Genomic DNA, 221,742 nt, shown 5'->3' on the forward strand with positions numbered 1-221,742 from the left:
GTTCGTGCCCCACCAGGCCAATCAGCGCATCATCAAGGGCGTCGGCGACCGGCTGGGTCTGGACGAGAACAAGGTCATCTCGACTGTCGCGACCCATGCCAACACCTCGGCCGCCTCCATCCCCTTGGCGCTTGACGCCGCGATCCAGGACGGACGGATCAAGAAGGGCGACATGATCCTGTTGGAAGCCATGGGCGGCGGTCTGACCTGGGGCGCCTGCGCCCTGCGGCTCTGAGGTGGCGACTTTAAATCGGCCATAGGCATTGATTTTTCGGGGCCTTTGCGGCCCTATGAATGCGAGCGGATCGCATGAGCGGGGATATGATGGCAGGCCAACAGACCGTGACGCGCGCTGACCTGTGCGAAGCCGTACACAATGAGGTCGGCCTGTCGCGTCAGGAGTGCTCAAGCCTGGTCGAGCGCACCCTCGAATTGATCGTCGAATCGTTGGAACGCGGCGAGACGGTGAAGCTGTCCGGCTTCGGCGTCTTTCAGGTTCGCGAGAAGCGCGCCCGAATGGGCCGCAATCCCAAGACCGGCGAACCGGCGGCGATCAATCCGCGCCGTGTCATCAGCTTCCGCGCCTCGCAGATCATGAAGAGCCGGGTTCACGACGCCGTCGTCGAGGACTGACGCGCGTGGCCAAGAGCGCCGATGCCTTTCGCACCATTTCCGAAGCGGCCGAAGAGGTCGGCGCGCCCCAGCATGTGCTGCGTTTCTGGGAGACGAAGTTCGCCTTCGTGACGCCGGTGAAACGCGCAGGCGGGCGGCGATTCTATCGCCCTCAGGACATCGCTGTGCTCAAGGCGGTCAAGCGGCTGCTGCACGATGACGGCCTGACGATTCGCGGCGTCCAGCGTCTGCACACGGAACAGGGGCTGAAAAAGCTGATCGGGGCTGAAGCCGCCGCCTTGATCGAGGATGGCGACGTTGCGATCAGTTCCGCCAAATCCGGCGCGAAGCGGCTCGAAACCTCGAATTTGCAGCAGGTTCTCGCCGATCTGGAGCAGGCGAAGGCCCGTCTGGACGCCGTTCTTTCACGGTAGGTGGAAAAGTCGTTTTAGCGTTTGCGGACGACGATCCCCCCGTCTATAGGGAGCGCCTTCGGAGCGTGGCGCAGCCTGGTAGCGCACTTGACTGGGGGTCAAGGGGTCGCAGGTTCGAATCCTGTCGCTCCGACCATTCTTGCAAAAGAATGATGTTGGTGGGGTCGTCCTTACGGGCGGCCCCATCGTCGTATCTGGGCCTATCCGCGCTCGGCCCACTTCAGCAGCGGAATGAGCGGCAGGCCCCAGGCGGTGCCGCCGATGCCGAAGAAGAGGAAGTCGATCCACTGCGACGCAGGCAGCATTCCGCGCAGGGCGATCAGGCCCCAGACCCAGAAGATCAGGAAGGCCAGGACGCCGATCGCGGCGACGAAGCGACGCAGTCGCGGGTGCATCAGCGCTTGTTCCTGAACAGGAAGAAGGCGACCAGGCAGAAGGCCGAGCCGATCAGGGCCCAGGGAACCCAGACCCAACTATCCATGGTGCTGACAGCGAAGACCCGCACCGCCAGGAACCAGCCACAGGCCAGGCCGACGCCGGACACCAGGCTGGTGCCGCCGAAGCCGCGACGGCCCGTCAGAAGGTCCGCGATCCAGGCCAGCAGCAGGCCGCCCACAACGGCGGCGGCGATATCGGCGTATTGCAACCCTGATCTCCTGCGGCGTCAGCGCCGTTAACTCAATCCGACTCGATCTTGTCGCTCCGGGCGGGCATACCGCACCGGTCGCGATTTGGTCATCGTCGAGCGCGACACCATATCCGGGTCAGTGTCGGGCGTCGAATGAACCGTTTCGGAAATCCAGATCGCAATCGCGCCGTCGCCGTGTGGCTGTTCGCCACGGCGGCCATCGTCTTCCTGATGGTGGTTGTCGGCGGCATCACCCGCCTGACGGGCTCGGGTCTGTCGATCACGGAATGGCAGCCCATCATGGGCGCGATCCCGCCGCTGAACGACGCCCAGTGGGCCGAGGCCTTCGACAAGTACAAGCAGATCCCCCAATACGCCCAGATCAACGCGGGCATGAGCCTGGGCGAATTTCAGGGCATATTCTGGTGGGAATGGCTGCACCGGCTGATCGGGCGTGTGATCGGCCTGGTGTTCGCCCTGCCGCTGATCTTCTTCCTGCTGTGCCGTGTGGCGCCGCCGCGTTCGCTGTTCCGCCAATGGGCCATGCCGGACCGCCTGATCTGGCGCTGCATCGTATTGCTGGCTTTGGGCGGGCTGCAGGGTCTGATCGGTTGGTGGATGGTGTCCAGCGGCCTGTCCGAGCGGGTCAGCGTCGCACCCGAGCGTTTGGCGACGCACCTAGGCCTGGCCTTCATTCTGTTCGCGGCCCTCATCTGGACAGCGCTGGAGGCGTGGCATGGCGAGGATCACGGACGGCCGCCGTCTGGTTGGGCGCGGGGCGCCGGTTTCCTGTTGGGCGCGGTCTTCGTGCAGTGCCTGCTGGGCGCCTTGGTCGCGGGCGGTCATGCGGGTCTGGTCTATACCGACTGGCCGCTGATGAACGGCGCGGTGCTGCCGCCGGCGGACTGGAGCCTGGGGGCGAGCGCCTTCCTGCATGATCAGGCCCTGACGCAGTTCAATCACCGGCTGGTGGCCTATGGCCTGCTGATCGCGGTCAGCATCTACGCCTTCCAGGCCTGGCGCTGGCGTGTGGCCGAGGGAATGGGCCTGGCCGCCTTCGTCCTGGCGGGCGTGGTCTGGTTCCAGGCCTTGCTGGGGATCGTCACCCTGATGCACGCCGTGCCGGTGTGGCTGGGTGTTCTACATCAGGGCGGCGCCGCCGTCGTGCTGGCCGTGGCGACGGCGAACCTGTGGCTAGTGCTGCGGGCTCAGGCCCGGATATTCATGTCCGGACCGAGGACCATGGGCCTCTGATCGCCAGGGTCATGCCCGGATACATGATGTTGACGAACAGCACCTCGCCGTCCGGCGAGAAACAGGCCCCGGCGAACTCGGAGTTGCCGGTGAAGACGTTGCGCCCGATCGTATAGACCTTGCCGTCCGGGGTGACGCCCTTCAGGTGGTTGCGGACGTCGGTGGAATAGTTGTCCTCGCACAGGATCAGGTGGCCCCACGGCGCGATGGTGATGTTGTCGGCCATGTTCATGGTTTTCAGGTCCGTGCTTTCCACGAACAACTGCAACCGGTCAGCCGCTCCGTTCAGGCCGGGAACCAGCCGCATGACCTGGCCGCGCCGGATCGGTCCGCCCGAGGTGGCGGTGAAATACATCTCGTCGTCGCCCCACCAGACGCCTTCACCGCGGGCCACCAGGGCCGCGCCCGCCGCATGGCCGCGTTTGGCCAGGTCGCCGTTGGGCGATTCGACGTCGTCCATGTCGATCCATTCGATCTCGCGCCAGTCGCCGACGGCCCAGGTACGGGCCTCCTGGTTGCGGGTGTCGGCGGCGGTAACGCCTTTCCAGGCCATGGCCTGAAGCCGCCCGCCCTCGGCCAGCTTGCCGGGGACCTTGGGGATGAAGCGGTAGAACAGGCCGGTGTTGTCGTCTTCGGTCAGATAGACCATGCCAGTGCGGGGATCGATGCAGACGGCCTCGTGGTCGAAACGCCCCATGGCCTTCAGCGGCACGGGATCGACGAGGCCGGTCGCCGTGGCCGGCACCTCGAACACCCAGCCGTGGCTCTTGGTCACGTCGGCGTCGGCCGGCGTTTCAAGCGTTTCCTCGCAGGTCAGCCAACTGCCCCAAGGCGTCGGGCCGCCGCAGCAGTTGGTCGAGGTGCCGGCCAGGGTCAGATGCTGGCTGACCATCTGGCGGGTCGCCAGATCGTAGATGATGGTGGAGCAGCCGCCGGGCAGGGGACGGCCGTCCTTGTAGGTGTCATAGGCCTTGGCCGCGTCCAGCAGGCCGAGGCGCTCTTCTCGCAGGCCGCCGGGGCCGAGGTTCCGGTGCAGGCCGGACGAGCCCTTGAGCTCGTGATTGATCACCAGAGCGACGCGCGAACCTTCCAACGGGAAACAGGCCATGCCGTCGGGTTGCCCCGGCGCGAACAGGCCGTCGGCCATGGTGTCGCCGCTCTGGGCCACGACCTGGTAGGAAAAGCCCTCGGGCAGGTCGAGCAGCCGGTTCGTATCGCGCACCAGCGGACCGTAGCCATGAACCTCATTGACGTAGGTTTCTTCGCCGGCGGCCTGGGCGGAGGCGTGGCGCGCCAGACCGGCGAAGGCGGCGGCGGCGCTGGAGGCGATCAGGCCGCGACGGTGAAGGATCATGAGAAGGCTCCGAAGGTGTCGGCCCCCGATGCCTCGGAATGATCATGGTTTGATGACGATTTTTGTTATTTCGTAACGTCAAATGGCGGCGCAGGACTGGGTATTTTAATACCGTATTTAGAAAATTACATGAAAACAATGCAGTAGGGTGAATACGTTGCATTTGCGTGCGTTGACGCGACCAATCGTCTCCTGTATCAGCGCGCCTTCATTCGGTTCTCTCGGGGGCCGGACCCGATTTTCGTCTCCAGGAACCCTCTCAAATGCTGAAGAGCACTACGGCTTCGTTGAAGCCGGCCGAGGTCGAGAAGAAGTGGATCCACATCGACGCCGAAGGCGTCGTGGTGGGCCGCCTCGCGACCTTCATCGCCAACCGTCTGCGCGGCAAGCACCGCGGCGACTACACCCCCCACGTCGATTGCGGCGACTATGTCGTCGTCACCAACGTCGACAAGGTGGTGTTCACGGGCAAGAAGTCGACCGACAAGGTCTACTATCGCCACACCGGCCACCCGGGCGGCGTCAAGTCGACGACCCCCGAGAAGGTCCTGGGCGGCCGCTTCCCCGAGCGCGTGCTTGAGAAGGCCGTCGAGCGCATGCTGCCGAAAGAAAGCCCGCTGGCCCGCAAGCAGATGACGCACCTGCGTCTGTTCGCCGGCGGCGCACACGAACACGAAGCCCAGCAACCGGAAACGATCGACTTCAAGTCGGCGTCGCCCAAGAACACCCGGAGCGCCTGAGCATGACTGACGCGACGCAAGACACCGCCGCCACCGGCTTCGACGCCCTGAAGGGCCTGAGCTCTTCGGTCGAGAACGACGCCCCCGTCTATGTCCAGAAGCTGGACGCCCAGGGCCGCGCCTATTCGACCGGCAAGCGCAAGAACGCGATCGCTCGCGTTTGGGTCAAGCCCGGCACCGGCAAGATCACCGTCAACGGCAAGGACCAGGAGCAGTATTTCGCTCGTCCCGTGCTGCGCATGATGATCGCCCAGCCGCTGACCGTTTCGGACCGCGCCACCCAATATGACGTGATCTGCACCGTCGAAGGTTCGGGTCTGTCCGGCCAGGCCGGCGCCATCCGCCACGGCCTGTCGCACGCCCTGACGCACTTCGAACCGGAACTGCGCAAGGTTCTGAAGCCGCACGGCTTCCTGACCCGCGACAGCCGCGTCGTCGAGCGCAAGAAGTACGGCCGCGCCAAGGCACGCCGTTCCTTCCAGTTCTCGAAGCGCTAATCGCGTTCACGCGGTTTGGATTTGGGGCGCTTCGGGGAGACCCGGAGCGCCCTTTTTCTTGTCTATCTTCTCCCGCAAGGCAGGACGGTCAGGAGCAGCCTATGACTCACACCATCTTCATCGACGGCGAAGCCGGCACCACGGGGCTGGAGATCCGCGAGCGGCTGGAGGCGCGCCTGGATCTGGAACTGGTCCTGCTGGGCGATCGGCGTCGCGATGTGGATGCGCGGCGCGAGGCCTTGAACGGCGCCGATGCGGTGATCCTGTGCCTGCCGGATGATGCGGCGCGGGAAGCCGTGGCCATGATCGAGAATCCGTCGGTCAAGGTGATCGACGCTTCGACCGCCCATCGGGTCGCGCCGGGCTGGGCCTATGGCTTCCCGGAAATGGATGCGGGACAGCGTGATCTGATCGCGCGGTCGTCGTTCGTGTCGAACCCCGGCTGCTATCCTACAGGCTTCATCGGACTGATGCGGCCGCTGGTGAGGGCGGGGCTGGTTCCGGCGACCTATCCGGTCACGGTCAATGCGGTGTCGGGCTATTCCGGGGGCGGCAAGGCCATGATCGCTGAGTTCGAAGCATCAGGCGCCGCGACTGCCTATCGCGCCTACGGTCTGTCGCTGAAGCACAAGCATGTGCCGGAGATGACGAAACACACGGGATTGAGCCGCGACGTCTTGTTCGCTCCAGCGGTTGGAAACTATCGGCAGGGCATGCTGGTGGAGGTTCCGCTGCATCTGGCCGCCTTGCCGGAGACGCCGTCCGTCGAACGCCTCCACGGCGCACTGGTCGAAGCCTATGACGGACAGCATTTCGTCGAGGTCACCGATCTGGAAGAGACAGAGGCCCTGTCGGGTCTGGAACCCGAAGGCCTGAACGGCACCAATCGCCTGCGTCTGCACGTCTTTGGCGACCGCACTGGCGAACAGGCGCGGCTGGTGGCCCTGCTCGACAACCTCGGCAAGGGCGCGTCAGGCGCGGCGGTGCAGAATCTGAACATCATGCTGGGGCTGGATGAGACGGCCGGCCTGATCTGAGCGGCTGAAACCATTTCGCCGCGTCCTTCGTATGAAGGGCATGACCCAGTCCCTGATCGTGCATCGCCGGGGCTTTCTGATGGGCGCCGGCACGCTTGCCCTGTCCGCCTGTTCTCCCGAAACCTCCGAGGCCGGGGAGGGGCAGTATGCGACCTCGCCCTATCGTCGCGTTTCCGATGCCGACTGGCGACGGCGACTGGGCGACGCCTCATGGCGCGTGATGCGGCACGAGGGGACGGAACGGCCCTATTCCAGCCCCTTGAACGACCAGCACGGGCGCGGAACCTTCGTGTGCAAGGGTTGCGACCTGCCGCTGTTTCGGTCGCAGTGGAAGTTCGATTCCCACACCGGCTGGCCCAGCTTCTATGACGTGATGGCCGCCAACATCGGCAGACAGCGCGATCTGGCCATCGGCATTCCACGTACGGAATATCACTGCGCCCGTTGCCTCGGGCATCAGGGACATGTGTTCAACGACGGCCCTCGTCCGACCGGCTTGCGCTACTGCAACAACGGCGTGGCGCTGAAGTTCGTCGCGGCCTAACCACGCCGCGCCCGAATGGCGGAATCGACGGTCAGGCCGAAGATGACCGAGGCTATGATCACCAACAGCCCATAATCGTGGCCCGCAAAGAAGACCGGCGCGCACGCCATGCCGATGACGATCAGGGGGAACATGCCAGCCCAAACCGCCGTGCCGGGCGTGTCGGGGTGGATCATCGGTTGAATCGCCGGGCGCTTCAAAGCCTTGGCCATACGCCCGTTCAGCAGGACGAAGGCGGCCGAACAGATCACGGCCGAGATGATGTATTTCACCGTATTGCCCGGTTCGCCGAAGACGCTGGCCGTCATGATCAGCAGGATCAGCGCCACCCCCGTGCTGATCGCGAGCAGGGCGTTGGGTTCGATACGGTTCAAGACTTCACTTTCACATAGCTGCCGGGGGCCGGCTCGATGGGCTTGAGCGGCCCCTTTTCAGGATCGCGGGCGGGGATTTGCTTTCCGGCACGCTTGGCCAACCATGCAGACCAATGCTCCCACCAGCTGCCGGCATGCTCTAACGCGTCGGCCTGCCATTCGGCCAGGGTCGCGGGCAGGGCGGCATTGGTCCAGTGCTGGTATTTCTTGGCCGCAGGGGCGTTGATGACGCCGGCGATATGGCCCGATCCCGCCAGGGTGAAGGTGACGTCCTTGCCCCCGAACAGTTTGGCGGAGCGATAGACCGAGTTCATCGGCGCGATGTGATCCTCGCGGCTGGCCTGGAAATACAGCGGAATCGTCACCTTCGACAGGTCCGCCGTCAGTCCGCCGATCTGGAAGGCGCCCTGGGCCAGGGCGTTGGCCCCATACATCTGGCGCAGATAGTCCAGATGCAGCGTCTTGGGCATCCGCGTCTGGTCGGCGTTCCAGAACAGCAGGTCGAAGGCGGGCGGATCCTTGCCCAGCAGATAGTTGCTGATGAAGAAGGACCAGATCAGGTCATTGGAGCGCAGGGCGTTGAAGGTCTCGGCCATGGCTGCGCCGGGCAGGACGCCGCCCGCCGCATCCATCTGACGCTCGATCTCGGCGATCCAGTGCTCGTCCGTGAACAGCAGCAGGTCGCCAGCCTCGGCGAAGTCGTGCTGGGCGGCGAAGAAGGTGGCGGCGGCGACCCGCTTGTCGCCCTTGGCCGCCATGTGCGCGAGGCCGGCGCCCAGCAGGGTGCCGCCGATGCAATAGCCGACGGCGTTCAACTGCTTGGTCCCGGCCTGTTCCAGCGTTTTCTCAACCGCGCGATAGATGCCTTTTTCCAGATACTGGTCGAAGCCGAAACCGGCCTTGTCCTTGTCCGGATTGACCCAGGAACAGACGAACACCGTAAAGCCCTGGGCGGACAGCCAGCGGATCAGCGAGTTCGCCGGCTGCAGGTCCATGATGTAGAATTTGTTGATCCACGGCGGGAAGATCAGCAGCGGGATCTCGTGCTGGGTCTCGGTCGTCGGCGCATACTGGATCAGTTCGAACAGCTCGCCGCGCCAGACGACTTGGCCCGGCGCGGTGGCGACGTTCTCGCCGACGACGAACTTGCCGTAATCCGCCTGGCTGATGCGCAGCGCGCCGCCGCCGCGCTCCAGATCGGCGGCGAAGTTCTGCATCCCCTTGACCAGCGATTCGCCGCTGGTTTCCGCCAGGGCCTTCAGGGCGACGGGATTGGACGCCAGGAAGTTCGACGGCGAGAAGGCGTCGGTCAGCAGACGCGTGAAGAACTGGGCGCGGCGTTTCAGCGTCGGATCGACATCCTCCACGCCCGCGATCAGGCCGTTCATCCAGTCCGAGGTCAGCAGATAAGACCGCCGCATCATGTCGAACATCGGGTTTTCGGACCAGGCCGGGTCCTTGAACCGTTTGTCGGCCGGGGTGGGGTCGGGCGCCTCGCCAGCCGCCTGCCGCGCTGTGGACGACCACAGCTGCATGTATCGGCCAAACAGGTCGGCCTGCGCCTGCATCATTTTGTCGGGCTGTGCCGCCAGGCTGGTCATGACCGAAGTCATCGCGGGGGCGACATTGAACGGATCGGGAGAAAGGGCGGCGGGGCGGTCGGCCTGGGTCAGGGCGGCTTCTGCAATGGCGCTCTGAGCCATCATGGCCGCCTTGGCCAGGTTCATCGACAGGGTCTCGATCATCTCGGCCTGTGCGGCGCCGGGGAAGGTCGGTTCAGGCGCGACCTCGGCGACGGTTTCAGCCGGCGCATCCTGCGAGCCGGCAGGCTTCGGCTTGGGCTGGCGCTGGGGGCGGGGCTTGGCGGAGGTCGGGCGTCCGGCCTTGCGCGCCGGGCGTTCGGCGGCGTCTGTCGGCGTCTTTGGGAGCTTGGCCATGATCGTCCTTCGCGCTTCCTGCACCAGAGGCCGGTTCATCCGCCCTTCCGCGCGTGGCGATGATGGCATAAGACCAGCCAGGAAATGAACGCGCTGAATTCGAAAAAGATGATCCTGATCGCCGCAGTCGCGATCTCAGCGCCGCTGGCCGGCTGCATCGGCGGTTCTGCGTCCAAGACCGAGCCCGTTTCGCCGCTGGCGCCGCGTGTTCAGGAACTGGTCGACGCCAATCGCCACTATCCCCGCTGGGAGGATTTCCCGGCCGCGCCCACCGACCTGCCGCCCGTCGCACAGGTCGCCGCCAATGCTCAGCGCCTGCAGAATGACAGCACGACGCTGAGCAGCGAGATCGCGCGGATCGATTGGACCCTGACCGATCCCGAGGCTCTCGCCGCCGAGACGGCGGCTGCGGTCCAGTCCGTGCCGGTTTCGCCCGACGCCGCCCGCACCCAGGCGGACATCGAAGCTTTCGCCCAGAGCCTGCGCGATCGCGCCAAGGCGCCGCCGCCGCTTGATCGCCGCCCGACGCAATGACCGGTCGCCGGGGATGCAGAATCCCGCGATAACGTGCTGATGGCGGATGACGGCGGCGCAAAGACACTGAATGCATTTCTGGGCGTGTCCCGGTCTCTCTCAGGGCGCGCCTGGCGTCAGCGACCTGCGGATGCGGTGACGACCCGCGCCCACATGCAGGGCCTCGGGCTGGACGAGCTTCTGGCCCGCGCCCTGGCGTCGCGTGGCGTATCGGCGGATCAGGGGGCCGATTTCCTGAACCCGACCCTGCGGGCTCTGTTTCCCGACCCGTCAAGCTTTATGGACATGGATGCGGCGGCCGATGCGATCCTGAACGCTCTGCAGGCCAACGCGAATATTCACGTCTTCGCCGACTATGACGTGGACGGTGCGTCCAGCGCGGCGCTTCTGGTGCGCTGGTTCCGGGCCATGGGTCACGAGCTGTCTATCTATGTCCCCGACCGGTTGACCGAAGGCTATGGCCCCAGCGCCAAGGCGTTCGACACTCTGAAGGCCTTGGGCGCGGATCTGGTCATCACGGTGGACTGCGGCGCGGCGGCGAACGAGGCGTTGGCCCATGCCGCCCACATCGCCCTGAACGTCGTGGTCATCGACCACCATTTGATGCGCAGCGAGCCGCCGACGGCCCTGGCCGTCGTCAACCCGAACAGGCCGGGTTGCACCTCCGGTCAGGGCAATCTGGCGGCAGCGGGCGTGGTGTTCGTGCTTCTGGCGGCCCTGAACCGCGAGGGACGGCGGCGCGGCCTGTTCGCAGAAAGGCCAGAGCCCGACATCCGCCAATGGCTGGACCTCGCGGCCTTGGGGGCCATCTGCGACGTCACGGGCCTGACCGGGTTCAACCGGGCTCTGACCGGCTTGGGTCTCAAGGTCATGAGCGAGTGGCGCAATCCGGGTCTGCGCGCCCTGCTGGCGGCAGCGGGCGCGGAACAGGGCCCGGCAAAGAGCAATCATGCGGGCTTCATCCTGGGCCCCCGCATCAACGCCGGCGGTCGGATCGGGCGGTCCGACCTGGGCGCGCGGCTATTGTCCACCGACGATCCGGCCGAAGCCGAATCGCTGGCGGCCGAACTGGATGCGCTGAACCTGTCGCGGCGCGACGTGGAACGGGCCGTGACAGACGCCGCCGTCCGGCTCGTGGAGGCCACGGGCGTTCATGCCGACGATACCGCGGTGGTCGTGGTCGCGGGCGAAAACTGGCACCCCGGCGTCGTCGGCATCGTCGCCGGCCGCCTGCGCGAACGCTGGCGCAAGCCTGTCATCGTCATCGGCGTCGATCCCGTGACGGGACTGGGCAAGGGGTCGGGACGATCTCAACCCGGCATGAACCTGGGTCGTGCGATCCAGGCGGCGTGGGAGAGCGGCATCCTGATGGCGGGGGGCGGTCACGCCATGGCCGCCGGCCTGACGATGGACAGCGCGCGGGTCGCAGAATTGACAGCCTTCCTGAACGAGCGGCTGGCCTCCGAACGGGTCGAGGCTGTGGCGCAGGACCTGCTGGAGATCGACGCCCTGATCGATCCCGGCGCGGCGACGCGCGACCTGTTCGAATCGTTCGAGCAGTTGGCGCCCTTCGGTCCCGCCAACCCCGAGCCTAGCTTTGCCTTGACCGGTGTTCAGGCGCGCGAGTCCGTGGCGATGAATGGCGGTCATGTCCGTTGTCGCCTGGTCGGCGCAGACGGCGCCTCGGTGAAGGCCATCGCCTGGCGCTGCGCCGATCTACCGTCTGGTCAGGCCTTGCTGTCGGGACAGGGCGGGTTGAACATCGTCGGGCGGCTGAAGGCCGACGACTGGAACGGCCGCAAGGGCGTGCAGTTCGAGATCGAGGATGTCGCTGACCCTCGAATGATCTGACGGCCGCCCAAAAAACTCGAAATCCAAGCTTGCACCGTCCCGAGGGCGCGGCTATATCGCCGGCTCTCCCGCGCAGCGGTCCCTTCGTCTATCGGTTAGGACGTCAGGTTTTCAACCTGAAAAGAGGGGTTCGACTCCCCTAGGGACTGCCACGCGGGCAGGCCTCCGGTAGAGCCTAAGGCTCCCAGAAACAGAAAAAACCTTACATTTCAGACGATGCGGAAGCGCAGCCGCTGATCGTGTCGCGTCTGCATCTTCGGTCCTCCAAGGCCCACACTTCGCCCCGCACGTGCATTTTCCGCTTTTCAAACTTTCGCGGAACAGTGTTAAATATAAAGACGAGTCCGCTGGAGGCGCGGGCGGGGGTTCTTAAGTGTCTGATTATAGCGAGACGGAAACGGCGCAGACCGTTCGCGTCACAGGGCGCGTGAAGTGGTTCGATGCGACGAAGGGCTATGGCTTCATCGTGCCGGACGACCCGACGCTGACCGAGATGCGAGACGTCCTGTTGCACATCAGCAGCCTGCGCGACCTTGGCCGAGACGCCGCCGACGAGGGCGCGCCCATTACCTGCGACTGCGTCAAACGTTCGAAGGGCTGGCAAACGATCGAAATCCACGACCTGGGGGACGGCGAAACGGTCCAGGTCGCGCGTCGCCCCGCTGCTGTGACCGCGCCTCGTTCACCCGTTGAGTCCGACGAAGAGCTGGAGACAGCCCTGGTCAAATGGTTCAATCGCACCAAGGGCTACGGATTCGTCGTGCGTGATCGCGAACCTGGCGATATCTTCGTCCATATCGAGACCCTGCGGCGCTGCGGCCTGGAAGATCTGATTCCCGGCGATGCGGTGCGGGTGCGATTCGCCAACGGCCCGAAAGGCCTGGTGGTCGCGGACATCAGAACGGGCGACTGATCCGGCGCCCAGGAGAGGCGTATGATCGAAGCGACGAGACGTTTTCTGATGGCGGGCCTGCTGATGCTCGCCGTCGCCGGTTGCGCCGCCAAGCCGCCGCTCGGCCCCGATGGCGAACCTCTGCAGAAGCTGGCCGTGGTCACCACCTCCGGCGAGCATCCGTTCTGGGTCGAGATCGCCGACGAAGAGCCTGAGCGGCAGCGCGGCTTGATGTTCCGTCCGCCGCTGGAAGACGACCGCGGCATGCTGTTCCAATGGCCGGGCGAGGCGCCGCGCGAGCAGAGTTTCTGGATGCGCAACACGCCCAGTTCCCTGGACATCCTCTACATCGACCCCCAGGGACGAATCGTCTCCATCGCGTCCCACGCCACGCCCTTCTCGGAAGCGCCCATTCCATCGAACGGCACCGCCAACGGCGTGCTGGAACTGCGCGCCGGGCGGGCGGCAGAGATCAACGCCAAGCCCGGCGACAAAGTTTTACATCCTTATTTCAAGCCTTGATTGCGGATCGCGTCGTGAAGTGCCAATAGAGCGCTCCGTTCGGTCCGGGGTGTAGCGCAGCCTGGTAGCGCATCTGGTTTGGGACCAGAGGGTCGGAGGTTCGAATCCTCTCGCCCCGACCAACGGAATGCCGCTGGATCATCCGTCCAGCGCGCGTTATGGCAGGGCCAGAGGCCCCGCCGTCACTGAGGATTTCGCCATGCTGGCTCGCATTTACCGCCCGGCCAAAACCGCGATGCAGTCGGGCAAGGCCAAGAGCCGCGACTGGCGTCTAGAATTCGAACCGGCCTCGGCACGCACCATCGATCCGCTGATGGGCTGGACCAGCTCCAGCGACATGAACGGTCAGGTCCGCCTGACCTTCGAGTCGAAGGAAGAGGCGGTCGAATACGCCGAACGCCACGGCATCGCCTTCCGCCTGCACGAGCCGAACGATCCGCCGATGATCATCAAGGCCTACGCCGACAACTTCGCCACCAACCGCAAGCAGTCCTGGACGCACTGACGCCTGACGTCTTGCAAGAGCGCCCATAGCTCAACCGGATAGAGCACCCGCCTTCTAAGCGGGATGTTGCAGGTTCGAGTCCTGCTGGGCGCGCCATCCCCGGCGCCTTCGAGGGGCCTGATCCATGACCGACCTTCAGACCTCGCCCCAACACGCCGTCCGTGTCGCAGCGCTTTATCGTTTCGCACCCGTCGCCGATCCTGCCGCCGTCCGCGATGCGCTTCAGGCCGTTTGCGACGCCGGGGAGGTGAGGGGGACGCTGTTGGTCGCCCCCGAGGGGCTGAACGGCACCATCGCCGGGTCGGAGGCGGCCGTCGAGGCGGTGCTTTCTGCGATCCACGCCATGCCGGGGTTCGAGACGCTGGAGCTCAAATACGCCTGGACGGGCACCTTGCCGTTTCACCGGATGAAGGTGCGCGTCAAACGCGAGATCGTCACCATGGGCCAGCCAGACTTGGACCCGGCGCGACAGGCGGGTGTCTATGTGGCGCCGACGGACTGGAACGCGCTGATCGCCGATCCGCAGACCTTGGTCATCGACACGCGTAACGATTACGAGGGCGAGATCGGCGCTTTCGAGGGGGCGATCCAGCCCAATACCCGCAGCTTCCGCGACTTTCCCGACTGGTTCCGCACCGAGGGCCGCGCCCTGCTGGAGCAGACCGGCGCAAAGCGGGTGGCCATGTACTGCACCGGCGGCATCCGCTGTGAAAAATCGACGGCCTTCCTGAAGGCGGAAGGCGTCGAAAACGTCCACCACCTGGAAGGCGGCATCCTGCGCTACCTTGAGACGGTGGATGAGGATGAGAGCCTATGGCGCGGCGAATGCTTCGTCTTCGACGAGCGCGTCTCGGTCGGGCACGGGCTGAGCCAGGGGCCGCATACGCTTTGCAGGGGGTGTCGTTTGCCGGTGGATGATGCCGGTCGCGCCTCGCCCCACTACGTCGAGGGCGTCTGCTGCGAGCGTTGCCACGCCACGCGCGACGACGCGCAGCGAGAACGCTATGCCGAGCGCCACAGGCAGATGGAAATCGCCCGCAAGCGCGGCGACATTCACCTTGGGACCGCTCGCAAGGACTGAGTTCAGCGACGCGGCGGGCGAGGGAAGAAGGCGCTGGTGCGGGCGGCATAGGCGTCGAAAGCCTTGGGTCGCGAGCGCCGCATGTGTTCTTCCAGCAAGGGCACGCCGGACACCTGGGTCAGCAGCCAATACATATAGGCCGGCCCCGTCAGCGCCAGCCAGCCCCATGGCCATTCGCCGCTCAGATTGATGGCGAACAGGGGCCAGGCGCACCAGCCCAACCATTCGAAGAAATAATTCGGATGACGTGACCAGGCCCACAGGCCGACATCGCAAACGCCGCCCTTGTTGGCGGGATTGCGCTTGAAAGCCGACAGTTGCCGATCCGAGACGGCCTCGCCGAAAAGCGCGCCTGCGAAGACCAGCGTCGCGAAACCGTCCTGCAGGGTCAGTCCGGGCGTTGGATTGCGCGCGGCCGCCATGACGCTGAGCGCCAGGAAGGCGGCGGCCCCGGCTTGAAGCATCAGGAAGCCGAACATCTTGGCCTGAAACCCGGCGCCCCAATCCTGGCGCAGCCGGGCATAGCGGGCGTCTTCGCCCTCATGGGCGGCGCGTGCGGCGATGTGAGCGCCTAACCGCAGTCCCCACAGACCAATCAGCAGGGCCGCCAGATATTGCCGCAAGGACGGCGCCGCGCCGTCGATTGGAAACAGCGCAACACCAACGCCGGCCGCGCCCAGGCCCAGCGACCAGAAGGCGTCGGCCCAGCCGCCCTGGCCTGTGCGTTTCTGCACCAGCCACGCCGCCGACATCACGATGACGAGAAACAGGGCAGCAACGCCCCACAGCGCCGCCAAGCCGGTCACAGGCGAACGAACGGCTGAATCAGCTTGCCTATCCAGCCGTCCAGCTGGATCTGGCCATCCAGCGCCACGACGCAAAGGCAGGGTTCGTCCGACACGACGCGCGGCTGGTGCAGCACTTCCGTATCGGCCTCCTCGAAGTCACCCACGTCGAATCGCTCGGTTTCCGTCGCATAGGCGCCGGAGATGACGCAGGTCAGTTCGATGCCGCCGTGCGTGTGTTTGGGCGTCTCTCGGCCAGATTCGATCTTCAGCAAGATCACGCGACAATCGCCGTCACGCGGCGCATGCACATCGCGCACCCGCATGCCCGGCCCGACCCAACGCCAGGGGCTGAGCGCATAGCGCCGCAGCGGCTCGGGCAGTTCGGGCATGTCGTTCAACGGAGCCAGCGCCTTCACCTCGCCCGCGTCCGTTTCGATCCGCGCCATGGCCAGGGCGAGCGCATCCTGCGACAGGGCAGACGGCGTCGCCTCGTCGAGAAACTCGCCGCCGACGGCCTGAAGATCACGCACCCATGCGTCGTTCGCCGGCCGCATCGCCAGATGCGCGGCCATCACGACGGCCTCAGGCGGGCTGAGCGTGCCGGCGGCATAGGCCAGCAGCCGTTCTTCGGAAGGATTGCGTTGCGGGTTCATCGCGCGGCCTCCTCGGCCGGGGCGAGGATCAGGCGGAGCTTGGTCATGGCGTTACGAATACGGGATTTGACGGTGCCGAGCGGCAGGTCGAGGTGTTTGGCGATTTCGGAATGGGAGCTGTCCATGAAGAAGGCGAGGCGCAGGACCTCGACATGATCGGGGCTTAATCGAGACAGGGCGTCACGAACCCGGTCTGCGTCCTGCGACATCGACAGCAGTTCGTCGGGGCGGCGCACATCCTCGCCTGCCAGTTCGATCTCCGGCGTCGGCAGGGGGCGCGCATCGCGGCGCAGCATGTCGAGGCGGCGATTGCGGGCGATGGTGAAGATCCAGGTCGCGGCGCGGGCCTTTGATGAGTCGAACAGGTCGGCCTTGCGCCATACGGTCAGCATCGCATCCTGGGCGAAATCTTCGGCGGCGCCGGGCGTCGCCCCGGACTTGATCAGCCAGGCTTTCAGGCGCGGCGCAAAATAGGCGAACAGGGCTGCAAAGGCCTCCCGGTCCCGACGCAGCGCAATCGACTCGATCAGCCGATCATGCAGGAGGGGGTCTGAAGGATTGTCGAGTGTCTTCATGCGCGGGGACCGGCATGGATTCGACGTGAAGGGCAGTGTCTCGACATGCATGGACCCTAATACGCCTGGCGGAAATGTCTGGATCAATCGCGATCCGATCATGACGGCGACCCGTAATCCGTTCATGCCTAGGCTTGCGCCAGCGGGCGTGTATTCGGAGTTTCCATGTCCCTGTCGTCCGCGAATCCTTCTGCTGATCGTCTGAAGATCGCCGTCATCGGCTCCGGCGTCGCGGCCCTGTCCTCGGCCTGGCTGCTGTCCCAGCGGCATCAGGTCACGATCTACGAGAAGGCCGACCGGCTGGGCGGGCATTCCAACACCGTGACGGCGGGGGTGTCATCAGGCGACATCGCCGTCGATACCGGTTTCATCTGCTTCAATGACGCGACCTATCCCAACCTGATCGCCCTGTTTGAACACCTGGGCATCGCGACCCGCGCCACGGACATGTCGTTCGCCGTCTCTTTGGACGACGGCCGGTTCGAATATGCGGCGCCCGGCCTGTTCGCCCAGCGTCGCAATGCCCTTCGGCCCCGGTTCTGGTCGATGCTGAGCGAGATCCTGCGCTTCTATCGCGATGCGCCCAGGGATCTGGCCGGCATGTCCGATTCGTCTTTGACCCTGGGCGATTATCTGAAGCGCGAGGGTTTCAGCGAGGCGTTCCGCGACGACCATCTGCTGCCCATGGCCGCCGCCATCTGGTCGTCTCCCGCGCACACGCTGATGGATTATCCGGCCGAGTCCTTCATCCGCTTCTGCGGCAATCACGGCCTGCTGAAACTGGTGGGCCGTCCCCTGTGGCGCACCGTCGAGGGCGGCAGCCGCGTCTATGTCGAACACCTGGCCCGCGCCATCGACGACGTGCGCCTGGATCGCGGCGTGACAGTGGTGCGGCGCACGGAGGAGGGCGTCTTCGTCCATGACAGCCAGGGGGGCGTCGAGCGCTTCGACCAGGTGGTGATCGGGGCCCACGCCGATCAGGCCCTGGCCATGCTGGCCGAACCCACGGACGAGGAAAAAGCCCTGCTGGGCGCCTTCCGCTACAGCCGCAATCTGACCGTCCTGCATACGGACGCCACCCTGATGCCGCGCCGCCGTCGCGCCTGGGCCAGTTGGAACTATATCGGGGCCGACGACGGGCTGTGCGTGACCTATTGGATGAACAAGCTTCAGGGCCTGCCAGGCGACGACCTGTTCGTCACCCTGAACCCGCCGCGCCCGCCGCGCGCCGACACCATATTGCGCAGCGAACTCTACGAACATCCCGTCTTCGATCCCGCCGCCATTCAGGCGCAGAAGCAGTTGTGGAGCCTTCAAGGGCAGGGCGGCGTCTGGTTCTGCGGCGCCCACTTCGGCGCCGGCTTCCATGAGGACGGCCTGCAATCCGGTCTGGCGGTCGCCGAACAGCTCGGCGGCGTTCGTCGTCCGTGGTCGGTCCAGAACGAGAGCGGCCGCATCCATCTGTCGCCGCTGCCGACCCCGGTATTCGAGCAGGCCGCGTGACCCAAGCCTCGGCCCTCTATCGTGGCCGGGTCATGCACCGACGCCTGCGCCCCAAGACCCACCAGCTGAACTACCGCGTCTTCTGGCTGCTGCTGGACCTGGCCGAGATCGACGATCTGGATGGAGGCCTGCGATTGTTTTCTCGCAATCGCTTCAACCTGCTGTCCTTTCACGACGCCGACTATGGCGACGGCTCCGGCGCCTTGCGGCCTCAGGTCGAGGCGTGGATGCGCCTCGCGGGCATCGATCTCGACGGCGGCCCGATCTGCTTGCTGACCATGCCGCGCGTGCTTGGCTACGTCTTCAATCCGATCAGCCTCTACTATTGCCACCACTCCGACGGCCGACTGGCGGCGATGGTGTACGAGGTGACCAGCACCTTCGGCATCCGCCACGCCTACGTCATTCCCGTGCCAGCCGAAGACCAAAGGCCCGGCCTGATCCGACAGGGCGCCGCCAAGGCGCTGTACGTGTCGCCCTTCATGGGAATGGAGATGGACTATCGGTTCAGAGGCCACGCGCCCGGCGAAAGGCTCGACATGACGATCGACGGCCTGGACGCCGCCGGCGTGCTGATCACGGCGTCCATGGCGGCCGAACGCCAGACACTTGACGACCGCCAGATCGCGGCAGCCACAGCGGCGATCCCGCTAATGACCATCAAGGTGGTCGCCGCCATCCATTACGAGGCGCTCAAGCTCTGGCTGAAGGGCGTCAGACTGACGCGGCAACCGCCGCGAGCGAAGATGCCGGTGACGATCCAGAAGCAGGCGCAGGGCAGCCGACTGGGGCGCTAGGCTGCGCAAGTGTCAGACTATCGCCTAAGATATATTATGTGAAATATTTGATTGACCTCAGATGGCTCGGCATGACAGCCGGCTCAGCCTTTCCATAAGGACGCCAGCACCTTGGGCAAAACATCGCTCAGGTCGTCAGAGGTTAATCCCGGTCCAAAACGTTCCGCAGCATCGGAATGGATCCAGACCGCCGCGCATGCCGCATCGAAACTGTCCATCCGCTGAGCCGCCAATCCGCCGATCATGCCCGCCAGCACATCGCCGGTTCCAGCTGTCGCCAGCCAAGCCGACCCGTTCTCATTGCGGCGAAGGCGGCCGTCGGGCGATGCAATGATGGTCTGGGCGCCCTTAAGGACGATGGTCGCCTGGGCCAGGCGCGCGGCTTCGATGGCGGCGGTCTCGCGGCCTTGGGCCAGCAGGCCTGGGAACAGCCGTTCGAACTCGCCCTCGTGCGGCGTCAGGATGTCGTCGCGGTCCAGAACGGCGAACAGTTCGGCGGTGCGACCCTTGAAGACCGACAGACCATCGGCGTCGATCACCAGAACAGCGCCGCTCAACGCCAGGGCTTGGATGTTGGCGATCGTGGCCTCTTCCAGTCCAGCGGCCGGTCCGATCACGACGGCGTCGCTTCCGGCGGCTTCACGACCTAAGATTTCAGGTGAAGAGAACGGGGTCAGCATGATCGCCTGGACGGCGGGCGCGATGACGGCGACTGCTTCCGGCGCGCACAGGATTCGCACGACTCCGGCGCCCATTCGAAGGCCAGCGTGCGCCGCAAGCCGTGCAGCGCCCGTTTGATGGGCCTTTCCCGATACGACGGCCAATCGGCCCCGCGTATGCTTGTGCGTTTCCGCGCTCGGCCAAGGCAGAAAATTGCGCCAGATCGCCGGGTCGTTGGTTTCTATCATCCGCGTTCCGATTATCCGTGGCTTATCTGCGAAAATCGCTTGCTTTGAACGCCCTTGCTGTGTCCCATTTGGGCCCGAGCGCCGCTGCATTCCGTGCGCCGCTCCGGGGTCGCCATGAAGAAAATCGAAGCCATCATCAAGCCTTTCAAGCTGGATGACGTCAAAGAGGCGCTCCAGGACGTGGGCGTGCAAGGCATGACTGTGCTGGAGGCCAAGGGATATGGCCGCCAGAAGGGTCATTCCGAACTGTATCGCGGCGCCGAATACGTCATCGACTTCCTGCCCAAGATCAAGATCGAGGTGGTCGTCGCCGACGACCTCGCGCCCGCCGTCGTCGAGGCCATTCAGACCTCGGCCCGCACGGGCAAGATCGGCGATGGCAAGATCTTCGTGTCCGACGTCGCCGAGGTGATCCGTATCCGCACCGGCGAGACCGGAGCCCAGGCCGTCTAAGCTCGACCACCCTCCCCGGCCCTCGTCCCCTTGGGTCGCTGACCGGTTTCCTCCCCAAACGCCAAGAAACAGGACTTCCGACAATGAGCGCCAGCAAGATCCTCAAAGAGATCAAGGATGAGGAGGTCCAGTATGTGGACGTCCGCTTCACCGACACGCGCGGCCGTCTGCAGCACGTCACCTTCGACGTCGATCTGGTCGACGAGGATTTCCTGAACGAAGGCACGATGTTCGACGGCTCGTCCATCGCGGGCTGGAAGGCTATCAACGAGTCCGACATGCTGCTGAAGCCGGACCTGACCACGGCCTATATCGACCCGTTCTACCAGCAGAAGACGATGTTCCTGTTCTGCGACGTGCTGAACCCGGACACCAACGAGCCGTATAACCGCGACAGCCGCTCGATGGCCAAGAAGGCGCTGTCCTACGTGCAATCGTCGGGCGTGGGCGACGTGGTCTATTTCGGCCCGGAAGCCGAGTTCTTCATCTTCGACGACGTGCGCTGGTCGACCCAGCCGCACAACACGTCGTATTCGTATGACTCGATCGAACTGCCGGCCAACACCAACGCCGAATACACCGAAGGCAATATGGGTCACCGCCCCGGCGCCAAGGGCGGCTATTTCCCGGTCAACCCGGTCGATTCGGGCCAAGACCTGCGCGGCGAAATGCTGGGCGTAATGCGCGACCTGGGCTTGCAGCCCGAGAAGCACCACCACGAGGTGGCGCCGGCCCAACACGAGCTTGGTCTGAAGTTCTCGGACCTGCTGACCATGGCCGACCGGCTGCAGCTGTATAAGTACGTGATCCACAACGTCGCCGCGGCCTATGGCAAGTCGGCGACCTTCATGGCCAAGCCCATGTTCGCGGACAACGGCTCGGGCATGCACGTCCACATGTCGATCTGGAAGGACGGCAAGCCCCAGTTCGCTGGCGACCAGTACGCCGGCCTGTCGCAGGAATGCCTGTGGTACATCGGCGGCATCATCAAACACGCCAAGGCCATCAACGCCTTCGCCAACTCCACCACCAACTCCTACAAGCGTCTGGTCCCCGGCTACGAAGCCCCGGTGAAACTGGCCTATTCGGCCCGCAACCGTTCGGCCTCGATCCGCATCCCGCACGTTTCGTCGCCGAAGGCCAAGCGCCTGGAAGCCCGCTTCCCCGACCCGATGGGCAACCCGTATCTGACCTTCGTCGCCCTGCTGATGGCCGGTCTGGACGGGATCGAGAACCGCATCGATCCGGGCGCGCCCGCCGACAAGAATCTGTACGATCTGCCGCCGGAAGAGCGCGGCTCGATCCCCGAGGTCTGCGGCTCGCTGCGTGAAGCCCTCGAAAACCTCGACAAGGACCGCGCCTTCCTCAAGAAGGGCGGCGTCATGGATGACGACTTCATCGACAGCTACATCGAGCTGAAGATGGAAGAGGTGATGCGCCTGCAACTCCACCCGCACCCGGTCGAGTTCGACATGTACTATAGCTGCTGATCGTCAGATCGGCCGCAGATCAGGGCGTCGGCGGGAAACCGTCGGCGCCCTTGTCAATTCAGGCGGCGGCGCCCTGTTCTGCCGCAGGGATCAGCCTCTGGTCCAGCAGGGCGTGCAGCGAATCCACATGGCCGTCTCGGGTCGCTGTCGGAGTCGGGTCCGACGTCATCACGACCGTAAGTCTCAGGTCCGGCACGACGAACACCATCTGGCCGCCGTAGCCCCAGGCGAAGAAGACCTCATGGCGGCCGGAGCGCCGAATCCACCAGCCGTAGCCATAGGGATTGCCGCTCCAGCGCGATGTGCCCCTGCCCCGCCACGACTGCTGGACCCAGCCCTCCGGCAAGATGCGCCGACCCTCGTGCAGACCGTCGTTGCGGTACAACTCCCCGAACTTCAGCAGCGCCAGCGGCGACAGCCGCATGTCATTGCCGCCGAAATAGACGCCTTGCGGATCGGCCGGCCAGGTCGGCACTTCGATCTTCAGGGGGTCGCCCAGCCATTCCCGCGTCAATGCCAGGGTCGAACGCCCGCTGGCCCGCGTCAGACAGGCCGACGTCAGGTGGGACGTGCCCGTCGAATAGACCATTCGTCCGCCGGGATCGGCCTCGAAAGGCCGGGCCAAGGCATGGCGCACCCAGTTTCCGCTCGACACCCAGGCGCCGTAGTCCGCGCCGGACGTGGACCCCAGCCCCGCCTGCATCGACAGCAGGTCGCCGATGGTCACCTGGCTGAGGCGCGGATCGGGATCGCTCGGGAAACTGTCGGACAGGAAGGCCGAGATCGGCTGATCGACACCCGAGAACAGGCCCTGGCTGATGGCGATGCCGCCCAAGGCGGCGATTACGGACTTGGACGCGGACTTGACGTTGACCGGCGTTTCCAGCGACGGCCCTCGAAACACCTGTTCGAAAAGACTTTGGCCGTCACGGGCAACGATCATCGCCTGAAGTTTGGGCAGGGCCGCGCCGGCAGTCTCGGCCTGGGCCATCAGTCGGGCAGCCAGGCCTTGGGTGCGAGCAACGGGCGGCGGGATCTCGGCGGCTTCGCTACAGCCATAGCTGAACGGCAAGGCCAGTCCAGCGGCGATCAGGGTTCGACGGTTCATCGCCGATCTAATCGATCAAAGGGCCGCTGGTTTCCTCCTGCGACGACGCGACGCTTGTGCCGAACGTCAGGCCGCTTCGGCTTCCAGATCGTCGGCCTTCTTTCGGCGCAGTTCGATCAGCCGCACGCACCAGATCGACACCTCATAGAGAATCACCAACGGGATCGCCAACATCAGCTGGCTGATCGGATCCGGCGGCGTGACCACGGCGGCGACCACCACCACGGCGACAATGGCGTAGCGGCGGCCCGCGGCCATGACCTTGGAATTGATCAGCCCGGCCAGGCCCAGCAGGGTCGTGACGACCGGCAACTGGAAGCACAGGCCAAACGCCAACAACAGCGAGGTCACGAGGCTGAGATAGTCGGAAATCTTGGTCGTCTGGGCCACGGAAATACCGTCGCTGGCCACCTGCTGGCTCAGCGAGAACAGCATCACGAACGGCAGCATGACGTAATAGACGAGCGCCCCACCCAGGCAGAACATGACCGGCGCCGCGATCAGGAACGGCAGGAAGGCGCCGCGTTCGTTGCGATACAGGCCCGGCGCGACGAAGCGGTACATCTGCCAAGCCATGACGGGGAAGGTCAGGACGGCGGCGCCGAAAGCCGCAATCTTCATCTTGGTGAAGAGCTGCTCCAGCGGCGCCGTCGCGATCAGCTGAACGACGGCCGCGCTGCCTGGGGGATAGGGCTTCAACCCCGTCATCACCGCGATCAGTTCAATAGGATTGGCGTGACCGCCGCTGGCCATGGCCGCCGCATGGACAGCGACCGCCGCCTGATAGGGTTTGATCAGGGCGATCTGGATCTGATTCGCGAAGGCGAAGCACAGGATGAACGCCAGGAAGAAGGCCACGACGCAGATCAGCAGCCGCCCACGCAGCTCGATCAGGTGATCCATCAAGGGCGCGCGCGACGCCTCGATCTCGGCCTCGTCACGATCGGGAGACGTCACAGGTCAGCGGCCTTCTTGCGCGGGGTCTTGGGCTTGGCGGTCGCCGACTCTGTCTTGGCGGCCGGGATCGCCGGCTTGGGCTTGGCCGATGCGCGCGGCTTGGTCTTCGAGGGCTTGGTCGTCGTCGCAGGCTTCGCCTTCGCAACTGCCCGTTTAGGCTTCGTCTCCACCACGGGCTCGACGGGCGTCGGCGTGTCCGGCCATTCGTCAGCGGCCGGCGTCATGACCGGAACCTCCGGCTCGGGCGCAGGCAAGGCGGCCGTGGGCGTCGGCGACGTCAATCCTGCGTTGATGTCCTTGAAGGCGGCGTCCGCCTCGGCGCCCAAGGGATACATGGCCCCCTGCCCCGTCCGCAGCGCCTCGACCTCCTTGCGCAGGTCGTCCAGCTCGGACTGGCGCGCCATCTCGTCGAAACTGCTGCGGAACTCGTTGGCCATGGCGCGCGCCTTGGCGACCATCTGGCCGACGCGACGCATCAGAACAGGCAAGTCCTTTGGCCCCACCACAAGCAGGGCCACCAGACCGATCACCACTAATTCGAAGCCCCCGATACCGGGGCCGAGCCCGCCCATGCGTCAGCCCTTACAGACGACGACTAGCGCTTCAGCTCTTCCTTTTCCGCCTCGGTGCGCGGCAGCGAGCTGACGCCGTCGTGCGGACCGTCCTTCTTGTCGTCTTCCTTAAGGCCGTCCTTAAAGGCGCGGATGCCCTTGGCGGCGTCGCCCATGATGCCCGACAGCTTGCCCCGGCCGCCGAACAGCAGCGCGATGACGACAATGACGATGGCCCAGTGCCAGATGCTCATGGAGCCCATGGGTAATCTCCTTGAAGGGACCGATAATCGATCCCATCCACTATTCTTCGTTCCGCATATAGGCGCAGTGATGGCCCCGCGCCAAGGGACGCTGTAGGTCTGCGCGACCATGAATCCCTCCGATCACGTCATCATCCACACCGACGGCGCCTGCAAGGGCAATCCCGGCCCCGGCGGCTGGGGCGCCCTGCTCCAGACAGGCGGCGGTCACGAAAAGGAATTGTGGGGCGGCGAAGCCAACACGACCAACAACCGCATGGAGCTGATGGCCGCCATCATGGCGCTGGAGGCGCTGAAACGGCCCTGCAAGGTCGAACTGCATACCGACAGCAAATACGTCATGCAGGGAATCACCGAGTGGATGCGCGGCTGGAAGGCGCGCGGCTGGCTGACCGCCGACAAGAAGCCGGTCAAGAACGCCGACCTGTGGCAGCGCCTGGACGCCGCTCGTCTACGCCACGATGTCAAATGGCGCTGGGTGAAGGGGCATGCGGGCCATGAGCTGAACGAGCGCGCGGACCAGCTGGCGAATCGCGGCGTCGCCGATCTGAAACGGCGCTAGACCGCCTCGACTTCCTTTTCCGGCTCGGCCGGACGGCGCCGCACGCGCGATCCGCTCATGACCGCGCCGAACAGAGCCGTGACTGCGGCGATCTGGAAGCCATGCGCGACACCATTGATCGGCGCGGTCGATAGTAGGAAGGCGACGACCACCGCGCCCAGCGACTGGCCAACCACGCGCGCCATTCCCAATGTACCGCCCGCCGCCCCAGCCCGTTCTTTCGGCGCCTCAGACAGCATGGCGCGGTTGTTGGGTGACTGGAAGAAGCCGAACCCGGCGCCGCAGACTGCCATCCGCCACACGATGTCGAAATGGGTCGAATCGGCGTTCAGGAAGCTCAAGGCCATCAAGCCGCAGGCGAAGACGCTCAGCCCGATGGCGCCCAATACACCCGCCGAATATCGATCCGACAGGTAGCCGGCCAAGGGCGCCGCGATCATCGTCGCCAGCGGCCAAGGCGTCATCAACAGGCCCGTCTCGACCGCCGTCAGCCGCAGCGATCCTTGAAGGAAGAAGGGCAAGGCCACGAAGGCCATCATCTGCGCCGTGAAGGAAATGATGGAGGTCGCCACCGACAGGCTGAACATCGGCCGCGCCAACAGGTCCAGCGGAATCAGAGGCGAAGCCCGCGACCGCTCGTGGCGAATCAGCAAGACGCCCGCCGCCAAGCCCGCCCCCGTCAGGCCGAACCCCAATACGGCGGCCTCGCCATGCGCCAAGGATTGCAGTCCGGTGATAGCCAAGCCGAACGCCGCCGCATTCAGCGCAGCCCCGGTCCAGTTCAGCTTGCGCTTGTGCAGCGGATTGTGCGGCAGGGTGAACCCGGCGAGCGACACGGCCAGCAGCCCAATGGGCACGTTCAGCGCAAACAGCCAGCGCCAGTGCCCGACGGCCAGGATGGCGCTGGCGATAGTCGGCCCTGCCGCCGCCGCCAGTGACACGATCACGGCGTTGATGCCGACGGCCCGACCCAGCAGTCTCTGCGGATAGGTGAAGCGCACCAGGGCGCCGTTGACGCTCATGATGCCCGCCGCGCCGAACCCCTGGATCACGCGCGCCAGGCTCAACGCCTCGATGGAGTTAGCGAAGACGCACGCGATGGACGCCAGGGTGAAGACGGCCAGCCCCGCCTGCGACACCCTGCGATAGCCGACGATCTCGCCCAGCGACGCGAGAGGCAGCAGGGCGACGACGATGGCGATCTGATAGGCGTTGACGATCCAGATCGACGCCGCCGATGACGCCTGCAAATCCTGCGCGATGGACGGCAAGGCGACGTTGGCGATGGCTCCGTCCAAAACGGCCAGGGTGATTCCCAGGCCGATAGACGCAATGGCCCAATACCGCCGGGGCGTGGGCAGACCGTCCGAGGCGGCGTTCTGGCTGGCTGTCATCCTCGACGAACGCCTCGTGGGCCGCGTCGTTTCAGACCGGCGACTGAACCGTCAGCAAAGATCCCGTGACCCGCATCACCACCACATCCTGCCCTTCCACCGGCTGTTCCCCCTCGATCTCGGCCGGCCATTCGGCGCCCGAGATGAAGACACGGCCGCGCCCGGAAACGAACGCCTCAACCACCCGCGCCCGCTGGCCGATAAGTCGGCTGTCGCGGTCGTTGATGTCGGGACCGGCGGGGTTGGCCTTGGAGATCAGTCGACGAGACAGAAGCGTAGCGATCACCGTCAGAACGGCGAAGACGGCGACCTCGCCCGGCAAACCCAGCCGCACGCCCGCAGCCGTCATCACCGCGACGACGCCGGCCGAAACGGCGGGCCACAGCAGCCATTCGGTCGAGAACATCGCCTCGACCGCCAGCAGCAGAACTCCAACAGCCAGCCAGATCCAGAACGGCTGGGCGACATAGAGATCAGCGAGCGACAGCATCGTTCAGCCTCCTACGATCAGGCCGAGGGTGGGACTGCGCCGCCCGCAGGGCGACGCGGGGGTGCGGGACGAACCGGCGGTGTCGAAGCGGCGCCGGAGTTCTGCTCCTTGGCCAGGCCGACCATCTCGCCGATGCCGGCGATGGTGCCGACCAGGGCGCCCATTTCGGCGGGCACGATGACGGTCCGCTGCTGCGGGCTGCGCGCCAGTTCGGCGAAGGCTTCGACATACTTCTGGGCGATGAAGTAGTTGATTGCGTTCACATCGCCGCGCGCGATGGCTTCCGACACCATGGCGGTGGCTTTCGCCTCCGCCTGGGCTTCGCGTTCCCGAGCCTCTGCGTCACGGAAAGCGGCTTCTTTGCGGCCTTCGGCCTGAAGAATGGCGGCCTGTTTGGCGCCTTCGGCCCGCGCGATGGCGGACTGTTTTTCGCCCTCGGCTTCGGTGATGATTGCGCGCTTTTCACGCTCTGCCTTCATCTGGCGAGCCATGGCGTTCGTGATGTCTACGGGCGGGGTCAGGTCCTTGATCTCGATCCTGTTGACTTTGACGCCCCAGGGTTCAGTCGCAGCGTCGATGACCGTCAACAACCGCGTGTTGATCGAGTCGCGTTGAAAAAGAACCTCGTCCAATTCCATCGAACCGACGACCGTCCGCAGGTTGGTCATGCAGAGCTGGGTGATGGCGTAGGGAAGGTTCTCGACCCGATAAGCGCCCGCTGACGCGTTCATCACCTGAATGAACACGATCGCGTCAACCTTCACCATGGCGTTGTCCTTGGTGATGACCTCCTGGGTCGGGACGTCCAGCACCTGCTCCATCATGTTCATGCGGCGACCGACCCGCTCCACGAACGGGGTCAGGAAGCCGATGCCGGGGCTCAGCGTCTTGGTGTATTTGCCGAAACGTTCGACTGTGTATTCACGGCCTTGCGGTACGATCTTGATGACACTGATCAAGAGCACGATAGCCAGCAGAAGCACTACGCCGGCGAATATGGTGGTGACGTCCATTCAGATCCTCCCTGAGGCGATCAGCCTACGCGCTGGACGCGAGCGGCGCCATAGAAACCGGACGAACTGATCGACGCTAAAGGCCGCGCTTGGCCCGCCATGCCGCCAGCCGGACGCTGACGTCACGCTCGATGTCGCCATAGAACAGGTTGTAGGGCACGATCTTGCGCCGATCCGCCCAACTTCCGCCGGCGGTCAGGAAGTCCGCGTCGGGCGCGCTGTGCCACAGCAGCCCGCCACGACATTCGGTCGAAATCAGTCGCCCGGTCAGGGCCGGACGCGCGCCCCATTCCAGCCCCGTCGCGTTGGTCGCCCCGCTGTGTTGTCGGGCCTCGGCGCGCGGCTGTTGTGTCGAGCCGGTAACCGGGTTGACGCACATCGGTGGGGTCGTCAGCCCAACCAGTTCGCCCCGATCATTCCAGTCGAGCGCCCGCCGCAGCTTGCGCCGCGCCGCCGGTTCGTCCCCGTCCTCGACCGACGACCAGGCGACGATACAGCCTGTCTCATCCGACGCGTCGCAGGGCGTGACCCTCTGCTGGAACATCTCGCGACTGACCAGGGTCTCGATCAGATAGGCCGCAACCAGCCGGTCCTTGAGCTTCGGATCGGCGGTAAGTGCGTCGCGCACCAGCAGCGCTGACAGTTCGCCGCCCTGCTCCACCCCCGCGATCACGATTGGTCCGGTCGGATGATTGCGAAGCCACAGGGCGAAGGCCGCCTTCACATCCTCATAGGCGAAGGCCCGCGCCTCACGCGCATCGTCGCGCAGGGTCAGGCGGGTATAGAGGCTGGCCTGGCGATAGAGGGGCGCGCTGACCTTGCCCTCCCGCGCAAACGGCGAAGCATAGTTCGGCAGGACGACGCGGCGCAGATAGGCGTTCGCCCGTGTATCATCGATCGGCCCATTCCACTCGGCGCCACCGTCGAAGGTGGTCGGCATGACGAAGAAGACCGACGCCCGATCCGGCGCGCCTTCGTCCATCAACGCCCAGGATGACGCCGACCGATAATCCGGCGCAGGCGGCGGCTTGTAGGTTTGGAACGGCACCTGGGGATCCAGCCCCGCTCGCAGGATATCCCCGCTCCAGACCGCCACGGCGGCGGTCAGGATCAAGACGGCGGCGAACCCCGCATAGCCGACCCATTGCCTGAAGGTCAGCCGGCGCATCAGCGATACGGATCAGCGGTGGACAGGAAGTCCTGCACGTAGCGCCGCACGCCCTCTTCCAGCGGCGTGGACTGGCCCTCGAACCCGGCGGCGCGGATTCGATCCATCCGGGCTTCGGTGAAATACTGGTACCGGTCGCGGATCACCTCGGGCATGTCGACATACTGGATGGAGGCTTCCTTCCCGGCGGCGGCGAAGGTGGCCTTGGCCAGATCGTCGAACGACCGCGCCTGACCGGACCCGGCGTTGAAGATGCCGGACACCTCCGGCGACTGCAGCAGGAACTCGATGATGTCCACGACGTCGTCGACATAGACGAAGTCACGCAGCTGGCCGCCATCGGGATAGTTCGGATTGTGCGACCGGAACAGGCTGACCGTCTCGCCCGCCTCGACCTTGGGCCAGATCTGGGCCACGACCGACTTCATTCCGCCCTTGTGGCCCTCGTTCGGCCCATAGACGTTGAAGAATTTCAAACCGGCCCACTGGCGCGGCGCCTGGCCGCGATCCGCCTGGCGCACGGCATGCTGATCGAACAACATCTTCGAATAACCATAGGCGTTTAGCGGCCGAAGCTTCGACAGAGACTCCGCATCATCATCGTCGTTGAAGCCGGCGTCGCCGTCGCCGTCGCCATAGGTGGCTGCCGAGGACGCGTAGATCATCCTGACGTCCCGGATCGTGCACCAGTCCCACAGGTCGCGCGACAGGGTGAAGTTGGTGCGCAGGATCAGGTCGGCGTCCGGCTCGGTCGTGGAAGAGATGGCGCCCATATGCACCACGGCCTCAATCCGTTCGGCATGCCGCTCCAGTTGCTCGAACAGTTCCTCGGGCGACCAGAAGTCGGCGATGGCGTGCTTGGCGATGTTCTTCCACTTGGCGAGGTCAGCGGTCTCCAGCCGATCGCACACTACGACGTCATAGGCCGTCTCGGCCGTCAGCCGCGCCACGATGTTGGAGCCGATGAAGCCGGCGCCGCCTGTCACCACGATCATCCTGGGCGTCATCACTCTTGTCCTATCGCTGGCGCTTGAGCACCAGTCGTCATCTTCTCGATCGTGCGCGTGGTGGAGAACCCGTCCTTGAAATCCGCCAGCTTGACCTCGCCGCCCCAACTCTCGACCAGATCGCCGCCGACCACGCCCTCACGCGTATAGTCCGAGCCCTTGATCAGCACATCGGGCCGCAGCCGTTCGATCAGGGCGACCGGCGTCGGATCATCGAAACTGGTCACGCGATCCACACTGGCCAAGCCGCCGATGACGACCGCCCGACTGTCCAGATCGTTGACCGGCCGACCCTCGCCCTTCAGCCGCTTGACCGAGGCGTCGGTATTCAACGCCACCACCAGTCGGTCGCACCAACTGCGCGCCTGGGCCAGATAGGCGACATGGCCCCGGTGCAGGATGTCGAAACAGCCGTTGGTGAAACCGACCTTCAGCCCCTGACGCCGCCAGGCCTCGACCTCGGCCGCCAGCTCGTCCAGCGGCGTCACCTTGGCGACGGCGGCCGTCGCATGCTGGCTCAGTTCGGCCTCGATCAGTTCGGCGGGCGTGACCACGGCCGTCCCGGCCTTTCCGACCACCACGCCCGAGGCCAGGATGGCGAACTCGACCGCTGTCTCCAGCGACGCTCCGGCGCCTAGGGCCAGGCCGATGGCCGCCAGACAGGTGTCGCCGGCGCCTGAGACATCGAACACCTCGCGCGCCCGGCCGGGGAAATGCTTCACCGGCTGACCGCGCCGGGCCAGGCTCATCCCCTTGCCCGCGCGCGTGACGATCACGGCCTTTGTGGTCGTGCCGGCCAACAAAGCGTCCAGCGCCGCCTCGACTTCGGCGTCTGTTCCGACCGGCAAGCCCGTCGCCCCGGCCAATTCAGAGGCGTTGGGCTTGATCACATCGACCGCTCCATAGCGGGCGAAGTCACGTCCCTTGGGGTCGACCACGATTCTCGCGCCCGACGCCTTCGCTGCAGCCAAGGCCGAACCGATCAGCGCGTCGCCGACCACGCCCTTGGCGTAATCAGACAGAAGATAAACGGAAGTGCCCGTAAAGGCGTCAGAAGTGTCGATGCCCACCGGCGCCGCTTCGTCGTCCAGCCGCAACAGCTGTTGCCCCCCCGAAACGAACCGCGTCTTGACGATGGTGGCGGCCTCGGCGGTGCGGGCCAGAGCGTCCTCGATCCGTGGCTCGGCGGCGATCAGAGCGGTCAACTCGGCGCCCGCCGCATCGTCGCCGACAACGGCGCCCAAACGCGCCACACCGCCCAGCGCCGCAATATTACGCGCCACATTACCGACGCCGCCAGGCATGGCGACAGTGCGGGTCGTGCGCAGCACCGGGATCGGCGCCTCGGGCGAGATGCGGCTGACCTCGCCATAGACGTAGCGGTCCAGCATCAGGTCGCCGACGCAGGCGATCTTCAGGCCGCGCACGCGCTCCAGCAGGCTTTGCAGGGCGCCCAGGTCCAGGGTGTCAGACATGGGTCCGACCTAGAGGATTCAGGCGGCCTGCGCCACCGGCGCCTTGGCCCCGATCTTGATGGCCAGGTCGTCGAAGGCGATCAGCTGCGCGGCCAGGGCCTCGAACTGGTCCAGCGGCACCATGTTGGGGCCGTCTGACGGGGCGTTGTCCGGGTCCGGGTGCGTCTCCACGAAGACCGCGTCCACGCCGACCGAGACGGCGGCGCGCGCCAGCACCGGCACGAACTCGCGCTGCCCGCCCGAAGACGTGCCCTGCCCGCCGGGCTGCTGGACGCTGTGGGTCGCGTCGAACACGACGGGGCAGCCGATCTCACGCAGTACCGGAAGCGCCCGCATGTCGCTGACCAGGGTGTTGTACCCGAAGCTGGCGCCGCGCTCGCAGGCCATGACGTTCGGATTGCCGGCGCCGACCACCTTGGCGATGACGTTCTTCATGTCCCAGGGTGCCAGGAACTGACCCTTCTTGATGTTGATCGCCTTGCCAGTGGTGGCGGCGGCCAGCAGCAGGTCCGTCTGACGGCTCAGGAAGGCCGGGATCTGCAGCACGTCGACCACCTCGCCCACCGGGCCGCACTGGGCCTCGGAGTGGACGTCGGTCAGGGTCGGCAGGCCGGTGACTTCGCGAATCTCGGCGAAGATCGGCAGGGCGTCCTTCAGCCCGATTCCGCGCGCGGCGCTGGCGCTGGTGCGGTTCGCCTTGTCGAAACTGGTCTTGTAGATGATGCCGACGTTCAGCCGTTCGCCGATTTCCTTCAGCGCATGGGCCGTCTCCAGCGCGTGCTGACGGCTTTCCATCTGGCAGGGACCGGCGATAAAGGCGATTCTGGCGCCGCCGCCGATGACGACAGGCGTCCGAAGACCTTCGGACAACGTAATGACAGCGTTGGGTCGGCTCACGAGGCGGCTCTTTCGAAGTTCGAGTGTTGTAGAGGCGGCGTTTGCCGCAGCTATTGGGCCATCAGGTGGCGCTCTGAACGGTTGAGTGCAAGTTATCACGGAGTTCGCCCGCGTGGCCACCAAGCCTGTCATCCTCTGGTTCCGCCGCGACCTGCGCCTGCACGACAACCCCGCCCTGAACCATGCCGCCGAGACGGGACAGCCGATTCTGCCGGTCTTCATCCTGGATCGGAACCCGGATCGCCAGACCGGCGCGGCGTCGCTGTGGTGGCTCGACAAGTCGCTCCGGGCGCTCGACGCGTCGCTTCAAACCCGGGGTTCGCGGTTGATTTTGCGAAGCGGCGATTCGCTGTCGCAACTTCAGAAGCTGATCCAGGAGACCAGTGCCGACGCCGTCTTCATGAACCGGCTGTTCGAACCGCAAGCGTTCGAACGCGACGCCGAGATCGCTCATGCGCTGAAAGCCGACGCCGTCGATTGCCGAGGCTTCAACGGATCGCTGCTGTGCCGCCCCGGCGCGGTGCTGAACGGCACGGGCGGCCCCTATAAGGTCTTCACGCCGTTCCTGAAGGCACTGCTGGCCCAGGCCGAACCGCCCGCCCACACGACAGGCCCGCGCGCGATCGACACCCCGATTGCCATCGAGAGCGAGTCGATCAACGACTGGAAACTGCATCCGACGGAGCCGGACTGGTCCAAAGGCTTCGACTGGACGCCGGGCGAAGACGGCGCCTCGACCGCTCTGTCCGACTTCCTTGCCCACGGGCTGAAGGCTTACGCGGTCGGCCGCGACCATCCTGACCGTCCCGCAACCAGCCGCCTCTCACCGCACCTGCATTGGGGCGAGATCAGTCCATGGCGCGCCGTCGAACGTGCGCGTGACGCGGCTGCAGCAGGCAAGGTCCCCGCCGCCGAGGCGGAGAAGTTCGTCGCCGAGATCGGTTGGCGCGATTTTTCCGCCCACCTGCTCCACCATTTCCCGACCATGCCCGAGCGCGCCTTCCGGCCCGAATACGACGCCATGCCCTGGCGTGACGATCCCAAGGGCCTGACGGCCTGGAAGCGCGGTCGCACCGGCTATCCGCTGGTCGATGCCGGGATGCGCCAACTCTGGGCGACCGGCTGGATGCACAATCGCGTGCGGATGGTGGTCGCCTCCTTTCTGGTCAAACACCTGCTGATCGACTGGCGCGAGGGCGAGGCCTGGTTCTGGGACACGCTGGTCGACGCCGATCTGGCCAGCAATGTGCAGAACTGGCAGTGGGTCGCCGGGTCCGGGGCCGACGCCGCCCCGTATTTCCGCATCTTCAACCCCATCGCCCAGGGCGAGAAGTTCGACGCCAAGGGCGGCTATGTCCGTCGCTGGGTTCCCGAACTGCGCGCCCTGCCCGATCGTTGGCTTCAAGCCCCCTGGACCGCCCCGGTCGAGGTGTTGCGCGACGCCGGCATCAGGCTTGGCAAAGACTATCCCCACCCCATCTTGGATCATGGCCAAGCTCGCGCCCGCGCCCTCGACGCCCTCAAGACGGTGTCGGGACGCGGGGACGACACGACCGACCGTGATTGACGCGCAGAAAGGTTCATCATGAGTCTCGCCACGACCGACCTGGAGGCCGCCGCCGCCCGGACGCCCCGCGTCTTTGCGATGCTGCTGCGCCTGCTCGCCTCCAACTGGACCTACGGACGTCTGACGGTGCATCTGCCGAACGGCGAGGCCCATGTGGTGGAAGGCGAACAGCCGGGCCCCAGCGGCGTGATGCACGTCAAGGATTATGGCTTCGCGCGCCGTGTCCTGTCCGCCGGCGACATCGGGTTCGCCGAGGGCTATATGGCCGGCGAATGGGACAGCCCGCATCTGGCCGCCCTGCTGGAGACCCTGGTCGATAATTACGACCACATCCGCCGCCTGTTCGACGGCAACTGGCTGATGATGGCGGTCAACTGGCTGTCGCATCGCAGCAACCGCAACAGCCGCACGGGCTCCAGGAAGAACATCCACGCCCACTACGACCTGGGCAACGCCTTCTATCTGAACTGGCTGGACGCCTCGATGACCTATTCGTCGGCGCGCTTCAGTCGCGAGGACGAGACGCTGGAGGCCGGGCAGCGCGAGAAATACGCCAGCCTGGCCCGGATGATGGACATGAAACCCGGCATGTCGGTCTTGGAAATCGGCTGCGGCTGGGGCGGTTTCGCAGAGTTTGCGGCGCGTGAGATCGGCGCGGACGTCACCGGCATCACCATCTCCAAGGAGCAGCACGACTTCGCCCAGCAAAGGCTCTTCAACGCGGGGCTAACCGAAAAAGCCAGGGTCGAGTTGGTCGACTATCGCGACGTCCAGGGCCAGTTCGACCGCGTCGCCTCCATCGAAATGTTCGAGGCGGTCGGCAAGGAATACTGGCCCGCCTATTTCGACAAGGTCCGCGATGTCCTCAAGCCGGGCGGCGTGGCGGGGCTGCAGATCATCACCATCCAGGACGTCCTGTTCGAGGAATACAACGCCCGCACCGACTTCATTCAGAAGTACGTCTTCCCTGGCGGGATGCTGCCTTCGGAGGAGCGATTGGCGCCCGTCACCTCAGCGGCAGGCCTTTCTTGGCAGGCCGTCGAAAGGTTCGGTCTCGACTACGCCTCCACCCTGAAACGGTGGGACGAGCGCTTCCAGGCGAGTTGGTCCGAGATCAGCAGGATTCCCGGTTTCGACGAGCGTTTCCGGCGACTATGGCGCTTCTATCTCGCCTATTGCGAGGCCGGCTTCCGCTCCCGCCGCACCGACGTCATCCAACTGGCCCTGTCCCGACCATGAGCTTTCTGATCTCCACCGAAAACTTGGCTGCCCGCCTCGGGGAACCCGGCCTGCGCATCGTAGACGGCAGCTGGCATCTGGACGGCCGGAACGCCCGCTCTGAGTTCGAACAGGCCCATATCCCCGGCGCCGTCTTCTTCGATCTGGACGCCGTGTCCGACCGCGACAGCGCCCTGCCCCACATGATGCCGTCGCCGCAATCGTTCGCGGCGTCTGTCGGCGCCCTCGGCATCGGGAACGACGACCGGATCGTCGTCTACGACACGGCCGGCCTGTTCTCGGCGGCCCGCGTCTGGTGGATGTTGAAGACCATGGGCGCCAAACACGTTCAGGTGCTGGACGGCGGCCTGCCGAGTTGGCTGGCGCATGGCCGCCCCGTGCAGACTGGCGGATCGGAAGCCGTCGTGACCCACTTCGAAGCCGCAGATTCCCGCGAGTCTGTCGCCTCGATCGATGACGTTCGCGACGCCTTGGCCCAAAGCGTGCAGATCCTTGATGCGCGTGGCGCTGCTCGGTTCAATGGCCAGGCCGCCGAACCTCGTCCCGGCGTGCGCAGCGGTCATATGCCGGGCGCGCTCAACCTGCCCTACGGCCGCTTGCTGAACGAGGACGGCACGATGAAGCGCGGTTCGGAGCTGGAGCAGGCCTTCACCGAGGCCGGCGTGGACATAGACCGGCCCATCGTCACCACCTGTGGCTCCGGGGTCACCGCCGCCATCCTGACCCTGGGCCTGGCCGAGCTGGGTCGCTCGTCACGCCTCTACGACGGGTCCTGGTCCGAATGGGGCGCCCGCGAGGACACCCCGGTCGAGACCGTCTGAACCTCAGGCCGGCGGCGCTACGGGCACGACATCGTCGGCTTCGACAGCGTCGTCCTCTTCGCCACGTGACACCACGGTCGCCAGCACCAGGTCGCCGGTGACGTTCAGCGTCGTGCGGCACATGTCCAGGAAGCGATCCACGCCCAGGATCAGGCCGATGCCTTCGGGCGGCACCTTCACCATCACCAGGATCATCGCCACGACCGGCAGCGAACCGGCCGGCACGCCCGCCGTGCCGATCCCGCCCAGTATGCAGACCAGCATGACGATGACCTGCTGGGTGATCGTCAGATCGATGCCGAAGAACTGGGCCAGGAACAGGACTGTCACCCCTTCGAACAGGGCCGTGCCGTTCTGGTTGGCGGTGGCGCCGACCGTCAGTACGAAACGCGCGATCTTGCGCGGCAGCTTCAGCTCTTCCTCGGCCGCCTTCAGCGACACCGGCAGCGAGGCGTTGGACGAGGCGGTCGAGAAGGCCACCACCATCGGCTCGCGCACGCCCTTGAAGAAGGCGATGGGCGAACGGCCGCCAAGGATCCAGATCACCAGCGGATAGACCACGAACATGTGGATTGCCATGGCGCCCACGGCAACGCCCACATAGGCCGCCAGCCGCACCAGCAGGTCCCAGCCGAACAGGGCCGCAAGGTTGAACATCAGGCAGGCGATGGCGATGGGCGCCAGTTTGATGAACAGGTTGATCAGCTTCATCGTGACTTCGAACAGGCCCTCGATGACCTGCTGCAGGCGGTCGGTCGCGGGCGACTTGGCCATGACCAGGCCTATGCCGAAGAACAGGGCGAACACCATCACCGGCAGAATCTGGTTCTCGGCAGCCGCCGTGAAGACGTTGGACGGGATCAACTCTAGGAAGAAGTCGCCCAGCTGGATCGTCTCTGGCGCGCCGCTCACGATGCTGGCGGCGCCGTCGCGCCCTTGATTCAGCAACTGTTGCGCCAATACGGGATCGACGCCCCGTCCGGGCTGGAACAAGTTGACCATCACCAGGCCAATCACCACGGCGATGCTGGATACCAGTATGGTCAGCACCAGCGTCTTGATCCCTGCGCGTCCCAGCGAGCTGAGATCGCCCATCTCGGCCACCCCGACCACCAGGGCCGAGAACAGCAGGGGGATGACCATCATGAACAGCAGGCGCAGGAAGATTTGACCCAACGGCCCTGTGACGTTGTCCGTCAGCCAGACGACCCAGCCCGTGTCGGCGCCCAACGTCAGATTGACGATGAGACCGCCGCCCAGACCCACGGCGAAACCGATCAGCATCAGCCAGTGCAGCGCGAGGCCGCCACGTTTCGTCTCGGTCATCTATCCCCCAGGAAGCGATACAAACGTCGGCGCTTATCGGATCGGCAGACCATAGATCAAGCCGGCCGGGCGCGCGTTCCATTGTGCGTTCAAACCGCGCGCCAGGTCGAGCGCCGATTGCGACCCCAGATTCCGCTCGAAGATCTCGCCATAATTGCCGACCGCCCCAACGGCGTCCTTGGCCCAGGTCTCCGACAGCCCCAGCATGGGGCCGAACTCGCCCTCGGCGCCCAGCAGACGCCGGACGCGCGGGTCTGTCGCGGCCTTGGACTGCTCTTCCACACTGGCCTTTGTCACCCCCAGCTCCTCGGCCAGCATCAGGGCGTTCAGGGTCCAGCGAACGGTCGAGGCCCAACGTTCGTCGCCCGCCTTGACGACCGGCCCCAGCGGCTCCTTGGACGCTACGTCCGACAGGATCACATGTTCGTTGGGGTTGGTCAGAACGGTCCGGGCGGCGGCCAGGGCGGAGATGTCGGCGCTAAAGGCGTCGCAATCCTCGCGGCCATAGGCGTCGCGCGCCGCCTCTTCGGTTTCGAAGACGACAGGCCGATATTCGATGCCACGCGACCGGAAATAATCGGCGGCGTTGATTTGCGAGGTTGAGCCGGATTGAACGCAGACCCGAGCGCCGTTCAACTCGGTCGCGCTGTTCAGGTTCAAGGACCGCCGTACCAGAAAACCCTGGCCGTCGTAATAGTTGATGCCGGCGAAGACGAACCCCTCGCCCGCGTCACGGCTCATGGTCCAGGACGAGTTGCGCCACAGCACGTCGATCCGGCCGTCGTTCAGCGCCGCGAACCGATCCGTCGCCGACAGAGGCACGAACCGCACGGCATTGGCGTCGCCCAGCACGGCCGCCGCCGTAGCGCGGCAGAAGTCCACGTCGAACCCGCGCCACTGACCGCGATTGTCGGTATAGGCGAACCCGACCAGTCCCTGATGGACGCCGCAGTTCAGGCGGCCGCGCCGCTTGATCGCCGCCAGCGTCGGGCTTTCGGGAACGGCGCTGGGCGTTGTCGCGGTCGGTGCGACATCGGTCGTCTCCGGCGTCGGATCGGCGTCCTGCCGCCCGCACGCGGCCGTCAGCAGCACCGCCGCCATCGTTCCGATCATCCAGCACCGCATCGCGTTCCAATCCCTCGCCGCTTGCGCCCCGCTGGCTTTAGAGGCCTTTAGGCTCCGATCCGCAACCCATCGGAAACGCCATGTCGCCGCATTCGGACCGCACCCGCCTGATCGCCGCCGCCACACGTCGGGGTCAGGGCCGCCGCGGCGTCAACCCACCCATCGAGCGCGCCTCGACCATGCTCAGCGACACCGCCGGCGTCATGCGCGACGAGACGGGCGGCCCGACCTATGGGCTCAGCGGAACCAGTGCGGCGCGCGATCTCCGAAGGGCTTTGGCCGATTTGGAGGGCGCCAAGGACGCCTTTCTGGTCCCGTCCGGCCTCGCGGCCGTCACGGTTCCGCTTCTGGCGCTGCTGCGACCGGGCGACGAGGTGATCACCACGGACGCCGTCTATGGACCGACGCGTCGCTTCCTCAGCCGCTATCAGGCCGCACGCGGCGTCACGACCCGGTTCCTCCCCGCCGACGCCGATGCGTCCGCCATCATCGCCGCCTTGGGCGACCGGACGCGCCTGGTGCTGATGGAGTCGCCATCATCCCTGACGTTCGAAATGGTCGATTTCGCCGCCGTGGCCCAGGCCTGCCGCGCGCGAGGCGTCCTGACGGTGGTCGACAATACCTGGGCCGCCGGCCTAGCCTATCGCCCGCTGGCCCATGAGGTGGATGTGAGCGTCCAGGCCGTCACCAAATACGTCGGCGGTCATTCCGACGTGCTGATGGGCAGCATCGCCTCGAATGCCCCCGCTTGCCTGCGCGCCATCGGCGACACCATCGAGGATCTAGGGTGGCATGTGTCGCCCGATGACGCCTGGCTGGCGCTGCGCGGTTTGCGGACCCTGCCGCTGCGCTATGCGGAACAGGCCAGGTCGGGCCTGACCGTCGCGGAATGGCTGCAAGCGCAGCCCGAGGTTTCCCGCGTCCTCTACCCGCCCCTGCCCGGCTCGACCGGCCACGACCTGTGGCGAAGGGATTTCACCGGCGCGGCTTCCCTGATGGGCGTGGTCATGAAGGGCGGCGATAAGGCGGCGGGCGAGGCGTTCCTCGATGCGTTGACACTGTTCGGTCTCGGCTATTCCTGGGGCGGGTTCGAAAGTCTGATCACCCACGAGACCCATCAGATGGCCTATCGCGACCATCCGCCCGTGCTGGAGGGCGAACTGATCCGCATCCATATCGGTCTGGAAGACCCCGCCGACCTGATCGCCGATCTGGAACGAGGCCTCGCCGCCTTCACCGCCGCACTCACGGTTCCTTAAGCGCCGTAAAGGACTGTGCGCCCGTGCGCGAACCGCCCGTTCAGACCCCGGATGATTCGCCGCCGCTGTGGGAACAGTGGGCGGCCGGTTTCGTCGTCTTCATGCTGACCGGCGCCCTGATCGCTCCCGTCATCGCCCCGACCCAGGTCGAGACGCCGATCCTGCGGTTCATCTGGTTGCCCGTCTATGCCGTCATCGCCGGCCTGATCGTGTTTCGCTTCGACAAGGTCATTCGGGCCTGGCCGGCCTGGTTGATGATGTTCGGCCTGGTCGCCCTGTGTTTCGTCTCCAAATACTGGTCCATCGATCCCGGCGTGACCGAGCGCCGGGTGATCGCCATGGCCATCAACAGCGCCTTCGCCATCTATCTGGGCGCCCGCTTCCGCGACGACGCCCTCCCGCGCGTCCTGATGTACACCGGGCTGGTGATGGCGATCGGCAGCCTTCTCATGGTGTTCGGCTATCCCCAGGTAGGCGTGCACCAGTTCGACAACGCCGGCCTTTGGCGCGGCCTCTGGTACGAAAAGAACCAGATGGGGCTGGTGATGGTGGTCGGCGCCGTTTCAGCCGCAGCGACCCTGGCCGCCGATCATATCGCCGGACGCAGCAACCGTTTCTGGGTCTGCCTGCTGACCCTGGGCCTGACCACGCTTCTGGTGCTCGCCACCCAGTCCAAGACATCGCTTCTGTGTTGGGGCCTGGGCTTGGGCATGGTGGGAGGCTGGTGGGCGTTGAAACAGGGCGGCGCCGTGATCACGGTCGCCGGAATCTGGCTGGGCGTCATCACGGCGGCGGCCGCCACTTGGCTGTGGAACTCCGATTCCGCCGCCATACTGGAAGCCCTGGGCAAGGACCCGTCCCTGACCGGCCGCACCCTGATCTGGGAGGCCCTGATGCGCAAGGTCGCCGAGCGTCCCTGGACCGGCTATGGCTTCAGCGCCTTCTGGGGCGTGGACTCCATTCCCGCTCGCGAAATCCGCATCGAGACCCAGTGGCCCGTACCGTCTGCGCACAACGGCTGGATCGACCTGCTGGTCCAGTTAGGCTGGCCCGGCGCGGTGGCGGTCGGCGCCGTCATGGCGATCTCGGCGATCCTGATCGTCGCGCGGCTGAACGGGCTGGGCGCGCGCGAAGGTTATTGGAGCATCGCCTATCTGACCGTGTTCACAGCCTTGAGCCTGTCGGAGAGCGTCCTGCTGACCCACGCCAACCTGCCGTGGATACTGATGCTGGCGATCATGGCCCGCGCCGTGACCTTCGATCCGGCCCCTGTTCGCGCGCCGCTTGCTCGACCGGCCTCACGGGCCTACCAGACCCGCTCCCGAATCGCCTCAGACTATGTGAATGGCCGCCGACCTCTTCGCTTTTGACGACGAACCCGAAGCTCGCAAACCCGAGCCTCCTAAACCTGTGTCGGTGAAACCGCCCGAGGCGCCCCCCGCGCCTGCGCCATCCCCTGCTCCAACCGCAGCCGCCACGCCGACGGCCGGCAGCGCCAACGCCTATTCCGCCTCCTCAATCGAGGTGCTCGAAGGGCTGGAACCCGTCCGCAAACGCCCCGGCATGTATATCGGCGGCACCGACGAGCGGGCCCTGCACCATCTGTTCGCCGAAGTCCTGGACAACGCCATGGACGAGGCGGTGGCCAAACACGCCAAGCTGATCACCGTGGATCTGGACGCCGAGGGCTATCTGTCGGTCCGCGACGACGGGCGCGGCATCCCGGTCGACCCCCACCCCAAACACCCCGGCAAGTCGGCGTTGGAAGTGGTCATGACCGTCCTCCACTCAGGCGGCAAGTTTTCCGGCAAAGCCTATGAAACCTCAGGCGGTTTGCACGGCGTCGGCGTCTCGGTTGTCAATGCGCTGAGCGAAAGCGTCGAGGTCACCGTCTGGCGCGACGGCTTCGAATGGAAACAGGCGTTCAGCCGCGGCGCCGTCCTGGCCCCCATCCAGCAGATCGGCCCGTCCAAGAAGCGCGGCACCCTGATCCGCTTCAAGCCCGACGACGAAATCTTCGGCATGGGCGCCGCCTTCAAGCCCGCGCGCCTGTTCCGCATGGCCCGCTCCAAGGCCTATCTGTTCCGCGGCGTGGAGATCCGGTGGACCTGCGCGCCCGAGCGCATCACCGATGCCACCCCGACCCAGGCCAGCCTGCACTTCCCCGGCGGTCTGGCAGACGCTCTGGTGGACCGGATCGGCGAACTGGACACCGTCACCCCGACCTTCGCCGGCCGCGCCGAGCGCCAGGGCGAGGCGGGGGCCTTCGAATGGGCCGTCACCTGGTCGCCTATCGGCTTTGGCGAATCCGACGGCTTCATCCAGTCCTACTGCAACACCGTCTCCACCCCCGACGGCGGCACCCACGAGGCCGGCTTCCGCGCCGCCCTGGTCAAGGGTCTGAAATCCTACGGTGAGCTGACCAACGAGAAGCGCGCCGCCATCATCACGGCCGAGGACGTCATCGCCAACGCCGGCGCCCTGATCAGCGTCTTCATCCGTAATCCCGAGTTCCAGGGCCAGACCAAGGACCGCCTGTCCTCGCCCGAGGGCACGCGCATCGTGGAGCAACTGCTCCGCGACCCGCTGGACCACTGGCTGACCGAGAGCCCCAAACAGGCCAACGCCCTGCTCGGCTTCGTCATCGACCGCGCCGAAGACCGCCTGCGCCGTCGCAAGGACAAGGAGGTCCAACGCGCCGCCGCCACCCGCAAGCTGCGCCTGCCGGGCAAGCTGTCGGACTGCAGCCGCCAATCAGCCCAGGGCACCGAACTCTTCATCGTCGAAGGCGATTCGGCCGGCGGCTCAGCCAAACAGGCGCGTGACCGCACGACCCAGGCCATCCTGCCCCTGCGCGGCAAGATTCTGAACGTCGCCTCCGCGACGGCGGACAAGCTGCGCCAGAATATCGAACTGTCCGACTTGGCCCTGGCCATGGGCGTTCAGCCCGGCAACCGCTTCAACATTGACGACCTGCGCTACGAGCGGATCGTCATCATGACCGACGCCGACGTGGACGGCGCCCACATCGCGGCCCTGCTGATCACGTTCTTCTATCGCGTCATGCCCGAGACCATCCGCCAGGGCCGGGTCTTCATGGCCCTGCCGCCCCTCTATCGGATCTCGGCCGGCCCCTTGAGCGAATACGCCCGCGACGACGCCCACCGTGACGAACTGCTGGCCACCGTCTTCAAGGGCAAGAAGACCGAGATCGGCCGGTTCAAGGGCCTGGGCGAAATGATGGCCTCCCAGCTGAAGGAGACCACCATGGATCCCAAGAAGCGGACCCTGGCGCGAATCACCGTTCCTGATGCCGAGACCGACATCGAGGACCTGGTCGAACGCCTGATGGGCAAGCGCGCCGACGCCCGTTTCCAGTTCATTCAGGAAAACGCGCAGTTCGTGAAAGAAGAACTCGACGTCTGAGGCCCTCGCGGCCCTTCCACCGAACGACGACGCCTGACAAAAGGGGGCATGCAGACGCCCGCTCCCTCCCCCGCCGTGCTCGATGAACTAAAAGCCGCGCTGGGTCCGGGCGGCTGGACCCAGGATCCCGAGGTCATCGCCCCGTCCCTGACCGAATGGCGCAATCGCTGGACCGGCAATACGCCGATCCTTCTGACCCCCCGCTCGGTCGAGGAGACGGCCAGGGCCGTGACCATCTGCGCCCGCGAAGGCGTGGCCATCACCCCGCATGGCGGCGGCACCGGCCTGGTCGGCGGCCAGATTCCTTTCGGCGAGGTCCTGTTGTCGACCCGCAAGATGCGCGCCGTTCGCGACGTGACCCCGCTGGACGACGCCATGACGGTCGAGGCCGGTCTGACGCTTTTGGAAGCCCAGCAGGCGGCGACGGCGGCCGGTCGTTATTTCCCGCTCAGCCTCGCGGCGGAAGGGTCGGCCTCCATCGGCGGCGTCATCTCCACCAACGCCGGCGGCACCCAGGTGCTGCGCTACGGCATGATGCGCGACCTGGTGCTGGGCCTTGAGGCCATCATGCCCAATGGTGAAATCTTCCGGGGCCTGAAGCGCCTGCGCAAGGACAACACCGGCTACGACCTGAAACAGCTACTGATCGGCGCCGAGGGCACGCTGGGCGTCGTCACCGCCGCCACTCTGAAACTCTTCCCCATTATGCGTTCGCGCGCGGTCGCCGTCGTCGGCCTGGAGACGGCCGCCGCCTCGGTCGAGCTTCTGGCCCGCGCCAAGGCCGAGACCGGCGGCGGGGTCGAGGCCTTCGAGCTGATGAAGCGGCTGGGCATGGAACTCGTGCTCAAGAACATCCCCGACACCCGCGAACCGCTGGACTCGACTCCCGACTGGTATGTCCTAATCGAGATTGCGTCCGGCACGCCGGGCGGCGCCGAGGCCCAGATGGAGGCCCTGCTGGAAGTCGCCTTCGAGCAAGGCCTGATCACCGACGCCGCCATCGCCCAGAACGACGCCCAGCGCGCGGCCTTCTGGCGTCTGCGCGAAGAACATTCGGCGGCGCTCAAGCCCGAGGGCGGCGGCTGGAAACACGACGTCTCCGTCCCCATCAGCCGTATCGCCGAATTCATCGACGAAGCCTCGGCCGCCGTCGAACGCTTCCACCCCGGCGCCCGCATCTCGGTCTTCGGCCACGTCGGCGACGGCAATCTGCACTACGACATCCTGCCGGGCTTGGGTCAGGACATCCCCGCCTTCATCGGCCGCTGGAAGGAGGGCTCGCAAGTGGTTCACGACGTTGTCGGAACCTATGACGGCTCGATCTCCGCCGAACACGGCTTGGGCCGGCTGAAGACCGAAGAGGTCAAACGCTACAAGTCGCCCCTGGAGATCGAAACCATGGCCGCCATCCGTCGCGCCATAGACCCGAAGAGGATCATGAACCCGGCCGTTCTGTTCTGACCTAGGACCGCCGGGTGATGTTCGCCGCCAGCGCGGCTTTGAGATGGTCTGCACGGGCTTGGGAAAGTCGCCCCTGCATGCCCCGTGTCATCTCTGGAAGATGTGCGCCGGGCGTCTCGCCTGCGTCGAACACGAAAGCTTCGAACATGCTGCGCCAGACCTCGCGCTGCTCGTACGGCAGATCGCGGACGCCGAGCATGGCGTGGATCAACGCTTCCATCGGACGTAGCTCCGCCGAGGCTTCGTTCCACCAGTAGTTCACCAGCATCGCGAAAGGGTCGAAAGACTGGACGTGATGCCACCACATGTAGGGAATGTAGATCGCGTCGCCTGGGCCTAGATCAGCGACCTCCGCCTGCGCCCAGGCCAGATGAAAGTTCGGAAATCGCTCGTGATCCGGCGCATCCAGACGAACCATGCTGGTCAGCGGGCCCGCCAATGTTCGCTCGAACGGGCCGACATAGAGATTTCCGGTCTGGCTGGGTGGAAAGAAGATGAACTGCCATCGACCCGCGACCGCACAGGCCACATTGGCGTTCATGTCGTGGTGGGTCTGAACGACGGCGGCGTTGCCGATCCAAAGCCGCGCCACAGCGCCTCGCACCGCCACAGGCGGTGGGTTTGCTGCACTGAAACCTGGAGCGGCCGCCGGTTCCGGCATGGATTGCGCTGCCAGAGAAGGCGGATGCTCCGTACCGTCCAAATCCAATAGACCCTTGAACAGAGCGATGAGCGGCATCCGAAGCGTTTCGAAATTGGTCCCCGTCAACGCCTCATCATAAAAGAACAGCCCTGCCTGATCATGTGGGGTTCGAAGGACCGGCGCAGGTTCAGCCCTCGTGAAGGGCGACAGGTACGCAGCCAGTGCTTCTCCCCCTGCTTTTCCAGCCCTCACCGCTGGCCAATGATCGACCAGCCCCCGCATCACCACTGGTCGACCGCCGGCCACGATCTCGCGTTCAAAGATGTCCGCATCGACATCATGAAGCTCGCGAGTTCGTCGTTCGGGCGAAGGTATCTTCATCGCTTATGGCTTAGTATGCCGACCGAAGATCGCAAAGTCGTCTCACCTGAACTTCCTCAAGCCGCGCGGCCCCTGGCGACCGGCGCCGGCGCGTTTGCCCAGCCAGTCCTTCCAGTCGGGCCAGTTGCGACGGCGTCCGCCGCCGTCTGCCCACTCGGGGCCCTGTTCAGCGTTGAACACAGTCACGTCGGCCAGGCCGCCCTGTTTGAAGTTTTGCAGGCGCACACCCTTGCCGCGTCCCATCTCGGGCAGTTCGGCCAGGGGGAAGATCAACGTCTTGATGTTCTCGCCGATCGTCGCGACGTGGTCTCCGGTCACCCGCAGAACGGCCAGCAGGTCGCCGTTCAGCACCTGTTTGCCGCCCCGCTTCTGGGCCAGGGTCTCGTCTTCCGGGGCGATGAAGCCGTAACCCGCCTTCGACGCGATCAGCAGTTTCCCGCCTGGCTGATGCGCCAGGACGTTGATGATCTCGGCCTTCTCGTCCAGATCGATCATCAGGCGCAGCGGCTCGCCATGCCCGCGACCTGACGCCAGCTTGTCGGCCCCGATGGTGAAAATGCGCCCGTCCGACGCCGCCACCAGCAGCTTGTCGGTTGTATAGGCCGGCACAAGGTAGGCCAACTGGTCGCCTTCCTTGAACTTCAACTCCGACGGATCCTCGACCTTGCCCTTGGCGGCGCGGATCCAGCCGCGTTCCGACAGGATAACGGTGATCGCCTCGCGCGGGATGAAGGCTTCGGGCGCGACGAAGGCCGAACTGTCGACGGCCTCGGCGATGGTGGTCCGACGCGGCGAGATCAGCGCCTTGCGCACCGCCTCCAGTTCCTTGGACACGGCCTTCCACTGCTTGCCCTCCGACGACGTCAGCGCCTGCAGATGCGCAAGTTCTTCCGACAGCGCATTGAATTCCTTCTCGATCGCCATTTCCTCGATCCGCGCCAACTGACGCAGACGGGTGTCGAGAATATAGTCGGACTGGGCTTCGGTCAGGCCGAAGCGGGCGATCAGCACCGCCTTGGGCTGCTCCTCCTCGCGGACGATGCGGATCACCTCGTCCAGGTTGAGGAAAACGATGCGCAGGCCTTCCAACAGGTGCAGCCGCTTCTCGACCCGCTCGATCCGCCACTGCGAACGCCGGTTCAGCACCACACGACGGTGATCCAGGAAGGCGCGCAGACACTCCTTCAGCCCCATGACGCGCGGCGTGCCGGTGGCGTCCAGCACGTTCATGTTGATCGGGAAGCGGACTTCCAGATCGGACAGTTTGAACAGACTTTCCATCAGCATTTCAGGCTCGATGGTGCGGTTCTTGGGCTCCAGGATCAGGCGAATGTCTTCGGCCGACTCGTCGCGCACATCGCCCAGCAGAGGCACCTTCTTGTGCTCGATCAGGTCCGCTAGCGCCTCGATCAGGCGCGACTTCTGCACCTGGTACGGCATCTCGGTGACGATGATCCGCCACACGCCGCGCCCCAGGTCCTCGGTTTCCCAACGCGCGCGCAGACGCACCCCGCCCCGGCCCGTCTCATAGGCGTCCAGGATGGAGGCATGGCCTTCGACAGCCACGCCGCCGGTCGGGAAGTCAGGGCCCGGCACCAGTTGCACCAGTTCGGCCGTCGTCGTCTCGGGCCGCTCCAGCAGCATCTGGCAGGCGTCGATCAGTTCGCCGACATTGTGCGGCGGGATCGAGGTCGCCATGCCGACAGCGATACCGGACGAGCCGTTGGCCAGCAGATTGGGGAAGCCGGCCGGCAGGACGATCGGCTCCTCGTCCTGATCGTCATAGGTGGCGCGGAAATCGACCGAGTCCTGATCGATTCCGTCCAGCAGCAGCACGGCCGCCGGGGTCAGCTTGCACTCGGTGTAGCGCATGGCCGCGGCGCTATCGCCGTCGATATTGCCGAAGTTCCCTTGACCGTCGACCAGCGGATAGCGCTGGGCGAAGTCCTGGGCCAGGCGCACCAGGGCTTCATAGATCGAGGCGTCGCCGTGCGGGTGGTATCCGCCCATCACCTCGCCGACGACCTTGGCGCATTTGCGCGCCGCCGCCTGCGGGTTCAGCCGCATCTGGTGCATGGCGTACAGGATGCGCCGGTGCACGGGCTTGAACCCGTCCCGAACATCGGGAAGGGCGCGGTTGGTGATGGTCGACAGGGCGTAGGCCAGATAGCGACGGCTGAGGGCCGTCTCCATCGGCTCGTCGATGATACGGCCGCCTTCCGGCGGCGGAGCGTGGATCGTCATGGGCCAGCGAATCGGGGATGGGAAGCCGGAAGTCTAGCCCGAAGCTGCGCCTAAGTCGGGGATAGTTGGCGCGAGGCCAGACGATGCGTGGATGTTCGTCAGGAAGGTCCGCTCTTTCGCGGGGCCTCAACGACGCCTAACTGCAAAGGCGACCAAGGAGCGCATCGTGAACAGCCGACTGACGCAAACCATCGGCCTCGACTATCCGATCATCCAGGCGCCGATGGCGGGAACCTCGACGCCTGCGCTGGCTGCCGCCGTCTCAAACGCGGGGGCGCTGGGCTCCATCGCGATCGGCGCCGTGAACGCCGAGGAAGCCCGGCGTCAGATTCAGGCGACCCGCGCCCTCACCGCCCGACCGTTCAACGTCAACGTCTTCTGCCATGTCACCGCTGCGCCGGATCAGGCTGGGGACCAGGCGTGGATCGAACTCCTGCGCCCCCTGTTCGCGCCGTTCGATGCGCAGCCGCCGGAGCAGTTGCGCAACATCTATCCCAGCTTCCTCGACGACGACGCTCAGTTGGCGGTTCTGCTGGACGAACGCCCGGCCGTGGTCAGCTTTCATTTCGGCCTGCCGAAGCCGAAGCAGATCGCCGCGCTGAAGGCCGCTGGCGTCCTCCTGCTTGCGACCGCCACCTCGCCGGCCGAGGGGCAAGCCGTTCAGGACGCCGGCATCGACATGGTCGTGGCCCAGGGCTGGGAGGCCGGAGGCCATCGCGGCGTGTTTGACCCCGCCGACGACCTGAGATTCGCAACCCTGCCGTTGACCCGACTGCTGGCCAGCCGGCTGACCATTCCCGTGATTGCGGCGGGCGGGATCATGGACGGCGCAGGCATTGTGGCGGCAATGACGCTGGGCGCGGACGGGGTCCAGATGGGCACGGCATTTGTCCCCTGCCCCGAATCCTCGGCCGATACTGTCTATCGACGGGCGATGGCGGGTCAGGAGGCCCAGCGGACCCGCGTATCCGCCGTGCTGTCCGGTCGGCCCGCCAGAGGGATGGAGAACGCCTTCATGCGCCAGGCGCAAACCGACGCTGTCGCCGCCTATCCCCGCGCCTACGACATCGGCAAGGCGCTGAACACAACGGCCAAGGCCGCCGGCGACGACGGCTACGCCGCCCAATGGGCCGGACAGGGCGCGCCGCTGGCCCGCGTCATGCCGGCGAATCAACTCGTGCGGACGCTGGCCGAAGAAATCCGACGAGCCGCGAACATTTTCCGCGGCGATGAAACCAACCGGCCCGTCGGTTCGAACGTAGGGAAGAACCACCCTCCCCGTCAGGCCGCGCCATGATCCTGTTCCTGCTCTCCTATCTCGCTGGCGTCCTGACCATCGTCAGCCCCTGCATATTGCCGGTCCTGCCGTTCGTTTTCGCGCGTGCCGGTCGCCCCTTCCTGCGCAACGGATTTCCGCTGTTGGTTGGGATGGCCGTCACCTTCGCTGGCGTGGCGACCCTGGCGGCGCTGGGTGGGGGTTGGGCGGTTCGCGCCAACGAAGTCGGACGGTGGATCGCCCTGGCGGTCATGGCCGTGCTGGGCCTCAGCCTGTTGCTCCCCGCCTTGGGCGACCGCCTGATGCGGCCGTTCGTCGCCGCCGGTTCATGGCTGACGGATCGTGCTGAACGTCACAGTGGGGATCAGGGCGAGGTGCGGGCCTCCCTGCTGCTCGGCGTGGCGACGGGTCTGCTGTGGGCGCCGTGCGCCGGGCCGATCCTGGGCGTGATCCTGACGGGCGCCGCGCTTCAGGGCGCGGGCGTCGGCACGACGGTGCTGCTGCTGGCCTATGCGGCGGGGGCAGCGACCTCCCTGGGTCTGGCCCTGCTGGTCGGCGGTCGTGTGTTCAAGGCCATGAAGGGTGCGCTGGGCGTCGGCGAATGGGTCCGCCGCGGGCTGGGCGTGCTGGTTTTGATCGGCGTGGTCATCATCGGCCTGGGCGCCGACACGGGCTTGCTGACCCGCATCTCGGCCGCCAGCACGGGCCGGATCGAACAGGCGCTGCTGAGCAGCACCGGTCGCGGCATGCCGACGAACGAAGCCCCGACCGACCTGGCCAACCTGCCGGTCGAGGGCATGATGCCCCCGCTGACCGGCGCGACGACCTGGATCAACACGCCGCCCCTGACGACGGAGCAACTGCGCGGCAAGGTGGTGGTGGTCGATTTCTGGACCTACTCCTGCATCAACTGCATCCGCTCCATCCCCTACGTCCGCGCCTGGGCCGAGAAGTACAAGGATCAGGGTCTGGTGGTGATCGGCGTCCACACGCCCGAGTTCGCTTTCGAAAAATCCGAGGCCAACGTCCGCCAGAACATTCAGCGGCTGGGCATCACCTATCCGGTCGCCATGGACAACGAATTCGCCATCTGGCGCGCGTTCAAGAACCAGTACTGGCCCGCCCACTACTTCATCGACGCCAAGGGCCAGATTCGTCACCACCACTTCGGCGAGGGCGACTATGACGGCTCCGAACGGGTCATTCAGCAGCTTTTGAAAGAGGCCGGCGCGGCTGACGTCGCCCGCGACGTGGTCGACGTTCAGGCCCAGGGCGCAGAGGCCGCCGCCGACATGGCCCAGGTCGAATCGCCGGAAACCTATGTCGGCTATGCCCGCGCCGAGAACTTCCGCTCACCGGGCGGCCTGGCCAATGACGTGATCAAGGATTACGTCGCCGCGCCGCTGCAACTGAACGGCTGGACCCTGTCCGGCCGCTGGAGGGTCACCCGCGAACACGCCGATCTTCAGGCTGCAGGAGGTCGCGTCGCCTTCCGCTTCAAGGCGCGCGACCTGCACCTGGTGATGGGGCCGAGCAAGACCGGCGACCAGCCGCGTTTCCGCGTCCTTGTCGATGCCGTCGCGCCCGGCCCCAACGCAGGCAGCGACATCGACGCCCAGGGCATGGGCCGCATCGACGGCGAGCGGCTTTATCAACTCGTCCGCCAGACCGGCCCGGTGCGCGAGCGGACGTTCGAGATCGAGTTCCTGGATCCCGGCGTCCAGGTCTTCGCCTTCACTTTCGGCTAGGAGCCCGGCGTCTAGAGGCGGCCGGCGTCGGCCAGCTTGTCCAGCATCCAGACGCGCGCCGGCGGCAGGGGCTTGTTCTGCGGGTGGAACACGAACTGTTCGAGGAAATGCCCGGTCAGGTCGAACCCCGCCTTCACGTCGCCATCGATCAACCCCGCCTGTGCGCCCAGCATGAAGGGCGGCAGGGTCAGCATCTTGTCGGCATAGGGCGCGCCGGCGTCGCGGCTGACCGCCCGGCCGGTGCGGGGGCTGACGTAGATCAGGTCGTCGGCAGTGCCCGTCGCCGCGCACTTCGACAGATCGAGACCGAACCCCAGGTCTTCCAGCAGCCCCGCCTCGAACCGCACGAAGATGGCGGGCCAGACATCCGGCAGGGCGAAGGCCGCCATCAGCGCCTCGAAGGCCAGAAAGACGCCAGGATGCGGTTCGCGCTCGGGCAAGGCGCCTTGCGCGACACCGGCCGCCGCCGCCAACCCGGTCAGCGCCAGGGCGTCGTCGAACAGGGCGCTGGGCCCCTCGCCTACCGGCTCCAGCCGCGCAGCGCCCAGATGATCCGAGGTCCGCGCGCGATAATCCGCCACGACCCGCGCCCCGGCTTGCAGGAAGGGCTTCATCTTGCGCGACGCCCCGCCCGCGACATAGGCCGAGCGCCGGCCGTGGTTCTCGGTCAACAGGTCGACCACGGCGCCGGTGTCGCCATGGCTGCGCGCCGACAGGACGAACGCCTCTTCGTGAAAGTCCATCAGTCGGCCGGGCCTTCGGCGATCAGTCCGACCACGCCCTTGGCCTTGTCGTTCGGCACCGTGAAGCTGAGGACATATTGCTCGATCTTCCAGCCCTCGTCGGTCAGACGCAGCACGCCCGATCCTCGCGTCAGCCCATAGGCGTCGTTGTCGAGCAGTTCGTCGAACCAGACGATGCACCGACAATCGCCCGGCGCCAGGGTCGCCACCCGGTCATGCGGCCGATAGGTCCAGCCCTTGCCGCGCGAGAAAAACGGCGTCGCATAGGCGCGAAACTCGGCCAGCGACCAGCGCTCGGTCGCATCCGTGCCGATAAACCGGGCGTCGGGGGTGAAGAGATCGAAATAGGCGTCGCCATCAGCGCGCGACGCGGCCTCATGCATCCGGTCCAGAATGACGCCTGCGGCGACGGCGGGGTCATCCGAAGCCTGCATCGGAGACGCGGACAGGGCGAGTGCGGCGAAAAGGGCGATCATGCGGCTGTTCTAGTCCTGTTCTCCCCATTGGGAAACCAGGCGGATGTCTCAGCGCGCCAGCGTGGTCGGGAACTCGCGGCCCAGTGCCTCGGCCATCGCCTGCTGGCTGATCAGAAACACCTGGTCGCGCAGATGATAGTTGTTCGACAGGACGATCACCGTCACGTCGGCCTCAGGCTGATACAGCATAAGGTTGCGGAACCCGCCCCAACTGCCGGTGTGATAAATCTGGCGGTCCTGGAAACTAGGCTGGACCTGATCGCCCAGACGGTTCGAGAAGATGCCGAAGCCCCAGTCCCGACGCGGATGGCTGTGCTCGTTCGGCTTCGTGTCTGCCGGCGCATGGTCGGCCAGCATCTGCTGGTAACTGCCCGGCTTCAGCAGCGCGCCGCGATGCAGCGCCCTTTGCCAGACCAGCAGGTCGTCCAACGTCGAATAGACCGCACCCGCCCCCGCAACGATGGAGGTATTGGCGTTCGGCTGGGCCGCCAGGCCGCCGGGGAAGTTGGCGTAGCCCATGATGACGTCGTGGTCGCCGCCGTCCAGATCCAGCCCGCTGTCCTTCATGCCCAGGGGCTTGAAGAAGGCATCACGCATATAGGTTTCGTAAGGCTGACCGCTAGCCTTTTCGACGATGGCGGCGGCCAGGTTGAACGCCGCGTTGTCGTAGCGGACCTTGGTCCCCGGCTCGAACTGCAGGCCGAACTGCTTCGAATCCTCGGTCAGTTCATCCAGCGTCGCGTGCGTCGTGCGGCGCATGCCCCAGCCGGGCCGCGCCATCAGGTCGGGAATGCCCGAGGTGTGGGACAGCAGATGGCTGATCCGCACCGACGCCCAAGCCTGGGGACAGGGCTGTATCCATTTGCAGACAGGGTCGGAGACGTTCAGCTTGCCCTCGTCCTGAAGCTTCAGGATCGCCGTCGCCGTGAACTGTTTCGAGATCGAGGCCAGGCGGAAGCGGGAATCCAGCGCCAGCGCTCGGTCCTGTTCGTAGTTGGCCTTGCCATAGACCTGGCGGAACAGCACACGGTCGCCCTTGGCCACCAGAACCGCGCCCATGAACCGGCCTGCCGCCGCCTCGCGATCCATCCGCGCAGCCAGTTGCGGCAAATCCTGAACCACGACCAAGGGCGGACGCGGCGGGGCATCAGCCCGCTCCGTCACCAAGGCTGCATCGGTCTTGGGTGGAACAGCCGTAGCGATGCCGCCCCAGACCGCGCCGCCGAGGATCAGCGCCCCAAGGACGCCCAGAACGAGCCGGGGATGGCCCCCAGCGGTACGCGGTACTTCAAACACAGGAACTCAGACGTCGAAATCCAGACCGAACTGGGCATAGAGCGCCCGCGAGTCCTGCCATTTCGGATCGACCTTGACGGTCAGGAACAGGTGGACCTGGCGACCGAGCAGCTCGTTCAGCTCCTCGCGCGACTTCTGGCCGATCCATTTCAGCGTCTGACCGCCCTTGCCCAGGACGATGGGCCGCTGGCTCTCACGCTCGACATAGATGGTCTGTTCGATCCGGGCCGAGCCGTCGGCGCGTTCCTCGAAACTGGTCGTCTCGACCGCCGCCGAATAGGGCAGCTCTTCATGGACGCGCAGATAGACCTTCTCGCGCGTGATCTCCGCCGCCAGAACCCGAACCGGCACATCAGCCGCCTGGTCCTCGGGATAGAGCCACGGCCCCTTGGGCATGGACAGGGCCAGACGCTGTTTCAGGTCCTCGACGCCATCGCCGTTGGCGGCCGAGATCATATAGACCTCGGAATAGACGCCGCTCTCGAACATCTTCTGCGACAGGGCCAGCAGGGTGTCGCGGCGCATGCCGTCGATCTTGTTCAGCGCCAGCACCACCTTGGTGCCGGTGGACTGCAGGTTGGCGATAATGGTCTCGGTGTCCTCGGCCGAGCGGCGATCCGCCGCCGTGCCTTCACGACCTTCCGAGTTGATGTGCGACTGGGCGTCGATCAGGTGAACGACGATGTCTGCGTCCTGTGCGCCGCCCCAGGCCGAGGCGACCATGGCCCGGTCCAGACGACGACGCGGGGTGAAGATGCCGGGCGTGTCCACCAACACGATCTGGGCGTCGCCTTCCATCGCGATGCCGCGCACGGGAAAGCGCGTCGTCTGCACCTTTTGCGTGACGATCGAGACCTTGGACCCGGTCAGCCGGTTCACCAGCGTGGACTTGCCGGCGTTCGGCGCGCCGATTATGGCGGCGAAGCCCGCGCGCTGGTTTTCGAAATCGGTCAAATGACGCCTTCACGTTTGAGGAGAGCCGTTGCGGCCGCCTTCTCCGCCTCCTGACGCGAACGCCCTTGCGCGGTCAAGGGCTGCACGTCCTGCACGGAAACTTCGACGGTGAATGTGGGCGCATGATCCGAACCCGTCCGATCCGACACGCGATAGGTCGGCAGCGGCCTGCCCTTGCCTTGCGCCCACTCCTGAAGCGCCGACTTGGGATTGGTGACGGTCCGCGACGGCGGAGCCGACAGTTCGTCGGCCCAGGCGGCGTTGAAGAAGGTCCGCGCCGCATCAAGGCCGCCATCCAGATAGACTGCCGCCAGTATGGCCTCGACTGCATCGGCGATGACGCCCGCCTTGCGACGCCCGCCGGTCTTGGTCTCGCCCGGCGATAGCCGCAAGGCTGGGCCGACGCCCAGCGCTTCGCCGACGCGGGCGCAGGCCGTCTTGTCGACCAGGGCATGCAGACTGGACGAAAGCTGGCCTTCATCGGCCGTCGGAAACTCTGCCGACAATCGCTCGGCGACCAGCAGGCCGAGCACCCGGTCGCCCAGGAACTCCAGCCGCTCGTTGTCGCGCGGACCGTGGATCCCGACCGGCGCCCCCTCGCCCACGCTGGCGTGGGTGAGGGCGCGCTCCAGCAGGGCCTTGTCCTTGAACGTGTGTCCCAGACGCGTTTCCAGCGCCGCGACGGCTTCGGTTCGCGTATTCGCCATTACTTCAAGACGTTGAAGAACCGGTCGAGCCGCACGTTGAACCAACTGACGGGGTTCCACAGCGACGAACCGGGCTTCCAGGAGAACAGGATGATCTGCGCCTTGCCGACCAGATTCTCGGCCGGGACCATGCCCACGCCGCTGGACTGTTCGACACGGCTGTCGATCGAGTTGTCGCGGTTGTCGCCCATCATGAAGTAATGGCCGGCCGGGACTTCATAGACCGGGGTGTCGTCCAGATCGTTTCCGGGACCGAAGTCCTGGGTCATGAAGCTTCTGCCTTCCGGCAGGGTCTCGCGCACCTCGGTCACCGGACGCGGGCCGAAGATGTCGTTGATCTCCTGCTCGCTGACCACGACGTCCTGAACCGGCTTGTCGTTGATATACAGCTTGTTGGCGATCATCTGGATGCGGTCGCCGGGCAGGCCGATCACGCGCTTGATGAAGTCCGTCTTGTTGTCACGCGGCAGTTTGAACACGACGACGTCGCCGCGCTTGGGCGCCGAGCCCATGATCCGGCCGTCGAACAGCGGCGGGCTGAAGGGGATCGAGTGTTTCGAGAAGCCGTACGACCACTTCGACACGACGATATAGTCGCCTTCGTAAAGGTTGGGCTCCATCGAGGCCGACGGAATGGTGAAGGGCTGGAACAGGAATATCCGCAGCACCATCGCGATCAGCAGTGCGAAGACGATGGTCTTGAAGATTTCGCCGGTTTCGCTGGCTGCGGACGGCGTCTTGTCGCGACCGCCGGACTTTTGCGCATAGACCTTGTGGTTCGACGTGGTCGGCTCTTGCACCGACTTGACCGGAGCGTCCGCCTCCGAAGCCGCAAATCGCTCTTCGGGAGTGGCGTCGCGTTTGGCGTCGTCGGGCTTTTGGTCTTCGCTCATGCGATCAGGCATCCTCGCCGCGTCTGCGCGGTCATCGCGCACGCCTATAACTTGATTACGACTGCGGCAAGGCTTCGATCACCACGAAGGCGAGCGCATAGGGATGTTCGTCGCTCAGCGTCAGGTGGATTTTCGCCTCATGTCCGGCCGGCGTCAGCCGCGCCAAATGATCGGCGGCATGCCCGGTCAAAGCCATCGTCGGTTGACCGGAACGCAGGTTCACCACCCCCATGTCGCGCCAATAGACGTCGGCCCGCATTCCCGTGCCCAACGCCTTGGCGCAGGCCTCCTTGGCCGCGAAACGCTTGGCGTAGCTCCAGGCCGGATCAGGCTTGCGGTCGGACCGTGTGCGTTCCAGCTCGGTGAAGCAGCGGGTCTTGAAGCGATCACCGAACCGATCCAGCGAGGCTTGGATGCGGCGGATGTCCGACAGATCCGCGCCGACACCTATGATCATTTCGCCGCATCCATCGCGGCCCGCATGCGCCGGATCGCGCCGTCCAGACCGATGAAGATCGAATCGCCGATCAGGAAATGGCCAATGTTCAGTTCGCGGATCTCGGGGATCGCCAGCATGCGCGGCGCCGTGTCGTAATCCAGCCCGTGACCCGCATGAACCTCCATCCCCAGGATGTCGGCCTGTGCGGCGGCGGCGGCCAGGCGTTCGAACTCGACCTCGCGCTCGCCGGGATCGGTCAGATGGCAATAGCGTCCGGTGTGGAACTCCACCACCTGAGCGCCTACGGCGGCCGCAGCCTCGACCTGCGCCTCAGTAGGTTCGATGAACAGAGAGACGCGGATGCCGGCATCCGTCAGAGCCTTCACCACAGGAGCGATGCGCGCCTCGTGACCCGCGACCGCCAGACCACCCTCCGTCGTGACCTCCTCGCGCCGCTCGGGCACAAGACAGGCCGCATGGGGCCGATGGCGCATGGCGATGGCCAGCATTTCTTCGGTCACCGCCATCTCGAAGTTCAACGGCTTGCCCGCCCGCGCGCACAGGGCGCTCAGCACGTCGATGTCGGCGTCGGTGATGTGGCGGCGGTCTTCCCGAAGGTGCGCGGTGATGCCGTCCGCGCCCGCCGCGAGGGCCGCTTCGGCTGCGCGGGCCGGATCGGGATGCGTCCCGCCGCGCGCATTGCGCACGGTGGCGACGTGGTCGATGTTGACGCCCAGCCTGACCGGTTCGCGCATGGCTCTACTTCGACAATCTGCGGCTGCCGGGATCTTCCACCGGAAGCGCGGCCAGTTCCGGCGGCAGGGCGTCGGCCGCATAGGCCGGCACCTCCAGCGAGGCCAGGGCGATCAGCGGCACCCCCACCTCCACCTTGCCGCCCGACCGATCGACGATACAGGCGGCGGCCACCACCTCGCCCCCGGCCGCCTGGATGGCGGCGATGCATTCACGCGACGACAGGCCGGTCGTGACGATGTCCTCGACCATGACGACCTTCTCGCCCGGTTCGACTGAAAAGCCGCGACGCAGTTTGAACTGGCCGCCTTCGCGCTCGACATACATCGAACGGACCTTCATGTGTTTGGCGGTTTCATAGCCGGGGATGATGCCGCCCACAGCCGGCGAGATGGCGACATCGACGGGGCCGACCGTGGCGACGATCTTGTCGGCCAAGGCCTTGCACAGCCGCTCACAGCGCGCCCCGTCCATGAAGACCAGGTTCTTCTGCAGGAAGACCGGGCTGTGCAGGCCCGACGACAGGACGAAATGGCCTTCGCGCAGGGCGCCGGCGTCGCGAAACTCGTTGAGGACGTCTTCAGTGTTCATGCGTCGTCTCTAGACCCGGATCGCGCGCGGATGAACCCTCCGGCGACGCTTCATTCGATGTTTTCGTTCGGACGCAGCCCGCGCGACAGCAGTTCGGCCCATATGCCCTCGGCATCCTCGGCGAAACCGATCAGATCCAGATCCGAGCGCGCGATCATTCCGTGCTCGACCAGAGTATCGAAACCGATGACCGATGTCCAGTAGGCCTTGTCCACCAGCACGACCGGCACAGGCGGCGCCTTCTTCGTTTGGCGCAGGGTCAGCATCTCGAACATCTCGTCGAAGGTGCCGAACCCGCCCGGAAACACCACCAGCGCATTGGCCCGCATCGCCAGGTGCATCTTCCGCATCGCGAAATAGTGGAACAGGAAGGTCAGTTCCGGGGTGGAATAGGCGTTCGGCTCCTGCTCATGCGGCAGGATGATGTTGAAGCCGACGGAGGGCGCCCCGGCGTCCACTGCGCCGCGATTGGCCGCCTCCATGATGCCTGGCCCGCCGCCGGTGGCGATGACGTTGTCGCGCGGCTCGCCCACGGAACCCCGAAACGCCCCGCCCCGCTCGGACGCCAGCCGACCGAAGGCGCGCGCCTCTTCGTACCAGCGATGGCCCTCACGGATGCGCGCACTGCCGAAGACGACGATGGTGGAGCGCACGCCCCAGGCTCTCAGCGCATCCTCCGGCTTGGCGTATTCCATCAGGAAGCGGACCCCGCGCATGGAATCGCCCAGCAGGAAGTCCTGATCCATCGCCGCCATGCGATAGGACGCCGACGCCATCTGGGCCGCGTTCGGCTTGACCGGCTCGCTCATTCGCCCCGCGCGCGCTCGACGGAATCGACCGACGGATTTGCCCGCAGCGCCGCCATGATCATGGTCGCGTGTTTGGCGTCCTCAACCTCGACGTCCACGTCGACGTCGAAGAAGTCCTGCTGACGGTGCGCCATCGACAGGTTGATGATGTTGCCGCCGGCCTCGCCGATCAGGGTCGTGACCTGGCCCAGCACGCCTGGCGCATTGCGGATCGTCGCGCGAATACGCGCGGCGGCCACCGCATCCGTTTCGGCCTGTGGCGTCCACTGCAGATCATGCCAGACCGAATCGTCGTCCGCGAAGGCAGCCAGGGTCTGGCAATCGATGGTGTGCACCGTCAGGCCGGACTCGGGTTCCAGAATCCCCACGATCCGATCGCCCGGCACCGGGGTGCAACACTGGCCGAAATGCACCGTCACGCCGGGCGTCAGCCCGCCGCCGCGCACGAACAGCCGCGCCTTGTCGCCCTCGATCCGCTGCTTCTCCGGCCCGGCCTTCAGACGCCCCTTCAGCGCAGGGAACAGGATTTCAGCGGCGGTCGTCGGCGACAGGCGGCCCCGGCCCAGCCCGTCGAACAGATCCTCGTCATTGGCGACCGCCAGCATCTCCAGCACCGGCTTCAACGACACGTCGGTCAGGGACTTCTCTACGCGGCCCAGCGTCTGATCCAGCGCCACCCGGCCCAGCTTGATGAACTCTTCCCGCTCCGACGTGCGGATGTGGCGACGGATGGCGGATCGCGCACGGCCCGTGACGGTCAGGCTGCGCCAGTCGGCGGGTACTTCGCGCTTGGAGCCCCGAATGATCTCGATCACGTCGCCGTTCTGAAGTGGCGTCCGCATCGGCTTCAACTCGCCGTTGACCTTGACCCCGACCGCCGTGTCCCCGACCTCGGTGTGGACGGCATAGGCGAAGTCCAGAGGCATGCCGCCGCGCGGCAGGGTCACCAACTGACCCTTGGGCGTGAAGACGAACACCTGATCCAGGTACATTTCGAGCTTGGCGTGCTCGACCCAGTCCTCGCCGCCCTCGCCGTGCTCGATCACCTGCACCAGATGGCGCAGGTTCTGCAGCGGGTCACGCCCACCGCCCTGCTCCATCGCCTCGCGGTCGAAGCCATAGGACTTGTTCTTGTAGCGCCAGTGGGCGGCGACGCCGTCCTCGGCGATCCGGTCCATCTCCTCGGTGCGGATCTGCATCTCGATACGCAGGCCGCGCGGCCCGACGACGGTGGTGTGCAGCGAGCGATAGTTGTTCGACTTGGGCGTCGAGATAAAATCCTTGAACCGCTCGGGCACCATCGGCCATTCGCGGTGGATCACGCCCAGCGCGCGATAGCAGTCGTCTTCCGCCTCGACGATGACGCGGAAGCCATAGATGTCGGACAGGGACGAGAACCCGACCGATTTGCGCTGCAGCTTGCGCCAGATCGAATAGGGCGTCTTCTGGCGGCCATAGACATTGGCCGTCAGGCCCGCCTCCGACAGCACGCGCTCGACCTCGCCTGCGACGCCTTCGATGGCACGGCCGTGTTCCAGCTTCAACGCCTCCAGCCGCCGCTCGATGGCGGTCTTGGCGGTCGGGTTCAGGTGGGTGAAGGCCAACTCTTCCAGCTCGGACGCAATCGAGTGGATGCCGATCGACCGGCCCAGCGGCGCATACACCTCAAGCGTCTCGCGGCTGATCCGCTCGCGCTTCTCGGGCTTCACATACTGAAGCGTGCGCATGTTGTGCAGACGGTCGGCCAGCTTGACCAGCAGCACCCGCACGTCCCGGCTGATGGCCAGGATGAACTTGCGCAGGTTCTCGGCCTGGCGCGTGTGCTCTGCCTGAAGCTCCAGCCGGCTCAGCTTGGTCACGCCCTCGACCAGAACGGCGACCTCTTCGCCGAACATGCCGGCGATGTCGTCGCGCGTCGCCGAGGTGTCCTCGACCACGTCGTGCAGCAGGGCTGTGACGATGGTGGCGGTGTCGAGCTTGTAGTCGGTCAGTATGCCCGCGACCTGGATCGGGTGGGCGAAATAGGGATCGCCCGAGGCCCGCAGCTGCGAGCCATGCATCTTCATCGCATAGACATAGGCGCGGTTCAGAAGCGCTTCGTCGGCTGTCGGATCATAAGCCTTTACGGCCTCGATCAGTTCGAACTGGCGCAGAATCGGCGCGCGCTTGAAAGCCGGCGGCGAATCTGAGCCAGCCGATTTAGGGTCGTTTTTGTTTGCAGCTTGGGGCGCCGGCGGAACCGTTTCGGTCCGCGCCGGCAGGATAGTGACGCCAGGGGCTCCCTCGGGCGTCAGTACCGCTCCTCCTGACCGCCGTCGCGGTCGCTTTGCAGGGCGCGAATCAGTTCCGCCTCGGCCATGTTCATGTGTTGCGGCGCGGCCAGCAGGGCGACCGTCTCCGCCTCGTCTTCGGCTTCCGTACGCTCATCGACGCGTTGCAGCGTGGTGATGATGGTCTCAAGCAGTTCGTCCGGAACGACAGTGTCGTCGGCGATTTCACGCAGGGCGACGACCGGGTTCTTGTCGTTGTCGCGGTCGATCGTCAGGGCGGAGCCATTGGCGATGCTGCGAGCACGGTGGCCGGCAATCAGCACCAGACCAAAGCGGTTCGGAACCTTCTCGATGCAGTCTTCGACGGTGACGCGGGCCATGAAATTCCTCGAACGCGGGGGAGAACCGCGTTAAATACAGATGGGGACTGACTTTTGCAACGCCACAGGGGCGAAAGTGCGGCGTCAGTCGGTCCTATGCGCCAAAGGATAGGCGATGATCAGCACCAGATCGTCTGCGCCGACCTGCTGGATGCCGACATTGCCGCCGTCATACAGATAGGCCGTGTCACCGGCCTTCATCCGTGTGGTGACGCCGTCCGTGGTCACGTCCCCCTCCCCGCTGACGACATGATAGACCTCGTCGTGGGCGATGACGTGCAGCCCGATGGACGATCCCGGATGCATGACGCGCTTTCTGAACTCCATCGACCGGTTCGGCGCCACGCCTGAAATCCGGTAGGCGGTGCTCATCCCCCTCCCGTTATGCGGTGGCGGCTGGCGGACCATCGTATCCGCCTAATGGATCACCAGACCGACGCCGGCCGGCAGCAAGGCAGGCGCAGGATGCGATTCCTGCACCGCTCCGGCAGCGAGCATGGCGGCTATGGAAAGGACGAGCATGAAATGTCTCTCGGTGTCAGGACCGAGATCAGCTCACGAACCGCCACCTACTTCAAGGGATGGGCGTCGCGACCGACCGACGCCGTCTCGACCAGTTCGCTCGCAGTCCCATCCTGCGTTGGATGCCGCCAGAGCGGCGCGATCTCGGCGATCGGCCCCATGACGAATCGTCGCTCGGCGGCGCGGGGATGGGGAAGGATCAGCCCGTTCAGATCGCCGCTCAGCCGCCCATAGGCGATCAGGTCCAGATCCAGCGTCCGCGGCGCGTTGCGAACAGACCGCTCGCGACCAAATGCGTCCTCGATCCGGCCCAGCGCCGCCATCAGCGCATGCGGATCATGGGCGGTGCGCACCATGACGACGCCGTTCAGAAAGGGCGGGTCCTCAGGGTCGGGCCAGGCCAGCGACGACCACCACGACGACCGGGCCACGACATCGATCCCCTCGCTGCGAAATCGCGCCAGCGCCGCCTCCAGCGCTTCGCGGCACGATGCCCATGCCCCCTTGTCATTGCAGCCCAGCGCCACGATGACTGCATCATTCGGGTCGAACCCGTCATCGATTCCGACATCGACGGCGGCAGCGTCCGGCAAGTCCGATTTTTCATCTCTTTCGACGGCATCGACCATGTTTCATCCCACCGACCGGCTGGCGATCTTCATCGACGGCTCGAACCTATATTCCGCTGCGCGCGCCTTGCAGCACGACATGGACTTCCGGCGGATGCTCGACTGGTTCCGCGAGAAATCCATCCTGACGCGCGCATATTACTATACGGCCGTGGTCGAGGGCGAAGAATTCTCGCCCGTGAAACCTTTGGTCGACTGGCTGGACTACAACGGTTTTTCGGTCGTGACCAAGCCGGTCAAGCGCTTCACCGACGGCCAGGGCCATAGCCGGATCAAGGGCAATGTGGACATCGAGATCGCGGTGGACATGCTGGAGCTGGCTCCACACATCGACCACGCCGTGCTGTTTTCCGGGGACGGAGATTTTCGGCGGGCGGTTCAGGCGGTTCAGGCGCGTGGCGTGCGTGTCACCGTCGTCTCGACTCAGAAGACCCAGCCGCCGCACATCGCCGACGAACTGCGTCGCCAGGCCGATGCTTTCCTGGATCTGAACGACATGATGGCCGAGTTCGGCCGTCCCAAGAGCACCCAATGATGCTGACGCCCGAGCCGCCCCGCGACTGTCCGCTTTGCCCGCGCCTGGTCGCCTATCGCCAGGAAAACGCGCGCCAGAATCCCGATTGGTGGAACGGCCCGGCCGCCTCGTTCGGCGATCCGAACGCGCGCCTGCTGATCGCGGGTCTGGCCCCCGGCCGCACCGGCGCCAACCGCACCGGCCGCCCCTTCACCGGCGACCATGCCGGCTGGCTGCTCTACGACACCCTCAAGAAGACGGGCTTTGCGCACGGTCACTATGATCCGAACGGCGACGACGACCTGACGCTGACGGACTGCATGATCACCAATGCGGTTCGCTGCGCCCCGCCCGGCAACAAGCCGCTGCCGATCGAGGAAACCACTTGCCGGCCGTTCCTGATCGACCGGCTGGCCCTGCTGCCCAATCTGAAGGTGATCGTGACCCTGGGCGACGTGTCGCGCCGCAATATCCTGAAGGCGTTCGGCCGTCCCGCCTCCGCCATGCCCGCAGGCCATGGCGCCCAGGGCGAGGCGGGCGGCTACGTCATCCTGAACAGCTATCACTGCTCACGGCTGAACACGAACACCGGCCGCCTGACCCCTCAGATGTTCGAGGACATCTTCGACCGCGTCCGCACCCTGATCGACGCCTGAGGCTCAGCCCTTGTCCCGCATCAGCCGGGCCTTGTCGCGTTGCCAGTCCCGTTCGGCCGAGGCTTCGCGCTTGTCGTGCAGCTTCTTGCCCTTGGCTAAAGCGATCTCCAGCTTCGCCTTGCCAGCGTCGTTCAGATAAAGCTTCAGCGGAATGATCGTCTGGCCGTCGCGCTGGACAGCCCCGATCAGGCGGTCGATCTGCTTTCTGTGCAGCAGCAGTTTCCGCGGACGACGCGGTTCGTGGTTGAAGCGATTGGCCTGTTTATAGGGCGGGATGTCAGCGTTGATCAGCACGATCTCGCGCCCCTCCACCGCCGCATAGCTTTCGGCGATATTGGCCCGCCCGTCGCGCAGCGCCTTGATCTCGGTGCCCAGCAACTGAATCCCGGCCTCGATATTCTCCTCAAGGAAATAGTCGAACCTCGCACGGCGGTTCTCGGCGATGACCTTGGATTTGGACTGAGGTTGCGGCGCCATCAGCCGACGCCCGCATCCGCCATGGCGCGGTCGATGAACGGCTTGACCGTATCCGACGTCGGCGACAGCGGAAGTCGAGCCTCTTCGCTGCACAGCCCCAACCTGGCCAAGGCGTATTTGGTCGGCGCCGGCGAGTTGTCGAGGAACAGCGCCTTGCACAGGCCGATCAGCCGGTCCTGCCAGTCGCGAGCCGTGGCGTAGTCGCCCGCCGCCGCCGCATTGTGCAGGGCGACCATGGCCTCGGGCGCGACATTGGACGCCACCGAGATCAGCCCGACCCCGCCATGGGCGTGATAGCCCAGATAGCTGGGATCATCGCCCGAGATCAGGTCGAACTGGCCGCCGATATTGGTCCGCATCCAGCTGACCCGGCTCATGTCGCCGGTCGCGTCCTTGATGCCGACGATGTTCGGATGGGCCGCCAGCCGCGCCACCGTCTCGTTGGCCAGATCCGCCCCGGTGCGCCCCGGCACATTGTAGAGCAGGATCGGCAATTGGACCGCGTCGGCGATGGCCTCGAAATGCGCCGCCATCCCCGCTTGCGACGGACGGATATAATACGGGGTGACGATCAGCGCCCCGTCCGCGCCAACCGTCTTGGCGTGGCGGGTCAGGTCGATGGCTTCCTTGGTGTAGGGCGAGCCCGTGCCGGCGATGACACTGACGCGCCCGGCCGCCAGCCGCACGCACAGTTCGATCACATGCTTGTGCTCGTCCAGGTCCATGCTGGCGCCCTCGCCCGTCGTGCCCATCGGCACGACGCCGTGGACCCCTGCGGCGATCTGGCGCTCCAGCAATCTGGCGAATGCGGCTTCGTCCACGTTTCCGTCACGAAGTGGTGTGATCAGGGCGGTGATCACGCCCTTGAACAAGGGGGCGGTCATGGGACTAAACTTGGCCTGCGTGGGGAGTGACGATGGACGGATGTTCATCGCCTTTGCAATGAGCGCGGGACGTTAGGTCGCCAGCGGCTCCGCCGCAACCGGATTGAATGAGAACAGGACAGATCATGATAGCGACCAGTCTGGCGGCGGCCCTCGCCGTCCTTGCGCCGAACCCGCAGGACGTCCTGCCGACCCAGCCTGTTCCCTACGCGTCGGCGTCGTCGTCCGTGCCCGGCTATTCGGCGACCTATCAGGGCCGCGTGCTGAACGATCAGGACACGGCGCTGTTTCGCCAGGGCCTCGCCGCCGCCCGCGCCCGCGACGTCTTCGGCGCCCAGTCCGCCATGTCCCAGATCCGCGACGCCTCGGCGCGCAAACTGGTCGAATGGGCGCTGATCGACACCTCGGGCGAGCAAATGTCCTATGCGGACCTCGCGCGCGGCCAGAGCGATCTCGCCGGCTGGCCCCGCAACGAATCACGCCGCGCCGCCGCCGAAAAGGTTCTCGACCGTTCCGGCATGGGCGCCGATGCGGCCCTGGCCCTGATGTCCGACGGAAAGCCCACGACGGTGGAAGGCGCCATCGCCTATGCCTCGGCCCTCGAACAACGCGGTCGCCAGGACGAAGCCCGCGCCCTGGTACGCGACTGGTGGCGCACCCGCTCGTTCGACGATGCGCCCCAGTCGCGCATCCTCGGCCAGTGGGGATCCTGGCTGACGCCCGCCGATCACGAGGCGCGGCTGAACGTGCTGCTGCTCGGCCCGCACGGACCGGCGACGCGCAGCATGGTCAACCTGGTTTCGCCCGACCGCGCCGCCATCGCCAACACGGTCATGACCCTGCGCTCGGCCTACAGCCCCGACGCCGTCATCGCCAATCTGACGCCTGCCCAGGCCGCCGATCCCGCCGTCGTTCTGGAACGCGTCCGCCTGCTGCGTTCGCAGAACCGCCAGTCCGAGGGTTTCGCCCTGCTGGCCAACCTGCCGCCCGCCCCCGCCCACACGGCGGGCGACAACACCCTGTGGAGCGAGCGTCGCAACTACTTCCTCGACGCCCTGCAGCAAGGCAACTGGCGCGCCGCCTATGACGCCATGAACGGTCACGGCTTCACCTCGGGCGACCGGATGGTGGATGCGGACTTCTTCGCCGGCTGGGTCGCCCTGACCAAGCTGAACCAGCCCGAGGTCGCCGCCCGCCACTTCGAGGCCCTGCGCACCGCCTCCTCCACCCCGATCACCCAGGGCCGCGCCTTCTACTGGCTGGGCCGGGCCGCCGAGGCGCGGGGCGAACGCGACGCCGCCCTCGCCTATTATCGCAACGGCGCCCAGCACTGGCAGACCTTCTATGGTCAGTTATCCGCCGAGAAGGCGGGCATGACCACGCTTCAGCTGCCGGGCGAACCCGTCCCGTCCCAGTCGGATATCGCCCGCTTCGAAGGCAACGAAATCGTCCGCGCGACACGTATCCTGGGCGAGACCGGCGAGACCAGCCTGCTGCGTGTCTTCGCCTATCAGCTCGACAATGATCTGCCGACCATCGAGGATCTGGCCCTGCTGATGGACCTGTCGCGCGGCTATGGTGAAGGCTTCACCGCCATGATGGTCGGTCGCGCCGCCAGCCAGCGCGGCTTCGTCATGCCCGAGCGGATGTACCCCATCCGCATCCCGCCCCAGGTCGGCGGCGCCGCCCCGCTGGAGTTCACCCAGGCCATCACCCGTCAGGAATCCAGCTTCGACCCTCGCGCCCGTTCCGGCGCCGATGCGCGCGGCATGATGCAGTTCCTGCCGTCCACCGCCTCTGGCGTCGCGCGCCGTCTAGGCATGAGCTATTCGGCCGAGCAGTTGTGGGATCCCGACTACAACATGACCTTGGGCAGCTATCACCTGGGCGAGCTGATGGCGTCGAACAGCGGTTCCATGCTGCTGGCGACCGTCGGCTATAACGCCGGGCCGGCGCGGTCTGGCCAGTGGGTGTCGCGATGCGGCGATCCGCGCGGCGACGCCACCGCCGCCATCGACTTCATCGAATGCGCGCCCTTCACCGAGACGCGCAACTACATGATGCGTGTGATGGAAAACATGGCCGTCTACAAGGCGCGGCTGAACGGTGGTTCCGCGCCCCTGACGCCTTCGGCCGACATTTCGCGCGGTTCGGCGGCCGGTCCTCGCCCCTACGCCGCCTACTGAGCCCGGCGGGCCGCCAGCAGCGGCCCGTTCGGCCCCTCGATCCAGCCGCCGTCCAGCCCGAACACTTCGCGCAGGACGGCGGGCGATAGGGCCCGGATCGGTACGGCGTCGGCAACCACCCTGCCCTGATCCAGCACCACGACACGGTCCGCCATCGTCGCGGCCAGCGTCAGATCGTGCAGGCTGACCAGCACCCCAGCCCCTGCGTCGGCCCTCGCCCTCAGCAGCTCCAGCACCAGCCGCTGCGCATCCGGGTCCAGCCCCGCAATCGGTTCGTCGGCCAGCAGCAGCGGCGCGTCGACCACCAGGGCTCTGGCCAGCAGAACGCGCGCCCGCTCTCCGCCCGACATCTCGGCAACGCCCCGATCCGCCAGATGACCGGCGCCAACCTCGTCCAGCGCCGCCACGGCCCGCGTCAGCGCCTCTGCGCCCGACAGGAAGGGCGCGCCCAGGGCCGCCACCTCGACCGCCGGCAAGTTCCAGGCGATCCGCCGCTCCTGAGGCAGATAGGCCGCCCGTTCCGCCCTCTGATGATGGGACAGGTCTGCGATCTGCGTCCCGCCCAGCCTGACCTGACCGCCAGTGGTATCAAGCAGGCCGACGGCCGCACGAATGACGCTGCTTTTGCCCGCCCCGTTCGGCCCGCACAGGGCGACGACCTCGCCCTGTGCGACCGACAGGTCCACGCCATCAAGCACGACAGCCATGCCCAGCCGCGCCTGCACCCGTTCCAGGGACAACAAACTCACAGCCGCCACTCCCGCGCCGCACGCCAGGCGATCAGGGCGAACAGCGGCGCGCCGATCAGGGCGGTGAACACGCCCAGCTTCAGCTCCTGATCCGTCGGCGTCAGCCGCGCCAACAGGTCCGCCAAAATCAGCATCAGCCCGCCCGCCAGCGCCGACGGCGCCAATATCCGCTTGGCGTCGCCTCGCACCGCCGCCCGTACAAGATGCGGCGCCGCCAAGCCCACGAAACCGATGACACCCGCCACCGCGACCGCCGCTCCGGTCGCCACCGCCGCCGCGATCAGGGCGAACAATCGAATTCGCTTCATGTTCAGTCCTGACGTCGCCGCCCCCTCGTCGCCCAGGGTCAGCATCCGCAAGCCCGATCCAGACAGACCGGCGAACACCGCCGCGACAATCACTGCGGGCGTCAACCAGGCCACATCGACCCAGCTTCTGTTCTGCACCGACCCCAGCAGCCACGACATCACCTCGGCCGAGGCGATCGGCGACGGCGACAGGTTGAAGATCAGGGCGGTCGCCGCGCCCGCAAAGCTGGAAAGGGCCACGCCGAACAGGATCAACGCCTCCGGCGCCCGCATGGCCCTGGACGCAACGATCAACAGTCCCCCAGCCAGCGCCGCACCCGCCAAGGCCGCCAACTCGACCAATCCCGGCACGGCCGCCGCGCCCAGCACGATGGCCAGCGCCGCGCCCAGGGCCGCCGTCGCCGACACGCCCAGCACGCCGGGATCGGCCAACGGATTGCGCAGCAGCCCCTGCATCACCGCACCCGCGAGCCCGAGGGCCGCGCCGACGACCAGGGCGCAGACCGCGCGCGGCGCCCGCACCTGCCACAACACTTCGGCCGGCCCCGACCTGGGATCGCCGAACGCGGCGGCATATTGCGCGCCGCTGAAGGCCGTCTCGCCTGCCAGGATCGCCAGCGCCAAGGCCGTCACGATCAACAGTCCCAGAATCAGACACAGTCGCATCGTCGCGATCACGGCCGGCCCTCAGCCATCATCTCCACAGCATCGGCCGCGAACCAGGCGGGACAGGTCAGGCTGGCTGCTGGCAACCGCGCCGCCGTCTGTCCCTCGGCCGCCCGGCGAACGACCGGATGGCGACCGGGGCCGCGCAGGTCGGCCCTCAACTGATCGAAAAAGCCCAGGATGAACCGCGCCGGCGGATTCAGGGCGATCTGTTCCACGCTGACGGCGCCGAAACCGGGGGCCGTAGCCAGATTGCGAAATCCTGCCGCGCGCATCATCGCATCCATCAGCGTGCCCGGCCCGGAGGTGAAGCCCCCCGAGGTCAGATAGACGGCCCCCGGCGCCTTCGTCGTCCCGCCAGCCGGCGCCGTCCGCGCCAGCTTGGCGTCCATCCGCTGCTCCAGCCTGCGTCCGCGCTCGACCTGGCCCAGATCGCGCGCCGCCGTGCGGATGTTCTGGCGAACGCCTTCCAGATCGACGGCGTCATTGATCGTGATAACCTTGACCCCGCGCTGTTCAAGCGCCGTCAGCAATCGAGGCTCGCCGCCCCAGTAGCGGACCACCACATCCGGCCTGAAACCGACCGCCGCCTCCAGCGTCGGCCTCAACTGCCTATGTCCGGCCGCCTCGCGCCGCAACCAGGCGTCGGGATCGTCGGCGCGGGGGGACAGCGCCAGTTCCGCATCCGGCGCAAGCGCCAGAACATATTGATCCGCACACTGATCAAGCGCCATGACCCGCAACGGCTTCGCCTGGGCCGCGCCTGCGCCGGCGATCAAGATCAGGGCCGCGAGCCCCCCCAAGCTTCGCTTCATGGCCGGGGCAGGCCCGTGAACACGGCGTCCAACATCGTATCGACCAGCGCCTGACGATCCGCCCACGGAAAATACGGCTTGGTGATCATCAACGACACCACCCCATGCGCCGTCGCCCATATGGCCTGGGCAAGGACGCTCGGGTCGCCTTTCAGCTCGCCCGCCGCCACCGCGTCGGCCACCGTCGCTTCCAGCGTCGTGAACAGACCGCCGCCCAGTTCGCGCGCCATGTCCTGGGCGCCCTCGCGCGCCTCGACCGGCCGCGTCAGATAGATCAGGCGATAGGCGTTTGGATGGGCGAAACCGAAATCGACATAGCCGTCGATCATCCGCCGCAACCGGCGTATCGGGGGCGCGTCCTCGTCCGCCACCGCCGCATTGGCGGCGATCAGGCGCGCAAAGGCGTCGCGGCAGATCTCCTGCAGGATCGCGCCCTTGTCGGGGAAATGCATGTACAGCGCCGTGGACGACAGGCCGACCTCGTCCGCGATCTTGCGAATCGTCGCGCCCTCATAGCCATGCTCGACGAAGATTCGCTCGGCCGCCGTCAGGATTTCGCCGCGCCGCGAATGGCCTTCGCCCTTGGGCTTTCGGGTCGTGCGCGAGGAGTTCGAAACGTCAGACAAGCGGCTGCTCCGGGTGAGGCGCCCTGAATAGCGACAATCCGTCCCAGACGCCAACCAGCTTGCCGAACGCAGTTGTTTCAAATAGCGATTAGCGGTTGTGGAGGTGCGGGGGCGGCGACATGGAGGTTTGGACACATCCGGGGATCACGCCTCGCAGGAACGGCGCCGCGCGACGCATGCCCAGCGGCTTCCAGATCACGGCGATGGTCTTGCTTTCCTTGGGCTCTGCCGCTGCTCTGGTCCGCTGGCCTCAGGCCGCTTTCCTGGCGCTGCTTGTTCTGTTCCAGGCCGCCTTCGTCGTCTCGGCGATCTGGAAGACCGTCATCGCCATCGCCAGCCTGCGCCGTCCCAGGCCCTGCGCCCGTCCCATCTTATGGCCGCGCTACACCATACTGGCGGCGCTGCACGACGAGGCGGCGGTGACGCCGCAACTGATCGCAAACCTGGCTCGCATCGACTATCCGCCCGATCGGCTCGAAGCCTTCATCGTCCTCGAAACTCACGACCACGCCACCCTCGCCGCCGCCCAGGCCACGCCGCGCCCGTCTTGGATCAGGATCGTGGTCGTCCCGCCGGGTTCGCCCCTGACCAAGCCACGCGCGCTGAACCACGCCCTGAGGCAGGCCACCGGCGATTTGATAACCATCTACGACGCCGAAGATCGACCGCATCCGCAACAACTGCGCCAGGCGGCGGCGCGTTTCGTCGCCCAGCCTCGGCTGGGGTGCCTCCAGGCGCCGCTGCGCATTCGTCCTTCGGGTCGCGCCGATTCCGCCTTCCTGGATCGTCAGTTCGCCTTTGAATACGCCGCCCTGTTCGAGGTGACGCTGCCGGGCATGGCGCGGTTGGGTCTCCCCTTCCCGCTGGGCGGCACCAGCAACCACATCCGCATGACCGCCCTTCGCGCCGCCGGCGGATGGGACGCGCACAATGTGACCGAAGACGCCGACCTCGGCTTTCGTCTGTGGTCACTGGGCTGGAGGCTGGACGTCATCGACTGCCCGACCTGGGAGACCCCGCCCGGCGCCCTGGACCGCTGGCTGCCTCAGCGCACACGGTGGCTGAAGGGCTATATGCAGACCTGGGGCGTCCACACGCGACGCCCGCTGGGCCTGGGGCGACGCGGCCTGCTGTCCCTGGTCATGACCCTGGGCGCCGGCATCCTGTCGGCCGCAGCCCATGCCCCGACCCTGGCCTGGCTGGCGTCGGCGCTGATGGTTGGGCTTCATGCCGGGATCGCGCCGGCGACGCCTGTGGGTTCCTTGGGCGTGCTGGCCCTTGGCGTCATTGCCGCCTGGATGGGCTGCGCCGTCGGCGCCAAGCGCGCCGGGCTGGACTATCGGCTTGGCGACATGCTCGCCGCCCCCGCCTATTGGTCGCTGCTCAGCCTCGCCTTCGTCCATGCCGCTTGGCGCCTGGTCGTCGAGCCGCACGTCTGGGACAAGACCCCGCACGATGGCGACGCCCAAGCGCCGGAATTGACCGTCGTGGCGCAGGAGTCTGGACGCGAGGCCGCCTGAGCGCCTATCAGCCCGACGATGGCGCCCGTCCTTTCAAGAACTCCCGAAACGCTCGTGACCTCCGGCTGGTCCGATTACGCCCTGCTGGACTCCGGCGACGGCAAGAAGCTGGAACGCTACGGCCGCTACACCGTGGTCCGTCCCGAGCCGCAATGTTTCTGGTCGCCACGCGATCCGGCGGCCTTCGAAAACGCCACCGCCACCTTCGACCCCCAGCAGGAAGAGGAAGATTCCGGCCGCTGGAAGTTCGACCGCCACGGCCCCATCGACGCCTTCCCCCTAAAATGGCGCGACGTGAAATTCACCGGCCGCTTCACCCCCTTCCGCCACCTCGCCTTCTTCCCCGAACAGGCCGCCAATTGGGAGTGGCTAGATGGACGCGTGCGGAGCTTCGTCAGTGAAAATGGCCGCGCGCCTAAAATCCTGAACCTGTTCGGCTATACCGGCGTGGCCAGTCTGGCTGCGGCTGCCGCCGGCGCCGAGGTCACCCATGTCGACGCCTCCAAGAAGTCGGTCGCCTACGCCCGCGAGAACGCCGAACAGTCAGGCCTGGCCCAGCATCCGATCCGCTGGATCGTCGAGGACGCCCGCAAATATGTCGCCCGCGAGGTCCGTCGCGGCTCCAAATACGACGGCATTATCCTCGATCCGCCCAAATACGGACGCGGGCCGACCGGCGAGGTCTGGCGCCTGTTCGAGGACATGCCGGCCCTGTTGAAGGATTGCGCCGCCCTGCTGGCTGACGACGCCGACTTCCTGTTGCTGAACGCCTATGCCGCACGCGTTTCGGGCCTGTCCCTGGCGCACCTCATGGTCGAGGCGACGCACGATCGCGGCGGTCGCATCGACTGGGGCGAACTGGCCCTGTCCGAGGACGGTCCGGACGCCCGCGCCATCGGCCTGTCCTTCTTCGCGCGGTGGAGCCGATGAGCGCCCGAGACGAATATCGCGTCATCACCTCTCTGACGAACGACACGATCAAGAGCGTCCGCGCCCTGCATATGCGCAAGGAACGCGACCTGACCGGCGCCTTCCTGGCCGAGGGCTTGAAGTTCATCGGCGAGGCCCTGGACCTGGGCCGCGCGCCGCGCATGCTGCTGGTCGGCGAGGAAGCTCGCCCCCATCCGCTGCTGGACCGGGCCAAGGCCGAAACGCGCAAGGCCGGCGGCGACATCATCATCGTCACCCACGCCATTCTCGAAAAGATCAGCCGTCGCGACAATCCGCAGACCGTGCTGGGCGTGTTCGAACAGGCCTATGCCCCGCTGGACAGCCTGAACCCTGCCGCCGCCCCCTGCTGGGTGGCGCTGGAGCAGGTGCGCGATCCCGGCAATCTGGGCACCATCATCCGCACCGCCGACGCGGCCGGATGCGGCGGCGTCATCCTGATCGGCGACTGCGTCGATCCCTATTCGGTCGAGGCCGTGCGCGCGACCATGGGCTCGGTCTTCGCCGTCTCGATCACCAAGACCGACCCCGAGGTCTTCCTGGCCTGGCGCAAGACCTGGCCCGGCAGCGTCGTCGGCACCCGCCTGGACGCCAAGGTCAGCCACCGCTCGGCGGTGATGCAGAAACCGTCGCTGATCCTGATGGGCAACGAACAGGCCGGCCTGACCGACGATCTCGCCGCCGCCTGCGACGTCAACGTCAAGATCCCGATGCGCGGCCGGGCCGACAGCCTGAACCTGGCCATCGCCACGGGCATCATGGTCTACGCCGCGACCGACGAGGCCTAACGCTTCTCTTCGGGCGCCACACGTCCCATGCCCCACAGGGCGACGATGCTGACCAGGGCCGAAATCACCAGATAGCCGCCCACGGCCGCCGGCCCGAACCGCTCGGCCAGTTTCAGCGCGATATAGGGCGCCAACGACGCCCCCAGGATGCCCGCCAGGTTGAACGCCATAGACGCGCCGGTATAGCGCACCGCCGTCGGGAACGGCCGCGCCATGGCCGCGCCGATGGGACCATAGGTGCAGCCCATCAGGGCGAACCCCAGCGCAAAGAAGATCAGCAGCCCGGTCAGACCGCCCCCGAACAGCGGCGCGAACAGGAAGCCGAACAGGCCGATCCCCACCGACGACCAGATCAGCACCTTCACCTGCCCGTATCGGTCCGCCAGCAGCGCCGTCACCGGAATACAGGCGGCGAAGAACAGCACGCCGATCAACTGGATCGGCAGGACATCGGCCCGCGCCAGCCCCATTCCCGTCGTCGCCCACCCCAGGGCGAACACCGTCATCAGATAGAACAGGGTGAAGGTCGTCACGCCGCTGAACGTGCCCAGCACCAGCGCCGCCTTGTGATGGGCGAACAGGGTCACGGCCGGCGCCTTGACCCGCTCGTCGCGATCCACAGCCTTCTGGAACTCTGGCGTCTCACTGATCTTCAGCCGCACCCACAGGCCGACGAACACCAGGATGGCGCTGGCCAGGAACGGGATGCGCCAGCCCCAGCTCTCGAATGCGCTCTCACTCATGGTCGAGGTCAGGATGATGAAGGATGTCGTCGACAGGATGAAGCCGATGGGCGCGCCCAGTTGCGGGAACATGCCGAACCAGGCCTTCTTTCCCGGCGGCGCGTTCTCAGTCGCCAGCAGCACCGCCCCGCCCCATTCGCCGCCAAGGCCCAGTCCCTGGCCGAACCGGCACAGGGCCAGCAGCAACGGCGCCAGCAGGCCGACCTGCTGGTGCGTCGGCAGCAGGCCGACGGCCACCGTCGACAGCCCCATGGTCATCAGGGCCGCGACCAGCGTGGCCTTACGCCCCACCCGGTCCCCGAAATGCCCGAACGCCAGGGCCCCGATGGGCCGCGCGAAGAAGGCGATGGAGAAGGTGGCGAACGAAGACAACAGCGCCGTGCCCGGATCTTCGCCGGGGAAGAACAGCACCGGAAACACCAGCACGGCGGCCGTGGCGTAGATGTAGAAGTCGAAGAACTCGATCGTCGTGCCGATCAGGCTGGCGAACAGCACGCGACCAGTGGAGTTCTTCGGCAGGACGGCGTCGGACATCATGGGCTCCCAGTTGCCTTCAGCGATGCCCGTTTCCCTGCCGTGGCGTCAAGGCGATCAAGTCCCGCGCGGCTTAACCCGGTTCGTCGGTTGCGCCTCGGCCGGGTTCTCGGGCCAGGGGTGACGGGGATATCGACCGCGCATCTCGGCCCGCACCGCCGCCCAGGAACCGGCCCAGAAGCGCGGCAAGTCCTTGGTCACCTGCACCGGCCGTCGCGCGGGCGACAGCAGCGCCAGGGTCAAAGGCACGCCGGCGACCATAGGGTGCGTCGTGACGCCGAACAGTTCCTGCACGCGAATGTCGACGCGCGGGCCGCCCTCGGCGCCGTAATCGATGGCCGCCGATCCCAGCGGCGTGACCAGACGCGTGGGCGCCAGGTCGTCCAGCTTGCGCTGCAACTCCCAGGGAATGAGACCGCGCAGGGCCTCGGCCAACCGACCGTCCGCGATTCCTTCCAGCGACTTGGCCCCGTCCAGCAAGGGCCACAGCCAGTCTTCTCGCGCCGCCAGCAGGGCGTCGTCCGATAGGTCGGGCCATGTCGGGTCGCGGTCGTGAAGAAATGCCAGGCGTGCGCGCAGGCCCGCCGCCTGCTCACCCCATTTCAGCGCGCCAAGCCCGTCCGCCTCGACCTCGGCCCTGAGCGCGGCGGCCAGGGCCTTCGCATCCGGCGCGCCGACGATCTTTTCGTCCAGCACGATGGCGCCGATCCGCCGCGACCGGCGGATCACCGACCGTCCCGACGGCTCGCGCACCAGCCGGTCCTCGACCGAGATCAGCCGCGCCAGATCGGTCTCGATCCGGTCCGCATCCAGCGCCGCCGCCAGCCGAACCCGGTCGCGGCTGTCGCCCCCGCCCAGTTCCGCCACCGCCAGCCAGGGCTCTCGCGCCAGATGATCCGTTGCCTCCAGCACCGCCCCACGCCCGCTGGCCAACAGCAGCTCGCCCGCCTTGCCCCGCGCCTTGGCGATCCGCTCCGGGAAGGCTTCCGCCAGCAGCAGGCCCGGATCGATCATGCGACCCGCCCCGCCGCCCGCCGCGCGCGCCCACCGATCCGCCAGCTTCATCGCGTCGCGCGCTCGCGGCGAACGATCGCGCTCCAGCCCGACAAGGCGATCCGCCAGATCGACGCTCGACCCGCCCAGCCCCGGCTCGCTCAGCACCGCCGCGATCCGCGCACCCATCATCGCGCCTCCCGCGTCGGAGGCCACGGCGACCATATGCGCCAGCCGCGGCGACAGCGGGATCCGCGTCAGCCGCAGCCCATGTTTCGACAGTCCCCCGTCCGCATCCAGCGCCCCCAGCCGCGTCAGCACCTTGCGCGCCTCGGCCATGGCCCCGGCCGGCGGCGGGTCCAGCAGGGCCAGCCCTTCGACCGACCGCGCGCCCCATCGCGCCAGGTCCAGCGCGAGGCCCGTCAGGTCCGCCTCCTGGATTTCCGGCCGCTGATGCGGGACCAGACCACGCGTCTGTTCCTCATCCCACAGGCGATAGCAGACGCCCGGCTCGGTGCGCCCGGCCCGGCCGCGTCGTTGCTCGGCCGAGGACCGACTGACCTTGACCGTCGCCAGACGGGTCAGGCCGCTGGACGGCTCGAAACGCGGCACGCGCGACAATCCGCCGTCGATCACTACCCGCACGCCTTCGATCGTCAGGCTGGTCTCCGCAACGGAGGTCGCCAGCACCAGCTTGCGCCGCCCCGGCTCCGCAGGCTCGATGGCCCGATCCTGCTCGCCGCGGTCCAGTCCGCCATACAGAGGCACGACATCGACGTTCGGCAGTCGCAGCCGGTCGTTCACCAGCCGCGCGACCCGGTGAATCTCGCCCTGTCCCGGCAGGAAGACCAGCACCGACCCCGTCTCTTCGCCCAGAGCGTTCAGACAGGCCCGCGCCACGGCCTCCTCGAACCGCTCCGACGGATTGCGGCCCAGATACCGGGTCTCGACCGGCCAGGCCCGCCCCTCGGCCTCGATCACCGGCGCACCATCGAGCAGTCGCGACACGCCCACGAAGTCCAGCGTCGCCGACATGACGAGCAGCCGCAGATCCTCGCGCAGCAGGCCTTGCGTCTCCCGCGCCAGGGCCAGCCCCAGATCCGCGTCCAGGCTGCGTTCGTGAAACTCGTCGAACAGGACCGCGCCCACGCCCTCCAGACCCGGATCGTCCAGAATCATCCGCGTGAACACGCCCTCGGTGATCACCTCGATCCGCGTCTTCGGCCCGATGCGGCTTTGCAACCGGGTGCGATAGCCAACGGTCCCGCCGGCCTGTTCGCCCAGGGTCCTGGCCATCCGGTCGGCCGCCGCCCGTGCGGCCAGGCGTCGCGGCTCCAGCACCAGCACCTTGCCCTCCAGCCATGGCTGATCCAGCAGAGCCAAGGGCACGACCGTCGTCTTACCGGCCCCCGGCGGCGCGGCCAGCACCGCAGTATTGCCGCTCGCAAGGGCGGCTTTCAACGGTTCCAGAACGGCGTGGATGGGCAGCATGCCCCGCCTCTAGCCCGATGCACCCCGATCACGAAAGCGTCGTCACGCCTTAACCCCCTCGTCATGCGCGTTGCGCGCCGCCTCATCCGTCGCTAGCGTCCGCCTCAAGCAGCCGAGGGGCTGTATCAAAACCGTGGGGGTATTTTATGTGGCGCGTTAAGTCGCTCGACGCGATCCTTGCCACGGCCGAGAGGAAATCTCTTCATCGGTCGCTTGGTCCAATTCAACTGACGCTTCTGGGGATCGGGGCCATTATCGGCACCGGGATCTTCGTCCTGACGGCTGCGGCTTCGCAAAAAGCCGGGCCGGGCATGATGGTCAGCTTCGTCATCGCCGGCGCCGTCTGCGCCGTCGCGGCGCTCTGCTACTCCGAACTGGCGGCCATGGCCCCGGTCTCGGGCTCAGCCTACACCTATACCTATGCCGTGATGGGCGAACTGCTGGCCTGGACGGTCGGCTGGGCGCTGATCCTGGAATATGCGGTCGCAGCGTCCGCCGTGTCGGTCGGCTGGTCAGGCTATGTCCTGGGGTTGATAGAACAGGGGCTAGGGTTCGACTTCCCTGACCTCCTATCCGCCGGCCCCGCCTGGGCCATGAACGGCTTCATTCCCACGCCCGATTTCTCGGTCGGCATCGTCAACATCCCGGCCATCATCGTGGCCCTGCTGGTCACCGGTCTGCTGATGCTGGGGACGACCGAATCGGCGCGCGTCAACGCCGTGCTGGTTCTGATCAAGGTGGCCGCCCTGGCGGTCTTCATCGTCATCACCCTGCCGGCGATCAAGACGGCGAACCTGTCGCCCTTTGCGCCCAACGGCCTGTTCGGCGAGTTCTCGGGCATGGGCATCGTCGGCGCCGCCGCCTCGATCTTCTTCGCCTATGTCGGCTTCGACGCCGTTTCGACGGCGGCCGAAGAGACCAAGAACCCGCAACGCAACGTGCCGATCGGCCTGATCGGCTCCCTGGCCATCTGCACCGTCTTCTATCTGCTGGTCGCCTTGGGTGCAGCGGGCGCCATCGGCGCACAGCCGGTGCTCGGCGCCGCAGGCCAAGCCGTCCAGCCCGGCTCTCCGGCCTTCATCGCCGCCTGCGCTCTGCCGGCCAATGCCGAGGCTCTGGTCTGCTCCAACGAGGCCCTGGCCCACGTGCTGCGCGTTATCGGTCATCCGCAGATCGGCAACGCCCTGGGCACCGCCGCCCTGCTGGCCCTGCCCTCGGTCATCCTGATGATGATCTACGGCCAGACCCGCATCTTCTTCGTCATGGCGCGCGACGGCCTGCTGCCGGAAGGCCTGACCAAGATCCACCCCAAGTGGAAGACGCCCTACATCGTGACGGCCGCAACCGGCATCGCGGTGGCCATCGGCGGCGCCCTGTTCCCGGTCGGTCAGTTGGCCGACATCTCGAACTCGGGCACCCTGTTCGCCTTCTTCATGGTGTCGCTGGCCGTGCTGATCCTTCGGGTCAAGGAGCCGAACCGCAAGCGTCCGTTCCGCACGCCGTTCATCTGGGTCTTCGCGCCCCTGTCGGCCTTCGGCTGCGCCTTCCTGTTCTGGAACCTGCCGCACGACGCCAAGATGGTGCTGCCGATCTGGGGCAGCATCGGCCTGGTGATCTATTTCCTGTATGGCTATCGCAAGAGCCACCTGGGTCGCGGCCTGATCGAAGTCCACGAGACCGACAGCGACCTGCCGCCGCCGCCCGTCCCGCCTATCCGCTAAGCGAAAGTTCCGGGGCCTGTTGCGCAGGTGCGATAGGCCCCGGAACACGGCCTCAAGTAGCGCGAAGCGCGATAGGCTTATCAATAAAGAAAAGGCCCCGGAGCGATCCGGGGCCTTTTTGCTTTGGTGCGGATGAGAGGACTCGAACCTCCACGCCTCTCGGCGCTAGAACCTAAATCTAGTGCGTCTACCAGTTCCGCCACATCCGCATGGGCAGGCAGTCGCCTCTAGAGGGTGACGACGGTCAGGGCAAGACCTCAGCGACGCCCGGCGACCAGTTCGTTGCGAATGGACCGCCCCAGCGGATCACGCGCCTGCCAGGTATCGCCGACATCGGCCTCGACCACACGACTACAGAAGCGCGGCAGGATCTGACGCGGGCTGAAGCCGCTCAGGCAGATTTTGTCCCCCTCGGCCGACCAGCGCGCGTTCAACCGCCGCCCATCCGAGAACTGCGACGTATACCGCCCATCCGGCTCAAAATAGTGCCTGACCCATTGCCCGTTCGGATAGTGGGAGACGATCGTATTGCCGAACGCCTTGGACATGTCAGCAGACGCGGGCGAGGCCGCCAAGGCGCTCGCTGCTACCAATCCGCAGATCAACACACCCTGCCTCACCCGCCTCTCCTGCGCCGCCTCTGCATCGACTATCGACGATACATAAGACGGCGCAAGCGAAGCGGTTCCTCAATCAGACGTTTCCGCGACGGCCCGATTCGAACAGGAACCAGACGCGCTTCTCGCTTTCGTCGATCCAGTTCTCCAGCAGGCTGGCGGTGGCGATGTCGTTATGTTCGTCGCAGAGGTCGTGGACCTCGCGCATCCGAGCGATCAGCTCGCCGTTGTCGTCGCGAAGCTCGGCCAGCATATCCAGCGGATCGACATAGTCTGCGTCATTGTCCGCGACGCGCGATTCCTTAGCGATCTGACCGATGGAACGCAGCGTGGTGCCGCCGATCTTGCGCGCGCGCTCGGCCATCGGATCGGTCATGGCCAGAATTTCCGCCGACTGCTCGTCCAAAAGCAGGTGATAGTCGCGGAAATGCGGGCCCGACACGTGCCAGTGGAAGTTCTTGGTCTTGATGTAGAGGGCGAACGTATCGGCCAGCAGCGTGGTCAGCGCGGCCGAAATATCCTTGGTCGCCTCCACCGACAGGCCAGTCGGCGTTCTCAGCGGCGCAAGGCGCTTCTCACGAGCGGTCACCATCGTCGTTCTCCTCAACAGTCTGCAGTCAAGCTAGGAAGCCGGGCGTCCGAACGGAAGCCCTGATGCAGATCATAATGCTGAAGCTGTGAAAGGGTTCGGCGGCGCCGACCTTTGTCGGCGGATGGCTGGGGAACTAGGACTCGAACCTAGAATGACGGTACCAAAAACCGTAGTGTTACCATTACACCATTCCCCAGCAGGACCGGCGTTTCCGAAGCACTCTGTGCGGCGGAGGCGGTCAGATACGCCAAGCGGTTTTGGGATGCAACACCCTCTTTCAGGACTATTTTCACGCACCGCGAAGTTGGGGTGAAATGGACGCTTGCGGCCTCCCGAACCCATAGCTATAAGCCGCGTCCTCACTTCGGGGCGACGCCGCCAGGCCCGCCCCCACGGTCGGAGTGTGGCTCAGCCTGGTAGAGCACTGCGTTCGGGACGCAGGGGTCGGAGGTTCGAATCCTCTCACTCCGACCATCTTCTCTTTCGAAATATAGACGGCGCGACGGCGGGTTTTCACCCGCCGCCCATGCTGTTTTCATCATCGTCGTTCGCCGCTGTCTCCATTGCCTGACGCGCCACGGCGTTCAGATGCGCCCCCACCGATTCGATGGTCCGCAGCCCCAGCGCCTTGCGACGCGCCAGCAGATCCGGCGACCCGGCGTCGTAATCCGCCATCAGCCGGCGCACGAACGCTCCACCCTGAACCTCGGCCAGCACCTGATCCATCGCCTCACGCGACGCGGCGTTGATGATGCGCGGTCCCGTCAGATAGGCGCCGTATTCCGCCGTGTTGGAAATCTTGGCGAAGGCTCCGGCGATACCCCGTTCGTACATCAGGTCGGTCACCAGCTTGGTCTCGTAGAAACATTCGAACCAGGCCACCTCGGGCGGATAACCGGCGTCCACCAGCTTCATGAAAGCAGAATCGATCAGTTCGGCGATCCCGCCGCACAGCACCACCTGTTCCCCGAACAGGTCGCTTTCGCACTCGTCCCGCATCGTCGTTTCCAGAATGCCCTTGCGCCCGCACCCCAGCGCCGCCGCATAGGACAGGCCCAAGGCGTGCGCGCCGCCCGACGCGTCCTGATGCACCCCGAACAGGCAGAAGACCCCCTCCCCGGCCTCGTACAGGTCGCGGATGCGCGGCCCGATCCCCTTGGGCGACGCCAGGATGACGTCCAGGTCCTTGCGCGGCTGAACCAGGCCGAACCGGACCGACAGGCCGTGGGCGAACACCAGGGCCGCTCCCGGCCGCACGTTGGGCTCCAGCTCGTCGCGCCACAGGTCGCGATGCGCCTCGTCCGAGGTCATGACCGCGATCACGTCGGCGCCGGCGGCGGCCTGCCCGGCCGTCATCACCGCGAACCCATCCGCGCGCGCCAGCTCACGAGTCTTGGACCCGGCCTTCAGACCTACGACGATGTCCGCCACCCCCGAATCGCGTAGGTTCAGCGCATGGGTCCGCCCCTGACTGCCGTAACCGATCATGGCCACGCGCTTGCCGCGAATGATCGAAAGGTCGCAGTCGCGGTCATGGAAGACGGGCAGCGGATTGGATAAGGTCTGGGTCATGACCGTCTTCATAACCCCTTCCTCCGTCGTCGCCTTCTGGAAAGAGGCCGGTCCCGAAAAGTGGTTCGCGAAGGACGAGGCGTTCGACGCCGATTTCCGCGACCGCGGCCGCGCGGTCCATTGGGCGGCGGCGCGCCGCGAAATGGACGACTGGATGGAGACGCCGGACGGGGCCTTGGCCCTGCTGATCCTGCTGGACCAGTATCCCAGGAACAGCTTTCGCGGCACGGCGCATCAGTTCGCCACCGACCCCCTGGCCCTGATGTTCGCCAATCAGGCGGTGGCGCGCGACCTGCATCTTCAGGTCGAACCCGAGCTGAAGAACTTCCTCCTGCTGCCCTTCGAACATTCCGAACGGATCGAGGACCAGGACCGCTACATGGCCCTGATCGCCGGCGACGAAGAGCTGGAGAAATGGGGCAAGCTCCACCGTGACATCATCGTCCGTTTCGGCCGCTTCCCCCACCGCAACGCCGCCCTTGGCCGTGAGACAACCGCAGAAGAACAGGCATTCCTCGACGAAGGCGGTTTCGACGGCTGAAGCGCACCGCCTCCTCCCAAAGTCCCACAGGCGCCTCTCCCTCCCCTTCATGGGGAGGGACGATCGCGCAGCGATCCGGGTGGGGCCGTAAGGACGGAGGCAGTGCTTCACACGCCCCCACCCCGGCTGCGCTCCGCTTCGCCGCCCCTCCCCATGAAGGGGAGGGAGAAAAGCTCGCCAGCCATCACAATGACGCTGGTTCATTCGCAGCGAATCCAATCGCTTGCCGATTTATGTCCCCGTTCTCCCATCCCCCCTCCGAAACGCGCGTATTCTAAACCCGTCTCGTCGCATGGAGGGCTCGCTTGGCCTGCGACCTTGCGGCGGCGGGAGCGGATGGAGCGGGAGCGGGTCTGGAACGGCCCGCGCCGACATCGACTCATGGAGCGGTGTCGGAGGGTCGAGGGGGATACTCGATCGCACTCGGGACAGTCCTCGCAGGGGCTGCCGACCCGTCGCAGGCTTATGGGGTTAGGCGATAAGACCGCCACCGCTCGACGCCCCGAGCTTGCAGGCCAACCAACCGCGCGGAGCGTCAACCCTTCGTCGAAACGGTAATCTCTAATCACACTCCGGGCGAAGGCTCGGCGCTCCGCCCAGCCCTCCATCCCCTCCGCCTGTGAAAGCGCGAGGCTGATCACCCCTGTCCGAACGAATCAATTCCTGTGGACGACGCCGATTTGCCGCGACCCCGAATCGAATTCTGAGGCACCTTGAACCCATGACCGTTCAGATGATCCACGCCACGCTTCAGGCCGACGTCCGGGCCCGCATCGCCGCCGCGCCCGCCGATCATCCCGAGCGGCAGTATTTGAACCTGCTGCGCGACATCCTGGACAATGGGGTGCGTCGCGACGACCGCACCGGTACGGGCACCCTGGGCGTCTTCGGCCGCCAGATGCGCTTCGACCTGTCCAAGGGTTTTCCCGTCCTGACGACCAAGAAGCTGCACCTGCGCTCGATCATCGTCGAACTGCTGTGGTTCCTGCGCGGCGAGACGAACATCGGCTGGCTCAAGGACAACGGCGTCCGCATCTGGGACGAATGGGCCGACGCCGACGGCGAGCTGGGTCCGGTCTATGGCAAACAGTGGCGCTCCTGGACCGCGCCGGACGGCCGCGTCATCGACCAGATCGAGAAACTGGTCCACGGCCTGAAGATCAACCCCAACAGCCGCCGTCACATCGTCACCGCCTGGAACCCGGCCGACGTCGACGACATGGCACTGCCGCCCTGCCACTGCCTCTTCCAGTTCTTCGTCGCGGATGGAAAACTGAGTTGCCAGCTTTATCAGCGTAGCGCCGATGTCTTTCTGGGCGTGCCGTTCAACATCGCCTCCTACGCCCTGCTGACGATGATGCTGGCCCAGGTCGTGGGGCTGGAGCCCGGCGACTTCGTCCACACCTTCGGCGACGCTCACCTGTATCTGAATCACCTAGACCAAGCCGAGCTTCAGCTGACCCGCGAGCCCCTGCCCCTGCCAGTCATGCACATCGCCCCCAAGACCGACCTGTTCGCCTTCGACCTGTCCGACTTCACCCTCGACGGCTACGAAGCCTGGCCGCACATCAAGGCGGCCGTGGCCGTCTGATCGCCCTATCGTTCCGGACATTTCCATGCTGATCCGCGCCGCCTTGACCAGTCTCGTCATTCTGGCTGCGCCAACAGCGTCGGCCTTCGCGTTGCCGATCTCATCCGTCATCACAACGCCCGAGATCACCCCAACTCAAGCCAGAGTCCCAGCGCCGGACGGTCGTGCGATCCCGATCAGCATCTGGACCGCGCCGGACGAGCGCGGCGTGGTGGTCTTCAGCCACGGCTACAACGGTTCGCCCACCGCCTACCAGCAGCTGCTGTCGGCCTGGGCCGCTCATGGGTTTACGGTAATCGCGCCGCTGCACGTCGATTCCCTGCGCCATCCCGAACAGGCGAAATACGATAACCGCGCAGCCTTCTCGACGAGGTTGTTGGACCTGGGAGTAGCGCGCGCTCTGGCGAGACACGCCCACCCGGGCAAGCCGCTAATCGTGGCAGGTCATTCCTTCGGCTCGCTGATGTCCCTGATCGAGGGCGGGGCGGTGACTGTCGCAGGCCCCATGGGCGATCCGGCGGTGAAGGGCGTGATCGCCTTTTCCTCTGCCGGGAACATTCCCAACGTCGTGACGCCCGACACCTATCGCACCCTTGACGGTCCGCTGTTGATGATCACCGGCGACCGGGATCTGGTTCCGGGTTTCGCCGACGACTGGCGGGATCATCGCGCCGCCTTCGACGCCAGCCCCGCCGGAGACAAGACCCTGCTGATCTTCTCCGGGGCGGACCATCAACTACCCGGAACGGCGGACGGCGAGCGGTTCGACCATATCGTCCAGGCGACCGAGGATTTTCTCGACGCCTATGCCCTGAACGACGCCGCCGCTCGCGCGCGGCTCCAGACCTTCGCCGCAGAGGGCGTCACGGTGGAGCGGCGCTGAAGACATGGACCTGAAAGACCTGACCGCTTCTGTCCTGCGCATCTCCGACATCTACGCAGCCGAACACAGCATCGACCGCGACCGGGATTGGGCGCTGCTGAAGCTTCAAGAGGAGCTGGGCGAACTGACGGCCGAGCATCTGCGCCTGACCGGCCGCGCGAGAGGCACGCCCGACGCCCAGGCACTGGGCGACGAGGCGGCGGACGTGCTGGGCATGCTGCTGATCTACTGCGCCCAAGCCGGCGTCGATCTGGATCAGGCCATGCAGCGCAAATGGCTGAAGTGGCTGGAGCCCCAAACCGAGGTCGCGGCCGAAACCTAGGCCTCCGGCGCAATCATGATCATCGGCTTCAGGCGCTGGACCAGGGCGTCGTCGCTCTCGATGCGCTCGACCACGATGCGGTTCTTCATCATGCCCATCTGCATCGTGGCGCGGAAGGCGATCACGTCGCCGGCCGCGGCGATGAAGCCCTCCAGCGTCGGCTTGTTCTGCTTGCCCGCCAGACCGCCGAACGCCATCGACAGCTGGTGGCCGCCCGGCGAGACCGAAATTGCGGTGAAGCGCGGGCTCTTCAGCTGGGCCACGAAACGATCGTCCACCGACAGGTCCATGCCCGCCGCCTTGCCCACGAAGCCTTCGCGGTAAACGATCAGCAGCGCCTGATCATGGAACTGCGGCCGGAAATCCAGCACGGCCTGCTTCTGCTCCGGCGTCGCCGCCTTGCCCAGCTTGGTTCCCGCCAGATTGGCCATGATATAGGCCGTGAACACACCCAGGAAGGCCCCGACCATCATGGGCAGATAGCCGGCGTCTGCGCCCGCTGACGAAAAGAAGAAGGCCAAGCCTCCGCTGACAAGGACGGCGACCAGGAAACCGACCACGATGGCGGGGATGTACTTGCTCATGACAGGGGTCGCGTCCATGGGTTGGGCCACTTCAACGCATCGATACGGTCAAGGTTCTTGCCCCAGCCCATCATTTCTCTGGTCGTCGCTCGCGGAAGCAACGGCGTCATCGGCCGCGACGGCGACCTGCCCTGGCGTCTGCGCTCGGACCTGCAGCGGTTCAAGGCCATCACCGTCGGCAAACCCTGTTTGATGGGCCGCAAGACCTGGGAGAGCCTGCCGCTCAAGCCCCTGCCCGGCCGCCTCAACATGGTGCTGACACGAGACGAATCCTACGAAACCGACGGCATGTCCAAGGGCGCCCTGGTCTGCGCCACCCTGGACGAAGCCGTCGAGATCGGTCGCGAAACGGCCGAGGAAGACGGTGTGGACGAGATCTGCGTCATCGGCGGCACCGCCCTGTTCGAGGCCGCCCTGCCCCGCGCCAGACGCCTCTACATCACGGAAGTGGACGCCTCGCCCGACGGTGACGCGGTCTTCCCCGCATTCGACGAAACGGCCTGGGTCGAGGTATCTTCGGAATCCCATCCAGCCGGCGAGAAGGACGATCACGCCTTCACCTTCCGCGTGCTGGAACGACGCTAGGAGAGACAGATGTACGTCACCACCACCAACGACCTGCCCGGTTTCCGCGTCACCCGACATATCGGCCTGGTGCGCGGCGTGACCGTACGCTCGCGCAACGCCATTTCCGACGCCATAGGCGGGGTCCAGTCGATGCTGGGTGGCCGGGTCGGCGCCTATGTGAAACTGGCCGAAGCCGGGCGTCAGGAAGCCTATGACGAGCTGGTCAAACACGCGACGGAGCACGGCGCCAACGCCATTCTGGCCGTCCGCTATGACGCGACCGAGATCATGCCCGGCGTGACCGAGGTGCTGTGCTACGGCACGGGGGTGATCGTCGAGCCGGCCTGAACCGGCTCGACTGATCGGGTCAGGACAGGGTCATCAGGTCCGCGCGTTCGAAGTTGCGCAGTTCATCCGAACGGCCGTCGCGGACCTTGTTGACCCATTGAGGGTCGGCCAGCAGGGCTCGGCCCACGGCCACCAGATCGAACTCCTCGTTCTCCAGGCGACGCAGCAGACCGTCCAACGATGCGGGCTTCGAACCCTCGCCGCCGAAGGCCGCGATGAACTCGCCGTCCAGACCGACCGAGCCGACCGTGATGGTCGGCTTGTTCATCAGCTTCTTGGCCCACCCGGCGAAGTTCAGATCCGATCCCTCGAACTCCGGCTCCCAGAAACGGCGTTGCGAGCAGTGGAAGACATCGACCCCGGCGTCCGACAACGGCGTCAGCCATTCGACCATCTGGTCCGGCGTCTCGGCGATCCGAGCGGCGAAGTCCTGCTGCTTCCACTGCGACAGGCGCAGGATGACGGGGATGTCGTCGCCCACGCCCTCGCGCACCGCCTTGACCACCTCGGCGCCGAACCGGGCGCGGTCGGCGATGGTGGGGCCGCCCCAACGATCCTCGCGCACATTGACGCCGCCCCAGAAAAACTGATCGATCAGATAGCCGTGGGCGCCGTGGATCTCGACGGCGTCGAAGCCCAGCTCCCGCGCCGCACGCGCCGACCGGCCGAAGGCGGCGATGGTATCGGCGACGTCCTCTTCCGTCATCGGCTCATATTTGGTCTTGCCGGGGGCCGTCAGGCCCGACGGGCTGTCTACCTTGCCGAGCGGTTTCCAGTCCTCGCCCTGGCCGCGCGCGGAACCGACATGCCAGATCTGCGGCGCGATCAGACCGCCCGCAGCGTGAACTTCATCCACGACCGTCTTCCAATGCGGCAAGGCCTCGCCATGGAACACCGGCACATTGGCGTCATTGCGAGCGGCGGGCCGCTCAATGACCGTTCCTTCGGTGACGATAAGCCCGACGCCGCCCTCAGCCCGGCGGCGATAGTAGGCGGCGACGTCCGAGGTCGGGATGCCGTTCGGCGAAAAGGACCGCGTCATGGGCGCCATGACGATGCGGTTGGGCAGGGTCAGCCCCTTGATGGTGAAGGGGCTGAACAGGGCGTCGACGCTCATCGGATCTCCTTGGATATCGGTAAGACCCAAGGTGGCGAATAGGGTTGCGTTTGAAAACCCCGCCTTCGCAGTTATTTTCTAAAGGCCCAGAGCAGTTGCGACACGGTCCGCGATCGTAGCGAACCGACCGGCGATTTCGCCCGACGGATCAACCGAAACCGGCGGACGGCCTGCGTCCCCGCCTTCGCGCAGCGCGGCATCCAGCGGCAGATCGCCAAGGAACGGGATGCCCAGGCGTTCGGCCTCGGCCTTGGCTCCGCCCTGACCGAACACCGAACCGCTCATGTTTTCGATCAGGCCCAGCGTCGGCACATTGACCCGATGGAATAGCGTGTGCGCACGGCGTGCGTCAGCCAGCGCAACCTCCTGCGGGGTCGAGACGATAACGGCGCCGTCCAGCGGCGTCTTCTGGATCAGGGTCAGCTGCACATCGCCGGTGCCCGGCGGCAGATCGACGATCAGCACGTCCAGCGGCGCATCTTCAGTCCCCCATCGGGTCTGGGTCAACATCTGGGTGATGGCCTGGGACGCCATGGGACCGCGCCAGATCATGGCGTCGTCCATCTTCGTCAGCAGACCGACCGACATGGCCTTCAGACCATGGGCGACGTGCGGCACGATGGCGCCGTCCTCATAGGCCGGCTGCCCGCTGATCCCCAGCATGGTCGGCAGCGACGGCCCATAGACGTCCGCGTCCAGAATCCCGACCGACAGCCCGCGCGCTGCCAGCGCTGCGGCGAGATTGACGGCGACCGTGGACTTGCCGACCCCGCCCTTTCCGCTGGCCACCGCCAGGACACGACGAACATGGGCCGGGCGATCTGTCGGAACCGGCGCCTTGGCTCGCCCCTGATCGACCGCCGCCTTGGACAGGCCCGCCGTGCGCGGCGCAGCGGCAGGCTTGGTCTCGGCGGTCAGGATGACGGAGACGCGCGCCATTCCGGGCAGCGCCTTCAGCGCCGCCTCCGCTGCGTCCCGGATGGGCGCATAGGCGGCGGCCTGGCTGCGATCTACTTCCAGCGCGAAACCCGCACGGTCGTCGGCCACCACCAACCCCTGAACCAGGCCGGCGGCCACAAGACCCTGGCCTGAAACCGGATCGATGATCGCGTCGAGGGCGGCGAGGACGGCGGTGCGTTCGACCAAGGCGGTCTCCAGAAGACTTGCAGGCTATGATGCGCGCGTTCTATCGCCCTCGAACCCGTCCCGCGAGCCACGATTTGTCCCAGCCGCCCTCAATCACCCTGATCGCCGGCCCGACAGCCTCGGGAAAGTCGGCGCTCGCGCTGAAGATGGCGCGTGAAACCGGCGCGGTGATCATCAATGCGGACAGCCAGCAGCTTTACGCCGACCTGCGCATCCTGACGGCGCGGCCGTCCGTTGAGGACGAAGCTCAGGCCGATCATCGCCTTTACGGCGTCGCCGACGCGGCCGACGCCTGGTCGGTCGGGCGCTGGAGCCGCGCGGCTTTGGACATAATCGACGAACTTCGTGCGGACGGGCGTTCGGCGATCCTCGTCGGAGGCACCGGCCTGTATTTCATGAGCCTCACTCGGGGCTTGGCGGACATTCCTCCCGTCCCGCTGGCGACGCGTGACGCAGTCGAGGCGGAATATGCGATCGAGGGCGAGACGGCGTTCCGTGCGCGACTGGCCCAAGCCGATCCCGACGCTGCGCGCGCCATCGAACGGGGCGACCGGCAAAGATTGGTGCGGGCCATGAGCGTCTTCGCCGCCAGCGGCCGATCGCTCAGCGACTGGAGGGCCGATACGAAACCCCTGCTGCCACACGGATCTTGGATTGGACAGGTCGTCGAGCCTGACCGGCAGCGTCTCTATCAAAACTGTGACGCTCGCGTGGACCTGATGCTTGAACAGGGAGCGGTGGATGAGGTCGCCGCCTTGGCCGCGCGCGGTCTATCGGACAGCCTGCCCGCCATGAAAGCCGTCGGCGTGCGCGAACTGGCTGATTATCTGACTGGAGCCATTATGCGTGACGACGCCGTCGCCGCTTTGAAACAGGCCACGCGGAACTACGCCAAACGCCAGTTGACCTGGTTTCGTCAACAGACGCCGGACTGGCCGCGCGTCTGACTTGAAAGCGGCGCTTGGAATGCACTCGCCCAGCGCCTATATTGGACTTGTCCGGTTTCGGCCGGACTATAGCGATAAACGCGCTTGTAATAAGCGGACCGGACCCGGGTGCGATTCCCGGCGGCTCCACCAACTTTCTCCCCGCGTTATCGGCGGAGGCAGCATGGGGCCGACTAGCATCGACGGACGTGTAAAGAGGATTGCTTTCGCTCGTCCTGGCCCACCGTATCGGGCCATTTTCTAACTGCGAACGATAACTTCGCTGGAGAAGTCGCTCTCGCCGCGTAATGCGGTTCGGGTGATTTCGAATCTTAAGTCCTAGGGGTTCAGATCCTTGGGCGGGGCCTGTCGGGAGCCTGGCAACAGAATCCCGGCGCTTTTCCAAATCATCGGTATGGCGACAAATCGGTTCGCTTAACCCTCAAGGCATCTTTCGCCATCGCATCCGCACGTCTATCAGTCGCGCTCTATTGCGAGGTGACGATGAGCGACCAGGCCCCTCCGGTCGATGAGATGCATTACGAGCAGCTGGCGCAAGAGGCGCTGCGCGGCGTCATGCGCGCGGCGCTGGAGCGTGTGCTGGCCGAAGGCCTGCCCGGCGCGCACCACTTCTACATCACCTTCAAGACTCGCGCGGTCGGCGTCAGCGTCGCGCCCGACATCCTGGCGAAATACCCGGAAGAGATGACGGTCGTTCTGCAGCACCAGTACGACGATCTGCGCGTCGAGCCCGAACGCTTCTCGGTCAAGCTGCGTTTCGGCGGCATGCCCAAAAGCCTGGTGATTCCTTATTCGGCAGTCACGCGGTTCTACGACCCCAGCGTCCAGTTCCTGCTGCAGTTCGAGGATCCGCAGCTTCTGGAAGAGGTCGAGGAAGAGCCGATCCCGCCGCAGGACACCGACCCATCCTCCGAAGGTCCCAAGGTCGTCTCGCTGGACCAGTTCCGCAAGAAATAGCCGCCTTCAGTCCCGTCGCGGATAGGAGCGGATCGTGATCCGCTCTCTTTCGCCTTCGCGCCGTTCGACCAGCAGACGAGCGACCTGGGCGTCGTCGTGGAACAGATAGCCCTTGATGGAATCAAGCAGCGCCTTGGCCAGGTTGTCCAGATCCATCCACGGCGGCTCGCCGACATGCTCCATGCGGATCTCGACGACATGGTCGCCCCAGGACGGCCGCGCGCCGCGCCATTCCTTGCGCATGAACTCATAGACCAGCGGCTTGTAGTATTTGGCCTGGGTGGTCAGACCGTCGATGACGATCTCGACGGCGTCGCCATCCTCACGCGCCCGGATCTTGCCGGTCCCGATCCAGCCGGCGGTCATACGACGCCTGCCCATCTGAGGATGTGTGCGCTCGTCTTGTCCTGCATGGCTCTCGTGCTACACCGCCGCGCAACCCATCGCCACGCCTGAGAGACGAGATTCCGCGCATGAGCAACGTCCGTACCGAAACCGACACCTTCGGCCCCATCGAAGTCGCCGCCGATCGCTACTGGGGCGCCCAGGCGCAGCGGTCGCTGGGCAATTTCAAGATCGGCTGGGAGAAGCAGCCCCTGCCGGTCGTCCGCGCCCTGGGCATCGTCAAGCGCGCCGCCGCCGAGACCAATCGCGACCTGGGCAAGCTGGACCCCGCCCTGGCCGACGCCATCATCAAGGCCGCCAACGAGGTCATCGAAGGCAGGCTGAACGACCACTTCCCCCTGGTCGTCTGGCAGACTGGTTCGGGCACACAGTCTAACATGAACGCCAATGAGGTGATCTCGAACCGCGCCATCGAGATCCTGGGCGGCGAGATGGGCTCCAAGAAGCCGGTCCACCCCAACGACCACGTCAACATGAGCCAGTCGTCGAACGACACCTATCCGACGGCCATGCACGTGGCCTGCGCCGAACAGGTGGTCAACGACCTGATTCCGGCGCTGAAGCATCTGCACGCCGCCCTCGACGCCAAGGCCAAGGCCTGGGCCCACATCATCAAGATCGGCCGCACCCACACTCAGGACGCCACCCCCCTGACCCTGGGCCAGGAGTTCGGCGGTTATGCGCAGCAGGTCGCCAACGGCATCGAGCGGATCAAACAGACCCTGCCCAAGCTGATGGAACTGGCCCAAGGCGGCACCGCCGTCGGCACCGGCCTGAACGCCCCTGTCGGCTTCGCCGAAAAGGTCGCGGCCCAGATCGCCGAGATCACCGGCCTGCCCTTCACCACCGCGCCGAACAAGTTCGAGGCCCTGGCCGCCCATGACGCCATGGTCTTCAGCCACGGCGCGATCAACACGGTCGCCGCCTCGCTGTTCAAAATCGCCAACGACATCCGCTTCCTGGGCTCCGGCCCGCGTTCGGGCCTGGGCGAACTGGCCCTGCCGGAGAACGAGCCCGGCTCGTCAATCATGCCGGGCAAGGTCAATCCGACCCAGTGCGAGGCCCTGACCCAGGTCTGCGCCCAGGTCTTCGGCAACAACGCCGCCCTGTCGTTCGCCGGCTCGCAAGGCCACTTCGAGCTGAACGTCTACAACCCGGTCATGGCCTATAACTTCCTGCAGTCGGTCCGCCTGGTCGCCGATGCGGCCATCAGCTTCACCGACAACTGCGTGGTCGGCATCGAGGCTCGCGAGGACAATATCGCCCGCGGCCTGAACAACTCGCTGATGCTGGTGACCGCCCTGAACGGCAAGCTGGGCTACGATACCTGCGCCAAGATCGCCAAGACCGCGCACAAGAACGGCACCACCCTGCGCGAGGAAGCCGTCGGCGGCGGCTATCTGACCGACGCCGAGTTCGACGAGGCGGTCCGTCCCGAGAAGATGATTTCGCCGGGCTGACGCCAGCCGACGCGAAAGGCTCGAACGCCGACGTCCCGCGACGTCGGCGTTTTTCGTTGGCGTCAGGCCTTGTCGCGAATTGTGCGGCCGACCGGGGCCAGCGCCAGCTTGGCCAGTTCCAGATCCTTCAAGGCGAAGGGGATGCCGATGATGGACACGAACTCCACCACGGCGATGAGCAGGTGCGACAAGGCGATGTACCAACCGGCGAAGACGAACCAGACGATGTTCAGCACGACGCCTAGGCAGCCCGCCACCGGATGCGCGTCCTGCCACACGACCTCGCGGCCGAAAGGCCAGAAGGAATAGCTGGCGATGCGCCACGCCGCGAACGTCCATGGCAGACCGACGACAGTCAGCGCCAGAATGGCTCCACCGAACAACCACAGCAGGCCTGACAGCCAGCCGCCGAGCACGAACCACAGAATATTCAGGATCAGGCGGATCAAGGTCGAAGCTCCAGCGCCGCCTCATGCGACGCCTCCCAGATAGCGATAAGGCCCCGCTTGTGCAGCGGGGCCTTGGATGAATTCGCGTTAAGTCGCCGTGATCAGTGCGGCTTTTCCGACCAGCGCGCCTTGGCGTCTTCCTGGGTCAGGTTCAGGTGGACATGCTTGTCATCGACCTTCTCGACCCAGCTGACCGGGATCAGGTGGTGTTTGAAGCCGCCGGCGAAGTCCAGCTTGGCCAGTTCGATCTGGTCGCCCAGGACGTGATCGACACGCCCCACGTGGCCGCCGTCCGAGCCAACGACTTCAAGGTGTTCCTTGATGAGTGAAACGTCGACCATGTCTGTCTCCAACAGTTCGGTTTGTCCTGCCGTTGAGAACACGCGGCGTCAGGGCGGGTTTCAAACGGCGACGCTTGTTCTGTGATGTGGTGACAGGGGACGGCCCAAAGCGGTAGATAGCATTTCTCGACACAGGGCTGGAAACAAGCGCATGCGGCGGATCGGATCGGGCCTGTTCGGTATCGTCATGGCCTTGGCGCTGACCGCGTGCGGCACCCTGGATCGGCCGACCGGGCCGCTCAGGATCACCGACGGCACTCTGGTCAAGGCCGAGGATCCCCGCATTCGCGCCAACGACAGCGCACGCTTGCAGGCCTTCACCCGCGAAATCGGCGAACGGTTGCGGCCTGATCATCCGACCTCGATCCTCGCCCTGTCCGGCGGCGGGGCCAACGGCGCCTATGGAGCCGGGCTGCTGGTCGGCTGGACCGAGCATGGGGATCGTCCGGTGTTCGACGTGGTGACCGGCGTCAGCACCGGCGCCCTCGCCGCCCCCTTCGCCTTCCTGGGCTCGGAATGGGATGACGAGCTTCAGCACGCCTACACCAGCGGCGGAGCGAACAATCTGCTGAGCTGGCGCAGTTTTGCCGCCTTCCTGAACCCCAGCCTGTTCTCGTCGCAGGCGCTGCGAAACCTGGTGGACGAGAACGTCACGCCCGAGCTGATGCAGGCCGTCGCCCGCGAGAACGCCAAGGGCCGTCGCCTGCTGGTCGCCACAACGGATCTGGACAGCGAGGAGACCGTCATCTGGGACATGGGTCTGCTGGCCGCCCAGGGCGACGACAACGCCCGAGAACTGTTCAAGGAGGTTCTGGTCGCGTCCGCCAGCATCCCCGGCGTCTTTCCGCCCGTGCTGATCGCGGGGCTTCAGGACGACGACAAGGTCGTGCTGGAAATGCACGTCGACGGCGGGGTCAACACGCCCTTCCTCGCCATACCGGAAGACCTGATGCTCTGGACCCGGCCCGAGGACGAGGGGCGTGTCGGCGCCCTCTATGTCATCGTCAACGGTCAGGTCGGTCGCAACGACGGCGTCACGCCGGGCCGTCTGTCCGGCATCCTGGCGCGGACCTATGACAGCATGAGCAAGTCGTCGTTGCGCATCCATCTGGCGGTGACGGCGGCCTTCGCACGGCGCAACGGCCTGGACATGGCCCTGTCGGCCATTCCCGACAATGTCGCCGCCTCAAGCCTCAAGTTCGACCAGGAGACCATGACGGCCATGTTCGAACTTGGTCGCCAGCGCGGGCTCGGCCCCGACGCCTGGACCCGGCTGGGCGAGCGTCCGGCGAACCAGCCCTTCATCCCCCAGACGACCATCTCGGACTCGCAAGTGCCGGCGGTGCTGGCGCCGCCGCCCACGCCCGCAGAAACGCCGGCAGAGCCGCCGAAGAACTGATCATGGGCGAGATCGTCAATCTGAACCGGGCGCGAAAGACGCGGGCCAAGGCCGAGAACAAGGCGCAGGCCGCCGCCAATCGCGTCGTCCACGGTCGAACCAAGGCCGACAAGACGCTGACCGCTCTGGAACGCCATCGGGCAGACAAACTGCTGGACGGTCAGAAGCGCGATCCAAAATCGGACGACTGATGCTTCAGGTCTTGGGCGCGCGGATCAGCATCACCTGCCCCGCCAGCACCAGCGCCAGTCCGATCAGTGCGCTCCAGCCGAAGCGCGCGCCCTCGAAGATCACCGACACCAGCATGGCGATGGGCGGCGTCAGCGCCGAGATATAGCTGGCCAAGGCATAGCCGCGCTGACGGGCGATGGTGAAATACAGGCCGAACGCGATCACCGACCCGAACAGCGACAAATAGAGCAGCGACAGCACATAGTGCGGTGTCGGCTCGATCCGCCACGTCACGCCGGTCGCCACGCCATACAGCGCCAACATGGCCGTGCCATAGGCCATGGCCCAGGACGTGGCGGCCATCACCGGCGCGCCGGCCTGCTGCCCCTTCCAGGCGAACCAGTTGCCGAACGCCGACGCCAGAACGGCGGTCAGGGCGAAGACGACCCCCAGCCCGGGATTGAGGCCTGCGCCGGCCGCCGTGATCTGTCCGAACGACAGCACCCCCACGCCCATGACGCCCAGGACCGCGCCGATCCAAGCGGCGGGCGCCGCCTTCTGTCCGCCCATCAGGCGGAACAGGATCAGGTTGACGAAGGCCAGGGCGGCGAAGATCACCGCCACGACCGCTGATGCAACCTGTCCCTCGGCCGCATAGACGAACCCATAGCTGACTGCGAAGACGAAGGCGCCCTGCCCGATGGCGGCCAGATGCTGGGGCCGGGTCAGGCGCAAAGGCCGTCGCGTCATGGCGCAGAAGGCGAACAGCACCGCCGACGCCAGACCGAACCGCCAGACGATAGAAACGATCGAATCGACCGGCCCCAGTTGCAAGGTGATCGCATACCAGGTCGTGCCCCAGATCAGGGCGCAGATGACGATGGCGGCGATCGTGAAAGGGCGGCTCAAGGTCGATCTCCGGCGGCAGACAGGTCCGCTTATCATCGCAAAGCCGGCGGCGCCGCTCACGTCTTGCGCCGGAGTGTGACACACTGCCCGCCCAAAGGAGATCGTCATGCGAAACGCCCCCCTGATCCTGCCCGCCGCCCTGGTCATGGCCGCCTGCGCGACCGCGCCGGACATGACGACGGAAACGACCGTCGTGAACGTGACCACCACCTATCGCGAGCGGATCATGCTGCCGCCCGGCCATGTCCTGACGGTCAAGGTCGAGGATGTCAGCCTGGCCGACGCCCCGGCGCAGGTGCTCGCCGAAACCAGCGAGCCGCTGACCGGCGCCCCGCCCTATCGCGTCACCCTAGGCTTCCCGACGTCTCAGATCGATCCCCGTCGCACCTATGCCGCGCGGGCCGAAATCCGCGACGCGGCCGGCGCTCTGGTCTTCGTCACAGACACCCGCCACGCCATTCTAACCAATGGCGCACCGGCCTCGGCCGAGATCGTGTTGAAGTCCGCGCGTTGAGCAGCCTGAGCAAACGCTCGGTCGCCCTGGCGGGTCATGCGACCTCGGTCGCGCTGGAGCCCGAGTTCTGGGCCGTTCTGGACCGGATCGCCGCCGCACGTGAACTCAGCAAGGCTCAGCTTCTGGCCGAGATCGACGCCAATCGCGGCCGCCGCCCCCTCGCCTCCGCCTGTCGTCTGCTGGCCCTGGACTGGGTGGCGGATCATGGACGACAGGCGTAGCGTCAGCCGAATGGAGACCGCGTCATGACCGACAATCGTCTGATCCCCGCCGCCGTCGTAGGCGGCCTTTTGGCCATAGGCTTCATCGGCGCCGGCGCCCTGATCGGTCAGGGCGTCATCCATGCGCGTGCAGGCGACCGCACGGTGACGGTGCGCGGCCTGTCCGAACGCAATGTGAAGGCCGACCTCGCCGTCCTGCCGCTGCGCTTCACCGCATCGGGCGATGTTCTGTCGGAAGTGCAGACCAAGATCGACGGCGACCTTGCGCTTGTACGGCGCTTCCTGGCCGCCCAGGGCTATCCTGCCGAGACCATCGAACTGGGCCGGCTGGAGGTCGCGGACACACGGTCGCGCGAATACGCCGCACAGAATGGCGGTCCCCGCTTCATCCTGGCCCAGACGGTGATCGTGCGAACCAACGATGTGGCGCGGGTTCAGGCCACGACGCGGCTGCTCAACGACCTGGTGCGTCAGGACGTGGTGCTTCAGGACTTCCAGGGACCATCCTACATCTTCACAAAGCTGAACGACGTGCGGCCGCAGATGATCGCCGAGGGCACGGCGGCGGCGCGCACCGGCGCGGAACAGTTCGCCAAGGACAGCGGCACGCCGCTGGGCCCGATCCGGCAGGCCACCCAGGGCTCGTTCGAAATCCTGCCGCGTGATGGCGCAGGCGGCGACGAGGCCGCCTCGATCGACAAGAAGGTCCGAGTGGTCACGACGATCACCTATAGTCTGAAGTAGTCTCGCGAGATCCCACGTCGGCGGATTGCGGTTGCCCGATGAATTCGACGTCGGCATGCGGGTCCTCGCCCATTTCGACCAGGGCGACCCACACCGCCATGATCACGAACATCCCGGCCATGCCCAGAACAAAGGCCAGCCACCCGGCCTTCTTGCCCTGCCGTTTGCGGCCTGACGCCGCCTTCCTCGTGTCAGTGTTTCGCTGCATCGCACCTAGGAACCTGCCGTCGCCCAGCCGGTTCCGTTCATTGTGGCGTCGGCCCTGACATTGCCGCGCGGTCCCCTTATGTTCCGGTTTCGAATCTGACTGACGGATGTTTCTGCGCCTGTGACCGATCTCCCCGCCCCCCGCATTTCCGACCTGGCGCGAGCCCGCGCGCCTGAGGGTGAGGCGCCGCGCGACTATCTGAAGGGGCTGAACCCCGAACAGCGCGAGGCGGTCGAGACGACCGAAGGGCCCGTCCTGGTTCTGGCCGGCGCCGGCACCGGCAAGACGCGGGTGCTGACCACGCGGCTGGCGCACATCCTGGCGACCGGCCGGGCCAAGCCGTGGGAACTGCTGACCGTCACCTTCACCAACAAGGCCGCGCGCGAGATGCGCGAGCGGATCACCCATCTGATCGGCCCCTCGGCGGAGGGGCTGCGCTGGCTGGGCACCTTCCACTCCGTCGCCGCCCAGATCCTGCGCCGTCACGCCGAACTGGTCGGGCTGAAATCCAGCTTCACCATCCTGGACACCGACGACCAAGAACGGGTGCTGAAACAGCTGCTGGAAGCCGCAAACATCGACACCAAACGCTGGACGCCCAAGTCGCTGAGCGGCCTGATCGACCACTGGAAGAACCGCGGCTGGACGCCCGAGAAACTGCCGCCCGGCGAGGATTTCGCCAACGGCAAGGGCCAGGGTCTATACGCCGCCTATCAGGCGCGTCTGCGCAGCCTGAACGCCTGCGACTTCGGCGACCTGCTGCTGCACAACATCACCATACTGTCGCAGCATGCGGATTTAGCTGAGGAATACCGCCGCCGCTTCCGCTACATCCTGGTCGACGAATATCAGGACACCAATGTCGCGCAGTATCTGTGGCTGCGGCTGCTGACGGCCTCGACCGGCAATGTCTGCTGCGTCGGCGACGACGACCAGTCGATCTATGGCTGGCGCGGAGCCGAGGTGGATAACATCCTGCGCTTCGAGCGCGACTTCCCCGGCGCCAAGATCGTCAAGCTGGAGCGGAACTATCGCTCGACCAGCCACATCCTGGGCGCGGCCTCGGGCCTGATCGCCGCCAACCGCGATCGGCTGGGCAAGACCCTGTGGACCGAGGACGACAGCGGCGACAAGGTGCGGGTGCGCGGCGTCTGGGACGGCGAGGCCGAGGCCCGGCTGATCGCCGACGAGATCGAGACCGCGCTTCGTCCCCACGCCGGCGAGCCGGGCCTGAAATACAAGGACATGGCCATCCTGGTCCGCGCCTCGTTCCAGATGCGGGCGTTCGAAGAGCGGCTGGTCATGCTGGCGATCCCCTATGCCGTCATCGGCGGTCCTCGCTTCTTCGAACGGGCCGAGATCCGCGACGCCCACGCCTATATGCGGCTGATCCAGTCCGAGGACGACGACCTGGCCTTCGAACGGATCGTCAATGTGCCCAAGCGCGGCATCGGCGACACTAGCGTGCAGAAGGTCCTGCAACTCGCCCGCCAGCACGGCCTGTCCGCCCTGACGGCCGTGCGAGGCCTGATCAATACCGACGAGCTTCAGGCCCGCACCCGCACCGCCCTGTCCAACTTCGTGCGCGACGTCGACCGCTGGCGCGCCCTGTCCGAGACCATGCCCCACTGGCAGGTCATGGAGACGGTGCTGGAGGAAAGCGGCTACACCGACATGCAGAAGGCCGACCGCACCAGCGGCCAGACCCGGTTGGACAACCTGAAGGAACTGACCCAGTCGATGCAGCAGTTCGAAACGCTGCAGGCCTATCTGGAACACGTCTCCCTGGTCATGGATCTGGAACGCGCCAACAGCGACGATCCGAACGGCGACGGCGCCGTTCAGATCATGACCCTCCACGGCGCCAAGGGGCTGGAGTTCCCGCTGGTCTTCCTGCCCGGCTGGGAGGAAGGCGTCTTCCCCAGCCAGCGCAGCATCGACGAGAAGGGTGAAAAGGGCCTGGAGGAGGAACGCCGCCTGGCCTATGTCGGCGTCACCCGCGCCAAACAGGACGCGCGGATCTCGTTCGCAGCCAACCGTCTGGTCTATGGCCGCTGGACCTCGCAACTGCCCAGCCGCTTCGTCGACGAACTGCCCATCGACCACGTCGATCCACAATCGGACACCGGCTACTACGGCGCCTCCACCGGCATGAAGGAGGCCAAGAGCCGCTGGGACGACGCGCCCTCCTTCGGCAGCGGCTATTCCTCCCCCGGCTGGAAACGCGCCCAATCCTTCACCGCCGCCCAGACCCCGAACAAGCTCCTGGCCCGCAAGGCCGTGATCGAGGGCGACGGCCGCCTGATCGCCACAGGCGATCCCAAGTCGAGCTCCGGCTGGACCAAGGGCGAACGCGTCTTCCACCAGAAGTTCGGCTACGGCAACGTCCGCATCATCGAGGGCAACAAACTGCTGGTCGATTTCGAAAAGGCCGGCGAAAAGCGGGTGATCGACAGCTTCGTCGAGAAGGCTTGACGCCGTCAGGCGCCTGACCCAGATTGTTCCCGCAATGTTCTCGATGGACGACACGCCATGGCCGACGGCTCCCTGATTCTCAAGCTCGACGACTACACCGCCGCCAAGATTTCGGAACGGGCCCGGGCCATGGGTATGCCGGCGGAGGCGCTGGCGGCCATGGTGTTGGACGCCCGCTTCTTCGACTATGACGACTTCAACTGGATCAACGGCGACCCGCGCGACGACCAGGCATCACTGAACGAAGTGTACGAAGAGGGCCGACCGTGGAGCGAAGCGAGGTCTGATTTCCTGGCGCTGATCGACAAGACGTTCGGCAAGCCTGAATGAAGTTGATCCTGTCGCCGAGGGCCGAGCTCGACTTCGAGGCCCAGGTGCGATGGCTCCAACTCCATTCTCCCGTTGCGGGCCGGGCGGCGGCGTTGCGCATCGTGCAGACGATTGACCTACTGGCGGACTTTCCAGACCTTGGCATGGTCGTACGCGGAAAGGTGCGCGAGAAGGCGGTTCAGTTCGGCCGGGATGGATTTGTGATCCGCTACCGGCGCTTAGGCCAGACATTGATCGTGCTCCGCATCTTCCACAGCCGCGAGAACAGACTAGGATGATTAGCTGAACGTTGCTCGCGCCCTCTCGGGCGCTAGCGGCTAGAACTAATCCCGACAGGGCAAGTGGATGGCACGGCCCTTTATCAAACGGAACCAGCCATGGCAGGCCTCAAGGACAAGCGCGGCTTCATCGACAAGGAACGGATCGACCTGTCGGAGCGTCAGTCGGTAGAATACTTCATGAAACGCTGGGGCGTGACCCGCGACCAGATCACCGCCGCTCACCGCAAGGTCGGCCGCATGACCAAGGACATCGCGGCGGAGTTGGGCAAGAAGCGCTGACGCCTCGCCCCTAAAGAAAAAACGGCCCCGGAGCGATCCGGGGCCATTTTCGTCTTTGGGCTTAGATGTGGATCACACGCCCATAGGCGTCCAGCGCCGCCTCGTGCATGGCTTCCGACATGGTCGGGTGCGGATATACGATGCCGTGGATGTCTTCTTCCGTCGCTTCCATGGTGATGGCGGTGACATAGCCTTGGATCATCTCGGTCACTTCGTGGCCGATCATGTGAGCGCCGATCAGGGCGCCGGTCTTGGCGTCGAATATCACCTTGACGAAGCCGTCGGTGTCGCCCGAGGCGATGGCCTTGCCGTTCACGCGGAACGGGAAGCGGCCGATCTTGACCTCGCGCTTCTCGGCGCGGGCGGCCTGTTCGGTGACGCCGACCGAGGCGACCTGCGGCTGGGCGTAGGTGCAGCCGGCGATGGGCGAAGGGACGTTCGGGGTCTTGTAGCCGGCGATAAACTCGGCGGCGTGGATGCCTTCGTGCGAGGCCTTGTGCGCCAGCCAGGGCGCGCCGGCGCAGTCACCGATGGCGTACAGGCCCTTGACGTTGGTCTGGCAGTGGCCGTCGATCTTGACGTGGCCGCGGTCCATTTCCAGACCCAGGGCCTCCAGGCCGATACCGTCGGTGTTGGCGGTGATGCCGACGGCCGAGATGCAGACCTCGGCCTCCAGGGTCTCGGCCTTGCCACCGATCTCGACGGCGACCTTCACGCCCTTGGCGTCCTTGCTGACCTTGGTAACCTTGGCTCCCAGCTTGAACTTCATGCCGCGCTTCTCGAACGACTTCTGGGCGGCCTTGGAGACCTCCTCGTCCTCGACCGGCATGACGCGGTCTACGGCCTCGACCACGGTCACGTCGCAGCCCAGGGCGCGATAGAAGCTGCCGAACTCGATGCCGATCGCGCCCGAGCCGATCACGACGATCGACTTGGGCAGGAACTTCGGCGCCATGGCCTCGCGGTAGGCCCAGATCCGGTCGCTGTCGGCTTCCAGACCGATCTGCGGCAAGGCGCGGGCGCGGGCGCCGACGGCCAGCATGACCGACTTGGCCTCCAGGGTGCGCGAACCGCCCGCCTTCAGATCGACGACGACCTTGGGCGCGGCGGCGCCCTTCTCAAGCTTGGCCGAACCTTCGATCACCTCGATCTTGTTCTTCTTCATCAGGAAGCCGACGCCCTGATTCAGCTGTTTGGCGACGCCGCGCGAGCGCTGGATGATGGCGTCGAAGTCGAACGACGCGCCCGAGGCGGACAGGCCGTATTCCTTCAGATGGCTCAGGCTTTCGAACTTCTCGCCGGACTTCAGCAGCGCCTTGGTCGGGATACAGCCCCAGTTCAGGCAGATGCCGCCCAGGTTTTCGCGCTCGATGATCGCGACCTTGAGGCCCAGTTGGCTGGCGCGGATGGCCGCGACGTAACCGCCGGGGCCCGAGCCGATGACGACGAGATCGAATTCAGCAGCCATGATCAGATCAACTTCTCGATGTCGGCCTTGATGGCCTCGGGTTCTGTCTGCGGGGCATAGCGGGCGACCACCCTGCCCTCGCGGTCGGTTAGGAACTTGGTGAAGTTCCACTTGATGGCCTTGGAGCCCAGGAAGCCGCGCTTCTGTTCGGTCAGCCAGGCATAGAGCGGGTGCCGGTTCGGCCCGTTGACCTCCACCTTGTCGAACAGGGGAAAGGTCACGTCGAAACTGGTGGCGCAGAAGGCGGCGATCTCCGCCGCCCGCCCCGGCTCCTGCTCGCCGAACTGGTTGCAGGGAAAGCCCAGCACCTCGAACCGCCGGTCGGCGAACGTCCGGTGCAGCTTCTCCAGCCCGTCATACTGGCCGGTGAAACCGCACTTGGACGCCGTATTGACGATCAGCAGCGCCTGACCGCGAAAACGGTCCAGCGAAACCTCCGTGCCGTCGATGGCGCGGGCGGAGAAGTCATAGACCGAGGTCATGACCTCACCCTCCCCTTACGCCAGCATCGCGACGGGATCTTCGATCAGCGGCTTGAACGCCTGCAGGAAGCGGGCGCCGGTCGCGCCGTCCACCACGCGGTGATCGCAGGTCAGGGTCACGGTCATGACGGTGGCCGCAACGACCTGGCCGTTCTTGACGACCGCGCGCTGCTCGCCCGCACCCACGCTCATGATGCAGCCCTGGGGCTCATTGATGATCGAGGTGAACTGCTTGATGCCGAACATGCCCAGGTTGGACACCGAGAAGGTGCCGCCCTGGAACTCTTCCGGCTTCAGCTTGCGTTCGCGGGCGCGCTTGGCCAGGTCCTTGGACTCGGTCGCAATCTGCGCCAGACCCTTGGTTTCGGCCTTCTTGATGATCGGGGTGATCAGGCCGCCGTCGATCGCCACCGCCATCGAGACGTCGGCGTTGTGGTGCATGGCGATGCCTTCGGGGGTGTAGGAGGCGTTCGCCTCCGGCACCATCTTCAAGGCCAGGGCCGCGGCCTTGATGACGAAGTCGTTGACCGAGACCTTGATGCCCTGTGGCTCCAGCATCTTGTTCACCTTCGCGCGAACCGCCATCAGCTGGTCGATCTCGACGTCGATGAACAGGGGGAAGTGCGGGACGTTCTGGATGCTGTCGACCATGCGACGCGCTACGGCCTTCTTCATGCCGTCCAGCGGGATCAGGTCGTAGCTGCCGTCCGGAATGCCCACCTGCGCCAGGGACTGGGCCTTGCGCGGCTCGATACCAGAGGTCGCCGTGGAGGCGGCGGCCGGTTGAGCGGAGCTCTTCGGTGCGCCCTCGACATCGCGCTTGACGATGCGGCCGTGCGGTCCGGTGCCCTTGATCGACTTCAGATCGACGCCGTTCTGGGCGGCGACGCGACGCGCCAGAGGCGAAGAGAAGATGCGCTCTCCGTTTTCGGACTTCGGCGGAGCGGGCGCCGGAGCGGCAGCAGCACCAGCCTTGGGCGTTTCAGCGGCGGGAGCAGCTTCGGCCTTCGGCGATTCCTCGGTCTTGGCGGCGGGCTTTTCCGCGGCCTTGGGCGCGGCGGCTCCGCCTTCATCCTTCAGTCGGGCGATGGGCGTATTGACCTTCACGCCTTCCGTGCCTTCGGCAACCAGGATGTCGGTGATCTCGCCCTCATCGACGGCCTCGACTTCCATCGTGGCCTTGTCGGTTTCGATCTCGGCAATCACGTCACCGGCCGAGACGACGTCTCCGACCTTGACGTGCCACTTGGCGAGAACGCCCTCCTCCATCGTCGGAGACAAGGCCGGCATCAGGATATCGGTCATCAGGCGTTCCCCCCGGTATTGGTGGTCGGCTCCGCGACGGTTCGGACGTTCGCCGCCTTCACCACTTCGCTGAAGCCTTCGAGGATGCGGTTGTAGGCCGCAGTTTCATCATGGTTGTGACGAACGGCATAGCCATGCGCCATATGGCGCGCGGCATAGGCCAGCATGTGGCCGAACTGGAGCGGGTCGTTGAAGGCGGGCTTCACCGACATCACCGGTTCGTTCTTCGACCACCACATACGCAGCACTTCGATCGCATCGGGATCAGCGGCGACGCTCTCGGGCGTCACCAGCATGAATTCCGAGGCTTCGGTCATGCCATCACCTGCTTCACGGCCGCGACGATCTTGTCCACGCCCGGAAGCGACAAGACTTCCAGGTTGGCGGCGTAAGGCAGCGGCACGTCTTCCTGGTGCACGCGCAGCGGTGGGGCGTCTAGATAGTCGAAGGCGTGTTCGATGACGCGAGCCACGACCTCGGCGCCGACGCCCATCGGACCCCAGCCCTCTTCGGCCGAGACCAGACGGCTGGTCTTCTTGACGCTCTCGACGATGGTGTCGGTGTCCAGCGGACGCAGGGTGCGAAGATCGACGACCTCGCACTCGATGCCTTCCTCGGCCAACTTCTCGGCGGCCTGGAGGGCGAAGCCGACCATGCGGCTGTGCGCTGTGATGGTGACGTCCTTGCCTTCGCGACGGACCTTGGCCTTGCCGATCGGCAGGACATAGTCCTCGACGTCCGGCACATCGAACTCCAGACCGTACATCATCTCGTGTTCGAGGAAGACGACGGGGTTCGGGTCGCGGATGGCGGCCTTGAGCAGTCCCTTGGCGTCGGCCGCGTCATAGGGCGCGATCACCTTCAGGCCCGGAACCTGGGCATACCAGGCCGAATAGTCCTGGCTGTGCTGGGCGCCGACGCGCGAGGCGGCGCCGTTCGGACCGCGGAACACGATCGGCGCGCGGATTTGACCGCCCGACATATACAGGGTCTTGGCGGCCGAGTTGATGATGTGGTCGATCGCCTGCATGGCGAAGTTGAACGTCATGAACTCAACGATCGGCTTCAGGCCCGACATGGCTGCGCCGACGCCCAGGCCGGCGAAGCCGTGCTCGGTGATCGGGGTGTCGACGACGCGCTGGTCGCCGAACTCTTGCAGCAGGTCGCGGCTGACTTTGTAGGCGCCCTGGTACTGGGCGACTTCCTCGCCGATCAGGAAGACGCGGTCGTCACGACGCATCTCTTCGGCCATGGCGTCGCGCAGGGCGTCGCGCACCGTCGTCTTGACCAGTTTGGCGTCGGCCGGGATTTCCGGGTCGCGCAGTTCGACCTTGGGGGTCGAGGTCTGCGCCGGAGCCTTTTCGGGATCGCCCGTCTTGCCTTCGGCCGTCGCCTTGGGCGCATCGGCCTGAGCCTTGTCGGATTCAGCCTTGGGCGCAGGCGCCGCTGCGCCGTCTTCGCCGGCCAGGCGCGCGATCGGCGTATTGACCTTCACGTTCTCGGAGCCTTCGGCGACCAGGATTTCCAGCACTTCGCCTTCGTCCACGGCCTCGACCTCCATCGTCGCCTTGTCGGTCTCGATCTCGGCGATCACCTGGCCGGCCGACACGGTGTCGCCTGCCTTGATGTGCCATTTGGTCAGCGTGCCCTCTTCCATCGTGGGGGACAGCGCCGGCATCAGAATGTCGGTCACGGATCAGGCCTCCACGTAGACGTCGGTGTAGAGCTCGGACGGATCGGGTTCCGGGCTCTCTTGGGCGAATTGAACAGCTTCGGCGACGATCGCCTTGATTTCGGTGTCGATGGCCTTGAGCTCGTCCTCGGTCGCATTGGCGGCCGACAGCAGCATCTTCAGGTGATCGATCGGATCGCGGGTCTTCTTGACCTCGTCCACCTCTTCCTTGGTCCGGTATTTCGCCGGGTCGGACATCGAGTGACCGCGATAGCGATAGGTCTTCACTTCCAGGATGAAGGGACCGCCGCCTTCACGGGCGCGCTTCACCGCCCGCGCCGTGGCGTCACGCACGGCCAGCACGTCCATGCCGTCAACCTGTTCGCCCGGAATGCCGAAGCTGGCCCCGCGCTGGTACAACTCGGTCGTGGAGGACGAGCGTTCGATGCTCGTGCCCATGGCGTACTGATTGTTCTCGATAATGTAGATGGCGGGCAGCTTCCACAGCTGCGCCATGTTGAAGCTCTCGTAGACCTGACCCTGGTTCGAGGCGCCGTCGCCGAAATAGACGAAGGCCACCGAATCGTCGCCGCGATATTTGCCGGCGAAGGCCAGTCCGGTGCCCAGCGCCACCTGGGCGCCGACGATGCCGTGACCGCCGTAGAAGCCGGTCGGCACGTCGAACATGTGCATCGAACCGCCCTTGCCCTTGGACGAGCCGCCGCTGCGGCCGGTCAGCTCGGCCATGACTTCCTTGGGATCCATGCCGGCGGCCAGCATATGGCCGTGGTCACGGTAGCCGGTGATGATCTTGTCGTGACCCTGTTTGACGCTCTCCTGAACGCCGACGGCCACGGCTTCCTGGCCGATGTACAGGTGGCAGAAGCCGCCGATCAGACCCATGCCGTAGAGCTGGCCGGCACGCTCTTCGAAGCGACGGATCAGGACCATCTCGCGATAGAAGCGAAGCAGATCCTCCTTGGACGCCGTCGGCGTGTTTGGCAGTTTGTCAGGCGAAGTCGTCTGAGCGGATTTGGCTGGGGCTTTCGCCATCCGGTATCTCCCGGCTAGGCGTCGAGAACCGGCGCCTTCTTATCGTTACGGAAAGGGGCTTTAGCAGCCTTCCTTCCCGGAACGCAAAGGGGTGGGAGCCGCCCTGTAACAATAGTTCAAGTGGCGAGAGTTTTCACCCTTGAACGGCGGGGCCCTGCACGCGGATCACATAGTCGCGGGGGTCCGAAAAGCCCAAGACGGCGCGCGCGCGCTCTTCCAAAAGATCACGGGACAGGCTGTCGGTGCGCAGATAGCGAACGCGCGTCTCAAGGTCGCGACGCTGTTCGGTCAGATGCGCCAACTGGTCCTCACGCTGCCCCAGCAGGGCATCGCGGGAAGAGCCGCTCAACAAGCCGCGCTCGCCCGTCAGCGCCTGCACCCCGAGATAGGCAAGCAACAACAACAGGGCGAAGGACAGGCGGTAAGGTTTCATCCGTTCGGGCACTTAAAACGCTCCTTCTGAGCGCGAAAACACAGTTCATAGACTGTGCCCGAAAATGCCTAACGAAATGTAGCTTGGCCGTAAGATAATCGGCGGAGAACGCTGATTCTCCGCCGATTATTCCGGTTTCTACTTCAGCAGCATGCCGTCGCCGAAATAGACGCCCTGGTCACCCAGCATCTCTTCGATGCGCAGCAGCTGGTTGTATTTCGCCACCCGGTCCGAACGCGCCAGCGAGCCGGTCTTGATCTGCCCGCAGTTGGTGGCGACAGCCAGGTCTGCGATGGTGTAGTCCTCGGTCTCGCCCGAGCGGTGGCTCATGACGGCGGTGTAGCCTGCGCGGTGAGCCATATCGACGGCGTCCAGCGTCTCGGACAGGGTGCCGATCTGGTTGACCTTGATCAGGATGGAGTTGGCCAGGCCTTCGCCGATACCGGCGGCCAACCGCGCCGGATTAGTCACGAACAGGTCGTCGCCGACCAGTTGAACCCGGTCGCCCAGGCGTTCGGTCAGCAGGCGCCAGCCGTCGAAGTCGTCCTCGGCCATGCCGTCCTCGATCGAGACGATCGGGAAACGCTCGCACAGATCGACCAGATAGGCGGCCATTCCGTCGGAATCGACGGTCTTGCCCTCGCCGCTCATGATGTATTTGCCGTCCTTGAAGAACTCGGTCGAGGCGACGTCCAGGCCCAGGTGGAAGTCTTCACCGGCCAGATAACCGGCCGCCTGCCCCGCCTTGGTGATAAAGCTCAGCGCTTCGTCGGCCGAGGCCAGGTTCGGGGCGAAGCCGCCCTCGTCGCCGACGTTGGTGTTGTGACCGGCGTCCTTCAGCTGCTTCTTCAGCGCGTGGAAGATTTCGGCGCCCATGCGCACGGCGTCCGAGAAGGTCTCGGCGCCGGTCGGCAGAATCATGAACTCTTGAATGTCGATCGGATTGTCGGCGTGTGCGCCGCCGTTGATGATGTTCATCATCGGGGTCGGCAGGACGCGGGCCGAGACGCCGCCGAGGTAGCGATACAGTTCCTGATTGGCCGACAGGGCGCTGGCCTTGGCGACGGCCAGGGACACGCCAAGGATGGCGTTGGCGCCGAGACGCGCCTTGTTGGGCGTGCCGTCCAGATCGATCATCGCCTCGTCGATGCGGCGCTGCTGCTCGGCGTCCATGCCGGACAGGGCGTCGAAGATCTCGCCGTTGACGGCGTCGATCGCCTTCTGCACGCCCTTGCCGCCCCACATGTCCTTGTCGCCGTCACGCAGTTCGACGGCTTCGTGCGCGCCGGTCGAGGCGCCCGATGGGACGGCGGCGCGGCCAAAGGAGCCGTCTTCCAGCGTGACATCGACTTCCACCGTCGGATTGCCTCGGCTGTCGAGGATCTGGCGGGCGACGATGTCGGCGATATCGGTCATGGCTCGGCTCTTTGGCTCAAGGGGCAAGGGAGGTCCGACGGTTTAGCCGCCTCCCCGCAAAACGCCAATGCCGACATCGCCGCCTGGCGTCAGGAACAGCCCTCGACCAGCTGGATCGACGGGTCGCCGGCATGAACCATCATCACCTTGCCGTCGCTGCCGATTTCGTAGCGCACGCCGCGCGCCGCCGGATCGGTGACATAGGACGTCGAGCCGCCACGCGACCAGACGAACAGATCTTCGGCCGGCGCATCCTGGTACTTGTGCGGTTGGGCGAAAAGGGCTCCGCCGTAAGCCTGTTTGATCGCCATGGCGGCGTCGCCGACACCAAAACCACGATCGGTCTTGGTCGCCGCACCGCGCGCCAGAGTGATTCGCGTCAGGACGCCGTTCTGGATCATGACCCGAACGTCCGCCGGCGCATTGGCCGGATGGAACTCGCCGCAGGTCTCCGGATCGGCGCCGCCGACAGCGTTCGGCTGAGAATCATCGCCCCAGGCCGTCACCAGCTCAGCGCGCGTCATGCCGATTCGCACAGGGCCCAGCCCTTCGGCCGTCAGGGCGTTGGGGTCTGCAGCGGGCGCTGCGGGCGTCTCCACAACCGGCGCAGCGGTTACTGGAGCCGGAGCGGCAGGCTGGTCTTGGCGGTCACAGGCGGCGAGCGTCAGCAGCGCGCAGGCGCTGACGGTGGTGAAACGAATCATCATGCGGCGTCTCCAGAGGAAGCTTCACCGCATTGAACGCACGAAAACGGCGCGCGGGTCACCGCGCGCCGTTAAAATCGTCATCCGGCCGTAGCCGGGCGCCAGTCGAAGACTAGTCTTCTTTCGGCGTGATGACCTGGCGACCGCGATAGGTGCCGGTCTTCAGGTCGATGTGATGCGGGCGCTTCAGCTCGCCGGTGTCCTTGTCCTCGACATAGACGTTCGAGGTCAGGGCGTCGTGGGCGCGGCGCATGTTGCGACGCGAGGGGGATACTTTCCGCTTCGGAACGGCCATGTCCGTCTCAATCTTCTAAGTCGGGCGCCGCCCAGAGCCGAAGCCTGATCAAGCGCGAAAACGATAGCGGCGGCCCTGAACCCTTCAAAGGAAGAACGGGGGACCGCCACGCGAGGCGCGGCTTATGCATGAACCCCGCGACGATTTCAAGGCGTTTAAGCAGGCGTGAGGCGACGCACGATCTTCGCCGGATTCCCGACCACCACGACGTCCGACGGCACATCCCTGGTCACTACCGAACCGGCCCCGATCACCGATCGATCGCCGACGGTGACGCCGGCCAGAATGATGGCGCCGCCGCCGATCCACACGTCGTCGCCGATGACGATGGGCCGTGCCGTCTCCTCGCCGCGACGCGCAACGGCGTCCAGCGGATGCTCCGGCGTCAGAAGCTGCACCCCAGGCCCTGCCTGAAAGTTGTCGCCGATGCGGATTTCGGCGCAGTCCAGGAACACGCAGTTGGCGTTGACGAAGGCCCGCGCGCCCAAGTGGATGTTGACGCCGTAGTCGCAGAAGAAGCCCGGCATGATCACCGCCTTGCCGTCAGCCGCGTTCACCAGCTCATTGACCAGGGCCCCACGCCGCTCGCGATCCGACTCGGCATTGATGGCGACGGTCAGGCCGACCGCGCGGGCGCGACCGTCCCGCAAGTCCTGATCGCCCGGATCATAGGGCAGGCCCGCCAGCATCTTCTCGCGTTCGGTCATGCGGTCTCCGTCAGGGCGGCGGCTGCGGCCTCGCCTATGGCCAGGGAGCTGGTCAGGCCGGGGCTCTCGATGCCGAACAGGGCCGTCAGCCCCTCGATCCCATGATGCTCGGCCCCGTGCAGTTGAAAGTCCGGTTGCGGCTCGCCCAGCCCATGCAGCTTGGGCCGGATGCCGGCATAGTCCGGCGTCAGTGCGCCGTCGGGCAGGCCGGGCCAGAAGCGGCGGATATAGGCGGCGAACACCTCGGCCTTGGCCGGATCGACGGAATAGTCCTCGGTCTCGACATAGGCCAGGTCGGGGCCGAACACGGCCTGTCCGCCCAGATCCTTGCGATAATGGGTGCCCAAGGCGCCGGGGATGGGCGGCGGATAGATCAAGCGGTCGAACGGCGCCTTGCCGACCAGACGGAAATAAATCCCCTTGCCGAAATGGCCGGCGGGAATGTCGCTGGCCGGATAGCCGTCGATGGCCGCCGCCACGGCCTGGGCCGAGAGACCGGGGGCCGTGACCAGCAGGCGGCTGGTGATCTCCATCGCCCCCTCCCCGCCTACACGGATGCGAAACCCGCCGTCCGGCAGGGGTTCGGCACCTTCGAACGGCGCCGAAACCACGACCGAGCCGCCCGCATCCTCGATTTCGCCCTGCAGGGCCAGCATATAGCCATGGCTGTCGAACAGGCCGCTCTCGGGCGACAGGATGGCGGCATAAGCATTCAGTTCGGGCTCCAGCGCCCGCGCCTGGGCGCCGGTCAGATGCGCCAGCCCCTCGACCCCGTTGGCCGTCGCCTGTTCGAAGATGGCCTCGATCCGTTCGACCTCGGCCTCTTGCGTGGCCACGACCAGCTTGCCGCATTTGCGATGGTCGATCTTACGACTGGCCAGGAAGTCATAAAGCGCCCGCCGCCCCTCGACGCAGAACTGCGCCTTTCGCGATCCGGTCGGATAATAGAGGCCGCCGTGAATCACCTCGGAATTGCGCGACGAGACGCCCTGGCCGATGTGGCCTTCCTTCTCAAGCACCAGCACCGTCAGGCCGCGTTTCGACAACGCCCGACCGCAGGCCAGGCCCACAGCCCCGGCGCCCACGACGGTCGCGTCGAAATCGAAACTCATGGCCTGGAGTATCTCCGCTTCGCCTCGGCCTCGAAACAGCCGATCAGCTTTTCCACCGCCCGGTCGAAATTGGCCGACAGCATCAGGTCCAGCATCTTCGACTTGAACGCGAAGTCGATCATGAACTCCAGCCGCGCGCCATCGGGGTGCGGAAAAAACTCCCAGCGGTTCTTCAGGTGCTTGAACGGCCCGCGCAGCAAGCCGACCTCGACCTTGGGCGCGTTCCGATCATGCCGGACCCACGTCGAGAACCGTTCCTTCAGGAAGGAGAAGCCCACGCCCGCCTCGGCGTCCAGCACGCTGACGCCCTCGCTCTCGACTCGCTCGTTCCAGACCCGCATCGACGTGACCCAAGGCACGAAGTCGGGATAGGCGCGCACATCGGCGACCAGATCGGCAAGCTGTTCGGGCGCATAGGGAAGGATGCGCGTGACGCGGTGGACGGCCATGCGGGACTTAGCGACGCAGCTGCGCCTCGCGCGCCGCCTTCAGCCGGGCGAAATCGTCGCCGGCGTGGTGCGACGAACGCGTCAGCGGTGACGAGGACACCATCAGGAAGCCCTTGGCCCGGGCGATCGCCTCATAGGCCTTGAACTCTTCCGGCGTGACGAACCGGTCGATGGCGGCGTGTTTGCGGGTCGGCTGCAAATATTGGCCGATGGTGATGAAGTCGACGCCGGCGGACCGCATGTCGTCCATCACCTGCATGACCTCTTCCTTGGTCTCGCCTAGGCCGACCATGATGCCGGACTTGGTGAACTGATCCGGGTCACGCTCCTTGACCATCTGCAACAGGCGCAGGCTGTGGAAGTAGCGCGCGCCGGGCCGGATCTTCAGATACAGGCGCGGCACGGTTTCCAGGTTGTGGTTGAAGACGTCAGGCTTGGCGTCGATCATCACGGCGGCCGCCCCGTCCTTGCGCAGGAAGTCGGGCGTCAGGATCTCAATGGTGGTGCCCGGCGCCTGGATGCGAATTTGGCGCACCACCTCGGCGAAGTGGGCCGCGCCGCCGTCCGACACGTCGTCGCGGTCGACCGAGGTGATCACCACGTGGTTCAGGCCCATCTGCTGAACCGCCAAACCGACCTTGCCGGCCTCTTCCGGATCCAGCGGCTGGGGCAGGCCCGTCTTGACGTTGCAGAAGGCGCAGGCTCGCGTGCAGGTGTCGCCCATGATCATCAGGGTGGCGTGCTTCTGGCTCCAGCACTCGCCGATGTTCGGACAGGCCGCTTCCTCGCAGACCGTCACCAGCCCCTTGGAGCGCACGATCTCCTTGGTCGCATTGTACTGGCCCGAACCGGGCGCCTTGACCCTCAGCCAGTCGGGCTTCTTCAGAACGACCGACTCGGGCCGGTTCTGCTTTTCGGGGTGACGCAGCTCGGACGGCTTGCGCTGAAGGGTGTCGATCAGGGTGACCATAGCCGGTATTTCGGACTTTGAAGGCGTTAAGGCAAGGCACGCCGGGTAACAGACTTGCCGCAGGCGTGATCGCGCGGCGGAACTCACGCGACGTTACGCATCTTTTCAAGATGACACGGCGTCATTAATGACAGTCGCCCGAACAACAGAGAGGGCCGTCCGCGCCCTCCGTAGGAGACGCGCTTGCGCCAGGCCCTGGATCCCTCGCTTTACGACTCGTCCCTGATCGACGCCCTGATCGATGCGCGGGCGCGGTTCGGCGACAAGGAAATTCTGGAGGATCAGGACCGCCACCCCCTCACCTACACCGGCCTGATCCGCGCCGCCTTCGTGCTGGGCCGCAAGATCGCCAACATGACCGATCTGGGCGAGCGGGTCGCCATCCTGCTGCCGTCGTCGATGGGCGTCGTCGTCACCTTCTTCGGGCTGCACGCCCACGGCCGCGTGCCGGTGATGCTGAACTTCACCGCCGGCGAGGCCAATCTGAAGGCCGCGATCAAGGCTTCGGGCGTCAAAAAGGTGCTGACCGCCCGGCGTTTCATCGAACAGGCCAAGCTGGACGACCTGATCGCGGACCTGGAGACGGTGGCCGAGATCGTCTGGCTGGACGACGTGCGCAAGACCATCGGCCTGGCCGACAAGCTGTACGGCCTCGCCGCCGGCGCCGCGCCCAAGCGGTTCCGCGTCAAGACCGACCCGGATGCGCCGGGCGTGGTCCTGTTCACCTCCGGCAGTTTCGGCACGCCCAAGGGCGTGGTGCTGAGCCAGAAAAATCTGGTCGCCAACGCCCGTCAGGTGGCGGCCCATATCGACCTGTTGCCGGAATGGGTGATGTTCAATCCCCTGCCCACCTTCCACTGTTTCGGCCTGACCGGCGGGGTCATCCTGCCGCTGCTTCAAGGCTTGAAGGCCTTCCAGTATCCGTCGCCGCTCCACGCCAAACAGATCACCGACCTGCTGCCCCAGGTGAACGCCTCGATCCTGTTCGCGACCGACACCTTCCTGAACCAGTACGGCCGTGTCGCCGAGCCGAACGACTTCTCGACGCTGAAGTTCGTGGTCGCGGGCGCCGAGAAGGTGCGGCCCGAAACTCGCGCCCTGTTCGACGAAAAGTTCGGCGGCGTCGTGCTGCTGGAGGGCTATGGCGCGACCGAGGCCTCGCCGGTCATCGCTGTGAACCACCCCCACCGCAACGCGCCCGGCACCGTGGGCCAGGTCCTGCCCGGCATCGACTGGACGCTGGAGCCGGTCGAGGGCATCGACGCGGGCGGCCGTCTGATGCTGCGCGGTCCCAACGTCATGAGCGGCTACGTCACCTCGGCCGAACCCCTGGCCTGGGATCCGATCGGCGATACCTGGCTGGACACCGGCGATATCGTCGATGTGGACACCGATGGCTATGTCACCATCCGGGGCCGCGCCAAGCGCTTCGCCAAGATCGGCGGCGAAATGGTCTCCCTGACCGCCGTAGAGGGCATCGCCGGCGCCGTCTGGCCGGAGCAACGCCACGCCGTCGTGTCGATCCCCGACAGCCGCAAGGGCGAGAAGCTGGTGCTGGTCACCGACCACGCCGAGGCCGAAGTCGCCCCCTTGGCCGAATGGGCCCGCACCAACGGCGCGCCCGAGCTGATCGTGCCCAAGAAGATCGTCAAGGTCGCCGAAGTGCCGGTCTTGGGCACGGGCAAGACCGACTATGTCTCGATCCAGAAGATGGTCGAAAGCGCCTGACATAAACATCACCTCCCCGTTCGCGAAGGCGAACGGGGAGGACAGACCGCGTCAGCGGTCAGGAGGGGGCGACTCCGCCGCCAGACGCGCGCTTACCAAATCATAGATAAAATCGACCACGGCCGCATGATCTCGCATCACGCTCACGGCGCTTAACCGCACCACGCGAACGCCGCGCTTATGGAGGCAATCTATCCGCCGACGATCATGCGCAATCTGCGCCGGCTCGTCATGGACGGCCCCATCGACTTCGATGGCCAGCTTCGCCGACGCGCAATAGAAGTCGAGGATGTACGGGCCGATCGGATGTTGACGGCGGAATTTGCACTTGCCGAGGCTGTTGCGACGCAGCGCCTGCCACAAGCGAAATTCCGGCGGCGTCAACGCCTTCCGAAACGCCTTTGCTCGTGTGAAACTCAAGCCGTCAGCCATGGCGGGACTGTTGCACAACTCACGCTTGTCGCCGAGTCGCCCCCACCTGGCGCGCAGAGCGCGCCTGTCCTCCCCGTTCGCCTTCGCGAACGGGGAGGTAAAGATCAGCCGATCCTGACGCCCGTCATCGAGATCGAGCCGCCGTCGATGCGGTCGTTGAAGAAGCTGACCGCCTCGCCCGGCTCCTGCTGGGCGGCGATATAAAGCACCGGCAGATAGTGTTCGTCCGTCGGCACGCTCAGCTGGGCGTCCTCGGCCAGGCCGACCCAGTCGATCAGGGCGTCGTGGTCGCCCTTTTCGAACGCCGTCTTCACCGCCTCGTTGAACCCGGTCGCCCAGGCGTAGGGTTCGGCCCCGTCCTCGCGCTTCCAGGTCCGCAGATTGTGGACGAAATCGCCCGAGCCGGCGATGACGATTCCTTCCTCCCGCAGCGGCTTCAGCGCCTTGGCCAGATCGTAATGCTGCCGCGCCGTCAGCTCGCGGTTCAACGACAGCTGCACCACCGGCACATCGGCTTCCGGCCAGACATGGCACAGCACCGACCAGGTCCCATGATCCAGCCCCCATTGCTGGGTCTGGACCGCGCCGGTCAGTTCCGACACCCGGGCCGCCAGTTGGGGCGACCCGGGTGCGGGATACTGCATCTTATGAAGTTCACGCGGGAAGTTACCGAAATCATGAAGGGTTTCAGGTTGCTCCTGCGCGGTGACGCCCAGCCCGCGCGTCTCCCAGTGGGCGGAGATCATCACCACACCCTTGGGCTTGCCTATGGCCTCGCCCAGCGCGCGCCAAGCAGCCCCGTAGGGACCGCCAAGTGCGTTCATGGGCGAACCGTGACCGAAGAAGACGGCGGGCTGGCGCATCGGATCAGCCGTGCAGCTTCTTGGCCAGTTCGGCGATGTGCTTGCCCTGGAACCTAGCGCCGCCCAGTTCGATCTCGCTGGGCTGACGCGAACCGTCGCCGCCGGTGATCGTCGTCGCACCATAGGGCGAACCGCCCTCGACCGAGTCCAGCGTCATCATGGCCTGATACGAGTAAGGCAGCCCCACGACCGGCATGCCGTGGTGGATGAAGAAGTTGTGCAGGCCCTGGAAGGTGGTCTCTTGACCACCGTGCTGCGTCGCGGTGGCGGTGAAGGCGCCGCCGATCTTGCCGATCAGGGCGCCGCTGAACCACAGGCCGCCGGCTTGGTCCAGGAAGGCGCGCATCTGCGAGGCGGCCGAGCCGAAGCGGGTGCCGGCTCCGATGATGACGGCGTCATAGTCCTTCAGGTCGTCGATCTTGGCGATCGGCGCCTTCTGGTCGAGCTTGTAATGCGAGGCCTTGGCCAAGTCTTCCGGCACGGTTTCCGGCACGCGTTTGATGTCCACCACCGCGCCTTCGACCTCGCGCGCGCCCTCGGCGACGGCTTCGGCCATGGTTTCGAGGTGGCCATAGGTCGAGTGATACAGGACGAGGATCTTGGGCATTGGGGAGGCTCCGTTGAATGACCGGCCGTCATTCGCAACAACGACCGTTGCTAACTTGGCGTGTCCCCTCGGCCCATGCAAGCCCCCGGCAGGGTTTCAACGCACGAAAGGACAGACTGCATCGTAGAAGGCCGCGCTGCCCGGCGCCCTGCCCCCGCGCATCCGATGGAAGCGATGCTCCATCACCATGGCCTGCTGCTCGATATTCAGCGAATCCCAACGGCAGTCCGGGTCGGCGGAATAGGCATAGGCGGCCGCATCGTCTCCCGCCTTCAACTTGGCGAACAACAGGTTCACCCCCTGTTGCGCCTGCCAGACATGGGTCAGCTCATGCACGAGCACCCCCTGCAGATGCAGTGAGGCCGAGGCGAAGTCCCCGACCATCGCCCTGTGCGGCCAGACGATCCAGTCGCGCCCGAACCAGCGCCCGGCGACGAAGGCGCGCCGGAACGGCCAGCCGATCAGACGCACGGTCTCCAGGCGCAAGGCCGCCCCGAACGCCTCGCGCCCCAGGGCCGCCTCCCCCTCGGTCAGGGCGCGAACGAAGGATCCCACGGCCGTACATACTCCCAATGCCAGGGCTCATAGACGTAGGGCGTAAACCCGAACCGTCCAGCGTTCGCCACCAGCCAACGATAGGTCGCCGTCCGCGCCATATGTTCGCGGCTTGCCGGCGAAGTGGAATCGACGCCCAGCCCCGGCGCCTGGCCGACATACAGATCGACCGCCGTCCCTGTCCTGTGCGGTGAACAGACGGCGCGGCGCAACCCGTCGCAATTGCCCTGCTGGGCGCAGCGGGCGGCGTCCGCCTCCGGATCACGGAAGCCCGAAAAGATTTGCAGCAGCTCAGGATTGGACGCCACCTCAGGAACCTCGGCGCGGGCGGCTGCGACCAGCCGGCGATAGGCGTCCAGCACGTCGCGACGCAGCAACCGCGTCAGCCGGTCGGCGTGTTCCTCGGACGCGACCAGATAGCCTAATTGATTGATCGGCGGCGGCTCGGGACAGGCGCCGCCGACCCGCGCCATCACGAACGGCCGCCGCTCCTGCCATAGCCCCCTGAACACCTGAAACGTCGCGGCGTCGAACAGGCCTGTGGGCGCCAGGCCGTGGGTCTGCTGGAACCCCGCCAGTTGCGACGCGAAGATCGGCGTGCCGGGCCCGCAGGGCGTATGCAGCTCGTGCTGGATCAGCGGCAGATAACCCTGCCACCCCCACTCCGTCGCCCCGAACGGCGCCCACTCCATACCGTAAGCCGAGACGGCGTTGGCCAGGGCCTGTCCGCCCCAGACGTCGGCGTTGGTATGACACGGCCCGGCAGCGCGCGCCGCGCCAGCAAAGGCCAGGACGAAACAGACGGACAGGAACGCAGGAAGGTTTCGCCACATAGAGCCAGCAAGCCCCAAGCTGGCCAATCGAGCAAGCACCGAACTTCACCTCCCCGTTCGCGAAGGCGAACGGGGAGGACAGATCGTTCAGCGATCAGGAGGGGGCGACTCTGACGACAGTGATGACCGGCTCAGCGTCAAACACCGAGTCGCCCCCGCCTGGCGCTCGCTGACGCGATCGCCTGTCCTCCCCGCGCGCCTTCGCGCGCGGGGAGGTGTGCTCACAAATCTGACTCCGCTCTCGGGCGTAAACCTGCAATCTTGCGTCCGCCCGACTCATCCGGGCTGTCCTCGGACCCGCTGCATGAACGCCGCCTCCGCGCCCCGCCGCTCCAATGCGGTGCTCGCCGCCTTTTCCGGCCCGTGCCTGCCGCTGGCGGCCTTCGGCGTGGCCCTGCCCGTCACCCTGCCCGAGTTTTACGCCACCCATGTGGGTCTGGAGCTGGGAGTCGTCGCCGCCGTCTTCATGGCCGTGCGCCTGATCGACATCGTCTTCGATCCCTTCATCGGCTGGGGCATGGACAAGACCAGGACACGCCTGGGCCGCTATCGCCCCTGGATGGCGCTCTCGACGCCAATCCTGATGCTGTCGGCCTTCATGATGTTCGTCGTGGTCCAGCCGGGCGCCGGGCCGGCCTATCTGTTCGGCTGGCTGCTGGTCCTCTATCTCGGCTTCTCGATCGGCACCTTGGGTCAGCTCGGCTGGGCCGCCGTGCTCGCCCCCCAGTATGACCAGCGCAGCCGGGTCTATGGCTGGTGGCAGGTGTTCAACATCATCGGCGTGATCCTGATCCTGATCCTGCCGACGGTGGTGGTCCAGACCGGCATCGGGACCTATGCCGACGGCGTGCGGATCATGGGCTGGGCCATCCTGATCGCCCTGCCTCTGACCATAGGCCTGGCCATGGTCGCCGTGCCCGAGCCCGTCAATGCGGGTGACCAGCCCCACGGCGGCGCCGGCGCCTATCTGGCCCTGTTGAAGATGCCGACGGTCAGGAAGCTGCTGATCGCAGACCTGCTGCTGGGCGTCGCGCCCGGCATCACCGGCTCGCTGCTGTTCTTCTTCTTCGGCCAGATCAAGGGCTACGACCACAGCCAGGCCGGCCTGTTCATGCTGTTCTATTTCGTTGCGGGTCTTTGCGGCGCGCCGATCTGGGCCTGGCTGGCCACACGCATCGGCAAGGACAAAGCCTTGGCGGTCGCCAGCCTGATCTTCGCCGGCCTCTATATCGCCGCCACCTTGGTCCCCGGCGGCAACTTCGCCCTGACGGCGGGCGCCATGTTCATCGCCGGTCTGCCCTATGCCGCCGGCCTGTTCCTGCTGCGGGCCATGATGGCCGACGCGGGCGACGAGGTGCGGCTGGAGACCGGCGTGGACCGCACCGGCCTGATGTTCTCCGTCCTGTCGGCGACGACCAAGATCGGCCATGTCGTGGCCCTGACCCCCTACCTGATCCTGCAATGGGTAGGCTTCAAGGCGATCCCGGACGCGGGCGGCAACAGCGAATTCTCCCTGCTGACGCTCCAGATCCTGTTCATCCTGGTTCCCGGCCTGCTGCTGGCCGCCGCCGCCTGGGTGCTGAAAGGCTATCCCCTGACGCCGAAACGTCACGACGAGATCCGTCTCGCCCTGGAAGCCCGCGACGGAGCCCGCACTTGAGACCCATCGACCGTCTGCTCGGCGTCATGGAGCGGCTGCGCGATCCGAACGGCGGCTGCCCCTGGGACGTGAAGCAGACCTTCGCCACCATCGCCCCCTATACGATCGAAGAAGCCTATGAGGTCGCCGACGCCATCGAGCGCAACGATCTGAACGAGCTGAAGGGCGAACTGGGCGACCTGCTGTTCCAGGTCGTCTTCCACGCCCGCATGGCCGAGGAACAGGGCCTGTTCGCCTTCGACGACGTGGTCACGGCCATCGCCGACAAGCTGGAACGCCGCCACCCCCACGTCTTCGGCGATGAAGCTCAACGCTCGTCCAAGGAACAGACCGTCGCCTGGGAAACCATCAAGGCCGCCGAACGAAAGGACCGCAAGAAGCCCGGCGTCCTCGACGACGTCCCCGTCGGCCTGCCCGCCCTGACACGCGCCGCCAAACTGACCAAGCGCGCCGGCCGCGTCGGCTTCGACTGGCCCTCGACCGACGAGGTGTTCGACAAGCTGGCGGAAGAGGTCGCAGAACTGCGCGTCGAGATCGCCGCCGGCGACATGGCCAAGGCGCGCGAGGAGATGGGCGACCTGCTGTTCGTCGTCGCCAACCTGGCCCGCAAGCTGGACGTCGAGCCCGAGGACGCCCTGCGCGCCACCAACGCCAAGTTCGTGCGTCGCTTCGGCTTCATCGAGGCCGAACTGGCCAAGTCCGGCCGCACCCCCGATCAATCGACGCTGGAGGAGATGGATCGCCTCTGGGACGCCGCAAAGGTCGCCGAGAAGGCCGGCTCCCCATCCTGAGCCGCCGCATGCCCTACGACCTGATCATCTTCGACTACGACGGCGTCGTGGCCGACAGCGAGGTGCTGAACAGCACAGTCATGGCCGAGCAATTGACCGCCATCGGCCTGCCGACCGCGCTGGACGATGTGCTGGCCGCCTATACCGGTAAACGCTGGCGTGACAATCGGCCCGCTGTGGAAGCCGCGCTGGGCCGCGCCTGCCCCGAGGATTTCCACACCACCTGGTTCGCCACCTGCCGCGCCCGCGCGCCGATCCATCTGAAGCCCGTGCCCGGCATGATCGATTTCGTCGCCGCCCGGTCCGAGGCCCGCTGCATCGCCTCGTCCAGCGGCCCCGACTGGATCGGCGTCGGCCTGGACCTGTTCGGCCTGACCGATCATTTCGACGGCGCCGTCTTCACCGGCCTGGTGGTCGAACGCGGCAAGCCCCACCCCGACATCTTCCTGCACGCCGCCGACAGCATGGGCGTCGACCCGGCCCGCGTTCTGGTGATCGAAGACAGCGAGGCGGGCGTCACCGCCGGCGTCGCGGCGGGCATGACCGTGGTCGGCCTGACCGCCGGCGGCCATATCCGCGACGGCCACGCCGACCGCCTGGTCGCGCGCGGCGCCCACCATATCGCCGACAGCTACGCGGCGGTCGCAGCCTTCATGGACCGCTGACGCCTACAGATATCGCAGCTCCTGCAGATCCACTTCTCGGATCATCTTCTTCGCCGTCACTTCGTCCAGTTGCCTGACGCGCGCCAGACGAACCAGTTCGTCACGCTCGGCCGCCAGTCCCGCCAGCCACAGCCGCCGCTCCACATGATCGATCTTGCGCGACAGGACCGCGTCGTCCTCGTCCGAACGCGTATGGGTCTCGATCCGCTGGCGATAGATCTCCATGATCCGGCTGGCGATATCGGAATAGAGGTCCGGGTTCGGCTTGCCCTCGGCCATGGCGTGCGACACGTCTTCGATGGCGCGCAGGGCGGCCGAGGCGGCGGCCACACGACCGCGATCTTCCTCGCGCTCGTGCGAGGGCTCGGGCGGCAACTCCACACCTTTCAACAGGCGTGGCAGGGCGAAGGTGGCGACCAGCAGCGACACGATGATCACCCCCGCCGCCAGGAAGATCGCCAGGCTGCGCGACGGCATTGGCGACCCGTCAGCCAGCACGAACGGCAAGGTCAGAATACCGGCCAGGGTGATCGCGCCCCGCACGCCCGCCAACGACATCACCATAGTCAGCCGCAAGCCGACCTTGGCCGGCGGCTCGCGATGGCGGCGACGGAACAGCGTCAGCTTCAGCGAGGTCCAGACCCAGACGAAACGCAGCGTCGCCAGGGCGGCGACGATGCCGAACACATAGACGGCCAGCCACCAGACCTCCGGCCGGCTGGTGCCCGCCACCACCTCGGCCGCGCGCGACATGATCGACGGCATCTGCTCGCCTAGGATCACGAAGATGATGCCGTTGGCGACGAACTGAACCGTGTCCCAGACCACGCCCCGCCGGATGCGCGTCACGGCCATCGACTGGCCGGCGAACAGACTGCGTTCTGTAAAGCTCATGGTCACGCCGGCCGCTACCGCCGCCAGAATGCCCGAGGCGTTCAGTTCTTCCGCCACCAGATAGGCCGCGAAGGGGATCAGCAGGCTGACCAATATCTGCGCACCGACATCCTCGCCCCACCGCTGACTGACGAAGCCTTTCGCATAGCTGATCCCCATCGTGATCAGCACGCCGACCGCCACCCCGACCAGGGCCAGCCAGGCGAAGGTCCCCATGGCGCTGCCGATGGAGAAGGCGCCCGTGGTCGCCGCGATCACCGCGATCCTCATACAGGTCAGGCCGGTCGCATCGTTGAGCAGCGACTCGCCTTCCAGGATATGCATCAGCCGCTTGGGGATCGGCGCGCGCGAGGCGATGGCCTGGACCGCGATGGGATCGGTCGGCGACAGGATGGCGGCCAGGGCGAAGGCCACGGGCAGCGGCATCTCGGGGATCATCCACCAGATCATGAAGCCCAGGCCGACGACGGTGAACAGCACCAGCCCCAGGGCAAGTTCCAGGATCACCGCCCGGTCACGGAACAGGGCTTCCTTGGGGATGCGCCATCCGTCGAGGAACAGAAGCGGCGGCAGGAACAGCAGGAAGAAGATGTCCGGTTCGAGATCGACCGTGGACCCGGTGATCAGCACGATCGCCGCACCCAGTGCGATCTGCACCAGAGGCAGGGCGATGCGGGTGATCCGCGCGACCGAACCCGACACCACCACGGCCAGAAGCAGAAGCAGGACGGTTTCGATCAGATGCATGGAATGTCAGTCGGCCAGGTCGGGATACAGGCGTTCGAATCGCCCCAGCGCCGCAGGATGCAGTCGTACAGTGACCTCAGTACGGCCAAGCTCATCCGTATTTCGTGAGATCACACGTCCATGCTCATAAAGCCAGGCCATGGCCTCGCCGTGCTCAGGCTCCAGGGTCAACTGTGTCTCGGGGTCATCGTCGATCAGGCCCGCGATGATCTGGCGAAGGGGTTCAATCCCCTCGCCCGTCCAGGCGGAGACAGCGACCGCCTCGCCTTCCTTCGACAGACGTTCGGCCTGGCCTAGCACGGCCTCGCGCGCCTCGTCGTCCAGCAGGTCGATCTTGTTCCAGACCTCCAGCACCCGTCGGGTCTTGCCCTCCGGCGTCTCGATCTGTTTCAGCACCGTCTCGACGTCCTTGGCCTGGGCGTCGCTGTCGGCCGAGGCGATGTCGCGGACGTGCAGGATCAGATCGGCCTCGCCCACCTCTTCCAGGGTGGCGCGGAAGCTCTCGACCAGTTCGTGCGGCAGGTCGGAGATGAAGCCCACGGTGTCCGCGACGATGGCCGGACGGCCCTGCGGCAGGCGGATGGTGCGCTGGGTGGTGTCCAGCGTCGCGAACAGCAGGTCCTTGGCGAAGACCTCGGATCCCGTCAGCCGGTTGAACAGGGTCGATTTGCCGGCATTGGTGTAGCCGACGAGGGCGATGGTCGGGAACGGCGCCTTCTGGCGTTGTTTCCGGTGCAGACCACGCGTCCGGCGCACGTCCTCCAACTCGGCCTTCAGCTTGACGATTCGGTCGGCGATCAGTCGACGGTCCAGCTCGATTTGGGTTTCGCCGGGGCCGCCGGTCGAGCCGGTGCCGCCGCGTTGCCGCTCAAGGTGGGTCCAGGTCCGCACCAGCCGCGACTTTTCATAGTCCAGGCGCGCCAGTTCGACCTGCAATCGACCTTCCTTGGTCCGCGCACGTCGTCCGAAGATTTCCAGGATCAGGCCGGTGCGGTCGATGACCTTCACCTCCCATTCCTTCTCCAGATTGCGTTGCTGCACCGGCGTCAGGGCGTCATCAATGATGACCGCCTCAGCGTCTGCGGCGCGAACCAGCGCGGCCAATTCCTCGACCTTGCCGCTTCCGAACAGGGTGGCCGGCGTGGTCCCACGCAGTCGCACGATCTCTTCGGCGCGCACGTCAAGATCCAGCGCGCGGGCGAGGCCCACGGCTTCCTCAAGGCGCTCGCTCGCCAGCCGAGGGCTGTCCGAGCGTCGGTCGGGATGGATGACGACCGCCCGGATCAGCGGGACGGAATGGTCGATCAGTTTTTGGGTCAATCAGTCTTCTTCGGCGTCAGGCTCGTACAATTGCACGGGCGCAGACGGCATGATGGTGGAGATGGCGTGCTTGTACACCAACTGGGACTGGCCATCGCGGCGCAGCAACACACAGAAGTTGTCGAACCAGGTCACGATACCCTGCAGCTTGACCCCGTTGACCAGAAAGATGGTCAGCGGCGTCTTGGTCTTGCGGACCGAGTTGAGGAAGGTGTCCTGAAGGTTCTGACGTTTGTCTTGCGACATGGCAGGTTTTTCCTGTTCTTCATTGTTCGCCGTGGGAGCGGCGTGGTCGGTGCGACCGGCTTTAACAATAACCGCCGCCTCCCCGCTCGGGCAACGCCCTAAATGGCGTCGCGGCGCGCCTGATCAAGATAGACCTCACGCAGGCGGGTCGCGATCGGCCCAGGTTTGCCGTCACCGATCTTCACGCCGTCCAGCGAAACCAGCGGCATGACGAAGGAACTGGCGGCGGTGACGAACACCTCCCGCGCCCGCTTGGCCTCCTCGACCGAGAAGGGTCGCTCGTCCAGTTCGATGCTCTCGGCCTGGACCAATTTCAGGATCGCCTCGCGCGTGACGCCGCGCAGGATGTTGGCCTGCGTATCGCGCGTCCGCAGCCTGCCGTCCTCGTCCACGATCCAGGCGTTGGTGGACGATCCCTCGGTGATCAGACCCATCTCGTCATACATCAGGCACTCATAGGCGCCGCGTTCGCGCGCCGCCTGTTTGGCCAGCACGTTCGGCAACAGGCCCACCGTCTTGATGTCGCAACGGCCCCAGCGGATGTCGGGCCGGGTCACCCCGGCCGCACCCTTGGCCGCCATCGCCTGGCCCTTGGCCAGGTCGAGCCGCTTGGCCGTCACGACGACGCTCGGCGCGGTGTCCGTCGGAAAGGCGTGATCGCGTGACGCCGTCCCACGCGTGACCTGCAGATAGACCAGCCCATCGCGCACCCGGTTGCGCCGGATGGTCTCGCGCAGCACCACGCCCAACGATCCCGCACTCATGGGGATATCGATCTTCAGCTCGCTAAGGCTGCGGTGCAGGCGGGTCATGTGGCCTTCGAAATCGGCCAACCTGCCGTCGAACACCGACCAGACCTCATAGACGCCGTCCGCGAACTGGAAGCCCCGGTCCTCGATATGCACGACAGCCTCGCCGTGGGCGCTGTAGGCGCCGTTCACATAGGCGACGCGGGACATCAGGCCGGCTCTTCCTCTTCGCCGCCGCGCGCGGGGGATACGCCCAACGACTTCAGCTTTCTGTGCAGGGCCGACCGCTCCATGCCGATGAAGGCGGCTGTGCGCGAGATATTGCCTCCGAACCGCATGATCTGCGCTGCCAGATATTCGCGCTCGAACACCTCTCGCGCTTCTCTCAGAGGAAGCGCGATGGTGCGCTCGCCGCCCAGCGACGAAGACCCGCTGTTCGAGGTCGCTACCTCCTGCGGCAGCATGTCGGCGGTGATCGTCTCGGCCGGATCGCCGGTCGCCAGGATCAGCAGCCGTTCGATATTGTTGCGTAGCTGACGGATATTGCCCGGCCAAGGATGGACCTGCAGCACGGCCACCGCGTCGTCGCCGATCATCCGCTTGGGCAACCCCTGCGAGGCGCTGATCGTCTCGACGAAATATTCGACCAGCTCGGTGATGTCCTCGCGTCGCTCCGACAGGGCCGGCACGCGGATCGGCACCACGTTCAGACGATGGAACAGATCCTCGCGGAAACGCCCTTCTGCGATCTCGGTCTTCAGGTCGCGCGAGGTGGAAGTCACGACGCGCACATCGACCTGAACGTCCTGCTCGCCGCCGACCCGGCGGAACCGTTGATCGACCAGAACCCGCAGGATGCGGCTCTGGCTCTCGCGCGGCATGTCGCTGATCTCGTCCAAATAAAGCGTGCCGTTGTGGGCGCGCTCGAACACGCCGATCTTGCGCGGCCGGCCGTCCTGGCCCTCCTCCCCAAACAGTTCGAGATCCAGCCGTTCGGGCGTCATACCCGCAGCGGAGATGGCGACGAATTCGGCGCGGGCGCGGGGGCTGGCCTCGTGGATCTGGCGCGCGACCAGCTCCTTGCCGGACCCGGCCGGTCCGGAAATCAGGACCCGGCTGTTGGCCTGGGCCACCTTGGCGATTGTGCTGCGCAGCGCCTGCGCCGCCTGCGACCGACCGATCAGGCCCGACGGCGTCATGGTCTGCACGCGCAGTCGACGGTTCTCCCGCCTCAGGGTCGCCGCCTCGATGGCTCTCTCGACCACGACCACCAGCCGGTCCGACTTGAATGGCTTTTCGATGAAGTCGTAGGCGCCGCGCTTCAACGCCGTGACCGCCGTCTCGATATTGCCGTGGCCCGAGATCATCACCACGGGCAGGTCGGGGTCCAGCTCCTTGACCACCTCCAGCAGTTCGAGCCCGTCCAGACCACCGCCCTGCATCCAGATGTCCAGAATCGCCAGCGACGGCTTCCTGGCCCGGATCGCGGCCAGGGCCTCGTCGGAGTTGGCGGCGACGCGCACGGCGTGCCCCTCGTCCTCCAGCAGGCCGGACACCAGGTCGCGGATGTCGGCCTCGTCATCGACGACGAGAATGTCGGAACCGGTTGGTCGCATCTTGCCTCGCTATTCGGCGGCCAGGGTCTGGAGCCTGCGCTCCGCGCCGTCGCCGCTTTTGCCGTGGGGTTTCAGGGGGAAGATTATGCACACGCGCGCGCCACGAAGCGTTTCGGCGTCGGCCAGCTTCAGCTCGCCGCCGTGGTCCTCGCAAATGCGTTTGACGATGGCCAGGCCCAGCCCTGTGCCCTTTTCGCGCGTGGTGACATAGGGTTCGGTCAGGCGGTCGCGGTCGCGCGCCGGCAAGCCGACGCCGTCGTCCTCGACGACGAAGGTGGCGACGCCGTCCTCGACCGTCAGGGAGGCGATCACGCCCGCATTGTCCGACGCCGCCGCCTCTCCGGCCGTCAAACGACGCGCCGCGACGGACTCGCCGGCGTTCTTCAGGATGTTGATCAGCGCCTGCCCCACCATGCGGCCGTCGGCATGCAAGGTCGCCTTGGGCAGGGGTTCGGTGATGTCCACCACGATATCCGGCGCCGCCACCCGCTGGGCGAACACCGCCTCGCGCAACATTTCGGCCGGATCTTCGGGGGCGAAGCGTGGCGCCGGCATCCGCGCGAAGGACGAGAACTCGTCCACCATCCGACCGATGTCCCCGACCTGTCGAATGATGGTGTCGGTGCAGCGATCGAAGATCTCGACGTCCTCGCCGATCCGCGAACGATATTTGCGCTTCAGCCGCTCGGCTGACAGCTGGATCGGCGTCAGCGGGTTCTTGATCTCGTGGGCGATGCGGCGGGCCACGTCACGCCAGGCCGCGTTCCTCTGCGCCGTCACCAGGCGGGTGATGTCGTCGAAGGTCAGGACCATCTCGCCGCCCAGCCCGCCCTCGATGCGGACCCGCAGACGGCTGGTATCCCCGCCGCGACTGACGTCGATGTCTTCCTCGATATGAGCCTCGGCGCGGCGCACGAGATCGCTGAGTTCGGGCGAAAGAGCCGCCAGTTCATGCCCCAGCACCTCGGCGTCTTCGATGTGCAGCAACTGCAAGGCGCTTTCGTTGATGGCGGAAATTCGCCCGCGCTTGTCCAGGCCGATGACGCCGGCGCTGACGCCCGACAGGACGGTCTCGATGAACCGGCTCCGGTCGTGGGCCTCGTCGCTGGCCGCCTTCAGCGCCGCCTGCTGCGCCTGAAGATCGCCGGTCATGCGGTTGAAGGCGTCCGACAGGGTGGCGATTTCGGCCGGAGCGCCGTCGCTGTCCACCCGCGCGGTGAAGTCGCCGCCCGCCACCTGCCCTGCCGCCTTCACCAGCCGTCCGATGGGCGCCGAGATGCTGCTCGCCGCCGACATCCCCAGCCACACCGCGCCCACCAGCACCAGCAGCGCCGTCTCCAGATAGCTGAGGATGAAGGCCGACTGGATCCGCGCACGGCTATCCTGCGCCTCGCGATAGGCCTGGATCGACTGATCCGAAGCGTTCATCCGCGCGATCAATCCATCCTGAAGGGGGCGCACCAGATAGAGGTAGGCATCGCCATAAGCCGGCAAGGCGATGATCGAGCGTACGGTGTCAGGATTTTGCGTGACATCGGTGGGCGGTTTGCCGCCCTGACCTGCAGCTTCGATGTAGCTGCGAGGCGGCGCCAAATAAGGCGGTGCGCCAGGCTGTTCGGCTCGCGCCAGAACTTCGCCATTCCCATTGACGATATAAATGGCCGGGTATTGGAAGATATCGCCAACCTGCGCCAATGCAGCGTTGAATTGAATCCGGTCGTCAAAAAGTCCGCGCGCGCTATCCAACTGATCCGAGATCGTCACCAGATCCGCATCCATCGAAGCGGCGACATCTCGGACATATGCGCGGCCGATGATGGCGCCATTATCGACCGAGGATTTGACGTTCTCGCTGAACCACTGGTCCACGCCGCGGTTGACCAGCACACCGAACACCAGGGCGATCAGCACCGACGGGATCAGCGCCACCATCGAGAACAGGGCGACGAACCGTAGATGCAGGCGTGACCCTGCCTCTTCCTTGCTGCGGGCCAGCGTTAGGACACGCCTTCCGACGATGAAGGCCAGACCGGAAATCAGGACCAGATTGCCGGCCAACACAATCAGCGCGATCTGACTGCTTGATCCACGCGCCGCGCCCGATGTAGCGCCAGGGGCCACAGCGACCAGCCAGATCGCCGCCGCCGTGATCGCGACGGCCAGGAAAAACGCCAACCCGAACCCGGTCCGCGCCCGCTCCGTGTCGACCCACCCCCAGAACGACCCGTCATCCGACGCGAGGTCGGGCGAAGCGGTCTTTGCTGAAGGCGTATCCGTCATGCCACAGCAGTCTCCAACACCTGTGGCGCATTTTCAACAGCAGACTTGCGGATTTGCGGCAAATCCGGCCGCCACAGGTCCTGCATGGCCGCTTCAACGGCCAGAGGCTCGTCCAGTCGGCAAATTCTTGCCTTGGCCTCGCGTCGGTGTTGCGGATCGGCCGGCCAGGGCGCCTGTTCGATGTACCAGCCCAGATGTTTGCGGAACATCTTCAGCCCCAGCGGCAGGCCATAGAATTCGACCGACGCCCGTAGATGTTCGATCACGATGGCCAGCCGTTCGTCCGGCCCCGGCTCATCCAGCGCCACGCCGTCGATCAGCGCCCGCTCCAGATGCGCCGCCAGCCACGGCCGGCCATAGACGCCACGCCCCAGCATCAGCCCGTCGGCGCCCGACCGCGCCAGCGCCTCGCGCGCCTCATCGGCCGTGATGATGTCGCCGTTGACGATGACGGGAATGCCCACAGCCGCCTTGACCGCCCCGACCGCATCCCAATCCGCTTGGCCGGTATAGAACTGCTTGCGCGTGCGGCCGTGCACCGTAACCGCCTTGACGCCGATCGCCTCGGCGCGCCGGGCCAGTTCGGCGGCGTTCTTGCAGTCGTCGTCCCAGCCCAGCCGCATCTTGACCGTCACCGGCCGGCTCGTCGCCTTCACCGCCGCCTCCATGATCCGACAGGCCAGATCCGGCGTCCGCATCAACGCAGAGCCAGCAGCCGAACCCGTGACCTCCTTGGCGGGACAGCCGAAGTTCAGATCGACGATGTCCGCCCCGGCCTTTTCGGCCATGCGCGCGCCCTCGCCCATCTGTTCGGGATCGCGCCCGACCAACTGGATCACCGTCAGCGGCAGGCCCGCCCCCACGGCTGCACGCCGCACCACGTCGGGTCTCGCGCGCGCCAGCTCTTTTGCCGCCACCATCTCAGTCGCGACATAGGCGGCGCCCAGCCGCGAGGCGAGAACGCGGAACGGCAGATCGGTGATCCCGGTCATCGGCGCCATCAGCACCTGGCCGTGCACGGTCACGTCGCCGATCTTTAAGGTCTTGGCCATAGGCGTCTTTCGCAGCATCCCAGCCCCCTTCGTCAAGCATGACCGCGGCCGATTGATGGTTTCGCCCCGTCGCGGCGCGCACTATCAAGGCCGCCATGACATTCTCGGGCATCATCGTCGCGGCCGGTTCCGGTTCGCGCGCCGGCGGCGACAAACAGTGGCGCACCCTGTGCGGCAAGCCCGTTTTGCGCTGGTCGGCCGAGGCTCTGCTGAACGCCGGCGCCGACGAACTGATCGTCGTGGTCGCCCCCGACGCCCTGGATCGCGTGGCGGACCTGCTGTCCGACCTGCCCCGCTGGCGCGCCGTCGCAGGGGGAGACGCTCGCGCCGATTCGGTCCGCGCCGGTCTGGCGGCTCTGACCTGCGCGCCAGATCAGCCGGTGTTGATCCACGACGCCGCCCGCCCCCTGCTGGACCGCGCCGTCATCGAGCGCCTGCTGTCCGCCCTCGAAACCGCCGACGGCGCCCTGCCCGTCCTGCCTGTCGCCGACAGCCTGCGCCGTGGCGAGGCCCAGGTAATGACCGACGTGGTGGAACGCGACGGCCTGTGGCGCGCCCAGACGCCCCAGGCCTTCCGCCGTCGCGTGATCGAGGCCGCCTACGCCGCCTGGACCGATGTCGCCGCCCCGGCCGACGAAGCCGTGGTCGTCCAGCGCAATGGCGGCAAAGTCGCCCTGGTCCAGGGCGATCCCCGCCTGCTGAAACTGACCTATCCCGAGGATTTCGCCATGGCCGAGGCCCTGCTGCCCCGTCAGACCCGCATCGGCTCCGGCTACGATGTCCATCGCTGGGGACCGGGCGGCTCGGTCTGGCTGTGCGGGATCGAGGTGCCGCACGATCAGACCCTGATCGGTCACTCCGACGCCGACGCCGGTCTTCACGCCCTGACCGACGCCATCCTGGGCGCCATCGCGGCGGGCGACATCGGCGATCACTTCCCGCCCACCGATCCGAAATGGAAGGGGGCCTCGTCGGATCAGTTCCTGATCCACGCCGCGGAACTGGTCGCTCAGCGCGGCGGACGCATCGTCAACGTCGATGTCACCCTGATCTGCGAGCGACCCAAGGTGAAGCCGCATCGCCAGGCCATGCGCAACCGCATCGCCGCCTTGCTGGACCTCCCGCTCGACGCCGTCAGCGTCAAGGCCACCACGACCGAAGGGCTTGGCTTCACCGGACGCGGCGAAGGCCTAGCCGCCCAGGCCGTGGCGACCGTCGAGCTACCGGCGCCCTAACGCGCCGCCATCTCCATCTGCCGGACCAGTGAGCCGAACAGATTGACGTAATCATCCGTCCACGGACAAACCGTCGTTGGCGACAGTTTTCGCCAGCGCCCATCGTCGCTGAAACCCTCCAGCGACGCCTGGCTCTTGCCGATCAGCAGGGCCTCGGTCGAGGCCTCGGCCATGTCCCCCTGACCTGACTGTTCGATATAGACCTGATGCAGATGCGGGACCTTCAGCGCCTGCGCCGCCGCCTCGGCCGGCAGGGTGATCTCCAGGTTCCGGTTCGACAGGTGCAGCACCATGACCCCATCCGGCGCCAGAAGCCGCAGATAGCCCCGGATCGCCTCGACCGTCAGCAGGTGTGTCGGCACGGCGTCGGACGAAAAGGCGTCGATGACCAGCAGGTCGTAGGATCCCGCCGGCTCGCGATCCATCGTCAGCCGCGCATCCCCCATCACCGTCCGCACCGGCCCATCCGCGCACCCGTTGATGAAGCTGAACCATTCGGGATCGCGCGATAGCCGGTCCACCATCGGGTCGATCTCGAAGAAGGTCAGCTGGTCCTGCGCCCGCTTGTAGGCCGCCATGGCGCCAGACCCCTGGCCCACCACCCCGACCCGCGCGCCGTCCAGACGCCGCGCCTGCATCTGCAGCATCGCCTGCCCCAAGGGTGTGGAGGTCGCGTAATATAGGGTCGGCTGACACAGGTTCTGCGCCCCTTGCGCCTGGGCCCCATGCAGGGTCGTGCCGTGCATCAGGACGTGGACCGGCCCGCCCATCAGCGGGTCGTCGATCTTGGCCACCCGCATCACGCCGAAGAAGCTGCGCTCCGACAGGGCCCAGTCATAGCCGCGCGCGAGGTGGTAACCGGACCAAACGATCGAGGCCAGAACCACGGTGAACAGAACCGCCCGATCCCGCACCAGAAAGGCGAACAGGGTCGCGATGCCCAGTACGCCCTGCGCGATTCGCACCAGTTGCGCATCCGGGATCGCTGCACGCACGTCGGGCGCATAACGCACCGCCTCCATCGACAGCGGCCCCAGGAAGGCGATGACCACGCCCGCGACGCAGCAGATGATCTCCCACGGGCGGATCTCGCGCCGGCTCCAGGGCCGCAGCAGCCCCGCCGCGACCAGGACCAGCGGATACTCCCACACCATGTTGAACACGGCCGGCGCGATCAGGCCGTTGAAGACCCCGCCGACAACCCCGCCCAACGACAGCAGCAGATAGAATTCCGTCAGCCGATCCGGCGCCGGCCGCCGCGCCGCCAGCCGCTGGTGACACATCAGGGCCGTGAAGAAGAAGGCCGCCAGATTGACCGTGAAGACCAGCAGCCACTCGCCGGTTCGGAACGCGATCAGGGCCGCGCACGCCGCCGCCATCGCGCCGTGCAGTCCCAGGCCCAAGGCCGGCGGGATCGCCGGTCGCGTCTGGAAGGCGATGACGAAGGTCAGCAGATACAGCGCCAGCGGTATGACCCACAGGAAGGGCGCCGAGGCCACATCGGTGGTCAGATGCGCCGTCACTCCCAGCATCAGGCTGGACGGTGCGGCGGCCAGAAGGACCAGCATCCCCTTCTCGCGCCAGGCGATGGGCGGGCTGATCGTCAGCGGCGCCGGATCGGCGGTCCCGACCTCGCGCCGTCGCCAGACCTGCACCCCGAGCATCACGACCATCAGCACGAACAGGCCATAGCCGAGGCTCCAGCCGATCCGCTGATCCGACAGACTGGCCAGCGGCTCGATCAGAACCGGATAGGCCAGGAGCGCCAGGAAACTGCCCAGGTTGGACGCGGCATAGAGGACATAGGGGTTCTTGCCGTCCGCATGGCCCGCGCGCACTCGCGCATACCAGGCCTGCAGCAAGGGCGCGGTCGCCGACAGCACCGCGAACGGCGCGCCGACCGACAGGGTCAGGGTCGCCAGCAGCCATAGCGTCGGCTGCGACGGATCGGGATCGCCCAGCAGGCCGCTGATCTGCAACGGCAGGAAAAGCGCCGCCAGGATCAACAGCCCAAGATGCACCCCCACCTGCACCCGCATCGTCGGGATGCGTTGCAAAAGGTGGGCATAGGCGTAGCCCGCCAGAAGCGCGGTCTGAAAGAAGACCATCGAGGCGTTCCACACCGACGGCGAACCGCCCAGCGTCGGCAGCACCAGCTTCGTCACCATCGGCTGGACGACAAAGACCAGACAGGCCGAGGTGAAGATGGCGACGGCGAACAGGATCGGCTGGGTGCGATCCCATGTCTTGGCGGCAGGGCGCAGCGGATCGACAGCCTCGGTCATGGCTCTGGTTAGAGCGGGACTCGCGGCCTATGAAAAGGCCATGTTTGCCCAAGACATCCAGCGCAAGGCGCAACAGATCGTCGCAACCGCGACCGAACGCGGCCTGATGCTGGCCACGGCCGAAAGCTGCACCGGCGGCCTGGTCGCGGCGGCCCTGACAGCCATTCCCGGCTCATCTTCCGCGCTGGACAGGGGCTTCGTCACCTACAGCAACGACGCCAAGATGCAGATGCTGGACGTGCCGGAGGCGACACTGGCCGCCCACGGGGCGGTGTCCGAGGCGACCGCCCGCGCCATGGCCCTGGGCGCCGTCGCCCGGTCGCGCGCCGCCGTCTCGGTCTCGATCACCGGCGTCGCCGGCCCCGGCGGCGGATCGGACGAGAAACCGGTCGGCCTGGTGCATTTCGCAGCCTGCGGTCCCGCCGGCCAGATCCACCGCGAGGAGCGATTCGGCGACATCGGCCGCGACGCCGTCCGCCTGGCCAGCGTCCGCATCGCTCTGGACATGCTGGCGGACAGGTTGGCGTGAGCGATCCCGTAGTCGTCGACGCCAGGGGCCACCGCTGCCCCGTACCCAGTCTCAGGTTGATGAAGGCGATGGACAGCGCTGCGCCCGGCTCGCGCTTTATTCTGCTCGCCACCGACCCGATGGCGCGGATCGATGTGCCCTTCCTGATGTCTCAGAAGAACGGCCGGATGATCGGGGTCGAAGAGACGGAAGGCCTGCTGCGTCTTACGGTCGAGACCGGCGAATGGCGCGACGCTCCGACAGATTGACCACGCTGGCCGGTTCCTGGTCGGCTACGGCCTGCGCCCTGGCCGCCAGTTCCATCTCGGTCGCAAAGGCCCCGCCGTAGAAGATGGCGTTGACGTTCCACGACAGCCAGATCAGCAGCACCACCACGGCGCCAACCGACCCATAGGTGGCCCCCAGGGGCGCGATCTGTTCGACATAGATGGCGCACAGCCACGACGACACGACCGACATCAACGTCGCCACCAGGCCGCCCGCCGTCGCCGGCAGCCAGGCCACCGGCGTCCGGTGGCTCATGGCGTAGCGATAGAGCAGCGTCAGTCCGATCACGAGCCCGATGGCAGGCAGGAAGGCGTCCAGCGGCGCAATCCCGCTGCGCATCGGCGATCCCGCCGCCGCCGAGGCATGGGCCAGGATCCGCACCGTCACGACGGCCCCGGACACCACGGTGAACAGGCCGAAGGCGAAGATGGCGACGAAGAAGGCCAACAGGTTGAACTTGAAGAAGCCGTGCGGCTCGGTCTCGTCATGGATCAGGTTCAGTCCCGCCAACAAGGCCTTGAATCCCCTGTGCGCCGCATAGGCGCCGACGAACAGCGCAAAGGCGCTCTGGGCCGAGACCGTCCGCGCCGAGGCGTTGCTCAGCCGCGTGATCTCACCCTGGAAGATGTTCTGCGCGGCCTTCGGCAGCAGATCCGACAGAGCGGCCGCCTGGGCGCTGACCTCGCTGATCGACAGGCCCAGCTTGTAGAAGCCGATCAGGATGGCGATGGCCGGAAACACCGCAAGCAGGGCGAAGAACGACACACCGCCCGTATAGAGCATGACGTCGCGTCCCCAGCTGCGGGCGAAGGCCCGCACGGCCAGTCCGCCCCAGAATCCGGGCGCCTTTAGGACCGATCGTGTCAGCTGTTCGCTCAAGCCGGTCCCCACAACCGTTGCAACAAGCGGCGGAACCTAGCGGATTTCGTGGGTCGCGAAAGTCTCATCCGCGTGAGGACGGACTTTCTCGTGGACGCCTTGGTTCCGCCCGCCGTGACATTGCATCCTTAACACCCTCGTCGCTATGGTCTGCGCGTCTCCGGCTGGCTATGGGCGCGGCGACTTACGGAGACGACCGGCTTGGCTTTCGACGCGCGTGTATTGATCCTGGCGGCTGACGACGGCCGGATCGGGCCGCTCGCTGCGGGGCTGGACGCGCTGGGCTGGCGCACCGTCACGGCGCGCGACCTCGTCTCGGCCGAGATGACGCTTCAGGACTTTCCGCTGGAAGCCGCCGTTATCGACATCGCTGCCTTTGGCCTGGACGTGGCGACCCGCCTGCGCGCGGCGGCCGAGCCGCGCCGTCTGCCGATCATGGTCATCGGCGCCCGCCCCGATTCGATCAAGGGCGCGGACCTGACCATGTCCACCCCGCCTCATCCGGCACAGGCCGCCCTGCGGCTGGAGCAATTGGGTCGCGCCGCCATCGCCGAGGAAGAGTTTCACCTGCGGGTGACCACCTTTGCAAAGCAGGACATAAAGCTGCATGTCCGTTTCGATGACGACGGACCGCTGCGGGTTCTGGCGGCCGGCGTCGCGGATCGCCGCTTCCTGGCCCTGTCCAACGCCCTGACCGCTGCGGGCGTCGAGGTCGTCGCCGCCCCCACCCCCTACACCGCCTTCGACTATCTACACGAAAGCCCGTTCGACGCCGCCGTGCTGTGGGGCGCCGAGGATCATGCACCGGCCCTGTCCATCGCGGCGGGCATGAAGCGCAACACGCGCCTCTATCACATCCCGCTGATGCTCTATCTGCGCGGCAAGAACGAGATCAGCCTGTCCGAGCTGTTCAACCGCGGCTTCGCCGACGTCGCCTCGGCCGATACGCCGGAGGGTGAGACGGCCGAGCGCATCCTGGCCCTGGCCGGCGCCCACCGCACCCATTTGGGTATCCGCAAGACGCTGGATTCAGTGCGCAGCCTGGAGCTGATGGATCCCGCGACAGGCCTCTTCACGCCCGAACTGTTCGCCAGCCATCTGGGCCGCGTCGCCGAGGCGTCTCGCGCGCGCAAGCGTCCGCTGTCGGTCTGCGTGCTGCGCGTTCGCCAAACCGAGTCCGTCACCTGGGCGCGTCAGGGCGGCTGGCTGGACCGCGCCATGCCCCAGATCGGGGCCATGGTCTCGCGTCTGGTCCGCGTCGAGGACACGCCTGCCCGCCTGGCCAAGGAAGTCTTCGCCCTAGCCTTGCCGGCCACCCACGCCGAACCCGCGCGCCTGGCGGCCGAGCGCATCGCCGCCGTCATCGGCTGCACCGCCTTCGACGCCGGCCCCGACCGCTCGCCCTTCGTCGCAGAGTTCGACGTCGGCGCCGCCGAGATGCAGCCGAACGAAAGCGCCGCCGCCCTGCTGGAGCGCGCATCCGCCGACCTGTTCGAAAAGACGCGCTGAGGGCTTAAGTCCCCGCCACCCGCGCCAGGTCGGCGGTGATCCGCTCCGCCACCTTTAGCCGCTCTTCGGGCGTCGGCCAGTCGCCGGACACCACGATCTTCTGGTCTGGCCGGATCTTCCAGAACGCCTGGTTCTTCTGGATCAGCCCCACCAGCCCCATCGGGTTCGGAAAACTGTTGTCGCGCAGGGTCAAAACCGCGCCGCGCGGCCCGATGTCGATCTTCTCGATACAGGCCCGGCGGCAGTTGGACTTGATCCCGACGATCTTCAGCAACTGCTGCGCCTCGTCCGGCAGCGGCCCGAACCGGTCGATCAGTTCGGCGGCCAGGGCTTCGCGATCCTCGGCCTGTTCGGCGTCGGACAGGCGGCGGTACAGACTCAGACGAACGTTCAGGTCCGGGACGTATTCCTCTGGAATCAAAACGGAAGCGCCCACATTGATCGACGGCGACCAGCCACGATCCACGTTCGCTCCCTCGCCCTTCTCGCGTAGCTCGGCGACCGCGTCTTCCAGCATCTGCTGATACAGTTCGACCCCGACCTCGCGGATATGGCCCGACTGTTCGTCGCCCAGCAGATTGCCGCCGCCGCGCTGGTCCAGGTCGTGGCTGGCCAGCTGGAAGCCGGCGCCCAGATTGTCCAGCGACTGCAGCACCTGCAACCGCCGCTCGGCCGACAGGGTCATCGGCTTGACCGCGTCCGTGGTCAGATAGGCGAAGGCCCGCGCCTTGGACCGGCCGACCCGGCCCCGGATCTGGTACAGCTGCGCCAGGCCGAACATGTCGGCGCGGTGCACCACCAGCGTATTGGCCGTCGGAATATCCAGCCCGCTCTCGACGATGGTGGTCGAGACCAGCACATCGTACTCGCCGTCGTAGAAGGCGCTCATCACCTCCTCCAGCTGGGTCGGCGCCATCTGGCCGTGGCCGACGACAAACTTCACCTCGGGCACCTGTTCGCGCAGGAATTTCTCGATGGCCGGCAGGTCCTTCAGGCGCGGCGCGACATAATAGGCCTGACCGCCACGATATTTCTCACGCAGCAGGGCCTCGCGCACCAGCACCGGATCCCACGGCGTCACATAGGTCCGCACCGCCAGGCGATCGACCGGCGGGGTGGCGATAATCGACATCTCACGAATGCCCGACAGCGCCATCTGCAGGGTGCGCGGGATCGGCGTGGCGGTCAGGGTCAGCAGGTGCACGTCGGCGCGCAGCGACTTCAGCTTCTCCTTGTGCTTGACGCCGAAGTGCTGCTCCTCGTCGACGATGACCAGGCCCAAGTCACGGAAGCCGACCTGTTCGGACAGCACCGCATGGGTGCCGACCACGATCTCCACCGAGCCGTCCTTCAGGCCGGCCCGCGTTTCCGACGCCTCCTTGCCCCCCACCATCCGCGACAATTGCCGCACCTTCACCGGCCAACCGGCGAACCGTTCGGTGAAGGTCTTGTAGTGCTGGCGCGCCAGCAGGGTGGTCGGCGCGACGATGGCCACCTGCTGCCCCGTCATGGCCACCACGAAGGCGGCCCGCAGCGCCACCTCGGTCTTGCCGAAGCCGACGTCGCCGCAGATCAGGCGATCCATCGGCGTGCCCTTGCCCAAATCTTCCAGCACATCGCCGATGGCGTTCAGCTGATCGTCCGTCTCCTCGTAGGGGAAGCGGGCGCAGAATTCGGCGAACAGGCCCGGCGGCGGCACCACCGCGTCGGTCTCGCGCAGCGCCCGCTTGGCGGCGAGCGCGATCAGCCCCTCGGCCATGGCGCGCAGACGTTCCTTGGCCTTTGACTTGCGCGCCTGCCAGCCGGCGCCGCCTAGTCGGTCCAGCTGCGCGCCTTCTGAATCCGAACCGTATCGGGTCAAAAGATCAATATTTTCGACCGGTAGATAGAGTTTGCTCTCACCGGCGTACAACAACTCCAGGCAGTCGTGCGGGGCCTGCTGGATATCCAGCGTCTTCAGACCTTCGTAGCGGCCGATGCCGTGATCCAGGTGCACCACCAGGTCGCCGGTCGTCAGGGCCGAGGCCTCGGCCAGGAAGTTCGACGCCCGCCGCTTCTTGCGTGGTCGCGCCAGACGGTCGCCCAGGATGTCGGTCTCTGAAATGACCGCGACCTCGTCCGTCGCAAACCCATGCTCGACCGGCAGGACGCCGCGCAGATAAAGGTCCTTGGGCGCGGTCTGGACATCGGCCCAGTCGCGCACGGCGACGATATGATCCAGGCCGTGGTCGGCCAGCATGGTCGCCAGACGTTCCGACGAGCCCTCGGTCCACGAGGCGAACAGCACCCGCTTGCCGTCGGCCTTCAGCGCCGCGGCATGGGCCGCCACCGCCTCGAACAGGTTGACGCTGTCCTGCGCCCGCTCGGCCGCAAAGGTCCGACCCAACCGGCCGCCCGCATCCTCGCCGCCGCCCGAGAACGGCGTAAACCGACGCACGGCGCGCCCCGCCAGCGCCTGGTTCCAGTCGCCGGCGTCCAGATACAGCGATCGGGGCGGAAGCGCCCGATTGGCCGCCGCATGGCCCTTGGTCTTGGCGGCTTCGGCCCTGCCCTCATAGGCGTCGGCGATCAGGTCCCACCGCTCGGCCCGCGCGCTCTCGGCCTGATTGTCCAGGAAGATCAGCGCCCGATCCGGCAGATAGTCGAACAGGCTGTCCAGGGTCTCGTAAAACAGCGGCAGCCACTGCTCCATGCCCTGACGCCGCGCGCCCTCGCTGATCGTCGCATAAAGCGGGTCGTCGCCCGGCGCGCCGAACAGGTTCAGATAGCCGGTGCGGAAGCGCGAAATCGCCGCCGCATCCAGCAGGGCCTCCGACACGGGCGCCAGCGACACCTCAGTCATCTGCCCCGTCGATCGCTGGGTCTCGGGGTCGAAGGTGCGGATAGACTCCAGCTCGGACCCGAACATGTCCAGCCGCACCGGCTCCTCGAAGCCAGGCGGATAGACATCCACCACCCCGCCCCGCACGGCGAACTCGCCGCGCTCCGACACGGTCGATGCCCGGACATAGCCGTTGGCCGCGAAATACCGCTCCAGCGCCTGGATATCGAGATCGCGCCCGACCTTGGTCTCGAACCCGGCCTGGGTCGTCACCGACCGGGGCGGGGTGCGTTGCATGGCCGCCGACACCGTCGTCACCACCAGGACCGGGGCGTCGTCAGGCTTGCGCAGGGCCAGACGGGTCAGGGTCGCCATCCGCTGGGCCGCGATGCCCGCCGTGGGGCTCAGCCGGTCATAGGGCAGACAGTCCCAGGCCGGATATTCCAGGATCTCGATCTCTTGAGAAAAGAATCGGAACGCCTGAACGAAACCGCCCGACCGCTGATAGTCGCGCGCCACGAACACGCCGACGCCGCCATCCTTCGCGATCCGCTCGGCGACAACCAGGGCGTCCAGCCCCTCCGGCGCCCCGCCCAGATCGGCGTCGGTGCGGTGCTGCACAGTGACCTGTTGATCCATCAACCGATGCCCTTGCCGACCTCTGCGGCCACATGCTCGCGCATGAAGGCGCGAACCTTGGCCATCACGGGCGTCTCGAACTCGGGCGGTGTGGGGTCACGCTCGATGATCCAGCCGTAGAGCCACTGGTCTTCCTCGTCGATCAGCAGTTCGAGCTGATCCAGCTCGGCGTCCGTCAGAGTCGGCGCCACCTGGTCCGAAAACGGGCCCAGCACCATGTCGGCCTCGCGGAAACCGCGCCGCCAGGACCGGAACTGGATACGGCCCAGCCGCTGCTTGCGCTCCAGGGCCGTTTGGTCGCCACTGTCGTCTTGGGGGATTTCGGTCACAAGCAATCCTGGCCCGGCAAGGTTGAAGGACGTTCAAGCCGCGATCCGCCGCGTGGCGAACCTTAGCGTCCTAAAATGGAAGAAGCGCAGATAGCGCTCCTTCGCCCACTTCGCCACCCGTCATGGTCACGCTATGTTCCCGGCGATGCGTCCGCAGATTCTCTTTCCCCTGTTCGCCGAGGTCTCCAGCCTGAAGGGCGTGGGCCCCCGCGTCCTGCCCCTGGTGCAGAAGGTGGCGGGGCCGCTGGTGCGCGACCTGGCCTTCCTCAGCCCCTCCGGCGTCATCGTGCGCCGGCCGATGGAGGCGGCGACCGCCGTGGACGGCGAGGTCGGGATCTTCGAGATCGTCATCGACCGCCTGTTCGTCCCCAGCCGCCCCGGCGCACCGCTGAAAGTCCGCGCCAGCGACCCGACCGGCTTCGTCCACCTGGTCTGGTTCGGCGGCTCGCCCCAGCATATCGACCGGCTGCTGCCGCGCGGCGAGACCCGGCTGGTCTCAGGCAAGGTCGAACGCTTCAACGGCGAGGTCCAGATCGTCCACCCGGACATCGTCACCCTGGACAAGGCCGCCGACATCCCCGCCTCCGAACCCGTCTATCCGGCGACCCAGGGCCTGACCTCGCGCCAGCTGCGCAAACTGGTCCAGGTCGCCCTGCCCGCCGCCCCCGACCTGCCGGAATGGCAGGACCCCGCCTGGCTGAAGAAGCAGAACTGGCTGGGCTGGCGCGCCGCGCTGGACGCCCTGCACGCCCCGACGGGCGAGCTGGACCTGACGCCCGACGCCCCCGCCCGCCAGCGCCTGGCCTATGACGAATTCCTGGCCCACCAGTTGGCCCTGGCCCGCCGTCGCCGCGCCCGCGAGATCAAGCCCTCGCCCGTCATCGCCCCCGGCGCCGCCTCCGACCACCTGCTCCAGGCCCTGCCCTTCACCTTGACCAACGCCCAGGCCCAGGCCGTCGCCGAAATCCGCCGTGATCTGGTTTCGGGCAAACAGATGGGCCGGCTGCTTCAGGGCGACGTCGGTTCGGGCAAGACCGCCGTCGCCGCCCTGGCCCTGGCCGACGCGGCCGCCAGCGGCTTCCAGTCCGCTTTGATGGCCCCGACCGAGATCCTGGCCCGCCAGCATTACGAGAAACTCGGCCCCCTGCTGGAGTCGGCGGGCGTCGCCTCCGTCTTGCTGACCGGCCGCGACACCAATGGCCAGAGGCGCGAGAAGCTGGCCGCCCTGGCTTCGGGTCACGCCAAGGTCGCCATCGGCACTCACGCCCTGTTCCAGGACGCCGTCCACTTCGACCGCTTGGCCCTCGCCGTCATCGACGAACAGCACCGGTTCGGCGTCAGCGAGCGCCAGCGACTTCAGGCCAAAGGCGATCCGCGCATCGGCGCCGTCCATCTGCTGACCATGTCGGCCACCCCCATCCCCCGCACCCTGGAACTGACCCAGTACGGCGAACTGGAAGTCAGCCGCCTGATGGAGAAGCCGCCGGGCCGCACCCCCGTCACGACCGCTGTCGTGCCGTTGGTCCGCATCGGCGAGGTCGCCGCCCGGCTGAAGACCGCCATCGACGCCGGCGCCCAGGCCTATTGGATATGTCCGCTCGTCGAGGAATCGGAAGCCGTCGATCTCGCCGCCGCCGTCGACCGCGCCGACGACCTGCGCCGCCTGCTGGGCGTCGAGGTCGGCCTGGCCCACGGCCAGATGCCCGGCGCCGAGCGCGAAGCCGTCATGGCCGACTTCGCCGACGGCCGCATCCCCCTGCTGGTCGCCACCACCGTGGTCGAGGTCGGGGTCGATGTGCCCAACGCCTCCATCATGGTCATCGAACACGCCGACCGCTTCGGCCTGGCCCAGCTGCACCAGCTGCGCGGCCGCGTCGGACGGGGCTCAAAGGCCAGTTCCTGCATCCTGCTGTACGGCGGGCAGGACGGCGCCCTCGGCGAGACCGCCAAGGAACGCCTCGAAACCCTGCGCCGCACCGAGGACGGCTTCGTCATCGCCGAGGAGGATTTCCGCCTGCGCGGCGGCGGCGACCCCCTGGGCCTGAAACAGAGCGGCTTCCCCGCCTACCGTTTCGCCGACCCGATCCGCCACCGCGCCCTGATGCTGGCCGCCGCCGACGACGCCCGCCTGATCCTCAACCGCGACCCCGACCTGGCGTCAGAGCGCGGCCAGGCGGTGCAGGTGCTGGAGGAGTTGTTCGACTGGAAGGGGCATAAGGCGGGGTCGGACTGAGAGGCGGCTTCCCATAGGCCTTAAGCCCGCCATCCCAGGCCTTGTGCCTAGGATCCAAAGACTTGAGCGGCTAGAACGGCCCGGATGTTGCGCCTGTCAGAACTTAAGCTGCCCCTCGACCATCCGCCGGAGGCCTTGCCCGCCGCGATCGCCGCCCGCTTGGGCGTGCCGCCGCACGATCTTATATCTTGGTCGATATGGAAGCGGGCGCACGATGCACGCCGGAAATCCGCGATTCTGAAAGTCTACATCCTCGACGTCGAGCTGAGGGATGAGTCGGCGGTGCTGGCCCGCTTTGCGGACGACGTGCACGTGGCGCCGACGCCAGACGTCGCCTATCGCCCGGTCGTTGTCGCGCCCAAGACCGAGCGCCTTCGGCCGGTCGTGATCGGGGCCGGGCCGTGCGGCTTGTTCGCCGGGCTGATCCTGGCCGAGATGGGGTTCAAGCCGATCATCCTCGACCGCGGAAAGGTGGTGCGGGAGCGGACGAGGGACACCTGGGACCTGTGGCGGAAAGGCAAGTTGGACCCGGAATCCAACGTGCAGTTCGGCGAGGGCGGCGCGGGCACCTTCTCCGACGGCAAGCTCTACAGCCAGATCAAGGATCCGAGTTTCCTGGCCCGCAAGGTGTTGACCGAATTCGTCGCGGCCGGGGCGCCGGAGGAAATCCTGACCGAGGCCCACCCGCACATCGGCACCTTCCGCCTGGTGACCATGGTCGAGGCCATGCGCGAGAAGATCGAACGGCTGGGCGGCGAGTACCGCTTCGAGCACCGGGTCACGGACATCGATCTCGACAAGGGCGCCCTCCGGGGCGTGCGCCTGCATACGGGCGAGACGCTGGAGGCCGATCACGTGGTCTTCGCCATCGGCCATTCGTCGCGCGACACCTTCCAGACTCTCTACGAGCGCGGCGTCCATATCGAGGCCAAGCCCTTCTCGATCGGCTTCCGCATCGAGCATCCGCAGTCGTGGATCGATCGGGCCATGTTCGGTCCTTGCGCCGGCCACCCCGATCTTGGTGCGGCGGCCTACACGCTTTCGCACCATTGCAGCAACGGTCGCACCGTCTACAGCTTCTGCATGTGCCCGGGCGGCACCGTGGTCGCGGCCACCAGCGAGCCCGGCCGCGTCGTGACCAACGGCATGAGCCAATATTCGCGCAACGAGCGGAACGCCAACTCCGGCTTCGTGGTCGGCATCTCGCCCGAGGATTACGGGAGCGACCACCCGCTGGCGGGCATCGAACTGCAACGGGATCTGGAGACCCGCGCCTATGCGGCCGGCGGCGGCGACTATTTCGCGCCCGGCCAACTGGTCGGCGACTTCCTGGCGGGCCGCCCCTCGACCGCGCTGGGCGAGGTCGTCCCCAGCTATAAGCCGGGCGTGCGCCCGACCGACCTGGCGCCCCTGATGCCCGATTATGTGATCGCCGCCATGCGCGAGGCCCTGCCCGTCTTCGGCCGCAAGATCGCCCGCTACGACGACGCCCAGGCGGTTCTGACGGGCGTCGAAACCCGGAGTTCATCCCCGATCCGAATGACCCGCGGCGCCGACTTCCAGAGCCTGAACGTGCGCGGCCTGTTCCCTGCCGGCGAAGGCGCCGGCTATGCGGGCGGCATCCTGTCGGCCGCCGTTGACGGCATCAAGGTGGCCGAAGCCGTCGCCCGGTCGATGGTTGCAAAGGTCGCGGCGTAGGCAAAAGGTGGCGCGTAGGCCACGCTGTCTGCCTGCGCTTTCCACTCCGTCAAACCAGCCAGTCTCAGCCGATCATCCGGCTCCAGCCGTCGAATCCGACCTCGACGTTGGTGGGAACAATCGCCGACAGTTCGTTGTAATCCATGTCGATATGCAGGTTCGTCAGCACCGCCCGTTCCACATCTGCGGCGGCGATCCATTCCAGAGCCCGGTCCAGATGCGCATGGGTCGGGTGCGGCGCGTAACGTAGGGCATCCACGATCCAGATCTTGCACCCGGCCACGGCCGCCAGCGCCGCCTCGTCCAGATCGGATACGTCGCTGGAATAGGCCATGTCGCCCAGCCGATACCCCACCGACCGGATCGGCCCGTGCGCCTGGTCGAAGGTCGTGACCGGGATCGCCCCGCCCGCTCCCTCGACCGACCAGGCTGTCCCGTGGGCCGGAATGATCCGCCCATCCAGCAGCGCCGGATAACCGAACTTGCTCTCGAAGATATAATCGAACCGATGCGTCAGCGAGCCATGCGTCGCCTCATCCATCCAGGCCGGAATTCGCTTCCTCGACCGCGCGGCGAAGGTGCGCAGATCGTCGATCCCGTGGGTCTGGTCGGCGTGGTCGTGGGTATAGAGGACCGCATCGACATGCTTCGTCCCGCTGGCCAGCATCTGTTCGCGCAGGTCCGGCGAGGTGTCGATCAGGATGTTGGTCACACCCTCCGGCCCGGTCTTCCTCGCCAGCATCGAGCAGCGCGTCCGTCGGTTCTTCGGCTCGGCCGGATCACAAGCGCCCCAGTCCCCGTCGCCGCGCGGCACCCCGCCCGACGATCCGCTGCCCAGGATGACGACTTCGAAGCTCATGCCGATCTCGGTATCCGGTCAAAGAGGCCGAAGAAGGCCTCGGTCGTTCTCTGGTCCGCCTCCTCGGCGCCCCAGCCCCGGATCTCGGCCAGCTTGTCCAGCACATGGCTGATATAGGCCGGCTCATTGCGCCGCCCCCGATGCGGGATGGGCGCCAGATAGGGGCAGTCGGTCTCGACGATTATACGGTCACCGGGCATGTCCCGGATCACCGCCCGCACATCCTCGGCCGCCTTGAAGGTGGCGATCCCCGAGACCGAGAACCAGGCCCCCAGTTCCGCTGCGATTCCCGCCAGTTCCGCCCCGCTTGTATAGCAGTGCATCAGCATCTTGAACGGCCCGGCGGCGTGCTCCTCCTTCAGGATCGCCCCCATGACCTCGTCCGCTTCGCGGGTATGGATCACCAGCGGCAGACCGGTCTCCCGCGCCGCCGCCACATGCTGGCGGAACACCGCCGCCTGGATCTCGCGCGGGCTGAAGTCATAGTGGAAGTCCAGGCCGCACTCGCCGATCCCGACCACCTTGGGCCGCTGCGCCAGATCGATCAGGGTCGCCGCAGTCAGATCCGCCGCATCCTTGGCCTCGTGCGGATGGACCCCGACCGTGCACCAGATGTCGTCGTGCGCCATGGCGATCGCGTGGGTCGCCTCGAAGGTGGTCAGCTTGTCCGAGATCTCGACCATCAGGCCGACCCCCGCCTCACGCGCCCGGGCGATCACGTCATCCCGGTCCTCGTCGAACTGCGGCGCGTGCAGGTTCACATGACTGTCGATCAGCATCAGCCCATCCGCGCCTGCTGGGCCTGGACCCGCCTTAAGTCCGCCAGAGCCCCGGCCAGCACATCGGCCTTGTCCAGATTCAATCCCGCCGCCCGTTCCGGCAGCGGCTGCAGCCGCTCCCACAGCTCGGCCCAGCGATTGCCGGCGCCCGGCGCGCTGCTCAAGGCCCGCATCCGCACCGCCGCGATCAGCCGGTCCATCAGGGTCTCAAACCGCTCCTGCCCCTCCGCGCCCCGGAACTTGTCAGCGATGGCCAGGGCCTCGGCCCGGTCCACGTCGCCCTCGACCCAGCGTCGCGCCAACTGATCCATCTCGAAGGTCGCCCCCGACGCCAAGGCCAGGGCCGCGCCCGGCGATCCCCCCGCCATGATGGCCGCATGTTCGGCGTCCTGCGGCTCCGCGCCCGTGCGATTGCGCACCAGGATCTCCAGCCGATCCGGCGTCCAGATCGGAAAGCTCAGCCTGCGACAGCGCGACCGGATCGTGGCCAGCAGCCGACCCGGCGCATGGGTCACCAGGAACAGCACCCCCCGCTCGGGCGGCTCCTCAAGAACCTTCAGCAAAGCGTTGGCGGCGTTGATGTTCAAGTCGTCGGCCGCATCGATGATCGCCACCCGATACTGGGCCTGCGACGGGCTCTTAGAAAAGAACTCGGGCAGTTCGCGCGACTGATCGACCGAGATCGACTTCTTGGTCTTGCCGCCCTCGACCAGCCGCTCAAGCACCAGCAGATCGGGATGCGACTGGGCCGAGATCAGCCGGCTGACCGGATCCTCGCGCCCGGCGCCCAGCGGCCCGCGCGCCGGATCGGCCGCCGCCCCCAGCAGCCGCCGCGCCGCGCGATAGGCGAAGGTCGCCTTGCCCGTCCCCTCGACCCCGCACAGCAGCCAGGCATGGTGCAGCCGCCCGCGCTCCCAGGCATCCAGAAAGGCCGCTTCCGCCGCCGCGTCGGGGATCAGGTCGAACCGATCGCGAGGATGGTCCTCGCTCACAGCAGCCGGTCCTGAACCGCCCGCCACACCCGCGCCTCGACCTCGTCCAGCGATCCCACAGCATCGATCAGCACGCAGCGCTGCGGATTGGCCTCGACGATACGCAAGAAGCCCTCGCGCAGTCGCTGATGGAACTCCACCCCCTTGGATTCAAACCGCGTCTCGAACAAGCCGCGCCCGAAGGCCCGTTCCAGCCCCACCTCGACCGGCAGATCGAACACCAGGGTCAGGTCCGGCTGATCCGCCCCGACCACGCCCGCGTCGATCTGCTCGATGAAGCTCTGGGCCACGCCACCGCCCGCGCCCTGATAGGCCCGACTGCTGTCGGCGAACCGGTCGCACACCACCCAGTCGCCGGCCGCCAGCGCCGGGCGGATCGTCCGCTCCAGATGGTCGGAGCGCGAGGCGTACATCAGCAGGGTCTCGGTCATGGCCGACCAGGGTTCGGCGTCATTCGCCACCACAAGGTTGCGGATCACCTCCGCCCCCTTCGATCCGCCCGGCTCGCGGGTCCGCACCACCTGCCGGTCGCCCAGCACGGGCTCCAGCCGCGCGACCAGCCGCCCGACCTGGGTCGACTTGCCGGCGCCCTCGCCGCCTTCGAAGCTTATGAATTGTCCACGGGTCACGCGCCTTCATGGCGCGCGGGCGCCGTCCGGCGCAAGCCCGTGCGCGCGATCAGTTGCCGGATATCAACAGGGCGCCCGCGTAACCCCGCGCCACAACCGACTGTCGGGCGGCTTCGGCCGCATTGGCGCTGTCCCACGGCCCCACCACGACGTTGAACCGTCCGCCGTTCAAATCGGCCCTTACCCAGCCGCTCAGGCTGTCGGCGATTCGTCGGGCCTCGCCATGATCCGAGAAGGTCCCCGCCTGCACCCAATAGATCGAGACCTCATCCACTGCGGGCGCGGCCGGCGCGGCGGCGACCGACACGGGCCGGCTCACGGGCGCGCTTACAGGGGCCGAGGCGCGCGGCGCGGGCGCCGACGCCCTCAACAGCGTGCCCCCGCCCTGCTGCGGCGCCCGGCCCAGATAGCGCACCCGCACCCGCCCCACGCCCTGCGACAGCATCCCCAGCTCATTCGCCGCTTCGCGCGACAGGTCGATGATCCGGCTGTCCACGAACGGCCCCCGGTCATTGATCCGCACAACCAGCCGCCGCCCGTTGTCCAGGTTCGTCACCTCGACCAGACCGGGCAACGGCAGGGTCTTGTGCGCCGCCGTCAGGGCATGCATGTCGAACCGCTCGCCGGTCGAGGTCGGCCGCCCGTTGAAGGCGTCGCCGTACCAGGACGCCATCCCGACCTCTTCGTAATCCGGCTGTTCCTTGGGCGTGTACCAGCGTCCGCGCACCTGATACGGCCGCATCGTCCCCGACACGATCGGCGCCGGGTCCTTGACCACAGGCAGGCGCGCCTCGTCGCGCGTCCCGCCCAAGCTTGCGCCGCCCGCCGTCGAACAGGCGGCCATCAGCGAGAACAGCCCCAGGATCAGGGCGCCGCGCACCCATTTTCCACACGTCATCGATCCGCCTCGTCAAAAATACGAAAACAGGATGATCGAAGACATTTCCGCTTTGGTTAATGACCCGTTCGCCTGCTATGGCGTCCGCCTCCGCTGCGGCGGCAAGGAAGTGTGGCCGAGTGGTTTAAGGCACTGGTCTTGAAAACCAGCGACGGTGAGAGCCGTCCGTGGGTTCGAATCCCACCGCTTCCGCCATTTCCATTGATTTTATTGAATAAATCCGCTCTTATCGGCGACACCCACCTATACACCCGCCTATCTGGATACCGATTGGAAGGGTGTTCCAGGACGTTTCACCTGTGTTCATTTCGCCCGATCGCGCGCCGCCAGCGACCGATATGCGAAGCGCAGGCACGGCCATGGACCTGGCCCGTCTCGGACATTCCTGGTTTCGCGGCGGGCGATTTCCGTGGAGAGGGACTCCTCGCCCCCATCGGCCCTGATGGCCTGGTCAATCCGCAAGCGCGGTTTATCGGCCAGCTATCGGTGGCGAAAAGCAGCCTCCAGATTGTGGTATTGCGCGCAGCGGGTGCAACCGATAACGTCAAGGCTGAGCCGGTCTGACGGCTCGCTCTAGCGGGGAGCTAAGGGCCGGCGGTTCCGCAAACGCCCCGGCCCATCACGACCGACGCTTGACGGAACGGCACACTTCGAGGTCCCCATGCAGAAGGCGCTCGTGATCTGGTACGTCGAAAGCGACTGGCCTGAATGGCTGAAGATCGATCCGAACTTTCTCCCGACATACGCGGAGTGGCTTGCTCGCACCCAGGCCGAGCTCCCAAAATATAGAGACATGGGCCTGACCCCTGAGCCCGTCACCGTGCGAGTCAAAGATTTCAAGCGTTGGGCGGCCGCCAACAACAAGCCAAGACGTCAGGAAAGCGTTTCCGCCTACGTCATGGAGCAGGTCAACCGCAACACTGGCGCTCAATACAGGCGAACCTGACCGGCTGAGGCCTGCCCGATCGCTCCGGCGGGACCTGTTCCGCCAGAGGCCCTCGGATCATATTCAATCTTCAGACCGGAACGGCCTTTGGTACGGCGGCGAAGATCAACAACGTGTTTTCCGTTTGGGCCTCGACTGCGTTGCTGGACGTGGCGGTCCCGATCTCTCGGTCTGCTCATTTCGGTCGGCGCCCGTAGGAACACACAAATATCCTATTTGGCGCTTGATGGATGCGAACGGCGCTCGCATGTGCTTAGGTTCCAGCCGCCGATGCGTCACGACAATGGAAGCCCGCTATGGGGCGCGCCTGAACCGAAGTGGTCGGGCAAGGTGCGGGTGGTGGCCCTGGTCGTCGCCAGCCTCGCCGCCTGGGCCGTTATCGCCGGCGGCGTTTTCCTGATTACGAGATGGGCGGCGGGCTAGGCTCGCCTTCCGTCAATATGGCCCGACACGTGACGGCATTTGACAGATCTCTGGGTGCAAAGCCTGCGCGCTCGGACCAAAGACGCCTTTGCCTGCCCCGTCGGCCCGCTTCGCAAGCCTATCCGCGCCCCGTGCCCACACGTGAACGGCCCCGCTACAGGTCGCGCCCTGGAGGACGACCGCGCTTTCGAGACCTGCAGGCATTCGCCTTGAATCGATCGCCGACAGCCGATGAACGTCTTGCAAAGGGACTGTCATGACAAAAGCCCCTCCATCGGGTCCCTGGAAGTTCTGGATCGACCGCGGCGGCACCTTCACTGACGTTGTCGCCTGCGCACCCGACGGCGCGTTGCAGACCCGCAAGCTCCTGTCGGTCAATCCAGAACAGTACGCCGACGCGGCCGTCGAAGGCATACGCCGCATTTTGGGCGTCGGTTCGGGACCTTTGCCGGCCGGCCTGGTCGAGGACGTACGGATGGGCACGACTGTTGCGACCAACGCTCTTTTGGAACGCAAGGGCGAGCCGACGCTGCTGGCGATCACCAAGGGCTTCGGCGACGCCCTGCGTATCGGCTGGCAGGCGCGGCCCGAGCTGTTCGTGCGCAACATCGTTCTGAACGATCAACTGTATGATCGCGTGATCGAAATCGAAGAACGTGTCTGGGCGGACGGCGCGATCGATCGACCGCTGAATGAAGAGCAGGCGCGCTCGGATCTGATCGCGGCGCATGCCGCAGGCCTGCGCGCCGTCGCCATTGTTCTGGTCCACGGCTGGCGTTTCACCGCCCACGAAGTCCGGCTGGCGCAGATCGCGCGCGAGGTCGGGTTCGACCAAGTTTCGGTCAGCCATGAGGTCGGGGCGCTGATCAAGCTGATCGGGCGCGGCGACACCACGGTGGCCGACGCCTATCTATCGCCCATCCTGGGAGCCTATGTCGACCGGGTCGGCGCCGACCTGGGCGAAGCGACGCCGCTTCAGTTCATGCAGTCGTCGGGCGGGCTCACGGCGGCCGACGCCTTCCGCGGCAAGGACGCCATCCTGTCGGGACCGGCCGGCGGCGTGGTGGCCATGGCCGAGACGGCCAAGGCGGCCGGATTCGAGCGCGCCATCGGCTTCGACATGGGCGGCACCTCGACCGACGTGTCGCATTTCGCCGGCGACTATGAGCGGACGTCCGACGCCGTGGTCGCCGGCGTGCGGCTGCGCGCGCCAATGCTGAGCATCCACACGGTCGCGGCGGGCGGCGGCTCGATCTGCCGGTTCGAGGGCGGCCGCCTGCGGGTCGGGCCCGAATCGGCCGGCGCCGTGCCGGGTCCGGCCGCCTACCGGCGCGGCGGACCGCTGACGGTGACCGACTGCAATGTCATGCTGGGCAAGCTGAGCCCCGATTTTTTTCCGGCCGTCTTCGGGCCGAAGGCCGACCAGTCGCTGGACGCCGAGGCCGTGCGCGACCGATTCGCCGCCCTCGCGGTCGAGGTAGAGGCCGCGACGGGGCGCGCGACGACGCCGGGCGAACTGGCCGAAGGCTTCATCACCATCGCCGTCCAGAACATGGCCGAGGCGATTCGTTCGATCTCGATCCAGCGCGGCTATGATCTGACCCGCTATGTGCTGAACTGTTTCGGCGGCGCGGGCGGGCAGCACGCCTGTCTGGTCGCCGATGCGCTCGGCATGACCAGGGTGCTGCTGCATCCGTTCGCTGGCGTCCTGTCGGCCTATGGCATGGGCCTGGCCGAGGTGCGGACCATCCGCCAGGCGACCGAGGCGACGCCGCTCTCCGCCGCACGCGACACGGCCCTGGCCGACAGGATCGCCGAGCTTTCGACGGCCGCGCGCGCCGATCTTAAAGCCCAGGGTTTCGCGGCCGACGCCGTCTCCACGGTCGCGCGCGCCGAGATCAAATTCGCCGGCTCCGACACGCCCCTGGTTATTCCCTTCGGTCCCGCCGAAGCGATGGCCGAGGCCTTCGAGGACCTCCACCGTCGCCGCTTCGGCTTCTTCGCCGAAGACAAGGCCCTGGTCGTCGAAACGCTGGAGGTCGAAGCCATCGGCCATTCGGACCAGGCGCCGTCTGCGCACACGCCGACCACCGCGAGCGGTTCACTGCAGACCATCGCCGAGCTGACCGTCCGCATGGCCGGTGAGGACCGAACCACCCCCGTCCACCGCCGCGACGCCCTGACGCCCGGCTTGGCCATCGACGGCCCGGCCATCCTGTTGGAAGACACAGGCACCACTGTCGTCGAGCCCGGGTGGCGCGCGACGGTGGACGCCCGGGCCAATCTGCTGTTGGAGCGCGTCGTGGCCCTTCCCGCTCGAACGGCCATCGGCACGGATGTCGATCCGATCATGCTGGAAGTGTTCAACAGCCGCTTCATGGCCTGCGCCGAACAGATGGGCGAGGCCCTGCGCGCCACCGCCTATTCGGTGAACATCAAGGAGCGGCTGGACTTCTCCTGCGCCATATTCGACGCGACCGGCGCCCTGATCGCCAACGCCCCGCACATCCCGGTCCACCTGGGCTCGATGGGCGAGAGCATTCGCACGGTGATCGCCTCGCGCGGAGGCGGCGGTATGCACCGTGGCGACGTCTATATGCTGAACGCCCCCTACAACGGCGGCACGCATTTGCCCGACATCACCGTCATCATGCCGGTCTTCCTGGACGATGACGCCGCGCCGGCCTTCTTCGTCGCCGCACGCGGACACCATGCCGACGTAGGCGGAACAACGCCCGGCTCCATGCCCGCCTCGTCGCGGACGGTGGACGATGAGGGGGTGCTGATCGACGACTTCCTGCTGGTGGACGCCGGGCGGCTGCGCGAGGCCGAAACCCGGGCCCTGTTCGCCTCGGGCCGTCATCCGTCGCGCAACATCGATCAGAACCTGGCCGATCTGAAGGCCCAGATCGCGTCCTGCACGCGCGGCGCCGACGAACTGGTCCGCATGACCGCGGAGTTCGGCGGCCCGGTGGTCGCGGCTTATATGGGTCATATTCAGGACAATGCCGAAGAGGCCGTGCGCCGCGCCATCGCCGCCCTCAAACCCGGCGCCTTCGCCTATGAGATGGACGACGGCGCCGTCATCCGCGTCCGCATCGACGTTGACGCTCAGGCCCGCAGCGCCGTCGTGGACTTCACCGGAACCAGCGAGCAACGCCCCACCAACTTCAATGCGCCCCTGTCGATCACGCGGGCGGCCGCCCTCTATGTCTTCCGCACCCTGGTGGACGACGCCATCCCGCTGAACGAGGGATGCCTGAAGCCGATCGAACTCATCGTGCCGGAGGGGTCGATGCTGAACCCTGGCTATCCGGCGGCCGTGGTCGCCGGCAATGTCGAGACCAGCCAGGCGGTGGTGGACACCCTGTACGGCGCCCTGGGCGTGCTGGCCGCCAGCCAGGGGACGATGAACAACTTCACCTTCGGCGACGATGCGCGTCAGTATTACGAGACCATCGCGGGAGGCTCTGGCGCCGGGCCTGATTTCGGCGGGACCAGCGCGGTCCAGACCCATATGACCAACAGCCGCCTGACCGATCCCGAAGTGCTGGAAACCCGCTTCCCCGTCCTGCTGGAAGAGTTCTCGATCCGTCGAGGCTCCGGCGGCGCGGGTCGCTGGACGGGCGGCGACGGCGCCGTGCGACGGGTGCGGTTCCTGGAGCCGATGACCGCCGCCATCCTGTCCAACCGCCGCCGGGTCCCGCCGTTCGGGGTCGACGGCGGCAAGCCCGGCGCCACGGGGATCAACCGCATCGAACGCGCGGACAGGACGGTCGACCCCCTGGCCTCGACGGCCGAGGTCTCCATGACGCCCGGCGACGTCTTCGTCATTGAGACCCCGGGCGGCGGCGGCTTCGGCGAATGAGGCTTCCGCAGCCGCTCGAACCGCGCGATCCTCCGTATCGAGGGGGATGAACCATGCTGGTGCTTATCGGGATCGCGGTCGTGGTCGTGGGCTTCGTCGCCCGGATCAATCCGCTGGTGGTCATCCTGGTCGCGGCGATCACGACCGGGGTGCTGGCGGCGGTCGGACCGGGCGTCGATGCGCGCGCCCTGCTGATGGCGGGGATCGACACCATCAGCCGGTTCGGCGAGGCCTTCAACGACAACCGCTATTTCCACATCACCTGGCTGGTCCTGCCGGTCATCGGCCTGTTGGAACACGCCGGACTTCAGGAACGGGCGCGCGATCTCGTGACCCAGGTCAAGGCGGCGACGGCCGGTCGGCTGATGCTGATCTATCTGATCGTGCGCCAGGCGACCTCGGCCCTGGGCCTGACCTCGCTGGGCGGGCACCCGCAGATGGTCCGGCCCTTGATCGCACCCATGGCCGAGGGCGCGGCCGAGACCGAACATGGCCCCCTGACGAACAAGGCCCGGTTCCGAATCCGCGGCATGGCGGCCGGTACCGACAACATCGGCCTGTTCTTCGGCGAGGACATCTTCATCGCCATCGGCTCCATCGTCCTAATCGTCGGCTTCCTGGAGCAGGCCGGCGTACGGGTGGAGGCCCTGCACGTTTCGCTGTGGGCCATCCCCACCGCCGTCGTCGCCCTGCTGGTGCACGGCGCCCGCCTGCTGATGTTCGACCGTCAGGTGCGAAAGGACATGACGGTGCCCGACGTCGTCGAGGACGGTGAGCCCAAGACGGGGATGGGGCGATGATCACCCTGGAACACGCCTATGTGGCGACAGGCCTGATGTTTGCGGCCTTCTCAATCCTCAGCCTGCGCGATCCTTTGAACCCGACGCGGTTCCGCAGCGCCCTCTTCTGGGGCCTGATCGCCATCTCCCTACTGTTCGGCTCATGGCTCGGCGGCCTCGGCAATGGCCTGCTGGTCATCGCCCTGGTCGTGATCGGCGCCATGGGCAGGCTGGGCGTCGGCAAGCCCGTCACCACCACCGGCGAGCAGCGCCAGGTCAGCGCCTCACGCTGGCGCAACGCCCTGTTCGTGCCGGCCCTGATGGTGCCGTTGGTGGCCGTCGGCGGGACGCTTCTGGCCAAATACACGCCGGCCGCCGCCTGGCTGATCTCGCCGGTGCAAACGACCCTGATCTCGCTGGGTTTGGGCTGCGTCGTGGCGCTGGTCGTCGCCATGGTCTGGTTCCGACCGCCGGTCATGACTCCGGTTCAGGAAGGGCGTCGATTGATGGATTCCATCGGCTGGGCGGCGCTTCTGCCGCAGATGCTGGCCTCCCTCGGCGCCGTTTTTCTCGCCGCCGACGTGGGCCAGGTGGTGGGCGATCTGGTGGCTCAGGTCATTCCCCTGACCTCGGCCTTCCTCGCCGTCTTCGCCTATTGCGCGGGCATGGCCCTGTTCACCGTCATCATGGGCAACGCCTTCGCCGCCTTCCCGGTCATGACCGCCGCCATCGGCCTGCCCATCGTGGTGCATCAGTTCGGCGGCGATCCCGCCATCGTCTGCGCCATCGGCATGCTGGCCGGGTTCTGCGGGACGCTGATGACGCCCATGGCGGCCAACTTCAACGTCGTGCCCGCCAACCTGCTGGAACTGCCCGACCGCAACGCGCCGCTCAACGGCGTCATCCGCGCCCAGCTGCCGACCGCCGCCATCATGCTCATCGCCAATATGCTGCTGATGTATTTCCTCGCCTTCCGGTTCTGACATGATGCAAAACCTCGACGCCGCCCTCGCCGCCCGGTTCGCCGCCACCGCCCTGGGCCATGTGACGCGGGAGTATCCGAACCACATCATGCATGTGCTGACCGGGCCGCAGGACGCCCGCACCCCGCGTGACATGCATCCGATCTTCTTCGGCAGTTTCGACTGGCATTCGTGCGTTCACGGCTGGTGGACCCTGTTCACCCTCTATCGCCTGCATCCCGACATGGCCGAGGCCGACCAGGTTCGTGCCACGGCCGACGCCCTGTTCACACCAGCCAATGTGGCGGGCGAAGCCGCCTATCTGGACCGACCGGAAGCCCGTGGGTTCGAACGTCCCTACGGCTGGGCCTGGTTGCTGATGCTGAGCGCCGAACTGGGTCGCCATGACACGGATGAAGGCCGCCGCTGGTTCGAGATCCTGCGTCCCCTGGCCCAGGTCTTCGCCGAACGGTTCAAGGCCTTCCTGCCGCTGGCCGACTATCCGGTGCGGGTCGGGACCCATTACAACACCGCCTTCGCCCTGCGGTTGACGCTAGACTATGCCGACGCCCACGACGCCGATCTGGCGGCCGCATGCCGCGACGCCGCCTTGCGTTGGCACGCAAACGACCGCGACTGCCAGGCCTGGGAGCCGTCCCAGGACGAGTTCCTGTCGCCGGCCCTGATGGAGGCGGAACTGATGCGGCGGGTCATGCCGGCCGCTGAGTACCGCACCTGGTTCGACGCCTTCCTGCCGCGCCTCGCCGAAGGCGAACCGGCGACCCTGATTTCGCCGGCCCGCGTCAGCGACCGCACCGACGGCAAGATCGCCCACCTCGACGGTTTGAACCTAAGCCGCGGCTGGTGCTGGCGGGCCATCGCGGCCGCCATTTCATCTTCGGCTCCGCTTCACGCCGTCGCCGCAACCGCGGCCCAACGCCACCTCGACGCCGCCCTCCCCCACGTCACCGGCGATTATATGGGCGAGCATTGGCTGGCCAGCTTCGCCCTTCTGGCGCTCATGGATCCGGCGCACACACGACTGAGAACGTTACCTTGACCCAGATGAGGTCTTCAGGCGGACCTGGGTTCGCGATTTCGCCGAATACCCCTTAGATACAACCTGTCGTCGTCTGCACCTTAGGGCCGGCAACGGGCCAGCAACGGTCATTTACTGAGCGGCGGATGGTCGCCATTCGGCCTTGACGTCTGAGCTTGCGAACGTCCGCTTTTCGGTGCGACGCCTTTGGCGGCTCTCGACCCAAATCGGGCATTTGGAGTGTCCGCTCTTGAGACGGCATTGTAACTTGGCCAAGGTGCCGTCTTCCTCCTCATCCTTCGTGCTGAGCCAGTCATGCAGATCGCTATCCTAACCCTTGACGGATTCAACGAGCTGGATTCCTTCATCGCGGCAGGCATCTTGAACAGGATGAAATCACAGGGTTGGGCGGCCCACATCACCTGTCCTACGCCGCAGGTCATCTCAATGGCTGGGGTAACGATCCAGCGCCAGAAGCCGCTGGAGTTCTTGGCTGACGCCGATGCGGTTCTTATTGGCAGTGGGATCAAGACTCGCGATTACGCCGCCGATCCCATGTTCCTGTCGCGCCTTCCACTGGACCCGACGCGTCAGCTGATCGGCGCTCAGTGCTCTGGCACGCTTCTATTGGCCAAGCTGGGGCTGATCGGCGACCTACCTGCCTGCACCGATCTAACGACCAAGCCTTGGGTTATCGAAGCGGGCATCAATGTCGTAGATGCACCATTCGCAGCGCACGGAAATGTCGCAACCGCCGGTGGCTGCCTTGCCTCCCAATATCTTGCCGCTTGGATGATTGCGCGCTTGGCGACCCCAGGTGACGCGGAAGAAGCTATCCACTACGTCGCGCCTGTCGGCGAGAAGGCAGAATACGTCCAGCGTGCGATGGCGGCGGTGACGCCGTTCTTAAACGCCGGGGAAATGCGGGCTGCATGATCTAGAGTCCGCTTTCCACCCTTAACTGACATAGAGGCAGTCCGCTTTCAGGTGACTCCACAAAGCCGGTTTGTCGTGCGAGCGTCGCGCCATGTGCAACCTCTATCGCCAGCGCTCCGGCCCCCAGGCCATCATGGACATGGCCAAGGCCATGCGCTCGACGGTGGGCAACCTGGCGCCAGGAGACGTCTATCCCGACTACCCCGCCCCGATCGTCAGGACAGCCGGCGATGGCGTTCGCGAACTCGCCTTGTCCCGCTGGGGAATGCCGTCGTCATCGAAGGCGATCTACGAGGCCGCGACCAAGCGGGCCGACAGACTTCGGGCCAAGGCGACGGAATTCGACTTCCAGGATCTGCTGAATAAGGAGCCGGACAGCGGCACGACCAACGTCCGCAACACCAGCTCCGCTCACTGGAAGCGATGGCTGGAGCCGTCGCACCGCTGCCTCGTCCCGTTCACCGCCTTCAGCGAACCCGGCCGCGACGCCGCCGGCAAGTACCAGCCTGCGTGGTTCAAGCTGGCGGGCGACGACGCTGACCCTCTAGCCTTCTTCGCCGGCATCCACCTCCCGGCCTGGGAGGGCGTGCGGAAGATTAAGAAGGGGTGGGAGCAGGCCGACCTGTTCGCCTTCCTCACGACCGATCCCAGCGAGCCTGTGAAGTCGATCCACCCCAAAGCCATGCCGGTGATCCTGACGGCGGCAGACGAGATCGAAGCCTGGATGACGGCGCCCTGGTCGGAAGCCAGTGTCCTACAGCGCGCCCTTCCAGACGGCGCGCTGGCGACGCTCTGAACGACTCGGCCTAAAGGCTGACCGTATGACGCCTGACGAACTGAATGACGCCCTGGACGCAATGCAGGCCGCAGCCGGCGACGACGCCGATGGGCGACCCGGTCTGATCGAGGTCCGATCCGACGCATGGGTCGATGGACTGGCGGACATGCCGGTCGCGAAACCCAAGACCATCGTCGACGGGATCCGTATTCGCGACATCAAGGTCGCGGTGAGCGCGGGCGTTGTCTCCAGGGTCCTGCCCCGCGCGGAGGCGGGCGAGCGAGGCGAGCCGTATCGCGATCTGGCGTCGCGGACCTAGACCGTCTCGCGCTGTCGATTGCAGCGACTGACCGAGTGAACCCGCTTTGGGATATCCCATGGACGGAGGGGACCCGGATCAGCGACCCCGGGATGAAGGCGCTGATGATCTCGGGATCGACAGCCAGACCCGAGGTGACGACGTAAGCTAGAAGCCGAAGTCCGTCTGGGCAGGATCCGGACCCCGCGACCGACGTCGAGGGATCGGCGCCGGGGCAGCGGGCGGCGGAAGCGGCGGCGAAACCGACCGCATCGGCGGCGGGGCGGCCGGCAGCGCCCGCGTCGATCTCGGCATGCCCGGCAATCGCGGCGCGCTCGGCGGGCTGAAACGCCGCCCATCGCCAGGCGGCCGGACGGTCACCGGTTCGGCGGATCGCCTCTCCTGTTTCCAGGCGTTCAGCTCGCTTTCCCACCATCCGACCCGACCCGGGGACACCGGGACAGGCCTGGGAAACAGTTCCGCCCTCTGCATGCGCCAGGCCGTCGTCCGACTGAAGCCGACGAGTTTGCGCACCTCCGGCCAGGGCAGAAGCCGGTCCTCCGGACCGCCGGGCTCAAGGCCCCAGTTGTGTGACCGGATCGCGGTCGTCCGCCCTCTTGAAGGCCGATCCGGCGTCGGCGCCTCTAGGCGCTCCAGGATCACCCCTGTGACGATGCGCCCCCTCGCCGCCTCCGGGATGCCGGTGAAGAGATCCGGGACGTCGGATCGGTCCGGCCGTCGGTCAGCCACGGCGACGGCCCTGCGCTGCGGCCGGGGCGCCGGTGCGAAGCTCCGACACCTGGCTTGCCGCCCAGGCCTCAAGCAGATTGCGGGGATACAGCGGTTTGGACCGAACGTGGCGGCACGGCGGGCCGTCGGACCGGGTCGACCATAGCCGCGCCAGCGTGGCCGGCTTGAGCCTGATGCCGCGCTGCGCCAGGAAGGCGGAGGCCTCGGCGCGCGTCAGGAGCGCGCCCTCCTCCAGGGCCGAGCCAGGGGGTTCCGTCGTCATAATACGCCGCCCTGAGCTCGGCATTGCCGGACGGTGAACACCCTGCGTCCCGCCGCCAGGGCGAGGTAGCAGTCCAAAACGTTCGCGACGTACTGGCGGGTCTCGGCGATGTCGGGGATCCGTCCGACCCGCGCGACCCGGGCGGGACCCGCGTTATAGGCGGCCAGGGCCAGCCTCACGTCGCCGAACCGGACCATCTGCTGGGCCAGATAGGCGGCGCCGCCGCGCAGGTTTTCCTCCGGCGCAAAGCGGTCCCGGACCTGAAGGTCGGCGGCCGTCCCCGGCATCAGCTGGGTCAGGCCGCAGGCGCCGGCGACCGAGCAGGTCTCGGGCCGATAGGCGCTTTCCACAATGACGACCGCGTGGAGGAGCTTCTCGTCCAGGCCATGACGCCGCGCCGCCTCCTCGACAGCCGCCTGATACGGCTGGTTGAGCGCGGCGACCCTGTCGCCATGTCCTCCCAGTCCGGCGACAGCGTCCGCCTCGTCCGGCGCGACGCCGAACAGGCCGCCGCCGGCGGCGGACCAATCGACGGCCTGGGCCCGCGCCGCGCCAACGCCCGAGGCCAGGCTGACGAACGACAGGACGAAAGCCGCACCGATGGCCCGCCTCACCACAGCACCGCCTCCCGATACACGCCCGTCACGCGCCGTCGGTGGACCGGCCCGAAATACCGGCTGTCGAAGCTCTCCGCCGTGTCCCCCAACAGAAAGAGTTCGCCGTCCTCCAGCACACGGCAACCCCGCCACTGCGGCAAGGCCGCGCCGTTGCGGTCCACAAGGCTTGCGACCACAGTCCTTTCCGGCGTGACGACCCGCCCTGCCGTCCGACAGACGCGATCCCCTTCGTGTGCGGCCACCCGTTTGATAAGCAGGACGGTCGCAGGCATGCCCCGATCGCCGAGATAGGCGCGCGCCACATCCGGCCGAGGGATGGCGACGATCGCGCCGGGCGACGGTTGTCCGTGGAAATCCCGAACGTAGAGGCCTCGCGGCAGGCTGGGACTCTCGTTGATCAAGCCCACGGCCGTCGGGTGATGGGCCGCCAGACCTAGGCCGGCAACCAGCCCGACCCAGGCCGACGGCGCCGCCCAAGGCCGCAGGACAGCGGATGGCGAGGTCATGGCTGGTACGGCTCCAGAACCAGGTCCCGGGTGATCATCACCCGCACCGGGGCGCCGGCGTCCAGCCGGATGCTCGGGCGGACGCTCAGCTCGCGGTCCACGAGCCGGCCGCCGACCTGCGCGCCCTCGATCGCCGCCGCATCTCCGGCGTCGCCCAGCAGGCCGCCGCCGCGATCGCCGTCCCGCGCCGCCTGCCCGAGCGCGGTGATCGCCCCGCCGAACAAGGTCCCGAGCGCCAGCGGGAAGAGCCTACGATCGACCCGTCCGCGGACCCCGACGGCGCCCTGGGCGTCGACGCCCGCCTCGTACTCCAGCAACAGGCTCTTGCCATTGGGCAGGATGATCCTTTCCCAGGCGATGAAGGCCCGCCGGTCGCCGTAGCGGCTCTCGCCTTCCGCCGCGCCGATCAGACGCGTCCCCTGGGGCAGGAGGAGATATCGTCCCGAGATCGTGTCGAAGACATTCTGCGTCACCGTCGCGACGACGGGGCCAGGCCGCGCGGTGTCGATCGCGGTGAGCAGCACAGCCGGCACCATGGCTCCCGCCTTGAGCTCGTAAGGGGAGACCGGCGCCGTCAGCCGGTGGGGATTGTAGGCGGCGCTGACGCCGGGCCCCTCCCGGCGGCCTGATCCTACGGTCGCCAGCTCGGGCGAGGCCGCGAACGATCGCCCGCTCACGCCCCCGCCCGCCGGTTCGGCGAAGAAGAGGCTGGACTGGGCGGCGAGCGCCCGGGGGCTCGCCGCCGAGGCCGCCGGCCGCGCGTCGTAACGCACGGCCCTTGGCGCCGCCTCAGGCGGGGGCGTTCCAGCCGACGCAGTCGGGCCCTGGTTCTGGGCCGTGCGCGCAGGCGGCAGTCGATCATAGGAGGCGGGCTGGTCAGCGACCGCATCCGCAGGCCGGACGTTTCGGCGCGCCTCATCACGATGGTTTTCGCCCGCCCGGTCCCGTGCCGCGACGCGCAGTTCCGGCTGGACGACAAAGGCCCAGGCCAGGGCGCCGGACACGAGCACCACGCCCCCGACCATCACCAGCCTGACCACGGAGCCGCGCAGCCGCACGGCCCGAGGTCGAGGCGCGCGCGCGGACAGGCCCGGCGGAGGCTCCTTGTCGCGAACAGACGGTTCGGGAGCGGACTGCGGGTTCGGGTTCATATCGTTCATGTCGGCGCTCCCGGCATCCGGCGGAGCACGACCACCTGAGGCCGGCGGTCTCCGAGACGCAGCTCGGCCCGGTCGAACACGCGATCCACGACGAAGAGGCCGAACTGCTCCCTGGGCAGATGCGCCATGGCCGCCCGCACATAGGCCTGGAGCGCGCTCCAGGAAGTGATGACCGGGCGACGGCAAGCCTCGACCCGGACAAGCCGCACGGCCAGTTCGCGCAGAACCTTCAGGTCGGACAAGGCGGCGGGCCCCATCAGGAACCGCCGCGTCAACTCCGACGGGTCCGTCGCCGCCACGGCGGCCAGGCTGCCGAAGCGCGCGAGGAGGTCCGCCCGCCAACTGATCCGGATCGCCTTGGGACCGGCCCAAAATCAGCGCGAGGAGACTGTGATCGTCCCGGGTTTCGCACTCGGGAATCGAGATCGAGAGGACCTTGCCCGCGACGTCGCGGGGACGACCATCGGAGGCTGGATCGGGCTTGACGGTCATGGCGGTCTCCTTTGCCGCTCCACCACGGAGCGCCCGCCGCCAGCCTTCCTTTCTCCTTCACCCGGTTGGACGTGCTTCTCCCGGAAGGCCGCCGAACCGGCCCAGAACGGTCCGGATCAACGCCGTTCGACCCCTTCTCTGGCCTCAGCGTCCAATCTATCGCAACTGGCTGTCCTTGCTCCCCCGGCGATTGATCGCCGAATGCTCGATGCGGCCATCGCGACCGGATTGACAGTGCACGCAGGTCGTCGCGCCGGGCATCGCCTTGCGTCGGGCCTCGGGAATCTCCTCACCGCATTCGACGCAGTCCGGCGTGCCTTCGCCGATCGGGATGCGGGCCCGCGCATTGAGAACGCCGTCGAGCACCGTGTCCTCGATCTGATCGAGGACCGCCCCATCCCGCGTCCAACCGCCAGCCATTTGCCCTCTCCCAGTCCATCAGGTCTTCACCTGCTTCGGAAAAGCCTCGGGCCGACGTGGAGGTTCCACCCGGAGGGCCTGACTGGCCCTGGCAATCCGACCTACCGCCGCCGCGAGATCATCGCCATGCCTCGGATCCGATCCTGAAAAAGGAACGCCCCTGTTTCCGGAGGCGGCCGTCTGGGTCGCACGACACGAAACGGTCGTTCGGACCGGTACCGACTCCACAATCGCATAACGCCGTGTCAGGCTCTGGTTCGGGAGGATTGGACCATGGAAACACGCAAGACCCTCGTCAAATCGCGCGCCGGCGTGAAGCTTCTCCGCGTCGAGCACTTGGCCGATCGACAGAAAGGACTCCAGTCGTCGTGGCGCCTTCTCACCCTGCGGACGAACGCGCCGCGCGCCTTCGCCGATGAGATGGAGGCCGAGGACGCCTTCGACATGGAGGTGATCGCTTCCCTGACCGACCCCACGATCATCGCCATGCAACGGCGGGGCCTCATCGACTGAAATGACGCCGAAACTGAAGGTCTTTACCTGGTCGGACGGCTTTCATGCTTTCACCGTGGCCGCCAGTTCCCGGCCCAAGGCGCTGGACGCCTGGGGGTCGAAACAGGATTTGTTCGCCACGGGTCTGGCCAGCCAGCTCACTGGCGGTCCCGACTATGAGGCGGCGCTCGCCTCGCCCGGCGACGTCATCACCCGCGGCCTCGCCATCGACGTGGGCAAGATCGGCAAGGCGCGGCCGAAAAAGGCCGTGGGAGTCTCCAAGGCCAAGCGCGCCGAAATCGAAACCCTGCAGGCGGCGCTCGCCGACCTGGATGAAACGCATCAGTCCGCGCTCGCCGATCTCGACGCGCGCCAGGCGGCCCTGGAGACCGAGAGGCGACGTGCTGAGACCGATCACGAGCGGAGCCGAAAGGCCCTTGCCGCAGATCTGAAAAAGGCCCGGGCCTGACAGGCGAACGCCGTCGCCCGCGTTGCGGTCTTCAAGCCTAGGGCCAGGCTAAACGCCATGCGCTCGACAGCGGACGACTCGCCTTGTCCATTAGCGCCAGTCTCTCCGTTCTGAGATCCGCGGCTCGCAAAACCCGCTTGCGGCATCCGGCCGGGTGTTCGCCAGTCGCGTCGCCCCGATAGCCGTCAGGCAAAAGTCATCCCGAGATGGTCATCTGCGGCGCACCCGCTGAGCACTCAGCGCGACCTGCTGCCGTCGCAAGAGAACTTGGCGTCCCTTTGGCTTCTCGGGGAGGAAGACAAGGTCAGATCGCCGTCTGTGGCCGTCGTAAGCGCGACCCCGACGCGCCCCGATTCCCGGATCGGTTTCCCCTCTCGCCGCAACCTTCCCAACAGCCCTCCGTTGTCCCAGCCCTCCCTGATCGTGGCGCGCGCCGCAATCACTGTTCCACACGAAAAGTCCTTAGGATCGCCATGTCCGTCATCGTCATTACGGGTGCTAGCGCCGGCGTCGGATTGGCGGTCGCGGAGCGCTTCGCCAAGGCGGACTGGCAAGTCGTGGTCGTCGCCAGACAGGCCGAGCGTCTCGCCACCGCCGTGGGTCTGCTGACACGTTCCGGCGGCCGCGCCATGGGCCTGGCGGGCGACGTCTCGGATCCTGAGTTCGTCGCGCGCGTGGGCCGCGAGGTCACCCAAATGTTCGGTGGAATCGACGTCTGGGTGAACAATGCGATGTCGACGGTGATCGGCCGTGTCGAGGACCTGACCGACGCCGACTATCGTCGTGTCACCGAAACCACCTACTTGTCGCAAGTCTACGGCACGCGGGCGGCGCTCCGCGCCATGCGCCCGGTGGATCGGGGCGCGATCATCCAGATTTCTTCGGGCCTCGCGCTCCGACCGGCGCCCTTGCAGGCCGCCTACTGCGGCGCCAAGGCGGCCGTTGACGGCTTCACCGAGGCGCTTCGCGCCGAACTCATCGCCGCCGCTTCGAAGATCACGTTGACGACCGTCTACCTCCCTGCGGTCAATACGCCCCAGCCCCTGTGGGCGCGCAATCGCACCGATCGGGCGCAGGTCATCCCTGACCCCCTGTTCGATCCCCGTCTCTGCGCGGAGGCCGTGTGGTCGGCCGTCCAGAGGCCCAGCCGCAAAGTCTTCGTCGGACGGTCCACTTGGCTGATGGGGCTGGCCCAGACCCTGACGCCGGCGTTGGCCGACCGAAAGGCGGCAGGCATGATCGCGGCGCAACAGGGCGACGCTCAACTCCCCCGCCTGGGCAATCTCGACCACCCGGAGGAAGGACCCGCGGCGATCGACGGACCTGACACGGGGCGGGTGGTGAAGCCCTGGGTCGGCTTCATCTCCAGTCGTCAGGTCGCAGGTCTGAAGTGGGCGGCTTGCGGCGCGGCAGCGAGCCTCGCCGCGGCGACAGGCTTCGCGATCGGATCCTCCAAACGATGATCACGACGGCCTTCACGCCCCACCCCGGCCGTTCCTCGGAAGCGCTCCGCCCCGATGGATACGCCGCGCTCGAAGACTATGGGGTTCTGGGGGAAGGCCGAACGGTGGCCCTGTCCGCGCTGGACGGGAGCATCGACTGGTGGTGCGTGCCGGCGATCGACGCGCCGCCGCTTTTCGACCGCCTCCTTGACCCAGACGGCGGGCGGTTCTCGATCTCGCCGATTGGGCCGTTCACGGCTACGCGCCGCTACCGCCCCGAGAGCAATGTGCTCGAAACCGAATTCACCACAGCCACGGGTCGCGCCCGCCTGACCGAGAGTCTCAACAGCGGAACCGCTGGGCGGCTGCCCTGGTGCGAACTCGCCCGCCGGATCGAGGGCCTCGATGGCCAAACGACCTTCGCCTTGGAGATGCGTCCGGGGCGCCGGGGCGACACCGCCAACCCCTATCATTCCAAAATCGGCGACCACACCGTCTTCCATGTCGAGCGCGTCCTTGGCCTGTTCATCCATGATCCCCGCATCGCGTGTGAATGGTCCGATGAAGGCATCGTCGGAACGATCGCGGTCAGCGCGGGGGAACGTCGCACGGTGGCCATCGTCGCAGGCCGCGACGAGCCGCTGGTCGCGCCGTCCATCGCGGAGATCGACGCCCGGATCGATCTGTCAGATCAGGAATGGCGGGACTGGGCGGCGCGACTGAACTGTCCCGGCCTCTATCGCGACGACTTCATCCGCAGCGCCCTGGCCTTGAAGCTTCTGCTCTACTCTCCGTCCGGCGCCATCGCCGCCGCCGCCACCACCTCCTTGCCCGAGCGTCTGGGCGGCGAAAAGAACTGGGACTACCGCTACGCCTGGCTGCGCGATGCAGGCTATACCATCGAGGCCTTTCTGGCGGCCGGAGCCCAGGCGGAGGCCAAAGCCGCCTTCAGCTGGCTGCTGATGCAGCTGAAGCGTCACGGCGCCAAGGTCTGCTACAGTCTGGACGGCGAGATCGTGCCGCCGGAAACCCATTGGGACATGCCGGGCTACCAGGGCTCGCGTCCCGTCGTCACCGGCAACCGGGCTGCGGATCAGGCCCAGCATGGCGTCTTCGGCGACATCTTCGAGACGGCGTCGCGTTTCGTCGGTTGCGGCAACATCCTCGACAGCGCGAGCGCCCAGCAGCTTTCCGAACTGGCGGATCAGTGCGCGGACGCCTGGCGTCAGCCCGACGCCGGCATGTGGGAGCTGGAGGACGAGCAGCACTACACCATGTCCAAGATCAGCTGCTGGCAGGCTCTGGCCCGCGCGGTCGAGCTGGCCGACGCAGGACAGCTACCGACGACCTGCCGGGACCGCTGGTCCCGGGAGCGGGACCGGATCTTCGCCTGGGTCGAGGACAACTGCTGGTCAGAACCCCTTCAGGCCTTCGTCATGTATCCGGGCAGCGACAAGCTGGACGCCGCCCTGGCCCTGGCCGTGCGGTTCCGGTTCGACGGCGCGGACCGGCTGCGGTCCACCCTGGAGGCGCTCGACCAGCGACTGGGCGCCGGCGTCTTCCACTATCGCTACACTGGCATGGAGGCCGAGGAAGGCTGTTTCATCGCCTGCTCCTTCTGGATCGCCGAGGCCTGGGCGACGCTGGGCGAGCCGGACAAGGCGCGCGCCCGCATCGACGGCCTGCGCGAAGCCTTGGGCGGCCGTTGGGGCATGCTGACGGAAATGATCGACCCGAATACCGGGGCCTACCTTGGCAATATGCCTCAGGGCCTCAGCCACCTCGCCCACCTGACCGCGCTGACCGCCGTCGGCAAGGCGCAGCCCCCCTCCCCCACCCCCGAAACGGAGACCTTCCATGACTGACCGCCTGACGCTGCAGGATCCGCGCGAGCAGTATCCGAAGCCGCCCTTCCCCCGCCAACCCCAACCGGTTCCGGGAGAGGCCCGCGCAATGGATCCCAAACCGGATCATGGCGAGGAGAGCTATCAAGGCGCTGGAAAGCTCAAGGGCCGCAAGGCCCTGATCACCGGCGCTGACAGCGGCATCGGCCGGGCGGCCGCCATCGCATACGCCCGCGAAGGCGCCGATGTGGCCCTGTCCTACCTGCCGTCCGAGCGTAAGGACGCCGCAGAAGTCATCGCCCTGATCGAGGCCGAGGGCCGCAAGGCCATCGATCTGCCAGGCGACATCACCGACGAAAGCTGGTGCCGACAAATGGTCGAACAAGCCGTGTCGGAACTCGGCGGACTGGACATTCTGGTCATCAACGCCGGGCGCCAACAGTATCGCGAGGACATCTCCCAGGTCACGTCCGAGGACTTCGACAAGACGTTGAAGACCAATCTGTACGCCATGCACTGGATCGCCCAGGCGGCGGTTCCGTACCTTCCGGCGGGCGCCTCCGTGATCACCACGGCCTCAATCCAGGCCTATGAACCTTCCGCCATCCTGCTGGACTACGCCACCACCAAGGCCGGGATCGTCGCCTACACCAAGGCCCTGGCCAAACAGCTGATCGAGAAGGGCATCCGCGCCAACGTCGTCGCGCCCGGTCCGTTCTGGACGCCGCTGCAGTCGTCGGGCGGCCAGCCGCAGGAGGCTGTGATGAAATTCGGTGAACAGGTGCCGTTGGGGCGCCCGGGCCAGCCGGTCGAGATCGCCCCGGTCTATGTCCTGTTGGCGTCCCAGGAAGGCAGCTACATCACCGGCGAAGTCTTCGGCGTCACCGGCGGCATGGGCGTCGCCTGATCAAGACATCGGCGGCGGGACAATCCCGCCGCCGATCTGCTTCTTCTTCGCCTGATCAACCGGCGATGGTTGCGACCGACCCTGAGTCGATCCGGAGGCCCGCGCCATTGATGAAGCTGGCCCGCTCCGAACACAGAAAGGCGACGGCGGCGGCGACCTCTTCCGGTTTGCCTCGGCGATCGAGAGTCATGCCGGGGCGCTCTTCCTTCAAGAAGCTCTTGATCGCCTCGTCGAAGGATTCGCCGCGCTCTTCCGCGCGCTTCTTCATCATGGCGTCGGTCATCGGCGTGGCGATGAAGGCGGGCGACACGGTGTTCACTAGGACATTGTCGCAGCCGTAGGCTTTGGACAGACCCTTGGCGAGGCTCAGGATGCCGGCCTTTGAGGCGCAATAGGCCAGTTCGTCGACATAGGGCTGCACTGCGTCTTCGGAGGCGAACAGGATGATGCGCCCCCACCCTGCGCGGCGCATCGCCGGGATGGCCTGCCGGCACATCCGCACGGCGCCCATCAGGTTGATATCGAGCGTCTCCAGCCAACCGGCGTCGTCCACTTCGAGAAAGTCTCCCGTCGCCCCTGTCACACCCGCGGCGTTGACGTAGATGTCGGGATCGCCGAGGCGGTCCCGGACCTCCGCCCAGAGGCGCAAGACCTCTTCGGCCTTGGTGACATCGCCGGTCACGCCGATGCATTCTCCCAGGGGAGAGAGCTCCCTGATGGCCTCGTCCAATGTGCCATCCGGCTTGTCGGTCAGCGCGACCCGAACGCCGGCCTCCAGCAGAAGACGAGCGGTCTCCTTGCCAATGCCGGAATCGGCGCCGGAAATGAGGGCGATCCGCCCCTTGATCCCAAGGTCCATCAGAAATCTCCTGTTCGTGCGCGGTCAAGGAAACGGTCGGCCGTCCCCATCGCCACCACAATGAGGGTCAGGGGCCGCATTGGCCGAAAAGGCGCTCGGAAAACCAGGCGCCGAAGCGATCGGCGCCCGGTTCGGCGTCTTGGCGGAGAGACGCCCGAGAGGCGCGATGTGCTTTTGGAGCGCGCCGTCGGGAATGCATCCTAGTTCGAGGTCGGATCGATCAGGAACTTCTCGCCGGTCGCCTTGCGCTCATAGGCCTGCAGAACCTCAGGCTTGAGCGCCTCCGCCAGACCGATCGTGCGGGTGTAGCGCGTGGCGAAGGTGGTCGTCAGCTCATCGAAGACGCGCTTTCGCAGCCGTGCCGTCGTCTCGGCTCCGGCCTTTTGCAGGAAGGGTGTGAGGAGCCAGCCGGAGACGCTCCACTGGAAGCCGAAGGCGAGCCGGTCCAGGATCATAGGCGACGGATCGAGCGCACCGTACACATAGAGCTGTTTGAACTGTGCGGAGCCGTATCGGCTGTACTCCGTCATCCGGTTGACCGCCCCCTTCTCCATCGCCCGCATGATGTCGCCGCCAAGTTCACCGCCGCCGATGGCGTCGAAGGCGATCGTCGCCCCGGTCTCGGTGACGGCGGCGACCAACTGCGTCGGGAAATCCTCGTCCCTGCTGTTCAGGACATGGGTCGCACCCATGTCTCTCAGAAGTCGGACCTGATCGTCGGAGCGCACAATGTTGACGAGCGGCACGCCGTCGCGCGCACAGATCCGCTGGAGCATCTGGCCGAGACTAGACGCGGCCGCCGTATGAACGATTGCGGAATGCCCCTCGGCGCGGGCGGTCTCGACGAAGCCGAGCGCCGTCATAGGATTGACGGTCAGGGCCGCACCCTGGGCCGCGGTCACGCCTTCGGGGATCGGTAGCGCGTCGCGCGTCCTGATCTTTTTCAGATCGGCGTACATGCCGCCGCCGATCATGCCGACCCGACGCCCGATCCAATCCTTCGCCTGGTCACCGGCGGCGACGACCGTACCCGCCCCTTCATTCCCGACGGCGAGCGACTGGCCGATCCGGCCCGCGACCCCGCCGCGACGCGCGTTAGGGATGTCAAAACGAAGGCGAGGCCGACCCTCGGAACCCTCCGCACGGACCGAAGCGGCGTCCGCTGGGCCAAGCAGCAAACCAAGGTCGCTGGGATTGATCGGCGCAGCCTCGACCCGGACAATAATCTCGTCGGGGGCGGGATCGTCCACCACGACGTCCTCGAGCGTCAGCGTCAAGCCGCCATCCTCATCGACTGTCGATCGCAATTCCCGGGCGGTGAGCGTCATGGCGAAGGGTCCTTGTCGAGGCCAAAGATGGAGGCCGCTGACGGCGTCGCCGTCTGTCGCGCCCATCGGCGACCCACCATGATCTGGGCGCCTACGCGCCCGTTGCAACACCCCGAGCGCCATTCGCTGGAACGGACCCTGGATCAGCTCGACATCTCGCAACGCCCGCACGACATCGCCCACGGTCGTGGCGAAGCGTTCCCACGCGACCCTCGCCTGCTGACCGTGACATCGGCACGGCCTGGTCAGAGCCGGGGTGATAAAGGTGACGACGCCCCGGACTTCCAACACACGGGAACGTCGCGCGCCGGTCTCCGTTAGCTGTCGCAGTCACAAGGAGATCCGCCATGACCGACCTCTCACAGATCAAAGCCCATATGGAAGTCATCGGCGCAGACGGCGTCCACCTCGGCACGGTCGACAAGGTCGAAGGCGACCGCATCAAGCTCACCAAGGCCGACAGCGGATCACACAGCGATCACCACCATTATCTCTCCGGCGGTCTGGTCGCCGAAATCGAAGGCAACCAAGTCCGGCTGTCCGCCAACGCTGCCAACGCAGCCCTTCTTGAAGAGGAAGAGGCCGGCGAGGCGATCGCCGACCTGAAATAGCACCCCATGACCGCCGACAACGCGGCAGTCGCCGCCCGACTTCACGCGATCCGCGAGGACCTCCAGACCCAGGTCTGGCCGACGGCGGTCGAGGCGGCAAATTCGGGCGATCACGAACGCATTCGCGACCTGGTCAAGCTGAAGGTCGACATCGAAGCCATCGATTTCGCCCTCGGACATCGACCCACAGGATCCGCTGAGGGCGGCGACACATGATCGACCTCAACACGGCGACCGCCGACGAGTTTGACGGCGTCGAGGGGTTGCGTGGTCATGGCTTCGAGATCGTTCGCTATCGCGAGGAGCGTGGTCGCTTCACGAGCCTTCGCCAACTGGACGAAGTGCCCGGCCTGGCCGGCAAGACCGACGGGGTCGGCGCCCAGGTTTCGGTCGAAGCGGGCTAACACACCTTCCGCTCAGCGACGATCGGCGGGGCGGATGCCGCCCCTCGGTTCGAATCTGACGGCGCGCCAGCAAACAATCGCGCGGAGAAACCCCATCTACCGATTCATCGAAGAGACCGGCAGCAGCAGCTCTTCAAATCCCAGGCGTCAGCCCAGCGCTTCCTCACCACCCACGCCGCGACTTACAACACCTTCTACGCCCAACGACATTTTCTCAGCCATATGGTGGCTATCGCCTGAGATTCACTGGCCTCACAACGTTGTGGCCCGCCGACTTAATCTTACAACGCTGCCCCGGGCTGTGACCGACACCTGACTTTCGGAACGTAGGCCTTGTGGTGGCGCTCCTTTGGCAGGAGCCCTCATGACAACTTCACGTTCGGTGCTTGTAACCGGCGGCGCCGGCTACATTGGTGCGCACACCGCAAAAGCCCTGCATAGGGCCGGCATTACGCCTGTCGTCTATGACGATCTCAGCAACGGGCATCGCGCGGCCGTCCAGTGGGGGCCTTTGGTGGTCGGCGACGTGCGAGACCGCGACCATCTCGTGGAAGTCATGAACGACTACGGGATCAGCGGCGTGATCCATTTCGCCGGTCTGATCGAGGTCGGGCGCTCCACCGCAGATCCCGCCCCCTTCTGGGATATCAACGTCAACGGTGTCGCCGCAGTGCTGTGGGCAATGCGTGAGACCGGCGTCCGCCGGATGGTCTTCTCCTCGACCGCGGCCGTCTATGGTCAGCCAACCGGCGCGGTGGAGGAACGCCTAGCGGAGTCCGCGCCGACCCTCCCGATCAATCCCTATGGCGACGGCAAGCTGGCGGCCGAGCGTATGATCGCCGCCCATGCCAGCGCTTACGGATTGGAAGGTGTCGCCCTGCGGTATTTCAACGCCGCAGGCGCGGACGAGGACGGCGACCTGGGCGAGGCCCATCGCTGCGAAAGTCATCTGATCCCCCTCGCGATTGAAGCCGCGCTTGGCCTCGGTCCGGCGCTGACGGTCTTCGGCGCCGACTTTCCGACGCCGGATGGCGCCTGTCTGCGCGACTATGTCCATGTCTCCGATCTGGCGCGGGCCCACTGTCTGGCGCTGGACCTGCCATTGAGCGGCGAGCGCTTCGCGGCGTTTAATCTCGGCGGCGGACGGGGCCATTCGGTATTCGAGGTGTTGGCCGCCGTGGAACAGGCGACCGGGCGCCCCTCCCCGCACCAGATCAGCGCACGACGTGCTGGCGACCCTCCCGCGCTGGTCGCGGACTGTCGCAAGGCCGCTGAAAGGCTGGGCTGGCACCCACATATCGCCTCTCTGTCGGCCATTGTGGCCAGCGCTGTGGCTTGGCGGCGCGCCCCCCGCTTCGGCTTCCGCCCGCAGCTCGCCGTGGTCGTATCTTGACGTCCGCCGCGCCGGAAATCTGGGGCGGCGTGGAGTGCACGGTCAACCGGGTTGGCGACCAGGTCATCGACCAGATACGGATGACGGGCCATCACGACCGACTATCGGACCTTGATCAATTCCATGCCTTGGGTCTTCGGGTCCTGCGCGCCCCCCTGTTGTGGGAACGGGTCGAGGTAGCCCCTGGCGACTACGACTGGACCTGGGCGGACGCCTATATGTCCCGGCTGGCAGACCTCGAAATTCGGCCCATCGTCGGCTTGGTTCATCACGGTTCTGGGCCCGTCTGGGCCGATCTGACCACGGCGGAATTCGCGACAGGCCTCGCGGCCTTCGCCGGCCTCGTCGCGGCGCGCTATCCGTGGGTGCGGGACTGGACCCCGGTGAATGAGCCCCTGACCACCGCGCGGTTCAGTTGCCTGTACGGTCATTGGAGCCCGCATCAGCGTGACGACAAAGCGTTCTGGAACGCGCTTCTGAACCAGATCGACGCAACCGCCGCCGCTATGACGTCCATTCGAAGCGTCACGCCCGACGTGCGACTGATCCAGACCGAGGACTTCGGCCAGGCGACGGCGACCCCGCCATGCGAACCCCAGGCGGAGTTTGAGAACCTGCGGCGCTACATGACCTGGGATCTGCTCGCCGGTCGCGTGGACGCGGCCCACCCGCTGCGCCCCTTGCTGGATGACATGGGGCATTCCGAGCGGCTGGATCGGCTGTGCGACGCCCCCTGTCCGGCCGATCTGATCGGCATGAACGCCTACGTCACCAGCGACCGGTTTCTTGATCACCGACTTGAGTTTCATCCGCCCGCGAGCCACGGCGGAAACGGCGAACTGGCCTATGCGGACATCGAGACCGTCCGCGCGCTGGAGACTTGGCGCCCCCGCTGGGGCGAGGCGCTTGCCGACCTGGCGCAGCGTTACGACCGTCCGGTCGCCGTCACCGAATGCCATCTCGGCTGCAGCGCCGACGAACAGATCGCCTGGCTGGCCCAGTGCTGGGACGCTGCCTGCGCCGCCCGCCGATCCGGAATTCCGGTCGAGGCCGTCACTGTCTGGGCGTTGCTTGGCTCGGCGGGGTGGGACCGACTGCTGGTCGGGCCGGACCATGCCTATGAGGCGGGCGCATTCGACGTGTCCAAGGGCGCGCCTGTCCCGACCCCGCTGGCCGACTTCCTCGCCGCCCTTGCTGCGGGCGAGGCCGCCACGGCTCCCGTGCGGGGCTGGTGGACCGAACCGGCGCGACTGACCCTCGACGCCCGCCGGACTGCACTCCCGCCAACCGCTTCAGACCCCCATTCCCTCTTGCTGAAAGACTCGTCCATGGCTGCTCCGGATCCCACAACCTCGGTCATTCCTCTTCGCCAGGACGATACGAGCCATCCCACCGTGGTCTGCTTCTCGCATCTGCGTTGGGATTTTGTCTTCCAGCGTCCGCAACATCTGATGACGCGGCTCGCCGCCACACGGCCGGTCATCTACGTCGAGGAGCCGATCTTCGAGCCTGCGGCCGAAGCCGCCTTGCGCCTTACGTCGGACCAGCCCGGCGTCGTCACAGTCGCCACCCCGATCCTGCCCGAGGGCCTGTCGCCAGCCGAGGTGGAATCCCGCCTGCGCAACCTGTTGGACGATCTGCTGTCGGCGCGCGGCGTCCATCTTCCCGTGCTCTGGTATTACACGCCCATGATGCTGCCGATCTCGCGGCACATCCGGGCGGGCGCGGTCGTCTATGACTGTATGGATGAGCTGGCCAATTTCCGCTTCGCTCCAGCCGGCCTGAGACCGCTGGAGCAGGAACTGATCGCAAATGCCGACCTGGTCTTCACCGGCGGCTACAGCCTGTTTGAGGCCAAGCAGCACCTCCACGCCGACATCCATCCCTTCCCCTCCAGTGTCGACCGCGACCATTTCGGCCAGGCGCGCGACATGAAAGCACCGCGCGACGATCGTCCGACTTTCGGGTTCTACGGCGTCATAGACGAGCGGATGGATCTGGGTCTGCTCGCCGCCGTGGCCGATGCGCGACCGGACTGGTCGATCGTCGTCGTCGGTCCGGTAGTGAAGATCGCTGAGAGCGACCTGCCGCGCCGGCCCAATCTGACCTATCCCGGCAGCGCGGCCTACGGCGATCTTCCCGCCATCCTCGCCGGGTGGGACGTCGCCCTGATGCCGTTCGCCCTGAACGAGTCGACCCGTTTCATCAGCCCCACGAAGACGCCGGAGTATCTGGCGGCCGGCCGGCCGGTGGTCTCGACCTCCATCCGCGACGTGGTGCGTCACTACGGCGACCTGCCAGGGGTCGAAATCGCCGACAGCTCCGAAGCCTTCATCGCGGCATGCGACGCCGCCCTCGCGCTTGCGTGTGGTCCAAAGGCGGCTTGGCTTCCGGCGGTCGATCGCCAGCTGGCTGAACTGTCCTGGGACCAGACCCTGCTGCGCATGACCGCCCAGCTCGACCGGGTGACGCGAACCCGCGCACCCTCAGCCGCGAAGAGCCGCGCGCCAATTCGGTGTAGCGGGCCACGCACCGACTATGACGTGCTTGTCGTCGGCGCAGGGTTCGCCGGCGCGGTGATGGCCGAACGGCTCGCGTCCGAAGGCGGCAAGCGCGTGCTGGTCGTGGACAAACGCCCTCATATCGGCGGCAACGCCTATGACGAACTGGATGCCGCCGGCCTGCTGATCCACCGCTATGGCCCGCACATCTTCCACACCAACTCGGTCGAGGTCTTCGCCTATCTGTCGCGGTTCACGCGCTGGCGGCCTTATGAGCATCGCGTCCTGGCCCAGGTCGGCGATCAGCAGACCCCGATCCCGATCAACCGCACCACCCTAAATCAGCTTTATGGTCTGGAGCTGAACAGGGACGCCGAGGCGGCGGCCTGGCTGAAAGCGCGCGCCGAGCCGGTCTCGCCGATCAAGACCTCCGAGGACGTGGTGGTCTCTGCGGTCGGCCGCGAACTCTACGAGACCTTCTTCCGCGGCTATACGCGGAAACAGTGGGGCCTCGACCCGTCCGAGTTGGACCGGTCCGTCACGGCGCGCGTGCCGACCCGCACCAATACCGACGACCGCTATTTCACCGACGTCTTCCAGGCCATGCCGCTGGATGGTTACACGCGCATGTTCGAACGCCTGCTGGAACACCCGAACATCGAGGTCCGCACCGGCGTCGATTATCGCGAGGTCGCCGGACAGGTGGATGTCGAACATCTGGTCTTCACTGGCCCGATCGACGAATTCTTCGATCACCGCTATGGCCGACTGCCCTATCGCTCGTTGCGGTTCGAACACGCTACCTTGAACCAGCCGCACGCCCAGACCGTCGCTACCATCAACCACCCGGACGAGGCCACGCCCCACACTCGCGTCACCGAGTACAAGCACCTGACCGGCCAAATCCACGCGAAGACCAGCGTCACCTATGAATATCCGTCGGCCGAGGGCGATCCCTACTACCCCGTGCCTCGCCCTGAGAACCAGGCGCTCTACAAGCGCTACGAAGCGCTGGCCCAGGCGCGGCCGGACGTCAGTTTCGTCGGGCGACTGGCGACCTATCGTTACTACAATATGGACCAGGTCGTGGGTCAGGCTCTGGCCGCCTATCGCCGGCTTTCGGAACGGCTTGATCGGCCTTCGAACAAGTCCGTCTCGACCGCCTTCGCCGAGCCCGCCGGTTGAGCCCTCTCATCCCCACACCTCCAGGGCAGGTGATCAAGCTGGAGCGCTGGGCATATCGTAGCCGCGCGAACACGCTCCAGCCGTCTCTTGCATTGATCGCCGACATTCTGGCTGTGTCCGAGCGGAACAACAGCCGCGATCACATCACCGGCAGTCTCGTCTTCGACGACGGCTGGTTCTTCCAGGCAATGGAGGGACCGGCCGTGGCTCTGGACCGCCTGATGCAACGGCTGGATTCAGACAGCCGACATTGCGAAATCGCCATCGTGCAGCAGGGCCAGGTCACCTCCCGCCTGTTTCAGGACTGGTCGATGTCCGTGCCGCGCCTAACGCCGTCCTTCGCGCCCCTGATGCATCAGGTTCTTGAAGCATCACGGACAGATCCGCGCGAAGCGATCCGGCTGCTGCATCGTTTGGCGGTCGAAGATGCGATCCACCCAAGCGCGTCCTGAGGCGCGGATCAGGCCGCGGAAACGTCGCCGGCTACGCCATCTGGAAGACTGTCGTGGCTCAGCGAACAGCACGCCGCCTCGGCCAGTTTTTGGCGATCCAGAACGATCGTCCTGCCACGGATCGTACGGATAGCGCCCCCACGGCGCAGGGTCTGGCAAGCGGCGTTTACGCTGGTGCGGCGCAGTGCCAGCATAGCGGCGATGTCGGACTGGCACAGCGGCACGTCGGACCCCTCGCAGACGGCGTCGATCTCCAGCAAAAGGCTGGCGACGCGGGTCACCGCCGGGTGGGCCATGGCGCAGGCCAGGCGGGCGTCCGCCGCTTGCCGTCGACGCTCGGCGGCGAGAAGCAGAAAGCGAAGACCCGCATCGCCGGCGTCGTCGAGGAAGGTTTTCAGCGAGGCCCGATAGATCTCGCCCGCCGCGATCCAGCGCCCGCTGGCGCCGCCGCCCAGATCGACCAAGTCGCCCGCCCCCGCGACCCCCGCACACAAGGGCGACTTGTGCACTGTCAGCAGCAGACAGCCCCCGAGCACCACCGCAATCTCGCCTTGCGCCTGGAAAGCATCGCCCTTTTTGGCGGCGTCCACGCCGCCGCTGCGCAAAGCGCGCGCTCTTATGTCCATGTCCAACGGCGCAAAGGCGCGCCACAACCGAAGGGTGGCAGGACGAGCCATCAGCTCTGTCATCGGTTGGGATGTCATGGCGAAAGAAGTCTGCATGAAAAAACCCTGGGCCTTTCGGTCCAGGGCTGCATTCACATGCGTTAAGTCGCAACGGATCGCGCCTCAGTGAGGGGTGGACGGCGATCCGCCGGGTGACGCGGTGACTTCCGCCACCACCCGCCCGTCGGCTTCCATCACCTTGACGCTGAACCGACCGTCCGCCCAGAAGGCGTCGGAGTGGTCTAGCAACAGAGCGGCGAACAGGAGAACGGCTTCACGCCGCGCCGCCAGGTCATCGACGAGTTCTTCACCTTCGTTGTCGGTGAAGATCTCGCCCTTGGTGCTATGAAAGAAGTACCGCATCCAGCCTTCGGGCGGTGTCGCCGTCAGTCCTCCAGTCGCGTCATCGTGCCTGCGCCCGGGCCTGCGCCGAGGTCGGCGCCGGTGACGGGATTGACGCTGGGATCCGATGCCGTTCGCGTCGCGAAGGCCTCGACGGCGTCCGTTTCGAGAACGGACAGTTCGACGCTTGCGGTTCCATCACCGCCATCGACGGCGGCCTGGGCGTCGTAGTCCTCGACGAAGTCCCACTGCTCGCCTTCATTCCACGGGCCCCGCGCGTCGCCCTCGCCCTGGGACAGGTTGAAGTACTTGTCAGAGAACTCCGGCAGGCCGGCGAGCTTGCCGGTCGGGAAGTTGGGCTCGATGGCGTAGAGCGCCTTTTCGAACGACTTCTGGTGGGCGACCTCGCGGGTCATCAGGAAGGCCAGAGCGTCCTTGATGCCGGCATCGTCCGTGCAGTTGATCAGGCGTTCGTAGACGATCTTGGCGCGCGATTCTGCCGCAATGTTCGAGCGCAGGTCGCAGGTCGGATCGCCGATCGAGTCAATATAGGCGGCGGTCCACGGCACGCCGGCCGAGTTCACCAACGCCGGCGCGCCGCCGTAAAGGATCGACGTGGTGTGGCTTTCACCGCCCGCATTGAGAGAAGCGTAAAGTTCGGCCTCCTCCAGCGCCGCCTCTGCCATCTGTCCCTTGACGCCGCGGTTCAGCATGGAAACGATCGAGCCGATCACCTCCAGGTGGCTCAGCTCCTCTGTGGCGATGTCCAGCAACATGTCCTTGCGGCCTGCATCTTCTTCGCCGAGCGCCTGGGTGAAGTAGCGCATGGCGGCGGCGAGCTCGCCCTGCGGGCCGCCGAACTGTTCGAGCATGAGCGTGGCCAGGCCGGGGTTCGGCTCGGCGACGCGCACCGTGTACATCAGTCGTTTGTTGTGCATGAACATGGGGATGATCCTTTGAGGCCAGGCTGATCGAACCGGTCGCCAGGCCGCCTGTTCCGAAAGTCGCATCGTGGACACTGGCGCGCTTTTCCGACGGTTCGGGGAACATCCGTCGGCGACGTCTGGTTGGCCTCGGAGCGCATTCTTGCGCACCGGATGCCGACATGCCCCTTACCTTCCTCACCCGGCTACTGTTGGGGGTCTTATCGATCCTCTGGATCGCCCTGGCCGCCTATCTCCTCTGGTCGTGGCAGGACGGGCGTGTGGTGGCGGACCCCGCCGGCGAAGCGGTGCGGGTCTATGAAGACTGGCGTCTTTGGGGCGCCCTTGGCCTGATCGCCTGGTCTCTGCTGGGCTATGTGCCGCTCCGCTTGCTGCTGGCGCGCGGGGACAAGGAAAAAACCAAGGCGGAACGCGTGAACGGCGCAATCATCGACGGCGCCGACGGCGCGCGCCTTTATGTGGAAAGCCATGGCCCGGCCGACGCGCCGACCCTGGTGCTCACTCATGGCTGGGGATTAGACAGCACGATCTGGTACTACGCGCGCCGGGCGCTCGCCGACCGTTTCCGCGTCGTCGTGTGGGACCTGCCGGGACTGGGCCGCTCACGTGGCGACATCTCGCTTGAGGCCTTCGCCCGCGACCTCGGGCGTGTGGTTGAATGGACCGGCGGACCCGTGATCTTGGTGGGTCACAGCATCGGCGGCATGACGATCCAGACCCTGATCCGTGACGGCGAGCGGGCGGTGCGGGAGCAGGTCAAGGGCGTGGTGCTGCTGAACACGACCTACACAAACCCGCTCAAGACCATGATCGCCTCGCCCGTCATGCGGGTGCTGAGACATCCGGTGCTCGAACCGCTGATGGGCGTCGCCATCGGGCTTCAGCCCGTGTTCTGGCTGTTCGCCTGGCAGGGCTATCTGAACGGGTCGGCGCATCTCGCGCATCGACTGGGGTTCGGCCGCTATGTGACCCGTAGTCAACTGGACCACACCAGCCTGTTGTCCACGCGCAATCCTCCCGGCGCCTCGGCACGCGGCAATCTGGCGATGTTTGCCTGGGACGCCACCGACGCCGTTCGCGGCTTCGATGGTCCGCTGCTCGTGGTGACGGGTCACGCCGATATCGTCACCCTCCCGTCGGCCGGCCAGGCGATCACGACTGCGGCTCCCCAGGGGCGGCGGCTGGACATTGAGGGGGTCAACCACATGGGCCTGCTGGAACGCCACGACCTTTACAACGCCGCGATCGCGGAATTTGCAGTCGAGGCTTTCGCGCACGTCGCGACACCCGCCCCGGCCACCAACGACCCCCGATCCGGACTGGCCCAAGGCGGTCTCGGCCACGACGAAGATCAACTGCTCGAAGACGGGCAGGAGGAAGTCTTCTCCCGCGCCGAGGTCGAGAGCGGCCTGATCGAGCATCATGCCGATACCGAGGTCACGCCTGACGACGAAGGCGTTCGCCCTCCCTTCCCTGCTGGAACCCTCGGACATGGCTGACGTCTTACAAAACGCTATTCCGAAAACGGCCGTCCATCTGTGCGTCGACATGCAGAGGATGTCCGTCGCGGAGAAGACGGAGCGCCGACAAATCGCGGAGGTGCTGGATGGCGGGCGCTAAACGGACCCCACAGGACTCGCGGCCGATCAGCCCCGCCGAAGCCGTCGCCCCCCGCGACGGCGCCCTGCCCGCCTATGTCGCCAACGGCCTGGTCGGGCTGCGCATACGCGGGATGGCCTTGGCGCCCGGCATCTGTCTGCTCAATGGAGGTGTGGCGAGGATTTGGAACGCCGGATCGAGGCGGCCTCGCCAGTCCCCTATCCGCTGGAGACCGACGTAGCCGTCAACGGCTTCTAGCTGTCGGATCAGGCGTGGTGCGTAATCGACCTGGCCCAGGCCTGCAACTTCAACCCCCGAACTGACCAGCCGATGACGCGCCCGCCTGGGCGGGGTCGATGCCGCCTCCGAGACGGTCACCTTCTCCGGTCAGAATACCTCCGACAGTGGTGCTACAGGCAGGCGCGATCCTTGGTGAAAGCCGACGCATCGTTGAACTGCGCCGGCGCATCATTCGTCCTGTGTGTCTGTAACCGCGCAGAACCCACTGCCTTTTTCGGAGTTTGTGCACGGCAGATTCGGACCTTCCATGACCCAGACCTCGACGCCCATCGCCGGCCCTCTCCCGCTCGTCGACGGCCCGGCGCCCTCCCCAGACGACAAGGCCCCAGCGCGCAAGACGCCGCCGGCCGCCGTAGCGGCGAGGCTCATGGAAGCCTGGAGCCAGGAGGCTGGCGCAGACCTGATTTTCGTCGCCGCAAGCGAGCGGCGCGCGGACGAAATCGCCCGCGCACTGGAGGCCATGGCGGCGCCCGAAAGTCCGGTCGTCCTCGTCTTCCCGCCGTGGGACTGCCTGCCCTATGATCGGGCCGCCCCGTCGCGCGAAAGCATGGGGCGGCGAATGGCAGTCCTGCATCATGCGGCCTCTCCCGCCACGGCGGGACGGCTGGTGATCAGCTCGCCCGAAGCCATGCTGCAGCGGACGCCGCCGCAAGGCGTTGCGGCAGTCCGTTTTTCCCTCAAAGTGGACGAACGGCTGGATCGTGAGGCGCTCGAAGGCTTCGCCCGACGGACCGGCTACATGGCTGACGAGCGCGTCGACGAGCCCGGCGAAATCGCCATCCTGGCCGAGGTCATCGACGTCTACCCGCCTTCGGCGCTGACGCCCTATCGGCTCGTCACCGATCCGGGTGGGACAGTGGCCGACATCAAGGCGTTCGATCCCGTGACCCAGCGCTCCCTCGACAGCGTCGCCAGCCTGACCCTGACGGCGGCGTCCGAACTCGTTTTGGCCGAGACCGACGACAGCGACCGGGCGGACCAAGACCCCCATGCCCTTGCGCGCTTCTATGACGCGCCCCTCGGCACGCTGTTCGACGCCTTCCCTGAGGCCCGCCTCCTCCGCGACGACGATGTGGAGGCTCGCCTTTCGCGCGTCTGGGACCAAATCGCAGAGGCCTATGAGTCCCGTCGCGGCTTCAGCGAGACCGACGGCGCGGCGGCGCCGGCTCCGGAGCGCCTCTATCTCTCCCCCGCAGAGGCGACGAGCGCGCTCCGGGCCGCGACTGCGCTCGACCTGGAGGGCGTCAGTTCGACGCCCGGCTTCGCGACAGAGCGAAGCCCCGGTGCGGCGCTCAAACACTATATTCAGGATCAGCAATCCCAAGGCCGATCGGTCATCCTTGCCGGATTGGCCCATGAGCATCGCGTCATGGCCCGGCTCCTGAAGCGGAACGGTCTCGTTCCGCCTGCGCCCTCCCCGTCATGGAACCCGCTCGCCGGGACCGACTCCGGTGGGCTGACGGCGGTCCTCGCGGACCTTGACGGCGGCTATGACGACGCCCGCTCGGGCCTGACGGTCCTGACGCCCACCGACATCACCGGCGGTCGGATCGCGCGGGCGTCCGGCGCCCCGAATCCGGGCCTGGGCGAGACGGACATCCGTCCAGGCGATGTCGTCATTCATGAGGATCACGGTCTGGGCGTGCTGACGGCGATCGAGGCGTTCGAGGCCGACGGCGGGGTGCGCGACGTCGTGCGGCTCGAATATCATAACGGCGCAACCCTCCTGGCGCCGGTCGAAGAGTTCAGTCGGATTTGGCGCTACAGCTCCGAGCCCGCCAGCGTCAGCCTGGATCGGTTGAACACTCAGGGCTGGGCCAAGCGTCGCGCGGAGGTCAGCGCCCAGATCGATGCGACCGCGACCCGGATGGTCGAACTCGCCCGCGCCCGGGAGGCGAGTCGCACACCTGCCATCTCACCGCCCAAAACCGCCTATGCGCGATTCACGGCCCGGTTTCCGTTTCCGGAGTCCGTGGATCAGCTGTCCGCCATCGACGCCGTCCTGGCCGATCTCGCCTCCGGTCGGCCGATGAACCGGTTGGTCTGCGGCGACGTCGGGTTCGGCAAGACGGAGGTCGCGCTCCGCGCCGCCGCCGCCGTCGCCCTGTCGGGCCGGCAGGTCATGATCGCCGCCCCCACCACGGTGCTGGCCCGCCAGCATTACGAGACCTTCCGTCGCCGGTTCGAGGGCTCGGACGTGACCGTCGCGGCGCTCTCCCGGCTCGTCGATTCCGCCGAGGCGCGCCGCGTCCGCGACGGCCTGGCCGATGGGACGATCGGTATCGTCGTGGGCACCCAGGCCCTGGCGCAGGAGACGCTCGCCTTCGCTGATCTGGCCCTCGTCGTCATCGACGAGGAACACCGGTTCGGCGCGACCTTGAAAAAGGATCTGGCGGCGCGCGGGGACCATCTTCTGATGATGTCGGCCACGCCGATCCCGCGCACCCTCCAGAGCGCCATGGTCGGGATTCAGGACGTCAGCGTCATCGCCAGTCCGCCCGCCCGACGCCGGCCGATCCGCACCTTCCTGACCGCGTTCGACGAAGCGTCCGTCCGCACCGTTCTGTTGCGCGAGAAGGGCCGTGGCGGCCAGAGTTTCGTCGTCGTGCCGCGGATCGAAGATCTTGAGCCGCTCTCAGAGCGACTCGCCCGGCTCGTCCCGGAGCTCGCCGTCGCCGTCGCGCATGGCAAGCTGTCGGCCGAAGCCCTGGAAGCGGTCATGACCGATTTCGCCGAGGGGCGGGGCGACGTTCTTCTGACCACCAACATCATCGAGAACGGCCTGGACGTGCCGCGGGCCAACACCCTTCTGGTCTGGCGTCCCGATCGCTTTGGGCTGGCGCAACTTCACCAGTTGCGCGGCCGGGTCGGACGCGGACGCCGTCAGGGCTTCGCCTACCTTCTCAGCGACCCGGAGGCGCCTCTGGCCGAAACGACCCGAACGCGTCTCCAGACCCTTGAAGCCCTGGATCGGCTCGGCGCGGGGTTCGCCATCAGCGCTCGCGACCTCGACCTGCGCGGCGGCGGCGATCTCGTCGGCGACGAACAGGCCGGGCACATCCATCTGATCGGCGCCAGCCTCTATCAGAGCGTGCTCGCGCGGGCGCTGCGGGCCGCCAGGGGCGAGGCGGCGGCCGACCCCCGCCCCCCCGTGGTGAACTTTGGGACCACGGGGCGGATTCCGCCGGACTATGTCCCGGACGCCGCTGTGCGACTCTCGCTGTATGCGCGGCTCTTGCAGATGACCGCCGTCGAGGCGATCGACGCCCTTCAAGAGGAGATCGAGGATCGGTTCGGGCCGCTTCCCGAGGCGGCCGAAACCTTGTTGAGCACGCACAGGCTGACCGCGCTCGCCGCGTCCGCCGGCGTCACGGAGATCAGCTGCGGTCCCAAGGCCACAGCCTTCCGCTTCGGCGCCGAGCGGGCCAAGCGTCTGTCCGCGCACCTGTCCGCCTCGCCAGATCGCCGTTGGTCGCAAGAGCGGCTGATCGTCGAGACGGCCGCAGATGAGCCCCATGCCCCGGCCGATCTTGAAGCCCTGCTGGAAACCCTGGCGGCGGCCTGATCGGCGGTCTTTCCTCAACGGGGCGAGAAGGCGCGTTCGCGCCCGGCGCCGCCTCTAGAAGATCGCGCTCAACGGCCGCCTGGCGGCGGCGAGCTCCTCGGCGGTCGGCGGCCTCAAGACCCGAAGGTCGTCCGATGTCCAGTCGATCAGGCCGATCGCCCGCATGTCGGCGAGCCAGCCGTCCATCGGCCAGATCCCCCAGCGTTGATGAAAGGTACGGGCGTTTGCGACCAGGGCAGTGAAGTGCTGAAGCGGCGGGTCATAGGCGTCGTGATGCTGGTGATAGACCGCGCCGTCGCCCGTGAAGACCATGGGCACGCCCGCCTTGGCGACCCTGAATCCAAGATCGGTGTCTTCCGCCCCATAGCCGACGAAGGCTTCGTCGAAGCCGCCGACAGCAAAGAAGGTCGAGCGACGCATGCCGAAGGCCAGGGACCAGAGCAGGCCGGGATTGGTTTCGATCCGTGCGCCTTGCGCCGGAAACCGTCGCACCGGATGCGCGACGCCCACCTGATCGAGGTCCGCTTCCGTCCAGGCCGCACGCGCCGCGCCGGACGGGAGGTAAAGGACTTTGGGACACGCCACGACGTCCTCCGCCTCCAAAAGGCGGGCCACGACGTTGCAGGTGCGGCCGGCCGGAATACAGTCCACGTCCAGGAACAGCAGCTGGTCGCCTTGGGCCAAGGCGGCGCTCCTGTTGCGCGCCGCCGCCAGAGGCAGCCTCTCCCCCGGAAGGCGCTCGATACGGATCGGGAAGCCCGCCGTCGGCGTCGAGACGGGTTGATCGCTCATGTCGATGACGACCAGCTCGGCCGGCGTCGCGACGCTGCGATCAAGGCCGGCAATCAGCTGGTCGAGGTGGGCCTGGCGATTGCGGACCAGGGTCAGGACGCTCAGGGTCATGGTCGCCTCCACAGATCGAGCCGATAGGCGGGTTGGCGCTCATCGAGAGACACGGTGAGAATGTCTTCGAGCTCGCGCCAAAGCGTCGTCACGGCGCCGTCTCCCGTCTGCGGATAGTCGGTTTCTCCCGTCCAGTGCACCAGAAGGACCAGGCCCCCGGGCACGAGATGGGCGCGGATGAACCCCGCCGCTGCGGTCAGGTCCTCGTCGCTCCAGTAGTAGGCGACTTCGGACAGGACGATCAGGTCGAAGGGGCCGGCGAGGTCCATGCCGTGGGGAAAGGCGGCCTGGCGAAACACAATATGGGGACGATGTTCCAGTCGACGTCGGGCCCGATCCAGGGCGGTCCGGCTGATGTCGAGCGCCACAAGCGCCTCGCATCGATCCGCCAGCCGCGCCGTGAGGGCGCCGCCGGCGCATCCGACCTCAAGGCCGCGCCGAAACCGTCGATCGCCCAGGCTCGCGACCGTGCGGGCGTGTTTCTCGGCTTCATAGGGGCGGCTTTCCAGCCCCCAGGGGTCGGGATCGCCCGCGAAGACGTCCTCGAAATAGTCCGCGCCGAGTGAGGGATCAGCCATGGGGCGCCTTTCGCAGATAAAGTCGGTCGCAGGCGGCCGAGAGCCGATCCGGCGTCTCCAGACGGAATCCCGGGCCCATCATCGGCGTGCGTTGGCTCCGATGCGCGGCGAGGGCGAGAGCTCTTCGGCCGGCTGCCAGTGGACGGGTCGCCAACTGCAGATCACCCTGCGCCGCCGGCCGCGCCCAGACGCCATATTCGAACAGGGCGACCGGCCGCCGGGCCAGTCTGACCACCCGCCGCGCCAGGCGTCCTGCGGCTTCGTGGTCGCAATGGGGTTCGGACACGGCCGTCACGGCAAGCGCGTCGATGCGGAGCCGGCGACAGAGCCACGCCAGACGGCGCGCGCTCGCCTCGAAGCGGGCGTCGCCGATGACCGGCGGCGCGGCGTCCGGCCAATCGAGGAAGATCGGCTGCGCCGTCGCGCGCCCTGTCAGCCGGCGGATCGCGCGGCGCGCTTCAATCCTCCGGATAGCCACCAGGCAGCGGCGCGCGCGATCGTCGGCATGGGGATGGGAGGCCCCGCCGTCCGTCACGATGACCACGCCGCCGAGACATCCTTCATCCGCCGCCTGCTGAATCAGGGCGCCGGCGCCCAGGGTCTCGTCATCGGCATGCGGCGCCAGAACGAGCCATCGCGCCCGGGCCCAGCGGGACCGGACCAGCGGAGCGGCGCCGACCGGCCCGAGCTTGGGACTCACCACAGGGCGTCTCCCGCGCCCCAGAGGTCGTGATCCAGCCAGGTCTTGGCCGCCTCGTCGCGCGCATGGTCCGGTCCGGCCTGGCGAAGATACAGGCTGAGATCGCGGATGATCTTGTCCAGCCGTTCGCCGTCGAAGGCGCTGCGGGTTCCCGTCGCCCGGGCCGCCAACTCCATCACGTCCAGCGCGCTTCGCTCGACGACGCCGCGGGTCGCCCGCACGAAATCCGCCGCGTCCCTGGCCTCCGTCGCGGCCCGCTCCGCGGCTTCCCGAACCCACAGATAGGCGGTGCGGGCGGCGACGACCGCCTCGGCGAACTTGGCGCGCTGCAACGGATCGCGACGGGCCGGTTCGGATAGGGCCGCGCGCATCGCCAGGACCAGCCCCTCGACGCCGCCGAGCTGAACCGCCGTGAAGCGCCAGGCGCCGGCGGTGAAGCGGGGTTCGCGATCGTAGTCGCCCGGCTGGCCCAGAAGACTCAGGTCCGTCACCGGCAGATCGGTGACGTCGTATCGACCGCTCAGGGTCGCCCGCATGCCGCGGACGCGCCATCCCGTCAGATCGGCTCGCTCGCCGCAGTCCGCCGGCACCACGGCCAGACGACGCGATCCCTCGCCGGGCTGAACGGTCACCACGGCATAGGCGAGCCCGCCCGCCCCGGTGGCGAACATCTTGGCGCCCGACAGCCGGCCCGCCCGAAGCTGGACGCCCGGCTGGGGTTCCGTGGCCCACACGCCGAACCAGCCGCCGCCGGCGAGCACATCCGCAAGCCAGAGCTTCTGCTCGGGCGCGCCATACCAGTCGAACAGGGCCAGCGCATTGACGTGGCCCTCGAAGAGGCGGCCCACGCTCAAGTCCGCGCGCCCGACCCGTCGCAGGTCGTCCAGGAGGGCCAGGGCCTTCAGGGCCGGTGTGGCGAAGGCTTCGCCGCCGCTGGCTGCCGGGGCGTAGCGCCGGTGCAGGCCGAGCGTCCGGAGCAGCGCCAAACTGTCGACCGGAAAGCGCGGCGAGGCGTCGTAGCGCTCGCCGAGCGCCGCCAGGGCGTCGTGAAGGTCGTCCGCCGACAAGTCCGGGACGGCTGCAGGCGCGTCAGGCATCACTATCCTCTCGTCTACGATCCGCCAGTTCGACCAGCCAACGGCCGGCGGCCGCGACGCCCTCCCCGCGCAAACCGTCTCGGGCCTGCGGGTCAAGGCTCCGCGCCGCAGCAATAATCCCCGGCCAGGCCTTAGGTTCGGGCCATGCGGCCAGGACGACGGCCGCACCGGCCTGGGCCAGCCCAGCGGCCTTGACCGCTTGTTCTTCGTATGGTCGCGGTTCCGGCAGGCAGACGAACGGACGATCCGCCCCGAGAACGGCATCGACGAGACCGTCGCCCGCCGCTCCGACGACGACGCCGGCCTTTTCGATTTCCGAGTTCACGTCCTCGATCCAACCCTTCAAAACCAAATTTGGCGGCGCAAGGGACGGCGGCGTCACAGGCCCGATCGCCGTCCATTGCAAGTTCGGCGTTGCGGAGGCGGCTGCGGCCAGTCGGTCCCCGTCGATCGGCGCGCCGCCTCGCCCGTGAACCACCAGGACCGCGTCCGAATCGCCCGAACCCACCTCTGCGCGGCGCGCCGGCGCAAAGTAGCGGGTCCGCGCCCGCACCCAGTCCGGCGTATCGGGATGCTCCAGCCTTGGATGCCAGGGCGCGAGCAGAGCCGCCGCACCCCGGAAGGCCTCCAGATGGGCCGTATCCGTTCGGGCGCCGGACAGCCGGACATAGACGACCGGCGTCGACGCCAGCCTGGCCAGGAGCGCCACTTCGACCGACACATCCACCACGACGAGGGCCGGGGCGGCCGTCGCGATCCATGTCGACAGGTCGGCGACCCGCTGGCGCAATCCCGCGACGCCATAGGGCGCGTAGTGAAGCCCCTTGGGCAGATCCGGTCCGCCGTCCGCGCCGAACCCCGAGCCGTCGTCGGCCCGGTCGTCGGGAAGATCGACCACGCCGACCTCGCCGCCACGACCCGCGAGCCCGGTCCCCAGGAGGACGAAACGCGTCGGCGCGGCGGCCGCGACCTGGAGGGCGCGCTGGCGATGACCCTCCCCCTGGTGATGGACATAGTAGCCGATCGGACGGGTCATGGCGCGACGCCGTCGGGTTGAAGCCTGGCGTTCAGGTCCAGCGCATAGTCCAGCGGCATGGGCGGCAGATGCGGCTCCTCGTCCGCGATCCGCTGCGCGCCGTCGGGCAGACGACGAAGGTCGCGCCGCCACAAGGCGCGCGCTCCCCAATGGGAGAAGGCGGGCGCCCTCATGGGTTCGTATCCCGCCGTTTGGCGCGCCAGGCGGGCCATGGCCTGGGCCATGCCGTCCTGCGCCCGGCCGTGTGCACGCGCGGAGACGCGGGTCCATACGCTGAGCGGATGAACCAGTCTGGCGCCGGCGCGCTGGGCCGCCAGCACCAGGGCGCGATCCTCCCCGGTGGGCAGACGCGGCGTCCCGCCCGCCGCCCGGTAGGCCGCGGCGGTGATGGCGAGACTGGCGCCGGTATGGTCGCCGTGGCGGGGAGCCGGATCCCAGGAGACCGGGTCCAGGGCGTCCTCGATCGCCCTGACCTGCCGCCAGTAATCGCGCCAGACCGCCCAACCGCTCTGGAGCGCCTGGCTCTCCGGGTCGTCCTCGTCCAGCGTCAGGGCGCCCCCAACGAGATCGGCTCCCGCAGAGACGGCGGCGAGATTGGCCGAGACCCAGTCCGCCGGCGGCCGGGCGTCGGCGTCGGTCGACAGAAGCACCCCCTCCCCGTCCAGGAGGTCCAGCCCCAGGTCCATGGCCGCCGCCCGGGCGCTGCCCGCATGGGCGTGCTGCGGCGCAAAATTGTGTTCGATCACGGACAGCGCCACTTTAGCAGCATGGGCGGCGGCGACCGCTTCGGCCTGCCGCCGGCTCCCGTCGGTCGTATTGTTGATGCAGAGAGCCACGCGCACCCGACCCACGCCGGTCTGACGCGCAAGCGCATCGAGCAGGCGCGGAAGGCGGTCAGCCTCGTTCCGCGCCGGCACGCAGACACAGAAAGGGGTTATCGTCACGCGGTGAGCCGATCGGCGGCGCTGTCATTGGCGACCGCCAACCGTTCCGCCGTCAGATCGCGATAGAGCGCCTCGTATCGCCGCACCATCTCGCCGGCGTCGCAGGCCTGCTCGGCCCGCGCGCGACAGGCGCGGCGCGACAGTCCCACGGCCGCGCGAGCGGCGCGGGCGAGGTCGGCGGGATCGTCCGGCGACGCCAGCACGCCGCAAAGCGGCGTAAGAATCTCCGGTATGGCGCCCCGCGCGAAGGCCGCGACGGGCGTGCCGCTCGCCAGGGCCTCGGCGACGACGAGGCCGTAGGGCTCGTCCCAACAAGGGGTGCAGAGAGCGGCTGCAGCCTGGCCGATCTCCTGCGCCAGAGCGCGGTGATCCAGGTGACCGAGATACAGGGTGTCGGACGACAGCCGAGGCAAGATTTCGCGATGATGATAGTCCGGGTCGGCGATCGGCCCGGCGAACCGCAGCGGCAGTCCGGCCAATCGAGCGGCGTCCAAGGCGTGGTGCAGCCCCTTTTCCGGAACGATCCGGCCGTACCAGATCAGATGGGGCGGTCCGGACGTCCTCGCGTGAAATGGAAAGCTCTCGAGATCGATCCCGTTGAGGATGACGTGGTCCAGCGGCACGACGTCCTGCCAGCTCGCCCGGATGGACTCCGAGACGCCGACGTAGCGGATGTCGCCGCTACGGCTCTCACGGACCCCGCTTTCCAGCCAACAGAACGGCGGGGTGTGAAGCGTGGTCACGACCGGCATCGGCAAGGTGTCGGCCATCGACACAGGCAGATAGTGCAGGCTGTTGTTGTGGACGACGTCGAAGTCGCTGCGACGCAGCCTCGTCATCAGGGAGAGATAGGCGTGATGCTCTCGGAAAAAGGCGACGTCGCCCGCTTCAGCGGTCCCGACCTTCGCCATCTCCGTCTGTTCACAGATCGCCTCAAGGCCAAGCTCAGGATCGGAACGGGTCGCCGCAAAGAGGGTGACGTCATGGCCGTGCCGCCGCAGCAGACGACAAAGCAGATGGGTGTGCATCTCCAACCCGCCGGCGAACGGCTCGGCGATGGGATATTTAAGATGTGCGATGACGCCGATGCGCATCAAGTTCCGGTCCTGCCCCAACCCGAGCCATTTTGGGCCCGTCCAACGCTTTACACGCGATGACGTAAGACCAACCGTGGCCGATCGGTTCCTGTGTGCGGTTTCGTTCCCCGACCTGTGCCGTTCGCCCGGATGTTTGGCAGTAGGATGCAATCGATATCTTCGCTCCTGAACAACGAATACGCACGTCCTTCTTGCCGTGCGGCGAAGACTTTCAACTTTCTTGGACCCTGAGACGCAAACGCGCGTTGTCGGCTCTGAACAATCAGAGAGCAAACCTATGACTGCACCGATCACATCCACCTTCGCAACGCGGCGAGACGCGGAGATGGTCGTCGAACGCCTTGTTCAAACCCATGGGGTCTCCCGGGACGCCATCCGGATCGCCCCTGATGGACCGGAGAATACGGTGGGCGACAGGGCTTCCGGCGGCGATCTGGAAGCCGCGGATCCCAGCGTCGAGGCGAGATCGGACGCCCCGGTGGAAGGGCGGATCGCGGTCTCGGTCACGCCAAGCTCAACGGACGACGCCGAAATCTTCCGGGCCGCGTTCCGAGAGTTCAACGGCGAGGCGGAGCCGAATGCTTCCGCGTCCGTCTAGACCCGCGACGACGCTTTCGCGCGCCGCATCCGCCGACAGACCCAGGGGCGAGCGCCCGTCTCGCCCGCCATGCTGACGCGTTCCTGTCCCAGGCAACTGAGCCCGACCGTTCAACGAAAAGGAGGCCCTCGACCATGTCCGAACCCCTCTCAACAGACGCCGACGTTCAGTCGCCGGCCTTCAACGACAAGGATGATGTGGAGGGCGCCTATGACGCCACCAGCATCCGCGCCGTCATGATCAACCGTCCGCGTCAGGCGCTGTATGACTATTGGCGCGACTTCCGGAACCTGCCCAGCTTCATGGAGAATGTGAAGTCGGTCGATGTGCTGGACGACGCCCGGTCCAGTTGGACCGTCGCCGGTCCGGCGGGCGCGGAAATCGAACTGGTCAGCGAGATCACCGACGACCGTCCCGGCGAATACATAGCCTGGCGGTCCACCGAGGACAGCGACGTCGATCACGAGGGCTGGATCGCGTTTCGCGACAACGCCTTCGGCCGAGGCACCGAGGTCCGCGTTCTGATCAGCTACGATCCGCCTGCGGGCGCCGTCGGCAAACTGGTCGCGAAGGTGATGCAGCGAGAGCCCCGGGTTCAGGCCCGGCGCGAACTGCGGCGCTTCAAGCAACTGATGGAAACGGGCGAGGTCCCGACGTCCAAGGCCCCCGACGCGGCGCCGCGCGCCGATCGTCATTTCTGATCCCGGAAGGAACTCCCATGCGCGCCCTGACCTGGCACGGCAAACACAATGTTCAGGTGGATACGGTCCCCGATCCTCAGATCATCAACCCCCGCGATGCGATCATCAAGATCACGGCCACGGCCATCTGCGGCTCGGACCTGCACCTCTACGACAGCGTCATCCCCGGCATGTCCAACGGCGACATCCTCGGCCATGAGTTCATGGGCGAGGTTGTCGAGATCGGCCGGGGCAATACCAGCCTTCAGGTCGGCCAGAAGGTGGTCGTGCCCTTCGTAATCGCCTGCGGCTCCTGCTTCCACTGCGGCAAACAGCAGTTTTCGGCCTGCGACAACTCCAATCCGGCCGACAAGTGCGACGCGTCCGAGATCGCCTACGGCTATCCGGCCGCCGGCCTGTTCGGCTATTCGCACCTGACCGGCGGCTATGCGGGCGGCCAGGCGGAATATGTCCGCGTCCCCTATTCCGACATCGGCCCGATCGTCGTGCCCGACGGGATCGAGGACGAACGGGTGCTGTTCCTGTCCGACATCTTCCCCACCGGCTGGATGGCGGCCGAGAACGCCGGGATCGAGCCGGGCGACACGGTGGCGATCTGGGGCTGCGGTCCGGTCGGCCTGTTTGCGATCAAGAGCGCGAAATTGATGGGCGCCGGACGCATCATCGCCATCGACCATCACCCGCGCCGGCTTGAGCTGGCCAAGGCCAACGGCGCGGAGGTCCTCAACTATCACGAGGTCAAGATCCGCGAAGCCCTGATGGAGATGACCGCCGGCATCGGTCCGGACGCCTGCATCGACGCCGTCGGCATGGAGGCGCACGGCTTTTCACCCGACAACGTCATCGACGCCGTCAAGCAGGAGACCAGGTTTGGCACCGACCGTCCGCATGTGCTGCGGGAAACCCTCATGGCCTGCCGGAAAGGCGGTCGAATCTCCATACCGGGCGTCTATGGCGGACTCGGCGACAAGCTGCCGATCGGCGCACTCATGCAAAAGGGCCTGACCATCAAGACCGGCCAGACGCATGTGCAGAAATATCTGCCCCAACTGCTGGACCTTGTCCTGGACGGTAAGATCGACACCACCGACCTCATCAGCCACCGCCTGCCGCTGGAGCAGGCCCCCGAGGCCTACAAAAACTTCCACGACAATCCGAACGAGTGGACGAAGGTCGTGCTCAAACCCCACTGATCGCGCCCGGCAGGCGGCCCCACAGGCCGAGGGGCGGCCTGCCGACGACGCCCTCCGGGCGTCCGCCTCCTGTTCGGAGCGACCCGGCGCCCGGAACAACCGCCCCGACCGGGAGGTTTCAACCCCGAGGGTCCGTCACAGGGCGGGCGTCACAGCAAGGATCTTTTCATGACCGAGCGTCTCTACAGCTTGAGAATAGGCCAGACCGACGGCCGCGAGCGCAGCGTCCAGGTCCGATCGGAAACGGATGTGCAGGCGGCCGACGCCGCCGCCCCGCTGCTCTCGGAGGGCGAGACCATCCTGTCGATTTCGGAGATCCCGGACGACGGCGCGGTCGTCGCGGACGCGCCTGCGCCCCAGTCACAGGCCGCCGAGCTCGCTCCCGGGACGCCTGGCGTCGCGGCCGCGCCACAAGACATTCGCTAGCCGGGGGTCGCCGACGAGGACGTGGAGGTCACGTCTGACCGGGACCGTGCGGCTGCGAAAATATATAGACGCCCGCCGCGACAAGGCGATCGTGCAGGGCCGGATCGATCCCGTCGAAATCCTCGGTCGGCGGGGGCTCACATTCGACGACGAGACGACCGTCACGCCAGACGGCGACCGGCGCCTTCAGCGCAAACGCCCGGCGCCGGGCCTGGCGAAGGGCGTCGGCGATATCGCTCGCGATGAGAGTCTCCGGCTCGCCCCCCTGACGGAAGCGCAACTGATAGCCCAGCACGGGCGTCCTCGGCCTCATGACGCCCCCTGCCCGCCAGGCCGGGCCGCCCCCTGCGAAGTCACGCCGCGCCTGCTCATCGCCGCCTCACAAGCGCGACAGGACGGCGCGCTCCGCGCCGTGCTCCGCGCGCAGCTGGACAGGTCGGCCTTCCAGCCACAGACGTTCCACCGTTATCGCCTTCCACCCCTCAGGGAGGACCACCGGCCGGGCGGGCCAGTCGGCGGGCGCACCGCGCGCCTCAAGTCCGGTCAGGCCGTAGACAAGGCCGAGCAGCAGCCCTCCGAGGTTGGCGAAGAAGGGTCCCGCCGCAGTCTCGCTGTCCGGGTGGTCGGCCCGATACTCCAGACACTGGTGGAACCGTCCGGCGTCGTAGGTTGCGTATCCCTCTTCGAACAGCTTCAGCGCCAAGGTGCGATCGCCGGCAAGCGCCGCCCAGGCGGCATACAGCGCTGGAAACATCGGCGAACCCACATAGGCCTTCCAGTGCGCCAGATAGAAGTCGAGCGTGGCCTTCGCCACATCGGGTCCGGCCGGATATCCGCCTGGAAACAGGCCGGCCAGGGGTGATGGCGTGGCCCCCTTCGGCTCGTCGATCCGAAAGCCGTCATGGGCGGCGATCACCCCATCCGCCCGGAGGGGCAGGTAGAGCTGGTCGCAGACCTGACGCCAGGCCTCCGGCGAAGGCCTGCCCAGGGCCTCTGCGGCGGCCGTGGCGCGCCTCAAGAGATCCTGGGCGAACATCAGGGTGAAGGCGTCGTTGTCCGGCGGAACCGGCACCTCGGCCGGACCGGTGGCCCGCTTCAACTCAAAGCCCCGAGCGGTTCGGGTCATCCGGCTGACGATCCAGTCCGCCACCCCGCTCAGGACGGGCCACGCGTCCTCGCGCAGGAAGGCCGCGTCGCCCGTCGCATCGGCATAGAGGCTGAAGGCGCGTGCGACATGCAGCGATCCGTGGTCCTCGTGCGCCGCGCCCGATCCGCCGCCGGGCGTCGCCTCCTGCCCGGTCGAGGGCGCCGCCTCCCAGGGGAACTGCAGCCCCTGACGTCCCGACAGGCGGGCGTTGGCGCCCGCAGCGGCCAGGCCGCGACTGCGGAAGTCCAGCAGGGCGCGCGCGGCGTCGGGTTGGCTGAGGATCAGGGGTGGGACGCAGAAGGCGTCGATGTCCCACATCACATGGCCGTAGTAGTAGGAATAGTCATGCCAGATCGCCAGCCCGAAGATCGAGGTCGCGGCGGGCGAGGCGGCGTGGACGGAACTGTTGAGATAGAAGAAGGCCGCGTCGATCAGGGCCTGATGCTCAGCGCGGGCGCCCTCGACCACGATCCGGCCCCGCCAGAGGGCGCGCCAGGCCTCGCGGTTTCGCGTGCGCAAGGTCTCGAACCCGGTCTCGGCCGCGCGCGCGACGCGGCGCACCGCCTCTTCGTCCGGGCGGGCGTGCACCAGCGAGGGGACCAGCGCCGCCATCTGTCGCAGGCGCGCACCCCGTTTGCCGACGCGCCCGAGGTCGTAGGCGGTCTGGAGCGGCCCGGACACATCCCAGGCGGCGACGCTCCGCGCCGCAGCCGGTCGGGTCTCGGTCCAAAGGGCGAGCCCGCAGGTCGAGAGGTCCCCCTCGGTGGTCCAGAGCAAAGATCCGTCGCAGGCGGGCTCGGCTTCGCCCGGCGTATCGGTGCTTCGTCGCGTCACGCGCCCCCGCAGACCGGCGGTCGCAACGACGGCGCGAATCTGGAGCGCGCACGCCCTGTCGGGTCGCACAAGGACCTCTTGCAGCACCACGGCCGGGGCCGTGCGACTTGCAAAGGTGACCACCTCGACCTGCGCCGTCACCTCCCCGAGGCGGGCGGTCCAGCGGCTGGTCAGTTCCCCGGTGGCGAAGTCGTAGTCCTGAACCAGGTCGGTGACGCACCAGGGCTGGTCCGACAGCCAGACGCCTTCGATGCAGACGTCGGCCGCCAAAGGATAGGGCACGGGCGCGGCCGCCTCGATCCGTCGCTCCGGATGTTCGCTGGCGACGCCGTTCACGAGGGTCATGCCGGGGGCGAGCGCCATCTCGCGGACGCGCAGACCGATCAGGCCGTTTGACACATAGGCCGGCAGGGCGCCGTTGCGTGCGCCGTGCGCCTGCGGCGGGCTGATCGGGCGCCAGGCGTTTCCCTCACCGCCAGCCATCGAGCACCTCGGCGCATTCGGCGGTTTCGACCTGCTGGGCGAACCGGTCATGATAGAGGGCCAGCAGATGGTCGTGAGGGTCATCGGCGGAGCTGCAGACCGCGTCGGTGACCACCACGACCCGGTACCCCAGATCGATGGCGCCCAGAACAGCCGCCAGAACGCAGACGTCGGTTTCCGCGCCGGTGACCACCAGGGTGTCGATGCCGTGGGCGCGCAGTTCAGCGTCCAGGCCCGTGCCCAGCCACGGCGAATAGGCCCTCTTGTCGATCAGGCGGCCGGGCGGCGTGAACCTCTGCAGCGGGCCGGCGAGATCGATCATTGACGGGCCCATCGCCTCCAGGGTCATCGAGGACCAGCGGCGCCAATAGTCGCGCCACGTGCCCTGCCCTTCCCCCACCCGCGCCGCCGGGATGAAACGGGTGAAGATCGTTCGGTCGGCCTTGGCCTCGCACAGCTTGACGAGGACGGGCATGACCCGCTCGGCCCAGGGGGTGCGCCATTCGGTGTCCTCGACGAACATCCTCTGCATGTCGACGCACAGGTGAACGGTCGTGGTCGGCAGGGGCGTATGCAGACCGGCCACGGTCAGATCTCCTCTGGCTTGCGGGCTTCGAGACGGGCGTGAGTCGCCGTCTCGCCGGTATGATGTTCGATGCGCCCGCTTTCGACCTCCGCCCGGGAAAAGACTTCCTCCTGGCCCGCGTCCAACAGTTCGGTCCCGGCTCCGCCCAGGCCGCCCTGGGCCAGGCCGGAGCGGGCGTCAGCGGCCGGGTTCCGGTTCGGCGGCCGCCGAGGATCATCCTCTTCCGCACCCACGGTCATCGTTCTCTCCCTCTCCACATCAATCGCATCGGCCGGGGCGTTCGTTCCCTCCCGCAGGGCCACACCCTCCCCGTGTCCATGATCGGGCTCGGCCGCGATGGGTTCGCCCCCGGCCACTTTGGCGTCGGACTTTGGATCGCCGTCGCGAAAGCGCCATTTCATGACCAGCACCCCTGAGGCCATGATCAAAGCGCAGCTGTTGGCGATGGTGACGGGCCCGGCCTGGGTCATGACGCCATAGACCACCCAGAGGATGAAGCAGGACACCGTGAGCGAATAGGTCTTGAGACTGACGGCCGAGGCGTCCCGCTCCTTCCAGATCTTGATCCCCTGAGGCGCAAAACTGGTCACAGAGCAGATCGCTGCGGCCGATCCCACGATATTGGCGATGGTCTCATTCATAAGCCCGCAACGTGGCCCTGCGCTCCCCTGTTCCTATGCGCGAAAGCGCTCAGTCGTTCTGCGGGGCCGCCCTGACCTGACACGGACGTCCAGCAATGCCGGAGCGGCTCGGCCAGGCCGCAGGCCCAAGATATCTTCATCCGGGCCGCGCCCGCCCTCGTCTTTCAGAGGCGATCCGGTCCCTTCCGGGCCATTTCCACCAGGTCCGCCGTCAGGCGGTCGGGGCCCAGAGCCCATCGGGCGAGCGCAGCGTCAAAGACGGCGGGCTTCGGCGACACCTGGGCGAACAGGGTCATGCACGATCGGAACTTCAGGTCGTCCGGCGATCCGAACAGGCGATGCAGCGAGGCCGCCGGCGCCGTCGTTGCGACCTCCGCAGCGCGGGCGAGCCGGTCGCCCAGGATCGGGTGCGCCAGATAGGCTTGAGCCTCCGCCAAGGACGCGATCCCATAGAAAAGGGCGGTGGGCGACCGGCCCAGCGAACGGGCCTGGGGAAAGACGAACCACATCCAGTGGCTCGCCTTGCGACCGGCGGCGAGCTCGGCCATCGCCGTGTCGAACACCCCATCCTGCGCCGTCACGAACCGTTCAAGATCGGCGGTCATGCCGCACTCCTATCCAGAGCGGCGAACCAATCCGCATAGAGCGTATTGCGCGCCATGCGCCGGTTGAGGTCCGGCGCCCCGTCGTCCCACCAGACCGGACCGCGCTCGCCCAGTGCGATCTTGGCCCTGTCGACGGCGCGACGCGCGGCGGCCAGGGTGTCCTCATCCGCTGCAGCCAGGGCCGCACGGACGGATCGACGGGCCGACATCAGCTCATGCACGAGCCGGTCCCGTACCTCTGCAGAGAGCGTGGGATCGGCGCAGCGCCACAGGCGGCCGCGCACCACGAAATATCGGCCGTCGGGTGTGGTCGGATGAGGCGGAGGCGCGGGCATGGAGGGACAACGCCCGACCCGCGAGATGGCGCCGCCCACAGACCGCTCCACAGAGGCTTGCCTTCGCGCCTTGACTCCCGGGCCGTTCAATAAGAACAAATGCTGAACATCGAACGGTTCACCCAGTTCAGGAGATCATGTCCGTCGCCCCATCCCCGTTTCAGGCCCTGCGTTCCGAGATCGCCCGCATCGAGGCGTTCCGACGCACGCCCCGCGGCGTCCTGCCGTTCGGCCTGGACGCCCTCGACCGTCGGCTGCCCGCCGGCGGCCTGGCGCTGGGGGCGCTGCATGAGGTGGCCGGGGGCGGAGACGGCGCCGTGGACGGGGCGGTCGCCGCCCTCTTCGCCGCAGGCGTCGCCGCCCGCACCCAGGGTCCAGTGCTCTGGTGCGTCACCCGGCCGGATCTGTTCGCCCCGGCCTTGGAACAGGCCGGCCTCTCATCCAACCGGGTGATCTATGTGGAGGCCGGCGACGAGGCCGGCGTGCTGGCCGCCTTCGAGGACGGCCTGCGTCACGGCGGCTTCGGCGCGGTCGTCGGCGAAGTGGCCCGCCTGTCCATGACGGCGTCCCGGCGGCTGCAGCTGGTCGCCGAGGACAGCGGATCCCTCGGCCTGGCGGTGCGACGATGGCGTCGCCAGGCCGAGGCGGCGGACTTCGGCCAGCCCACGGCCGCCGCTACCCGATGGCGGGTCACCGCCCTGCCCTCCGCCCCCCTGCCTGTCGCCGGCGTCGGACGCCCGCGCTGGTTCGTCGAACTGATCCGCTGCCGCGCCGGAGCCTGCGCGGATTTCGAACTGGAAGCCTGTGATGAGACGGGTCGTCTCGCTCTACCTGCCCACCTGGCCGACCGACCGGTTGCGGCGCCGGCTTGGACCGGACGCGCCGTCGCCTGAGACGCCGCTGGTCCTGGTCGGCCGCCGGGGCCGCAAACGCCTGGTCCTGGCCGCCGACCCCGCCGCGCTTGCCCATCGTCTCCATCCCGGCATGGCGGCGACCCAGGCGCGCGCGCTCGTGGCCGATCTGGTCGTCCATCCGTTCGATCCCGCCGGGGACGCCGCGGCTCTGGATCAACTCGCCCTGTGGGCGCTGCGCCGCTACGCCCCGATCGTCGCCGCCGACCCGCCAGACGGACTGGTTCTCGACGTCACCGGCGCCGGCCACCGATACGGCGGCGACCAGGGCCTGCTCGACGATCTGATCGCCCAGACCGCCAGCGTCGGCCTTAACGCCCGCGCCGCCCTCGCCGACACCTGGGGCGCGGCCCACGCCCTCGCCCGCCAGGTCGCCCGGCCCACCACGGCGGTCGAACGCGGCGGCCCTGCGATCCGCCCTCTTTCGGTCCGCGCCCTGCGCCTTCCCACCGAGATGGTCGATGGCCTGGAGCGCCTGGGGATCGACACCATCGGCGAGCTGGAGGCCAAGCCCCGCGCGCCCCTGGCCCTGCGGTTCGGACCCGAGCTGACCCGTCGGCTGGACCAGGCCTATGGACGCGCCCCCGAGCCGATCACCCCCATCGACGCCCCGGAGCTGATCCAGGTCCGACGCCTGTTCGCCGAACCGATCGGCGCCCCCGAGACCCTGGCCCGCTATACGCTCAAACTGGTCGAGGCCCTGAGCGCGACTTTGGAAACCCATGGCCTTGGCGCGACACGGCTCGATCTGCGCTTCGAACGGATCGACAACCGGACCGAGGCCATTCGCGTCGGCCTCGCCCGCCCGGTCCGCGACGTCAGACGGCTGGCACGCCTGCTCTGCGACCGGATCGAAACGGTCGATCCCGGCCTGGGCGTCGAAGCCATGGTCCTGGCCGCCCCCGTCGTCCTGCCGCTGGACTGGTCGCCGACCTCCGGCGATCTGACGGGTCCGGCGACGCCCGACATCGGCGACCTCGTCGATCTCCTGGCCAATCGCCTCGGCCCGCAAAAACTGTATCGCCTTGGCCCCGCCCAGAGCGACGTGCCCGAACGCGCGGTGCGCCGGCTCCCCCCCACCGCCCCGCCGGTGACGGAGACTTGGACCCGGCGCTGGCCGCGCCCCTCGCGGCTTCTCGCCCGCCCCGAGGCGATCGAGGCCGTCGCCCTCCTGCCCGATCAGCCGCCGGTGGCCTTCCGCTGGCGCGGCATTCGCCACCGGGTCAGGAGGGCTGACGGCCCGGAGCGGATCTTCGGAGAATGGTGGCGGCGCGACGGCGAACGCGACGCCGTGAGGGATTATTTCCAGCTGGAGGACGAGGCCGGGGCCCGCTTCTGGGTTTATCGGCGCGGCGACGGCGAGCAGGCCCAGACGGGCGACCTCAGCTGGTGGCTCCACGGCCTGTTCGGGTGACGCCTGCCCAGCCTCAACCGAGGTCGGCCTTGGCTTTCAGCGCCGCGATGCGCAGCCTGCACAGCTCAGAGACCAAATCCCGAAGCCGACGCGCCCGCCCCATCAGCCACTCCAGATCCTCGACCGAGGCGTCGTACTGATCGCTGTAGCGCGCCTCCACATAGGCCCGCTTCAGCAGTTCGAACCGACGCCGGTCGAAGCGGCTCTCACGCGGCCAGGCCTCGACCAAGCCGGTGTCCACATCCTCGGCCAGAGAGCGCAAAAACTTGATGTTGTGCGAGCGCGGGAAATAGAAGGTGTGGACCAACAGGAAGCAGGCGTAGGCAGCTTCAACGGCTTGGTGCAGCCTGAAAGCAGCGTGTTTCCGGCTGGTTCTAGTCGATGGAGCAGTTGAAAGATGCTGAGCAGCTTCGGCGAGCCACACTTCGATGTCGGCATTTTTTTCAGCCAGGTAACCGACCGCTGCTGCATGCGCGGCATCGGCGGTCATTGGTTGTGACGTCGCGAACGGGTGGCCTGGAACTTCATAAAGGGCGATGCCGTCGCGGACGATGTCGGTCCAGAAGTATTCGCCGCGCCGAAGGGCGTCGTTTACGTCCTGCATGTCGTGGACGATCAGATTGACCATTCTTTCGACGCCAGGGTCGCGAAGAATTTGATCCTCTGAGGTCCACCAGTAGTCGGCGATGTTGGTGAGCTTCTCGTGGTTGACCACGATCAGCAGATCGAAGTCCGAGAGGTAGCCGTTCTCAGGCTCATCGACCCAATCCGTCCGGGCGTAAGATCCGAACAGGATGATCTTGAGGACCTGACCGCCACGGCGCCAGCCGGAGTTCGCACCGCCGCCGCTGTGCTTGGCCGCTTCGAAACCGGCAAGCAGGATGTCGCGAACCCGCTGGAGTTCACGCTGCTGGCGCTCAGGAAGATGGTCGAGATCGGACCGCATCAGACGATTCTAACCGAAAACGACACGAACGCATCTCCGAACGGTAGAGCTAAGAAAAATATACGTTCGATTATGCCGATCTAGGGGGCTGCTGCCGCTAGCCAGCGTCGGCTATGCGTCAAGACTCGACATTCACTTCCCGCCAGAAAGTGGACATTGACGTGGCGAACCTTAGCGCCCGTCCGCCGGTGGCCGGCCGGGCCAACGCCGGGTTCGAATATCCGCTTCTTGGCTTGGCTTCGAACAAAGTCTCTAGTCGAGATCAAGGGCTGGAATAGCGTGACCCGCACCCATAAGGAGGAGCGCCGCCCAGCCGGCGTGGAGGGCTAAAGGTGACTCTCAGATTTTCTGATGCGGGACCGGAGTTTCCGCGCCCTCTCATCGACGCCATGATCGATGGTGATGTGGTGTTCCTGTGCGGCGCGGGGGTCAGCGCGCCGCAACTACCCGGCTTCCAAAAGCTCGTCGAGGACACTTACCGGGCCTTGGACATGGATCGAGATCGGTCTGAAGATCTATCCTTCAACGAGGGCCGTTTTGAGGAAGTACTCGGCGCTCTCGGCCGGCGCCTAGCCGACTCCCCGGCTATGGAGCGGGAGGTCGTGCGCCTTTTGCAAATCCCCGAACATCCCTTTCTCGGAAATCACGAGACGATCCTCCGATTGTCCCGAGATCTCAACAACCGGCCCATGGTCGTCACCACCAACTTTGACAATCTCTTCGAACTGGCCTTGCACCGCGCCGATCCAAGCCAATCGGTTCGACATGAGAGCGTCGCCGGCCAGGCCCTTTCGGCTCCAGGCAGTCTTGAGTTCGGCGGTGTCATCCATCTGCACGGACGACTCGAAGATCCGACTTTGGAGCTTGAGAAGACCCCTCTCGTCCTTACATCGGCCGACTATGGCGACGCCTATATGCGTTCGGGATGGGCATCTCGCTTTCTCTTCGACCTCGTCCGCTGCAAGACCGTGGTCCTTCTGGGATACCGCGCTGGGGACGCGCCGGTTCGGTACTTCCTCAACGTACTGGCGGCTGACCGAACGCGCTTTGCGGATCTTAAGCAGGTGTACGCTTTTGATGCGGTCGTCAGCGACGTCGCCGAAGCCGACGCCCGCTGGACCGCACTGGCCGTGGAGCCATTGGCATACACAGCCCCGACCGATACCGCGACTGGCGCTCCAGATCACAGCGCACTTTGGAACGATCTGGCCCAACTCGCCAATGTAATCGAGCGTCCGAAACTAAGCCGACGAACCATGACTGAGGAGATCCTCACCAAGGCCTATCACGACAGCAGCGAGACGGAACAGAAAGCCCTGATTTGGCTGTTCCGAGACCGGACCGATCTCCGCGACATTCTCATCGCGACCCTGACCGATCCCCTTTGGTTCAAGTTCATGCGCGAACACGACCTGATCCCCGACATCGATTTAAGCTGGGTAATCCCCGCTTGGATCGCCCGCGATTTCGAAAGCTATGACCGATTGGAGGTCGCGCTTCATTGGCAGGCGATCCTGTCGCCCAAGTTCAACGAGCATCTTTCGAGGCGGCTACGCGACGTGAATTCGCTCTCACCTTTGTGGCTAAGGGTTTGGCGGCTGATTGCCGATGTTGACGTCCGTCCCGATGGGTTCGACCTGACCGAGCACCAGTTGATCCGGACATTAAGGAGCGATGTCGTTTTGGACGCCGACCTCCGGGGGGCCGTCTCCCACCTCGCGCCGCTGCTTGAGCTTCAGTCCAGCCGAAAACTGATGGCGTCAGCCTCGCGTGATGAGCCGCCGGTTAGAGTGGCCGATATCGTCTGGCCCGACATGGCGCTGCGCGACAGTGGAGAGCTTCACGAGTTGATTGAAGTCTTGACCAGCCGGGCCGATGACGCGGACCGGCTAATGGATTTGGCGACGGAGGCGCTCAGATCCACAATCGCGACTTCGGTCGACGCGGGGATGATTGTCGAGACGTGGGATTCCAATGATCAGGACGTGCCTTCGGTCGAGGAGCATTCGCAAAACGATCACCACGGCGGCGTGATCGGGTTGGTCCGACTCCTAATAAATTTGCTCCCAAACGTCGCCCGCCAGTCTCGCGAACACGCTCGCGATCTGGCGCGCGATTGGGCCCGGCTTCCAGGCTCGGTTGGCGTGAGGATGTGGCTCCACGCGTTACGTAATCCCGATGCATTCTCCAGCGCCGAGGCCGCCACTGGCGCCCTCGGCCTCTCCATCGGCGATTTCTGGGCCTCCCGTCGCGAGCTGCCGCTGTTGCTACGCGATCGCATGGGTGACGCCGCGCCAGAGCTCTTAGCCCAGCTTGAACAGCGGATTATCACAGAGGGCGACGAGTACTTCGGCCAGTATGACCTAGAGGTGGGCCAAGTCGACTGGCGCGACCACGCTAGAGACTCTTCCGTCTGGCTCAGACTGAAAATGATGGGCGCCGCTGGCGCTCTTAGCTCGGATGGTAAGGCAGAACTCGACGCCATCGTTGGTCGGCGAGACACCTTGAACCGCGAAGCCGAAGATACCGACTTCTTCGGATCCTACTCGTTTGGGGTGCGCGCAATCGTGGGCGATCCTGGCCCCATCGAAGCTGCGGCAGACGAGGAGCGCCTTGAGGTCGCACACCAGGTCATTCAGAGTCGGGACTTCCAGCTTAGAGACGGATGGAGCGCCTATTGCAGCTCCGACCCTCAAGGCGCGCTCTCGACATTGAGCAGTGCCGGTTGGGAAGTGGCCAATGCTGAGCTCTGGAACACATTCTTAAGCGCACTCTCATTTGCAAAAGCGCAGCAGGTTCCAGCGCAACAGACGCTCCGTACCAAGACCTTCGGCCACCTCTGGGCTGCCGATGACGACTTTTTGGCCCTACTCGCTGATCGACTTGTCGACTTGCTTTCAGCTGGCTCGCGAGCTGGTATCGCCGATCAATGGTGGGATCGCCTTTGGTCCTTCATTGTCAAAACCCCCGCCGACGCGGAGCTCGAGAATGACTTGTTATCGACAGCCGTCAACAGATCTGCGGGCCGACTGACCCAAACGCTCCTTGCCGACATCCAATCGCGCCGGAAGGCGAACCAGGCGACCGACGACTTGGTGGCGAGACTGACACAGGCCGCGACTGACAATGGATGGGCCGGCCTGCTGGCATCGGCGGTTATGGTGCGTGACATTCCATTCGTCATAGCGGTCGCGCCGGACGTGGCTGACCCAATTCTCGTCGACCGCACGAGCGGAGACTCAGACCACGCCAAGGCGCTGCGCCGCGTTCTCATCACCTATCCGAGCGTGACAAAGAGCTTCTCAAAGAAATTCGCCGGCCAAATCCTTCAAGGTTCAGTGGACTGGACAAGCGACAGTCGCTCCGACCACGTAGCGGCGAAGCTCCTTCTTCCAGCTCTTCGGATCATTCGAGGCCAAGACAGCGAGGACGACTGGGGGACGACCGTTGCCGATGCGGCAGCGACCCTGCGCAATGGACACCCCTCGATCCGTCTCGGCGCCGCGATGTTGTTAAGGCAGTGGTCGCAAACGGAAGAGGAGGATTCTGCCGCATTTTGGCGCGGCGGCGTCGGGCCGTTGATGTCTCGGATTTGGCCAAAGGCGTCACAGTTCGTGAGCGAGGCCATCGCGGGTCATCTAGTCGCGATCGCCATCCATGCCAAAGAGGCGTTTCCGGAAGCCTTCCTCGCTTTGAAACCTTATCTCGCGCCAGCCGGACATCGTGCGAGAGGCGTCTACGCCCTGGATCAGTCGAATATCCCAGAAGCTTTCCCTAGGGAGACTTTGGAACTGCTCTGGCTCACCTGCGGTCCGAAAAGCAATGGCCAAGCCTATGAAATCGCCTCATTGCTCGATCGCATAGTCAACGTGAGACCTCAACTAGAGACTGATCGACGCCTGCAATGGCTGGAACTTCGCGCGGTGTTTGTCCGCTGAGCCGACATTCGGTCGCCTGAAAACCTACGTCCGAGAGGTCACCTAGCCCGCTGTCGCCACCATAACAGTCGCCAGTTCTCGGACGGTTCTTCGAGTCGCGTCCGAACGTCGATGAGCGCTCTAAGTCACGGGGCGTACTGGCGCAGCGGGCACGCCGAAGCCCATAGTCCTTGGGGCTCAAGCCTCGGCACCGCTCATGCGTCGCCGCTACACACTCCACACGTCACCCGGGCTTGGCCGACATCTCTCTAGAGGGTGCCTGTCGCGGCAAGAATGGCGTCGGTGAACGGCTTCATTTGCGCCTGCACCTGATCATAATCCTTCTCCCGCAGGACCTGATGTTTGCGCTCCCCGAAAGATCGAACATCGACGCCGTCGAGTGCGACCTTGCCGACATCTTCGGTTGCGACGATCACTTGGCTGCCACGGGGGGCGTTCGTGAAGATGAACTGGAGCATTTGCGGCAGGTGGACGCCGTCCTGACCCTGCTGGTTGGGGGCGTCGATCACCAGGGGATAGTGCATATCCGAAGCGCTTCCTGAGCGAGAATGCAAAAAGGCGTAGTAATAGGCTAAGAGAGCACGCGGCCCCTCGCTCCCACGCGCTGTCTTGATTGTCGTGATCGACTGCCGCGCCGGATTATCGAGGCGGACATCAAGCTGTATCGCGTACGCGGAGAGCCTTGCCCGGAATCCCGCCAGGATCTCGCCGCTGCGTTTTTTGCTCGTGAACGCCTCCATTGCGGCTTTCAGGGCCTCGATACGGGCCTCCACCTGGGCCATAGCCAGTAGTTTCTCGTCCAACGCACGGCGCAGAATCTTGGCGGCCTCTGTCTTTCCAGCAGCCACCACGACGTCACTTAGCGACAGGCTTGCACGTCGAGATGCGAGGAGCGTCTGAATTCGGCCAAGCGGCCCCCGGACGTCATCGAGCTTTGCCCGCTCCTTGGTTTCACGCGAGATTAAAGCGAGCAGGGAGACGTTGGCCTTGCCCAGCGCGTCTGTGAGGACGCCTTCGTCGGCGATCAGCGCAAAGCGATCCGCCAAACGGTTTTCATACCCATGGCCACAAGTCGGACACTCGACTTCGTCAGGGAGAGAAGCGGCCATATTGAACTCGCCGCGCATTTCCATGAGAGCGCCTTCGAGCAGAGACTTTTCTGCGCGCAGGGTGTGGGCTTGCTCATGTAGATCGGATATCGCGCGCCTGTATGTGGCTTGGGCATCCAACAGCCTGGTGCTTTCCGCGACGAGATCGGCGATCTCGGCCTCGAACTCTTGAAGGTCTAAGGTAGGGCCGGCTTCTGCGCCGATATCCTGAACCTGAGTGATGGTTTCGCGCAGCGTGGCGACCGGCCCATCCATCGCCGTCAAGAGCACGCGCTCCTTCTGGGCATCCGCCTTGGCCTCATAATACCCATCCGGTTTTAAACCGGAATGATACTCCGCCAAGGTGCGCGAGCTGTTCGGGAGATAGAGATCTGCGAACGAGTCCCACGCCTTCGCCCACCCTGCGTCCTGGTCGATGTAGAAGGGCGCAAATATATAGGATGGCGGCGGCGTCAGGCTCGCGCCGTACCCATCGCTCATGACCAGCTTGAACCCTAATACATCGGCGAGTTTCGGCCCCCAGTCCTTCACAAGACCTTGCCCCATGAAGAGCAGTTCCCCCTGTCCGTCGAACAGGGCGTGCACCCCGAGCGCCTTGACGGCGGCGAAGGCGGTGCCGTCAAGCTCGAAGCGGAGGCAACTCGAGACGTTCGCGGACTTCCAACTGTCGTCAATCTTCTGCGGCGTCGCCCCCAGGGTCTCGTAAAGACTCTTCACGATCGCCGACTTTCCGAAGCCGTTGCCACCCTGGATAACCAGTCTTTGCGAGTCCAGGGGCACGCTCAACGCGCGCCGCTCCGTCTGGGACAACAGGGAGAGTTCGACGAACATTAGCTGGGGCATTCTTGGCCTCTTTTAGGGATCTCAATACCCGCCGCAGCCGGGTCGTATCTGCGTGGCTCACAGAGTTCGCTCCATGACTTCAACCGTCAGCGCCGCGTCGAGGCCGTAAGCGGCCCCGACTGGCGCCGAGAGTTGAGTCGCCGCAGCCAGGGCCTCGGTCGTGGGTCTGACACTGTCAGCAACCAGGTGAGGATTGGCGGCGATATGTAGCGACAGGGCTTCAGACAGAGCGCCGGCGTCATGGCTCCCACGCCGTCGATCATTCCAGTAGGCCAAACATGCCAGCCGCAGCCGCTGCTGGGCGATCGCGCCGACGCCGACGCTGGATAGCTCTGATGCCACGACATCCCACCATTCCAGCGGGCTCCGGCGATGGTTGGCGATCCGCTGCGCCAGATTGTCGAGATCGGCGCGCGCCAACGACTTTCGCGAAAGCAAGGCCTGCAGGTTGGTCGGCCGGCTCACATCCCCCGTGCATCGGCCGACTTCACTGAGCAAGGCGTCATAAACCGGCTTAGGGGCCGTCCCTCCGGTCGGATCCATCCGTTCGGCGAACTCGGCGACTTCACCCAGCACGGTCTTTCGATAGCTCTGTAGATCAAGCGGGGTGCGCTCGTAGGTCAGGCGTTCGACGTGGATAGGACTGACGCCGTTCGGAAAGTCCGCCGCCAAAGCGCCAGCGACCGCGTCACAATCGTCCTGGGACAAGGCGCCGAAGGTAAACTCGCCATCGTCAGACTTCACCTTCTTGCCATCGGCATACTTGGCGCTCAACGGCTGATTGGAGACGATGGCGGCCCGCAGAATATCGGGGCCAAACTGATCGATGTTGTAATAGGCCTTGCCCAGGATCGACCGCGGCAGGTCGCCACGGCTGCCGCGGTAAGCCAACTGCTTGGTCGTCCACGCAGCGTCAGCCTTCGACTTCACTTGGTAGAAGGATGCGTCCGCGTCCGGGCCGGTAATCAGAATTAGGTCATCATGATGATCGAAGAGCGCCGTGAAATCCTGCCCCTCCTTGTGGAGAGTGAGAACCTTGAGAAGTGAGAAATGGATCTGGAAATCGAAGGCGCGATAAGCCGCGGACCCGGCGGTCTCCCGCGGCTTAACCCCTGCGATGGTCGCGTCCATAGAATCCCCCTCCGACGCCCATAGGATGCAACACACTGACCAGGCGTTGCAATACCGCAGCTATGCGGGTCCTAAGCTTGGCTTTCAATCCCAGCGTGTCGGCGGGAGGAGGGGGCGGCCGAGAATGTCCGATAGTGGCCGCACTAGGCCGACTGGTCACCGCCGAGCGGAATCCCTAAACGTCCGCGTTGATTTACTAGCAGTCATCCCACTCGAGCGCGTGTGTTCGTTGCCCGGGCAATCTCGAGCGACCGGCAACTCTATCGCCTGAAGGCCGAACTCGTCCCATCCAGCATCGCTGTTCACCGCTCGGACGAGCACGCCTGAGCGCCGCCGACCTGAGGACGTTCTGCATCCCCTCGCCTGTCCGTTCAGGGAGCAGAGGGAGATGGATCGGCGCAAGGCCCTCATCGGCGCGGGTGAACGCAACAGACGGTGCCGATGACGCACAGCTGGGATCGCCAAGGCGGTTCAGTCCCATCTGGTGCGCTCCTGGCCTGGGCGTCCGTCACCGCTGAAGGTCTCGACGCGGCTGACAGAATGGATCAGTTTGCGACGGTCGAACAACCCCAGTGATCCTCGCCATGCGCCCTTTCGTCCTGCTTCCTGTCTTCCTGCTGGCCGCATGCGCCCATTCACAGGCGTCGGATCCGCGCGCTGAAGCGACCGCGGCGTGCCTGGGTATTGCGGCGAGAAACGGCGTCGCGATCGGCGGCGCTCCCGCTCAAGACACCGTCGTCATGGGGCCGGAATATGCTCTGGGAGAGTAACCTGGCCGGCGACCTCGGCCCGGGGCGAGGTGCTGTGCATGCTCCACGACGACCAGGTCCAGTCGGTGGCGGTCGGGGGCAAAGACGTCTGGCGTCGTCGTTGACCCGCTAGGATCGCCGCAACCGGCCGATCCGTGCGGAATGCCGAAGGGCCACCGGCGTCGAGACGCAGACGAGCGCCGTCGTCGAGCGCCAGAGGCTGGACGCCAACTCCCGATGCCGAGGAAGCCCGCCCCCTCGCGAGGGCGGGTCCTGGATCACCAGTTCTCGGGGAGGGTCGGGCCGTTGCCGCCGCACACATAGATCGGCGTGGCGTCGTAATAGGGCGAAGGCACATTCGCCCTCAGGACGTAGCTGTAGCTGCCGGAGCGTCCGCAGCCTCGGTCGGAAATCTCGCCGAGATATTCGGTCTTCGCGGCGTCGGCGTAATAGACGTAGTGATAGGCGGTCAGATCGGTCTGAGCGACGGCTGAGGTGACGCCGGCGGCGCCGACCAGGGCGGCGCCGACAAGCATGGCTTTAACGCGGATTTTCATCGGGTTGTCTCCATGTGCACGCCCCATCGCGTGCTCAGGCAGACCACACCGACGACGAACCGGAAGCAACTCACGGGCGCGTCATAAACTACGTTTCAGTTGTGAAGCTTGAGGGATCAGAGGAAACGTGCGCGCCCGACCAGCCGCTTGAAGAGGCTGTCGGCGCCGACGAGGAGGAGGCCCAGCAGGTTCATCGGTCGAACATGCCGCCACTCCGGCGACCCGGTCACCATAACGATTGGTAATCAGCCGGCCAGGCTTAGAAGAACCGATGCCCAAAGGGGGATCAGGCCGCCCAGCCTCAGGCCGCGCCGGCCTTGGCGGTGTCAGGTTCTTCGTTGCCGTTCGTCGCGGGCGCCGGCCCCAGGCCTCAGCGGGCGGCTCCACGGCCTCTTCGGCCAGGCGCCCTGCCGTTCGCGGAACGAGAGCCGCGCCCGAAGCCTTATCCCCGGAAACGAGACCGCCATGCCCTTCCCTTCCCCCCTTGCCGACCCCGCCCCCGCCTTCGTGACGGGCCCGATCCGGGTCTTCCGCTGAGCGCCCGCCCCCACGGCGCGCCTGCGGAACGCGTCGTCACCCTCCTGGGCGACTCCCTGACCGCCGGCTACGGCCTGAAGCCCGCCGAAAGCCTCCCGCGTCAGTTGGCCAAACGCCTGGAAGGCGGGACGCCGCCCGTGCGGATCGTCGGCGCCGGCGTCTCCGGCGACACCACGGCCGACGGTCTGCGGCGGGTCGATCGGGACGTGCCGGCCCAGACCGACCTCTGCGTCCTCGCCCTGGGCGCCAACGACATGATGCAGCTGGTCCCCGCCGACCGCGTGAAGGCCAATCTCCTGGCCATCATCGACCGACTGCAACGGCGCGGCGTGTCCGTCCTCGTCTGCGGCATGCGGGCGCCGCCCTGGTTCGGCGCCTATGCCTGGGCCTTCGACGCCGTCTATCCCGAGGTCGCCCGGGCGTCCGGCGCCGCCCTCATGCCCTTCCTGATGGAGGGGTTGGCGCTGCATCCCGCCTATGTCCTGCCGGACCGGATCCATCCCAACGCCGTCGGCGTGGGCCGCATGGCCGACGCCCTCGCGCCCCATGTGCGCATCGCCCTCGACGCCCTGGCGGCTCCAGAGCCGCGGTGATCGGGATGCGGATCGCCACCTTCAACATCAATGGCGTCAAGACTCGGCTGCCCAACCTCCTCGCCTGGCTCGAACAGGCGCAGCCCGACGTGGTCTGCCTGCAGGAGTTGAAGGCGACCGACAGCCAGATTCCCGCCGCCGAGATCGAAGCGGCCGGCTATGCGGCGGTCTGGGCCGGCGAGCATCGCTGGAACGGGGTCGCCATCCTGAGCCGGATCGGCGAGCCGGTCGTGACCCGACGCCGGCTTCCGGGCGACGCCGACGACCGCCAGGCCCGCTATATCGAGGCGGCGGTGAACGGCGTGCTGATCGGCTGCCTCTATCTGCCCAACGGCAATCCCAGGCCGGGGCCCAAGTTCGATTACAAGCTCGCCTGGGCCGACCGGCTCCTCGCCCATGCGGCGTCGCTCTATCCCACGGCGGCTCCGGTCGTGCTCGCCGGCGACTACAATGTCGTGCCGACCGACGCCGACATCTACAACACCCGCTCGTGGCAGACCGACGCCCTGCTCCAGCCCGAGAGCCGCGCGGCCTTCCAGACCCTGCTCGACCAGGGCTGGACCGACGCCCTGCGCGAGCGCTTCCCGCACGATCCGCCGCCCTGGACCTTCTGGTCCTATTTCCGGGAGGCCTGGTCCCGCGACGCCGGTCTGCGGATCGACCATCTGCTGCTCAACGACCCCGCCGCCGAACGCCTGACCGACGCCGGCGTCGATCGCGCGGTCCGCGGTGCCGAGGGCGCCAGCGACCATGCGCCGGTCTGGATCGACCTGGCCTGACAAGACCGATCAAAACCACTTCAAGTCAGCCGGCCGCCGCAGCGATCGTCAGGCGGCCAGGGTCCGGAAGGTAATGGAATAGCGCAAGGCCGTCATCGGCGTGATCGAATGCTCCCAGACCGCCCGCGCCTCTCCCGACAATCGATAGGCCGAGCCGCACGCCAGGGGCGCGTTTCTGCGCAAAAAGCCCGTCCCCTCGCGACGGCGCAGCCGCATCACGCAGGGCGCCAGCAAAGACAGGCCCAGGATCTCGCCATAGACGGGGCGGTCGCGATGCCAGCCGATGCCCGCGCCCGGCTGATATTCATTGACCAGAACCTGGACGAAGGCCGCGCCGTCCAGATCCAAACGCTTCGCCAAGCGCGCCATCAAATCCGAGAGAAACCCCGGCCATCCCGCGCCGTCGCCCTCGCGGTCGAAGGCGGCGATCCGGCGATGACCGAGGTAGCCCAGATGCTCATAGGGCTTGAACGCGAGCGTCTGGAGCGCCTCGACCAGCGCGGCCTGTTCGGGCGCCGACAGGACGTCGGCCCAATAGTCGAACCCCGCCACGACCGGCGCAAATACAGGCGCCTCTCCGAACAGGTCGATCTGCGCCGAGCCGGTCACGACAGGGCCAGTTGTTTCGCCGCCGCGCCCGTCGTCTCCAGATTGGACAGGCTGACCCCGACCAGCCGCACGCCACGGGTCGGCGGATAGAGGGACCGGACCAGCAGCCGACTGACGTCGCGCAAGGCTTCTCTGGAGGCCACAGGCTCGGACAGGGACCGGCTTCGGGTCGATTGCTGGAAGTCGGCCCATTTGACCTTGACGGTGACGGTCCGCCCGCGACTGCCCGCCTTTTCGCACCAGGCCCAGACCTCGTCCGCCATCGCCGCCACTCCGGCCTCGATCGCCTCGGGCTCGGTCAGGTCGGAGGCGAAGGTGGTTTCCGACCCGCTCGACTTGCGCGTCCGGTCCGGATTGACCGGCCGATCGTCATCGCCGCGAGCGATGGCGTAATACCAGGGCCCGGACTTGCCGAAATGATGCTGGAGAAAGGCCAGGGACTGGGGGCGCAAATCCGCGCCGGTGCGGATCCCCAGACGCTCCATCTTGGCGGCGGTCACCGGCCCCACGCCGTGAAACCGCTGAACCGGCAGGGCCTCGACGAAGGCCTCGCCCCGCCCAGGCGCCACGACGAACTGACCGTTGGGCTTTCTCTGGTCCGAGGCCAGCTTGGCCAGGAACTTGTTGTAGGAGATCCCGGCCGAGGCGGTCAGGCCGGTCGCCTCCAGAATTCGCCGCCGGATCGCTTCCGCCGTCGCCGAGGCGGTGCCCAGGCCGCGCCGATCGGCGGTCACATCGAGGTAGGCCTCGTCCAGCGACAGGGGCTCGATCAGGTCGGTGTAGTCGGCGAAGATCGCGTGAATCTGCGCCGAGACCGCGCGATAGACCTCGAAGCGCGGCGGGGCGAAGACCAGGTCCGGGCATTTGCGCAGGGCGGTCGTCGAAGGCATGGCCGAGCGCACCCCGAACCGACGCGCCTCGTAACTGGCGGCGGCGACCACGCCGCGCGCCGCCGCATGGCCCACCGCGACCGGCCGCCCGCGCAGGGTCGGATCGTCCCTCTGTTCGACGGAGGCGAAGAAGGCGTCCATGTCCACATGGACGATCTTGCGGATGGCCGATCCCTGCATGACGCCCTGCATATCAAGACGAGAACAAAAAGGAAACATTTTTGCAAGGCCACGCTTGCCTTCCGCCGTTCGGCGGTGCTGTCGAGGACGCCAACACCCGCGAACCCTCATGTCCTACGTCGAGCTTCAAGCCACCTCGCACTTCTCCTTCCTGCGCGGCGCCAGCAGTTGCGAGCTGCTGTTCGAACAGGCGCGGCTGTGCGGGCTGGAGGCCCTGGCCATCGTCGACCGCAACTCCCTGGCCGGGATCGTGCGCGCCCATGAGGCGGCCAAGGCCTCGGGCGTGCGGCTGATCGTCGGCTGCCGCCTCGACCTGGCCGATGGGACCGGCCTGCTCGTCTATCCGACCGACCGCCCCGCCTATTCCCGTCTCACCCGTCTGCTGTCCCTGGGCAAACGTCGCGCCGGCAAGGCCCAATGCCATCTCGACTGGGCCGACCTGAAGGACTGGGCGCAAGGCCTGATCGCCGTCCTCGTCCCGGACGAGGCGGACGACGCCTGCGCCGCACGGCTGCGAAAGCTCACGACGACCTTCCCGACCGGCGCCTATCTGGCCCTGACGCTGCGGCGACGCCCCGGCGATGCGCTGCGCCTGCACGACCTGTCCACCCTGGCGTCCCAGGCCGGCGTGCCGACCGTCGTGACCAATGACGTCCTCTTCCATCATCCGGACCAACGCCTGCTGCAGGACGTCGTCACCTGCGTGCGTCACGGCTGCACCATCGACGAACTGGGGTTTCGGCGCGAACGCCATGCGGACCGCTATCTGAAGCCTCCCGCCGAGATGCGCCGCCTGTTCAAGGCCTATCCCGAGGCCCTGGCCCGCTCGGTCGAGATCGCCGACCGGTGCCGCTTCTCGCTCGACGAACTGGCCTATCAATATCCCGACGAGGTCTCGACGCCGGGCATGACGCCGCAGCAGACCCTGGAACAGCTGACCTGGGCCGGCGCCGCCGATCGCTATCCGGAAGGGCTGCCGGACAGCGTACGCCGGACCCTGCGTCACGAGCTCGATCTGATCGGCAAGCTGGACTATGCGCCCTATTTCCTGACGGTCCATTCGATCGTCCGCTTCGCCCGCAGCCGCGACATCCTGTGCCAGGGGCGCGGCTCGGCCGCCAACTCCGCCGTCTGCTACGTCCTGGGCATCACCTCGATCGACCCCGGGCGCAACGACCTGCTGTTCGAGCGCTTCGTCAGCCAGGAGCGCAAGGAGCCGCCGGACATCGATGTCGACTTCGAGCATGAGCGGCGCGAGATCGTCATGCAGTGGATCTTCGAGACCTACGGCCGCAACCACGCCGCCCTCTGCGCGGTCGTCACCCGCTATCGGTCGCGCGGCGCCCTGCGCGACGTCGGCAAGGCGCTCGGCCTCAGCGAGGACCTGATCAAGACCCTGTCGTCCCAGGTCTGGAGCTATTCCAGCGAAGGGGTCGAGGACAAGCACGTCGAAGGCCTGAACCTCAATCTGGAGGACCGCCGGATTCGGCTGGCGCTCGACCTGTCACGTCAGCTGATCGGCGCCCCGCGCCACCTCAGCCAGCATCCCGGCGGCTTCGTCCTGACCCGGGACCGCCTGGACGATCTGGTCCCGATCGAGCCCGCGGCGATGAAGGACCGCCAAGTCATCGAATGGGACAAGGACGACATCGACGTCCTGAAGTTCATGAAGGTCGATGTCCTGGCGCTGGGCATGCTCAGCTGCATGAAGCGTGGTTTCGATCTTCTGGCCGAGCACAAGGGGATCGCGCTCGACCTGGCCACCATTCCGGCCGAGGACCCCAAAACCTACGCAATGATCAGGAAGGCCGACACCCTGGGCGTCTTCCAGATCGAGAGCCGAGCCCAGATGGCCATGCTGCCCCGGATCAAGCCCCGCACCTTCTATGATCTGGTCATCGAGGTCGCCATCGTCCGCCCCGGCCCGATCCAGGGCGACATGGTCCACCCCTACCTCCGGCGCCGCGAGGGCAAGGAGGCGGTCGTCTACCCCAAGCCCGAGCTGGAGAAGGTGCTCGGCAAGACCCTGGGCGTGCCCCTGTTCCAGGAACAGGCCATGCGGGTCGCGATCGAATGCGCCGGCTTCACGGCCTCGGAGGCCGACCAGCTTCGGCGCGCCATGGCGACGTTCAAATTCACCGGCGGGGTCAGCCATTTCAAGGACAAGCTGATCAACGGCATGGTCGAGCGAGGCTACAAGGCCGAGTTCGCCGAAAAGACCTTCAGCCAGCTCGAAGGCTTCGGCTCCTATGGCTTTCCCGAAAGCCACGCCGCCTCCTTCGCCCTGATCGCCTACGCTTCGTCCTGGCTCAAATGCCACCACCCGGACGTCTTCTGCGCCGCCCTGCTCAACGCCCAGCCGATGGGCTTCTACGCCCCGGCCCAGATCGTCCGCGACGCCCAGCAGCATCAGGTCGAGATCCGCCCGGTCTGCGTGAACGCCAGCCGCTGGGACTGCACCCTGGAGCCCGGCGGTTCGGATGGCCGTTTGGCCGTCCGCCTGGGCTTCCGGATGGTGCGCGGACTGGCGAACGCGGACGCCGCCCGTATCCTGGCGGCCCGAACGGTCGGCGCCTTCCGCTCGGTCGACGACCTGTGGCGACGCGCCGGCGCCCAGGCCTCAAGCCTGGTCCGACTGGCCGAAGCCGACGCCTTCCGCCCGGCCCTGTCCCTCGACCGCCGCGACGCGCTGTGGGCCATCAAAGCCCTGCGCGATGAGCCCCTGCCCCTCTTCGCCGCCGCCGACGCCCGCGATCCGCAGCCCGAAATTCAAGAACCCGACGCCGACCTCAAACCCATGACGCCGGGCCGCGAGGTGGTCGAGGACTACAGCCATCTCGGCCTGACCCTGCGCGACCATCCGCTCAGCTTCCTGCGCGGCGAGCTCCAGACCCGCCACGTCATGACCTGCGCCGATGCGACAGGGATGCGCGACGGACGCCTGACCCGGGTCGCCGGCCTGGTGCTGGTGCGCCAGAAGCCCGGCAGCGCCAAGGGGGTGATGTTCATCACCATCGAGGACGAGACCGGGGTGGCCAATCTGGTGATCTGGCCCAGCCTTTACGAACAGCAACGCCGCATCGTCCTGTCGGCGACCATGCTCGTCGTCGACGGCAAGGTTCAGCGCGAAGGCGAGGTCGTCCATATCGTCGCGACCAAACTCCATGACGCGTCCGGCCTGCTCGCTTCGGTCGGCGATCGGGGCTCGGCCTTCCCTCTGCCCCACGGTCGCGGCGACGAATTCCATCGCGGCGGCTCGCCCGACGCCCGCGACGCCCCGCCCCGGACAGTCAGGGCGAGAGACATCTACATCCCCGATCTGCACCTCGACACGATCCGTCCGAAGACCCGGGATTTTCGGTAGCGAAGGCCAACCGTCCATCGCGAGCGCCGGACTGGCGATGCGCCGTACGGCACAGGTTCCGCAGCCAAGAATATGAAGACTATCAACCTTTGCCGTCGGAACGAACGCAGGCGGCGGTCCCTTTTGGTGGCTCACCCTGAAAGGAAATCACCATGTTGAAAGCCGTCCTCGCCGTCTCGGCGACCGCCGTCTTGCTGACGGCCTGCGGAAATAACGAACCGAGCGAAGCGCCTGTCGAAGGCCCTGCCGTTTCCACCGCAGAAGCGCCGATGAACCCGGCCGTCGACACCCAGGAGACGTCTGAACAGACGGCCCTCACGCCCGGCGCCAACTCCTTCACCGAAGGTCAGGCCAAGGCGGCCATCGAGAAGCAGGGCTATGTCGTCTCCGGCCCGCTCACCCAGAACGAGCAAGGCATCTGGAAGGGTCAGGCCACCCGTGCGGGCGGCGACCCGATGACCGTGGCGGTCGATTACAAGGGCGTCGTGACGCCCCAATAAGCTCAGCCTGATTTCCACCTCTCTCAAACATTCCCAAGGACCCCATCATGGCCACCGTCACTCGGCTGTTCGACAGCCACACCGAAGCCCTGGACGCCGTTACGAAGCTCGAATCCTCCGGCGTCCACCACGACAAGATCAGCATCGTTTCGAACAACGCCGACAACTGGCATTCCGGATCCCGCGATCACAAGGCCGGCCCCCTGGGCGACCGTAACGGCGACGGCGAAAACGACGTCGCCGACGGCGCCGGCAAGGGCGCGACCACGGGCGGTCTGCTCGGCGCAGGCGCGGGCGTTCTCGCCGGCCTCGGCATGCTGGCCATTCCGGGTCTCGGACCGGTTGTCGCCGCCGGCTGGCTCGCCTCGACGGCGGTCGGCGCAGCGGTCGGCGCCGCAGCCGGCGGCGCGACGGGCGGCCTGCTCGGCGCGCTGAAGGAATCCGGTCACAGCGACGAAGAAGCGAACGTCTATTCGGAAGGCGTCCGTCGTGGCGGCACGCTCGTCAGCGTCAAGGCCGACGGCGACGAGGCGCAGCGGATTCAGGCGATCCTTGACGGCAGCCGTGGTTATGACGCCGCCACACGCGGCGAAGCCTATCGCCAATCGGGCTGGTCCGGTTTCGACGCCGAAGCCAAGCCCTACACCTCGGATCAGATCCTCGAGGAACGCGCCCGCTATCGATAAGGCGACCGCCTATCTCTGATTTCAGCGGCCCGGCGTCATCGACGTCGGGCCGTTTGAGTCTGGCGGCTACACTGAACGCCCGTCGACAGCCGAGGGGAACTCTGAAACGGACGGTTTTCCGGGGCTCCGAACCGAATCCCACGGAGACTGTGGATATCCCGGACCACCGCCTAAGAGGCTGGGATCGGAAACAAAAAGCCCCGCGCTCTGATTAGGGCGGGGCTTTCAGTCACAAGAGATCACCGTGACATTTCGGAAAATCTGAACCGCGTTGCCCTACGCGTCAAGCAGGCGGCTATTCCTTTCGTCGAAATGCCCAGACGAAGCCAGCAAGCGCTGTCACCAAAGCTGCCATCGCCATGATAAGTTCTGGTGTCATCCTTCCTCCTTTCCAGTGCGCGTGCTGACCTCAGGCCTTCGCTGAAGGTCAGTTCGCGATTAGATCGGGCAGCTCTGCCCATTCGGGTTCACCTCGGGTCCGACCGAAGGCGGATTGCCGTTGGCGTCGTACTTGATCGTCTCAGGGCCATAGACCGTCAGCTTGTAGGTCGGGTTCGGACCTGTGGTCTGCGAGATGATGTAGAAACGCGCGTTGACGCCGCCGCCGCCGTTGTACTGAGTGTACGAAGGTGTGTTCATGACATTCACAAGTGTTTGCATGCCGGCCTGATCGCCGCCGTGAATACCGGACGGTGGCGATGGCAGATGCTGGCCAGGGGCATGATTGTGAATCATGCCGATAATCTGGGCCATGTTCGGGATGTCTTGTGGAACCAGCTGTGTGCTGGGCTGCTGGGTGCTTCCGGGCGGCGGGAAGATATCGCCATCGACGATCGGGCCGAGGGTAACGGAGCCGTCGGGCTGCAACAGCAAAAAAGCGCCGCGCTCACGGTAGTTCAGATCGCCCTCACCGGCAGCGAGCGCTCTCTCCAGAAACTTCTGGATAGCCTTGGCAGCTGCCGCATCAATATTCCACTCGCGTTTCGTGTGAGGGTCCGAGCACGGATCTAGACTGCTGTCGACTGGCTCTATAACGGCAACATCACCGGGAAGCGGAGTATTAATTTCAATCCGCTCTGGGAACGGCTGCATAGATTCGTTAGGTCGGCGCTGACCAACGACGGTGATTTCGCCGAGATCTGTTGGGTTAGTCATTTGTAATCTCCAAGGCCCTGATTGACCTTGGAGAAGGCTAAGGCACCGGCTTCCTCAGGCCGGGAGATTGCCGATCACGACGCACAAGCGGTGGATTCACTGAGGATTGTCGCCGCGAAGTAGGATGGCTGGACGGTCCTACCTGTGCATTTCTGACCGGCGTTATATGAAATTGGGAGACCTCACTGACTGGTGAGATGCAGCCCTCGACTCGCGCACCGGCTGTGCTAGACCAGCGTTATGTCGGAGCAGAGGGCTCCGGCGATAATCGATCCGGGGGGATCACCTATGAAGAAGACCATCATTGCGGCCGCCGTTGCGGCCGCCCTGAGCACGGCTGCCTGTACGACCACCGAGAAGGTCAGCGTCATGATGCCTGGCGACCGCGCAATGACGTGCACGCAGCTCAAGGAAGAGTTTGCCAAGCTGGATGTCATCAAGCGTGACGCCGATAGCGACAAGGGCGTCAACGGCGCCAACGTAGCCGCCGTCTTGCTGTTCTGGCCTGCTGCCGCCGGCAACTATCTGAACGCCCGTGATGCTCAGCAACTGGCCGAGCAGCGCCGCACCCACCTGATGTCGTTCTATAACGACAAACAGTGCGACAACCCTGCTAACGCAGACCTGCGCATTATGGTGCCGAACGCCCTCCTGGCGCCGATCGGTCAGGGCGGCCTCTAAGTCTAAGACGCCTTGAGTCTGGCGGCGGCTCTACCAAGAGCCGCCGTTTCCTGTTGAGCTCGCCAGGAGGCAGCACCGATGAAGCTGACGATCGCACTTTGCGCACTTGTCCTCGTTGTAGCGCCTGTAACCGCCGCCGCTCATTCTGGTGGCCTTAATGCCGAGGGCTGCCACAACGACCGGAAGAATGGCGGCTATCACTGCCATCGTGGGAGCGGATTTCGCGCAGCGCCGTCACGGCCTCAAGGTCAGCCTCCCAGGCCATTATCTGGCGGCGCCTTCGCTAACTGCGCAGCAGCTCGGGCCGCCGGCGCATCTCCAGGCAGACGAGGTGATCCGGGCTATGGATCGCACCTGGATCGAGACGGTGACGGCGTCGGGTGCGAGCGAGGCTGAGCTCCCCCGCAGCGATGCCTACTCGGTTCAGATCGGCGACATCACCAGCAAGAATGGAGCAGATCGAACCATTCTTTTGCCTTGTTCGCCGCAAATCGGATGTGCCAGATTTGTGTGGGCTTGTGTCCCGGATTGAGCCGAAAGCGATCCGAGAGATCGATTAACGCGAAGTAGAGCGCCGGCCTTTCGAACGAGTTGAGTTTTACCAAGGCGAACGTAGGATAAGAACGTCTCCGCTTTCTCTGGCGTGTGCGCACCATGCGTGCGGCGAAGTGACAAGGCGTTCGCCGTTTTGGTGTTCCGTCGACATCAGGAGGATCTGCGTCGGAAGTGAAATAGGTCGCCGGCCCCAAGGCTGGTTTTTTCTTAGTGTGAGAGTCTCGTTCTCGGCGGCGCCCGCATGACTGGTCCTGGCGAGTTTCTGATCTTCAGCCTAGCCGGGTGCCCACGATTGGCGGGCCTTCGGACCGCACCCCTACCGGTCGGTCAAGGTTCTAAGTGTGACCCGGGGAAGCCTCTCGACAGGCTCGCCAGAGGGAGACACCTCGCCATAGCCTTGGCCGGGTGACTTCAGCTACGACGCCAGGATGATCACTGCGTTCGTCCTGGCCATCACGCTGCAGTCCGCCACGCCCGCCGCCCCTTTGATCGGGCGAGCCACGGTCATCGACGGCGACACCTTGGAGATCGGCGGCCAACGTGTGCGGCTATGGGGCGTCGATGCGCCCGAAGGCCGCCAGTCCTGTCAGCGCGACGGCGAGACCTACCGCTGTGGCACAGAGGCCGCCCGCCACCTCGACCGGCTGATCAACGACCGGCCGGTGACCTGCACGCCGCAGGGTCGGCCGGATCGGTATCGACGAATCGTGGCGCGTTGCGTGGTCACGGCCGACTGCGGGCCAACCGAGGACTGTAAGACCTTCCGCAGGGATCTCGGGAGTTGGATGGTCGCTGCCGGTTGGGCGCTGGATTATCCCCGCTACAGCGACAGCGAGCACGCCGAGCAACAACATGACGCCGAACAAAGCCGGAAAGGGCTGTGGGCGGGGACGTTCATTAGCCCGTGGGACTGGCGCGTCGGCAAACGCTAGCCGCCGCATAAGAAAGACTGAAGGCTTGGAATGAGAAGGCCGCAGACGGGCATCACCTCCAGATCGCCGAGAACCGCCTCGACGTGAAGCCTGAACGCAGAGCCGTCGCAGGAGCCTAAACGGCCTTCGCCATAGCGCGCA

At 66.4% G+C, this 221,742-nt stretch carries 225 protein-coding genes, 8 tRNA genes, 1 other RNA gene and 2 pseudogenes (2 of these 236 running past the window's edge); 109 read left to right on the plus strand and 127 right to left on the minus strand.

From position 1 onward, the window contains the following. The 4 genes from ACP7BH_RS02825 to ACP7BH_RS02840 all read left to right on the plus strand — a co-directional run. Positions 1–235 carry the end of a beta-ketoacyl-ACP synthase III gene (locus ACP7BH_RS02825; protein ID WP_425983898.1) on the plus strand. Its footprint begins 743 nt before the window's first position, so 235 of the gene's 978 nt are visible here — the last part of the coding sequence; its start codon lies off the left edge, out of view; the stop codon is at positions 233–235. Positions 236–324: 89 nt separating this feature from the next. Further along, entirely contained in the window at positions 325–633 is a 309-nt protein-coding gene (locus ACP7BH_RS02830) for an integration host factor subunit alpha (protein ID WP_135196090.1), read from the plus strand. Positions 634–638: 5 nt separating this feature from the next. Continuing rightward, positions 639–1,046 (plus strand): MerR family transcriptional regulator, encoded by a 408-nt coding sequence (locus tag ACP7BH_RS02835; RefSeq protein WP_425983896.1) that lies wholly within the window; start codon positions 639–641, stop codon positions 1,044–1,046. Between the two features lie 59 nt (positions 1,047–1,105). Then, positions 1,106–1,182, plus strand: a tRNA-Pro gene (locus ACP7BH_RS02840). Positions 1,183–1,246: 64 nt separating this feature from the next. Here the strand turns inward: ACP7BH_RS02840 and ACP7BH_RS02845 are convergent. Further along, positions 1,247–1,441, minus strand: a complete 195-nt coding sequence (locus ACP7BH_RS02845; protein WP_135195977.1) for a DUF2842 domain-containing protein — start codon at positions 1,439–1,441, stop codon at positions 1,247–1,249. Next, complete coding sequence (locus ACP7BH_RS02850) at positions 1,441–1,692, minus strand: transglycosylase (RefSeq protein ID WP_425983894.1); 252 nt, start codon at positions 1,690–1,692, stop codon at positions 1,441–1,443. Before ACP7BH_RS02850 ends, ACP7BH_RS02845 begins: the two co-directional genes overlap by 1 nt. Positions 1,693–1,827: 135 nt before the next feature. On the opposite strand from ACP7BH_RS02850, the gene ACP7BH_RS02855 reads away from it, so the two are divergent. Then, positions 1,828–2,928: a COX15/CtaA family protein gene (locus tag ACP7BH_RS02855; protein WP_425983892.1), complete on the plus strand. Its 1,101-nt coding sequence runs from the start codon at positions 1,828–1,830 to the stop codon at positions 2,926–2,928. Here ACP7BH_RS02855 and ACP7BH_RS02860 read toward each other — a convergent pair. Further along, positions 2,897–4,282 carry an alkaline phosphatase PhoX gene (locus ACP7BH_RS02860; protein ID WP_425983890.1) on the minus strand — a complete coding sequence of 462 codons (1,386 nt, stop codon included), beginning with the start codon at positions 4,280–4,282 and terminating at the stop codon, positions 2,897–2,899. The two genes, ACP7BH_RS02855 and ACP7BH_RS02860, sit on opposite strands and share 32 nt — an antisense overlap. 266 nt (positions 4,283–4,548) lie before the next feature. On the opposite strand from ACP7BH_RS02860, the gene rplM reads away from it, so the two are divergent. The 4 genes from rplM to msrB all read left to right on the plus strand — a co-directional run bounded on the left by rplM (position 4,549) and on the right by msrB (position 7,100). After that, positions 4,549–5,022, plus strand: coding sequence for a 50S ribosomal protein L13 (gene rplM, locus ACP7BH_RS02865; RefSeq protein WP_135196089.1), 474 nt, complete (start codon positions 4,549–4,551; stop codon positions 5,020–5,022). A gap of 2 nt (positions 5,023–5,024) precedes the next feature. Then, positions 5,025–5,519 (plus strand): 30S ribosomal protein S9, encoded by a 495-nt coding sequence (rpsI, locus tag ACP7BH_RS02870; RefSeq protein ID WP_135195973.1) that lies wholly within the window; start codon positions 5,025–5,027, stop codon positions 5,517–5,519. 101 nt (positions 5,520–5,620) lie between these two features. Beyond that, positions 5,621–6,556, plus strand: coding sequence for an N-acetyl-gamma-glutamyl-phosphate reductase (argC, locus tag ACP7BH_RS02875; RefSeq protein ID WP_425983888.1), 936 nt, complete (start codon positions 5,621–5,623; stop codon positions 6,554–6,556). Between the two features lie 40 nt (positions 6,557–6,596). Then, positions 6,597–7,100, plus strand: a complete 504-nt coding sequence (gene msrB / locus ACP7BH_RS02880; protein ID WP_425983886.1) for a peptide-methionine (R)-S-oxide reductase MsrB — start codon at positions 6,597–6,599, stop codon at positions 7,098–7,100. On the opposite strand, the gene ACP7BH_RS02885 is transcribed toward msrB, so the two are convergent. After that, positions 7,097–7,474, minus strand: a complete 378-nt coding sequence (locus ACP7BH_RS02885; RefSeq protein WP_425983884.1) for a hypothetical protein — start codon at positions 7,472–7,474, stop codon at positions 7,097–7,099. The two genes, msrB and ACP7BH_RS02885, sit on opposite strands and share 4 nt — an antisense overlap. Further along, on the minus strand, positions 7,471–9,411 hold the full coding sequence (gene phaC, locus ACP7BH_RS02890) for a class I poly(R)-hydroxyalkanoic acid synthase (protein ID WP_425983882.1): 1,941 nt from the start codon (positions 9,409–9,411) through the stop codon (positions 7,471–7,473). The genes ACP7BH_RS02885 and phaC overlap by 4 nt, the downstream gene beginning before the upstream one ends. Before the next feature lie 84 nt (positions 9,412–9,495). Here phaC and ACP7BH_RS02895 point away from each other — a divergent pair, with 84 nt between their 5' ends. From ACP7BH_RS02895 to ACP7BH_RS02935, 9 genes are all read left to right on the plus strand, one after another. Continuing rightward, positions 9,496–9,945 (plus strand): hypothetical protein, encoded by a 450-nt coding sequence (locus tag ACP7BH_RS02895; protein ID WP_425983880.1) that lies wholly within the window; start codon positions 9,496–9,498, stop codon positions 9,943–9,945. Positions 9,946–9,984: 39 nt separating this feature from the next. Then, positions 9,985–11,796, plus strand: coding sequence for a single-stranded-DNA-specific exonuclease RecJ (gene recJ, locus ACP7BH_RS02900; RefSeq protein ID WP_425983878.1), 1,812 nt, complete (start codon positions 9,985–9,987; stop codon positions 11,794–11,796). Positions 11,797–11,873: 77 nt separating this feature from the next. Next, a tRNA-Glu gene (locus ACP7BH_RS02905) sits at positions 11,874–11,948 on the plus strand. A gap of 221 nt (positions 11,949–12,169) precedes the next feature. Continuing rightward, positions 12,170–12,709: a cold-shock protein gene (locus tag ACP7BH_RS02910; protein WP_425983876.1), complete on the plus strand. Its 540-nt coding sequence runs from the start codon at positions 12,170–12,172 to the stop codon at positions 12,707–12,709. A 21-nt stretch (positions 12,710–12,730) separates the two neighbouring features. Further along, a complete protein-coding gene (locus tag ACP7BH_RS02915) occupies positions 12,731–13,210 on the plus strand; it encodes a DUF192 domain-containing protein (protein WP_425983873.1) in 480 nt (159 codons plus the stop codon). Between the two features lie 45 nt (positions 13,211–13,255). Continuing rightward, positions 13,256–13,332, plus strand: a tRNA-Pro gene (locus ACP7BH_RS02920). A 77-nt stretch (positions 13,333–13,409) separates the two neighbouring features. Next, a complete protein-coding gene (locus ACP7BH_RS02925; RefSeq protein ID WP_135195966.1) occupies positions 13,410–13,715 on the plus strand; it encodes an ETC complex I subunit in 306 nt (101 codons plus the stop codon). A 19-nt stretch (positions 13,716–13,734) separates the two neighbouring features. Beyond that, positions 13,735–13,811 (plus strand) — tRNA-Arg (locus tag ACP7BH_RS02930). 28 nt (positions 13,812–13,839) lie between these two features. Then, positions 13,840–14,796, plus strand: a complete 957-nt coding sequence (locus ACP7BH_RS02935) for a rhodanese-related sulfurtransferase (RefSeq protein ID WP_425983872.1) — start codon at positions 13,840–13,842, stop codon at positions 14,794–14,796. 2 nt (positions 14,797–14,798) lie between these two features. Here ACP7BH_RS02935 and ACP7BH_RS02940 read toward each other — a convergent pair whose 3' ends face one another. The 3 genes from ACP7BH_RS02940 to ACP7BH_RS02950 are packed head-to-tail and all read right to left on the minus strand — an operon-like array spanning position 14,799 to position 16,812. Beyond that, positions 14,799–15,602 (minus strand): DUF1295 domain-containing protein, encoded by an 804-nt coding sequence (locus tag ACP7BH_RS02940; protein ID WP_425983870.1) that lies wholly within the window; start codon positions 15,600–15,602, stop codon positions 14,799–14,801. Then, the gene (locus tag ACP7BH_RS02945) at positions 15,599–16,237 is read right to left on the minus strand and encodes a ChrR family anti-sigma-E factor (protein ID WP_425983869.1); all 639 of its coding nucleotides are present in this window, start codon (positions 16,235–16,237) and stop codon (positions 15,599–15,601) included. The genes ACP7BH_RS02940 and ACP7BH_RS02945 overlap by 4 nt, the downstream gene beginning before the upstream one ends. Beyond that, positions 16,234–16,812 carry a sigma-70 family RNA polymerase sigma factor gene (locus ACP7BH_RS02950; protein WP_425983867.1) on the minus strand — a complete coding sequence of 193 codons (579 nt, stop codon included), beginning with the start codon at positions 16,810–16,812 and terminating at the stop codon, positions 16,234–16,236. The genes ACP7BH_RS02945 and ACP7BH_RS02950 overlap by 4 nt, the downstream gene beginning before the upstream one ends. 165 nt (positions 16,813–16,977) lie before the next feature. On the opposite strand from ACP7BH_RS02950, the gene ACP7BH_RS02955 reads away from it, so the two are divergent. Further along, complete coding sequence (locus ACP7BH_RS02955) at positions 16,978–18,315, plus strand: NAD(P)/FAD-dependent oxidoreductase (RefSeq protein WP_425983865.1); 1,338 nt, start codon at positions 16,978–16,980, stop codon at positions 18,313–18,315. After that, the gene (locus ACP7BH_RS02960) at positions 18,312–19,112 is read left to right on the plus strand and encodes a DUF1365 domain-containing protein (protein WP_425983863.1); all 801 of its coding nucleotides are present in this window, start codon (positions 18,312–18,314) and stop codon (positions 19,110–19,112) included. The genes ACP7BH_RS02955 and ACP7BH_RS02960 overlap by 4 nt, the downstream gene beginning before the upstream one ends. 83 nt (positions 19,113–19,195) lie before the next feature. Here ACP7BH_RS02960 and ACP7BH_RS02965 read toward each other — a convergent pair whose 3' ends face one another. Continuing rightward, positions 19,196–20,020, minus strand: coding sequence for an NAD(P)H-hydrate dehydratase (locus ACP7BH_RS02965; protein WP_425983861.1), 825 nt, complete (start codon positions 20,018–20,020; stop codon positions 19,196–19,198). 114 nt (positions 20,021–20,134) lie between these two features. Here ACP7BH_RS02965 and ACP7BH_RS02970 point away from each other — a divergent pair, with 114 nt between their 5' ends. Then, on the plus strand, positions 20,135–20,473 hold the full coding sequence (locus tag ACP7BH_RS02970) for a P-II family nitrogen regulator (protein WP_008261682.1): 339 nt from the start codon (positions 20,135–20,137) through the stop codon (positions 20,471–20,473). Positions 20,474–20,556: 83 nt separating this feature from the next. After that, entirely contained in the window at positions 20,557–21,963 is a 1,407-nt protein-coding gene (gene glnA, locus ACP7BH_RS02975) for a type I glutamate--ammonia ligase (protein ID WP_425983859.1), read from the plus strand. Between the two features lie 58 nt (positions 21,964–22,021). Here the strand turns inward: glnA and ACP7BH_RS02980 are convergent, their stop codons facing one another. From ACP7BH_RS02980 to ACP7BH_RS02995, 4 genes are all read right to left on the minus strand, one after another. Continuing rightward, positions 22,022–23,071 (minus strand): serine hydrolase domain-containing protein, encoded by a 1,050-nt coding sequence (locus ACP7BH_RS02980; protein WP_425983857.1) that lies wholly within the window; start codon positions 23,069–23,071, stop codon positions 22,022–22,024. Between the two features lie 66 nt (positions 23,072–23,137). Further along, complete coding sequence (gene tatC, locus ACP7BH_RS02985) at positions 23,138–24,028, minus strand: twin-arginine translocase subunit TatC (RefSeq protein WP_135195956.1); 891 nt, start codon at positions 24,026–24,028, stop codon at positions 23,138–23,140. Further along, positions 24,025–24,600: a Sec-independent protein translocase protein TatB gene (tatB, locus tag ACP7BH_RS02990; RefSeq protein ID WP_425983855.1), complete on the minus strand. Its 576-nt coding sequence runs from the start codon at positions 24,598–24,600 to the stop codon at positions 24,025–24,027. The genes tatC and tatB overlap by 4 nt, the downstream gene beginning before the upstream one ends. Before the next feature lie 23 nt (positions 24,601–24,623). Next, positions 24,624–24,842: a twin-arginine translocase TatA/TatE family subunit gene (locus ACP7BH_RS02995; protein WP_425983853.1), complete on the minus strand. Its 219-nt coding sequence runs from the start codon at positions 24,840–24,842 to the stop codon at positions 24,624–24,626. A gap of 109 nt (positions 24,843–24,951) precedes the next feature. Here ACP7BH_RS02995 and rnhA point away from each other — a divergent pair, with 109 nt between their 5' ends. Further along, positions 24,952–25,404, plus strand: coding sequence for a ribonuclease HI (gene rnhA / locus ACP7BH_RS03000; protein ID WP_425983851.1), 453 nt, complete (start codon positions 24,952–24,954; stop codon positions 25,402–25,404). Here the strand turns inward: rnhA and ACP7BH_RS03005 are convergent. The 7 genes from ACP7BH_RS03005 to kdsA form a co-directional block, all read right to left on the minus strand. Then, positions 25,401–26,798, minus strand: coding sequence for an MFS transporter (locus ACP7BH_RS03005; protein WP_425983849.1), 1,398 nt, complete (start codon positions 26,796–26,798; stop codon positions 25,401–25,403). The two genes, rnhA and ACP7BH_RS03005, sit on opposite strands and share 4 nt — an antisense overlap. A gap of 31 nt (positions 26,799–26,829) precedes the next feature. Further along, positions 26,830–27,288: an NfeD family protein gene (locus tag ACP7BH_RS03010; RefSeq protein WP_425983848.1), complete on the minus strand. Its 459-nt coding sequence runs from the start codon at positions 27,286–27,288 to the stop codon at positions 26,830–26,832. Positions 27,289–27,305: 17 nt separating this feature from the next. Further along, positions 27,306–28,301, minus strand: a complete 996-nt coding sequence (locus ACP7BH_RS03015; RefSeq protein ID WP_346495249.1) for an SPFH domain-containing protein — start codon at positions 28,299–28,301, stop codon at positions 27,306–27,308. A gap of 76 nt (positions 28,302–28,377) precedes the next feature. Continuing rightward, on the minus strand, positions 28,378–29,469 hold the full coding sequence (locus tag ACP7BH_RS03020; RefSeq protein WP_425983846.1) for a DUF3089 domain-containing protein: 1,092 nt from the start codon (positions 29,467–29,469) through the stop codon (positions 28,378–28,380). Next, a complete protein-coding gene (rfaD, locus tag ACP7BH_RS03025; RefSeq protein WP_425983844.1) occupies positions 29,469–30,476 on the minus strand; it encodes an ADP-glyceromanno-heptose 6-epimerase in 1,008 nt (335 codons plus the stop codon). Before rfaD ends, ACP7BH_RS03020 begins: the two co-directional genes overlap by 1 nt. After that, entirely contained in the window at positions 30,476–31,951 is a 1,476-nt protein-coding gene (gene rfaE2 / locus ACP7BH_RS03030) for a D-glycero-beta-D-manno-heptose 1-phosphate adenylyltransferase (protein ID WP_425983842.1), read from the minus strand. Before rfaE2 ends, rfaD begins: the two co-directional genes overlap by 1 nt. An 18-nt stretch (positions 31,952–31,969) precedes the next feature. After that, positions 31,970–32,848 carry a 3-deoxy-8-phosphooctulonate synthase gene (gene kdsA, locus ACP7BH_RS03035; protein ID WP_425983840.1) on the minus strand — a complete coding sequence of 293 codons (879 nt, stop codon included), beginning with the start codon at positions 32,846–32,848 and terminating at the stop codon, positions 31,970–31,972. 85 nt (positions 32,849–32,933) lie between these two features. Here kdsA and ACP7BH_RS03040 point away from each other — a divergent pair, with 85 nt between their 5' ends. From ACP7BH_RS03040 to sseA, 3 genes are read left to right on the plus strand one after another with little or no spacing between them, the layout of a single operon-like run. Next, positions 32,934–34,415 carry a cryptochrome/photolyase family protein gene (locus ACP7BH_RS03040; protein ID WP_425983838.1) on the plus strand — a complete coding sequence of 494 codons (1,482 nt, stop codon included), beginning with the start codon at positions 32,934–32,936 and terminating at the stop codon, positions 34,413–34,415. A gap of 18 nt (positions 34,416–34,433) precedes the next feature. Continuing rightward, positions 34,434–35,654: a class I SAM-dependent methyltransferase gene (locus ACP7BH_RS03045; RefSeq protein ID WP_425983836.1), complete on the plus strand. Its 1,221-nt coding sequence runs from the start codon at positions 34,434–34,436 to the stop codon at positions 35,652–35,654. After that, entirely contained in the window at positions 35,651–36,475 is an 825-nt protein-coding gene (sseA, locus tag ACP7BH_RS03050) for a 3-mercaptopyruvate sulfurtransferase (RefSeq protein WP_425983832.1), read from the plus strand. The genes ACP7BH_RS03045 and sseA overlap by 4 nt, the downstream gene beginning before the upstream one ends. A gap of 3 nt (positions 36,476–36,478) precedes the next feature. Here sseA and ACP7BH_RS03055 read toward each other — a convergent pair whose 3' ends face one another. Together ACP7BH_RS03055 and ACP7BH_RS03060 are read right to left on the minus strand one after the other, a co-directional pair. Further along, positions 36,479–37,801 carry a dicarboxylate/amino acid:cation symporter gene (locus ACP7BH_RS03055; RefSeq protein ID WP_425983830.1) on the minus strand — a complete coding sequence of 441 codons (1,323 nt, stop codon included), beginning with the start codon at positions 37,799–37,801 and terminating at the stop codon, positions 36,479–36,481. 33 nt (positions 37,802–37,834) lie between these two features. Then, positions 37,835–38,914 (minus strand): amino acid ABC transporter substrate-binding protein, encoded by a 1,080-nt coding sequence (locus ACP7BH_RS03060; protein WP_425983828.1) that lies wholly within the window; start codon positions 38,912–38,914, stop codon positions 37,835–37,837. A 92-nt stretch (positions 38,915–39,006) separates the two neighbouring features. Here ACP7BH_RS03060 and metC point away from each other — a divergent pair, with 92 nt between their 5' ends. From metC to ACP7BH_RS03080, 4 genes are read left to right on the plus strand one after another with little or no spacing between them, the layout of a single operon-like run. Continuing rightward, positions 39,007–40,185 carry a cystathionine beta-lyase gene (gene metC / locus ACP7BH_RS03065; RefSeq protein WP_425983826.1) on the plus strand — a complete coding sequence of 393 codons (1,179 nt, stop codon included), beginning with the start codon at positions 39,007–39,009 and terminating at the stop codon, positions 40,183–40,185. 23 nt (positions 40,186–40,208) lie between these two features. Then, complete coding sequence (locus tag ACP7BH_RS03070) at positions 40,209–41,555, plus strand: O-antigen ligase family protein (protein ID WP_425983824.1); 1,347 nt, start codon at positions 40,209–40,211, stop codon at positions 41,553–41,555. Then, complete coding sequence (locus ACP7BH_RS03075; RefSeq protein ID WP_425983822.1) at positions 41,530–43,611, plus strand: DNA topoisomerase IV subunit B; 2,082 nt, start codon at positions 41,530–41,532, stop codon at positions 43,609–43,611. Before ACP7BH_RS03070 ends, ACP7BH_RS03075 begins: the two co-directional genes overlap by 26 nt. Positions 43,612–43,659: 48 nt before the next feature. Next, on the plus strand, positions 43,660–45,072 hold the full coding sequence (locus ACP7BH_RS03080) for an FAD-binding oxidoreductase (protein ID WP_425983821.1): 1,413 nt from the start codon (positions 43,660–43,662) through the stop codon (positions 45,070–45,072). Between the two features lies 1 nt (position 45,073). Here the strand turns inward: ACP7BH_RS03080 and ACP7BH_RS03085 are convergent, their stop codons facing one another. Beyond that, positions 45,074–46,096, minus strand: a complete 1,023-nt coding sequence (locus ACP7BH_RS03085; protein ID WP_425983819.1) for a cupin-like domain-containing protein — start codon at positions 46,094–46,096, stop codon at positions 45,074–45,076. A gap of 42 nt (positions 46,097–46,138) precedes the next feature. Then, the gene (gene parC / locus ACP7BH_RS03090) at positions 46,139–48,340 is read right to left on the minus strand and encodes a DNA topoisomerase IV subunit A (RefSeq protein WP_425983817.1); all 2,202 of its coding nucleotides are present in this window, start codon (positions 48,338–48,340) and stop codon (positions 46,139–46,141) included. Between the two features lie 166 nt (positions 48,341–48,506). Here parC and ACP7BH_RS03095 point away from each other — a divergent pair, with 166 nt between their 5' ends. Next, on the plus strand, positions 48,507–49,637 hold the full coding sequence (locus ACP7BH_RS03095) for an NAD(P)H-dependent flavin oxidoreductase (RefSeq protein ID WP_425983815.1): 1,131 nt from the start codon (positions 48,507–48,509) through the stop codon (positions 49,635–49,637). After that, positions 49,634–51,364 (plus strand): cytochrome c biogenesis protein DipZ, encoded by a 1,731-nt coding sequence (locus ACP7BH_RS03100; RefSeq protein ID WP_425983813.1) that lies wholly within the window; start codon positions 49,634–49,636, stop codon positions 51,362–51,364. Before ACP7BH_RS03095 ends, ACP7BH_RS03100 begins: the two co-directional genes overlap by 4 nt. An 11-nt stretch (positions 51,365–51,375) precedes the next feature. On the opposite strand, the gene recO is transcribed toward ACP7BH_RS03100, so the two are convergent. The 14 genes from recO to folK form a co-directional block, all read right to left on the minus strand. Beyond that, positions 51,376–52,107, minus strand: a complete 732-nt coding sequence (gene recO / locus ACP7BH_RS03105) for a DNA repair protein RecO (RefSeq protein ID WP_425983811.1) — start codon at positions 52,105–52,107, stop codon at positions 51,376–51,378. Continuing rightward, positions 52,107–52,583, minus strand: a complete 477-nt coding sequence (locus ACP7BH_RS03110) for a nuclear transport factor 2 family protein (RefSeq protein ID WP_425983809.1) — start codon at positions 52,581–52,583, stop codon at positions 52,107–52,109. The genes recO and ACP7BH_RS03110 overlap by 1 nt, the downstream gene beginning before the upstream one ends. Before the next feature lie 48 nt (positions 52,584–52,631). Beyond that, positions 52,632–53,879: a serine hydrolase domain-containing protein gene (locus ACP7BH_RS03115; RefSeq protein WP_425983807.1), complete on the minus strand. Its 1,248-nt coding sequence runs from the start codon at positions 53,877–53,879 to the stop codon at positions 52,632–52,634. Between the two features lie 6 nt (positions 53,880–53,885). Beyond that, a complete protein-coding gene (gene era / locus ACP7BH_RS03120) occupies positions 53,886–54,833 on the minus strand; it encodes a GTPase Era (protein WP_135196008.1) in 948 nt (315 codons plus the stop codon). Further along, positions 54,830–55,540 (minus strand): ribonuclease III, encoded by a 711-nt coding sequence (rnc, locus tag ACP7BH_RS03125; protein WP_425983805.1) that lies wholly within the window; start codon positions 55,538–55,540, stop codon positions 54,830–54,832. Before rnc ends, era begins: the two co-directional genes overlap by 4 nt. Then, positions 55,540–56,433 carry a signal peptidase I gene (gene lepB, locus ACP7BH_RS03130; protein ID WP_425983803.1) on the minus strand — a complete coding sequence of 298 codons (894 nt, stop codon included), beginning with the start codon at positions 56,431–56,433 and terminating at the stop codon, positions 55,540–55,542. Before lepB ends, rnc begins: the two co-directional genes overlap by 1 nt. Before the next feature lie 55 nt (positions 56,434–56,488). Continuing rightward, a complete protein-coding gene (acpS, locus tag ACP7BH_RS03135) occupies positions 56,489–56,890 on the minus strand; it encodes a holo-ACP synthase (RefSeq protein WP_425983801.1) in 402 nt (133 codons plus the stop codon). Then, a complete protein-coding gene (locus tag ACP7BH_RS03140; RefSeq protein ID WP_425983799.1) occupies positions 56,887–57,627 on the minus strand; it encodes a pyridoxine 5'-phosphate synthase in 741 nt (246 codons plus the stop codon). Before ACP7BH_RS03140 ends, acpS begins: the two co-directional genes overlap by 4 nt. A 4-nt stretch (positions 57,628–57,631) precedes the next feature. Continuing rightward, on the minus strand, positions 57,632–58,216 hold the full coding sequence (gene pyrE, locus ACP7BH_RS03145; protein ID WP_425983797.1) for an orotate phosphoribosyltransferase: 585 nt from the start codon (positions 58,214–58,216) through the stop codon (positions 57,632–57,634). Positions 58,217–58,266: 50 nt separating this feature from the next. Beyond that, positions 58,267–59,025, minus strand: a complete 759-nt coding sequence (locus ACP7BH_RS03150; RefSeq protein WP_425983795.1) for a TIGR00730 family Rossman fold protein — start codon at positions 59,023–59,025, stop codon at positions 58,267–58,269. Next, the gene (locus tag ACP7BH_RS03155; RefSeq protein WP_425983793.1) at positions 59,022–61,091 is read right to left on the minus strand and encodes a RelA/SpoT family protein; all 2,070 of its coding nucleotides are present in this window, start codon (positions 61,089–61,091) and stop codon (positions 59,022–59,024) included. The genes ACP7BH_RS03150 and ACP7BH_RS03155 overlap by 4 nt, the downstream gene beginning before the upstream one ends. Positions 61,092–61,315: 224 nt before the next feature. Then, entirely contained in the window at positions 61,316–61,675 is a 360-nt protein-coding gene (gene rpoZ / locus ACP7BH_RS03160; protein WP_135196016.1) for a DNA-directed RNA polymerase subunit omega, read from the minus strand. Between the two features lie 84 nt (positions 61,676–61,759). Next, entirely contained in the window at positions 61,760–62,047 is a 288-nt protein-coding gene (locus ACP7BH_RS03165; protein ID WP_425983791.1) for a cupin domain-containing protein, read from the minus strand. A gap of 197 nt (positions 62,048–62,244) precedes the next feature. Then, complete coding sequence (gene folK / locus ACP7BH_RS03170; RefSeq protein WP_425983790.1) at positions 62,245–62,826, minus strand: 2-amino-4-hydroxy-6-hydroxymethyldihydropteridine diphosphokinase; 582 nt, start codon at positions 62,824–62,826, stop codon at positions 62,245–62,247. Between folK and ACP7BH_RS03175 the strand changes: the two genes are divergently transcribed. Then, complete coding sequence (locus tag ACP7BH_RS03175) at positions 62,825–63,361, plus strand: NYN domain-containing protein (protein ID WP_425983788.1); 537 nt, start codon at positions 62,825–62,827, stop codon at positions 63,359–63,361. The genes folK and ACP7BH_RS03175 overlap by 2 nt on opposite strands. Beyond that, positions 63,358–63,996, plus strand: coding sequence for a uracil-DNA glycosylase (locus ACP7BH_RS03180; protein ID WP_425983786.1), 639 nt, complete (start codon positions 63,358–63,360; stop codon positions 63,994–63,996). The genes ACP7BH_RS03175 and ACP7BH_RS03180 overlap by 4 nt, the downstream gene beginning before the upstream one ends. Before the next feature lie 3 nt (positions 63,997–63,999). Here the strand turns inward: ACP7BH_RS03180 and smpB are convergent, their stop codons facing one another. Both smpB and dapA read right to left on the minus strand, forming a co-directional pair. Continuing rightward, positions 64,000–64,473 (minus strand): SsrA-binding protein SmpB, encoded by a 474-nt coding sequence (gene smpB / locus ACP7BH_RS03185; protein WP_159851251.1) that lies wholly within the window; start codon positions 64,471–64,473, stop codon positions 64,000–64,002. Further along, on the minus strand, positions 64,473–65,357 hold the full coding sequence (gene dapA, locus ACP7BH_RS03190; RefSeq protein ID WP_425983784.1) for a 4-hydroxy-tetrahydrodipicolinate synthase: 885 nt from the start codon (positions 65,355–65,357) through the stop codon (positions 64,473–64,475). Before dapA ends, smpB begins: the two co-directional genes overlap by 1 nt. 125 nt (positions 65,358–65,482) lie before the next feature. On the opposite strand from dapA, the gene ACP7BH_RS03195 reads away from it, so the two are divergent. Beyond that, positions 65,483–67,543: a transglycosylase SLT domain-containing protein gene (locus tag ACP7BH_RS03195; protein ID WP_425983782.1), complete on the plus strand. Its 2,061-nt coding sequence runs from the start codon at positions 65,483–65,485 to the stop codon at positions 67,541–67,543. Here ACP7BH_RS03195 and ACP7BH_RS03200 read toward each other — a convergent pair. From ACP7BH_RS03200 to ACP7BH_RS03215, 4 genes are read right to left on the minus strand one after another with little or no spacing between them, the layout of a single operon-like run. Next, the gene (locus tag ACP7BH_RS03200; RefSeq protein WP_425983780.1) at positions 67,537–68,292 is read right to left on the minus strand and encodes an ABC transporter ATP-binding protein; all 756 of its coding nucleotides are present in this window, start codon (positions 68,290–68,292) and stop codon (positions 67,537–67,539) included. The genes ACP7BH_RS03195 and ACP7BH_RS03200 overlap by 7 nt on opposite strands. Continuing rightward, on the minus strand, positions 68,289–69,266 hold the full coding sequence (locus ACP7BH_RS03205; protein ID WP_425983779.1) for a FecCD family ABC transporter permease: 978 nt from the start codon (positions 69,264–69,266) through the stop codon (positions 68,289–68,291). Before ACP7BH_RS03205 ends, ACP7BH_RS03200 begins: the two co-directional genes overlap by 4 nt. 8 nt (positions 69,267–69,274) lie before the next feature. Beyond that, a complete protein-coding gene (locus ACP7BH_RS03210) occupies positions 69,275–70,081 on the minus strand; it encodes an ABC transporter substrate-binding protein (RefSeq protein WP_425983777.1) in 807 nt (268 codons plus the stop codon). After that, positions 70,078–70,707, minus strand: a complete 630-nt coding sequence (locus ACP7BH_RS03215; RefSeq protein WP_425983775.1) for a TetR/AcrR family transcriptional regulator — start codon at positions 70,705–70,707, stop codon at positions 70,078–70,080. Before ACP7BH_RS03215 ends, ACP7BH_RS03210 begins: the two co-directional genes overlap by 4 nt. A 119-nt stretch (positions 70,708–70,826) precedes the next feature. On the opposite strand from ACP7BH_RS03215, the gene ACP7BH_RS03220 reads away from it, so the two are divergent. From ACP7BH_RS03220 to ACP7BH_RS03230, 3 genes are read left to right on the plus strand one after another with little or no spacing between them, the layout of a single operon-like run. Further along, positions 70,827–72,227 (plus strand): glycosyltransferase, encoded by a 1,401-nt coding sequence (locus ACP7BH_RS03220; RefSeq protein ID WP_425983773.1) that lies wholly within the window; start codon positions 70,827–70,829, stop codon positions 72,225–72,227. A gap of 18 nt (positions 72,228–72,245) precedes the next feature. Continuing rightward, positions 72,246–73,157: a class I SAM-dependent methyltransferase gene (locus ACP7BH_RS03225; protein ID WP_425983771.1), complete on the plus strand. Its 912-nt coding sequence runs from the start codon at positions 72,246–72,248 to the stop codon at positions 73,155–73,157. Continuing rightward, positions 73,154–73,963, plus strand: a complete 810-nt coding sequence (locus ACP7BH_RS03230; RefSeq protein ID WP_425983770.1) for a TrmH family RNA methyltransferase — start codon at positions 73,154–73,156, stop codon at positions 73,961–73,963. The genes ACP7BH_RS03225 and ACP7BH_RS03230 overlap by 4 nt, the downstream gene beginning before the upstream one ends. Here the strand turns inward: ACP7BH_RS03230 and ACP7BH_RS03235 are convergent. Beyond that, positions 73,960–75,240: an MFS transporter gene (locus ACP7BH_RS03235; protein ID WP_425983768.1), complete on the minus strand. Its 1,281-nt coding sequence runs from the start codon at positions 75,238–75,240 to the stop codon at positions 73,960–73,962. The genes ACP7BH_RS03230 and ACP7BH_RS03235 overlap by 4 nt on opposite strands. A gap of 57 nt (positions 75,241–75,297) precedes the next feature. Beyond that, a complete protein-coding gene (hrpB, locus tag ACP7BH_RS03240; protein ID WP_425983767.1) occupies positions 75,298–77,724 on the minus strand; it encodes an ATP-dependent helicase HrpB in 2,427 nt (808 codons plus the stop codon). Between the two features lie 146 nt (positions 77,725–77,870). Between hrpB and ACP7BH_RS03245 the strand changes: the two genes are divergently transcribed. Continuing rightward, positions 77,871–79,445, plus strand: coding sequence for an amino acid permease (locus ACP7BH_RS03245; protein ID WP_425983765.1), 1,575 nt, complete (start codon positions 77,871–77,873; stop codon positions 79,443–79,445). 124 nt (positions 79,446–79,569) lie between these two features. Here ACP7BH_RS03245 and ACP7BH_RS03250 read toward each other — a convergent pair. The 4 genes from ACP7BH_RS03250 to ACP7BH_RS03265 all read right to left on the minus strand — a co-directional run bounded on the left by ACP7BH_RS03250 (position 79,570) and on the right by ACP7BH_RS03265 (position 80,850). Beyond that, a tRNA-Leu gene (locus ACP7BH_RS03250) sits at positions 79,570–79,654 on the minus strand. Between the two features lie 48 nt (positions 79,655–79,702). Further along, positions 79,703–80,065, minus strand: a complete 363-nt coding sequence (locus ACP7BH_RS03255; protein WP_425983763.1) for a hypothetical protein — start codon at positions 80,063–80,065, stop codon at positions 79,703–79,705. A 73-nt stretch (positions 80,066–80,138) separates the two neighbouring features. After that, the gene (locus tag ACP7BH_RS03260) at positions 80,139–80,654 is read right to left on the minus strand and encodes a Dps family protein (RefSeq protein ID WP_425983759.1); all 516 of its coding nucleotides are present in this window, start codon (positions 80,652–80,654) and stop codon (positions 80,139–80,141) included. Positions 80,655–80,776: 122 nt separating this feature from the next. Then, positions 80,777–80,850 (minus strand) — tRNA-Gln (locus tag ACP7BH_RS03265). Between the two features lie 201 nt (positions 80,851–81,051). Here ACP7BH_RS03265 and ACP7BH_RS03270 point away from each other — a divergent pair. Further along, positions 81,052–81,128, plus strand: a tRNA-Pro gene (locus ACP7BH_RS03270). Positions 81,129–81,167: 39 nt separating this feature from the next. On the opposite strand, the gene ilvC is transcribed toward ACP7BH_RS03270, so the two are convergent. After that, positions 81,168–82,226, minus strand: coding sequence for a ketol-acid reductoisomerase (gene ilvC, locus ACP7BH_RS03275; RefSeq protein ID WP_425983757.1), 1,059 nt, complete (start codon positions 82,224–82,226; stop codon positions 81,168–81,170). Between ilvC and ACP7BH_RS03280 the strand changes: the two genes are divergently transcribed. The 4 genes from ACP7BH_RS03280 to ACP7BH_RS03295 all read left to right on the plus strand — a co-directional run bounded on the left by ACP7BH_RS03280 (position 82,225) and on the right by ACP7BH_RS03295 (position 85,563). Beyond that, positions 82,225–82,767: a DUF924 family protein gene (locus ACP7BH_RS03280; protein ID WP_425983754.1), complete on the plus strand. Its 543-nt coding sequence runs from the start codon at positions 82,225–82,227 to the stop codon at positions 82,765–82,767. The genes ilvC and ACP7BH_RS03280 overlap by 2 nt on opposite strands. 733 nt (positions 82,768–83,500) lie before the next feature. Beyond that, positions 83,501–84,358, plus strand: a complete 858-nt coding sequence (locus ACP7BH_RS03285) for a thymidylate synthase (protein ID WP_425984812.1) — start codon at positions 83,501–83,503, stop codon at positions 84,356–84,358. Between the two features lie 25 nt (positions 84,359–84,383). Continuing rightward, positions 84,384–85,241 (plus strand): alpha/beta hydrolase family protein, encoded by an 858-nt coding sequence (locus ACP7BH_RS03290; RefSeq protein WP_425983752.1) that lies wholly within the window; start codon positions 84,384–84,386, stop codon positions 85,239–85,241. Between the two features lie 4 nt (positions 85,242–85,245). Then, the gene (locus ACP7BH_RS03295; RefSeq protein WP_425983749.1) at positions 85,246–85,563 is read left to right on the plus strand and encodes a phosphoribosyl-ATP pyrophosphohydrolase; all 318 of its coding nucleotides are present in this window, start codon (positions 85,246–85,248) and stop codon (positions 85,561–85,563) included. Here the strand turns inward: ACP7BH_RS03295 and ACP7BH_RS03300 are convergent. After that, complete coding sequence (locus tag ACP7BH_RS03300) at positions 85,560–86,147, minus strand: hypothetical protein (protein WP_425983747.1); 588 nt, start codon at positions 86,145–86,147, stop codon at positions 85,560–85,562. The genes ACP7BH_RS03295 and ACP7BH_RS03300 overlap by 4 nt on opposite strands. A gap of 57 nt (positions 86,148–86,204) precedes the next feature. Here ACP7BH_RS03300 and ACP7BH_RS03305 point away from each other — a divergent pair, with 57 nt between their 5' ends. Together ACP7BH_RS03305 and ACP7BH_RS03310 are read left to right on the plus strand one after the other, a co-directional pair. Further along, complete coding sequence (locus ACP7BH_RS03305) at positions 86,205–86,732, plus strand: dihydrofolate reductase (RefSeq protein ID WP_425983745.1); 528 nt, start codon at positions 86,205–86,207, stop codon at positions 86,730–86,732. Positions 86,733–86,741: 9 nt separating this feature from the next. Beyond that, on the plus strand, positions 86,742–87,062 hold the full coding sequence (locus ACP7BH_RS03310; RefSeq protein WP_409716096.1) for a YbjQ family protein: 321 nt from the start codon (positions 86,742–86,744) through the stop codon (positions 87,060–87,062). A 19-nt stretch (positions 87,063–87,081) separates the two neighbouring features. On the opposite strand, the gene ACP7BH_RS03315 is transcribed toward ACP7BH_RS03310, so the two are convergent. Beyond that, positions 87,082–88,179, minus strand: coding sequence for an NADH:flavin oxidoreductase (locus ACP7BH_RS03315; protein WP_425983743.1), 1,098 nt, complete (start codon positions 88,177–88,179; stop codon positions 87,082–87,084). Between the two features lie 78 nt (positions 88,180–88,257). Next, on the minus strand, positions 88,258–89,325 hold the full coding sequence (locus ACP7BH_RS03320) for an Mrp/NBP35 family ATP-binding protein (RefSeq protein ID WP_425983741.1): 1,068 nt from the start codon (positions 89,323–89,325) through the stop codon (positions 88,258–88,260). Positions 89,326–89,399: 74 nt separating this feature from the next. On the opposite strand from ACP7BH_RS03320, the gene miaA reads away from it, so the two are divergent. The 3 genes from miaA to ACP7BH_RS03335 all read left to right on the plus strand — a co-directional run bounded on the left by miaA (position 89,400) and on the right by ACP7BH_RS03335 (position 91,229). Beyond that, positions 89,400–90,272, plus strand: coding sequence for a tRNA (adenosine(37)-N6)-dimethylallyltransferase MiaA (gene miaA / locus ACP7BH_RS03325; RefSeq protein WP_425983739.1), 873 nt, complete (start codon positions 89,400–89,402; stop codon positions 90,270–90,272). A gap of 10 nt (positions 90,273–90,282) precedes the next feature. Continuing rightward, positions 90,283–90,650: a transfer-messenger RNA gene (ssrA, locus tag ACP7BH_RS03330) on the plus strand. A gap of 105 nt (positions 90,651–90,755) precedes the next feature. After that, positions 90,756–91,229, plus strand: a complete 474-nt coding sequence (locus ACP7BH_RS03335; protein ID WP_425983737.1) for an SspB family protein — start codon at positions 90,756–90,758, stop codon at positions 91,227–91,229. Between the two features lie 6 nt (positions 91,230–91,235). Here ACP7BH_RS03335 and ACP7BH_RS03340 read toward each other — a convergent pair whose 3' ends face one another. Further along, positions 91,236–91,610, minus strand: coding sequence for a RusA family crossover junction endodeoxyribonuclease (locus ACP7BH_RS03340; RefSeq protein ID WP_425983735.1), 375 nt, complete (start codon positions 91,608–91,610; stop codon positions 91,236–91,238). Between the two features lie 92 nt (positions 91,611–91,702). On the opposite strand from ACP7BH_RS03340, the gene fumC reads away from it, so the two are divergent. After that, complete coding sequence (gene fumC, locus ACP7BH_RS03345) at positions 91,703–93,094, plus strand: class II fumarate hydratase (RefSeq protein ID WP_425983733.1); 1,392 nt, start codon at positions 91,703–91,705, stop codon at positions 93,092–93,094. A 62-nt stretch (positions 93,095–93,156) separates the two neighbouring features. Here fumC and ACP7BH_RS03350 read toward each other — a convergent pair whose 3' ends face one another. Both ACP7BH_RS03350 and ACP7BH_RS03355 read right to left on the minus strand, forming a co-directional pair. Next, the gene (locus tag ACP7BH_RS03350) at positions 93,157–93,543 is read right to left on the minus strand and encodes a YccF domain-containing protein (RefSeq protein ID WP_425983731.1); all 387 of its coding nucleotides are present in this window, start codon (positions 93,541–93,543) and stop codon (positions 93,157–93,159) included. A gap of 101 nt (positions 93,544–93,644) precedes the next feature. Further along, complete coding sequence (locus ACP7BH_RS03355) at positions 93,645–93,884, minus strand: DUF2171 domain-containing protein (protein WP_425983728.1); 240 nt, start codon at positions 93,882–93,884, stop codon at positions 93,645–93,647. A 151-nt stretch (positions 93,885–94,035) separates the two neighbouring features. Between ACP7BH_RS03355 and ACP7BH_RS03360 the strand changes: the two genes are divergently transcribed. Beyond that, a complete protein-coding gene (locus ACP7BH_RS03360; RefSeq protein ID WP_425983726.1) occupies positions 94,036–95,283 on the plus strand; it encodes a patatin-like phospholipase family protein in 1,248 nt (415 codons plus the stop codon). 2 nt (positions 95,284–95,285) lie between these two features. Continuing rightward, a complete protein-coding gene (locus ACP7BH_RS03365) occupies positions 95,286–95,474 on the plus strand; it encodes a DUF4169 family protein (RefSeq protein WP_425983724.1) in 189 nt (62 codons plus the stop codon). Positions 95,475–95,478: 4 nt separating this feature from the next. Here the strand turns inward: ACP7BH_RS03365 and ACP7BH_RS03370 are convergent, their stop codons facing one another. Beyond that, positions 95,479–96,363: a DMT family transporter gene (locus ACP7BH_RS03370; protein WP_425983722.1), complete on the minus strand. Its 885-nt coding sequence runs from the start codon at positions 96,361–96,363 to the stop codon at positions 95,479–95,481. A gap of 106 nt (positions 96,364–96,469) precedes the next feature. Here ACP7BH_RS03370 and ACP7BH_RS03375 point away from each other — a divergent pair, with 106 nt between their 5' ends. The 3 genes from ACP7BH_RS03375 to ACP7BH_RS03385 are packed head-to-tail and all read left to right on the plus strand — an operon-like array spanning position 96,470 to position 97,842. After that, the gene (locus ACP7BH_RS03375; protein WP_425983721.1) at positions 96,470–96,877 is read left to right on the plus strand and encodes a YbaY family lipoprotein; all 408 of its coding nucleotides are present in this window, start codon (positions 96,470–96,472) and stop codon (positions 96,875–96,877) included. Next, on the plus strand, positions 96,874–97,098 hold the full coding sequence (locus ACP7BH_RS03380) for a ribbon-helix-helix domain-containing protein (protein WP_135195521.1): 225 nt from the start codon (positions 96,874–96,876) through the stop codon (positions 97,096–97,098). The genes ACP7BH_RS03375 and ACP7BH_RS03380 overlap by 4 nt, the downstream gene beginning before the upstream one ends. A 24-nt stretch (positions 97,099–97,122) precedes the next feature. Beyond that, a complete protein-coding gene (locus ACP7BH_RS03385) occupies positions 97,123–97,842 on the plus strand; it encodes an SIMPL domain-containing protein (RefSeq protein ID WP_425983720.1) in 720 nt (239 codons plus the stop codon). Here the strand turns inward: ACP7BH_RS03385 and ACP7BH_RS03390 are convergent. After that, on the minus strand, positions 97,823–98,050 hold the full coding sequence (locus ACP7BH_RS03390) for a hypothetical protein (RefSeq protein WP_425983718.1): 228 nt from the start codon (positions 98,048–98,050) through the stop codon (positions 97,823–97,825). The genes ACP7BH_RS03385 and ACP7BH_RS03390 overlap by 20 nt on opposite strands. 120 nt (positions 98,051–98,170) lie before the next feature. Here ACP7BH_RS03390 and ACP7BH_RS03395 point away from each other — a divergent pair, with 120 nt between their 5' ends. The 4 genes from ACP7BH_RS03395 to ACP7BH_RS03410 all read left to right on the plus strand — a co-directional run bounded on the left by ACP7BH_RS03395 (position 98,171) and on the right by ACP7BH_RS03410 (position 101,415). Then, positions 98,171–100,525 (plus strand): ATP-dependent helicase, encoded by a 2,355-nt coding sequence (locus ACP7BH_RS03395; RefSeq protein ID WP_425983716.1) that lies wholly within the window; start codon positions 98,171–98,173, stop codon positions 100,523–100,525. Positions 100,526–100,582: 57 nt separating this feature from the next. Further along, on the plus strand, positions 100,583–100,855 hold the full coding sequence (locus ACP7BH_RS03400; protein WP_425983714.1) for a hypothetical protein: 273 nt from the start codon (positions 100,583–100,585) through the stop codon (positions 100,853–100,855). Further along, entirely contained in the window at positions 100,852–101,133 is a 282-nt protein-coding gene (locus tag ACP7BH_RS03405) for a type II toxin-antitoxin system RelE/ParE family toxin (protein WP_425983712.1), read from the plus strand. Before ACP7BH_RS03400 ends, ACP7BH_RS03405 begins: the two co-directional genes overlap by 4 nt. 99 nt (positions 101,134–101,232) lie before the next feature. Continuing rightward, on the plus strand, positions 101,233–101,415 hold the full coding sequence (locus tag ACP7BH_RS03410) for a DUF3606 domain-containing protein (RefSeq protein ID WP_135195518.1): 183 nt from the start codon (positions 101,233–101,235) through the stop codon (positions 101,413–101,415). Between the two features lie 61 nt (positions 101,416–101,476). On the opposite strand, the gene lpdA is transcribed toward ACP7BH_RS03410, so the two are convergent. The 14 genes from lpdA to lipA all read right to left on the minus strand — a co-directional run bounded on the left by lpdA (position 101,477) and on the right by lipA (position 113,481). Next, on the minus strand, positions 101,477–102,883 hold the full coding sequence (lpdA, locus tag ACP7BH_RS03415) for a dihydrolipoyl dehydrogenase (RefSeq protein WP_425983710.1): 1,407 nt from the start codon (positions 102,881–102,883) through the stop codon (positions 101,477–101,479). Between the two features lie 2 nt (positions 102,884–102,885). Beyond that, positions 102,886–103,365: a glutathione peroxidase gene (locus ACP7BH_RS03420; protein WP_425983708.1), complete on the minus strand. Its 480-nt coding sequence runs from the start codon at positions 103,363–103,365 to the stop codon at positions 102,886–102,888. Between the two features lie 15 nt (positions 103,366–103,380). Then, positions 103,381–104,670, minus strand: coding sequence for a pyruvate dehydrogenase complex dihydrolipoamide acetyltransferase (locus tag ACP7BH_RS03425; RefSeq protein WP_425983706.1), 1,290 nt, complete (start codon positions 104,668–104,670; stop codon positions 103,381–103,383). After that, positions 104,670–104,987 carry a DUF5076 domain-containing protein gene (locus ACP7BH_RS03430; RefSeq protein WP_425983704.1) on the minus strand — a complete coding sequence of 106 codons (318 nt, stop codon included), beginning with the start codon at positions 104,985–104,987 and terminating at the stop codon, positions 104,670–104,672. Before ACP7BH_RS03430 ends, ACP7BH_RS03425 begins: the two co-directional genes overlap by 1 nt. Continuing rightward, on the minus strand, positions 104,984–106,363 hold the full coding sequence (locus tag ACP7BH_RS03435) for a pyruvate dehydrogenase complex E1 component subunit beta (protein ID WP_425983702.1): 1,380 nt from the start codon (positions 106,361–106,363) through the stop codon (positions 104,984–104,986). Before ACP7BH_RS03435 ends, ACP7BH_RS03430 begins: the two co-directional genes overlap by 4 nt. A gap of 3 nt (positions 106,364–106,366) precedes the next feature. Continuing rightward, a complete protein-coding gene (pdhA, locus tag ACP7BH_RS03440; protein WP_135195511.1) occupies positions 106,367–107,395 on the minus strand; it encodes a pyruvate dehydrogenase (acetyl-transferring) E1 component subunit alpha in 1,029 nt (342 codons plus the stop codon). 133 nt (positions 107,396–107,528) lie between these two features. Further along, a complete protein-coding gene (locus ACP7BH_RS03445; RefSeq protein ID WP_409716355.1) occupies positions 107,529–107,828 on the minus strand; it encodes an FtsB family cell division protein in 300 nt (99 codons plus the stop codon). A gap of 138 nt (positions 107,829–107,966) precedes the next feature. Then, a complete protein-coding gene (gene eno, locus ACP7BH_RS03450) occupies positions 107,967–109,244 on the minus strand; it encodes a phosphopyruvate hydratase (protein ID WP_425983700.1) in 1,278 nt (425 codons plus the stop codon). 89 nt (positions 109,245–109,333) lie between these two features. Beyond that, complete coding sequence (locus ACP7BH_RS03455; protein WP_425983698.1) at positions 109,334–109,951, minus strand: hypothetical protein; 618 nt, start codon at positions 109,949–109,951, stop codon at positions 109,334–109,336. Between the two features lie 109 nt (positions 109,952–110,060). After that, positions 110,061–110,243 (minus strand): 50S ribosomal protein L32, encoded by a 183-nt coding sequence (gene rpmF / locus ACP7BH_RS03460; RefSeq protein WP_026108365.1) that lies wholly within the window; start codon positions 110,241–110,243, stop codon positions 110,061–110,063. Positions 110,244–110,398: 155 nt separating this feature from the next. Next, positions 110,399–110,950, minus strand: a complete 552-nt coding sequence (locus tag ACP7BH_RS03465; RefSeq protein WP_425983696.1) for a sugar O-acetyltransferase — start codon at positions 110,948–110,950, stop codon at positions 110,399–110,401. After that, positions 110,947–112,062: an NAD(P)/FAD-dependent oxidoreductase gene (locus ACP7BH_RS03470; protein WP_425983694.1), complete on the minus strand. Its 1,116-nt coding sequence runs from the start codon at positions 112,060–112,062 to the stop codon at positions 110,947–110,949. The genes ACP7BH_RS03465 and ACP7BH_RS03470 overlap by 4 nt, the downstream gene beginning before the upstream one ends. Further along, positions 112,059–112,511 (minus strand): type II toxin-antitoxin system RatA family toxin, encoded by a 453-nt coding sequence (locus ACP7BH_RS03475; protein ID WP_425983692.1) that lies wholly within the window; start codon positions 112,509–112,511, stop codon positions 112,059–112,061. The genes ACP7BH_RS03470 and ACP7BH_RS03475 overlap by 4 nt, the downstream gene beginning before the upstream one ends. 7 nt (positions 112,512–112,518) lie before the next feature. Beyond that, complete coding sequence (gene lipA, locus ACP7BH_RS03480; RefSeq protein ID WP_425983691.1) at positions 112,519–113,481, minus strand: lipoyl synthase; 963 nt, start codon at positions 113,479–113,481, stop codon at positions 112,519–112,521. A 183-nt stretch (positions 113,482–113,664) separates the two neighbouring features. Between lipA and ACP7BH_RS03485 the strand changes: the two genes are divergently transcribed. Beyond that, positions 113,665–115,209 (plus strand): AMP-binding protein, encoded by a 1,545-nt coding sequence (locus tag ACP7BH_RS03485; protein WP_425983690.1) that lies wholly within the window; start codon positions 113,665–113,667, stop codon positions 115,207–115,209. Between the two features lie 51 nt (positions 115,210–115,260). On the opposite strand, the gene ACP7BH_RS03490 is transcribed toward ACP7BH_RS03485, so the two are convergent. The 5 genes from ACP7BH_RS03490 to ACP7BH_RS03510 all read right to left on the minus strand — a co-directional run bounded on the left by ACP7BH_RS03490 (position 115,261) and on the right by ACP7BH_RS03510 (position 118,499). Then, positions 115,261–115,641 (minus strand): endonuclease domain-containing protein, encoded by a 381-nt coding sequence (locus ACP7BH_RS03490; RefSeq protein WP_425983688.1) that lies wholly within the window; start codon positions 115,639–115,641, stop codon positions 115,261–115,263. A 104-nt stretch (positions 115,642–115,745) separates the two neighbouring features. Beyond that, positions 115,746–116,504: a 4,5-DOPA dioxygenase extradiol gene (ygiD, locus tag ACP7BH_RS03495; RefSeq protein WP_425983686.1), complete on the minus strand. Its 759-nt coding sequence runs from the start codon at positions 116,502–116,504 to the stop codon at positions 115,746–115,748. Positions 116,505–116,508: 4 nt separating this feature from the next. Then, the gene (gene wrbA / locus ACP7BH_RS03500; RefSeq protein WP_425983684.1) at positions 116,509–117,111 is read right to left on the minus strand and encodes an NAD(P)H:quinone oxidoreductase; all 603 of its coding nucleotides are present in this window, start codon (positions 117,109–117,111) and stop codon (positions 116,509–116,511) included. 96 nt (positions 117,112–117,207) lie between these two features. Continuing rightward, positions 117,208–117,666: a hypothetical protein gene (locus tag ACP7BH_RS03505; RefSeq protein ID WP_425983682.1), complete on the minus strand. Its 459-nt coding sequence runs from the start codon at positions 117,664–117,666 to the stop codon at positions 117,208–117,210. Then, positions 117,642–118,499: a D-alanyl-D-alanine carboxypeptidase family protein gene (locus ACP7BH_RS03510; RefSeq protein ID WP_425983680.1), complete on the minus strand. Its 858-nt coding sequence runs from the start codon at positions 118,497–118,499 to the stop codon at positions 117,642–117,644. The genes ACP7BH_RS03505 and ACP7BH_RS03510 overlap by 25 nt, the downstream gene beginning before the upstream one ends. Positions 118,500–118,803: 304 nt before the next feature. Between ACP7BH_RS03510 and ACP7BH_RS03515 the strand changes: the two genes are divergently transcribed. Genes ACP7BH_RS03515 through ACP7BH_RS03525 form a run of 3 tightly spaced genes read left to right on the plus strand, consistent with a single transcriptional unit; the run spans position 118,804 to position 121,615 of the window. Continuing rightward, on the plus strand, positions 118,804–120,159 hold the full coding sequence (locus ACP7BH_RS03515) for an MFS transporter (protein WP_425983678.1): 1,356 nt from the start codon (positions 118,804–118,806) through the stop codon (positions 120,157–120,159). Next, a complete protein-coding gene (gene mazG / locus ACP7BH_RS03520) occupies positions 120,156–120,950 on the plus strand; it encodes a nucleoside triphosphate pyrophosphohydrolase (RefSeq protein ID WP_425983676.1) in 795 nt (264 codons plus the stop codon). The genes ACP7BH_RS03515 and mazG overlap by 4 nt, the downstream gene beginning before the upstream one ends. A gap of 8 nt (positions 120,951–120,958) precedes the next feature. Then, on the plus strand, positions 120,959–121,615 hold the full coding sequence (locus tag ACP7BH_RS03525; protein WP_425983674.1) for an HAD family hydrolase: 657 nt from the start codon (positions 120,959–120,961) through the stop codon (positions 121,613–121,615). A gap of 3 nt (positions 121,616–121,618) precedes the next feature. Here the strand turns inward: ACP7BH_RS03525 and ACP7BH_RS03530 are convergent, their stop codons facing one another. From ACP7BH_RS03530 to dusB, 7 genes are all read right to left on the minus strand, one after another. After that, positions 121,619–123,256 carry a Na+/H+ antiporter gene (locus ACP7BH_RS03530; RefSeq protein WP_425983672.1) on the minus strand — a complete coding sequence of 546 codons (1,638 nt, stop codon included), beginning with the start codon at positions 123,254–123,256 and terminating at the stop codon, positions 121,619–121,621. 6 nt (positions 123,257–123,262) lie between these two features. Further along, positions 123,263–124,576 carry a GTPase HflX gene (hflX, locus tag ACP7BH_RS03535; protein ID WP_425983670.1) on the minus strand — a complete coding sequence of 438 codons (1,314 nt, stop codon included), beginning with the start codon at positions 124,574–124,576 and terminating at the stop codon, positions 123,263–123,265. Beyond that, entirely contained in the window at positions 124,577–124,822 is a 246-nt protein-coding gene (gene hfq / locus ACP7BH_RS03540) for an RNA chaperone Hfq (protein ID WP_003164861.1), read from the minus strand. A gap of 98 nt (positions 124,823–124,920) precedes the next feature. Next, positions 124,921–125,781, minus strand: a complete 861-nt coding sequence (locus ACP7BH_RS03545; RefSeq protein WP_425983668.1) for a D-amino-acid transaminase — start codon at positions 125,779–125,781, stop codon at positions 124,921–124,923. Further along, entirely contained in the window at positions 125,781–127,187 is a 1,407-nt protein-coding gene (locus ACP7BH_RS03550) for a sigma-54-dependent transcriptional regulator (protein WP_425983666.1), read from the minus strand. The genes ACP7BH_RS03545 and ACP7BH_RS03550 overlap by 1 nt, the downstream gene beginning before the upstream one ends. A gap of 9 nt (positions 127,188–127,196) precedes the next feature. Next, positions 127,197–129,467, minus strand: coding sequence for an ATP-binding protein (locus ACP7BH_RS03555; RefSeq protein ID WP_425983664.1), 2,271 nt, complete (start codon positions 129,465–129,467; stop codon positions 127,197–127,199). Further along, positions 129,464–130,519 (minus strand): tRNA dihydrouridine synthase DusB, encoded by a 1,056-nt coding sequence (gene dusB / locus ACP7BH_RS03560; RefSeq protein WP_425983662.1) that lies wholly within the window; start codon positions 130,517–130,519, stop codon positions 129,464–129,466. Before dusB ends, ACP7BH_RS03555 begins: the two co-directional genes overlap by 4 nt. 95 nt (positions 130,520–130,614) lie before the next feature. On the opposite strand from dusB, the gene ACP7BH_RS03565 reads away from it, so the two are divergent. After that, positions 130,615–131,754 (plus strand): bifunctional 2-C-methyl-D-erythritol 4-phosphate cytidylyltransferase/2-C-methyl-D-erythritol 2,4-cyclodiphosphate synthase, encoded by a 1,140-nt coding sequence (locus ACP7BH_RS03565; protein ID WP_425983660.1) that lies wholly within the window; start codon positions 130,615–130,617, stop codon positions 131,752–131,754. Here the strand turns inward: ACP7BH_RS03565 and ACP7BH_RS03570 are convergent. Further along, positions 131,751–134,039, minus strand: a complete 2,289-nt coding sequence (locus ACP7BH_RS03570) for a spermidine synthase (protein ID WP_425983658.1) — start codon at positions 134,037–134,039, stop codon at positions 131,751–131,753. The genes ACP7BH_RS03565 and ACP7BH_RS03570 overlap by 4 nt on opposite strands. Positions 134,040–134,079: 40 nt before the next feature. Here ACP7BH_RS03570 and ACP7BH_RS03575 point away from each other — a divergent pair, with 40 nt between their 5' ends. Together ACP7BH_RS03575 and ACP7BH_RS03580 are read left to right on the plus strand one after the other, a co-directional pair. Then, the gene (locus tag ACP7BH_RS03575) at positions 134,080–134,568 is read left to right on the plus strand and encodes a CinA family protein (RefSeq protein WP_425983656.1); all 489 of its coding nucleotides are present in this window, start codon (positions 134,080–134,082) and stop codon (positions 134,566–134,568) included. After that, positions 134,565–134,816 carry a sulfurtransferase TusA family protein gene (locus tag ACP7BH_RS03580; protein ID WP_425983654.1) on the plus strand — a complete coding sequence of 84 codons (252 nt, stop codon included), beginning with the start codon at positions 134,565–134,567 and terminating at the stop codon, positions 134,814–134,816. Before ACP7BH_RS03575 ends, ACP7BH_RS03580 begins: the two co-directional genes overlap by 4 nt. Here ACP7BH_RS03580 and ACP7BH_RS03585 read toward each other — a convergent pair. Then, the gene (locus tag ACP7BH_RS03585) at positions 134,773–135,618 is read right to left on the minus strand and encodes a YihY/virulence factor BrkB family protein (RefSeq protein WP_425984810.1); all 846 of its coding nucleotides are present in this window, start codon (positions 135,616–135,618) and stop codon (positions 134,773–134,775) included. The two genes, ACP7BH_RS03580 and ACP7BH_RS03585, sit on opposite strands and share 44 nt — an antisense overlap. 297 nt (positions 135,619–135,915) lie before the next feature. Here ACP7BH_RS03585 and ACP7BH_RS03590 point away from each other — a divergent pair, with 297 nt between their 5' ends. Beyond that, entirely contained in the window at positions 135,916–137,223 is a 1,308-nt protein-coding gene (locus tag ACP7BH_RS03590; RefSeq protein WP_425983652.1) for a diguanylate cyclase domain-containing protein, read from the plus strand. A 4-nt stretch (positions 137,224–137,227) separates the two neighbouring features. Here ACP7BH_RS03590 and mfd read toward each other — a convergent pair whose 3' ends face one another. Further along, on the minus strand, positions 137,228–140,683 hold the full coding sequence (mfd, locus tag ACP7BH_RS03595; protein ID WP_425983650.1) for a transcription-repair coupling factor: 3,456 nt from the start codon (positions 140,681–140,683) through the stop codon (positions 137,228–137,230). Next, entirely contained in the window at positions 140,683–141,012 is a 330-nt protein-coding gene (locus tag ACP7BH_RS03600) for a succinate dehydrogenase assembly factor 2 (protein WP_271166269.1), read from the minus strand. Before ACP7BH_RS03600 ends, mfd begins: the two co-directional genes overlap by 1 nt. A gap of 145 nt (positions 141,013–141,157) precedes the next feature. Between ACP7BH_RS03600 and recG the strand changes: the two genes are divergently transcribed. Further along, positions 141,158–143,245: an ATP-dependent DNA helicase RecG gene (gene recG / locus ACP7BH_RS03605; protein WP_425983648.1), complete on the plus strand. Its 2,088-nt coding sequence runs from the start codon at positions 141,158–141,160 to the stop codon at positions 143,243–143,245. 84 nt (positions 143,246–143,329) lie between these two features. Then, positions 143,330–144,943, plus strand: coding sequence for an NAD(P)/FAD-dependent oxidoreductase (locus ACP7BH_RS03610; RefSeq protein ID WP_425983647.1), 1,614 nt, complete (start codon positions 143,330–143,332; stop codon positions 144,941–144,943). 64 nt (positions 144,944–145,007) lie between these two features. Here the strand turns inward: ACP7BH_RS03610 and ACP7BH_RS03615 are convergent, their stop codons facing one another. The 5 genes from ACP7BH_RS03615 to ACP7BH_RS03635 are packed head-to-tail and all read right to left on the minus strand — an operon-like array spanning position 145,008 to position 149,100. Further along, on the minus strand, positions 145,008–145,802 hold the full coding sequence (locus ACP7BH_RS03615; RefSeq protein WP_425983645.1) for an MBL fold metallo-hydrolase: 795 nt from the start codon (positions 145,800–145,802) through the stop codon (positions 145,008–145,010). After that, positions 145,799–146,581, minus strand: a complete 783-nt coding sequence (locus tag ACP7BH_RS03620; RefSeq protein WP_425983643.1) for a TatD family hydrolase — start codon at positions 146,579–146,581, stop codon at positions 145,799–145,801. The genes ACP7BH_RS03615 and ACP7BH_RS03620 overlap by 4 nt, the downstream gene beginning before the upstream one ends. Continuing rightward, positions 146,581–147,573: a DNA polymerase III subunit delta' gene (locus tag ACP7BH_RS03625; protein WP_425983641.1), complete on the minus strand. Its 993-nt coding sequence runs from the start codon at positions 147,571–147,573 to the stop codon at positions 146,581–146,583. The genes ACP7BH_RS03620 and ACP7BH_RS03625 overlap by 1 nt, the downstream gene beginning before the upstream one ends. After that, positions 147,570–148,202, minus strand: a complete 633-nt coding sequence (gene tmk, locus ACP7BH_RS03630) for a dTMP kinase (RefSeq protein WP_425983639.1) — start codon at positions 148,200–148,202, stop codon at positions 147,570–147,572. The genes ACP7BH_RS03625 and tmk overlap by 4 nt, the downstream gene beginning before the upstream one ends. A gap of 49 nt (positions 148,203–148,251) precedes the next feature. After that, positions 148,252–149,100: a septal ring lytic transglycosylase RlpA family protein gene (locus tag ACP7BH_RS03635; protein WP_425983637.1), complete on the minus strand. Its 849-nt coding sequence runs from the start codon at positions 149,098–149,100 to the stop codon at positions 148,252–148,254. Positions 149,101–149,205: 105 nt separating this feature from the next. Here ACP7BH_RS03635 and ACP7BH_RS03640 point away from each other — a divergent pair. The 10 genes from ACP7BH_RS03640 (at position 149,206) to ACP7BH_RS03685 (ending at position 159,150) form a co-directional block, all read left to right on the plus strand. Next, a tRNA-Ser gene (locus tag ACP7BH_RS03640) sits at positions 149,206–149,295 on the plus strand. A 466-nt stretch (positions 149,296–149,761) separates the two neighbouring features. Beyond that, positions 149,762–150,046: a hypothetical protein gene (locus ACP7BH_RS03645; RefSeq protein ID WP_425983635.1), complete on the plus strand. Its 285-nt coding sequence runs from the start codon at positions 149,762–149,764 to the stop codon at positions 150,044–150,046. 270 nt (positions 150,047–150,316) lie between these two features. Further along, the gene (locus ACP7BH_RS03650; protein WP_425983633.1) at positions 150,317–150,469 is read left to right on the plus strand and encodes a hypothetical protein; all 153 of its coding nucleotides are present in this window, start codon (positions 150,317–150,319) and stop codon (positions 150,467–150,469) included. Between the two features lie 256 nt (positions 150,470–150,725). Next, positions 150,726–154,337 carry a hydantoinase B/oxoprolinase family protein gene (locus ACP7BH_RS03655; protein WP_425983631.1) on the plus strand — a complete coding sequence of 1,204 codons (3,612 nt, stop codon included), beginning with the start codon at positions 150,726–150,728 and terminating at the stop codon, positions 154,335–154,337. A 53-nt stretch (positions 154,338–154,390) separates the two neighbouring features. Then, the gene (locus tag ACP7BH_RS03660; protein ID WP_425983629.1) at positions 154,391–155,137 is read left to right on the plus strand and encodes a DUF969 domain-containing protein; all 747 of its coding nucleotides are present in this window, start codon (positions 154,391–154,393) and stop codon (positions 155,135–155,137) included. Continuing rightward, positions 155,134–156,099: a DUF979 domain-containing protein gene (locus ACP7BH_RS03665; RefSeq protein WP_425983627.1), complete on the plus strand. Its 966-nt coding sequence runs from the start codon at positions 155,134–155,136 to the stop codon at positions 156,097–156,099. The genes ACP7BH_RS03660 and ACP7BH_RS03665 overlap by 4 nt, the downstream gene beginning before the upstream one ends. A gap of 1 nt (position 156,100) precedes the next feature. Further along, complete coding sequence (locus tag ACP7BH_RS03670; RefSeq protein ID WP_426043325.1) at positions 156,101–157,138, plus strand: DUF2891 domain-containing protein; 1,038 nt, start codon at positions 156,101–156,103, stop codon at positions 157,136–157,138. A gap of 294 nt (positions 157,139–157,432) precedes the next feature. Continuing rightward, entirely contained in the window at positions 157,433–158,053 is a 621-nt protein-coding gene (locus tag ACP7BH_RS03675) for a DJ-1/PfpI family protein (RefSeq protein ID WP_425983623.1), read from the plus strand. 91 nt (positions 158,054–158,144) lie between these two features. Next, positions 158,145–158,849, plus strand: a complete 705-nt coding sequence (locus ACP7BH_RS03680; protein WP_425983621.1) for an SOS response-associated peptidase — start codon at positions 158,145–158,147, stop codon at positions 158,847–158,849. Positions 158,850–158,874: 25 nt separating this feature from the next. Next, positions 158,875–159,150 carry a hypothetical protein gene (locus ACP7BH_RS03685; RefSeq protein WP_425983619.1) on the plus strand — a complete coding sequence of 92 codons (276 nt, stop codon included), beginning with the start codon at positions 158,875–158,877 and terminating at the stop codon, positions 159,148–159,150. Positions 159,151–159,297: 147 nt separating this feature from the next. Here ACP7BH_RS03685 and ACP7BH_RS03690 read toward each other — a convergent pair whose 3' ends face one another. From ACP7BH_RS03690 to ACP7BH_RS03720, 7 genes are all read right to left on the minus strand, one after another. Continuing rightward, positions 159,298–159,879, minus strand: a complete 582-nt coding sequence (locus tag ACP7BH_RS03690; RefSeq protein ID WP_426043326.1) for a helix-turn-helix transcriptional regulator — start codon at positions 159,877–159,879, stop codon at positions 159,298–159,300. Continuing rightward, positions 159,872–160,141, minus strand: coding sequence for a hypothetical protein (locus tag ACP7BH_RS03695; protein ID WP_159851504.1), 270 nt, complete (start codon positions 160,139–160,141; stop codon positions 159,872–159,874). Before ACP7BH_RS03695 ends, ACP7BH_RS03690 begins: the two co-directional genes overlap by 8 nt. Then, positions 160,138–160,755, minus strand: a complete 618-nt coding sequence (locus ACP7BH_RS03700; RefSeq protein WP_425983617.1) for a lytic transglycosylase domain-containing protein — start codon at positions 160,753–160,755, stop codon at positions 160,138–160,140. The genes ACP7BH_RS03695 and ACP7BH_RS03700 overlap by 4 nt, the downstream gene beginning before the upstream one ends. After that, positions 160,752–161,264, minus strand: coding sequence for a S26 family signal peptidase (locus ACP7BH_RS03705; protein WP_425983616.1), 513 nt, complete (start codon positions 161,262–161,264; stop codon positions 160,752–160,754). Before ACP7BH_RS03705 ends, ACP7BH_RS03700 begins: the two co-directional genes overlap by 4 nt. Next, positions 161,261–162,424: a TrbI/VirB10 family protein gene (locus ACP7BH_RS03710; RefSeq protein WP_425983614.1), complete on the minus strand. Its 1,164-nt coding sequence runs from the start codon at positions 162,422–162,424 to the stop codon at positions 161,261–161,263. Before ACP7BH_RS03710 ends, ACP7BH_RS03705 begins: the two co-directional genes overlap by 4 nt. After that, complete coding sequence (locus ACP7BH_RS03715) at positions 162,421–162,699, minus strand: hypothetical protein (protein WP_426043327.1); 279 nt, start codon at positions 162,697–162,699, stop codon at positions 162,421–162,423. The genes ACP7BH_RS03710 and ACP7BH_RS03715 overlap by 4 nt, the downstream gene beginning before the upstream one ends. 373 nt (positions 162,700–163,072) lie before the next feature. Then, positions 163,073–163,336, minus strand: a complete 264-nt coding sequence (locus tag ACP7BH_RS03720; RefSeq protein ID WP_425983610.1) for a DksA/TraR family C4-type zinc finger protein — start codon at positions 163,334–163,336, stop codon at positions 163,073–163,075. Between the two features lie 273 nt (positions 163,337–163,609). Here ACP7BH_RS03720 and ACP7BH_RS03725 point away from each other — a divergent pair, with 273 nt between their 5' ends. The 5 genes from ACP7BH_RS03725 to ACP7BH_RS03745 all read left to right on the plus strand — a co-directional run bounded on the left by ACP7BH_RS03725 (position 163,610) and on the right by ACP7BH_RS03745 (position 168,490). After that, entirely contained in the window at positions 163,610–163,849 is a 240-nt protein-coding gene (locus ACP7BH_RS03725) for a hypothetical protein (protein WP_425983608.1), read from the plus strand. A gap of 109 nt (positions 163,850–163,958) precedes the next feature. Then, complete coding sequence (locus ACP7BH_RS03730) at positions 163,959–164,297, plus strand: hypothetical protein (protein WP_425983606.1); 339 nt, start codon at positions 163,959–163,961, stop codon at positions 164,295–164,297. 473 nt (positions 164,298–164,770) lie between these two features. Beyond that, a complete protein-coding gene (locus ACP7BH_RS03735; RefSeq protein ID WP_425983604.1) occupies positions 164,771–165,760 on the plus strand; it encodes an SDR family oxidoreductase in 990 nt (329 codons plus the stop codon). Further along, complete coding sequence (locus ACP7BH_RS03740; protein WP_425983602.1) at positions 165,757–167,604, plus strand: glycoside hydrolase family 15 protein; 1,848 nt, start codon at positions 165,757–165,759, stop codon at positions 167,602–167,604. The genes ACP7BH_RS03735 and ACP7BH_RS03740 overlap by 4 nt, the downstream gene beginning before the upstream one ends. After that, on the plus strand, positions 167,597–168,490 hold the full coding sequence (locus tag ACP7BH_RS03745) for an SDR family oxidoreductase (RefSeq protein ID WP_425983600.1): 894 nt from the start codon (positions 167,597–167,599) through the stop codon (positions 168,488–168,490). Before ACP7BH_RS03740 ends, ACP7BH_RS03745 begins: the two co-directional genes overlap by 8 nt. 55 nt (positions 168,491–168,545) lie before the next feature. On the opposite strand, the gene ACP7BH_RS03750 is transcribed toward ACP7BH_RS03745, so the two are convergent. Together ACP7BH_RS03750 and ACP7BH_RS03755 are read right to left on the minus strand one after the other, a co-directional pair. After that, entirely contained in the window at positions 168,546–169,349 is an 804-nt protein-coding gene (locus ACP7BH_RS03750) for an SDR family NAD(P)-dependent oxidoreductase (RefSeq protein WP_425983598.1), read from the minus strand. A 200-nt stretch (positions 169,350–169,549) separates the two neighbouring features. Further along, a complete protein-coding gene (locus ACP7BH_RS03755) occupies positions 169,550–170,626 on the minus strand; it encodes an NADH oxidase (protein WP_425983597.1) in 1,077 nt (358 codons plus the stop codon). Positions 170,627–171,024: 398 nt separating this feature from the next. Here ACP7BH_RS03755 and ACP7BH_RS03760 point away from each other — a divergent pair, with 398 nt between their 5' ends. From ACP7BH_RS03760 to ACP7BH_RS03790, 7 genes and pseudogenes are all read left to right on the plus strand, one after another. Then, positions 171,025–171,288: a DUF2171 domain-containing protein gene (locus ACP7BH_RS03760; protein WP_159845519.1), complete on the plus strand. Its 264-nt coding sequence runs from the start codon at positions 171,025–171,027 to the stop codon at positions 171,286–171,288. A gap of 6 nt (positions 171,289–171,294) precedes the next feature. After that, positions 171,295–171,504, plus strand: a complete 210-nt coding sequence (locus ACP7BH_RS03765) for a hypothetical protein (RefSeq protein ID WP_425983595.1) — start codon at positions 171,295–171,297, stop codon at positions 171,502–171,504. After that, positions 171,501–171,692, plus strand: a complete 192-nt coding sequence (locus ACP7BH_RS03770) for a ComEA family DNA-binding protein (RefSeq protein ID WP_425983593.1) — start codon at positions 171,501–171,503, stop codon at positions 171,690–171,692. Before ACP7BH_RS03765 ends, ACP7BH_RS03770 begins: the two co-directional genes overlap by 4 nt. 72 nt (positions 171,693–171,764) lie before the next feature. Beyond that, positions 171,765–171,908 (plus strand): annotated as a pseudogene (locus tag ACP7BH_RS03775) (IS6 family transposase); the annotation flags it as partial. Between the two features lie 148 nt (positions 171,909–172,056). Then, the gene (gene galE / locus ACP7BH_RS03780; protein WP_425983591.1) at positions 172,057–173,085 is read left to right on the plus strand and encodes a UDP-glucose 4-epimerase GalE; all 1,029 of its coding nucleotides are present in this window, start codon (positions 172,057–172,059) and stop codon (positions 173,083–173,085) included. Next, positions 173,082–176,771, plus strand: a complete 3,690-nt coding sequence (gene glf / locus ACP7BH_RS03785) for a UDP-galactopyranose mutase (RefSeq protein WP_425983589.1) — start codon at positions 173,082–173,084, stop codon at positions 176,769–176,771. The genes galE and glf overlap by 4 nt, the downstream gene beginning before the upstream one ends. Further along, positions 176,768–177,223: a BLUF domain-containing protein gene (locus ACP7BH_RS03790; protein ID WP_426043328.1), complete on the plus strand. Its 456-nt coding sequence runs from the start codon at positions 176,768–176,770 to the stop codon at positions 177,221–177,223. Before glf ends, ACP7BH_RS03790 begins: the two co-directional genes overlap by 4 nt. An 8-nt stretch (positions 177,224–177,231) precedes the next feature. On the opposite strand, the gene ACP7BH_RS03795 is transcribed toward ACP7BH_RS03790, so the two are convergent. The 3 genes from ACP7BH_RS03795 to ACP7BH_RS03805 all read right to left on the minus strand — a co-directional run bounded on the left by ACP7BH_RS03795 (position 177,232) and on the right by ACP7BH_RS03805 (position 179,174). Next, on the minus strand, positions 177,232–177,900 hold the full coding sequence (locus tag ACP7BH_RS03795) for a Crp/Fnr family transcriptional regulator (protein ID WP_425983585.1): 669 nt from the start codon (positions 177,898–177,900) through the stop codon (positions 177,232–177,234). A 111-nt stretch (positions 177,901–178,011) separates the two neighbouring features. Then, complete coding sequence (locus tag ACP7BH_RS03800) at positions 178,012–178,251, minus strand: DUF6894 family protein (RefSeq protein ID WP_425983583.1); 240 nt, start codon at positions 178,249–178,251, stop codon at positions 178,012–178,014. Between the two features lie 23 nt (positions 178,252–178,274). Continuing rightward, complete coding sequence (locus ACP7BH_RS03805) at positions 178,275–179,174, minus strand: manganese catalase family protein (RefSeq protein ID WP_426043338.1); 900 nt, start codon at positions 179,172–179,174, stop codon at positions 178,275–178,277. A 161-nt stretch (positions 179,175–179,335) separates the two neighbouring features. Here ACP7BH_RS03805 and ACP7BH_RS03810 point away from each other — a divergent pair, with 161 nt between their 5' ends. Together ACP7BH_RS03810 and ACP7BH_RS03815 are read left to right on the plus strand one after the other, a co-directional pair. After that, positions 179,336–180,673, plus strand: a complete 1,338-nt coding sequence (locus tag ACP7BH_RS03810; protein ID WP_425983581.1) for an alpha/beta fold hydrolase — start codon at positions 179,336–179,338, stop codon at positions 180,671–180,673. Positions 180,674–181,320: 647 nt separating this feature from the next. After that, positions 181,321–184,638 (plus strand): DEAD/DEAH box helicase, encoded by a 3,318-nt coding sequence (locus tag ACP7BH_RS03815; RefSeq protein WP_425983579.1) that lies wholly within the window; start codon positions 181,321–181,323, stop codon positions 184,636–184,638. A gap of 54 nt (positions 184,639–184,692) precedes the next feature. On the opposite strand, the gene ACP7BH_RS03820 is transcribed toward ACP7BH_RS03815, so the two are convergent. From ACP7BH_RS03820 to ACP7BH_RS03850, 7 genes are read right to left on the minus strand one after another with little or no spacing between them, the layout of a single operon-like run. Further along, positions 184,693–185,541 (minus strand): glycosyltransferase family 2 protein, encoded by an 849-nt coding sequence (locus ACP7BH_RS03820; RefSeq protein ID WP_425983577.1) that lies wholly within the window; start codon positions 185,539–185,541, stop codon positions 184,693–184,695. Then, positions 185,538–186,119: a class I SAM-dependent DNA methyltransferase gene (locus ACP7BH_RS03825; RefSeq protein WP_425983575.1), complete on the minus strand. Its 582-nt coding sequence runs from the start codon at positions 186,117–186,119 to the stop codon at positions 185,538–185,540. The genes ACP7BH_RS03820 and ACP7BH_RS03825 overlap by 4 nt, the downstream gene beginning before the upstream one ends. Then, positions 186,112–186,819 (minus strand): PIG-L deacetylase family protein, encoded by a 708-nt coding sequence (locus tag ACP7BH_RS03830; RefSeq protein ID WP_425983573.1) that lies wholly within the window; start codon positions 186,817–186,819, stop codon positions 186,112–186,114. The genes ACP7BH_RS03825 and ACP7BH_RS03830 overlap by 8 nt, the downstream gene beginning before the upstream one ends. Then, positions 186,816–187,916: an acyl-CoA dehydrogenase gene (locus tag ACP7BH_RS03835; protein WP_425983571.1), complete on the minus strand. Its 1,101-nt coding sequence runs from the start codon at positions 187,914–187,916 to the stop codon at positions 186,816–186,818. The genes ACP7BH_RS03830 and ACP7BH_RS03835 overlap by 4 nt, the downstream gene beginning before the upstream one ends. Next, positions 187,909–188,952: a glycosyltransferase gene (locus ACP7BH_RS03840; RefSeq protein WP_425983569.1), complete on the minus strand. Its 1,044-nt coding sequence runs from the start codon at positions 188,950–188,952 to the stop codon at positions 187,909–187,911. Before ACP7BH_RS03840 ends, ACP7BH_RS03835 begins: the two co-directional genes overlap by 8 nt. Beyond that, the gene (locus tag ACP7BH_RS03845; RefSeq protein WP_425983567.1) at positions 188,949–189,896 is read right to left on the minus strand and encodes a glycosyltransferase; all 948 of its coding nucleotides are present in this window, start codon (positions 189,894–189,896) and stop codon (positions 188,949–188,951) included. Before ACP7BH_RS03845 ends, ACP7BH_RS03840 begins: the two co-directional genes overlap by 4 nt. Further along, entirely contained in the window at positions 189,893–190,990 is a 1,098-nt protein-coding gene (locus ACP7BH_RS03850; protein ID WP_425983565.1) for a glycosyltransferase, read from the minus strand. Before ACP7BH_RS03850 ends, ACP7BH_RS03845 begins: the two co-directional genes overlap by 4 nt. 280 nt (positions 190,991–191,270) lie before the next feature. Between ACP7BH_RS03850 and ACP7BH_RS03855 the strand changes: the two genes are divergently transcribed. The 4 genes from ACP7BH_RS03855 (at position 191,271) to ACP7BH_RS03870 (ending at position 193,911) form a co-directional block, all read left to right on the plus strand. Next, positions 191,271–191,591, plus strand: coding sequence for a hypothetical protein (locus ACP7BH_RS03855; RefSeq protein ID WP_425983563.1), 321 nt, complete (start codon positions 191,271–191,273; stop codon positions 191,589–191,591). 134 nt (positions 191,592–191,725) lie between these two features. Continuing rightward, positions 191,726–192,292 carry an SRPBCC family protein gene (locus tag ACP7BH_RS03860; protein WP_159845549.1) on the plus strand — a complete coding sequence of 189 codons (567 nt, stop codon included), beginning with the start codon at positions 191,726–191,728 and terminating at the stop codon, positions 192,290–192,292. Between the two features lie 17 nt (positions 192,293–192,309). Beyond that, on the plus strand, positions 192,310–193,485 hold the full coding sequence (locus ACP7BH_RS03865) for a zinc-dependent alcohol dehydrogenase (RefSeq protein WP_425983561.1): 1,176 nt from the start codon (positions 192,310–192,312) through the stop codon (positions 193,483–193,485). A 168-nt stretch (positions 193,486–193,653) separates the two neighbouring features. Then, a complete protein-coding gene (locus ACP7BH_RS03870; protein ID WP_425983559.1) occupies positions 193,654–193,911 on the plus strand; it encodes a hypothetical protein in 258 nt (85 codons plus the stop codon). A gap of 28 nt (positions 193,912–193,939) precedes the next feature. On the opposite strand, the gene ACP7BH_RS03875 is transcribed toward ACP7BH_RS03870, so the two are convergent. From ACP7BH_RS03875 to ACP7BH_RS03900, 6 genes and pseudogenes are all read right to left on the minus strand, one after another. Further along, positions 193,940–194,224 (minus strand): hypothetical protein, encoded by a 285-nt coding sequence (locus ACP7BH_RS03875; RefSeq protein WP_425983557.1) that lies wholly within the window; start codon positions 194,222–194,224, stop codon positions 193,940–193,942. Positions 194,225–194,290: 66 nt separating this feature from the next. Continuing rightward, positions 194,291–196,375, minus strand: coding sequence for a glycoside hydrolase family 65 protein (locus ACP7BH_RS03880; protein ID WP_425983555.1), 2,085 nt, complete (start codon positions 196,373–196,375; stop codon positions 194,291–194,293). After that, the gene (locus ACP7BH_RS03885; RefSeq protein ID WP_425983553.1) at positions 196,362–196,961 is read right to left on the minus strand and encodes a cysteine hydrolase family protein; all 600 of its coding nucleotides are present in this window, start codon (positions 196,959–196,961) and stop codon (positions 196,362–196,364) included. Before ACP7BH_RS03885 ends, ACP7BH_RS03880 begins: the two co-directional genes overlap by 14 nt. 371 nt (positions 196,962–197,332) lie before the next feature. Beyond that, positions 197,333–197,602: pseudogene (locus ACP7BH_RS03890) on the minus strand (SemiSWEET family sugar transporter); the annotation flags it as partial. A 164-nt stretch (positions 197,603–197,766) separates the two neighbouring features. Then, positions 197,767–198,207 (minus strand): DUF1810 domain-containing protein, encoded by a 441-nt coding sequence (locus ACP7BH_RS03895; RefSeq protein WP_425983551.1) that lies wholly within the window; start codon positions 198,205–198,207, stop codon positions 197,767–197,769. Beyond that, positions 198,204–198,581, minus strand: coding sequence for a hypothetical protein (locus ACP7BH_RS03900; protein WP_425983549.1), 378 nt, complete (start codon positions 198,579–198,581; stop codon positions 198,204–198,206). The genes ACP7BH_RS03895 and ACP7BH_RS03900 overlap by 4 nt, the downstream gene beginning before the upstream one ends. A gap of 98 nt (positions 198,582–198,679) precedes the next feature. Here ACP7BH_RS03900 and ACP7BH_RS03905 point away from each other — a divergent pair, with 98 nt between their 5' ends. Together ACP7BH_RS03905 and ACP7BH_RS03910 are read left to right on the plus strand one after the other, a co-directional pair. Then, positions 198,680–199,435, plus strand: coding sequence for an ImuA family protein (locus ACP7BH_RS03905; protein ID WP_425983547.1), 756 nt, complete (start codon positions 198,680–198,682; stop codon positions 199,433–199,435). After that, positions 199,350–200,867: a Y-family DNA polymerase gene (locus ACP7BH_RS03910; protein WP_425983545.1), complete on the plus strand. Its 1,518-nt coding sequence runs from the start codon at positions 199,350–199,352 to the stop codon at positions 200,865–200,867. The genes ACP7BH_RS03905 and ACP7BH_RS03910 overlap by 86 nt, the downstream gene beginning before the upstream one ends. A gap of 13 nt (positions 200,868–200,880) precedes the next feature. Here the strand turns inward: ACP7BH_RS03910 and ACP7BH_RS03915 are convergent, their stop codons facing one another. Then, positions 200,881–201,813: a HEPN domain-containing protein gene (locus tag ACP7BH_RS03915; protein WP_425983543.1), complete on the minus strand. Its 933-nt coding sequence runs from the start codon at positions 201,811–201,813 to the stop codon at positions 200,881–200,883. Between the two features lie 332 nt (positions 201,814–202,145). Between ACP7BH_RS03915 and ACP7BH_RS03920 the strand changes: the two genes are divergently transcribed. Next, on the plus strand, positions 202,146–205,751 hold the full coding sequence (locus tag ACP7BH_RS03920) for an SIR2 family protein (RefSeq protein WP_425983541.1): 3,606 nt from the start codon (positions 202,146–202,148) through the stop codon (positions 205,749–205,751). A 248-nt stretch (positions 205,752–205,999) separates the two neighbouring features. Here ACP7BH_RS03920 and ACP7BH_RS03925 read toward each other — a convergent pair whose 3' ends face one another. Further along, positions 206,000–207,691: a hypothetical protein gene (locus tag ACP7BH_RS03925; RefSeq protein WP_425983539.1), complete on the minus strand. Its 1,692-nt coding sequence runs from the start codon at positions 207,689–207,691 to the stop codon at positions 206,000–206,002. 69 nt (positions 207,692–207,760) lie between these two features. After that, complete coding sequence (locus tag ACP7BH_RS03930; protein ID WP_425983537.1) at positions 207,761–208,834, minus strand: dsDNA nuclease domain-containing protein; 1,074 nt, start codon at positions 208,832–208,834, stop codon at positions 207,761–207,763. Positions 208,835–209,406: 572 nt separating this feature from the next. Here ACP7BH_RS03930 and ACP7BH_RS03935 point away from each other — a divergent pair. Then, on the plus strand, positions 209,407–209,604 hold the full coding sequence (locus ACP7BH_RS03935) for a hypothetical protein (RefSeq protein WP_425983535.1): 198 nt from the start codon (positions 209,407–209,409) through the stop codon (positions 209,602–209,604). A gap of 257 nt (positions 209,605–209,861) precedes the next feature. Here ACP7BH_RS03935 and ACP7BH_RS03940 read toward each other — a convergent pair whose 3' ends face one another. Continuing rightward, a complete protein-coding gene (locus ACP7BH_RS03940; protein WP_425983533.1) occupies positions 209,862–210,140 on the minus strand; it encodes a hypothetical protein in 279 nt (92 codons plus the stop codon). Positions 210,141–210,721: 581 nt separating this feature from the next. On the opposite strand from ACP7BH_RS03940, the gene ACP7BH_RS03945 reads away from it, so the two are divergent. Both ACP7BH_RS03945 and ACP7BH_RS03950 read left to right on the plus strand, forming a co-directional pair. Further along, positions 210,722–211,270, plus strand: coding sequence for an arylesterase (locus ACP7BH_RS03945; protein WP_426043339.1), 549 nt, complete (start codon positions 210,722–210,724; stop codon positions 211,268–211,270). Positions 211,271–211,275: 5 nt separating this feature from the next. Further along, the gene (locus ACP7BH_RS03950; RefSeq protein ID WP_425983531.1) at positions 211,276–212,049 is read left to right on the plus strand and encodes an exodeoxyribonuclease III; all 774 of its coding nucleotides are present in this window, start codon (positions 211,276–211,278) and stop codon (positions 212,047–212,049) included. A gap of 48 nt (positions 212,050–212,097) precedes the next feature. Here ACP7BH_RS03950 and ACP7BH_RS03955 read toward each other — a convergent pair whose 3' ends face one another. Together ACP7BH_RS03955 and dinB are read right to left on the minus strand one after the other, a co-directional pair. Beyond that, positions 212,098–212,658 carry an alpha-ketoglutarate-dependent dioxygenase AlkB gene (locus ACP7BH_RS03955; protein WP_425983529.1) on the minus strand — a complete coding sequence of 187 codons (561 nt, stop codon included), beginning with the start codon at positions 212,656–212,658 and terminating at the stop codon, positions 212,098–212,100. After that, on the minus strand, positions 212,655–213,728 hold the full coding sequence (dinB, locus tag ACP7BH_RS03960) for a DNA polymerase IV (protein WP_425983527.1): 1,074 nt from the start codon (positions 213,726–213,728) through the stop codon (positions 212,655–212,657). The genes ACP7BH_RS03955 and dinB overlap by 4 nt, the downstream gene beginning before the upstream one ends. Positions 213,729–213,837: 109 nt before the next feature. Between dinB and ACP7BH_RS03965 the strand changes: the two genes are divergently transcribed. The 3 genes from ACP7BH_RS03965 (at position 213,838) to ACP7BH_RS03975 (ending at position 218,278) form a co-directional block, all read left to right on the plus strand. Beyond that, the gene (locus ACP7BH_RS03965; protein WP_425983525.1) at positions 213,838–217,092 is read left to right on the plus strand and encodes an error-prone DNA polymerase; all 3,255 of its coding nucleotides are present in this window, start codon (positions 213,838–213,840) and stop codon (positions 217,090–217,092) included. Positions 217,093–217,244: 152 nt separating this feature from the next. Continuing rightward, positions 217,245–217,592 (plus strand): hypothetical protein, encoded by a 348-nt coding sequence (locus ACP7BH_RS03970; protein ID WP_425983523.1) that lies wholly within the window; start codon positions 217,245–217,247, stop codon positions 217,590–217,592. A 47-nt stretch (positions 217,593–217,639) separates the two neighbouring features. Then, positions 217,640–218,278 (plus strand): hypothetical protein, encoded by a 639-nt coding sequence (locus ACP7BH_RS03975; RefSeq protein WP_425983521.1) that lies wholly within the window; start codon positions 217,640–217,642, stop codon positions 218,276–218,278. A 438-nt stretch (positions 218,279–218,716) separates the two neighbouring features. Here ACP7BH_RS03975 and ACP7BH_RS03980 read toward each other — a convergent pair whose 3' ends face one another. Continuing rightward, positions 218,717–219,433, minus strand: coding sequence for a hypothetical protein (locus ACP7BH_RS03980; RefSeq protein ID WP_425983519.1), 717 nt, complete (start codon positions 219,431–219,433; stop codon positions 218,717–218,719). 288 nt (positions 219,434–219,721) lie between these two features. Here ACP7BH_RS03980 and ACP7BH_RS03985 point away from each other — a divergent pair, with 288 nt between their 5' ends. The 3 genes from ACP7BH_RS03985 (at position 219,722) to ACP7BH_RS03995 (ending at position 221,601) form a co-directional block, all read left to right on the plus strand. Beyond that, entirely contained in the window at positions 219,722–220,114 is a 393-nt protein-coding gene (locus ACP7BH_RS03985; protein ID WP_425983517.1) for a hypothetical protein, read from the plus strand. A 78-nt stretch (positions 220,115–220,192) separates the two neighbouring features. Further along, the gene (locus ACP7BH_RS03990; RefSeq protein ID WP_425983516.1) at positions 220,193–220,510 is read left to right on the plus strand and encodes an excalibur calcium-binding domain-containing protein; all 318 of its coding nucleotides are present in this window, start codon (positions 220,193–220,195) and stop codon (positions 220,508–220,510) included. Positions 220,511–221,097: 587 nt separating this feature from the next. Then, complete coding sequence (locus tag ACP7BH_RS03995) at positions 221,098–221,601, plus strand: thermonuclease family protein (RefSeq protein ID WP_425983514.1); 504 nt, start codon at positions 221,098–221,100, stop codon at positions 221,599–221,601. A 115-nt stretch (positions 221,602–221,716) separates the two neighbouring features. Here ACP7BH_RS03995 and ACP7BH_RS04000 read toward each other — a convergent pair whose 3' ends face one another. Next, positions 221,717–221,742: the end of a helix-turn-helix domain-containing protein gene (locus ACP7BH_RS04000; RefSeq protein WP_425983512.1), read on the minus strand. It continues 304 nt past the right edge of the window; the window shows 26 of its 330 coding nt (coding positions 305–330); the start codon falls outside the window, past its right edge — the gene reads right to left on this strand; the stop codon is at positions 221,717–221,719.

Origin of the sequence: Brevundimonas sp. TWP2-1 (genome assembly GCF_049897645.1) — a bacterium.
In the GTDB taxonomy this organism is placed as follows: domain Bacteria; phylum Pseudomonadota; class Alphaproteobacteria; order Caulobacterales; family Caulobacteraceae; genus Brevundimonas.

Excerpts from the sequence above, each read along its gene's own strand:
- ACP7BH_RS02830 (WP_135196090.1), top strand. The coding sequence starts at position 325 with ATGGCAGGCCAACAGACCGTGACGCGCGCTGACCTGTGCGAAGCCGTA.
- ACP7BH_RS02845 (WP_135195977.1), bottom strand. The coding sequence starts at position 1,441 with ATGCACCCGCGACTGCGTCGCTTCGTCGCCGCGATCGGCGTCCTGGCC.
- ACP7BH_RS02855 (WP_425983892.1), top strand. The coding sequence starts at position 1,828 with ATGAACCGTTTCGGAAATCCAGATCGCAATCGCGCCGTCGCCGTGTGG.
- ACP7BH_RS02860 (WP_425983890.1), bottom strand. The coding sequence starts at position 4,282 with ATGATCCTTCACCGTCGCGGCCTGATCGCCTCCAGCGCCGCCGCCGCC.
- rpsI (WP_135195973.1), top strand. The coding sequence starts at position 5,025 with ATGACTGACGCGACGCAAGACACCGCCGCCACCGGCTTCGACGCCCTG.
- argC (WP_425983888.1), top strand. The coding sequence starts at position 5,621 with ATGACTCACACCATCTTCATCGACGGCGAAGCCGGCACCACGGGGCTG.
- msrB (WP_425983886.1), top strand. The coding sequence starts at position 6,597 with ATGACCCAGTCCCTGATCGTGCATCGCCGGGGCTTTCTGATGGGCGCC.
- phaC (WP_425983882.1), bottom strand. The coding sequence starts at position 9,411 with ATGGCCAAGCTCCCAAAGACGCCGACAGACGCCGCCGAACGCCCGGCG.
- ACP7BH_RS02895 (WP_425983880.1), top strand. The coding sequence starts at position 9,496 with ATGAACGCGCTGAATTCGAAAAAGATGATCCTGATCGCCGCAGTCGCG.
- recJ (WP_425983878.1), top strand. The coding sequence starts at position 9,985 with ATGGCGGATGACGGCGGCGCAAAGACACTGAATGCATTTCTGGGCGTG.
- ACP7BH_RS02915 (WP_425983873.1), top strand. The coding sequence starts at position 12,731 with ATGATCGAAGCGACGAGACGTTTTCTGATGGCGGGCCTGCTGATGCTC.
- ACP7BH_RS02925 (WP_135195966.1), top strand. The coding sequence starts at position 13,410 with ATGCTGGCTCGCATTTACCGCCCGGCCAAAACCGCGATGCAGTCGGGC.
- ACP7BH_RS02935 (WP_425983872.1), top strand. The coding sequence starts at position 13,840 with ATGACCGACCTTCAGACCTCGCCCCAACACGCCGTCCGTGTCGCAGCG.
- ACP7BH_RS02945 (WP_425983869.1), bottom strand. The coding sequence starts at position 16,237 with ATGAACCCGCAACGCAATCCTTCCGAAGAACGGCTGCTGGCCTATGCC.
- ACP7BH_RS02950 (WP_425983867.1), bottom strand. The coding sequence starts at position 16,812 with ATGAAGACACTCGACAATCCTTCAGACCCCCTCCTGCATGATCGGCTG.
- ACP7BH_RS02955 (WP_425983865.1), top strand. The coding sequence starts at position 16,978 with ATGTCCCTGTCGTCCGCGAATCCTTCTGCTGATCGTCTGAAGATCGCC.
- ACP7BH_RS02965 (WP_425983861.1), bottom strand. The coding sequence starts at position 20,020 with ATGATAGAAACCAACGACCCGGCGATCTGGCGCAATTTTCTGCCTTGG.
- ACP7BH_RS02970 (WP_008261682.1), top strand. The coding sequence starts at position 20,135 with ATGAAGAAAATCGAAGCCATCATCAAGCCTTTCAAGCTGGATGACGTC.
- glnA (WP_425983859.1), top strand. The coding sequence starts at position 20,557 with ATGAGCGCCAGCAAGATCCTCAAAGAGATCAAGGATGAGGAGGTCCAG.
- ACP7BH_RS02980 (WP_425983857.1), bottom strand. The coding sequence starts at position 23,071 with ATGAACCGTCGAACCCTGATCGCCGCTGGACTGGCCTTGCCGTTCAGC.
- tatB (WP_425983855.1), bottom strand. The coding sequence starts at position 24,600 with ATGGGCGGGCTCGGCCCCGGTATCGGGGGCTTCGAATTAGTGGTGATC.
- ACP7BH_RS02995 (WP_425983853.1), bottom strand. The coding sequence starts at position 24,842 with ATGGGCTCCATGAGCATCTGGCACTGGGCCATCGTCATTGTCGTCATC.
- rnhA (WP_425983851.1), top strand. The coding sequence starts at position 24,952 with ATGAATCCCTCCGATCACGTCATCATCCACACCGACGGCGCCTGCAAG.
- ACP7BH_RS03005 (WP_425983849.1), bottom strand. The coding sequence starts at position 26,798 with ATGACAGCCAGCCAGAACGCCGCCTCGGACGGTCTGCCCACGCCCCGG.
- ACP7BH_RS03010 (WP_425983848.1), bottom strand. The coding sequence starts at position 27,288 with ATGCTGTCGCTCGCTGATCTCTATGTCGCCCAGCCGTTCTGGATCTGG.
- ACP7BH_RS03015 (WP_346495249.1), bottom strand. The coding sequence starts at position 28,301 with ATGGACGTCACCACCATATTCGCCGGCGTAGTGCTTCTGCTGGCTATC.
- ACP7BH_RS03020 (WP_425983846.1), bottom strand. The coding sequence starts at position 29,469 with ATGCGCCGGCTGACCTTCAGGCAATGGGTCGGCTATGCGGGGTTCGCC.
- rfaD (WP_425983844.1), bottom strand. The coding sequence starts at position 30,476 with ATGACGCCCAGGATGATCGTGGTGACAGGCGGCGCCGGCTTCATCGGC.
- rfaE2 (WP_425983842.1), bottom strand. The coding sequence starts at position 31,951 with ATGTCTGACACCCTGGACCTGGGCGCCCTGCAAAGCCTGCTGGAGCGC.
- ACP7BH_RS03045 (WP_425983836.1), top strand. The coding sequence starts at position 34,434 with ATGAGTCTCGCCACGACCGACCTGGAGGCCGCCGCCGCCCGGACGCCC.
- sseA (WP_425983832.1), top strand. The coding sequence starts at position 35,651 with ATGAGCTTTCTGATCTCCACCGAAAACTTGGCTGCCCGCCTCGGGGAA.
- ACP7BH_RS03055 (WP_425983830.1), bottom strand. The coding sequence starts at position 37,801 with ATGACCGAGACGAAACGTGGCGGCCTCGCGCTGCACTGGCTGATGCTG.
- ACP7BH_RS03060 (WP_425983828.1), bottom strand. The coding sequence starts at position 38,914 with ATGATCGGAACGATGGCGGCGGTGCTGCTGACGGCCGCGTGCGGGCGG.
- metC (WP_425983826.1), top strand. The coding sequence starts at position 39,007 with ATGTCGCCGCATTCGGACCGCACCCGCCTGATCGCCGCCGCCACACGT.
- ACP7BH_RS03075 (WP_425983822.1), top strand. The coding sequence starts at position 41,530 with ATGGCCGCCGACCTCTTCGCTTTTGACGACGAACCCGAAGCTCGCAAA.
- ACP7BH_RS03080 (WP_425983821.1), top strand. The coding sequence starts at position 43,660 with ATGCAGACGCCCGCTCCCTCCCCCGCCGTGCTCGATGAACTAAAAGCC.
- ACP7BH_RS03085 (WP_425983819.1), bottom strand. The coding sequence starts at position 46,096 with ATGAAGATACCTTCGCCCGAACGACGAACTCGCGAGCTTCATGATGTC.
- parC (WP_425983817.1), bottom strand. The coding sequence starts at position 48,340 with ATGACGATCCACGCTCCGCCGCCGGAAGGCGGCCGTATCATCGACGAG.
- ACP7BH_RS03100 (WP_425983813.1), top strand. The coding sequence starts at position 49,634 with ATGATCCTGTTCCTGCTCTCCTATCTCGCTGGCGTCCTGACCATCGTC.
- recO (WP_425983811.1), bottom strand. The coding sequence starts at position 52,107 with ATGGACTTTCACGAAGAGGCGTTCGTCCTGTCGGCGCGCAGCCATGGC.
- ACP7BH_RS03110 (WP_425983809.1), bottom strand. The coding sequence starts at position 52,583 with ATGATCGCCCTTTTCGCCGCACTCGCCCTGTCCGCGTCTCCGATGCAG.
- rnc (WP_425983805.1), bottom strand. The coding sequence starts at position 55,540 with ATGGCGAATACGCGAACCGAAGCCGTCGCGGCGCTGGAAACGCGTCTG.
- lepB (WP_425983803.1), bottom strand. The coding sequence starts at position 56,433 with ATGAGCGAAGACCAAAAGCCCGACGACGCCAAACGCGACGCCACTCCC.
- acpS (WP_425983801.1), bottom strand. The coding sequence starts at position 56,890 with ATGATCATAGGTGTCGGCGCGGATCTGTCGGACATCCGCCGCATCCAA.
- ACP7BH_RS03140 (WP_425983799.1), bottom strand. The coding sequence starts at position 57,627 with ATGCGCGAACCGGTCAGGCTGGGCGTCAACATCGACCACGTCGCCACC.
- pyrE (WP_425983797.1), bottom strand. The coding sequence starts at position 58,216 with ATGAACACTGAAGACGTCCTCAACGAGTTTCGCGACGCCGGCGCCCTG.
- ACP7BH_RS03150 (WP_425983795.1), bottom strand. The coding sequence starts at position 59,025 with ATGAGCGAGCCGGTCAAGCCGAACGCGGCCCAGATGGCGTCGGCGTCC.
- ACP7BH_RS03155 (WP_425983793.1), bottom strand. The coding sequence starts at position 61,091 with ATGAAGATGCATGGCTCGCAGCTGCGGGCCTCGGGCGATCCCTATTTC.
- rpoZ (WP_135196016.1), bottom strand. The coding sequence starts at position 61,675 with ATGGCCCGCGTCACCGTCGAAGACTGCATCGAGAAGGTTCCGAACCGC.
- ACP7BH_RS03165 (WP_425983791.1), bottom strand. The coding sequence starts at position 62,047 with ATGAGCACCGCCTACCGGATTTCAGGCGTGGCGCCGAACCGGTCGATG.
- ACP7BH_RS03175 (WP_425983788.1), top strand. The coding sequence starts at position 62,825 with ATGTTTCATCCCACCGACCGGCTGGCGATCTTCATCGACGGCTCGAAC.
- folK (WP_425983790.1), bottom strand. The coding sequence starts at position 62,826 with ATGGTCGATGCCGTCGAAAGAGATGAAAAATCGGACTTGCCGGACGCT.
- ACP7BH_RS03180 (WP_425983786.1), top strand. The coding sequence starts at position 63,358 with ATGATGCTGACGCCCGAGCCGCCCCGCGACTGTCCGCTTTGCCCGCGC.
- smpB (WP_159851251.1), bottom strand. The coding sequence starts at position 64,473 with ATGGCGCCGCAACCTCAGTCCAAATCCAAGGTCATCGCCGAGAACCGC.
- dapA (WP_425983784.1), bottom strand. The coding sequence starts at position 65,357 with ATGACCGCCCCCTTGTTCAAGGGCGTGATCACCGCCCTGATCACACCA.
- ACP7BH_RS03195 (WP_425983782.1), top strand. The coding sequence starts at position 65,483 with ATGATAGCGACCAGTCTGGCGGCGGCCCTCGCCGTCCTTGCGCCGAAC.
- ACP7BH_RS03205 (WP_425983779.1), bottom strand. The coding sequence starts at position 69,266 with ATGCGACTGTGTCTGATTCTGGGACTGTTGATCGTGACGGCCTTGGCG.
- ACP7BH_RS03210 (WP_425983777.1), bottom strand. The coding sequence starts at position 70,081 with ATGAAGCGAAGCTTGGGGGGGCTCGCGGCCCTGATCTTGATCGCCGGC.
- ACP7BH_RS03220 (WP_425983773.1), top strand. The coding sequence starts at position 70,827 with ATGGAGGTTTGGACACATCCGGGGATCACGCCTCGCAGGAACGGCGCC.
- ACP7BH_RS03225 (WP_425983771.1), top strand. The coding sequence starts at position 72,246 with ATGGCGCCCGTCCTTTCAAGAACTCCCGAAACGCTCGTGACCTCCGGC.
- ACP7BH_RS03230 (WP_425983770.1), top strand. The coding sequence starts at position 73,154 with ATGAGCGCCCGAGACGAATATCGCGTCATCACCTCTCTGACGAACGAC.
- ACP7BH_RS03235 (WP_425983768.1), bottom strand. The coding sequence starts at position 75,240 with ATGTCCGACGCCGTCCTGCCGAAGAACTCCACTGGTCGCGTGCTGTTC.
- hrpB (WP_425983767.1), bottom strand. The coding sequence starts at position 77,724 with ATGCTGCCCATCCACGCCGTTCTGGAACCGTTGAAAGCCGCCCTTGCG.
- ACP7BH_RS03245 (WP_425983765.1), top strand. The coding sequence starts at position 77,871 with ATGTGGCGCGTTAAGTCGCTCGACGCGATCCTTGCCACGGCCGAGAGG.
- ACP7BH_RS03260 (WP_425983759.1), bottom strand. The coding sequence starts at position 80,654 with ATGGTGACCGCTCGTGAGAAGCGCCTTGCGCCGCTGAGAACGCCGACT.
- ACP7BH_RS03280 (WP_425983754.1), top strand. The coding sequence starts at position 82,225 with ATGACCGTCTTCATAACCCCTTCCTCCGTCGTCGCCTTCTGGAAAGAG.
- ilvC (WP_425983757.1), bottom strand. The coding sequence starts at position 82,226 with ATGACCCAGACCTTATCCAATCCGCTGCCCGTCTTCCATGACCGCGAC.
- ACP7BH_RS03285 (WP_425984812.1), top strand. The coding sequence starts at position 83,501 with ATGATCCACGCCACGCTTCAGGCCGACGTCCGGGCCCGCATCGCCGCC.
- ACP7BH_RS03290 (WP_425983752.1), top strand. The coding sequence starts at position 84,384 with ATGCTGATCCGCGCCGCCTTGACCAGTCTCGTCATTCTGGCTGCGCCA.
- ACP7BH_RS03295 (WP_425983749.1), top strand. The coding sequence starts at position 85,246 with ATGGACCTGAAAGACCTGACCGCTTCTGTCCTGCGCATCTCCGACATC.
- ACP7BH_RS03300 (WP_425983747.1), bottom strand. The coding sequence starts at position 86,147 with ATGAGCAAGTACATCCCCGCCATCGTGGTCGGTTTCCTGGTCGCCGTC.
- ACP7BH_RS03310 (WP_409716096.1), top strand. The coding sequence starts at position 86,742 with ATGTACGTCACCACCACCAACGACCTGCCCGGTTTCCGCGTCACCCGA.
- ACP7BH_RS03315 (WP_425983743.1), bottom strand. The coding sequence starts at position 88,179 with ATGAGCGTCGACGCCCTGTTCAGCCCCTTCACCATCAAGGGGCTGACC.
- ACP7BH_RS03335 (WP_425983737.1), top strand. The coding sequence starts at position 90,756 with ATGAGCGACCAGGCCCCTCCGGTCGATGAGATGCATTACGAGCAGCTG.
- ACP7BH_RS03340 (WP_425983735.1), bottom strand. The coding sequence starts at position 91,610 with ATGGGCAGGCGTCGTATGACCGCCGGCTGGATCGGGACCGGCAAGATC.
- fumC (WP_425983733.1), top strand. The coding sequence starts at position 91,703 with ATGAGCAACGTCCGTACCGAAACCGACACCTTCGGCCCCATCGAAGTC.
- ACP7BH_RS03355 (WP_425983728.1), bottom strand. The coding sequence starts at position 93,884 with ATGGTCGACGTTTCACTCATCAAGGAACACCTTGAAGTCGTTGGCTCG.
- ACP7BH_RS03360 (WP_425983726.1), top strand. The coding sequence starts at position 94,036 with ATGCGGCGGATCGGATCGGGCCTGTTCGGTATCGTCATGGCCTTGGCG.
- ACP7BH_RS03365 (WP_425983724.1), top strand. The coding sequence starts at position 95,286 with ATGGGCGAGATCGTCAATCTGAACCGGGCGCGAAAGACGCGGGCCAAG.
- ACP7BH_RS03375 (WP_425983721.1), top strand. The coding sequence starts at position 96,470 with ATGCGAAACGCCCCCCTGATCCTGCCCGCCGCCCTGGTCATGGCCGCC.
- ACP7BH_RS03385 (WP_425983720.1), top strand. The coding sequence starts at position 97,123 with ATGACCGACAATCGTCTGATCCCCGCCGCCGTCGTAGGCGGCCTTTTG.
- ACP7BH_RS03390 (WP_425983718.1), bottom strand. The coding sequence starts at position 98,050 with ATGCAGCGAAACACTGACACGAGGAAGGCGGCGTCAGGCCGCAAACGG.
- ACP7BH_RS03400 (WP_425983714.1), top strand. The coding sequence starts at position 100,583 with ATGGCCGACGGCTCCCTGATTCTCAAGCTCGACGACTACACCGCCGCC.
- ACP7BH_RS03405 (WP_425983712.1), top strand. The coding sequence starts at position 100,852 with ATGAAGTTGATCCTGTCGCCGAGGGCCGAGCTCGACTTCGAGGCCCAG.
- ACP7BH_RS03410 (WP_135195518.1), top strand. The coding sequence starts at position 101,233 with ATGGCAGGCCTCAAGGACAAGCGCGGCTTCATCGACAAGGAACGGATC.
- lpdA (WP_425983710.1), bottom strand. The coding sequence starts at position 102,883 with ATGGCTGCTGAATTCGATCTCGTCGTCATCGGCTCGGGCCCCGGCGGT.
- ACP7BH_RS03420 (WP_425983708.1), bottom strand. The coding sequence starts at position 103,365 with ATGACCTCGGTCTATGACTTCTCCGCCCGCGCCATCGACGGCACGGAG.
- ACP7BH_RS03425 (WP_425983706.1), bottom strand. The coding sequence starts at position 104,670 with ATGACCGATATCCTGATGCCGGCCTTGTCTCCGACGATGGAGGAGGGC.
- ACP7BH_RS03430 (WP_425983704.1), bottom strand. The coding sequence starts at position 104,987 with ATGACCGAAGCCTCGGAATTCATGCTGGTGACGCCCGAGAGCGTCGCC.
- pdhA (WP_135195511.1), bottom strand. The coding sequence starts at position 107,395 with ATGGCGAAAGCCCCAGCCAAATCCGCTCAGACGACTTCGCCTGACAAA.
- ACP7BH_RS03445 (WP_409716355.1), bottom strand. The coding sequence starts at position 107,828 with ATGAAACCTTACCGCCTGTCCTTCGCCCTGTTGTTGTTGCTTGCCTAT.
- eno (WP_425983700.1), bottom strand. The coding sequence starts at position 109,244 with ATGACCGATATCGCCGACATCGTCGCCCGCCAGATCCTCGACAGCCGA.
- ACP7BH_RS03455 (WP_425983698.1), bottom strand. The coding sequence starts at position 109,951 with ATGATGATTCGTTTCACCACCGTCAGCGCCTGCGCGCTGCTGACGCTC.
- rpmF (WP_026108365.1), bottom strand. The coding sequence starts at position 110,243 with ATGGCCGTTCCGAAGCGGAAAGTATCCCCCTCGCGTCGCAACATGCGC.
- ACP7BH_RS03465 (WP_425983696.1), bottom strand. The coding sequence starts at position 110,950 with ATGACCGAACGCGAGAAGATGCTGGCGGGCCTGCCCTATGATCCGGGC.
- ACP7BH_RS03470 (WP_425983694.1), bottom strand. The coding sequence starts at position 112,062 with ATGAGTTTCGATTTCGACGCGACCGTCGTGGGCGCCGGGGCTGTGGGC.
- ACP7BH_RS03475 (WP_425983692.1), bottom strand. The coding sequence starts at position 112,511 with ATGGCCGTCCACCGCGTCACGCGCATCCTTCCCTATGCGCCCGAACAG.
- lipA (WP_425983691.1), bottom strand. The coding sequence starts at position 113,481 with ATGGTCACCCTGATCGACACCCTTCAGCGCAAGCCGTCCGAGCTGCGT.
- ACP7BH_RS03490 (WP_425983688.1), bottom strand. The coding sequence starts at position 115,641 with ATGGCTGACGGCTTGAGTTTCACACGAGCAAAGGCGTTTCGGAAGGCG.
- ygiD (WP_425983686.1), bottom strand. The coding sequence starts at position 116,504 with ATGCGCCAGCCCGCCGTCTTCTTCGGTCACGGTTCGCCCATGAACGCA.
- wrbA (WP_425983684.1), bottom strand. The coding sequence starts at position 117,111 with ATGCCCAAGATCCTCGTCCTGTATCACTCGACCTATGGCCACCTCGAA.
- ACP7BH_RS03510 (WP_425983680.1), bottom strand. The coding sequence starts at position 118,499 with ATGTGGCGAAACCTTCCTGCGTTCCTGTCCGTCTGTTTCGTCCTGGCC.
- ACP7BH_RS03515 (WP_425983678.1), top strand. The coding sequence starts at position 118,804 with ATGAACGCCGCCTCCGCGCCCCGCCGCTCCAATGCGGTGCTCGCCGCC.
- ACP7BH_RS03525 (WP_425983674.1), top strand. The coding sequence starts at position 120,959 with ATGCCCTACGACCTGATCATCTTCGACTACGACGGCGTCGTGGCCGAC.
- ACP7BH_RS03530 (WP_425983672.1), bottom strand. The coding sequence starts at position 123,256 with ATGCATCTGATCGAAACCGTCCTGCTTCTGCTTCTGGCCGTGGTGGTG.
- hfq (WP_003164861.1), bottom strand. The coding sequence starts at position 124,822 with ATGTCGCAAGACAAACGTCAGAACCTTCAGGACACCTTCCTCAACTCG.
- ACP7BH_RS03545 (WP_425983668.1), bottom strand. The coding sequence starts at position 125,781 with ATGTCCCGCGTCGCCTATGTGAACGGCGCCTACAGCGCCCACGGCGAG.
- ACP7BH_RS03550 (WP_425983666.1), bottom strand. The coding sequence starts at position 127,187 with ATGCGACCAACCGGTTCCGACATTCTCGTCGTCGATGACGAGGCCGAC.
- ACP7BH_RS03555 (WP_425983664.1), bottom strand. The coding sequence starts at position 129,467 with ATGACGGATACGCCTTCAGCAAAGACCGCTTCGCCCGACCTCGCGTCG.
- dusB (WP_425983662.1), bottom strand. The coding sequence starts at position 130,519 with ATGGCCAAGACCTTAAAGATCGGCGACGTGACCGTGCACGGCCAGGTG.
- ACP7BH_RS03565 (WP_425983660.1), top strand. The coding sequence starts at position 130,615 with ATGACATTCTCGGGCATCATCGTCGCGGCCGGTTCCGGTTCGCGCGCC.
- ACP7BH_RS03570 (WP_425983658.1), bottom strand. The coding sequence starts at position 134,039 with ATGACCGAGGCTGTCGATCCGCTGCGCCCTGCCGCCAAGACATGGGAT.
- ACP7BH_RS03575 (WP_425983656.1), top strand. The coding sequence starts at position 134,080 with ATGTTTGCCCAAGACATCCAGCGCAAGGCGCAACAGATCGTCGCAACC.
- ACP7BH_RS03585 (WP_425984810.1), bottom strand. The coding sequence starts at position 135,618 with ATGCTCTATACGGGCGGTGTGTCGTTCTTCGCCCTGCTTGCGGTGTTT.
- mfd (WP_425983650.1), bottom strand. The coding sequence starts at position 140,683 with ATGGATCAACAGGTCACTGTGCAGCACCGCACCGACGCCGATCTGGGC.
- recG (WP_425983648.1), top strand. The coding sequence starts at position 141,158 with ATGCGTCCGCAGATTCTCTTTCCCCTGTTCGCCGAGGTCTCCAGCCTG.
- ACP7BH_RS03610 (WP_425983647.1), top strand. The coding sequence starts at position 143,330 with ATGTTGCGCCTGTCAGAACTTAAGCTGCCCCTCGACCATCCGCCGGAG.
- ACP7BH_RS03615 (WP_425983645.1), bottom strand. The coding sequence starts at position 145,802 with ATGAGCTTCGAAGTCGTCATCCTGGGCAGCGGATCGTCGGGCGGGGTG.
- ACP7BH_RS03620 (WP_425983643.1), bottom strand. The coding sequence starts at position 146,581 with ATGCTGATCGACAGTCATGTGAACCTGCACGCGCCGCAGTTCGACGAG.
- ACP7BH_RS03635 (WP_425983637.1), bottom strand. The coding sequence starts at position 149,100 with ATGACGTGTGGAAAATGGGTGCGCGGCGCCCTGATCCTGGGGCTGTTC.
- ACP7BH_RS03645 (WP_425983635.1), top strand. The coding sequence starts at position 149,762 with ATGCAGAAGGCGCTCGTGATCTGGTACGTCGAAAGCGACTGGCCTGAA.
- ACP7BH_RS03650 (WP_425983633.1), top strand. The coding sequence starts at position 150,317 with ATGCGTCACGACAATGGAAGCCCGCTATGGGGCGCGCCTGAACCGAAG.
- ACP7BH_RS03655 (WP_425983631.1), top strand. The coding sequence starts at position 150,726 with ATGACAAAAGCCCCTCCATCGGGTCCCTGGAAGTTCTGGATCGACCGC.
- ACP7BH_RS03660 (WP_425983629.1), top strand. The coding sequence starts at position 154,391 with ATGCTGGTGCTTATCGGGATCGCGGTCGTGGTCGTGGGCTTCGTCGCC.
- ACP7BH_RS03665 (WP_425983627.1), top strand. The coding sequence starts at position 155,134 with ATGATCACCCTGGAACACGCCTATGTGGCGACAGGCCTGATGTTTGCG.
- ACP7BH_RS03670 (WP_426043325.1), top strand. The coding sequence starts at position 156,101 with ATGATGCAAAACCTCGACGCCGCCCTCGCCGCCCGGTTCGCCGCCACC.
- ACP7BH_RS03675 (WP_425983623.1), top strand. The coding sequence starts at position 157,433 with ATGCAGATCGCTATCCTAACCCTTGACGGATTCAACGAGCTGGATTCC.
- ACP7BH_RS03680 (WP_425983621.1), top strand. The coding sequence starts at position 158,145 with ATGTGCAACCTCTATCGCCAGCGCTCCGGCCCCCAGGCCATCATGGAC.
- ACP7BH_RS03685 (WP_425983619.1), top strand. The coding sequence starts at position 158,875 with ATGACGCCTGACGAACTGAATGACGCCCTGGACGCAATGCAGGCCGCA.
- ACP7BH_RS03695 (WP_159851504.1), bottom strand. The coding sequence starts at position 160,141 with ATGACGACGGAACCCCCTGGCTCGGCCCTGGAGGAGGGCGCGCTCCTG.
- ACP7BH_RS03705 (WP_425983616.1), bottom strand. The coding sequence starts at position 161,264 with ATGACCTCGCCATCCGCTGTCCTGCGGCCTTGGGCGGCGCCGTCGGCC.
- ACP7BH_RS03710 (WP_425983614.1), bottom strand. The coding sequence starts at position 162,424 with ATGAACGATATGAACCCGAACCCGCAGTCCGCTCCCGAACCGTCTGTT.
- ACP7BH_RS03720 (WP_425983610.1), bottom strand. The coding sequence starts at position 163,336 with ATGGCTGGCGGTTGGACGCGGGATGGGGCGGTCCTCGATCAGATCGAG.
- ACP7BH_RS03725 (WP_425983608.1), top strand. The coding sequence starts at position 163,610 with ATGGAAACACGCAAGACCCTCGTCAAATCGCGCGCCGGCGTGAAGCTT.
- ACP7BH_RS03735 (WP_425983604.1), top strand. The coding sequence starts at position 164,771 with ATGTCCGTCATCGTCATTACGGGTGCTAGCGCCGGCGTCGGATTGGCG.
- ACP7BH_RS03740 (WP_425983602.1), top strand. The coding sequence starts at position 165,757 with ATGATCACGACGGCCTTCACGCCCCACCCCGGCCGTTCCTCGGAAGCG.
- ACP7BH_RS03745 (WP_425983600.1), top strand. The coding sequence starts at position 167,597 with ATGACTGACCGCCTGACGCTGCAGGATCCGCGCGAGCAGTATCCGAAG.
- ACP7BH_RS03750 (WP_425983598.1), bottom strand. The coding sequence starts at position 169,349 with ATGGACCTTGGGATCAAGGGGCGGATCGCCCTCATTTCCGGCGCCGAT.
- ACP7BH_RS03760 (WP_159845519.1), top strand. The coding sequence starts at position 171,025 with ATGACCGACCTCTCACAGATCAAAGCCCATATGGAAGTCATCGGCGCA.
- ACP7BH_RS03765 (WP_425983595.1), top strand. The coding sequence starts at position 171,295 with ATGACCGCCGACAACGCGGCAGTCGCCGCCCGACTTCACGCGATCCGC.
- ACP7BH_RS03770 (WP_425983593.1), top strand. The coding sequence starts at position 171,501 with ATGATCGACCTCAACACGGCGACCGCCGACGAGTTTGACGGCGTCGAG.
- galE (WP_425983591.1), top strand. The coding sequence starts at position 172,057 with ATGACAACTTCACGTTCGGTGCTTGTAACCGGCGGCGCCGGCTACATT.
- ACP7BH_RS03795 (WP_425983585.1), bottom strand. The coding sequence starts at position 177,900 with ATGGCTCGTCCTGCCACCCTTCGGTTGTGGCGCGCCTTTGCGCCGTTG.
- ACP7BH_RS03800 (WP_425983583.1), bottom strand. The coding sequence starts at position 178,251 with ATGCGGTACTTCTTTCATAGCACCAAGGGCGAGATCTTCACCGACAAC.
- ACP7BH_RS03805 (WP_426043338.1), bottom strand. The coding sequence starts at position 179,174 with ATGTTCATGCACAACAAACGACTGATGTACACGGTGCGCGTCGCCGAG.
- ACP7BH_RS03810 (WP_425983581.1), top strand. The coding sequence starts at position 179,336 with ATGCCCCTTACCTTCCTCACCCGGCTACTGTTGGGGGTCTTATCGATC.
- ACP7BH_RS03815 (WP_425983579.1), top strand. The coding sequence starts at position 181,321 with ATGACCCAGACCTCGACGCCCATCGCCGGCCCTCTCCCGCTCGTCGAC.
- ACP7BH_RS03820 (WP_425983577.1), bottom strand. The coding sequence starts at position 185,541 with ATGACCCTGAGCGTCCTGACCCTGGTCCGCAATCGCCAGGCCCACCTC.
- ACP7BH_RS03825 (WP_425983575.1), bottom strand. The coding sequence starts at position 186,119 with ATGGCTGATCCCTCACTCGGCGCGGACTATTTCGAGGACGTCTTCGCG.
- ACP7BH_RS03835 (WP_425983571.1), bottom strand. The coding sequence starts at position 187,916 with ATGCCTGACGCGCCTGCAGCCGTCCCGGACTTGTCGGCGGACGACCTT.
- ACP7BH_RS03840 (WP_425983569.1), bottom strand. The coding sequence starts at position 188,952 with ATGACCCGTCCGATCGGCTACTATGTCCATCACCAGGGGGAGGGTCAT.
- ACP7BH_RS03850 (WP_425983565.1), bottom strand. The coding sequence starts at position 190,990 with ATGCGCATCGGCGTCATCGCACATCTTAAATATCCCATCGCCGAGCCG.
- ACP7BH_RS03855 (WP_425983563.1), top strand. The coding sequence starts at position 191,271 with ATGACTGCACCGATCACATCCACCTTCGCAACGCGGCGAGACGCGGAG.
- ACP7BH_RS03860 (WP_159845549.1), top strand. The coding sequence starts at position 191,726 with ATGTCCGAACCCCTCTCAACAGACGCCGACGTTCAGTCGCCGGCCTTC.
- ACP7BH_RS03865 (WP_425983561.1), top strand. The coding sequence starts at position 192,310 with ATGCGCGCCCTGACCTGGCACGGCAAACACAATGTTCAGGTGGATACG.
- ACP7BH_RS03870 (WP_425983559.1), top strand. The coding sequence starts at position 193,654 with ATGACCGAGCGTCTCTACAGCTTGAGAATAGGCCAGACCGACGGCCGC.
- ACP7BH_RS03875 (WP_425983557.1), bottom strand. The coding sequence starts at position 194,224 with ATGAGGCCGAGGACGCCCGTGCTGGGCTATCAGTTGCGCTTCCGTCAG.
- ACP7BH_RS03880 (WP_425983555.1), bottom strand. The coding sequence starts at position 196,375 with ATGGCTGGCGGTGAGGGAAACGCCTGGCGCCCGATCAGCCCGCCGCAG.
- ACP7BH_RS03895 (WP_425983551.1), bottom strand. The coding sequence starts at position 198,207 with ATGACCGCCGATCTTGAACGGTTCGTGACGGCGCAGGATGGGGTGTTC.
- ACP7BH_RS03905 (WP_425983547.1), top strand. The coding sequence starts at position 198,680 with ATGTCCGTCGCCCCATCCCCGTTTCAGGCCCTGCGTTCCGAGATCGCC.
- ACP7BH_RS03910 (WP_425983545.1), top strand. The coding sequence starts at position 199,350 with ATGAGACGGGTCGTCTCGCTCTACCTGCCCACCTGGCCGACCGACCGG.
- ACP7BH_RS03915 (WP_425983543.1), bottom strand. The coding sequence starts at position 201,813 with ATGCGGTCCGATCTCGACCATCTTCCTGAGCGCCAGCAGCGTGAACTC.
- ACP7BH_RS03925 (WP_425983539.1), bottom strand. The coding sequence starts at position 207,691 with ATGTTCGTCGAACTCTCCCTGTTGTCCCAGACGGAGCGGCGCGCGTTG.
- ACP7BH_RS03930 (WP_425983537.1), bottom strand. The coding sequence starts at position 208,834 with ATGGACGCGACCATCGCAGGGGTTAAGCCGCGGGAGACCGCCGGGTCC.
- ACP7BH_RS03940 (WP_425983533.1), bottom strand. The coding sequence starts at position 210,140 with ATGAAAATCCGCGTTAAAGCCATGCTTGTCGGCGCCGCCCTGGTCGGC.
- ACP7BH_RS03950 (WP_425983531.1), top strand. The coding sequence starts at position 211,276 with ATGCGGATCGCCACCTTCAACATCAATGGCGTCAAGACTCGGCTGCCC.
- dinB (WP_425983527.1), bottom strand. The coding sequence starts at position 213,728 with ATGCAGGGATCGGCCATCCGCAAGATCGTCCATGTGGACATGGACGCC.
- ACP7BH_RS03965 (WP_425983525.1), top strand. The coding sequence starts at position 213,838 with ATGTCCTACGTCGAGCTTCAAGCCACCTCGCACTTCTCCTTCCTGCGC.
- ACP7BH_RS03970 (WP_425983523.1), top strand. The coding sequence starts at position 217,245 with ATGTTGAAAGCCGTCCTCGCCGTCTCGGCGACCGCCGTCTTGCTGACG.
- ACP7BH_RS03975 (WP_425983521.1), top strand. The coding sequence starts at position 217,640 with ATGGCCACCGTCACTCGGCTGTTCGACAGCCACACCGAAGCCCTGGAC.
- ACP7BH_RS03980 (WP_425983519.1), bottom strand. The coding sequence starts at position 219,433 with ATGACTAACCCAACAGATCTCGGCGAAATCACCGTCGTTGGTCAGCGC.
- ACP7BH_RS03985 (WP_425983517.1), top strand. The coding sequence starts at position 219,722 with ATGAAGAAGACCATCATTGCGGCCGCCGTTGCGGCCGCCCTGAGCACG.
- ACP7BH_RS03990 (WP_425983516.1), top strand. The coding sequence starts at position 220,193 with ATGAAGCTGACGATCGCACTTTGCGCACTTGTCCTCGTTGTAGCGCCT.
- ACP7BH_RS03995 (WP_425983514.1), top strand. The coding sequence starts at position 221,098 with ATGATCACTGCGTTCGTCCTGGCCATCACGCTGCAGTCCGCCACGCCC.